The sequence below is a fragment of the Azospirillum halopraeferens DSM 3675 genome, from assembly GCF_000429625.1.
GTDB classification, from domain to species: domain Bacteria; phylum Pseudomonadota; class Alphaproteobacteria; order Azospirillales; family Azospirillaceae; genus Azospirillum; species Azospirillum halopraeferens.
Map to the genome: position 1 here is coordinate 226,396 of NZ_AUCF01000001.1, position 224,903 is coordinate 451,298.

General features: G+C 69.8%; 226 protein-coding genes, 3 tRNA genes and 1 pseudogene (2 of these 230 only partly in view). 112 read left to right on the forward strand and 118 right to left on the reverse strand.

From position 1 onward, the window contains the following. Positions 1-84, forward strand: partial view of an MFS transporter gene (locus G472_RS0101040; RefSeq protein WP_342667903.1) — the end only. Its footprint begins 1,140 nt before the window's first position; only the last 84 of its 1,224 coding nucleotides appear in the window; its start codon lies off the left edge, out of view; the stop codon is at positions 82-84. Between the two features lie 25 nt (positions 85-109). On the opposite strand, the gene G472_RS0101045 is transcribed toward G472_RS0101040, so the two are convergent. Next, the gene (locus G472_RS0101045; RefSeq protein ID WP_029006868.1) at positions 110-586 is read right to left on the reverse strand and encodes a CYTH domain-containing protein; all 477 of its coding nucleotides are present in this window, start codon (positions 584-586) and stop codon (positions 110-112) included. Between the two features lie 207 nt (positions 587-793). On the opposite strand from G472_RS0101045, the gene G472_RS0101050 reads away from it, so the two are divergent. From G472_RS0101050 to guaB, 4 genes are all read left to right on the forward strand, one after another. After that, the gene (locus tag G472_RS0101050; protein ID WP_029006869.1) at positions 794-1,198 is read left to right on the forward strand and encodes a 6,7-dimethyl-8-ribityllumazine synthase; all 405 of its coding nucleotides are present in this window, start codon (positions 794-796) and stop codon (positions 1,196-1,198) included. Between the two features lie 129 nt (positions 1,199-1,327). Further along, a complete protein-coding gene (locus tag G472_RS36650; protein ID WP_051340117.1) occupies positions 1,328-5,326 on the forward strand; it encodes a hybrid sensor histidine kinase/response regulator in 3,999 nt (1,332 codons plus the stop codon). A gap of 27 nt (positions 5,327-5,353) precedes the next feature. Then, entirely contained in the window at positions 5,354-7,255 is a 1,902-nt protein-coding gene (locus G472_RS0101060) for a response regulator (RefSeq protein WP_029006870.1), read from the forward strand. Positions 7,256-7,398: 143 nt separating this feature from the next. After that, positions 7,399-8,877: an IMP dehydrogenase gene (guaB, locus tag G472_RS0101065; RefSeq protein ID WP_035690623.1), complete on the forward strand. Its 1,479-nt coding sequence runs from the start codon at positions 7,399-7,401 to the stop codon at positions 8,875-8,877. A gap of 50 nt (positions 8,878-8,927) precedes the next feature. Here guaB and G472_RS30615 read toward each other — a convergent pair whose 3' ends face one another. From G472_RS30615 to G472_RS0101100, 7 genes are all read right to left on the reverse strand, one after another. Beyond that, on the reverse strand, positions 8,928-10,037 hold the full coding sequence (locus tag G472_RS30615) for a CgeB family protein (RefSeq protein WP_035690625.1): 1,110 nt from the start codon (positions 10,035-10,037) through the stop codon (positions 8,928-8,930). Then, on the reverse strand, positions 10,037-11,143 hold the full coding sequence (locus G472_RS30620) for a CgeB family protein (RefSeq protein ID WP_051340118.1): 1,107 nt from the start codon (positions 11,141-11,143) through the stop codon (positions 10,037-10,039). The genes G472_RS30615 and G472_RS30620 overlap by 1 nt, the downstream gene beginning before the upstream one ends. Then, positions 11,143-12,273, reverse strand: a complete 1,131-nt coding sequence (locus tag G472_RS0101080; protein ID WP_029006872.1) for a CgeB family protein — start codon at positions 12,271-12,273, stop codon at positions 11,143-11,145. The genes G472_RS30620 and G472_RS0101080 overlap by 1 nt, the downstream gene beginning before the upstream one ends. Before the next feature lie 218 nt (positions 12,274-12,491). Next, positions 12,492-13,598 carry a glycosyltransferase family 4 protein gene (locus tag G472_RS30625; RefSeq protein WP_035690627.1) on the reverse strand — a complete coding sequence of 369 codons (1,107 nt, stop codon included), beginning with the start codon at positions 13,596-13,598 and terminating at the stop codon, positions 12,492-12,494. Then, positions 13,598-14,890 (reverse strand): TIGR04295 family B12-binding domain-containing radical SAM protein, encoded by a 1,293-nt coding sequence (locus G472_RS0101090; RefSeq protein WP_029006873.1) that lies wholly within the window; start codon positions 14,888-14,890, stop codon positions 13,598-13,600. Before G472_RS0101090 ends, G472_RS30625 begins: the two co-directional genes overlap by 1 nt. A 19-nt stretch (positions 14,891-14,909) precedes the next feature. Then, entirely contained in the window at positions 14,910-15,980 is a 1,071-nt protein-coding gene (locus tag G472_RS0101095) for an SDR family NAD(P)-dependent oxidoreductase (protein WP_035690629.1), read from the reverse strand. Then, entirely contained in the window at positions 15,977-17,095 is a 1,119-nt protein-coding gene (locus tag G472_RS0101100; protein ID WP_029006875.1) for an NAD-dependent epimerase/dehydratase family protein, read from the reverse strand. The genes G472_RS0101095 and G472_RS0101100 overlap by 4 nt, the downstream gene beginning before the upstream one ends. A gap of 286 nt (positions 17,096-17,381) precedes the next feature. On the opposite strand from G472_RS0101100, the gene G472_RS0101105 reads away from it, so the two are divergent. Next, complete coding sequence (locus G472_RS0101105) at positions 17,382-18,680, forward strand: ABC transporter substrate-binding protein (RefSeq protein WP_035690632.1); 1,299 nt, start codon at positions 17,382-17,384, stop codon at positions 18,678-18,680. A 21-nt stretch (positions 18,681-18,701) separates the two neighbouring features. Here G472_RS0101105 and G472_RS38590 read toward each other — a convergent pair whose 3' ends face one another. From G472_RS38590 to G472_RS0101125, 4 genes are all read right to left on the reverse strand, one after another. Further along, a complete protein-coding gene (locus G472_RS38590) occupies positions 18,702-19,175 on the reverse strand; it encodes a hypothetical protein (protein WP_029006877.1) in 474 nt (157 codons plus the stop codon). 159 nt (positions 19,176-19,334) lie between these two features. Then, a complete protein-coding gene (locus G472_RS0101115; RefSeq protein WP_245593351.1) occupies positions 19,335-19,727 on the reverse strand; it encodes a pilus assembly protein TadG-related protein in 393 nt (130 codons plus the stop codon). A 389-nt stretch (positions 19,728-20,116) separates the two neighbouring features. Beyond that, a complete protein-coding gene (locus G472_RS0101120; protein ID WP_029006879.1) occupies positions 20,117-20,437 on the reverse strand; it encodes a hypothetical protein in 321 nt (106 codons plus the stop codon). 1 nt (position 20,438) lies between these two features. After that, positions 20,439-20,735: a hypothetical protein gene (locus tag G472_RS0101125; RefSeq protein ID WP_029006880.1), complete on the reverse strand. Its 297-nt coding sequence runs from the start codon at positions 20,733-20,735 to the stop codon at positions 20,439-20,441. A gap of 103 nt (positions 20,736-20,838) precedes the next feature. Here G472_RS0101125 and G472_RS0101130 point away from each other — a divergent pair, with 103 nt between their 5' ends. Beyond that, positions 20,839-22,119: a PAS domain-containing protein gene (locus G472_RS0101130; RefSeq protein ID WP_029006881.1), complete on the forward strand. Its 1,281-nt coding sequence runs from the start codon at positions 20,839-20,841 to the stop codon at positions 22,117-22,119. Positions 22,120-22,124: 5 nt separating this feature from the next. On the opposite strand, the gene G472_RS0101135 is transcribed toward G472_RS0101130, so the two are convergent. Continuing rightward, complete coding sequence (locus G472_RS0101135) at positions 22,125-22,592, reverse strand: YaiI/YqxD family protein (RefSeq protein WP_029006882.1); 468 nt, start codon at positions 22,590-22,592, stop codon at positions 22,125-22,127. Between the two features lie 230 nt (positions 22,593-22,822). Here G472_RS0101135 and ettA point away from each other — a divergent pair, with 230 nt between their 5' ends. After that, positions 22,823-24,499: an energy-dependent translational throttle protein EttA gene (gene ettA, locus G472_RS0101140; RefSeq protein WP_029006883.1), complete on the forward strand. Its 1,677-nt coding sequence runs from the start codon at positions 22,823-22,825 to the stop codon at positions 24,497-24,499. A gap of 52 nt (positions 24,500-24,551) precedes the next feature. Here ettA and G472_RS30630 read toward each other — a convergent pair whose 3' ends face one another. Next, a complete protein-coding gene (locus G472_RS30630; RefSeq protein WP_035690634.1) occupies positions 24,552-25,862 on the reverse strand; it encodes a L,D-transpeptidase family protein in 1,311 nt (436 codons plus the stop codon). Between the two features lie 353 nt (positions 25,863-26,215). Between G472_RS30630 and mepK the strand changes: the two genes are divergently transcribed. Beyond that, positions 26,216-26,803: a peptidoglycan L,D-endopeptidase MepK gene (mepK, locus tag G472_RS0101150; RefSeq protein ID WP_029006884.1), complete on the forward strand. Its 588-nt coding sequence runs from the start codon at positions 26,216-26,218 to the stop codon at positions 26,801-26,803. Between the two features lie 16 nt (positions 26,804-26,819). Here the strand turns inward: mepK and G472_RS0101155 are convergent, their stop codons facing one another. Then, positions 26,820-27,251, reverse strand: coding sequence for an ATP-binding protein (locus tag G472_RS0101155; RefSeq protein WP_029006885.1), 432 nt, complete (start codon positions 27,249-27,251; stop codon positions 26,820-26,822). A gap of 183 nt (positions 27,252-27,434) precedes the next feature. Between G472_RS0101155 and G472_RS0101160 the strand changes: the two genes are divergently transcribed. Continuing rightward, positions 27,435-28,619, forward strand: a complete 1,185-nt coding sequence (locus G472_RS0101160; protein WP_029006886.1) for a baeRF3 domain-containing protein — start codon at positions 27,435-27,437, stop codon at positions 28,617-28,619. Between the two features lie 410 nt (positions 28,620-29,029). Here G472_RS0101160 and G472_RS38595 read toward each other — a convergent pair. Continuing rightward, positions 29,030-29,285 (reverse strand): annotated as a pseudogene (locus G472_RS38595) (helix-turn-helix domain-containing protein); the annotation flags it as partial. 542 nt (positions 29,286-29,827) lie between these two features. On the opposite strand from G472_RS38595, the gene G472_RS0101170 reads away from it, so the two are divergent. From G472_RS0101170 to G472_RS0101180, 3 genes are all read left to right on the forward strand, one after another. Then, on the forward strand, positions 29,828-32,290 hold the full coding sequence (locus tag G472_RS0101170; RefSeq protein WP_029006887.1) for a methyl-accepting chemotaxis protein: 2,463 nt from the start codon (positions 29,828-29,830) through the stop codon (positions 32,288-32,290). A gap of 64 nt (positions 32,291-32,354) precedes the next feature. Beyond that, on the forward strand, positions 32,355-32,666 hold the full coding sequence (locus G472_RS0101175; protein ID WP_029006888.1) for a hypothetical protein: 312 nt from the start codon (positions 32,355-32,357) through the stop codon (positions 32,664-32,666). Positions 32,667-32,756: 90 nt separating this feature from the next. Continuing rightward, complete coding sequence (locus G472_RS0101180) at positions 32,757-33,098, forward strand: hypothetical protein (protein ID WP_029006889.1); 342 nt, start codon at positions 32,757-32,759, stop codon at positions 33,096-33,098. A 16-nt stretch (positions 33,099-33,114) separates the two neighbouring features. Here the strand turns inward: G472_RS0101180 and G472_RS30640 are convergent, their stop codons facing one another. After that, complete coding sequence (locus G472_RS30640; protein WP_051340124.1) at positions 33,115-33,828, reverse strand: MlaA family lipoprotein; 714 nt, start codon at positions 33,826-33,828, stop codon at positions 33,115-33,117. A 334-nt stretch (positions 33,829-34,162) separates the two neighbouring features. Here G472_RS30640 and G472_RS0101190 point away from each other — a divergent pair, with 334 nt between their 5' ends. After that, on the forward strand, positions 34,163-34,591 hold the full coding sequence (locus tag G472_RS0101190) for a hypothetical protein (protein WP_029006890.1): 429 nt from the start codon (positions 34,163-34,165) through the stop codon (positions 34,589-34,591). A gap of 211 nt (positions 34,592-34,802) precedes the next feature. On the opposite strand, the gene G472_RS0101195 is transcribed toward G472_RS0101190, so the two are convergent. Next, positions 34,803-35,699 (reverse strand): hypothetical protein, encoded by an 897-nt coding sequence (locus G472_RS0101195; RefSeq protein ID WP_029006891.1) that lies wholly within the window; start codon positions 35,697-35,699, stop codon positions 34,803-34,805. 473 nt (positions 35,700-36,172) lie between these two features. Here G472_RS0101195 and G472_RS36655 point away from each other — a divergent pair, with 473 nt between their 5' ends. From G472_RS36655 to G472_RS0101210, 3 genes are all read left to right on the forward strand, one after another. Beyond that, complete coding sequence (locus G472_RS36655; protein WP_029006892.1) at positions 36,173-37,603, forward strand: carph-isopro domain-containing protein; 1,431 nt, start codon at positions 36,173-36,175, stop codon at positions 37,601-37,603. A 231-nt stretch (positions 37,604-37,834) separates the two neighbouring features. Then, on the forward strand, positions 37,835-39,295 hold the full coding sequence (locus G472_RS0101205; protein WP_245593352.1) for a dynamin family protein: 1,461 nt from the start codon (positions 37,835-37,837) through the stop codon (positions 39,293-39,295). Positions 39,296-39,350: 55 nt separating this feature from the next. Next, positions 39,351-41,216 carry a COG4223 family protein gene (locus G472_RS0101210; protein WP_029006894.1) on the forward strand — a complete coding sequence of 622 codons (1,866 nt, stop codon included), beginning with the start codon at positions 39,351-39,353 and terminating at the stop codon, positions 41,214-41,216. Between the two features lie 39 nt (positions 41,217-41,255). Here G472_RS0101210 and G472_RS0101215 read toward each other — a convergent pair whose 3' ends face one another. Then, on the reverse strand, positions 41,256-42,065 hold the full coding sequence (locus G472_RS0101215; protein ID WP_029006895.1) for a ferritin-like domain-containing protein: 810 nt from the start codon (positions 42,063-42,065) through the stop codon (positions 41,256-41,258). Beyond that, positions 42,062-42,844 carry a 3'(2'),5'-bisphosphate nucleotidase CysQ gene (gene cysQ / locus G472_RS0101220; RefSeq protein WP_029006896.1) on the reverse strand — a complete coding sequence of 261 codons (783 nt, stop codon included), beginning with the start codon at positions 42,842-42,844 and terminating at the stop codon, positions 42,062-42,064. The genes G472_RS0101215 and cysQ overlap by 4 nt, the downstream gene beginning before the upstream one ends. A gap of 119 nt (positions 42,845-42,963) precedes the next feature. On the opposite strand from cysQ, the gene G472_RS0101225 reads away from it, so the two are divergent. Then, positions 42,964-43,488 (forward strand): GNAT family N-acetyltransferase, encoded by a 525-nt coding sequence (locus G472_RS0101225; protein ID WP_029006897.1) that lies wholly within the window; start codon positions 42,964-42,966, stop codon positions 43,486-43,488. Here G472_RS0101225 and plsY read toward each other — a convergent pair. From plsY to G472_RS0101250, 5 genes are all read right to left on the reverse strand, one after another. Continuing rightward, on the reverse strand, positions 43,466-44,059 hold the full coding sequence (gene plsY, locus G472_RS0101230) for a glycerol-3-phosphate 1-O-acyltransferase PlsY (RefSeq protein ID WP_035690636.1): 594 nt from the start codon (positions 44,057-44,059) through the stop codon (positions 43,466-43,468). The genes G472_RS0101225 and plsY overlap by 23 nt on opposite strands. A gap of 4 nt (positions 44,060-44,063) precedes the next feature. Further along, the gene (gene pyrC, locus G472_RS30650) at positions 44,064-45,392 is read right to left on the reverse strand and encodes a dihydroorotase (RefSeq protein WP_035690638.1); all 1,329 of its coding nucleotides are present in this window, start codon (positions 45,390-45,392) and stop codon (positions 44,064-44,066) included. Between the two features lie 17 nt (positions 45,393-45,409). Then, on the reverse strand, positions 45,410-46,354 hold the full coding sequence (locus G472_RS0101240; RefSeq protein WP_245593353.1) for an aspartate carbamoyltransferase catalytic subunit: 945 nt from the start codon (positions 46,352-46,354) through the stop codon (positions 45,410-45,412). Positions 46,355-46,544: 190 nt separating this feature from the next. Next, complete coding sequence (locus G472_RS0101245; protein WP_029006900.1) at positions 46,545-46,847, reverse strand: HigA family addiction module antitoxin; 303 nt, start codon at positions 46,845-46,847, stop codon at positions 46,545-46,547. A 46-nt stretch (positions 46,848-46,893) separates the two neighbouring features. Beyond that, positions 46,894-47,793 carry a transcriptional regulator GcvA gene (locus G472_RS0101250; protein ID WP_029006901.1) on the reverse strand — a complete coding sequence of 300 codons (900 nt, stop codon included), beginning with the start codon at positions 47,791-47,793 and terminating at the stop codon, positions 46,894-46,896. 148 nt (positions 47,794-47,941) lie between these two features. Between G472_RS0101250 and G472_RS0101255 the strand changes: the two genes are divergently transcribed. Next, positions 47,942-48,178, forward strand: a complete 237-nt coding sequence (locus G472_RS0101255; protein WP_029006902.1) for a DUF1127 domain-containing protein — start codon at positions 47,942-47,944, stop codon at positions 48,176-48,178. Between the two features lie 4 nt (positions 48,179-48,182). After that, positions 48,183-48,605 carry a GFA family protein gene (locus tag G472_RS0101260; protein WP_029006903.1) on the forward strand — a complete coding sequence of 141 codons (423 nt, stop codon included), beginning with the start codon at positions 48,183-48,185 and terminating at the stop codon, positions 48,603-48,605. 7 nt (positions 48,606-48,612) lie between these two features. Here G472_RS0101260 and G472_RS0101265 read toward each other — a convergent pair whose 3' ends face one another. From G472_RS0101265 to ruvX, 3 genes are all read right to left on the reverse strand, one after another. Continuing rightward, positions 48,613-49,797: a PQQ-dependent sugar dehydrogenase gene (locus tag G472_RS0101265; RefSeq protein WP_084536361.1), complete on the reverse strand. Its 1,185-nt coding sequence runs from the start codon at positions 49,795-49,797 to the stop codon at positions 48,613-48,615. A gap of 185 nt (positions 49,798-49,982) precedes the next feature. Next, positions 49,983-50,900 carry an AEC family transporter gene (locus tag G472_RS0101270; RefSeq protein ID WP_029006905.1) on the reverse strand — a complete coding sequence of 306 codons (918 nt, stop codon included), beginning with the start codon at positions 50,898-50,900 and terminating at the stop codon, positions 49,983-49,985. Next, positions 50,897-51,439 carry a Holliday junction resolvase RuvX gene (gene ruvX / locus G472_RS0101275; RefSeq protein ID WP_029006906.1) on the reverse strand — a complete coding sequence of 181 codons (543 nt, stop codon included), beginning with the start codon at positions 51,437-51,439 and terminating at the stop codon, positions 50,897-50,899. The genes G472_RS0101270 and ruvX overlap by 4 nt, the downstream gene beginning before the upstream one ends. A 111-nt stretch (positions 51,440-51,550) precedes the next feature. Here ruvX and gatC point away from each other — a divergent pair, with 111 nt between their 5' ends. The 4 genes from gatC to G472_RS30655 all read left to right on the forward strand — a co-directional run bounded on the left by gatC (position 51,551) and on the right by G472_RS30655 (position 56,925). After that, on the forward strand, positions 51,551-51,838 hold the full coding sequence (gatC, locus tag G472_RS0101280; protein WP_029006907.1) for an Asp-tRNA(Asn)/Glu-tRNA(Gln) amidotransferase subunit GatC: 288 nt from the start codon (positions 51,551-51,553) through the stop codon (positions 51,836-51,838). Beyond that, a complete protein-coding gene (gene gatA / locus G472_RS0101285; protein ID WP_029006908.1) occupies positions 51,838-53,319 on the forward strand; it encodes an Asp-tRNA(Asn)/Glu-tRNA(Gln) amidotransferase subunit GatA in 1,482 nt (493 codons plus the stop codon). The genes gatC and gatA overlap by 1 nt, the downstream gene beginning before the upstream one ends. A gap of 23 nt (positions 53,320-53,342) precedes the next feature. Beyond that, entirely contained in the window at positions 53,343-54,794 is a 1,452-nt protein-coding gene (gene gatB / locus G472_RS0101290) for an Asp-tRNA(Asn)/Glu-tRNA(Gln) amidotransferase subunit GatB (protein WP_029006909.1), read from the forward strand. A gap of 79 nt (positions 54,795-54,873) precedes the next feature. Beyond that, the gene (locus G472_RS30655; protein WP_051340126.1) at positions 54,874-56,925 is read left to right on the forward strand and encodes a PAS domain S-box protein; all 2,052 of its coding nucleotides are present in this window, start codon (positions 54,874-54,876) and stop codon (positions 56,923-56,925) included. Between the two features lie 28 nt (positions 56,926-56,953). Here the strand turns inward: G472_RS30655 and G472_RS0101300 are convergent, their stop codons facing one another. Then, a complete protein-coding gene (locus G472_RS0101300) occupies positions 56,954-57,190 on the reverse strand; it encodes a hypothetical protein (protein WP_029006910.1) in 237 nt (78 codons plus the stop codon). Positions 57,191-57,410: 220 nt separating this feature from the next. Here G472_RS0101300 and G472_RS0101305 point away from each other — a divergent pair. Continuing rightward, positions 57,411-57,502: transfer RNA gene (locus G472_RS0101305), tRNA-Ser, on the forward strand. A 116-nt stretch (positions 57,503-57,618) separates the two neighbouring features. Here G472_RS0101305 and G472_RS38600 read toward each other — a convergent pair. Beyond that, positions 57,619-57,774, reverse strand: coding sequence for a hypothetical protein (locus G472_RS38600; RefSeq protein WP_156926951.1), 156 nt, complete (start codon positions 57,772-57,774; stop codon positions 57,619-57,621). Positions 57,775-58,006: 232 nt separating this feature from the next. Here G472_RS38600 and G472_RS0101310 point away from each other — a divergent pair, with 232 nt between their 5' ends. Both G472_RS0101310 and G472_RS0101315 read left to right on the forward strand, forming a co-directional pair. Continuing rightward, entirely contained in the window at positions 58,007-59,041 is a 1,035-nt protein-coding gene (locus tag G472_RS0101310; RefSeq protein WP_051340127.1) for a DUF4424 family protein, read from the forward strand. A 20-nt stretch (positions 59,042-59,061) separates the two neighbouring features. Then, positions 59,062-59,679, forward strand: coding sequence for a DNA-3-methyladenine glycosylase I (locus G472_RS0101315; protein WP_029006912.1), 618 nt, complete (start codon positions 59,062-59,064; stop codon positions 59,677-59,679). A gap of 16 nt (positions 59,680-59,695) precedes the next feature. On the opposite strand, the gene G472_RS30660 is transcribed toward G472_RS0101315, so the two are convergent. From G472_RS30660 to G472_RS0101330, 3 genes are all read right to left on the reverse strand, one after another. Beyond that, positions 59,696-60,100, reverse strand: coding sequence for a hypothetical protein (locus tag G472_RS30660; protein WP_245593354.1), 405 nt, complete (start codon positions 60,098-60,100; stop codon positions 59,696-59,698). Positions 60,101-60,102: 2 nt separating this feature from the next. Beyond that, positions 60,103-61,353: an MFS transporter gene (locus tag G472_RS0101325; RefSeq protein WP_029006913.1), complete on the reverse strand. Its 1,251-nt coding sequence runs from the start codon at positions 61,351-61,353 to the stop codon at positions 60,103-60,105. Between the two features lie 103 nt (positions 61,354-61,456). Continuing rightward, entirely contained in the window at positions 61,457-62,365 is a 909-nt protein-coding gene (locus G472_RS0101330) for a LysR family transcriptional regulator (protein ID WP_029006914.1), read from the reverse strand. 97 nt (positions 62,366-62,462) lie between these two features. Between G472_RS0101330 and G472_RS0101335 the strand changes: the two genes are divergently transcribed. Beyond that, positions 62,463-62,924, forward strand: coding sequence for an NUDIX hydrolase (locus G472_RS0101335; protein ID WP_029006915.1), 462 nt, complete (start codon positions 62,463-62,465; stop codon positions 62,922-62,924). Here the strand turns inward: G472_RS0101335 and G472_RS0101340 are convergent. The 5 genes from G472_RS0101340 to G472_RS0101360 all read right to left on the reverse strand — a co-directional run bounded on the left by G472_RS0101340 (position 62,887) and on the right by G472_RS0101360 (position 67,860). Further along, positions 62,887-63,738: a putative bifunctional diguanylate cyclase/phosphodiesterase gene (locus G472_RS0101340; protein WP_245593355.1), complete on the reverse strand. Its 852-nt coding sequence runs from the start codon at positions 63,736-63,738 to the stop codon at positions 62,887-62,889. The genes G472_RS0101335 and G472_RS0101340 overlap by 38 nt on opposite strands. 237 nt (positions 63,739-63,975) lie before the next feature. Further along, entirely contained in the window at positions 63,976-65,601 is a 1,626-nt protein-coding gene (gene groL / locus G472_RS0101345; protein WP_029006917.1) for a chaperonin GroEL, read from the reverse strand. A 15-nt stretch (positions 65,602-65,616) separates the two neighbouring features. After that, positions 65,617-65,934, reverse strand: coding sequence for a co-chaperone GroES (groES, locus tag G472_RS0101350; protein WP_029006918.1), 318 nt, complete (start codon positions 65,932-65,934; stop codon positions 65,617-65,619). Positions 65,935-66,276: 342 nt separating this feature from the next. Further along, positions 66,277-66,924, reverse strand: a complete 648-nt coding sequence (locus G472_RS0101355) for a LuxR C-terminal-related transcriptional regulator (protein ID WP_029006919.1) — start codon at positions 66,922-66,924, stop codon at positions 66,277-66,279. 246 nt (positions 66,925-67,170) lie between these two features. Continuing rightward, positions 67,171-67,860 (reverse strand): LuxR C-terminal-related transcriptional regulator, encoded by a 690-nt coding sequence (locus tag G472_RS0101360; protein ID WP_029006920.1) that lies wholly within the window; start codon positions 67,858-67,860, stop codon positions 67,171-67,173. Positions 67,861-68,356: 496 nt separating this feature from the next. Here G472_RS0101360 and G472_RS0101365 point away from each other — a divergent pair, with 496 nt between their 5' ends. The 3 genes from G472_RS0101365 (at position 68,357) to G472_RS0101375 (ending at position 71,572) form a co-directional block, all read left to right on the forward strand. Next, positions 68,357-68,911, forward strand: a complete 555-nt coding sequence (locus G472_RS0101365; RefSeq protein WP_029006921.1) for a hypothetical protein — start codon at positions 68,357-68,359, stop codon at positions 68,909-68,911. A gap of 56 nt (positions 68,912-68,967) precedes the next feature. After that, the gene (locus tag G472_RS0101370) at positions 68,968-71,259 is read left to right on the forward strand and encodes an ATP-dependent helicase (protein ID WP_029006922.1); all 2,292 of its coding nucleotides are present in this window, start codon (positions 68,968-68,970) and stop codon (positions 71,257-71,259) included. A 79-nt stretch (positions 71,260-71,338) separates the two neighbouring features. Continuing rightward, positions 71,339-71,572: a hypothetical protein gene (locus G472_RS0101375; RefSeq protein WP_029006923.1), complete on the forward strand. Its 234-nt coding sequence runs from the start codon at positions 71,339-71,341 to the stop codon at positions 71,570-71,572. On the opposite strand, the gene G472_RS36660 is transcribed toward G472_RS0101375, so the two are convergent. Then, positions 71,547-73,334: a CHASE domain-containing protein gene (locus tag G472_RS36660; protein ID WP_051340129.1), complete on the reverse strand. Its 1,788-nt coding sequence runs from the start codon at positions 73,332-73,334 to the stop codon at positions 71,547-71,549. The genes G472_RS0101375 and G472_RS36660 overlap by 26 nt on opposite strands. A 2-nt stretch (positions 73,335-73,336) precedes the next feature. Then, positions 73,337-73,729, reverse strand: a complete 393-nt coding sequence (locus G472_RS30670; RefSeq protein WP_156926952.1) for a response regulator — start codon at positions 73,727-73,729, stop codon at positions 73,337-73,339. Positions 73,730-73,954: 225 nt separating this feature from the next. Here G472_RS30670 and cimA point away from each other — a divergent pair, with 225 nt between their 5' ends. Both cimA and G472_RS0101395 read left to right on the forward strand, forming a co-directional pair. Next, positions 73,955-75,559: a citramalate synthase gene (cimA, locus tag G472_RS0101390; protein ID WP_029006925.1), complete on the forward strand. Its 1,605-nt coding sequence runs from the start codon at positions 73,955-73,957 to the stop codon at positions 75,557-75,559. A gap of 25 nt (positions 75,560-75,584) precedes the next feature. Then, positions 75,585-76,355 (forward strand): RNA methyltransferase, encoded by a 771-nt coding sequence (locus tag G472_RS0101395; protein WP_029006926.1) that lies wholly within the window; start codon positions 75,585-75,587, stop codon positions 76,353-76,355. A 6-nt stretch (positions 76,356-76,361) separates the two neighbouring features. On the opposite strand, the gene G472_RS0101400 is transcribed toward G472_RS0101395, so the two are convergent. After that, positions 76,362-77,207: a polyphosphate kinase 2 family protein gene (locus G472_RS0101400; RefSeq protein WP_029006927.1), complete on the reverse strand. Its 846-nt coding sequence runs from the start codon at positions 77,205-77,207 to the stop codon at positions 76,362-76,364. Between the two features lie 188 nt (positions 77,208-77,395). On the opposite strand from G472_RS0101400, the gene G472_RS30675 reads away from it, so the two are divergent. Continuing rightward, positions 77,396-80,716, forward strand: a complete 3,321-nt coding sequence (locus G472_RS30675; protein WP_035690642.1) for a maltotransferase domain-containing protein — start codon at positions 77,396-77,398, stop codon at positions 80,714-80,716. A 12-nt stretch (positions 80,717-80,728) separates the two neighbouring features. On the opposite strand, the gene G472_RS0101410 is transcribed toward G472_RS30675, so the two are convergent. The 5 genes from G472_RS0101410 to ftsE form a co-directional block, all read right to left on the reverse strand. Further along, positions 80,729-82,987 carry an adenosylcobalamin-dependent ribonucleoside-diphosphate reductase gene (locus G472_RS0101410; protein ID WP_029006928.1) on the reverse strand — a complete coding sequence of 753 codons (2,259 nt, stop codon included), beginning with the start codon at positions 82,985-82,987 and terminating at the stop codon, positions 80,729-80,731. A gap of 246 nt (positions 82,988-83,233) precedes the next feature. Beyond that, positions 83,234-84,010: a lysophospholipid acyltransferase family protein gene (locus G472_RS0101415; protein WP_029006929.1), complete on the reverse strand. Its 777-nt coding sequence runs from the start codon at positions 84,008-84,010 to the stop codon at positions 83,234-83,236. Between the two features lie 30 nt (positions 84,011-84,040). Beyond that, positions 84,041-84,691 carry a YdcF family protein gene (locus G472_RS0101420; RefSeq protein ID WP_029006930.1) on the reverse strand — a complete coding sequence of 217 codons (651 nt, stop codon included), beginning with the start codon at positions 84,689-84,691 and terminating at the stop codon, positions 84,041-84,043. A gap of 16 nt (positions 84,692-84,707) precedes the next feature. Next, positions 84,708-85,598, reverse strand: coding sequence for a cell division protein FtsX (locus tag G472_RS0101425; protein WP_029006931.1), 891 nt, complete (start codon positions 85,596-85,598; stop codon positions 84,708-84,710). Then, on the reverse strand, positions 85,595-86,293 hold the full coding sequence (gene ftsE, locus G472_RS0101430) for a cell division ATP-binding protein FtsE (RefSeq protein WP_029006932.1): 699 nt from the start codon (positions 86,291-86,293) through the stop codon (positions 85,595-85,597). The genes G472_RS0101425 and ftsE overlap by 4 nt, the downstream gene beginning before the upstream one ends. Positions 86,294-86,470: 177 nt before the next feature. On the opposite strand from ftsE, the gene G472_RS30680 reads away from it, so the two are divergent. The 11 genes from G472_RS30680 to G472_RS0101490 all read left to right on the forward strand — a co-directional run bounded on the left by G472_RS30680 (position 86,471) and on the right by G472_RS0101490 (position 96,520). Beyond that, complete coding sequence (locus tag G472_RS30680; RefSeq protein WP_084536363.1) at positions 86,471-87,157, forward strand: zinc-ribbon domain-containing protein; 687 nt, start codon at positions 86,471-86,473, stop codon at positions 87,155-87,157. After that, positions 87,154-88,212 carry a DNA adenine methylase gene (locus G472_RS0101440; RefSeq protein ID WP_211100122.1) on the forward strand — a complete coding sequence of 353 codons (1,059 nt, stop codon included), beginning with the start codon at positions 87,154-87,156 and terminating at the stop codon, positions 88,210-88,212. The genes G472_RS30680 and G472_RS0101440 overlap by 4 nt, the downstream gene beginning before the upstream one ends. A 9-nt stretch (positions 88,213-88,221) precedes the next feature. Further along, positions 88,222-89,106 carry a DpnII family type II restriction endonuclease gene (locus tag G472_RS30685; protein ID WP_211100123.1) on the forward strand — a complete coding sequence of 295 codons (885 nt, stop codon included), beginning with the start codon at positions 88,222-88,224 and terminating at the stop codon, positions 89,104-89,106. Positions 89,107-89,198: 92 nt separating this feature from the next. After that, on the forward strand, positions 89,199-89,696 hold the full coding sequence (gene nikR / locus G472_RS0101455; protein ID WP_029006934.1) for a nickel-responsive transcriptional regulator NikR: 498 nt from the start codon (positions 89,199-89,201) through the stop codon (positions 89,694-89,696). Positions 89,697-90,150: 454 nt separating this feature from the next. Next, the gene (locus tag G472_RS0101460) at positions 90,151-91,464 is read left to right on the forward strand and encodes a hemolysin family protein (RefSeq protein WP_029006935.1); all 1,314 of its coding nucleotides are present in this window, start codon (positions 90,151-90,153) and stop codon (positions 91,462-91,464) included. A 215-nt stretch (positions 91,465-91,679) separates the two neighbouring features. Further along, positions 91,680-92,435, forward strand: coding sequence for a DUF4198 domain-containing protein (locus tag G472_RS0101465; RefSeq protein WP_029006936.1), 756 nt, complete (start codon positions 91,680-91,682; stop codon positions 92,433-92,435). 32 nt (positions 92,436-92,467) lie between these two features. Then, positions 92,468-93,079 carry a cobalt transporter CbiM gene (cbiM, locus tag G472_RS0101470; RefSeq protein WP_029006937.1) on the forward strand — a complete coding sequence of 204 codons (612 nt, stop codon included), beginning with the start codon at positions 92,468-92,470 and terminating at the stop codon, positions 93,077-93,079. Beyond that, positions 93,076-93,660 carry a hypothetical protein gene (locus G472_RS0101475; RefSeq protein WP_035690648.1) on the forward strand — a complete coding sequence of 195 codons (585 nt, stop codon included), beginning with the start codon at positions 93,076-93,078 and terminating at the stop codon, positions 93,658-93,660. The genes cbiM and G472_RS0101475 overlap by 4 nt, the downstream gene beginning before the upstream one ends. Further along, a complete protein-coding gene (gene cbiQ, locus G472_RS0101480) occupies positions 93,657-94,406 on the forward strand; it encodes a cobalt ECF transporter T component CbiQ (RefSeq protein WP_029006939.1) in 750 nt (249 codons plus the stop codon). The genes G472_RS0101475 and cbiQ overlap by 4 nt, the downstream gene beginning before the upstream one ends. Further along, on the forward strand, positions 94,403-95,062 hold the full coding sequence (locus G472_RS0101485) for an energy-coupling factor ABC transporter ATP-binding protein (protein WP_051340138.1): 660 nt from the start codon (positions 94,403-94,405) through the stop codon (positions 95,060-95,062). The genes cbiQ and G472_RS0101485 overlap by 4 nt, the downstream gene beginning before the upstream one ends. A gap of 93 nt (positions 95,063-95,155) precedes the next feature. Beyond that, positions 95,156-96,520 (forward strand): TrpB-like pyridoxal phosphate-dependent enzyme, encoded by a 1,365-nt coding sequence (locus tag G472_RS0101490; RefSeq protein WP_029006941.1) that lies wholly within the window; start codon positions 95,156-95,158, stop codon positions 96,518-96,520. A 28-nt stretch (positions 96,521-96,548) separates the two neighbouring features. On the opposite strand, the gene G472_RS0101495 is transcribed toward G472_RS0101490, so the two are convergent. Then, complete coding sequence (locus G472_RS0101495) at positions 96,549-97,757, reverse strand: MFS transporter (RefSeq protein ID WP_051340140.1); 1,209 nt, start codon at positions 97,755-97,757, stop codon at positions 96,549-96,551. Between the two features lie 199 nt (positions 97,758-97,956). Here G472_RS0101495 and G472_RS0101500 point away from each other — a divergent pair, with 199 nt between their 5' ends. Further along, positions 97,957-99,201: a molybdopterin molybdotransferase MoeA gene (locus G472_RS0101500; RefSeq protein ID WP_029006943.1), complete on the forward strand. Its 1,245-nt coding sequence runs from the start codon at positions 97,957-97,959 to the stop codon at positions 99,199-99,201. A 50-nt stretch (positions 99,202-99,251) separates the two neighbouring features. Here the strand turns inward: G472_RS0101500 and G472_RS0101505 are convergent, their stop codons facing one another. From G472_RS0101505 to G472_RS39350, 4 genes are all read right to left on the reverse strand, one after another. Continuing rightward, positions 99,252-99,590 (reverse strand): type II toxin-antitoxin system PemK/MazF family toxin, encoded by a 339-nt coding sequence (locus G472_RS0101505; protein WP_029006944.1) that lies wholly within the window; start codon positions 99,588-99,590, stop codon positions 99,252-99,254. Further along, positions 99,587-99,832, reverse strand: a complete 246-nt coding sequence (locus G472_RS0101510) for an AbrB/MazE/SpoVT family DNA-binding domain-containing protein (RefSeq protein WP_029006945.1) — start codon at positions 99,830-99,832, stop codon at positions 99,587-99,589. Before G472_RS0101510 ends, G472_RS0101505 begins: the two co-directional genes overlap by 4 nt. A 105-nt stretch (positions 99,833-99,937) precedes the next feature. Then, the gene (locus G472_RS0101515) at positions 99,938-100,750 is read right to left on the reverse strand and encodes a DODA-type extradiol aromatic ring-opening family dioxygenase (protein ID WP_029006946.1); all 813 of its coding nucleotides are present in this window, start codon (positions 100,748-100,750) and stop codon (positions 99,938-99,940) included. A 154-nt stretch (positions 100,751-100,904) separates the two neighbouring features. Then, a complete protein-coding gene (locus G472_RS39350; protein WP_169732762.1) occupies positions 100,905-101,048 on the reverse strand; it encodes a hypothetical protein in 144 nt (47 codons plus the stop codon). Here G472_RS39350 and G472_RS39355 point away from each other — a divergent pair. Further along, a complete protein-coding gene (locus G472_RS39355; protein WP_029006947.1) occupies positions 101,048-101,482 on the forward strand; it encodes an Rpn family recombination-promoting nuclease/putative transposase in 435 nt (144 codons plus the stop codon). The genes G472_RS39350 and G472_RS39355 overlap by 1 nt on opposite strands. Positions 101,483-101,661: 179 nt before the next feature. On the opposite strand, the gene G472_RS0101530 is transcribed toward G472_RS39355, so the two are convergent. The 7 genes from G472_RS0101530 to G472_RS0101560 form a co-directional block, all read right to left on the reverse strand. Continuing rightward, positions 101,662-102,141 carry a F0F1 ATP synthase subunit B family protein gene (locus G472_RS0101530; RefSeq protein WP_029006948.1) on the reverse strand — a complete coding sequence of 160 codons (480 nt, stop codon included), beginning with the start codon at positions 102,139-102,141 and terminating at the stop codon, positions 101,662-101,664. Then, positions 102,138-102,788, reverse strand: coding sequence for a F0F1 ATP synthase subunit B family protein (locus tag G472_RS0101535; RefSeq protein WP_051340143.1), 651 nt, complete (start codon positions 102,786-102,788; stop codon positions 102,138-102,140). The genes G472_RS0101530 and G472_RS0101535 overlap by 4 nt, the downstream gene beginning before the upstream one ends. 99 nt (positions 102,789-102,887) lie before the next feature. After that, entirely contained in the window at positions 102,888-103,112 is a 225-nt protein-coding gene (locus G472_RS0101540) for an ATP synthase subunit C family protein (protein ID WP_029006950.1), read from the reverse strand. Positions 103,113-103,188: 76 nt separating this feature from the next. Then, positions 103,189-103,932, reverse strand: coding sequence for a F0F1 ATP synthase subunit A (locus G472_RS0101545; protein ID WP_029006951.1), 744 nt, complete (start codon positions 103,930-103,932; stop codon positions 103,189-103,191). A 12-nt stretch (positions 103,933-103,944) separates the two neighbouring features. Continuing rightward, on the reverse strand, positions 103,945-104,310 hold the full coding sequence (locus G472_RS0101550; RefSeq protein WP_029006952.1) for an AtpZ/AtpI family protein: 366 nt from the start codon (positions 104,308-104,310) through the stop codon (positions 103,945-103,947). A 170-nt stretch (positions 104,311-104,480) separates the two neighbouring features. Further along, a complete protein-coding gene (locus tag G472_RS0101555; RefSeq protein ID WP_029006953.1) occupies positions 104,481-105,086 on the reverse strand; it encodes an SCO family protein in 606 nt (201 codons plus the stop codon). Between the two features lie 83 nt (positions 105,087-105,169). Continuing rightward, positions 105,170-106,333 (reverse strand): exo-alpha-sialidase, encoded by a 1,164-nt coding sequence (locus tag G472_RS0101560; RefSeq protein WP_029006954.1) that lies wholly within the window; start codon positions 106,331-106,333, stop codon positions 105,170-105,172. Positions 106,334-106,500: 167 nt separating this feature from the next. Between G472_RS0101560 and G472_RS0101565 the strand changes: the two genes are divergently transcribed. Both G472_RS0101565 and G472_RS0101570 read left to right on the forward strand, forming a co-directional pair. Beyond that, positions 106,501-107,295 carry a substrate-binding periplasmic protein gene (locus tag G472_RS0101565; RefSeq protein WP_029006955.1) on the forward strand — a complete coding sequence of 265 codons (795 nt, stop codon included), beginning with the start codon at positions 106,501-106,503 and terminating at the stop codon, positions 107,293-107,295. Between the two features lie 61 nt (positions 107,296-107,356). Beyond that, on the forward strand, positions 107,357-108,667 hold the full coding sequence (locus G472_RS0101570) for a hypothetical protein (RefSeq protein WP_029006956.1): 1,311 nt from the start codon (positions 107,357-107,359) through the stop codon (positions 108,665-108,667). A 12-nt stretch (positions 108,668-108,679) separates the two neighbouring features. Here G472_RS0101570 and minE read toward each other — a convergent pair whose 3' ends face one another. The 3 genes from minE to minC all read right to left on the reverse strand — a co-directional run bounded on the left by minE (position 108,680) and on the right by minC (position 110,718). Next, on the reverse strand, positions 108,680-109,105 hold the full coding sequence (gene minE, locus G472_RS40770; protein ID WP_029006957.1) for a cell division topological specificity factor MinE: 426 nt from the start codon (positions 109,103-109,105) through the stop codon (positions 108,680-108,682). Further along, positions 109,102-109,917: a septum site-determining protein MinD gene (minD, locus tag G472_RS0101580; RefSeq protein WP_029006958.1), complete on the reverse strand. Its 816-nt coding sequence runs from the start codon at positions 109,915-109,917 to the stop codon at positions 109,102-109,104. The genes minE and minD overlap by 4 nt, the downstream gene beginning before the upstream one ends. Positions 109,918-109,980: 63 nt before the next feature. Then, a complete protein-coding gene (gene minC / locus G472_RS0101585; protein WP_029006959.1) occupies positions 109,981-110,718 on the reverse strand; it encodes a septum site-determining protein MinC in 738 nt (245 codons plus the stop codon). Positions 110,719-111,481: 763 nt separating this feature from the next. Between minC and G472_RS0101590 the strand changes: the two genes are divergently transcribed. Beyond that, positions 111,482-112,222: a PhoH family protein gene (locus G472_RS0101590; RefSeq protein ID WP_029006960.1), complete on the forward strand. Its 741-nt coding sequence runs from the start codon at positions 111,482-111,484 to the stop codon at positions 112,220-112,222. Between the two features lie 91 nt (positions 112,223-112,313). Here G472_RS0101590 and G472_RS39360 read toward each other — a convergent pair whose 3' ends face one another. Further along, the gene (locus G472_RS39360) at positions 112,314-112,634 is read right to left on the reverse strand and encodes a c-type cytochrome (RefSeq protein WP_051340145.1); all 321 of its coding nucleotides are present in this window, start codon (positions 112,632-112,634) and stop codon (positions 112,314-112,316) included. 193 nt (positions 112,635-112,827) lie between these two features. Here G472_RS39360 and G472_RS0101600 point away from each other — a divergent pair, with 193 nt between their 5' ends. The 10 genes from G472_RS0101600 (at position 112,828) to G472_RS0101650 (ending at position 123,005) form a co-directional block, all read left to right on the forward strand. Beyond that, positions 112,828-113,199, forward strand: coding sequence for a response regulator transcription factor (locus G472_RS0101600; RefSeq protein WP_029006961.1), 372 nt, complete (start codon positions 112,828-112,830; stop codon positions 113,197-113,199). A gap of 10 nt (positions 113,200-113,209) precedes the next feature. Then, positions 113,210-113,842 (forward strand): chemotaxis protein CheC, encoded by a 633-nt coding sequence (locus G472_RS0101605; RefSeq protein ID WP_029006962.1) that lies wholly within the window; start codon positions 113,210-113,212, stop codon positions 113,840-113,842. A 76-nt stretch (positions 113,843-113,918) separates the two neighbouring features. Beyond that, complete coding sequence (locus G472_RS0101615; RefSeq protein ID WP_245593356.1) at positions 113,919-115,874, forward strand: methyl-accepting chemotaxis protein; 1,956 nt, start codon at positions 113,919-113,921, stop codon at positions 115,872-115,874. Further along, positions 115,871-117,406, forward strand: coding sequence for a chemotaxis protein CheW (locus tag G472_RS30705; RefSeq protein WP_051340147.1), 1,536 nt, complete (start codon positions 115,871-115,873; stop codon positions 117,404-117,406). The genes G472_RS0101615 and G472_RS30705 overlap by 4 nt, the downstream gene beginning before the upstream one ends. 21 nt (positions 117,407-117,427) lie before the next feature. Beyond that, positions 117,428-118,561, forward strand: a complete 1,134-nt coding sequence (gene cheB, locus G472_RS0101625) for a chemotaxis-specific protein-glutamate methyltransferase CheB (RefSeq protein WP_029006964.1) — start codon at positions 117,428-117,430, stop codon at positions 118,559-118,561. Between the two features lie 15 nt (positions 118,562-118,576). Beyond that, entirely contained in the window at positions 118,577-119,197 is a 621-nt protein-coding gene (locus tag G472_RS0101630) for a HEAT repeat domain-containing protein (protein WP_029006965.1), read from the forward strand. Between the two features lie 28 nt (positions 119,198-119,225). After that, entirely contained in the window at positions 119,226-120,095 is an 870-nt protein-coding gene (locus G472_RS0101635; RefSeq protein ID WP_029006966.1) for a CheR family methyltransferase, read from the forward strand. Then, positions 120,092-120,505: a response regulator gene (locus tag G472_RS0101640; protein ID WP_035690655.1), complete on the forward strand. Its 414-nt coding sequence runs from the start codon at positions 120,092-120,094 to the stop codon at positions 120,503-120,505. The genes G472_RS0101635 and G472_RS0101640 overlap by 4 nt, the downstream gene beginning before the upstream one ends. Continuing rightward, complete coding sequence (locus G472_RS0101645) at positions 120,502-122,772, forward strand: chemotaxis protein CheA (RefSeq protein WP_029006968.1); 2,271 nt, start codon at positions 120,502-120,504, stop codon at positions 122,770-122,772. Before G472_RS0101640 ends, G472_RS0101645 begins: the two co-directional genes overlap by 4 nt. Next, positions 122,772-123,005, forward strand: coding sequence for a hypothetical protein (locus G472_RS0101650; RefSeq protein ID WP_029006969.1), 234 nt, complete (start codon positions 122,772-122,774; stop codon positions 123,003-123,005). The genes G472_RS0101645 and G472_RS0101650 overlap by 1 nt, the downstream gene beginning before the upstream one ends. 15 nt (positions 123,006-123,020) lie before the next feature. On the opposite strand, the gene G472_RS36670 is transcribed toward G472_RS0101650, so the two are convergent. The 3 genes from G472_RS36670 to metX form a co-directional block, all read right to left on the reverse strand. Next, entirely contained in the window at positions 123,021-123,491 is a 471-nt protein-coding gene (locus G472_RS36670; RefSeq protein WP_084536368.1) for a PRC-barrel domain-containing protein, read from the reverse strand. A gap of 71 nt (positions 123,492-123,562) precedes the next feature. Beyond that, positions 123,563-124,240, reverse strand: a complete 678-nt coding sequence (gene metW, locus G472_RS0101660; protein ID WP_084536369.1) for a methionine biosynthesis protein MetW — start codon at positions 124,238-124,240, stop codon at positions 123,563-123,565. A gap of 23 nt (positions 124,241-124,263) precedes the next feature. Then, positions 124,264-125,469, reverse strand: a complete 1,206-nt coding sequence (gene metX, locus G472_RS0101665) for a homoserine O-acetyltransferase MetX (RefSeq protein WP_029006971.1) — start codon at positions 125,467-125,469, stop codon at positions 124,264-124,266. A gap of 135 nt (positions 125,470-125,604) precedes the next feature. On the opposite strand from metX, the gene G472_RS0101670 reads away from it, so the two are divergent. Further along, positions 125,605-126,480, forward strand: a complete 876-nt coding sequence (locus tag G472_RS0101670; RefSeq protein WP_029006972.1) for a chorismate mutase — start codon at positions 125,605-125,607, stop codon at positions 126,478-126,480. Positions 126,481-126,500: 20 nt separating this feature from the next. After that, complete coding sequence (gene hisC / locus G472_RS0101675) at positions 126,501-127,592, forward strand: histidinol-phosphate transaminase (RefSeq protein WP_029006973.1); 1,092 nt, start codon at positions 126,501-126,503, stop codon at positions 127,590-127,592. Between the two features lie 19 nt (positions 127,593-127,611). Here the strand turns inward: hisC and G472_RS0101680 are convergent, their stop codons facing one another. Together G472_RS0101680 and G472_RS30715 are read right to left on the reverse strand one after the other, a co-directional pair. After that, on the reverse strand, positions 127,612-128,853 hold the full coding sequence (locus G472_RS0101680; RefSeq protein ID WP_029006974.1) for a threonine ammonia-lyase: 1,242 nt from the start codon (positions 128,851-128,853) through the stop codon (positions 127,612-127,614). Continuing rightward, complete coding sequence (locus G472_RS30715) at positions 128,850-131,255, reverse strand: penicillin acylase family protein (RefSeq protein ID WP_035690659.1); 2,406 nt, start codon at positions 131,253-131,255, stop codon at positions 128,850-128,852. Before G472_RS30715 ends, G472_RS0101680 begins: the two co-directional genes overlap by 4 nt. Before the next feature lie 182 nt (positions 131,256-131,437). On the opposite strand from G472_RS30715, the gene G472_RS40475 reads away from it, so the two are divergent. The 6 genes from G472_RS40475 to G472_RS30725 all read left to right on the forward strand — a co-directional run bounded on the left by G472_RS40475 (position 131,438) and on the right by G472_RS30725 (position 136,912). Beyond that, on the forward strand, positions 131,438-132,418 hold the full coding sequence (locus G472_RS40475; RefSeq protein ID WP_029006975.1) for a peptidoglycan-binding domain-containing protein: 981 nt from the start codon (positions 131,438-131,440) through the stop codon (positions 132,416-132,418). A gap of 88 nt (positions 132,419-132,506) precedes the next feature. Next, positions 132,507-133,355 (forward strand): lytic transglycosylase domain-containing protein, encoded by an 849-nt coding sequence (locus G472_RS30720; protein WP_051340151.1) that lies wholly within the window; start codon positions 132,507-132,509, stop codon positions 133,353-133,355. Positions 133,356-133,374: 19 nt separating this feature from the next. Continuing rightward, positions 133,375-134,229, forward strand: a complete 855-nt coding sequence (locus tag G472_RS0101700) for an alpha/beta fold hydrolase (protein WP_029006976.1) — start codon at positions 133,375-133,377, stop codon at positions 134,227-134,229. Positions 134,230-134,236: 7 nt separating this feature from the next. Beyond that, a complete protein-coding gene (locus G472_RS38615) occupies positions 134,237-134,452 on the forward strand; it encodes a hypothetical protein (RefSeq protein WP_156926955.1) in 216 nt (71 codons plus the stop codon). Between the two features lie 49 nt (positions 134,453-134,501). Then, positions 134,502-135,368: a 16S rRNA (adenine(1518)-N(6)/adenine(1519)-N(6))-dimethyltransferase RsmA gene (rsmA, locus tag G472_RS0101710; protein WP_029006977.1), complete on the forward strand. Its 867-nt coding sequence runs from the start codon at positions 134,502-134,504 to the stop codon at positions 135,366-135,368. Positions 135,369-135,400: 32 nt separating this feature from the next. Beyond that, complete coding sequence (locus G472_RS30725; protein WP_051340153.1) at positions 135,401-136,912, forward strand: M10 family metallopeptidase; 1,512 nt, start codon at positions 135,401-135,403, stop codon at positions 136,910-136,912. An 18-nt stretch (positions 136,913-136,930) separates the two neighbouring features. On the opposite strand, the gene G472_RS0101720 is transcribed toward G472_RS30725, so the two are convergent. From G472_RS0101720 to G472_RS0101730, 3 genes are all read right to left on the reverse strand, one after another. Beyond that, the gene (locus tag G472_RS0101720) at positions 136,931-137,536 is read right to left on the reverse strand and encodes a class I SAM-dependent methyltransferase (RefSeq protein WP_029006978.1); all 606 of its coding nucleotides are present in this window, start codon (positions 137,534-137,536) and stop codon (positions 136,931-136,933) included. Between the two features lie 144 nt (positions 137,537-137,680). Further along, positions 137,681-138,322 (reverse strand): exopolysaccharide biosynthesis protein, encoded by a 642-nt coding sequence (locus G472_RS30730; RefSeq protein WP_245593357.1) that lies wholly within the window; start codon positions 138,320-138,322, stop codon positions 137,681-137,683. Between the two features lie 32 nt (positions 138,323-138,354). Continuing rightward, positions 138,355-140,253: an ABC-F family ATP-binding cassette domain-containing protein gene (locus G472_RS0101730; protein WP_029006979.1), complete on the reverse strand. Its 1,899-nt coding sequence runs from the start codon at positions 140,251-140,253 to the stop codon at positions 138,355-138,357. Between the two features lie 210 nt (positions 140,254-140,463). Here G472_RS0101730 and ndk point away from each other — a divergent pair, with 210 nt between their 5' ends. Beyond that, complete coding sequence (gene ndk, locus G472_RS0101735; RefSeq protein ID WP_029006980.1) at positions 140,464-140,886, forward strand: nucleoside-diphosphate kinase; 423 nt, start codon at positions 140,464-140,466, stop codon at positions 140,884-140,886. 168 nt (positions 140,887-141,054) lie between these two features. Continuing rightward, positions 141,055-141,561, forward strand: a complete 507-nt coding sequence (locus G472_RS0101740) for a hypothetical protein (RefSeq protein WP_029006981.1) — start codon at positions 141,055-141,057, stop codon at positions 141,559-141,561. A gap of 7 nt (positions 141,562-141,568) precedes the next feature. On the opposite strand, the gene G472_RS0101745 is transcribed toward G472_RS0101740, so the two are convergent. Then, entirely contained in the window at positions 141,569-142,501 is a 933-nt protein-coding gene (locus tag G472_RS0101745; RefSeq protein ID WP_029006982.1) for a LysR family transcriptional regulator, read from the reverse strand. Positions 142,502-142,620: 119 nt separating this feature from the next. On the opposite strand from G472_RS0101745, the gene wrbA reads away from it, so the two are divergent. Then, on the forward strand, positions 142,621-143,223 hold the full coding sequence (gene wrbA / locus G472_RS0101750) for an NAD(P)H:quinone oxidoreductase (RefSeq protein ID WP_029006983.1): 603 nt from the start codon (positions 142,621-142,623) through the stop codon (positions 143,221-143,223). 25 nt (positions 143,224-143,248) lie between these two features. Continuing rightward, on the forward strand, positions 143,249-144,220 hold the full coding sequence (locus G472_RS0101755) for a glutathione S-transferase family protein (protein ID WP_029006984.1): 972 nt from the start codon (positions 143,249-143,251) through the stop codon (positions 144,218-144,220). A gap of 6 nt (positions 144,221-144,226) precedes the next feature. Here G472_RS0101755 and cowN read toward each other — a convergent pair whose 3' ends face one another. The 5 genes from cowN to betI form a co-directional block, all read right to left on the reverse strand. After that, positions 144,227-144,511, reverse strand: coding sequence for a N(2)-fixation sustaining protein CowN (cowN, locus tag G472_RS0101760; protein WP_245593358.1), 285 nt, complete (start codon positions 144,509-144,511; stop codon positions 144,227-144,229). Between the two features lie 119 nt (positions 144,512-144,630). Beyond that, positions 144,631-145,392: a LytTR family transcriptional regulator gene (locus tag G472_RS0101765; protein WP_245593359.1), complete on the reverse strand. Its 762-nt coding sequence runs from the start codon at positions 145,390-145,392 to the stop codon at positions 144,631-144,633. Positions 145,393-145,419: 27 nt separating this feature from the next. Further along, positions 145,420-147,084, reverse strand: a complete 1,665-nt coding sequence (gene betA, locus G472_RS0101770; protein ID WP_029006987.1) for a choline dehydrogenase — start codon at positions 147,082-147,084, stop codon at positions 145,420-145,422. A gap of 24 nt (positions 147,085-147,108) precedes the next feature. Then, a complete protein-coding gene (betB, locus tag G472_RS0101775; RefSeq protein WP_051340157.1) occupies positions 147,109-148,566 on the reverse strand; it encodes a betaine-aldehyde dehydrogenase in 1,458 nt (485 codons plus the stop codon). Between the two features lie 14 nt (positions 148,567-148,580). Beyond that, positions 148,581-149,177: a choline-binding transcriptional repressor BetI gene (gene betI / locus G472_RS0101780; RefSeq protein ID WP_029006989.1), complete on the reverse strand. Its 597-nt coding sequence runs from the start codon at positions 149,175-149,177 to the stop codon at positions 148,581-148,583. Positions 149,178-149,386: 209 nt separating this feature from the next. Between betI and G472_RS0101785 the strand changes: the two genes are divergently transcribed. The 3 genes from G472_RS0101785 (at position 149,387) to choV (ending at position 152,482) form a co-directional block, all read left to right on the forward strand. After that, positions 149,387-150,352 carry a choline ABC transporter substrate-binding protein gene (locus G472_RS0101785; RefSeq protein WP_029006990.1) on the forward strand — a complete coding sequence of 322 codons (966 nt, stop codon included), beginning with the start codon at positions 149,387-149,389 and terminating at the stop codon, positions 150,350-150,352. Between the two features lie 64 nt (positions 150,353-150,416). After that, positions 150,417-151,256, forward strand: a complete 840-nt coding sequence (choW, locus tag G472_RS0101790; protein ID WP_029006991.1) for a choline ABC transporter permease subunit — start codon at positions 150,417-150,419, stop codon at positions 151,254-151,256. Continuing rightward, positions 151,256-152,482: a choline ABC transporter ATP-binding protein gene (gene choV, locus G472_RS30735; protein WP_035690665.1), complete on the forward strand. Its 1,227-nt coding sequence runs from the start codon at positions 151,256-151,258 to the stop codon at positions 152,480-152,482. Before choW ends, choV begins: the two co-directional genes overlap by 1 nt. Before the next feature lies 1 nt (position 152,483). Here choV and G472_RS0101800 read toward each other — a convergent pair whose 3' ends face one another. Together G472_RS0101800 and G472_RS0101805 are read right to left on the reverse strand one after the other, a co-directional pair. Next, positions 152,484-153,089 (reverse strand): NUDIX domain-containing protein, encoded by a 606-nt coding sequence (locus G472_RS0101800; RefSeq protein ID WP_029006992.1) that lies wholly within the window; start codon positions 153,087-153,089, stop codon positions 152,484-152,486. 80 nt (positions 153,090-153,169) lie between these two features. Then, on the reverse strand, positions 153,170-154,174 hold the full coding sequence (locus tag G472_RS0101805; RefSeq protein ID WP_051340159.1) for a S1C family serine protease: 1,005 nt from the start codon (positions 154,172-154,174) through the stop codon (positions 153,170-153,172). A gap of 133 nt (positions 154,175-154,307) precedes the next feature. Here G472_RS0101805 and G472_RS0101810 point away from each other — a divergent pair, with 133 nt between their 5' ends. Continuing rightward, entirely contained in the window at positions 154,308-154,493 is a 186-nt protein-coding gene (locus tag G472_RS0101810) for a hypothetical protein (RefSeq protein WP_029006994.1), read from the forward strand. Between the two features lie 107 nt (positions 154,494-154,600). Next, positions 154,601-154,840: a hypothetical protein gene (locus tag G472_RS0101815; protein WP_029006995.1), complete on the forward strand. Its 240-nt coding sequence runs from the start codon at positions 154,601-154,603 to the stop codon at positions 154,838-154,840. A gap of 10 nt (positions 154,841-154,850) precedes the next feature. On the opposite strand, the gene G472_RS0101820 is transcribed toward G472_RS0101815, so the two are convergent. The 3 genes from G472_RS0101820 to G472_RS0101830 form a co-directional block, all read right to left on the reverse strand. Next, complete coding sequence (locus G472_RS0101820; RefSeq protein ID WP_029006996.1) at positions 154,851-155,087, reverse strand: hypothetical protein; 237 nt, start codon at positions 155,085-155,087, stop codon at positions 154,851-154,853. A 266-nt stretch (positions 155,088-155,353) separates the two neighbouring features. Then, positions 155,354-155,428 (reverse strand) — tRNA-Asn (locus G472_RS0101825). A 160-nt stretch (positions 155,429-155,588) separates the two neighbouring features. Continuing rightward, a tRNA-Cys gene (locus G472_RS0101830) sits at positions 155,589-155,662 on the reverse strand. A 225-nt stretch (positions 155,663-155,887) separates the two neighbouring features. Between G472_RS0101830 and G472_RS0101835 the strand changes: the two genes are divergently transcribed. The 4 genes from G472_RS0101835 to G472_RS0101850 all read left to right on the forward strand — a co-directional run bounded on the left by G472_RS0101835 (position 155,888) and on the right by G472_RS0101850 (position 161,530). Then, positions 155,888-156,544: a protein-L-isoaspartate O-methyltransferase family protein gene (locus tag G472_RS0101835; protein ID WP_029006997.1), complete on the forward strand. Its 657-nt coding sequence runs from the start codon at positions 155,888-155,890 to the stop codon at positions 156,542-156,544. A 100-nt stretch (positions 156,545-156,644) separates the two neighbouring features. After that, positions 156,645-158,039 (forward strand): TolC family outer membrane protein, encoded by a 1,395-nt coding sequence (locus G472_RS0101840; RefSeq protein WP_035690667.1) that lies wholly within the window; start codon positions 156,645-156,647, stop codon positions 158,037-158,039. An 89-nt stretch (positions 158,040-158,128) separates the two neighbouring features. Further along, positions 158,129-158,812, forward strand: coding sequence for a DUF2497 domain-containing protein (locus G472_RS0101845; protein ID WP_029006999.1), 684 nt, complete (start codon positions 158,129-158,131; stop codon positions 158,810-158,812). A 69-nt stretch (positions 158,813-158,881) separates the two neighbouring features. Beyond that, positions 158,882-161,530 carry a valine--tRNA ligase gene (locus tag G472_RS0101850; protein WP_029007000.1) on the forward strand — a complete coding sequence of 883 codons (2,649 nt, stop codon included), beginning with the start codon at positions 158,882-158,884 and terminating at the stop codon, positions 161,528-161,530. Positions 161,531-161,582: 52 nt separating this feature from the next. Here G472_RS0101850 and G472_RS0101855 read toward each other — a convergent pair whose 3' ends face one another. Further along, on the reverse strand, positions 161,583-163,541 hold the full coding sequence (locus G472_RS0101855; RefSeq protein WP_029007001.1) for a methyl-accepting chemotaxis protein: 1,959 nt from the start codon (positions 163,539-163,541) through the stop codon (positions 161,583-161,585). Between the two features lie 197 nt (positions 163,542-163,738). On the opposite strand from G472_RS0101855, the gene G472_RS0101860 reads away from it, so the two are divergent. From G472_RS0101860 to G472_RS0101895, 8 genes are all read left to right on the forward strand, one after another. Further along, the gene (locus G472_RS0101860; protein WP_084536371.1) at positions 163,739-164,548 is read left to right on the forward strand and encodes a YdcF family protein; all 810 of its coding nucleotides are present in this window, start codon (positions 163,739-163,741) and stop codon (positions 164,546-164,548) included. Between the two features lie 116 nt (positions 164,549-164,664). Continuing rightward, positions 164,665-165,591, forward strand: coding sequence for a septal ring lytic transglycosylase RlpA family protein (locus G472_RS0101865; protein WP_245593361.1), 927 nt, complete (start codon positions 164,665-164,667; stop codon positions 165,589-165,591). 44 nt (positions 165,592-165,635) lie between these two features. Next, positions 165,636-166,787: a D-alanyl-D-alanine carboxypeptidase family protein gene (locus tag G472_RS0101870; protein WP_029007004.1), complete on the forward strand. Its 1,152-nt coding sequence runs from the start codon at positions 165,636-165,638 to the stop codon at positions 166,785-166,787. Between the two features lie 10 nt (positions 166,788-166,797). Continuing rightward, complete coding sequence (tmk, locus tag G472_RS0101875; RefSeq protein ID WP_029007005.1) at positions 166,798-167,445, forward strand: dTMP kinase; 648 nt, start codon at positions 166,798-166,800, stop codon at positions 167,443-167,445. Then, on the forward strand, positions 167,442-168,569 hold the full coding sequence (locus tag G472_RS0101880) for a DNA polymerase III subunit delta' (RefSeq protein WP_029007006.1): 1,128 nt from the start codon (positions 167,442-167,444) through the stop codon (positions 168,567-168,569). The genes tmk and G472_RS0101880 overlap by 4 nt, the downstream gene beginning before the upstream one ends. 54 nt (positions 168,570-168,623) lie before the next feature. Next, on the forward strand, positions 168,624-170,180 hold the full coding sequence (gene metG, locus G472_RS0101885) for a methionine--tRNA ligase (RefSeq protein ID WP_029007007.1): 1,557 nt from the start codon (positions 168,624-168,626) through the stop codon (positions 170,178-170,180). Positions 170,181-170,194: 14 nt separating this feature from the next. After that, a complete protein-coding gene (locus G472_RS0101890) occupies positions 170,195-170,995 on the forward strand; it encodes a TatD family hydrolase (protein WP_029007008.1) in 801 nt (266 codons plus the stop codon). A 5-nt stretch (positions 170,996-171,000) separates the two neighbouring features. After that, entirely contained in the window at positions 171,001-171,774 is a 774-nt protein-coding gene (locus G472_RS0101895) for an MBL fold metallo-hydrolase (RefSeq protein WP_029007009.1), read from the forward strand. Here the strand turns inward: G472_RS0101895 and G472_RS0101900 are convergent, their stop codons facing one another. From G472_RS0101900 to map, 4 genes are all read right to left on the reverse strand, one after another. Beyond that, entirely contained in the window at positions 171,775-172,734 is a 960-nt protein-coding gene (locus G472_RS0101900; RefSeq protein ID WP_029007010.1) for a hypothetical protein, read from the reverse strand. A gap of 204 nt (positions 172,735-172,938) precedes the next feature. Beyond that, positions 172,939-174,234 carry a tyrosine--tRNA ligase gene (gene tyrS, locus G472_RS0101905; RefSeq protein WP_029007011.1) on the reverse strand — a complete coding sequence of 432 codons (1,296 nt, stop codon included), beginning with the start codon at positions 174,232-174,234 and terminating at the stop codon, positions 172,939-172,941. A gap of 192 nt (positions 174,235-174,426) precedes the next feature. Then, a complete protein-coding gene (locus G472_RS30740; RefSeq protein WP_051340163.1) occupies positions 174,427-175,041 on the reverse strand; it encodes an NUDIX hydrolase in 615 nt (204 codons plus the stop codon). An 18-nt stretch (positions 175,042-175,059) separates the two neighbouring features. Further along, on the reverse strand, positions 175,060-175,911 hold the full coding sequence (map, locus tag G472_RS0101915; protein WP_051340312.1) for a type I methionyl aminopeptidase: 852 nt from the start codon (positions 175,909-175,911) through the stop codon (positions 175,060-175,062). 170 nt (positions 175,912-176,081) lie between these two features. Between map and radA the strand changes: the two genes are divergently transcribed. From radA to G472_RS0101940, 5 genes are read left to right on the forward strand one after another with little or no spacing between them, the layout of a single operon-like run. Then, entirely contained in the window at positions 176,082-177,470 is a 1,389-nt protein-coding gene (gene radA / locus G472_RS0101920) for a DNA repair protein RadA (RefSeq protein ID WP_029007013.1), read from the forward strand. Positions 177,471-177,495: 25 nt separating this feature from the next. After that, positions 177,496-178,179, forward strand: a complete 684-nt coding sequence (locus G472_RS0101925; protein ID WP_029007014.1) for a CvpA family protein — start codon at positions 177,496-177,498, stop codon at positions 178,177-178,179. A 35-nt stretch (positions 178,180-178,214) separates the two neighbouring features. Beyond that, a complete protein-coding gene (gene purF, locus G472_RS0101930; RefSeq protein ID WP_029007015.1) occupies positions 178,215-179,681 on the forward strand; it encodes an amidophosphoribosyltransferase in 1,467 nt (488 codons plus the stop codon). Between the two features lie 17 nt (positions 179,682-179,698). Beyond that, positions 179,699-180,163, forward strand: a complete 465-nt coding sequence (locus G472_RS0101935) for a hypothetical protein (protein WP_029007016.1) — start codon at positions 179,699-179,701, stop codon at positions 180,161-180,163. Positions 180,164-180,201: 38 nt separating this feature from the next. After that, complete coding sequence (locus G472_RS0101940) at positions 180,202-180,912, forward strand: SDR family NAD(P)-dependent oxidoreductase (protein WP_029007017.1); 711 nt, start codon at positions 180,202-180,204, stop codon at positions 180,910-180,912. A 24-nt stretch (positions 180,913-180,936) separates the two neighbouring features. On the opposite strand, the gene G472_RS0101945 is transcribed toward G472_RS0101940, so the two are convergent. From G472_RS0101945 to G472_RS0102015, 15 genes are all read right to left on the reverse strand, one after another. Next, on the reverse strand, positions 180,937-182,349 hold the full coding sequence (locus G472_RS0101945) for a PleD family two-component system response regulator (RefSeq protein WP_029007018.1): 1,413 nt from the start codon (positions 182,347-182,349) through the stop codon (positions 180,937-180,939). Positions 182,350-182,384: 35 nt separating this feature from the next. Then, positions 182,385-182,798, reverse strand: coding sequence for a response regulator (locus G472_RS0101950; RefSeq protein WP_051340165.1), 414 nt, complete (start codon positions 182,796-182,798; stop codon positions 182,385-182,387). A 92-nt stretch (positions 182,799-182,890) separates the two neighbouring features. Then, positions 182,891-184,519, reverse strand: coding sequence for an AMP-binding protein (locus G472_RS30745; RefSeq protein ID WP_051340166.1), 1,629 nt, complete (start codon positions 184,517-184,519; stop codon positions 182,891-182,893). 91 nt (positions 184,520-184,610) lie between these two features. Further along, the gene (gene dhaK / locus G472_RS0101960) at positions 184,611-185,600 is read right to left on the reverse strand and encodes a dihydroxyacetone kinase subunit DhaK (RefSeq protein WP_029007020.1); all 990 of its coding nucleotides are present in this window, start codon (positions 185,598-185,600) and stop codon (positions 184,611-184,613) included. Positions 185,601-185,749: 149 nt separating this feature from the next. Further along, positions 185,750-186,172, reverse strand: coding sequence for a hypothetical protein (locus tag G472_RS0101965; RefSeq protein WP_029007021.1), 423 nt, complete (start codon positions 186,170-186,172; stop codon positions 185,750-185,752). Continuing rightward, on the reverse strand, positions 186,169-187,788 hold the full coding sequence (gene ptsP, locus G472_RS0101970) for a phosphoenolpyruvate--protein phosphotransferase (protein ID WP_051340168.1): 1,620 nt from the start codon (positions 187,786-187,788) through the stop codon (positions 186,169-186,171). The genes G472_RS0101965 and ptsP overlap by 4 nt, the downstream gene beginning before the upstream one ends. Continuing rightward, positions 187,778-188,062, reverse strand: a complete 285-nt coding sequence (locus G472_RS0101975; protein WP_029007023.1) for an HPr family phosphocarrier protein — start codon at positions 188,060-188,062, stop codon at positions 187,778-187,780. Before G472_RS0101975 ends, ptsP begins: the two co-directional genes overlap by 11 nt. Before the next feature lie 11 nt (positions 188,063-188,073). Continuing rightward, positions 188,074-188,466: a dihydroxyacetone kinase phosphoryl donor subunit DhaM gene (dhaM, locus tag G472_RS0101980; RefSeq protein WP_035690670.1), complete on the reverse strand. Its 393-nt coding sequence runs from the start codon at positions 188,464-188,466 to the stop codon at positions 188,074-188,076. Further along, entirely contained in the window at positions 188,463-189,089 is a 627-nt protein-coding gene (dhaL, locus tag G472_RS0101985; protein WP_035690671.1) for a dihydroxyacetone kinase subunit DhaL, read from the reverse strand. The genes dhaM and dhaL overlap by 4 nt, the downstream gene beginning before the upstream one ends. Continuing rightward, entirely contained in the window at positions 189,086-190,153 is a 1,068-nt protein-coding gene (locus tag G472_RS30750; RefSeq protein WP_051340170.1) for an ABC transporter ATP-binding protein, read from the reverse strand. The genes dhaL and G472_RS30750 overlap by 4 nt, the downstream gene beginning before the upstream one ends. Further along, on the reverse strand, positions 190,146-191,273 hold the full coding sequence (locus tag G472_RS0101995; protein WP_029007026.1) for an ABC transporter ATP-binding protein: 1,128 nt from the start codon (positions 191,271-191,273) through the stop codon (positions 190,146-190,148). Before G472_RS0101995 ends, G472_RS30750 begins: the two co-directional genes overlap by 8 nt. A gap of 8 nt (positions 191,274-191,281) precedes the next feature. Then, a complete protein-coding gene (locus tag G472_RS30755; protein ID WP_035690672.1) occupies positions 191,282-191,482 on the reverse strand; it encodes a hypothetical protein in 201 nt (66 codons plus the stop codon). Continuing rightward, entirely contained in the window at positions 191,479-192,417 is a 939-nt protein-coding gene (locus tag G472_RS0102005; protein WP_029007027.1) for a carbohydrate ABC transporter permease, read from the reverse strand. Before G472_RS0102005 ends, G472_RS30755 begins: the two co-directional genes overlap by 4 nt. Beyond that, the gene (locus tag G472_RS0102010) at positions 192,414-193,376 is read right to left on the reverse strand and encodes a carbohydrate ABC transporter permease (RefSeq protein WP_035690673.1); all 963 of its coding nucleotides are present in this window, start codon (positions 193,374-193,376) and stop codon (positions 192,414-192,416) included. The genes G472_RS0102005 and G472_RS0102010 overlap by 4 nt, the downstream gene beginning before the upstream one ends. Before the next feature lie 79 nt (positions 193,377-193,455). Next, entirely contained in the window at positions 193,456-194,784 is a 1,329-nt protein-coding gene (locus G472_RS0102015; protein ID WP_029007029.1) for an ABC transporter substrate-binding protein, read from the reverse strand. 310 nt (positions 194,785-195,094) lie between these two features. Here G472_RS0102015 and G472_RS39365 point away from each other — a divergent pair, with 310 nt between their 5' ends. Beyond that, a complete protein-coding gene (locus tag G472_RS39365; protein ID WP_169732763.1) occupies positions 195,095-195,256 on the forward strand; it encodes a hypothetical protein in 162 nt (53 codons plus the stop codon). A 57-nt stretch (positions 195,257-195,313) separates the two neighbouring features. Here the strand turns inward: G472_RS39365 and G472_RS0102025 are convergent, their stop codons facing one another. Together G472_RS0102025 and G472_RS0102030 are read right to left on the reverse strand one after the other, a co-directional pair. Next, on the reverse strand, positions 195,314-195,511 hold the full coding sequence (locus tag G472_RS0102025) for a hypothetical protein (protein WP_156926957.1): 198 nt from the start codon (positions 195,509-195,511) through the stop codon (positions 195,314-195,316). Positions 195,512-195,609: 98 nt separating this feature from the next. Continuing rightward, complete coding sequence (locus G472_RS0102030) at positions 195,610-196,611, reverse strand: SDR family oxidoreductase (protein ID WP_029007031.1); 1,002 nt, start codon at positions 196,609-196,611, stop codon at positions 195,610-195,612. Positions 196,612-196,768: 157 nt separating this feature from the next. On the opposite strand from G472_RS0102030, the gene G472_RS0102035 reads away from it, so the two are divergent. The 3 genes from G472_RS0102035 to G472_RS0102045 are packed head-to-tail and all read left to right on the forward strand — an operon-like array spanning position 196,769 to position 198,625. Beyond that, on the forward strand, positions 196,769-196,996 hold the full coding sequence (locus G472_RS0102035; RefSeq protein ID WP_084536374.1) for a sulfurtransferase TusA family protein: 228 nt from the start codon (positions 196,769-196,771) through the stop codon (positions 196,994-196,996). 19 nt (positions 196,997-197,015) lie between these two features. Then, the gene (locus tag G472_RS0102040) at positions 197,016-198,278 is read left to right on the forward strand and encodes a DUF2478 domain-containing protein (RefSeq protein WP_035690674.1); all 1,263 of its coding nucleotides are present in this window, start codon (positions 197,016-197,018) and stop codon (positions 198,276-198,278) included. A 26-nt stretch (positions 198,279-198,304) separates the two neighbouring features. Then, positions 198,305-198,625, forward strand: coding sequence for a DUF1244 domain-containing protein (locus tag G472_RS0102045; protein WP_029007034.1), 321 nt, complete (start codon positions 198,305-198,307; stop codon positions 198,623-198,625). A gap of 249 nt (positions 198,626-198,874) precedes the next feature. On the opposite strand, the gene G472_RS0102050 is transcribed toward G472_RS0102045, so the two are convergent. From G472_RS0102050 to G472_RS0102070, 5 genes are all read right to left on the reverse strand, one after another. Next, positions 198,875-199,333, reverse strand: a complete 459-nt coding sequence (locus G472_RS0102050) for an arsenate-mycothiol transferase ArsC (RefSeq protein ID WP_029007035.1) — start codon at positions 199,331-199,333, stop codon at positions 198,875-198,877. Between the two features lie 22 nt (positions 199,334-199,355). Then, complete coding sequence (locus G472_RS0102055) at positions 199,356-199,838, reverse strand: UPF0262 family protein (protein WP_029007036.1); 483 nt, start codon at positions 199,836-199,838, stop codon at positions 199,356-199,358. Then, entirely contained in the window at positions 199,835-201,151 is a 1,317-nt protein-coding gene (gene hisD / locus G472_RS0102060) for a histidinol dehydrogenase (protein ID WP_029007037.1), read from the reverse strand. Before hisD ends, G472_RS0102055 begins: the two co-directional genes overlap by 4 nt. After that, a complete protein-coding gene (gene hisG, locus G472_RS0102065; protein ID WP_029007038.1) occupies positions 201,135-201,815 on the reverse strand; it encodes an ATP phosphoribosyltransferase in 681 nt (226 codons plus the stop codon). Before hisG ends, hisD begins: the two co-directional genes overlap by 17 nt. Positions 201,816-201,975: 160 nt before the next feature. Continuing rightward, positions 201,976-202,182 carry a hypothetical protein gene (locus G472_RS0102070; protein ID WP_029007039.1) on the reverse strand — a complete coding sequence of 69 codons (207 nt, stop codon included), beginning with the start codon at positions 202,180-202,182 and terminating at the stop codon, positions 201,976-201,978. Positions 202,183-202,331: 149 nt separating this feature from the next. Here G472_RS0102070 and G472_RS30760 point away from each other — a divergent pair, with 149 nt between their 5' ends. Then, positions 202,332-202,685 carry a hypothetical protein gene (locus G472_RS30760; RefSeq protein ID WP_035690675.1) on the forward strand — a complete coding sequence of 118 codons (354 nt, stop codon included), beginning with the start codon at positions 202,332-202,334 and terminating at the stop codon, positions 202,683-202,685. 26 nt (positions 202,686-202,711) lie between these two features. Next, a complete protein-coding gene (locus tag G472_RS0102080; RefSeq protein WP_029007040.1) occupies positions 202,712-202,981 on the forward strand; it encodes a hypothetical protein in 270 nt (89 codons plus the stop codon). 24 nt (positions 202,982-203,005) lie between these two features. Here the strand turns inward: G472_RS0102080 and G472_RS0102085 are convergent, their stop codons facing one another. Further along, on the reverse strand, positions 203,006-205,315 hold the full coding sequence (locus G472_RS0102085; RefSeq protein ID WP_029007041.1) for an NADP-dependent malic enzyme: 2,310 nt from the start codon (positions 205,313-205,315) through the stop codon (positions 203,006-203,008). 214 nt (positions 205,316-205,529) lie between these two features. Continuing rightward, on the reverse strand, positions 205,530-206,567 hold the full coding sequence (locus G472_RS36675) for an anti-sigma factor antagonist (RefSeq protein WP_051340172.1): 1,038 nt from the start codon (positions 206,565-206,567) through the stop codon (positions 205,530-205,532). A 185-nt stretch (positions 206,568-206,752) separates the two neighbouring features. On the opposite strand from G472_RS36675, the gene purB reads away from it, so the two are divergent. After that, a complete protein-coding gene (purB, locus tag G472_RS0102100; RefSeq protein ID WP_029007042.1) occupies positions 206,753-208,048 on the forward strand; it encodes an adenylosuccinate lyase in 1,296 nt (431 codons plus the stop codon). Between the two features lie 108 nt (positions 208,049-208,156). After that, positions 208,157-209,098, forward strand: a complete 942-nt coding sequence (locus G472_RS0102105; RefSeq protein ID WP_029007043.1) for a heparin lyase I family protein — start codon at positions 208,157-208,159, stop codon at positions 209,096-209,098. A gap of 66 nt (positions 209,099-209,164) precedes the next feature. Here the strand turns inward: G472_RS0102105 and G472_RS0102110 are convergent, their stop codons facing one another. Beyond that, on the reverse strand, positions 209,165-209,485 hold the full coding sequence (locus G472_RS0102110) for a DUF1476 domain-containing protein (RefSeq protein WP_029007044.1): 321 nt from the start codon (positions 209,483-209,485) through the stop codon (positions 209,165-209,167). A gap of 150 nt (positions 209,486-209,635) precedes the next feature. Here G472_RS0102110 and G472_RS0102115 point away from each other — a divergent pair, with 150 nt between their 5' ends. After that, a complete protein-coding gene (locus G472_RS0102115) occupies positions 209,636-210,406 on the forward strand; it encodes an NRDE family protein (RefSeq protein ID WP_029007045.1) in 771 nt (256 codons plus the stop codon). On the opposite strand, the gene G472_RS30775 is transcribed toward G472_RS0102115, so the two are convergent. The 3 genes from G472_RS30775 to G472_RS0102130 all read right to left on the reverse strand — a co-directional run bounded on the left by G472_RS30775 (position 210,390) and on the right by G472_RS0102130 (position 212,749). Continuing rightward, positions 210,390-210,722 carry a ribbon-helix-helix domain-containing protein gene (locus G472_RS30775; RefSeq protein WP_211100125.1) on the reverse strand — a complete coding sequence of 111 codons (333 nt, stop codon included), beginning with the start codon at positions 210,720-210,722 and terminating at the stop codon, positions 210,390-210,392. The two genes, G472_RS0102115 and G472_RS30775, sit on opposite strands and share 17 nt — an antisense overlap. Positions 210,723-210,856: 134 nt before the next feature. After that, on the reverse strand, positions 210,857-211,354 hold the full coding sequence (gene dsrE2 / locus G472_RS0102125) for a sulfur carrier protein DsrE2 (protein WP_029007046.1): 498 nt from the start codon (positions 211,352-211,354) through the stop codon (positions 210,857-210,859). A 120-nt stretch (positions 211,355-211,474) separates the two neighbouring features. After that, a complete protein-coding gene (locus tag G472_RS0102130) occupies positions 211,475-212,749 on the reverse strand; it encodes an OmpP1/FadL family transporter (protein ID WP_029007047.1) in 1,275 nt (424 codons plus the stop codon). 268 nt (positions 212,750-213,017) lie between these two features. Here G472_RS0102130 and purC point away from each other — a divergent pair, with 268 nt between their 5' ends. The 3 genes from purC to G472_RS30780 are packed head-to-tail and all read left to right on the forward strand — an operon-like array spanning position 213,018 to position 214,696. Further along, positions 213,018-213,782, forward strand: a complete 765-nt coding sequence (purC, locus tag G472_RS0102135; RefSeq protein WP_029007048.1) for a phosphoribosylaminoimidazolesuccinocarboxamide synthase — start codon at positions 213,018-213,020, stop codon at positions 213,780-213,782. A gap of 23 nt (positions 213,783-213,805) precedes the next feature. After that, positions 213,806-214,048, forward strand: a complete 243-nt coding sequence (gene purS / locus G472_RS0102140) for a phosphoribosylformylglycinamidine synthase subunit PurS (protein ID WP_029007049.1) — start codon at positions 213,806-213,808, stop codon at positions 214,046-214,048. Between the two features lie 21 nt (positions 214,049-214,069). Further along, positions 214,070-214,696 (forward strand): DNA-3-methyladenine glycosylase family protein, encoded by a 627-nt coding sequence (locus G472_RS30780; RefSeq protein ID WP_035690681.1) that lies wholly within the window; start codon positions 214,070-214,072, stop codon positions 214,694-214,696. Here the strand turns inward: G472_RS30780 and G472_RS36680 are convergent. Then, positions 214,683-216,410 carry a tetratricopeptide repeat protein gene (locus G472_RS36680; RefSeq protein WP_051340176.1) on the reverse strand — a complete coding sequence of 576 codons (1,728 nt, stop codon included), beginning with the start codon at positions 216,408-216,410 and terminating at the stop codon, positions 214,683-214,685. The genes G472_RS30780 and G472_RS36680 overlap by 14 nt on opposite strands. Before the next feature lie 145 nt (positions 216,411-216,555). On the opposite strand from G472_RS36680, the gene purQ reads away from it, so the two are divergent. The 4 genes from purQ to grxD all read left to right on the forward strand — a co-directional run bounded on the left by purQ (position 216,556) and on the right by grxD (position 220,193). Continuing rightward, on the forward strand, positions 216,556-217,245 hold the full coding sequence (gene purQ, locus G472_RS0102155) for a phosphoribosylformylglycinamidine synthase subunit PurQ (RefSeq protein ID WP_029007050.1): 690 nt from the start codon (positions 216,556-216,558) through the stop codon (positions 217,243-217,245). Beyond that, positions 217,242-219,455, forward strand: a complete 2,214-nt coding sequence (purL, locus tag G472_RS0102160) for a phosphoribosylformylglycinamidine synthase subunit PurL (RefSeq protein ID WP_029007051.1) — start codon at positions 217,242-217,244, stop codon at positions 219,453-219,455. The genes purQ and purL overlap by 4 nt, the downstream gene beginning before the upstream one ends. A 119-nt stretch (positions 219,456-219,574) precedes the next feature. Then, positions 219,575-219,814 carry a BolA family protein gene (locus G472_RS0102165; RefSeq protein ID WP_029007052.1) on the forward strand — a complete coding sequence of 80 codons (240 nt, stop codon included), beginning with the start codon at positions 219,575-219,577 and terminating at the stop codon, positions 219,812-219,814. Positions 219,815-219,854: 40 nt separating this feature from the next. Then, positions 219,855-220,193 carry a Grx4 family monothiol glutaredoxin gene (gene grxD, locus G472_RS0102170; protein ID WP_029007053.1) on the forward strand — a complete coding sequence of 113 codons (339 nt, stop codon included), beginning with the start codon at positions 219,855-219,857 and terminating at the stop codon, positions 220,191-220,193. 59 nt (positions 220,194-220,252) lie between these two features. Here grxD and G472_RS0102175 read toward each other — a convergent pair whose 3' ends face one another. Continuing rightward, a complete protein-coding gene (locus G472_RS0102175; RefSeq protein WP_156926958.1) occupies positions 220,253-221,674 on the reverse strand; it encodes a hypothetical protein in 1,422 nt (473 codons plus the stop codon). Between the two features lie 162 nt (positions 221,675-221,836). Here G472_RS0102175 and rarD point away from each other — a divergent pair, with 162 nt between their 5' ends. Continuing rightward, positions 221,837-222,793, forward strand: a complete 957-nt coding sequence (gene rarD, locus G472_RS0102180; RefSeq protein ID WP_029007055.1) for an EamA family transporter RarD — start codon at positions 221,837-221,839, stop codon at positions 222,791-222,793. Here rarD and G472_RS30790 read toward each other — a convergent pair. Further along, positions 222,790-223,425: a TetR/AcrR family transcriptional regulator gene (locus tag G472_RS30790; RefSeq protein ID WP_051340178.1), complete on the reverse strand. Its 636-nt coding sequence runs from the start codon at positions 223,423-223,425 to the stop codon at positions 222,790-222,792. The genes rarD and G472_RS30790 overlap by 4 nt on opposite strands. Positions 223,426-223,565: 140 nt before the next feature. Here G472_RS30790 and G472_RS0102190 point away from each other — a divergent pair, with 140 nt between their 5' ends. Beyond that, positions 223,566-224,654: an alkene reductase gene (locus G472_RS0102190; protein WP_029007056.1), complete on the forward strand. Its 1,089-nt coding sequence runs from the start codon at positions 223,566-223,568 to the stop codon at positions 224,652-224,654. A gap of 9 nt (positions 224,655-224,663) precedes the next feature. Here the strand turns inward: G472_RS0102190 and G472_RS0102195 are convergent, their stop codons facing one another. Then, on the reverse strand, positions 224,664-224,903 hold the final stretch of the coding sequence (locus tag G472_RS0102195; protein ID WP_029007057.1) for a hypothetical protein. Its footprint extends 468 nt past the window's final position; 240 of the gene's 708 nt are visible here — the last part of the coding sequence; its start codon lies beyond the right edge, outside the window — the gene reads right to left on this strand; its stop codon occupies positions 224,664-224,666.

Consider the following 224,903-nt stretch of genomic DNA (forward strand, 5'->3'; position numbering starts at 1 on the left):
CTCGGTGTGGCGGGATTCGTCGGCTTGCTGCTGCTGGCCGCCCTGGCCGTCGCCGCCCGCCTGCCGACGCGGGCGTCCGGATAAACGTGTCGGGATGGAAGGAACGGAGTCAGGCGGCGCGGGCCGCCGGATTCAGCGGGTGGCGGCAGAGCCAGGAGTTGCCATAGCGCCGCTCGTCGGTGATCTCGCGGCCGACCCAGTCGGGCAGGGGGACGGGCTGATCGGGCGACTCCAGTTCCACTTCAGCGATCACCAGGCCGGCGTTGGCGCCTTCGAACACGTCGACATCCCAGTCGAAGCCGGCGTGTTCGACCCGATAGCGGATCTTCTCGATGCGGTCCGGTCCGCAGGCGTGCGCCAGCATGTCCCGGGCCACGCTCACGGGGATGGCCCATTCGGTTTCCCGGCGGGCGATGCCCAAGCGCGCGCCTTTTATGGTCAGGAACGCCGCGGGGCCGACGACCCTCACGCGGACCGTGCGGTCGCCGCGCGTCGGAATGTAGCCCTGGATGATCCGTTGGCCGGTCGTGCAAAGGTGCCCGATGTCCCTGGTGACCAGGAACCTCCGCTCGATCTCAAGCGGCATGGCACGCACTCCCCCGTGTGTAGCACCGGTCGAAGAGGATAGACCTCTCCCCACAGGAGGTCCAGTCGTTGTTTCAGATTTGAAACGCAAGCGATGCTTCGGCGCCGGGCGGCCGCGGGAGGTGATTGCCCGCGGCGGGTGCCGCCGACTAAGGTTGGCGGCGTGTTCGCGCGGACCATACATGGACAAAGACAAGGGAGTGGCGTCGTGGCCAACATCGGGATCGTGCTCGGCCGGTTTCATCGCACGCAAGGGGAAGAGATGTTGGCCGAGGCGCGCGCCGTCGCCGAGTGCCTGGACCTGACCGTGGTGGCCGAAGTGTGGGTTCCCGGCTCGATGGAGAAGCCGCTGGCGATCAAGCGCCTGCTGATGCGCCACGACATTGCGGGGGCGGTGGCGCTGGGCATCATCGAGAACGGCGAGACGTCCCACGGCCTGGTGATGGGTCACGCGGTGGTGAAGAGCCTCATCGACCTGCAGCTCGAGTTCATGAAGCCGGTGGGCGTCGGGATTCTCGGGCCGGGCATTCATCCGTCGCAGATTGCGCCGCGTGTGCGCCCTTATGCCGCGGCGGCGGTGGAGGCGGTGGCGGCCATGCTGCCGGCGCCCTGACCGCCTTGCCGGCGGACACCGCGATAGGTTGCGGCGTCCGCCGGGGCAACGCGATGTTAACGGGTTCCATCCTAAGGACGGGGGTCTCCCGGATGCGGGGGATGCGAGGTCCAGCGGGCGGAGCGTGACATGGGGGCAACGATCGCGCGGGAGCGGCCGCGGACCACCGCGGACACGGCGCCGTCGCCCCGTTCGCCGGCACGCCGGATCATCCTGCCGGGCGTGCTGCTGGTGGGACTGGGCGTCGCCGCCCTGCTCGGTCTGCTGACCTTTGCGGCGGACCGTCAGGACCGCACGGCGGACACCGTTGCCGCGCGGACAGTCGGTTCCGTCATCGAAGAGGCGCGCCGCAGCCTGGAAGCGGCCGCGGCCGATTACGCCCGTTGGTCGGTGATCGTCACCGACCCTGCGGGCGGTGGGACGACGCTTCCCGACCTGCTGCTCCGCCGCCTGGCGGAACGGGCGGGGGTCACCGGGCTGGTCATTCCGGACGGCGGCGGTTCCTCCGATCCGGTCGGCCTGGATGATTACGGCAGTGACGCCGTGCGCATGGCGGGGCAGGCGCCCTATGCTCCGGATGGTGCGGTGGCCGGTTTGGTCGGCGCCGGCCGCGCCTTGTACCTGATGGCGGCGGCGGACGTGGCCGACGGTGCCGCCGGGCAGCGCCGGGTGCTGGTTCTGATCCGCACCCTGGATGACGGCGCCCTGGACCGTCTGGGCGCGTCGTTCGGAATCACCGGGCTGCGCTTCGTGCCGGCGGAGCTGCCGGCGCCCGCCCGGGCATCCCTGCCGCTGACCGGGTGGGGCGGGGCGCCCCTGGGGCACCTCGCGTGGGAGGCGGCGCGTCCCGGTGCCCGGATGCTGGACAGCGTCGCTCTGCCGGTGGTGCTGGTGCTGGCCGCCATGACGGCGCTGGCCGGGCTGGTGGTGCACCGCGCCGTGCGCGCCGCGGCGGAGGTCGACCGCGCCGCGGCGGACGTCGCGGCGGCGAACCGGGACCTTGCCGCCAGCCGCAAGCGCTTCCTCGACTTTGCCCTGGCCTCGTCAGACTGGTTCTGGGAGACGGGACCGGACCATCGCTACACCTACATGTCCGAACGCCTGCCCGCGCTGCTGGGCCGCGACCCCGGTCCGCTGTTCGGCGCGTCACTGCTCGACCTCGGGGCCCTGGTGGAGGATGCCGGATCCTGGACCGAGGTTGGTGGCGACATCGCCGCCGGCCGGCCGTTCCGCGACCTGGAGGTGATGGTGCCCGGTCCCGACGGCGGCACCGGAGTTTTCCGCATCAGCGGGCAGCCGGTGCGGGACGAGACGGGGCGGTTCCTCGGCTACCGCGGTTCGGGCGTCGACGTGACGGCCGAGACCATGGCCCTGATGGAAGCCCGGTTCATGCAGGTGCTGGTCCACGACGCGCTCGACAGCATCTCCGAAGGGTTCGTGCTGTTCGACGCGGAGGGCCGCCTGCTGCTGTGCAACGAGCGGTACCGGCAGGCCTACCCGGACATCGCCGACGTTCTGGTGCCGGGCGCCGCTTTCCAGGACATCCTGCGCGTCGCCGCCGAACGGGGCGGCTACGAGGACGCCCGGCGCGACATCGGGTCGTGGATCCAGGACCGGCTCAACCGCCACCTGGCCCACGACGCGCCGGTCGACCGCCGCCTGTCCAACGGCCGCTGGTACCGCATCAGCGAGCACGCCACGGGGTCCGGCGGCATCGTCAAGATCCTGATGGACATCACCGAGCTGAAGCTGCGCGAAGAGGAGCTGGCCGAACAGACGGGATTGCTGAAGGCGACGCTGGAGAGCATCAGCCAGGGCATCTGCATGGTCGACGGCGAAGGCCGCCTGGCCGCGTGGAACGACGAGTTCCAGCGCCTCCTCGACCTGCCGGTGGAGACCGTCCGGTTCGGCCGGCCGGTGGCGGCGGTGCTCGATCGACTGGAAGGGATGGCACCGGCCCTGGCCGAGGTGCTGGCGCTTCGGCCGCCGGCGCTGCAACCGTCTTCGGCGCGCTTCGATCCGGCCGCCGCCCGTTCCTGGCGGGGCGAACCGGTGCGGGTCGGTGACCGTTTCCTGGAGGTGCGGCGCAGTGCCGTCCCCGACGGCGGTTTCGTCGCCACCTTTGCCGACGTGACCGAACGCCATCGTTTCGAGACGGTCCTGCGCGATCTGGCGCAGGCCGTGTCGCACGACGCACCGGAGGAGTTCTTCGCGACCCTGGCCCTTGCGCTGGCCCGCGCGCTGGACGTCGACACCGCGGTGGTGACGGAGATGGCGGGGAGTGACCGGGTGCGCATCATGGCGGTGGTCCACGACGGCGCCGTCATGGAACCGCCGGATCCCTTCGCCATCGCCGGCATGCCCTGCGAACGGGTGATCGGGCAGAAGATGTGCCTGTTCCCGTCGGGACTGCGGTCGCTGTTCCCGCAGGCCGCGCTTCTCGACCTGGTGGAGGCGGAAAGCTATTGCGGCGCCCCGCTGAACGATTCCGCCGGGCGGCCGCTGGGCCATATCGCCGTGCTGTCGCGGCGTCCCATGGTGAACCTGGACATGGCGGAGAACCTCGTCCACGTCTTCGCCGTCCGCGCGGCGGCGGAACTGGAGAGGATGACCATCGTCGCCGCGCTGCGCGAGAGCGAGGGGCGCTACCGGCAACTCGTCGAGCTGGCCCCCTACGGCATTGTCATCTGGGACGGCACGGCGATCCGCTTCGCCAACTCCGCCGCGGCGTCGATCCTGGGCGTCGAGGACGGCTCCCGGCTGAACGGAACGTCCCTGGCCGGCTGTTTCGACGACGGCCGGCTGATCGAGGCGACCCTGGCGCCGACCGCCCGGGGGCGCTCGCAGCAGACATCCGCCGACGTGGTGCGTCCTTCCGGGGAACGGCGTCACGTCGAGGTGGGGGCCTTCCCGGCCGTCTTCCGCGGCGCGCCCGCGGTGCTGCTGGCGTTCAACGACGTCACCGAGCGCCGGCGCGCCGAGGAGGAGTTGCAGCGAGCCCAGAAGATGGAGGCGGTCGGCCGCATGGCCGGCGGCATCGCCCATGAGTTCAACAACATGCTGACCGCCATCGGCGGCTTCGCCCGGCTGGCCGAACGCAACCCCGGGGACCGGGAGCGGGTGCTGACCTGCGTGCGCGAGATCGCCAAGGCGTCGGACCGGGCGGCCGCCCTGACCGGTCAGCTCCTCGATTTCAGCCGGCGTCGCCCCGGCGAGGAGCGGGAGGTCATTGCCCTGGCCGCGCTGGTGCGGGACCTGCGCGTCTTCCTGAAGCCGCTCCTGTCCGCCGCCATCGTGCTGGAGCTGAAGATCCGCGACGAGGACGCCCATGTGGTCGCCAGCCCGGCCATGCTCAATCAGGCCCTTCTGAACCTGGCGATCAACGCGCGCGACGCCATGGGCGACACGGGAACGCTGACGATCACGCTGGACACCGTGGAGCCCGACACCGTCTTCTTCGAGCGCCACGAGGATCTGGCTCCGGGACGCTACGCCGTGATCCGGGTGAGCGACACCGGGAACGGTGTGCCGGAGGAACTGCGCGACCGCATCTGGGAGCCGTTCTTCACCACCAAGGAGCAGGGCAAGGGAACCGGGCTCGGCCTGTGGATGGTGTACGGCACCGTCCGGCAGGTGGGCGGCACGGTGGAGCTGGAGTCCGCTCCCGGCAGCGGTGCCACCTTCTCCCTGTTCGTGCCGGCGGTCGATCCGCCGGGGGCGGCGTCGTCCGGGCCGGCCTGCGTCGCTCTGCCGGAAGGCGACACCGCCATGGTGCTGCTGGTGGACGACGAGGACTCGGTGCGATCCTTCCTGCGCCTGGCGCTGGAGGAGGCCGGGTGCTCGGTGGTGGAGGCGGCCGACGGTGTCGAGGCGCTGGAGCGCTTCGACGAGCACGGGGGCCTGTTCGACCTGGTGGTCAGCGACGTGGCCATGCCGCGGATGAACGGCGTCGAACTGGCCGAAGCGCTCCACGAACGCAATCCGGAGCTGCGCATGCTTTTCCTCACCGGCTATGCCTCGCGGGAGCAGGCGGCCGGACTCACCGCCCGTCCGGGGCGCCGCATCCTGATGAAGCCGGTGGGGCCGGACGCGCTGATCGACGCGGTCCGCACCCTGATCGCGGAATAACCCACCGGGAGCACGTGGAGACAGTCTATGGCATCCGATAGCGATCCGTCGGACCGCGTCCCCGATACCGTCGCCGCCGGCGATGCGGAGGCGGGGGCACCCCCGTCGGAATGCCGGGAGGCCGATGATTTCTACGCTCCGGCGGCGCGCGAGAGCATCGGGCGCCATTGCGAGCGCATCCTGAACGAGAACGCGCTGACGCCAACCGAGGTGCTGCATTCGCCGCGCCACCAGAACACCCTGTCGAACCAGGCGCTGTTCGTCGGCATCCTTCAGCAGGTCGACCGGGTGATGGGGCGCAAGCCCGGGTCCATCAACGTGCTGGTGAACGAGGTCGCGCGGCTCACCCGCGAGCGGACCAGGGATTGGACCGTCCCGGACCTGACGGCGCAGAACTATGCCGCGATCGTGAAGGGGGTGTTCGATACGGTCGAGGCGTTCCGCGCCCGCTTCACCATCGACGCGGCGCTGACCCAGCACCTGCATACCGGCCGCAGCTTCGCCGAAAAGACGGGACTGCTGCTCGACCTGGCGGCGGGAACCGACGATGCCGATGCGCTGGCGCCCATCGATCGCCTGCTGGGCGAGATCATGCGCTGCGAGTCCGGCATGGCGTCGGTGTCCGGCGACCTGGCGTTTGCGCCGCTGGTCGATGCCATCGCCGGTCTTGCCGCCGGTGACGCCCCCCTGCCGGAGGATGCCCCGCCGCTGCTGCGGCGGCTGGAGGAGCTGCTGCGACGGGTGCCCATGCCCGTGGCGTGCGACGGCCTGCTGGCGGCCCTGCGCCGCGAACTGGGGAAGCCGGACCGCCTGACCACCGCCAGCCGCGGCGATCTGCTCGTCATGGAGACGGTGCAGCGGGAGGCACTGGCGCTGGGCGCGCTGGGACAGCGTCTGCGCACCGGCAACGGCGGCTATCTCGGCGGTGCGCGCACCGAAGCGGCGCTCCAGCGCCGCATGTCGCTGCTGATCAACGAGGACACGCTTCCCGAACTGGTCAGGGGGCGCAACTTCTTCGAACGGCTGCAGATCCTCTTCATGGTCCAGCGCATGCCGCTGTCGCCGTCCTCGCAGCGGGCGGTCAACGCCTATCTCATGCAGTACTTCCAGGGCCGCGACTTCGCCGGCCGGCTCCTCGACTGCTGGAAGGAAAAGCACGACAAGCTGAAGGGGCTGGGCGAGGTGCAGCGCATGGTCCTGGACTCCTCGTTCCCGGACGAGGACCGTGACGCGCTGGTCCGTCAGATCGACGACATGCAGAACGCCTTCATCCGGACCCAGCGCATCCTGACGCCGCTGACCGGCAAGGACGACCCGTCGCCCGACCAGGTGCTGGAGGTGGTGAAGCTGGCCGGCGAGCGCGCGTTCTGCCAGGGCAAGAGCCGCATGGCGGTGGCGCGTGCCCTGTACCGGCAGGTCCACCGGCCGCGCTTCCTGCGCGCCTTTCTGCTCAGTGTCAGCGGAGCCAGGGAGCGGGCCCAGCGCGTCGCCTGGCTGCGCAACGCCCTGGGCATGGTGGCGGTGCCCTTCATCGACCTGTCCGCCCTGCGGGTGCTGGTGGTCGACGACGAGGAGGGGCCGCGCAACTATGTTGCATCGGTGCTGCGCGACCTGGGGATCGGCACCATCGAGACGGCCGTCGACGGGCGCGATGCGCTGGACCGCTTCGTCGGCCGGGAGGAGGGCGTGGATCTGGTGATCTGCGACTGGATGATGCCGAAGACGAGCGGCCTGGAGGTGTTGAACCGGGTGCGGGTGACGCGGCCCGACCTGCCGTTCCTTATGGTCACGGCGCTGGCCACCCGCAAGGCGGTGGAACGGGCGATCGCCAGCCATGTTTCCGGGTACATCGCCAAACCCTTCACGCCCGACCAGCTTGAGGAGAAGGTGCTGCTGGTGCTGGCGCAGAAGACGGCCCCTGCCGGCTGACACGCGGTTCGCCCGGCCCGCCGCGCCGGGCATGGCAGGCGTGCGGCGATCGGGGCGGACAGGGGCGAGGGGTAGTGGGGATGACGCTTCACAAGCCCACGTCCTTGTGTATAGTGCCGCGACATTTTTCGGGGAGACGGGCCATGGCGCGCGACATCGCGATTCGCGAGGCGTTGACTTTCGATGATGTCCTTCTGGTTCCGGCCGAGTCTTCGGTGCTGCCGGGCGACGTCGACACGCGGACGCGCCTGACCCGGACGATCGAGCTGGGCATCCCGCTGATCTCCTCGGCCATGGACACGGTGACGGAGAGCGGCCTCGCCATCGCGCTGGCCCAGGCCGGCGGCATCGGCACCATCCACCGCAATCTGGACATCGAGCGTCAGGCCGAAGAGGTCCGCAAGGTCAAGCGGTACGAGAGCGGCATGGTGGTCAACCCGATCACCATCACTCCCGACGCCACGCTGGCCGACGCGCTGGCCCTGATGGCGTCCTACCGCATCTCCGGCATCCCCGTGGTCGACAGCATGGACGCCCGCGGCACCGGCCGGCTGGTCGGCATCCTGACCAACCGCGACGTGCGCTTCGCCACCGACCCCCGGCAGCCGGTCAGCGAACTGATGACCAAGGAGCTGGTCACCGTGCGCGAAGGCGTCAGCCAGGACGAGGCCAAGCGCCTTCTGCACCAGCACCGCATCGAGAAGCTGCTGGTCGTCGACGAGACGTACCGCTGCATCGGCCTGGTCACCGTCAAGGACATCGAGAAGGCCCAGGCATTCCCGAACGCCTGCAAGGACGAGAAGGGCCGTCTGCGGGTCGCCGCCGCCACCGGCACCGGGCCGGACGGGCTGAAGCGCGCCGAGGCCCTGTTCGACGCCGGCGTCGACGTGCTGGTGGTCGACACCGCCCACGGCCATTCCGTCAAGGTGCTGGAACAGGTGCGCGCCGCCCGCGGCATGTCCAACTACACCCAGGTCATCGCCGGCAACGTCGCCACCGCCGACGCCGCGAAGGCGCTGATCGATGCCGGTGCGGACGGGGTGAAGGTGGGCATCGGCCCCGGCTCCATCTGCACCACCCGCATCATCGCCGGCGTGGGCGTGCCGCAGCTCACCGCCATCATGGACGTGGTCGAGGCCTGCCGGGACGCCGGCGTGCCGGTGATCGCCGATGGCGGCATCAAGTATTCCGGCGATCTCGCCAAGGCCATCGCCGCCGGTGCCGACTGCGCCATGCTGGGCAGCCTGTTCGCCGGCACCGACGAGAGCCCCGGCGAGGTGATCCTCTACCAGGGCCGCTCCTACAAGAGCTACCGCGGCATGGGCTCGGTGGGCGCCATGGCGCGCGGCTCGGCCGATCGCTACTTCCAGCAGGAAGTGTCCACCATGAAGCTGGTGCCGGAGGGCGTGGAGGGCCGCGTGCCCTACAAGGGGCCGGTGTCGGCGGTGATCCACCAGCTCGTCGGCGGCCTGCGCGCCGCCATGGGCTACACGGGCAACCGCTCCATGGCCGAGATGCGCTCGCGCTGCCGGTTCGTGCGCATCACCAACGCCGGCCTGCGCGAGAGCCACGTCCACGACATCACCATCACCAACGAGTCGCCGAACTACCGTCAGGGGTGACGCGGCGGCGGGGGAGGACCAATGGTCCTCCCCGGTCCGCTCATCCCCCTCTACAGCGCCCGCACCGACCGGGCGGCGCCGCGCACTTCCCGGACGTACGCTTCCAGTTCCGCGGCACGGCGTTCCCCGGTGTGGGCGGCCAGCACGCGGCGGCGTGCGGCGCGGCCGATGGCGCGGGCCCGGCGGGGCTCCGTGTCGCGCAGCCAGCGCATCACCTGATCCCCGTCGTCGGCAATCAGGATCTCCTCGCCCGGCACGAACAGCTCCTCCAGGCCGGACCAGCGGTCGCTGATGATGGGGGTGCCGCAGGCCGCCGCCTCGAACAGGCGCACGCTGGGCGACCAACCCGCGGCCACCATGTCGGCCCGGGTGACGTTCAGGGTGAAACGCTGGGCGTTGTAGAAGCGCCGGTGCTCGGACGGCGGCAGGTGGCTCACCCGTTCCACGTTGGCGGGCCAGTCCACGGTGTCGGGATACTGCGGGCCGGCGACGATGAAGGAATCCCGTTCGCGGCGACGGGCCGGTTCCAGCAGCAGCCGTTCCAGCACCGGCTGGCGGTCGGGGCTGTAGGTGCCGAGATAGCCGAGATCCCAGCGCACCGGCCCCAACTCGGGATAGTAGGCGTCGGCGTCGACCGAGCAGTAGAGGACCCGCGCGCGCCGCGCCCCGAACTCCCGTTCCAGCCGGTCGAGGGTCGGGCCGCCGGTGAAGGAGAGATAGAGGTCGAAGCCGGGAATGATCTCCCGGCTGACGTATTCCGCGTCACCCCGTTCCAGCCGCGCGACGGTGACCGGCGTGTCGATGTCATAGAAGGCGGTGACCCCTCCGGCGGTGTCCTGCACCCAGCGGCCGACCGCCACGCCGTCCGGCACGTAGGAGCCGACGATCACCAGGTCGGCGGCACGCACGGCCGCGGCATGGCGTTCCGCCAGTTCCTCCGGGCTGTCGTAGAGCGCCAGCCGGCAGAAGTCGGGGGACGGCAGGTCCCGGTTGTCGGCGTACCAGGGCTTGTCGCGCTCCAGGAACAGCACGTCGTGGCCGCGGGCCTTCATGCCCTTGAGCAGGGCGCGGAAGGTGGTGGCGTGCCCGTTGCCCCACGAGGACGTGATCGAAAGGCCGAGGACGACGACGGACAGGGGAGTGGACGGTGGCTGCGCCATCACACACCCTCCTCGAGGCCGAGGGAGCCGACGGTGGCCCCCGACAGCAGCGCCTCCACCAGCACCGCCCGGTGGTCGTAAGTGTGCTGTGCCAGCACGCGCCGCCGTGCCGCGTCGCCGATGGCGCGGGCGCGCTCCGGCGTCAGGGCGGCCACATGCTCCGCCACTGCGGCGCCGTCGCGGGCGACCAGGATCTCCGTTCCCGGCTCCAGGAAGCGGTCGATCCCGGACCAGTCGTCGGTGATGATGCAGGCGCCGGCGGCGGCGGCTTCGAACACCCGGGTCGCCGGGGAATAGCCCATGTCGGCCATGCTGGAGCGGCTGATGTTGAGCACCGCCCGGGCCGAGCAGTTCAGGGCGTTGTGGTCGGCGGTGTAGACGTGGCCGAGCGCCGTGACGTTGGGCGGCATGGGTTTGTCGTGCCAGCCGTTGCCGCCCAGCAGGAATCGCCGGTCCGGCAGCCGGGCGGCGGCGTCGAGGAAGAAGCGCTCCACCCGTTCCTCCCGGTCGGGCAGACGGTTGCCGAGGAAGGTGAGATCGGCCGCGAAGCGCGGGTCGTGGGGCACCGGGTGGTGGGTGGCGGGGTCATGGGCGTTGTAGACGGGGACGCACACCTGCGCCCCCAGTGCGGTGAAGGCCCGGACCACCGGCGGCCCGCCGCCGTAGGTCAGCACGAGGTCGTAGAGCGGCAGCAGCGGGCGCAGCCGCGCCTTGGGGTCGGCGGTGATCTCCGCCAGGGTCGCCGGGGCGTCGACGTCCCAGTACACGGCAAGCCCGTCGGGGCGCCGGGCATCGAGCACGCCGGCCGCCAGCTCGTCGTCGAAGATGCCGACCCCGCTCGCCTTGATGACCACGTCGGCGCCATGGGCGGCGTCGAGCACCGTGGCCAGCCCCTCCGCCGTGGCGGGATAGACGACCACCCGGGCCCAGGGGGGATCGTCCATGTCGCGGTGCTGCTGGCGGTCGTAGGCATCGGGTTCGTAGAACGTGACGCGGTGCCCGCGGCCGGCCAGAGCCCGGATGATCCCCCGGTAGTAGGTGGCGGCGCCGTTCCAGTAGGCCGAGACGAGGCTCGATCCGAAGAAGGCGATGTCGAGTCCGGCCATCAGGCGATGTCCTCCCGTTCGGGTGCGTGGGCGGTGTCCGGAGCCCCGGCGGCGGCGAGCAGGGCCATCAGCTCATCCACCCGGTGGGCGCAGGTGTGGCGGGCGCGGATCGTTTCCAGCCCGTGGGCGGCCAGGCTGGCGGCCAGCCCCTTGTCCAGCAGCACCGCGCGCAACAGCTCCGTCATCGCACGGCCGTCGCGGGCCACCAGGTAATCGGTGCCGGGGCGGAACAGCCCTTCGGCGTCGTCCCAGGGGGCGCAGACCAGCGGGATTCCGCAGGCCAGCGCCTCGAAGACGCGGATGGTGGGGATGCCCGGCAGGGCCTCCACATAGGGTCGGCGCGGCACATGGACGGTGACGGCGTGACGGGCGAAGACGCGCGGGGCCTCGTGGTTGGGCAGCCAGCCACCGTAGGCGATGCCCGCCCGCTCCAGGGCGGCCAGGGCGGCATCGGGATAGCGTACGCCGTGGACGCGGGCCGTCAGGCGCAGGCTGCGCACCGGGTCGAGCAGGTATTCGTGCAGTTCGGCGGTGCGCTCGCCATCGCCCCAGTTGCCGATCCATACGAGATCGCCCTCCGCCGGCTCGCCGGGCAAGGGGTGGAACAGGGCCGTGTCGGCGGCCTCGTGCCAGGTCCACACGCTGCGGCTCCAGCCCAGCGCCCGATAGCGGGCGCTCAGCACCTCGCCGAAGGCCAGGATGCCGTCGTAACCGGAGAGGTCCAGGGCCGCCATCTCCTCCGGCCGGGAGACGACGCGGTGATGGGTGTCGTGGAACAGCAGGCGGAACCGCCCGCCCTGCGCCCGCCGGCGCCCCGCCGCGACGATCAGCGCCGGGTCCGTCCATTCGTGCACCAGCACGACGTCCGCACCGTCCAGCGCGGCATCCAGGTCGAGAGCGGCCGGGTCGTACGTCTGCGACGTCAGGCCGGGGAAGGCGGCGTGGAACGCGGCAAGAGCCGCCGGGCCGCCGTCGGCCAGCATGTTGGCGCGGCTCCAGCCGTTCGCCGGCTCGAAGACCCGCACCGTGTGACCGCGCCGCAGCAGGTCGCGCACGATCCCGCGCAGGAAATGGGCGTTGCCGTGATTCCAGTCGGAGACCAGCGAGTGGTAGAAAAGGACAAAGCGCATCGGCTCGCACATCGTTGATGCCGGAAAGGCCGAACCGACAGTGGGGACGGCCGGCGGCCTTGCGAAGTCGGGAAAGAGCGGTACACCGCGCGTCGGACGCGACGGCCCGCGTCCGGCCTAGGACCCGGCGGGTGGGCCTAGGCATCGGCCCGCGCGCCGTCGGACGGTTGCCCCCGCGCCCCGTTCCGTTCCTGTCAACGCGCCCTCCGGAGGTTTGTTCATCCTCCGGCCACGGCGGCGCGGTTGCGCAGCAGCGTGCCGTACGCATCCAGGTAGGCCGACGTCATGCGCTCCGCCGTGTATGCCCCGGCGCGCCGGGACGACTGCTCCGCCAGCGCCCGTACGCGTTCACCATCACCGGCAAGGTCCTGCAGAGCCCGGATAAGGGCGGCGCGGTCGTCGGGCGGAACGAACAGGGCGGACCCGTCCCACAGCTCCCGCAGGGTCGGGATGTCTCCCAGAACCAGGGCGCACCCGGACAGGGCGGCTTCCAGCACGGCCAGCCCGAACGGCTCGTACCGGGCGGGCAGGGCGAACACCGCCGCCGTGCCGAGGTGCCGCGCCATCTCCGCCGGGGCCAGGCGCCCCCGGTGGTCCAGATGGCGCGGCGGCCGGGGCGCCCCGTCCGGGCCGGCGATGTCGCCGGCCACCACGATCGGCCAGGAGACGTGCGGCGCCGCGGCGTCCAGGGCCGCGATGTTCTTCGCCTCGTCCCACACCCGGCCGGCGCTCAGCACGTACGGGCGCTTGGGCCCGGGACGGAAGGCGCCGGCGCTGCGGCCGTTGTGGATGGTCCGCACCCGCGGCAGGGGGCCGTAGAGGTCATGCAGAGTGTCCAGCATGGCTGCGGTGGGGGCGACCACCAGGCCGGCCGCGCGCAGCCCCGCGGCGACGCGATCGGCATAGCGCGACCAGTCCGCGGCCGGCGCGTCGCACCCGTGCACGGCGCGCCACCACGACAGCACGCAGGAATGACCGACGCACAGCACCGGCGCCCGGAACGGCAGTGCGGCCTGGGCGTAGCCGTTGATGTGGACGAGGTCGGGCCGGACGCGGCGTTCCAGGTCGAGCAGCCAGGCGGAGGCGCCGTCCAGATCCGCCTCGGAATCCGCCATCCATTCCAGGCGGAACGGGGCATGCACCGCGTTCAGCAGGGGCACGCGCGCCGCCGCCGCGAGGCGTGCCGCGTCCGGGGCCGGTCCCATCACCGCCAGCGTCGTGGCGATCCCGAGCTCGGCGAGACCGCCCGCCAGTTCCAGGGCGTAGTCCCACACCCCGCCGACCGCGTCGGCGGTCATCAGTACGCGGGCCGGTCGATCCATCATTACGGCACGCCACCGGTCCGCTCCAGGTCCCGGATGGGAAGGGGTCGCTGATCCTGGAGGTCGCAGAAGGCGCCGTGACGGGTCAGGTAATGATCGACGGCGCGCTCCCACGCCTCGTCGTCGGGCAGGCCCCAGCGCAGCCGGTAATCGGGGGAACCGGGATAGGGGAACAGGGGGACCGGGTCGTTGGACCACACCCCGTACCCCTGCATGCGCGCCCGCCAGGCCGTCACCTCCGCCGGGTCGTCCTCGGCGGAGCGGATGAGGTTGGCCTGCACGAAGGGCACGACCTTCTTCGCCAGGATCAGCCGCTCGCTCAGTTCATCCGTGTCCATCCGGCACTTCTTGGCCAGTGCGGCGCGGCCTTCCACGGTCAGGCTCTCCACGCCGGCTTCGATGGAGACGCAGCCGGCACGCCCCAGCAGTTCGATCATCGGCGGCTTCCACAGGTCCAGGCGGGTCTGCACGCCGAAACGCACCGGCCGTTCGGCCAGCGCTTCGAGCAGCGCCCGGTCGGGCAGGAAGATCTCGTCGATGAAGTAGACGTACTCCACCCCCTGCGCGATCAGCCCGTCCAGCTCCTCCAGGACCACCGGCAGGGGCCGCCGGCGGTAGGCATCGCGGAAGTTCTCCTTGGCGCAGAAGGTGCACGCGTACGGGCAGCCGCGCGACGTCTCCATCTCGGCACCCGGACCGGTCGGCCTGGCGTCGAACCGGTGGTGGTGATGGCGGTGCCGCGCCACCCAGTCGTCGGGCCAGTGCAGGGCCGGCAGGTCGGTGAAGGTCGCCGCCGCCGGGACACCGTTGATGCGGACAGTCCCGCCGACCCACAGGCACAGGTGATCGATGGCGGACCAGTCGCCCGCGTCCGCCATGCGGGCCAGCACCTCCTCGCACTCGCCCATCACCACGGCCTCGACGCCCAGTTTGCGCAGGGCGGCGCGCGGCGTGGTCGAGCCGTGCGGCCCCACCGCGACCATGCGGCCGCCTACGCCCCGGAGTGCCGCGACGGTCTGCATGGGCACCCGCAACTCCGGCGGGGCGCAGCGCCAGAAGAGATAGCTGGGGGCGGTGGTGACCACCGTGACGTCGGGCCGCAGGGCGGCCACCCGCTCCACAAGCGCGTCCATGGACAGGTCCAGGAACTGGGCGTCGATGATGACCGCCTCGTGGCCGGCACGCTCCAGCAGGGCTTTGGCGTAGCCGTATTCCAGCGGCAGGTGCGGCTCGCGGCAGCCGAAATAGATGCTGCCGTCAAACGTCCAGGGCGGATTGACGAGTGCGAAGCGCACGGGCGGAGCCCTCCTTCCTCTAGGACGCGACGCGATGGGCCGCGGGGGCCGGGGCGGTGGCCCCGAGCCAGCGGGCAAGTCGACCCAACCCTTCGTCGATGCCGACCCGGGGCCGCCAGCCGATGCGGGTGGTGCAGAGCCCGGTGTCGGACACGTACCAGGGCTGATCCCCCGGCCGCCATTCGGCGTAGCGCACGACCGGCTTGCGGCCGATCAGGCGCGGCAGGCGGTCCAGCAATTCGTGCAGGCTGGTGGCGTTCTCCGGACCGCCGCCGATGTTGACGGCATCCCCCTGCAACGCCGTGATCCGCTCCGCCGCCAGCAGCAGCGCGTCCACCAGATCGTCCACATACAGCACGTCGCGCACCTGGCGGCCGTCGCCGTACAGGGTGATCGGATCCCCGGCCAGCACGCGCTTCAGGAAGTGGGCAACCCAGCCCTGGTCTTCGGTGCCGAACTGGTGGGGACCATAGATGCAGCTCATGCGGAACACGGTGGCCGGCAGACCGAAGGTGCGGGCGTAGTCGAGCACATACTGGTCCGCCGCCCCCTTGGAGCAGCCGTAAGGGCTGACGAAGTTCAGCGGCTGCGCCTCGGTGACGCCGCGGGCGGCGAGGCGGGCGTCGTGCGGCACGTACCGCTCGCCATGGGTCACGAAGCGTATGCCCGGCAGCTTGCCGTAGACCTTGTTCGTCGAGGTGAAGACCAGCGGCGGCCGATCCCCGCGCGCCCGGATGGCTTCCAGCAGATTGAGCGTGCCCCCGGCGTTCACGGCGAAGTCGGCCGCCGGGTCGTCCAGGCTGGTCGTCACCGCCACCTGCGCCGCCAGATGGAAGATGGCCTGAGCCCGGGCGACGCAGGCGTCCACCACGGCGCGGTCGCGCAGGTCGGCCACCACGGCGTCGATGCGATCACCGTGCGTCGCCTGAAGCCAGGCTAGGTTGCGCTCCACGCCGGCGCGAGACAGGTTGTCGAGGATCAGCACCCGCCGGCCGGAAGCCGCCAGCCGGTGCGCCAGGTTGCAGCCGATGAAGCCGGCGCCGCCGGTCACCAGCACGGCATCGGGTTCGGGGTCGCGCAGGATGTTCATGCCGACAATCCCCGGCAGGCGAGTTCGCGGCGCATCTCCTCGATGCGATCGACGGCCATCTGGCGGCTCAGCCACTCCGACAGTTCCGTGAGGCCGGCGTCGAGGGACACCCGCGGCTCGTAGCCCAGCACGGTGCGGGCGCGATCGATGTCGGGGTAGCAGTGCCGGATGTCGCCGATGCGGCAGCGGCCGGTCACCTCCGGCTCGATGTCGGGCCGGCCGACCGCGACGGCGAGGGCCGCCGCCGCGTCGCGCACGGTGCGGCAGACGCCGCTGCCGATGTTGTAGACACCGCCGGCGGCCCGGTCGACGGTCAGCGCCAGGCGGATGGACTGCACCACGTCGTTCACATGCACGAAATCGCGGCGCTGGTTGCCGTCCTCGAAGATCAGCGGCGCCTTGCCGTTCAGCAGGCGCGCCGCAAAGTTGGCGAGGACGCCGGTGTAGGGATTGGACAGGGCCTGGCGGGTGCCGTAGCAGTTCCAGAACCGCAGGGCGACCCCGGGAATGCCGTAGGTCTCGCCGATCATCAGGCAGAGCCGTTCCTGCACATATTTGGACAGGGCGTATACGGAGGCCAGAGTCGGGCGCATGTCCTCGTGGGTGGGGGCGGGGCGCACGCCGTCTCTCCCGGCGACCTCGTGCTCCCACCGGCCGGCGCGCATCTGCTCCACGCTGCGCGGGCCGACCTCCACCGGACGGCCTTCGGCATCCACGTAGAGACCTTCGCCGTAGACGCTCATGCTCGACGCGACGACGAGACGGCCGACCGGCTTTTCCACCAGCGCCTGCATCAGCACGGCGGTGCCGTGGTCATTGGCCCCGACATACTCCCCCACCTGGTACATGCTCTGTCCCACGCCGACACGGGCGGCCAGGTGAACCACCATGTCGGATCCGTTGAGCGCCCGGCGCACCGCGTCGGCATCGCGGACGTCGCCCCGCTGCAACTCGACATCGGCGGCGAGATAGTCGGGGCGCCGCCCGCTGTCGCCATGCACCTGCGGTTCCAGCGAGTCCAGCACCCGCACCCGGTACCCCCGGGCCAGCAGGTCATCGGCAAGATGGGAACCGATGAAGCCGGCACCGCCGGTGATGAGAACGCGAGGCATCATGGATGCGACCTCCGGGACGTCGGAATGGGACGGGCGGGAGAAGCCCGCGGGACGGGCGCCTTTGCGTGGCTTGAACGCTGCTGCTCCGGCACCGGTTCCCCGAAATCCGCGCAACGGTGTGCTTTCCGGGCGACGGTCGGGCGGGCAAAAGGTGGCGGACGTGGAAACCCGTGTCGATCGCGCAACCGGAATGACGGGCGGACCACGTTGGGCTAGACTGAATGGAAAGGGCCATCGGCACGGAACGTGCCGAAAGGCTGACTTCAGTCGGGGCAGGAACGACGCCATGGGCGGTTGGCTGGTGCGGGGGCTTGTGTGCGCGGCCGGCGCGGCGGTGTTTGCGGCGGCCGGGGGTGTGGTGGTTCCGACAGCAGCGGCAGCGGGGGTGACCGTCACGCTCACCTGCTTCGCCAGCCCCGGCTTCGCCGATTCGTGCCGGGCTTCGGCGGCGGCGTGGGAGAAGCGCACCGGCAACACCGTGCGCCTGCACTACCAGCCGGAGGACACCACCACCGTCCTGCAGATCGACCATGCGCTGCTGGAGGCGGGATCGCCGGACGTGGACGTTTTCCAGGTCGACGTCATCTGGCCGGGCATTCTCGCCCGCCATTTCGTCGACCTGCGTCCCTATGTGAGCGACGACGAGATCGCGGCGCACTTTCCGCAGATCATCGCCAACAACACGGTGGACGGCCGGCTGGTCGCCATGCCCTGGTACACGGACGCCGGCCTGCTGTATTTCCGCAAGGACCTGCTGGAGTCGTACGGGCGCCGTCCGCCCGACACCTGGGCGGAACTGGCGCAGACGGCGGAGGCCATCGTCGACGGGGAGCGCAAGCGCGGCAACCGCACCCTTTCCGGCTTCCTGTGGCAGGGGCGCGCCTATGAGGGGCTCACCTGCAACGCGCTGGAATGGATCGACAGTTTCGGCGGCGGCGCCATCGTCGAGGCGGACGGCACGGTGTCCGTCGATAACCCGCGCGCCGTCGCCGCCCTGGAAACGGCGGCCGGCTGGTTGGGGCGGATCACACCGCGGGCGGTGCTGTTCTATGGCGAGAACGAATCGCGCGACGCCTTCCGGGCCGGCGACGCGGTGTTCCTGCGCAACTGGCCCTTCGCCTGGGCGCAGCTCAATGCTCCCGACAGCCCGGTGGCCGGACGGGTCGGGGTCACCGCCCTGCCGCGTGGCGGCAACTCGGGCAAGCGCACGGGCACGCTGGGCGGCTGGCAGCTCGCCGTGTCGCGCCATTCCCGCAACGTCGAGGCGGCGGTCGATCTGGTCCGTTTCATGACCGGGCGCGAGGAGCAGAAGCGCCGCGCCGTCCACTGGTCCTACAGCCCGACCATCGCAGACCTGTACCGGGACGCGGAGGTGCTGGCGGCCAACCCGTTCCTGGCCGACCTGCACGCCACCCTGGTCGACGCCGTTGCCCGTCCGTCGCGCCGGACCGGGGCGCGGTACGGAGAGGTATCCGCCGCCTTCTGGACGGCTGTGCACGCGACCCTGTCCGGGACGGGCACGGCCGCGGCCAACCTGGCGGACCTGGGCGGGGCGCTGCGGCGGATGGAAAAGAGCGGGTGGTGATCGCCCGCGCGGGGAACGGACCTACACGCTGAACCGGCTGACCAGCGGCATCGATGGTCCGGATTCGGCGCGGCGGTAGGCAGCGAGCGCAGCGCCCCACGGTTCGATGTGGAGGCCGGTGCCGATGGCCTCCTGGGCGATGGTCTGCGCCACGTAGCCGGCGGTCGGGCCGGCGGTGAGCGGGACGGGGGAGGCGGTGACCGGGCCGCGCTCGTCTCCGCCACCGGCTGCGAATCCGCCACCGCCCGTGTCTCCGGCCCCGCCGGCGCGGCGGCGGCCATCGGAGGTGCCGGCGCGGCCGCCGCGCCCGACGGAGTCCTCCGTCGCTTCGATCTCCGGTTCCTGGCGGCGGCGCTGCTGCTCGCCGGGAATCGGCTGGACCGGCGTTACCGGTATGGCCTCCGACATCAGCAACGTCTTCAGGCGCCCGAGCCCGGAGGAGCCGGAGGCGGGTCCGAAGGCGGACGGCGGGGGCAGGGCGGCGATCGCGGTCACGGGGCGGGCCGGGTGGGGTTGCGAGGCATGATGATCGGAAAATGCAGCCTAGCAGCCCGTGGTTCCCGGAATCTTAATGGAGGCCCCGGATTGATCACATTGGATATAAATCGGGTTGTGCCCGGACGGGACGGCGCTGCTCCGGCCGGGACGGACGCGTTACGACGATTGCGAGGTCAGCACGGGATCGCTGCCCCGCGTGCGGCGGATCACCGAACGGGCTTCCACGGTCAGGTCACCCAATCCGAGCATCCGGCGGAACAGGGCATTGACACGGGTCGAGGTGCGGACGACCAGCACCCCGGTCGCCCGGTCCTCAAAGATGGTCAGCGGTGCGGGGGAGGACCCGAGATAGCCGGCGGGGAAGGCGGCGTCGAAGAACTTGCGAACATGGCCGTCGCGCTGTTCGTCCACATGCACGCGACCGCCCGCCAGGGCGGCGGCATCGAGAGCGCGGGACAGGCGCGCCTCCACTATGTAGCCGCGGGCCGCGTCGAATCCCAACCCCGCACCGCAGGCCAGCGGAACGGCCGCCATCATGGCCAGAACCATACCGGTTCGCCGTCGGGATTGCCGTGCCGAGTGTTGGCCCCGAGACCCCCGCGCCGCGCCGAAGTCGATCATCGTCATGGCATCCCCGCCGGCGTCGCGCCGTCCCTGATACAGTTACCGGGAAAAGTTAGTGGGCCGAATACGGCAACCGCGCCATTCATTACAGTAGTCCGTTGAAAATGGCAAGTTCCCGGTCTTCGGATTTTAATACAGTTGTAATCGGCGACCCCGGAAATGGCGCCTTCGTTGCCGAAGTCTTTCGGGAAAATTGAATAAAAGTGGCGCAATCCTCCCGGCTGCACGGATGTCGGGGTGTTTGTCGACGGTTGAGGACATAGCATCCGGCGGACGCCGGCGGTCGCGACAAAATGCAGACCCGGCGTCGGGCGTCAGGCGAAGGCGCTTGCGAAGACGGCGCGGGCGGCGGGCAGGGTCAGGAGCACGGCGCCGACGAGCCAGATGCGCAGCGTGACGGACTCGGCCGGCCGCGGTGCCAGCCGTTCGTAGAGCGCTGCGGGGACGCCGCTGAGCATGAGGGTCAGGGCGGCCAACACCAGGGGTGTGAGAAAGAAGACCATGCCGGGCACGGCCAGCAGGAACCCCGGCATCCACACCACCGCCGTCCGCCACAGCACTCCGGCCGCCGGTGACAGGAAACCGTTGGCCAGGGCCACCGCCCCGAGCAGGGCCAGGGTTCGCCGGCGCATCATCTCAGCCTCCCCAACCGGGATGCAGAATCCCCATCAGAACGACCACGGACAGGGTTCCGCGCACGAAGAAGACCCAGGCCGCGGCCAGCGGCACCAGCAGGACCGGCGGCACCGCGCGCGGCGTCACCAGGGCGGCGATGGCCACCAGCCAGTCGGTGGCCATGCGCAGCGTCCGGGACACCGGGTGCCGTGGATCGGCGGGGCCGACGCGTTCCCACGCGAAACGGGCCACGCACAGCCAGCCGAACGCGGCGAGCACGTAGGACAGAAACCAGAAGGGAAGGAAGGCGGCGGGCATGCGCGGGATCTTACCCCGGGTGGCACTTCGGCCGCACCCTTCTCCGCACCGGCCGGCGGCGCTACAGTCCCGGCTCGTCGGCAGCGGTTGCGGGGAGCGGGGGATGGGCGGCACGTATCGTGCGGCAATTCTGGGACTGGCGGTGGCCGGGATGGCCGTCGCCTATCTCGCCGCCGACGCGGCGCGGCGCGCCGGCGCCGACATCGAGGGACTCTACGCCGACATGGGGGTGGCCGGACTCGGCATCATCGCGCTGTGGTTCGTCTTCGCCCGGCTGTCCCGCCATTTCCGCGACATGCGGCGGCTGCGCGACGACATCACGGCGCTGCGCCACCACCGCGGCGGCCCCGGCGCCTGGGACGGCGGCCGCGGCGACGAATTGGGGCGGCTGGCCGACGCCATGGCGGACGCGTTCCGGCGGGAGCGGCGGGCCGGAACCCGTGCCGGCGACCGCCTGGCGGCGGTGGCCACGGCGCTGGAGGAGCCGGTGGCGGTGCTGAGTGACACCGGGCGAATCGTCGCTCTGAACCCTCCGGCGGCGCGACTCCTGGGCGCCAACGCCGCCGTGGGAATGGACGTTTACGACCTGATCGGCCGTCCGGCCCTGTTCCGCGCCATCGAGCAGGCGCGGGGAGGCGGCGAGCCCGCAGGTGCCCAACTGGTGCGCTGGGACGGCGCCGTGTTCCCGGCCCGGGTCGCCGATCTCGGACTAGGAGCGGGGGTCGCGGTGATCTTTCCCGTCCGGCCGCCGGAGTACCGACCGGCCCGCGCGGCCCGCCCCGCCGTTGCCGGCCCCGGCGACGGGGATGCGCTGGGCACGCTTCCGATGACCGCGCTGTGGGTGGCGACGACCGAGCCGGCCACCGGCGGCGGACGGGTGATCGCCATTGGCACCGTCCGCCTGTCGGGGGCGCGGGTATTCCGCACCGTTTCCTTCGATCTGCCGGTGGACCCCGGCGAGTCGCTGTCCCCGGCCGTGACGGAGGCCTATCGCATGCCGGCCAACGCCGTCGCCGGAGCGCAGACCTTCCCCAATGTCTGGCGTGTCGTTGCGGAGGCTCTGCGCGGCTGCCTCGTCGTCGGTGTCGGTGTGGACGCGGCGCTGGCCGCCCTGGCCCGCGAGGTCGAGGGTGCCGGTCTCGACCGGTTCGAGCCACCGCCGTCCCTCGACCTCGGCCCGCTGGCCAGGGCGCTGGAGCCGGCGGCGGGGGTGGACGTGCCGTCCCTGGCCGCAGCCTTCGGCGTCGATCTTCGGGCGGGGAAGGGGAGTGCCCCGCACGCCCTGCTGACCGCCGAACTGGCTTCGGCGCTGGTGCGCCGCCTGGAGGAGCGCGGTGTGCGGACGCTCGGCGAGGCGCGGGCGCTGGCGCCGGACGATGGATGAAAGCGCTACCGCCACACCGGCATGCGGCCGCGGCGGACCGCCTGCACGGCCTGGTCGAGAGTCTGGAGGAACCGCGAACGGTCCTGCGGGCTCAGCGGCCGCGGCCCGCCCGAGGCGACGCCCATGTCGCGCAAGTCGCTCATCAGCGCGCGCCCGGCCAGCGCCTGGCCGATGTTGTCGGGTGTGAAGGGTCGGCCGTTGGTGCCGATGACCACCGCTCCCTTCTTCACCGTGCGGTCGGCCAGGGGGATGTCGGCGGTGATGACGATGTCCATGGCCTGCGCCCGCTCGGCGATCCAGTCGTCGGCGGCATCGAACCCCGCGCCGACCACGACCAACTCCGCCCGGCACTCCGTCGGCAGCCGCAGCGGCTGGTTGGAGACCAGCAGGACCTTGATGTCGTAGCGGCCGGCGACCCGGTAGACCTCGGCCTTCATGGGACAGGCGTCGGCGTCGATGAAGATGTCCGGCATCGCGGGTGACCTTAAGCCTGGCGCCGGCGTGCCGGCAACGGCCCGATCCCGGCGGCTCCTCTCCGGCGCCCACCATAGCGGGCAGCGGCGGGACAGGCAAACGCCGGTGCGGGGACAAGCCGACCGCCGGCCTTCCAACGCAACCGGCGATGCGCTAAAACCCTGCGCAATCCGGTCGGCGCTGCGGGCGCCCGATTTCCTTTTTTCCCTCATAAGGGTCGGAGAGGCGCATGGCGTCCTACCAGTATGTCTATGTCATGAAGGGCCTGTCGAAGGTCTATCCCGGTGGCAAGAAAGTGCTGGAGAACATCTGGCTGAGCTTTCTTCCCGGCGCGAAGATCGGCGTTCTCGGCGTCAACGGCGCCGGCAAATCGACGCTGATGAAGATCATGGCCGGGTACGACAAGGACTACTCCGGCGAGGCCTGGGCGGCGCAAGGCGCCAAGGTCGGCTACCTGCCGCAGGAGCCCCAGCTCGACCCGACCAAGACCGTCCAGGAGAACGTGCTGGATGCCCTGGCGGAGACCAAGGGCCTGGTCGACCGCTTCAACGCGGTGTCGGAGCTGATGGGCGATCCCGATGCCGACTTCGACGCGCTGATGGCCGAGCAGGCGGAGCTGCAGGAGAAGATCGACGCCGCCGACGCCTGGGACCTCGACCGCACGGTCGAGATCGCCATGGACGCCCTGCGCTGCCCGCCCGGCGATGCCGATGTCACCAAGCTGTCGGGCGGTGAGAAGCGCCGGGTGGCGCTGTGCAAGCTGCTGCTGGAGAAGCCCGATCTGCTGCTCCTCGACGAGCCGACCAACCACCTGGACGCGGAGTCCGTGGCTTGGCTGGAGCGTCACCTGCAGGAGTACAAGGGCACCGTCGTGCTGGTCACCCACGACCGCTATTTCCTCGACAACGTGACCGGCTGGATCCTCGAACTGGACCGCGGCCAGGGCTTCCCGTACGAGGGCAACTACTCCGCGTGGCTGGAGCAGAAGCAGAAGCGGCTGGAGCAGGAAGGCAAGCAGGAGCAGAACCGCCAGAAGCAGCTCGCCGCCGAACTGGAGTGGATCCGGCAGAGCCCGCGCGCCCGCCAGGCCAAGTCGAAGGCGCGCATCGCTGCCTACGAGGCGATGCTGGCGGAGAGCGGCAAGGAGCAGGTGGGCGAGGCGAAGATCGTCATTCCCACGCCGCCGCGCCTGGGCAACGTGGTCATCGAGGCGGAACACATCGCCAAGGGCTTCGGCGACCGCCTGCTGATCGACGATCTCTCCTTCAAGCTGCCGCCCGGCGGCATCGTCGGCGTCATCGGCCCGAACGGGGCCGGCAAGACCACGCTGTTCCGCATGATCACCGGTCAGGACAAGGCCGACGACGGCACCTTCCGCGTCGGCGAGACGGTGAAGCTCGGCTACGTCGACCAGAGCCGCGACACGCTGGACGGCAAGAAGACCGTGTGGGAGGAGATCTCCGACGGACTGGACGTCATCGAACTCGGCAAGAAGACCATGCCGAGCCGGGCCTACGTCTCGTCCTTCAACTTCCGCGGTCCCGACCAGCAGAAGAAGGTGGGGCAGCTTTCCGGCGGTGAGCGCAACCGCGTTCATCTCGCCAAGATGCTGAAGTCCGGCGCCAACGTCCTGCTGCTCGACGAGCCGACCAACGATCTGGACGTCGATACCCTGCGCGCGCTGGAAGATGCGCTGGAGTCGTTCCCCGGCTGCGCCGTGGTGATCAGCCACGACCGCTGGTTCCTTGACCGCATCGCCACCCACATCCTGGCCTTCGAGGGCGACAGCCACGTGGAGTGGTTCGAGGGCAACTTCCAGGACTACGAGGCCGACAAGAAGCGGCGCCTCGGCGACGACGCGGTGGAACCCCACCGCATCAAGTACAAGCCGCTGGTGCGCGGCTGACAGAGCGGGGGCGCCGTCGCCGGCGCCCCCGCACACACGGGAAAGTCGGCCCTCAGGTCGTCTGGCCGCCGTCGCCGATGGGGGCGGCGGCGGGGCGGGGTGCGTCGGGCATCGGTGACATCGGCGCCGGTGTCAGAGGTACCGGCATGGGCGTCATCGGCGTTGCGGGCGGGGCGGTCTCGATCGCCGGGGGCAACCGCGTGGACGCCGCCATCTCTTCCATCAGATCATAGACGTCGTGGTGCAGGCGCACCGTATTGCTGTCGTCGACGGTGGCGGTCCAGTACACAAAGCGCACGGGCAGGGGGTTCACCTTCAGCCAGACCGGCTCGCCGCGTTCCAGCAGACGCTCGATGCGCGCGGGCGTCACGTTGACCTCCGCCAGCAGCAGTTCCGCGAAGTAGCGGGCATCCTGCAAACGGACGCAGCCCGAACTCACCGTGCGGACGTCACGGTCGAACAGGTGCGGCTCGTTGGTGCCGTGCAGGTAGATGTTCAGGGAATTGGTCATGTTGAAGCGGAAGCGGCCCAGCGCGTTGTGGTCGCCCGGCTGCTGGACGATGCGCACGCGCCCCGGCGACACCACGGTCCAGTCGATCTCTTCGGGGATCACCGGCTCGCCGTCGAGAAAGACAGTGGCGTTGCTCACCCCCGGATGACCGGTGCGGCGCAGCATCGGCAGCTTGTCCTGCTTCAGAATGGTCGGCGGCACCGTCCAGGTGGGGTTGACGATGACGTGGGTGATGTGGTCCTCAAGCAGGGGAGTCTCGCGCGACGGTCGGCCGACGACGGCACGCATCGTGAACTCCTCCCGGCCGTTGCGCACCAGCGTCACCGTCTGGCTCGGCAGATTGACGATCAGCACGGTGTCGGGCGCGGTCTGACGAAAGGCGCGCATGGCGGCCGCACTCTGGCGCATCATCATCGCCGCTTCGTGCGGCGTGCGGTCCAGCAGGGTGCGGGTGGCGCCGCCGACCAGACCGTCGACCTTCAGCCCCTCGGCCATCTGGAAGGCCCGGACGGCCAGGTCCAGATCGTCGCCGAACCGATCGGACACCCGGTCGGGCATCAGGAATCCCAGTTCGGCCATGCGCTGCGACAGGCGCAGCACACGCTCCCCGTCACGGCCCTTGCGCAGCAGCGGCCCCGCTCCGATCCGCGTCGCCGCAACCGGCACGATGGTCTCCAGGTCCGCCGCGGCCGCGTCGAGCCGATCGGCCCGCATGGCCAGCGAATCGCGGAACGGCTGCGCCGTCGCGTCGCCGGAAAACGGGAACAGTCCCGCGACCAGCAATGCCAGCAGCAGCATCACGCGGGCCAGCCGGGGGCGGTTGGTCGGCGGCAGGTTCAGCGTCATCGTCATGTCCTCTCGCGGTGGGTGCGACGGGGTCGTCCCGCAGCGAACTTGTTCCTATTGCAACACCTTATACGTCCCGGAGCCGGCAGGCGATTGCGACTCGCGTCAGATCCTCCGGATGCGGCACCGCATCAAACTAACAGCGCACCATGGATATGCACCGGCCCTATGTCATCCCGACTGTGGCAAAAATGGGTTGATCGCTGCCTATGTCCTCGCCTATACGAAATGCACGCCGGGTATGACCAGAACGAAATGTCGTAATCCGGTCGGCAACGATATGAGCCCGCGAAGGGCCGCGAAAGACCCTGCCAGATTGAAGAAAATCACCGGCAATCAGGGGAAAAAGGGGAACCGGGATGCGTGTTGCTGAGGGGGATACCACCGACCGAGCCGCCGGTCGGCGCCAGTTTCTTCGTTTCGGTCTTGCCGCTTTCGCCGCCGTTGCAGCGCCTTCGGTGATGCTGCCGGCCTCGGTCGCCGAAGCCGCGGTTCCGGGGCGCTCCGTTCGCCGCCTGGATCTGCACAACATCAACACGGGCGAACGTTTCAACGACGTGTACTGGGCGGAAGGCGCCTATCGCCCGGATGCCCTGCGACGGCTGGACGTGCTGCTGCGCGACCACCGCGCCGGACAGGTGGCACGCTTCGACCCGCGGTTGCTCGACGTGCTGTCCGACCTGCATCGGCGCATGGGCAGCACGGAGCCATTCCGCGTGATCTGCGGCTATCGGACCCGTTCGACGAACGCTCTGGCCCGCCGCCGGTCGAAGGGTGTTGCCAAGGAAAGCTACCACACGCGCGCCATGGCGGTGGATGTGGCGCTGCCCGACCGCAGCCTGAAAGGGTTGGCACAGGAAGCCAAGCGGATGCAGGCCGGCGGCGTGGGCGTCTACAACAGCTCCGGCTTCGTTCACGTCGATGTGGGCCCGGTCCGCACCTGGTGAAGGCTGAAGGCGCCGCTCAGGGATCATCCGCCGCGGCGCGCTTGGTCAGCGTCAGGCGGTTGCGCCCGTCGTGGCGCTCGTAGCGGACGCTGTCCATCATCGACTTGACGAAATGGATGCCGAGGCCGCCGATCGGACGCTCGTCGATGTCCCCTTCCAGAACGGGCGGCTTCGCGTCGGTCAGGGGGTCGAAGGGCGTCCCGTCATCGATCAGTTCGGCCACGACGAATCCGTCGTCCACCGCCAGGCTGACAGCAACTTCATGGCGGCCCCCCTCCGGGAACGCATAGGAAAAGACGTTCGTCAGAAGCTCGTCCAGCGCCAGATTGAAATGGAAGGCGAGGGCGGGCGGCAGACCGCGTTCGTCGAAGAACGCGTCCACCGCTTCCGCCAGACGGGGAATCTCGGACAGATCGTTGACAAGGCGGATGTCGAGGCGGTCGGTCATCGCGTGGCTGCCGTCGTTGGCCGGAGGTCGTCGTGCCGCCCCGCGGACGGTAGGCCGATCCTGCCCCGCCGTCGGCGGACCGGCAACGGGAATCTCCGGGCCGTGCCGGGACGGGGAGGGGAACCAAAAAGCCGGACCGCCGGTTGCAGGCGTCAGGTCCCACGCAGATCGGCAGAAGAAACCATGTTCACCAAGGATGACCTCGGCCGTCTGGTCGCCGTCGACGCCGCTCCGGCGGTTTCGGTGTTCCTGCCCACCCACGTGGCGGGGCGCGAGATCCGCCAGGATCCCATTCGCCTCAGGAACCTTTTGGGCGACGCCGTGGAACGCCTGATGACCGGGGGGCTGCGGCGCCCCGATGCGGAGGCGCTGGTCGCACCGGCGTCGCGGCTGGTCGATGATGGCGGCTTCTGGCGCCACCAGAACAACGGGCTGGCGCTGTTCATGACCCGGGATCTGTTCGAAGCGCATCGCGTGCCCATGGACTTGCCGGAGGAGGTGGTGGTCTCCAAGGGATTTTCGGTGCGCCCGCTCCTGCCCTTGCTGGCTGCCGAAGGCAGCTTCATGATCCTGGCTGCCACGGCGGACGGGGCGCGCCTTTACCTGGCCACCCGCCATGGCATCAGCGAGGAGGACGCGGATCTTCCCGGCGGGGCCGGGGACGTCCATGACGAAACCGACTACGACCCCAACTCGCTGCACCAGCCGGGGCACATGCGCCATCACGACCGGCGCAACGTCGCGGCCACGTCCGTCAAAACGCACAACTTCGGCGAATCGCCGGAGGAACTGCGGCACGCTCACCTGATCGAATATCTGCGACGCCTTGCCGACCGTGTGGAGCATCACATTGCTGCCGCCGGCTTCAAGGGGCCGCTGATCCTGGTTGCCGATGACGAGGTGCAGGGACACCTGCGCGGGTTGCTGGGCAACGTGCCGTCCCTGCTTCACGACGCCGTCAATGCGAACGCCGAGTCCATGTCGATCGAGGACATGCATCGCCGCGCCTTCGCCCTGGTCCGTCCGCTGTTCGATCGCGACCGCGGATCGGCACTGGACCGTTTCCGCGCCCTCGCCGCTGACACCGAGGGGCGGTTCCGCGCCGTCACGCGGCTGGAGGACATCATCCGCGCCGGCAATGAGGGGCGTGTCGACACCCTGTTGGTGGAGGGTTCGGTGCGCCTGTGGGGGCGTTACGACACGCAGACGGACCGTGTCATCTCTGCGTCGAACGCGCCCAACGGCGACTCCGTGGACCTTCTGGAGCATGCGACCGCGCAAACGCTGCTGCGGGGCGGTGAGGTCCATGTGGTTTCGCGTTCGGACCTGCCACCGGACGCCATCGCCGCAGCCATCCTGCGCTACTGAGGGCGCCGATCGGCCGCGCGGCGGTCAATCGCCGGGTGTCTGCACCTTGGAGGAGCGATAGATGTCGGCCGGATCCCACACCGCGCCGTGACGCCGCCGCGGCCGGCCGCCACCTATCCGGCCCGCGGCCTTGTCCTTTGCCGCCGATGTCTTCATCTCGGCAGTCCGGCTGCCGGTTCGACCGGGAAAGGTGGCGATGAGGGTATCACCCCCTCCGCCATCACCGGCTTCGGAATCGTCACGACTGTCCGGGGACAAGGCGGCGAGCAGCGACAGCAGTTCATCCGCCACATGGCCCGGTGCCGACCGCCACAGCCGGAGCAACCGTGCTTCCCGGCGACTGATGTCGCCGCTCGGCGATACCGTCGCATCGCCGCGTGCGACCGCGCTCCCGGCGTTCGGATCATCATAACAATCGAAAAAGAAGCTCACCGGTACATCGAGAACCTGTCCCAGACGGTACAGGGTGCCGGCGGAGATGCGGTTGGATCCGCGCTCGTACTTCTGCACTTGTTGAAACGTCAGTCCGATGGCGTCGCCGAGTTTCTCCTGACTCATGCCCAGGAGCGTACGGCGCATGCGAACACGCTGCCCGACATGGGCATCGACGGACCACGATTCAGGCGAGCCGCGCCGACCCCGCTTGCGCACGGACGATTCGCTCATCGATTGGCCACCCTTAATGCTTCAAGCAGAATGTGGAGGATTAACTCTTTACCGGATGATTATTCCCACAAGCCTTGTGACGGATCAAGGGAAATCTTACTCAATTCATTTCATCACAAAAACACGAACGAGAGTGCCCTTTGTTTGAGCGAACGCCCCCGGCACCACCCGGGACGCCTTCCCGGCATTGAGTTCAGCGCAGAAGACCTGCCAAGGTCTGAAGATTAATGGAAGGTAAATACTTCTATCACGAATTGTTGGACCTGACCCCGACCGATGGAGTGAACTTGCGCCGGCGGGAATTCTCTGCGGAATTTTGTGTCATGGTGAGGGCATTTGGAACGAATTGCCACGATGGTAAGGGTTTGATAACCGGAAGAGGATAGGTCAGAGGACAGAGTTGCGCGGCACGCACAAGCGGCCGGGACGCAAACCGATCTGACGCGCCTGCGACACGCCGGGGCGCGGAGCAGGCCACCCGTTCGGTGGTCGCCTCCGGCACCGGTGCGTCCAGGGCCGCACCCGCCGGAAGGAATGGAACCATGCAGGGAAGCAGTCTGACGGGACGCTTCAAAGTCGGAACCCGGATCTACTTCGGGTTCCTGATGGTGTTGCTGCTGCTCATGCTGGTCGTCGCCGTCGGCGTCAACGGACTGACCGGGGCCCGCAGCGGATTTGATCGCTACGCGGCGGTCAGCAACCAATCGGTGGCGATCCTGGAGATCGACGTGACGGTCGCCCAGATGCGGCGCCTGGCGTTGAGCTACATCAACTCCGGCTCCTCTGCGGTGGCGGATCAGGTGCGTGCGGTCCAGGCGGAACTGGCCGGCAGTCTGCGCGAGGCGATCGCCGGTGCGGAATCCGCGGAACGGCGCGGAAACCTCGAACGCATGAACCGCCTATTCGAGAGCTACGCGGCCGGATTCGTGGATTTGGTGCAGATGCGCACCACCCGGGACACGCTGGTGCAGGATCAGTTGACACCGAAGGGGCAGGTGGCTCAGCAGAATCTTACCCGGGTGATCGCCTCTGCCATGAGCGACGGCGATATGGAAGCCGCCGCCCTGGCAGGACAGGCGCAGGAACGGCTGATGATGACCCGGCTCAGCGCCCAGCGTTTCCTCGCCACCCCCACCGAGCGGGAGGCCGAAGAGGTCCGCAGCCAGAGCCAGGCATTCGATGAACTGATGCGGGGACTATCAGACCGGCTCCGCGATCCGACGCGCCGCGGACTGGCCCGTGAGACGGAGCGGCTGTCGGCCGAGTATGTCGAGACCTTCAGTCGCGTCGCCACCGCCGTTCTGGAAAGCGCGCTTCTGGTCGACCGGATGGCCGCCATGGGTGCCGACTTCGCCGCGATCGTCGAGCAGACGGTCGCCACGGAAACGAAGGAACGCCAGGCGCTGCAGGCGGACACCACGGCGAGCATGGACCGGACGCTCAACGTTGACATAACGATCGCTGTTTCGTCCCTTCTGATCGGCCTGCTGCTGGCGTGGCTGGTGGCGCGCAGCATCGTCGTGCCGGTGCGCGAGATGACCGGGACCATGGGGAGCTTGGCCGGAGGCGATCTCGACGTGGCCATCCCCGCCCTGTCCAACCGGGACGAGATCGGGGCCATGGCCCGTGCCGTGGAGGTCTTCAAGCGCAACGCCATCGAGAAGAAGCGTATGGACGAGGCGGAGCGGGAACGCCTGGATGCCGAGCGCCGTGCAGACGAGGCCAAGCGTGCCCGTGAGGCCGCCATCGGCGAGGAGATCGCGGCGCTGATCGACGGCGTGTCGCGCGGCGACCTGTCGCGCCGTCTCGATCTGGCGGGCAAGGACGGCTTCTACCGGACAATGGCGGAGGGCATCAACCGACTGACCGACACGGTCGCGGCGGTGATCGCCGACCTCGGCGGCGTGCTGTCGGCGCTGGCGGGCGGCGATCTCAACCGGCGCATCGACAAGGACTATCACGGTGCCTTCCAGCAGTTGAAGAACGACGTCAACGCCACCTCGACCAAGCTGGGCGAGATCGTGGGCCGCATCCGGCAGTCCACCGAGGCGATCTCGGCCGCCGCCTCGGAAGTCTCGCTGGGTGCGACCGATCTGGCGGAACGGACCGAGCAGCAGGCGTCCTCGCTGGAAGAGACGGCAGCCAGCATGGAAGAACTGGGGGCCACCGTGCGCTCCAACGCCGACAACGCCCAGCGTGCCAACCGCATGGCGGTGGACGCCCGCACCTCCGCCGAATCGGGTGGCGGCGTCGCCGAGTCCGCCATCGAGGCGATGCGACGCATCGAGACCTCTTCGCGCAAGATCACCGACATTATCGGGGTGATCGACGAGATCGCCTTCCAGACCAACCTGCTGGCGCTGAACGCGGCGGTGGAGGCGGCGCGGGCCGGCGACGCCGGGCGCGGCTTCGCCGTGGTGGCGCAGGAAGTGCGCAACCTGGCCCAGCGCTCCGCCCAGGCGTCGAAGGAGATCAAGAGTCTGATCATGGACAGCGACGGTCAGGTCCGCGACGGTGTGGATCTCGTCCGCAAGGCCGGCGGCGCGCTGGACGGGATCGTGTCGGGCGTGCAGGAGGTGGCGACGGTCATCGCGGAGATGGCGTCGGCGTCGACCGAACAGGCCACCGCCCTGGACGAGATCAACGCCACCGTCGCTCAGATGGACGAGATGACCCAGAAGAACGCGGCGCTGGTCGAGGAAACCACCGCGGCTGCCCAGTCGCTGGCCGCTCAGGCCAACGATCTGCGCGCCCTGGTGGGCTTCTTCAAGCTGGAACAGACGGCGGCGCCGATGGCCGCATCCGCAGCGTCCGTTGCCGCGTCCGGCGTCCCGGCATCAGCGCGGGTGGTCGCACCGACGCGGCCCGCACCGCGCGCCGCTGCGAAGGCCCCGGCGCGGAATACGTCGCCGAAGCCCGCGGCGGAGCAGCCGGCGGCGGTGCGCGGAACCGGTGGTGTCCTGCAACGTGCCCGTGCCGACGAGGACGACTGGAAGGAGTTCTGAGCAACCGGCTGACGATGGCCGTGCTACGCTGTTGGCGCAGTGTAGGCAGGACGAGGAGGCGAGAATGCTCCGGTGGGTCCCGACGGCCGTCGTCGCAACCCTGATGATGTCCATCCCCGCTTTCGGCGCCGAGACACCGCCATCGGCAGAGCCGGCGCCGGAGGCACCGTCTCCGGCGCCGGAATCGCCGGCGGAAAAGGCCCGCCGCGGTGTCGATCTGCTGCTGGAGGCGCTGGAGGGATGGGTGCGCCAGTTCCCGTCCTATGCGCCGCCGGAGTTCACTCCCGAGGGAGATATCATCATCCGCCGCCTTGACCGGCCCGGCGCCCCGCCTCCTGCGAACCCGCCGCCGCCGGGCGGGGGAACGCGCCTTTAGACGGACAGGGTGCGGGGGGCGAAGCGAAGGCGTGGCGGCGGGCGCCGCACGTGTTAAGATGGCGCCCTACCCGATCTCCGGAGGAAATCCATGCGCACCGTGCTCGTCCTCGCTCTCGCCGGCTTCCTGGCCGTCGCACCCGCCGTCACCCGGGCTCAGGACGTTCCGGCTCAGGTGCCGCTGCAGGCGCCGGTCGAGAACGGTGTGGCGGCCGGTCCCAGCATCTTCGGGCTGGCGCCCGAGCACGCGCTGTCCGTCGGCATCGGCATCGTCGCCGGCGCGCTCGCCATGGATATGCTGGCGGGGCGCGGTTCCCTCATCGGCGCCATCGCGGGCGGACTGATCGGAAGCTGGTGGTACGGCACCCACGAGGCCGGCCCGCGCGCGGCGCGCGTCAACCGCATCGCGTACGAGCCGGCACCCGCCATCTGAACGAGGGCTGCCGGCACTACGGGAGCGTGTCCGTGTCGTCGGGCATGTACGCGACGCTCAGGTCGCCGTTGCTGCACAGCGCACGGCGGTGCTGGCGATAAGCGCTGCGCTGGGCTGCATAGGGGTCCAGCGCGGAGCGCTCCAGGTGACGCACGTCGGAGATAACCTCCATGGAGCCGACGGTGCGATCGGTGGCGACGAACGCGGTGAACGCGTCGCCGAACAACGCCGTTCCCGCGGCCAGCGTCACGACGGCGCCGGTCAGGTCGCGGGTCGTCGTCGGCCCGATCAGCGGCAGCACCAGGAAGGCGCCTTCCGGCATGCCGTGGGTGCACAGCGTCTGTCCCAGATCTTCGGACCGCGACTCAAACCCCAGTCCGGTGGCAGCGTCGAACAGGCCGAGCACACCGAAGGTGCTGTTGATGGCGAAGCGGGCCGTTGCCGCCCCGGCGTTGTCCAGATCGCCTTGCAGGCTGCTGTTCAGGGCCGTCAGCGGCTCGCGCAGGTTGGACAGGGCATTCGACACCGATGACCGCACTGCCTCGGGCACGGCGTCGACATAATAGCGGGTCGCGGGAACCAGCACCTTGTCCTGGACGGCGGCGTTGAATCCGTAGATGGCGCGGTTGAACCGCTCAAAGGGGTCTCCTCCCGGTTCGGCCAGCGCCGGTGCGGGGAGGAGGGCGAGGCCCGCGGCAAGGGCAAGGCCGGCGCAGGGTCGTGGCAGCAAGGAGAACCCCCGTTTCGGTGTTCGGGCCGGATCGAAGCCGCCCGTCGCGTAAACGCAGAACAGGGGCCGGGGCGATCCATTACCTTACCGGGGATCGTTCTTCTGAGACTGTTCCTGCCGCTTCAGGATGTATGTCCTTCCATCTGGCATGTGTATGTGTGGAGACAATCGGAGGCGCGGGTGTACGCAAGAGGCGCGTACGCGGCGTCTTGACAAGGCGGAACTGCGTGCTATCACAGCACCGCTTGCGTTTGCGCCACAACTTATCGCTCGCGATGCCACGGCTTTCGGGGTATAGCAATTCGCGTTTGCGGTAATTCGATCGAGGGCGGTTATGGCGGTACCCGACGAAGTCAGGAAGCGGTTTGCGGAGTACGTCAAGGTCCAGGCCCTCGACAGTCGCTTCATCAGCCGTGATACCGAACGGAAGATCCTGGAAGACGGTGTCATGCGCTTCGAGATCGGGCTTGATGACGGCCGCCAGATCATGTTGGGCGTGGCGCAGGAGTGCGGGTACGTCTTCGAAACCGAGGCCGAGAAGCGCATACGCGACATCCTCGACGGCTACGCCGAGGACGGCCGGATCGACAAGCGCGAGTTCACCGAGAGCGTCGCCTTCCTGAGGAAGTTCTGCGCCAACGGCCTGAGCGAGGACGAGGCGCGCAAGCGGGTCAAGAAGATCATGCTGGCCAACGGCTGGAAGCCGAAGCGCCGCGGCCTTCTGGGGACCAAGCGCTGGTTCACCCGCGTCGAGGCGGACTGAACGATTCTGCGGTCGATAAAAAACCGACAGCAAAAGAGCCGCCGGCACGCCGGCGGCTCTTTTGACGTTCGGCGCAGAGATGCCTGACGCCGACGGTCCTCCCCGGGGGGACGCCCTCGGCATCACGTCTGCAATTGGTGCGAACACACGGATCCGGCAGGTGGCACGGCCGGAGAACGATGGATACGATCGTTCTCCGGCCGTGCCGGAACTACTTCGCGGACATGCGCGCCAGTGCCAGGGTGGTCAGCGCGTTGGCACCGCGGTCGGCAGCGACACGGGCGGCAGCGGCGTCGTACCACTCCCTGGCCGGGCCGTCCTCGGGTAGGGAGATGTGGCTCAGCTCGTCCACGGCACCGGCCAGATCATCGGCCGAGAGGCGGGCGCGGGCGCGCTGGACGGTGGCGAAGGCGCCTTCCGCGGGCGGCGTATCCAGGCGTACGATGTAGCGGATCTGCTCCACCACCGACGACCAGGGGGCGTACCAGTTGGCCTCCTTCACCACGTCGGTCGCCGGCTGCTGCCCGGCGACGATGGCGGCGGCGGCGTGCGGGAACTGCTCGCGGAGCTGGGCGCGCATGGGAATGCCGGCGGCGGCCCGGGATGCGAACTCGGCCACCACCTTTTCCACATCCGGATCGTTGCCGGCAATGCCCCGCAGGGTCGCCAGTTCGACCTCGAACGGGCCGGGACGGCGCAGGGCGTTGCGCAACTCGCCGACGGCCAGCGCAAGCGCCGCCGAGCGCAGGTCGGCAGCGGCGGCAACCCCGCCCTCGGCGGTGCCGGCCAGACGGTTCACCTGTTCGCCCAGCGCGGCGACGCGCGCCTCCAGATCACCCAGGCTGCCGGCCAGCCGCGCCTGCGTGCCTTCGATGCGCTGGAAGGGGGCCGCGATCGGATCGGGAACGCCCAGCGCCCTGAACACATCGGGCGACCACTGCGGCGCCGTCGCCACCGTCAGCCCGCTCACCGCCACCGCGAACAGCAGGGACACCACCACCGTTCCGACACCGCCACCGCTGCGCGGCGCAGGCTGCGGCGCGGGGGTGGCGGCGGCGGCGGGGGATTCGGACGATCCGTCGGTCGTCCGGCTCTCGTTCTCGCTCATCGATCCGCTCCGTTATGACTGAAGGTTGGGTCAGCCTGATCCTGTCGGGACAAATACAAGGGCAATTCACCGAACTCAACCCGCACGTGGCGGTGCAGCGAGTCGCACACGTTCATGTCTTTGAAGTTACATGAAGCCGGGGTGTATGCGCGAGCCCATAATAGCATCAATCCGGCTGGCGATGTGAGCGGTCCCGATAACATTGCACCGGTGTGTATTTCTCCCCGTTGCCAGGAAGGAGGCAAGCAACCGCACTTTCTTCTCCCCAGCGGTCGGGTGCGCTGTTACACTTCGCGCCCGTACGGTACACCTGTCCCCATGCGATGACCGCGCATCCCGGCGATGATGCGGAACGGTGCGTGCGCCGGCGTGCGATACCGCGATTCAGCGGGTCCGCCGGCGGGCGGCGAAAGCGTGCGGTCGGGGGTGCAGTCGTATCCGGCCTTCGCGCGAACAGACCGACAGGTGCACCAATGACCTCGCTTCCCGGCTCGGACCGTCCGGAGACCTCCATCAATCCCCCCACCGCCGGCGATTCGGAATCGTCGGGCGCGGCGGCCGTGCCGACGAACGCGGTGGAGCGGGTGATCGAACGGTTCGGCGGCATCCGCCCGATGGCCGACAAGCTGGGGGTGCCCGTCAGCACCGTGCAGGGATGGAAGAAGCGGGCCTCCATACCCGCTCCCCGCCAGGCGGAAGTACGGGCCGCCGCCGCGCGCCTGGATCTGGCCATCGACGAAGCCGACCTGGTTGCCGCCTTCCCGGCCGAGTCGCCGGCCTCTGATGCGCCGGCACCCGAAGCGCCGGCTCTTGAGGCTCCGGCCCCTGATGCCCCGGCCGCGGACTCCCCGGCCCCGGAACCGGCTGCGGCCCCACCAACCGAGCCGGTGGCGGCCGAACCGGTTTCCGTGCCCGCCGAACCCAAGGCTTCCGAACCGGCCCCCGAACCCGTCCGTGCGGCGGACGCCGCCCCGCCTCCCGAAGAGAAAGCGACCTTCACCATGACCGCTCCCACCGAATCGAACACCGACGGAGCCAACCCCGGCACCCCGGCGTCCCCCGTCCATTCCCACATCTATGCACCGCCGGCACGCTCCGGTGGCGGGGCCGGTGCGGTGGCGGTGGCGGCGGCCCTGCTCGCCATCCTCGGCGCCGGCGTGGCGGTGACGGCGCCCCTGTGGTCGCCGGATTTCCTGGCGAAGTCGATTCAGGTGGACGCGATCCAGAGCCGGGTCGGCACGCTGGAGCAGTCGCTGGGGCTGAGCGCCACCGCGAACACGGCGCTGGGCGAGCGGCTCGCCGCGCTGGAAACCGCGGTCGGCGCTCTCGACCGCACGGTGGCGTCGCTCCCCGCGGCGCAGGCCGCCGGGGCCGTCGCCATCGGTCAGCTGCGCAACGCCCTGGCGGGCTCCGGCCCGTTCGCCATCGAGCTGGCCGCGGTGACCGTGTCGGGCATTGCGGACGAGGCGACGCTGAAGGCGCTGGCTCCGCTTCAGGCGCGCGCCGCCACCGGAATCCCGACGCGCAGCGACCTGAACGAGCGCTTCGCCTGGCTGGTGCCGGAGGTGATCCGCGCCGATTTCGGGGACACCGACGCATCGGGCCTGGGGCAGCGGATGTGGGGCTGGATGTCGGGCGTGGCCGGCGTGCTGCGGCTGCCCGCCGTGGCGACCCCTCCGGCGACGGACGAGCAGAGCACGCCGAACCTGATCGCCCGCGCCGGCACCATGCTGGAGCGGGGCGAGCTGGCGGCGGCGGCCGATCTGGTCGCCATGCTGCCCGGTGCCGCCGGCGGTGCGGCCGGCCCGTGGCTGGACGACGCCCGCGCCCGCCTTGCCGCCGATGCCGCCAGCCAGCAGATCACACGGCGCGTCGCCGCGGTCCTGCCGGTTGCCGGCAAGTGAGACGGCCATCCGGCGTTGCGTCCGCACGCCGGATCGGGAGGGGAGAGCCGGCGGCGTCGCTGCTGCGGTCGCCGCCGCCGGCCGGATGTCGCAGCATTTTTCCCCGGCGCGTCCGGCCCGTCCGTGGTACATGACGGGCCGTCCGGCCGGTGGCCGCACCCTGGGATTCACCACGAGGACGTGTAGGCGCGAATGACCCCGAGGCAAGCACTGCAGCATCGCCTTTCCGCCTTGGAAGCGCATCTGAAGACCGAGAACCCCAATCTTCTCCCGGTCATTCCGACCTATCGGGAGTTCGATCGGCTGCTTCAGGGGCTCGGCCTGCTCAAGCGCGACGAGTCCCTGGCGACCCGCATCCCGTGGTGGCCGATGATTGCCATCCTGGGCACCTTCTCGGCGGGCAAGTCCACCTTCATCAACAGCTACCTGCGCCATCCCCTGCAGGGGACGGGCAACCAGGCGGTGGACGATAAGTTCACGGTGATCTGCTACGGCGCCGACACCAAGCACGAGGCGCTGCCCGGCACCGCCCTGAACGCCGATCCCCGCTTTCCGTTCTACCGCATCTCCGACGAGGTGGAGAAGGTGGCGGCCGGCGAGGGCAAGCGCATCGACAGCTATCTCCAGCTCAAGACGCTGAAGAGTGACCGGGTGCGCGGCAAGATCATCATCGACTCTCCCGGCTTCGACGCCGACGACCAGCGGCGATCGGTGCTGCGCCTGGTCGACCACATCATCGACCTGTCCGACCTGGTGCTGGTGTTCTTCGACGCACGCCACCCCGAACCCGGCGCCATGCACGACACGCTGCACCTTCTGGTGTCGAAGACGGTGCGCCGGGCCGATGCGCGCAAGTTCCTCTACATCCTGAACCAGATCGACACCACCGCCCGCGAGGACAACGCCGAGGCGGTGTTCGGCGCCTGGCAGCGGTCGGTTGCACAGGCCGGTCTGGTCAGCGGCCGCTTCTACGGCATCTACGACCGGGAGGCGGCCGGCCCCATCGGCAACGAGGCGCAGCGCGCCCGCTATGAATCCAAGGCCGCCGCCGACCTGGCCGAGATCCACGGCCGCATCGCCGAGGTGGAGATCGGCCGCGGCTATCGCATCGTCGGCATGCTCGACTCCCTGACCAAGGAGGTGGAGGGCGAACTGGTCCCTTACGTCCAGGCGGCGGTGGCGCGCTGGCGGCGTGCGGTGCTGATGGGCGACGCGGTGTGGGCGGGTCTCCTGGCAGCGCTGGCGGCGGGCGTCGTCTACCTGGGCGGTGTCGATGCGCTGCCCGCCTTCGGCACCTGGCTGGTGGAGGAGCAGCCCGCCTGGGCTGCCGGTCTGCCGGTGCGCCTGGTGGCGCTGGGCGTGGCAGTGGCCGGCATCTTCCTGGCCGGTCACTTCTGGCTGCGCGGCGTCATGGCCCGGCGAATCGCCGCCGGCCTGCCGGAGCGCATGGGCGAGGCGGACCTCAACCCCCGCAACGCGTTCCTGAAGAACACCGGGCTGTTCCGCAGCGTCCTGCGCAAAGTGCCGGTGGGCTGGGGCGGCCGGGCGCGCAAGCGCGTCTTCGCCATCCGGCAGGCGGTGGCGGCCCACGTCCAGCGCCTGAATGACCTGTATACCGACCCCACCGGCCGGCGCCGGCCGGCCGATGACGCCGAGGTGGCGCCGGCGGCCGGGACACCGGTGGGCACCTGAATCGACGGTCCGGCCGGCAAGCAAGACCGGGGCAAAGCGCGAGGAGACAGCAGCGATGACCGATCCGATCCGCAAGGACGACCAGGCCGGACCCGCGGACCCGACGAGCGAAGGCTCCAAGGGCTTCCCGGAGTTCATCATCGCGCCGCCGGGTGTTGAGCCGGCCGCATCGCCGCGACGTCCGTTCGAACCGGCCGGGCCCCATCGCCTGATCGAACCGGCCAACGCTGCCGACGTTCCTCATGAGGCCGCAGATACCCGCTCGCCGCCACCGCCGCCGGTCGTGCCTCCCGTATCGCGGGGGCGGGGCGGCGGGATCGCCCTGCTTGCGGCGCTGGTGGCCATGCTCGCCGCCGGGGCCTCCATCGCTGCGCCCAGCCTGCGCCCGATCCTGGCGGAGACGCTGCGTCACCAGTTCGGCGACCATCCTCTGATCGGCATCGTCACGGGCACCGCCGACACCCGCCCGGCCGGCCTCATCCAGTTGGACGTGGACACCTTCGACCAGCGCATCGGGGCGCTGGCGCAGGCGATGACCGCCACACCCGACGGCCGGCCGGTGGCGCCGGAGACGCTGGAGGAGTTTGTCACCGCGACGGGGCAGAACGAGCGTTTCAGCGGGTTGGAAGCCTCCCTGCGCCACGCCGAGGATCAGGTCCTGGTCCTTTCCAAGGCGCTGGGAGCGCTGGAGACCCGCCTCGCCAGGGTGGACACGCGCGCCGACCTGCTGGAAGGCACCGACCGCTCGGTGATGGCGCGCCTTGAGGCCGCCGAGGGTGCAACACGGGATCTTGCCCCGAAGATCGCCGCCGTCGAAGGTGCTGCCGGAGCCGCCGCCGCCAGGGCCTCGGAAGCGGCAGCCGCAGGCGGCGAACTGTCCGGCCGGGTCGACGCGGCGACCGCCGCGGCCGACAGGTCCGCCGGCCGGCTGGACGGCGTCGAGGCGCGATTGACGGAGATGGCCGAGGCGATCCGGGCGAACGAAGAGGGCATCCGGACCAACGCCGGTGCGGTGCAGGCCAACACCGACGCCATCCGGACCGTGGCCGAGGCGGCGGAGGCGGCCGGTACCGCCGGCCGGGCCAACGCCGAGGCGATCCTGGCCGCCGCCGCGGCGGCGAAGGCAGAGGTCGAAGCCCTGGTGCAACGCCTTGCCGCGCTGGAAACCGGCACGGGTGACCTGACCGGGCGGCTGGGCGCGGTGCAGGCGGCGCTGAGCGCCGGCGACGACCGGATGGGTGTCGCCGAGCAGGGGTTGGCGGCGGCGCAGCAAAGCCTGGCCGACACCCGCCGGGCGGTGGACTCCGCGTCGGCCGAACTGGCGGCGCTGGCCGAGCGGACCGGAGCCATGGAAACCCGTCTGGAGCGGGTCAACGGCGGCACCGCGTCGGCGCTGCTGGCCCTGTCCGGGCGCATCCGGCAAGCCCTGGAGGACGGCGAGAGCTTCACCGGCGAGGTCGCCGCGGTGCGCGCCCTGGCGGGGGAGGACCGGTCGCTGACCGGGGCCATCGACACGCTCCAGCAGCTCGCCTCCCGCGGCGGCCCGACGCTCACCCTGCTGCGGCGGGAGTTCAACCTGGCCGCCCAAAAGATCATCGAGGTGGAGGAGGCGTCCGGGCCCGCGTGGTATGTCCGCACGGTCGCCGGCGTGACCTCCCAGGTCACCGGCTGGTTCGGCTGGGTGCAGCCCGCCATGCCCGCCCCCGGCGAGGAGGCACGGACGATCGTCACCGAGGCCGCCCGGAGCTTCACGCTGGGCCGCATCGACGAGGCGATCCGCGTGCTGAAGACGATCACCGGCCCCGGCGCCGCTTCGGCCGAACCGTGGATCCGGCTGGCCGAGGTGCGCGTCGACGCCGAGCGCGCCCTGCGGGTGCTGAGCGACTCCGCCCTGGCCAAGCTGTCCGCCGCCGGTCCCTGACGACGAACACCTCCCTTCCGCGCCGTCGGCGGGGGAGGATCAGCCCTCCGCCACCGGTTCGTAGAACTCCGGGCCGAAGCCGGCGGCGGAGCGGCCGGCGGTGTTGAACGGGCGCTTGAGGACGCCGCGGAAATGTCGGCGCACCAGATCCTGCCAGGTGGCGACGGGATCGACGCCGCGGGCGGCGCAGACGTAACCGAACCACCGCCGGCCGGCGGCGACGTGGGTCACCTCGTCGTCGCAGATTGTTTGCAGCAACGCCGCGCTCTCCCCGTCGCCGAATCCCTTCAGGCGGGCGATGGTGTCGGGCGTCACGTCCAGGCCGCGCGCCTCCAGCACCATGGGGACCACGGCCAGGCGCGCCGCCACGTCGTGGGCGGTCACCTGCGCCGCCTGCCACAGACCGTCGTGGGCCGGCAGATCGCCGTAACCGGAACCGAGGGCGTTCAGCCGGGCGTCCAGCATGGCGAAGTGGCGCGCCTCGTCGTCGGCCACCTGCACCCAGTCGTCGAGGAACGGCTTCGGCAGACCCTCGGCCGGGAACCGGCCGACCAGGTCCCAGGCGAGGTCGATGGCGTTCAATTCGATGTGGGCGAGCGCATGCAGCAGCGCGATCCGGTTGGCCATGCTGCCGCCGCGCCCGCGCTTGGGCATGTCGCGGGGCAGCTTCAGCTCCGGCCGGTCGGGCCGGGCCGGTCGGTCGGGGAGCGGCGTCGTGCCGACCGCGGTGATGCGCCCGTCGCGCCACGCCGCCGCGAAGGCGTGCGTCAACGCCACCTTTCCGGTCGGCACCGCGGTGTCCAGAACGGCCCGGGCGGCGTCGCTGAGGGTCGGCGGAAGGGTGGTCACTGCCAGGCGTAGGCCACGAAGGAGGGATTGCGGAAATCGGCGGCCTTGCCGTAGCGCAGGCTGTCCGTGCCATCGCCGACGCAGACCCGGCCGCCCGCCGCCGCCAGCACCGCGTGGCCGGCGGCGGTGTCCCACTCGCAGGTCGGGCCGAAGCGGGGATAGAGGTCGGCTTTGCCGACCGCCAGCGCGCAGAACTTCAGGGACGACCCGCAGGAGATCCGCTCCTTCACCGAGAACTTCGCCAGGAAGGCATCGGTCTCGTCGGCGTCGCCGTGGGAACGGCTGGCCACCACGGTCAGCCCCTCCGGCGGGTGACGGCGCACGGAGATCGCGTGCTCCCCGCGGCCCTCGATCCAGTGGATGGCGGTGCCGGGCCCGGCCGCGGCGTAGAGGTCCCCCACGGCGGGGGCGTAGACGACGCCCAGCACCGGCTGCCCGCGGTCGATCAGCGCGATGTTGACCGTGAACTCGCCGTTGCGGTTGATGAACTCCTTGGTGCCGTCCAGGGGATCGACGAGCCAGAACCGCCCCTGCGACACGTCCGGCACCCGGCCTGCGGCCACCTCCTCCTCCGCCACAACGGGAATGTCGGGGGTCAGGTGGTGCAGGGCGGGGAGGATCACCGCCTCCGCCGCGTGGTCGGCGTTGGTGACCGGGCTGCCGTCGCCCTTGGTGGTCACGGCGATGCCGTCATTGTAGAAACGCAGGATGACCTGACCGGCCTCGTGCGCGATGGTGCGGACCGTCGGCAGCAGCTTGGCCACATTGGTATCGGTCATGGGTCGTCCTCCGGGGTGCGGGGTGTCATGAAACCATAACGCGCCTCAGGGGGGCCCGGAAGCCCCGGAACGGTTGCGTCTCACGGAATTCCGGAGGCGGCGCATGGGAGGGAAAGAGCATGGCGGCCGGCTGGCGCGCAATGGGAAACGGCGATATCGCGGCGGTCCTGGATGTTGCGGAGGTTGTCCACAGCGATTATCCGGAGCGGCCGGAGGTGTTCGCGGAGAGATTGCAGCTTTTCCCCGCCGGCTGCCGCGTCGCGGTGGCCGGTGACGGAACGATCTGTGGGTACGCGGTGCTGCATCCCGGCGTGCTCGGGAAGCCGCCGGCGCTGGACAGCCTGCTCGGCGCCCTGCCGGCGGACGCCGACTGCCTGTATCTGCACGACGTGGCCCTGCTGCCGCAGACGCGCGGGCTGGGGCTGGGTGAGGCGGCGCTGCGGGACGCGGCGGAGTTGGCCCGGTGTTGCGGCCTGGAGTGGCTGGCCCTGACCTCGACGCCGCCGGCTCGGGGCTATTGGGAGCGCGCCGGCTTCGCCCCGTTCGCCGGGGCCGACGCGGCGCTGGCCGCCAAGTTGGCGTCCTACGGCGACGGCATGGCCTATCTGGTGGCGCCTTCGTTCAGGCCGATGTCTTCAGGCTGATCCGCGGTTCCTCGCCTTTCAGCAGCCGGCGGATGTTGGCCTCGTGACGGATGGCGACCAGCACCGCGATGAACAGGGCGAGGGCCGCCACCGCTGTACCGGCGACGAACCACGCCACCACCGGCGCCAGGGCCAGGGCGGTGAGTGCCGACAGGGACGAGATGCGGAACAGGAACGCCATGGCCAGCCAGGTCAGGCAGGCGATGGTGCCCACCGGCCAGGCGACGGCCAGCAGCACGCCGAGCGCCGTGGCCACGCCCTTGCCGCCCTTGAAGCCCAGCCACACCGGGAAGGTGTGGCCCAGCATGGCGCCGCCGCCGGCCCACAACGCCGCCTCCGGCCCCGCCGCGGCGAGGGCGAGCAGGGCGGCGATGGCGCCCTTGCCGCTGTCCAGCAGCAGGGTGGCGGCGGCCAGCGGCTTGTTGCCGGTGCGCAGCACGTTGGTGGCGCCGATGTTGCCGGAGCCGATGGCGCGGATGTCGCCGTAGCCGGCCAGGCGCGTCAGCACCAGCCCGAAGGGGACGGAGCCCAGCAGATAGCCGGCGAGGGCGGCGGCGATGGCGGTCAGCACCGGATCACGCCTCCGCCTGCCAGACGGTGCGGCCGTCGACGATGGTGCGCAGCACCCGGCCCTGCACCGGCCGGTCCTCGAAGGCGGAGTTCTTGCTCTTGGACTTGAACCGGCTGACGTCCACCGTCCACGGCACGTCGCTGTCGAAGGCCAGCAGGTCGGCCGGGCCGCCCTTCGCCAGCCGCCCGCCGGGCAGGCCCAGCAGGTCCGCCGGCCGGCAGGTCACCCGGGCGAGCGCGTCGAGCAGCGTCATCCTGCCCTTGTGGGCCAGCTCCAGTGTCAGGGGCAGCAACGTTTCCAGCCCGATCACGCCATAGGCGGCCTGGGCGAAGGGCAGACGCTTGTGGTCGGCGTCCTGCGGCCAGTGGTCCGACGCGATGACGTCGATGGTGCCGTCGGCCAACCCCTCCACCACCGCGCGGCGGTCCATCTCGCCGCGCAACGGCGGGGACACCTTGGCGAAGGTGCGGTAGTCGCCCACGTCGGTTTCCGTCAGGGCGAAGTAATGGGGGGCGGTGTCGCAGGTCACCTTCAGGCCGCGCGCCTTGGCGCGGCGGATGACGTCCACCGATTCGCCCGTCGTTACGTGGGCGAAATGGATGTGGCCGCCGCTCATCTCGGCCAGGCGCAGGTCGCGTTCGATCATGATGATCTCCGCCTCCCGCGACACGCCGGGCAGGCCCAGCCGGGTGGCCAGCTCCCCGGCGTTCATCACGCCCGACGCCAGCCGCGGTTCCAGCGGGTGCTGCACCACCAGCTTGCCGAAGGCGCCGGCGTAGCTCAGCGCGCGGCGCATGGTCAGGGGGTCGGTGACCGGCTTGGTGCCGTCGGTGAAGGCGACGGCACCGGCGCGGGCCAGCAGGCCCATCTCGGTGATCTCTTTGCCCTCGGTGCCGCGGGTGGCGGCGGCGTAGGCGAAGACCTTGACCAGCCGCACCTCGCGGGCGCGGCGCGCCACGAACTCCAGCCCCGCCACATCGTCGATGACCGGGTCGGTGTTGGGCAGCACCACCAGGGCGGTGACGCCGCCGGCCGCGGCAGCGCGCGACGCGCTCTTGATGGTCTCCTTGTGCTCCTCGCCGGGCTCGCCGACCTGGACGCGGATGTCCACCAGACCGGGGGCCAGGCAGTGGCCGCCGAGGTCGACGACGGTGGCCCCCTCCGGCACACCGTCGGCGAACAGGCGGGGGCCGAGGTCGGCGATGCGCGTGCCCTCGGTCAGCAGGGCGCCCGGCGCGTCGAGGCCGGTGGCGGGGTCGAGCAGGCGGGCGTTGACGTAGGCGACGCGGGCCGGGGAGGCGGGCGCGGCGGCGGGTGCGGCAGGGCTGGTCATGGTCTCTCCATCGCGCCTCAGGCGGCGCGTCCCTCGCGGGCCGGGCGGGTCAGCAGGTCGAGCACGGCCATGCGCACCGCCACCCCCAGTTCCACCTGGTCGAGGATCATCGAGCGCTTGAAGTCGTCGGCCACCTCGGAATCGATCTCGACGCCACGGTTCATCGGGCCGGGGTGCATGATCAGCGCGTTGGGCTTGGCCACCGCCAGCTTCTCGTAGTCCAGGCCGAAGAAGTAGAAATACTCGCGGATCGACGGTACGTACTGGCCGGACATGCGTTCGGACTGCAGGCGCAGCATCATCACGATGTCGGCGTCCTTCAGTCCGGACTTCATGGTGTGATGGACCTCCACCCCCAGCCGCTCGATGGCGGACGGCAGCAGCGTGGGCGGCGCCACCACCCGGACATGGGCCCCCATGGCGTTCAGCAGGTGGATGTTGGAGCGCGCCACCCGGCTGTGCAGGATGTCGCCGCAGATCGCCACCACCAGCCCTTCCAGCCGCCCCAGCCTGCGGCGAATCGCCAGCGCGTCCAGCAGGGCCTGGGTCGGATGCTCGTGGTGTCCGTCGCCGGCGTTGAGCACGGCGCAGTTGACCTTGTCCGACAGCAGCTTGACCGCGCCCGACTCGGCGTGGCGGACGACCAGGGCGTCCAGGTGCATGGCGTTCAGGGTCATCGCCGTGTCGATCAGGGTCTCCCCCTTCTTCACCGACGAGGACTGCACGGCCATGTTGATCACGTCGGCGCCCAGCCGCTTGGCCGCCAGCTCGAACGAGGTGAGCGTGCGCGTCGAGTTCTCGAAGAACAGGTTGACGACGGTGCGCCCGTCCAGGAGCTGCGACTTGCGCTCCCGGCTGCGGCTCTGCTCGACGTAGCTGTCGGCAAGGTCGAGGACGAGGGAAATCTCGCCCGCGCTCAACCCCTCGATGCCGAGAAGGTGGCGGTGCGGGAAGCGGGTCATGGTCGAGGGCTCGGTCATGAGGCGCGACTATAGGAGCGGCCGCAGGGCGCCGCAACCGGGATGGATGGCGGTCTCATACGGCCGGAAAATGATCACTTCCATCATTTTCCGGCCGTGAAACCCGGCAGATCAATGCCTTGGCATTGATCGAGAGGGTGATGCCAACGCCACCCTTCAGGTGCCGTTGGTATCATACGGCCCGGGGGCGAACGACGGCGGCGATGCGTTCGCCGTCCTTTTCCTGCGCCAGCGCCAGGTCGCAGGCCGCCTGCAGGTTCAGCCGGAGGCGGGCGGACGTCCCGAAGTAGGTGCCGAGGCGCAACGCGGTGTCAGCGGTGACCGACCGTTCGCCTTTGACGATCCCGGCCATCCGGCTCTGCGGCACATCCAGCGCCCGGGCCGGGGCCGCGACGGAGACGCCGATCTCCTGCAGCTCTTCCGCAAGGATCTCACCCGGATGGATGGGCGGCAGGCGAGCCGCATCAATGGCCATCCACCATTTCGATGTCAAAGGCGTCTCCATCGGTGAAGGTGGTCCATCAATCCGCCGGCGTTTCCCGGCCGGCCTCGGCGTACAGCCAGCCGCGGAACGCCCGGACCTTGGGGCGGGCGTAGTAGTGGGGCGGGGCGACGACGTAATAGGCGTGGGTGCCCGGCAGCTCCACGTCGAAGGGGCGCAGCAGGCGGCCGGCGGCGAGGTCGTCGGCGACCAGGACCTTGCGGGCCAGCGCCACCCCGTGGCCCTCCATGGCCGCCTGGAGCAGCAATGCCGAGTCGGTGTAGCGCGGGCCGCGGGTGGCGTCGGCGGCGGGGACGCCGGCGGCGGTGAACCAGGCGGTCCAGTCGATCTGGTAATCGTCGTGCAGCAGCGTGTGCTTCAGCAGGTCGGAGGGGCTCCGGATCGGGCGGTCGCCGCGCGCCAGGGCGGGGGAGCACACGGGGAAGACGGGGTCGTCCATCAGCCATTCCGCCTTCACGCCGGGCCACGGCGGGCGGCCGAAGCGGATGGCCAGGTCCACGTCCTGCTGGGCAAAATCCACCATCTGCGACGTGGTGTGCAGGCGCAGTTCCAGTTCGGGGTGGGCCGCCTGGAACCGGCCGAGGCGCATCACCAGCCACTTGGCCGCAAAGGATGGCATGGTGGAGATGGTCAGCGAGCCCGCGGAATCGGCGCGGCACAGCCGCTCCGTCGCATCCGACATGGACTCGAAGGCGTCGCGCAGGGGCGGCAGGTAGGTCTGCCCCGCCTCGGTCAGGACCAGCCCGCGGCTGACCCGGCGGAACAGCGGTATGCCAAGCCACTCCTCCAGCGCTTTGATCTGGTGGCTGACGGCGGCCTGGGTGACGTGCAGCTCCTCCGCCGCCCTGGTGAAGGAGAGGTGGCGGGCGGCCGCCTCGAAGCTGCGCAGGGCATTGAGCGGCGGCAGGCGGCGGGCCATGGGAACCCCGATCGCATTAGTTTTGCTAATCGATCCTATGAGAAACCGTCGTTTGCGCGCAAGAAGCGGGTCGCGCACAGTTCGGGTCGGGACGAAAGTTCCGACGGGCCGCCCGGCGGGCGGTCCGGCAAACCGAGGGAGAGACCCCATGACGAGCCAGAGCCGCCTTTCGCACACCTCCACCCGCATTCCCGAAGCCCCGCGGGGCCTGGTCCGCGGGCTCGGCGCCGTGATGATCGCCGTGGCCGACCGGTGGGGGACATGGAACGACCGGCGCCGCCAGAGGATGGCCTTGCAGGCCCTGCCGGACCACCTGCTGCACGACATCGGGCTGTCGCGCGCCGACGTGGCGAACGAGGCGGACAAGCCCTTCTGGAAGGGGTAAGGGCATGAGCGCAACTGATGGAACGGCGGTGCTGACCGGGGGCTGTCTGTGCGGCGCCGTCCGCTACGCCATCGCCGAACGGCCTCTGGGCGTCGTGAACTGCCACTGCTCCCAGTGCCGCCGCTTCCACGGCCATGTGGGTGCCTATGTGTCGATACCGCGCGGGACGGTGCGGATCACCGGTGAGAAATCGGTGTCGTGGTACCGCTCCTCGGCCACGGCACGGCGGGGATTCTGCCGCACCTGCGGCTCCTCCCTGTTCTGGTCGGGCGAGGGCCAGCCGCTGCTGGACGTGGCGGCCGGCACGCTGGATGAACCCACGGGCCTGACGACGCTGCGCCACATCTTCGTCGCCAGCAAGGGCGACTATTACGCCATCGCCGACGGGCTGGAGTGTTTCGAGGCAAGCGCGCCGGAGCCGCCGTGACGGCGGCTCACGACCGCTCCGCCTGCGCCACCGGACTGAGGCGCAGGATGCGGTCGTCCGCACGGGACGGAATGCCGCGGCCATCGTGGTTGCCGGTGCCGATGTACAGCGCCCCGTCCGGGCCGCGGACGGCCAGGCGCAGCCGCCCGTAGGCGCCACTGCGCGGGCCGTTGGCGAACAGCCGGTCGATGCCCCGCACCCGGTAGCCGCCGTCCATCTCCAGATCCAGGTGGATCAGCGCTTCGGACTCCAGGGTGGCGATGTAGGCGTCCTCGCCGTGGAAGACGATGGCGGCCGGCGGCACCGGCGTGTCCGGCCAGACGGTGAGGGGATCGATGAAGGGCTCCACCCCCGCGGCCCCCACCGCCAACGGCCAGCCGTAGTTGCCGCCGGCCCGGATCACGTTCACCTCGTCGTGGGCGCTCAGCCCGAATTCGCCGTTCGGCCCGTGGTCGGTGGCGAACAGGTCGCCGGTCCGCGGGTGCCAGGCCAATCCCTGCACGTTGCGGTGGCCCAACGACCACACCGGCGAATTGCGGAACGGGTTGTCAGCGGGGATGCCGCCGTCGGCGGTGATGCGCAGGATCTTGCCGGCCAGGGACGCACGGTCCTGCGCCAGCCGCGGCCGCGTGGCGTCGCCGGTCCCGATGTACAGCATCCCATCCGGCCCGAAGGCGATGCGCCCGCCGTTGTGGGTGCGGGACGCGGGGATGCCGTCCAGCACCACCCGGTCGAGGGTGGCGGAGTCCGCCCCCGCCTCCAGCCGCACCACCCGGTTCACCGGTTCCCCGCCCGATAGGGCCGTGTGCATGGCGTAGAGCCACGGGCGTTCGGGAAAGTCGGGGTGCAACGCGATCCCCATCAGGCCGCCTTCGCCGCCGGGGTGGACGTCCAGCGTGGCGAAGGGGGCGGCGCGCACCGTGCCATCGCGCTCCATCAGGCGGATGCGGCCGGCCCGCTCGCTCACCAGCGCCCGCCCGTCGGGCAGGAAGACCAGGTCCCAGGGGACCTCCAGCCCGGAGGCCAGGGTCTCCACCCGGAACTCCGACACCTCCGGTCGGTAGCGGTCCTCCACCGTGTGCGGCTTGCCGCCCAGGATCGGGTCGGCGCTCACCGGCAGGACGAAGGCCAGCGGCGTCGCCAGAAGCAGCGCGATCAGCGCCGTGCGGGACGGCGAAGGGGGAAGGACCATGACGGACGCCACCGGCTGAAGGATGGTTTGCCCTGTCAACGACCCCACCGCCGGCCGGTTCCCGGCGCGGCGGCGGCAAGGCTTCATACTGACATTGTGGGTGGCCGGAGCCGTGTCGACCGGAATCGTGCAGAGTTACCCGGACAATCCGGGCATGATCGACTTATCAATTCGCGTGCGATTCTTTACCCGAAGGGGGCGAGCACCAGCGGCAGGGTCAGGGCCGCCAGCAGCGTCTGCACCGTGATCACCGCAGCGATCAGCCCGTGGTCGCCGCCCATCTGGCGGGCCAGGGCGTAGGCGCTGGCCGAACAGGGCAGAGCGTTGAACAGTACCGCGACGGTCAGCGCCAGCCCGTGGACACCCAGCGCCAGCCCCGCCGCCGCGGTGATGGCCGGCACCAGCAGCAGCTTGGTGGCGGTCGCCACGGCCACGCCGCGGCCGGCGGCGCGGGCCGCCGCAAGGTCGAGGCCGGCGCCCACCGCCAGCAGGCCGACGGGCAGGGCGGCGCGGGCCAGGATCTCGATGACGGCACCGGCCACCGGCGGCGCGCCGACGCCCGACAGGTTCAGGGCGGCCCCCGCCGCCGCGGCCAGGATGATGGGGTTGGTGGCCAGCCCCGCGGCGATGGCGCCGGCACCGACGCCGCGGGAATCCCGCCCCCAGCGGGCGTGGGCCAGCACCGCCAGGACGTTGACCAGAGGGATGATCAGGGCGATGCCCACCGCCAGCAGCGTCCGCCCGGCCGCGCCGTAGAGCGTCCCGGCGGCGGCCAGCCCGACATAGGTGTTCATCCGCATGGAGCCCTGGAAGACCGACGCGAAGGCCGGACCGTCCAGGGTCAGCGGCCGGCGCACCCCCACCATCAGGGCGCCCGCCCCGAGGATGCCGGCGGCCATCGCCGCCGCCATGGGGGCCACATCGACCCGGCCCAGGTCGGCGCGCGCCAGCTCGTCCACGATCAGGGCGGGGAACAGGACCATGTAGGTCAGCCGGTCCGCCCCCGGCCAGAACGCCGGCGGCACCCATTCGTACCGGCGCAGCCCGTGGCCCAGCAGGATCAGCAGGAAGATCGGGGCCAGCGCCCCGAAGACGGCGATCATCCGCGGGAGGGGGCGTCATCCCCTTCGTCGTCCGCTGCCTCGTCCCGCAGGGCACGGCGACGCTCGTTCGACAGCCAATCCAGCGCCCCTTGCAGGATGTAGGCGGCAGCCATCTTGTCCACCACCTCGTCCCGGCGTTTGCGCGTCATGTCCGCCTGGCCGATCATGAACCGCTCCACCGCCGCGGTGGACAGCCGCTCGTCCCAGAAGGCGATGCGGGGGTCCCATCCCAGCAGGTCGGGGCGGGCCAGCAGATTCTCGGCGAATTGGCGCGTCGACTGGGCGCGCGGCCCTTCGGACCCGTCCATGTTCAGGGGCATCCCGATCACCAGCCCGGCGATGCCGTAGTCGCGGACCGGCCGCGCCAGCTCGCGCGCGTCCTGCGCCAGCTTGGTGCGGCGGATGGTACCGATGGGGGAGGCGACGACGAGGCCGGGGTCGGACACCGCAAGCCCGATGGTCTTGGTGCCGACGTCGAGGCCCAGCAGGCGTCCGCCCGCGGGGAGTGCGGAGGCAAGGTCGCGGAGGTCGTGGATCATGGGCCCTCTCATAGGCCGCCGGCCCGCCCGCGGCAAGCCCGGTTGCGGAGGCGGGCGGCGGGTGCTAGCTTCCCAACCGTTTTTCCACAGTCGTCGCGGAAGAGAGTAGGGATGTCGCTCGACAAGGCCGCCGTGGCCAGGATCGCGCATCTGGCCCGCATCAAGGTGCCGGACGAGGAACTCGATCACCTGGCCGGTGAACTCAGCCGGATCCTGGATTTCGTGGAGCAGCTCGGCGAGGTGGATACCGCCGACGTGGCGCCGATGGCCAGCGTCGCGGCGCAAAAGCTGCGCCGGCGCCCCGACGAGGTCACCGACGGCGGCTACCCCGAGGCGGTGCTGAAGAACGGGCCGGAGACGGCCGAAGGCTATTTCGCCGTGCCGAAGGTGGTCGAGTGATGAGCGCGCTGACCCGCATGACCATGGCCGAGGCCCTGAAGGGGCTGGCCGCCAGGGAGTTCACCGCGGTCGAACTGACCGAGGCGCACGTCCGCGCCGTCGAGGCGGCCCGGCCGCTGAACGCCTTCATCACCGAGACGCCGGACAAGGCGCTGGAGATGGCCCGGGCGTCCGACGCGCGGCGCGCCAGGGGCGAGGCCGGTCCGATGGACGGCCTGCCCATCGCGGTGAAGGATCTGTTCTGCACCAGGGACGTGCTGACCACCGCGGCCAGCCACATCCTGGACGGCTTCCACCCGCAGTACGAATCCTCCGTCACCACCAACCTGTGGCGCGACGGCGCGGTGATGCTGGGCAAGGTGAACCTGGACGAGTTCGCCATGGGTTCGGCCAACATCACCTCCTATTACGGCGACGTGGTGAACCCGTGGAGCCCCGGCGACGCCGGGGCGTGGGAACGGCGCCTGGTGCCCGGCGGGTCGTCGGGCGGGTCGGCCGCGGCCGTGGCGGCACGCTGCGCGCTGGGCGCCACCGGCACGGACACCGGCGGCTCCATCCGCCAGCCCGCCGCCTTCGCCGGCATCGTCGGCATCAAGCCGACCTACGGGCGCTGCTCGCGCTGGGGCATCGTGGCCTTCGCCTCTTCGCTCGACCAGGCAGGGCCGATGACGCGCACGGTGCGCGACAGCGCCATCATGCTGCGCTCCATGGCCGGATTCGATCCGAAGGACTCCACCAGCGTCGACATGCCCGTGCCCGACTTCGAGGCGGCGCTGACGGGCGACGTGCGCGGCCTGCGCGTCGGCATCCCCCGGGAGTACCGCGTGGACGGCATGCCCGCGGAGATCGAGGCGATGTGGCAGCGCGGCGTGGAGTGGCTGAAGGCCGCCGGCGCCGAGCCGGTGGAGATCAGCCTGCCGCACACCAAATACGCGCTGCCGGCCTACTATATCGTGGCCCCCGCCGAGGCGTCGTCGAACCTGGCGCGCTACGACGGCGTGCGCTACGGCCTGCGGGTCGAGGGCGGCAATCTGAAGGAGATGTACGAGAACACCCGCGGCGCCGGCTTCGGCAAGGAGGTGCGGCGGCGCATCCTCATCGGCACCTACGTGCTCTCCGCCGGTTACTACGACGCCTATTACCTGAAGGCGCAAAAGGTGCGCACCCGCATCAAGCAGGACTTCGACGCGGCGTTCACCCGCTGCGACGTGATCCTGACGCCGACGGCGCCGTCGGGCGCCTTCGCGATCGGGGAGAAGATGGACGACCCGATCCAGATGTACCTGAACGACGTGTTCACGGTGCCGGTCAATCTGGCCGGCCTGCCGGGCATGAGCCTGCCGGCGGGTCTGGGTGCCGACGGGCTGCCGCTGGGCCTACAGCTCATCGGCCGGCCGTTCGACGAGGAGACGCTGTTCCGCGTCGGCGGCGTCCTGGAAGAGGCGGCGCAGTTCACCGCCACCCCGCCGTTCATGGCCTGAGCCCGCAGAAGAAGAGCAGAGCGATGACCTACATCCAGGGTGAGACGGGCAATTGGGAAGTGGTGATCGGGCTGGAGGTGCACGCCCAGATCATTTCGAAGGCGAAACTGTTCTCCGGTGCGGCCACCGATTTCGGGTCCGATCCGAACAGCCAGGTGAGCTTTGTCGACGCCGCGTTCCCCGGCATGCTGCCGGTGATCAATGCCTTCTGCGTTGAGCAGGCGGTGCGCACCGGGCTGGGCCTGAAGGCCGAGATCAATCTGGTCTCGGTGTTCGACCGCAAGAACTACTTCTACGCCGACCTGCCGCAGGGCTATCAGATCAGCCAGTTCCAGCAGCCGGTCGTCGGCCGGGGGCAGCTCGTCCTCGACCTGCCCGACGGGTCGAGCCGCACCGTGGGCATCACCCGCCTGCACCTGGAGCAGGACGCCGGCAAGTCCATCCACGACCAGCACCCGACCAAGACCTTCATCGACCTGAACCGGTCGGGTGTCGCGCTGATGGAGATCGTTTCGGAGCCGGATCTGCGTTCGGCCGAGGAGGCCGGGGCGTATCTGCGCAAGCTGCGTTCGATCCTGCGCTATCTCGGCACCTGCGACGGCAACATGGAGGAAGGCTCCATGCGCTGCGACTGCAACGTGTCGGTGCGCCGGCCGGGCGGCGAGCTGGGCACCCGCTGCGAGATCAAGAACGTCAACTCCATCCGCTTCGTCCAGGCCGCCATCGACTTCGAGGCGCGCCGCCAGATCGAGGTTCTGGAGGAGGGCGGCACCATCGTCCAGGAGACGCGGCTGTGGGACACCACCCGCCTCGTCACCCGCTCCATGCGCTCCAAGGAGGAGGCGCACGACTACCGCTACTTCCCGGATCCCGACCTGCTGCCGCTGGAACTGGACCCCGCCTGGGTCGAGGAGATCCGGCGCGCCCTGCCGGAGCTGCCGGACGAGAAGAAGGCGCGCTTCATGGCCGACTTCAAGCTCTCGGCCTATGACGCCAACGTGCTGGTGAACGAGAAGGCCAAGGCCGATTATTTCGAAGCCGTGGCGAACGGGCGCGACGCCAAGATGGCCGCCAACTGGGTGACGGGCGAGCTGTTCGGTGCCCTCAACAAGGCGGGCCGGGAGATCGAGGACAGCCCGGTGTCGGCGGCCGATCTCGGCGCCCTGCTCGACCTCATCGGCGACAACACCATCTCCGGCCGCATCGCCAAGGAAGTCTTCGAAGAGATGTTCGCAACCGGTGCCAAGCCGGGCGACATCGTGGAGAAGAAGGGCCTGCGGCAGGTCACCGACACCGGCGCCATCGAATCGGCCATCGACGCGGTGCTGGCCGCCAACGCCGACAAGGTGGAGGAGTTCCGCTCCGGCAAGGACAAGCTGTTCGGCTTCTTCGTCGGCCAGACCATGAAGGCGACACAGGGCAAGGCCAATCCGGCGCTGGTCAACGAAATCCTGACCCGCAAGCTGAAGGGCTGACAGGGCAGCCTCCCGAAGGTTGATCCGGGCGTTGCATTTCCCGCCGTGCTCGTATCCATTGGGTGCGGCGGGAGGCGTCATGAGTGCACTCACCCTGATCGCGGCTGGTGTCGCGCTGCTGGTCGGCGTGGCGGGCGGCTTCGTCGCGGGGCGGCGATGGCCCGCTCGCACCGTCCTCGACGCCCGCCTTGGCCGGGTGCTGGACACCGCCCCGGTGGGCGTGATCATCAACACCCGCGAAGGTGCCAATCTCTACCGCAACGTGCGCGCCCGCGATTTCTTCCGGAAGACCGACGCGGAGTTCGAATCGGGAGGCGTGGTCGCCCTCTACGCCCGGCCCGGTGACCGCGACCGGTACATCGAGCGGCTGTACCGCGACGGCTCCATCGTCGAGGAGGAGGTGCTGCTCCGCAAAGGGACCGGTGAGACCTATGTCGGGGACATGACCTCGGCCGTCCTGACCTATGGCGGGCGGACCGCCCACATCACCTGGTTCCACGACCTGACGCCCCGCAAAGAGGCCGACGCGGTTCGCCGCGACCTGGCGGAGCGGCTGGAGATGGCGCTGGAGGCGACCAACGCCGCGGCGTGGGATGCCGATGTGGTCAACCGGACGTGCTGGTGGTCCGACACCTTCCCGCGCATGCTGGGCTACGCCACCCCGCCGCCCATGGGTCCCGACTTCTGGGAGGAGCGGCTGCACCCCGATGACCGCGACCGCGTGCTGGCGGTGATCGCCGCGTGCCTGGACGGGGAGGGGGCGGAGTACGCCTATGGTTATCGCCTGCGCTGCGAGGACGGAACGTGGATCTGGATCGACGCCCGTGGCCGGGTGCTGCGCGACGAGGCCGGTCGCGCCGTCCGATACGTCGGCATCATGACCGACGTCACCGAGCGGCGCCGGCAGGAGGATAAGCTGAAGGCCAGCGAGGACCGGCTCCACCGCATCCTGGAGGCCTCGCCGATCGCCTGCAACATCACCCGGCACGATGGCCGTTGGCTCTACTGCAACGCCAGCTCCGCGCTGGTCTTCGGGCGAACGCGGGACGAGCTGATGGAGACGCCGTCACCGGCGCTTTACGCCGATCCGGAGGACCGCGTCCGGCTGATGGACCGCCTGCGGCGCGAAGGGCCGTTCCGCGATGCGGAGGTGGCGTTCCGCCGTGGCGACGGATCGCTCGTCTGGGTTCTGTCGTCGTGGGGCGAGATCCTGTTCGATGGGGAGCCGGCGCTGCTCACCTGGCTGTACGACATCACCGACCGCAGGGCCGGGGAGGAGGAGCTGAGGGCCGCCAAGGTGGCCGCGGAGCGGGCCCTGGCCGACCTGCGTGTGGCGCAGGACGGTCTGATCCGGGCCGAGGCCATGGCGTCGCTCGGCGAACTCGTGGCCGGGGTGGCCCACGAGATCAACACGCCCGTCGGCATCGGCCTGACCGCCGCCACCCACCTGGCCGACCAGACGCGCGGCCTGCGCGAGCGATTCGCCGCCGGCGCCATCCGGCGCTCCGACCTGGCGCAGTACCTCGACGCGGTGGAGGAGGGCACGCGCCTGCTGGTGGTCAACATTGCCCGGGCCGCCGAACTGGTGAACAGCTTCAAGCAGGTGGCGGTGGACCAGAGTTCGGGGGAACGGCGGCGTTTCGATCTGCGCACGCACATCGGCGAGGTGCTGTTCAGCCTGCGTCCCCGCCTGAAGCGCACGGCGGTCACCGTTGACGTGTCCTGCCCCGAGGGAATCACCATGGACAGCCATCCGGGCCCTCTGGCGCAGGTGCTGTCCAACCTGACGATCAACGCCGTGATCCACGCCTTCCCGGACGGCGCCGCCGGCCACGTCCGCATCACCGTGCAACGGCTGGAGGACGGGTTCGTCGGGCTGGAATTCGCCGACGACGGGGTCGGGATCGCTCCGGCCGATCTGGAGCGGATCTTCGAACCCTTCTACACCACCCGGCGCGGCGACGGCGGCAGCGGACTCGGCCTGCACATCGTGCGCAACATGGTGACGGACCTGCTGGGCGGCCGCGTCACGGTGGACTCGGCGCCGGGGGAGGGGACCCGGTTCACCCTGATCCTGCCGTGCACGGCCCCACAGGCGTCCGCCACCGCCGAAGAGGCGGTGGTGCCCTGAAGGCGTCGACGTCCGTATGGGCCGCCGGTCAGGCCGCGTGCAGTTCGTGGAACTGGAGGTGCTTGGGCCGCCGGCCGCGCCGCTTCGGAGCGGTGAAGGCGGCGAGGCAGCCGTCCTTCCCCTCGGCTTCGGCACGCAGTTCCTGGATGCAGCGCTCCAGCAGCTCCTTCTCCCGCTGGTCCTCGCGGTCGGTGATCTCCAGGCAGCTCAGCTTGTTTTCGACGAGGTCGATCAGCGTTTCGACGCAGCGCTTCGACATGGTCATGGCATGCCCCCTAAATCGGTGGAGCGCCCGTTGGCACGGCGTTCCTTGTTCATGACGGCCATGGTACCGCTTCCAGATCAAATGTCCATAAAATTTTACGCATATTTATCGCATGTATCGGTTATCCGATCCCGACGGATTGCCGTTGTAGGCGTTGACAAGGGTGCATCGCGCCCGCTAGAACCCTCCCCAGCCACGACGCCGCAAGGCGTCCGCCGGTGGAGCGGTGGGTGAGTGGCTTAAACCAGCAGTTTGCTAAACTGTCGTACGGGTTAAACCGTACCGGGGGTTCGAATCCCCCCCGCTCCGCCACCTTCAGCCCTTAAAGGCAGTGGATTGCAGGCGAAATAGGCTCAACTGCGTCCAGCACTCGACGTACAGACCCAAATCCGTATGGATATTGAAGGCGAGTACGGTTTCACTCCGCTTCATTCTTTGTCTCGATTGGATTCCGCGTCGATGAACGCCTGATCCGCGGATTCCCGGGTGCTGGCAGCCACCGCCGGCGATTGCCGGTGTGCCTCGAGTCGGGACGAATCCCGCACCTTCCGGCCTGTCAGCTTCCCGCCCTTCGCGGCTGCCATGACCAATCTCCTCAATTCGGTCGCCTGGAACTTGCCGCTCGGCCCTCGACAGGGACGCGGATTCGACCCGGAGGACCGATACGACCGTTCTCCTGCCGTCCCGTGAATGCGGCCATAATCCGCGCGCAATAGGACGTCATTTGGCATGAGTCATCGCCGGTTATCCCGGCTACCATCCCCCGACCGTACGCCGCTCGGCTCCGTAGCAGGTCCCCGTCGCATGGAGTTCCCGATGATCCCTTCCGTTGTCCACCGTCGCTCCCTGTTTGCGGCGGCGGCCGTGGCGGTGCTGGCGTTGTCCGGTCCGGCGATGGCCAACGACAGCAGCGGCTTTCAGGGGACGTCGGGGATCGAGCTGACCACGTCGGACAGCATCCGGATGGTGTCGGAAGACCTGCGGATCGGGTTGGACGAGATCCGGATCTCCTACGTGTTCCGCAACGTCGGGGAGCGGCCGGTCGACACGATGGTGGTGTTTCCGCTGCCCGACCTCGACCTGTCGCAGGGCCTGACCGCGCCGAACTGGGCCTTTCCCGTCGACGCCGACGACTTCCTGAACTTCCGCCTTTGGATCGACGACCGCCCGGTGGCACCGCGGCTGGAGCGCCGGGCGTTCTTCCGCGGCGAGGAGGTCACGCGGGACCTGGAAGCGGCAGGCGCTCTCGGCCTTGTGCCGTGGCGGCCGGGCGGCTACGACGAACAGGCCCGCGATCTGCCGGCGGGAGCACTGGCGGCGCTGCGGCAGAAGGGGCTGATCGCCGAGGGGGAGGACGAGAACACGCCCCAGTGGACGCTGCGCAGCCGCTATCACTGGCAGCAGACCTTTCCGCCCGGCGTCGACGTCACCGTCCGCCACATCTACAAGCCCTTCGTCGGTCTGGCCATCATCGGCAAGGCGACCGACATCGACGGCCGGACGGTGGTCGGCCGCTATATCGGGGACGTGGCGGAGGCCGGCGACCGCTATTGCCTCGACGAGCGGACGCGCAAAGCGCTGGCGGCGGTCGAACGCCGCAGCCCCGCGGACTCCATGCCGTTCTACGCGGCGGAGATCGAATACATCCTGACGACGGCGCGGAACTGGCACGGACCGATCGGCCGCTTCCATCTGACGCTCGACAAGGGCGCACCGGAGAACATCCTGTCCCTGTGCTGGGATGGCCTGACGAAGACCGGGCCGACCACGTTCGAATCGACGAAGACCGATTTCGTTCCGGATGACGAGATCCGCATGCTCGTCTTTGTCCGCTCGCGCGAACAGCCGTAAGGGCAGAGGAAAATCGTACCATGAGCGAAACGATACCCGGCCCCGACGGACGATTGCGCTGCCGGTGGTGTGCGGCCACTCCGGACTATCTCGCCTACCATGATACGGAATGGGGGTTTCCCGTCGGCGACGACCGCCGCCTGTTCGAGAAGCTGTGCCTGGAAGGCTTCCAGTCCGGTCTGAGCTGGCGCACCATCCTGGCCAAGCGGGAGAACTTCCGGGCCGCCTTCGCCGGCTTCGAGATCGAGCGGGTCGCCGCTTTCACCGAGCAGGACGTGGAGCGCCTTCTGGCCGATGCCGGCATCGTCCGCCACCGCGGGAAGATCGAGGCGGTGATCAACAACGCCCGTCAGGCGCGTGCGCTGGTCGAGCGGGAAGGGTCCCTGGCCGCCTATGTCTGGCGGCACGAACCGGATACACCCCGGCCGGCGGGGGCGCCGGTGGTATCCGTCTCCCCGGAATCGACGGCGATGTCGAAGGACCTCAAGAAGCGCGGCTGGGCCTTCGTCGGGCCGACCACCGTCTATGCCTTCATGCAGGCGATGGGGCTGGTCAACGACCACGCCGCGGACTGTGTGGTCCGGGAGGAGGCGGAGCGCGCGCGGGCCGCCTTCCGCCGGCCGGGCAGCGGGGGCTGACGGCGGACCGGCCGTATCAGGGCTGCAGGCGGTAGGTCTGAGGGCCGCCCGTGTCGGCGTTCACCGCCATGCAGCCGCCGAGCTGCGGCCCGATGGGAAGCTCACCGAAGGCACCGAGGGCACCCGCCGCTTCCAGACGGCCGACGAAGCCCGGTTCGTCGGACCGTGCCACCCAGGCGAAGCCGACGTCCGTCTGCCGCAACGGCCGTCCGCCCGCCTCCACCACCGCGGCGAAGGCGCGCCCGTCGGGCGTGCCCGGCGGGAAGACCACCAGCACCGTGCCGTCGGTTTCCGGCGGCAACGCGGCCTCCCGCAGGACGAACGCCATGGCCCCCAGCCACACCGCCAGCACGCCGGCCCCCAGCGCCAGGGCCATGCCGTGGCCGGCGGGGCGCGGGACGGCGGGGGCCGGCCGGTCCATGATCAGGCCGCCGCCGGTGACAGACGGTGCGGCGCCTCGCGCTCCGCGATGGGCCAGTGCACGATCGCGGAGAAGATGCCCAGCGCCACGCTCATCCACCACACCAGGTCATAGTTGCCGACGGCCTCGTAAAGAATACCGCCGAGCCACACCCCGAGGAAAGCGCCGACCTGGTGGCTGAGGAACACCATGCCGAACAGCATCCCCAGATGCCGGGTGCCGAACATCAGCGCCACCAGGCCGGAGGTCGGCGGCACCGTGGACAACCACAGCAGGCCCATGGCGGCGGCGAAGGCCAGCACCGAGGCGGGCGTTACCGGCAGGAGGATGAACAGGGCGATGGCCACCGCCCGGGCGAAGTAGATGAAGCACAGCATGGTGCGCTTGCTCATCCGGCCGCCCAGGATGCCCGAACTGTAGGAACCCACCACATTCGCCAGCCCGATGACGGCCAGCGCCCAGGCCGCAAGCGTCGGCGAGATGCCGACATCGGTCAGGTAGGGCGGCAGATGGACGGTGATGAACGCGAGATGGAAGCCGCAAACGAAGAAACCCGCGACCAGGAGCTGATAGCTGCGGTGGCCGAACGCCTGCCCCAGCGCCTGGCGCATGGACAGATCGGCGTGCGCGCCGCCGCCGGCGGCATGCCCCCCGCCACCCCGCAACGGGATGGCCAGAAACGGCACCAGGAGGAAGAAGGCGCCGAGCAGCACCAGCGCCGTCTGCCAGCCGTAGGCGGCGATGAACGCCTGGCCCATGGGCGCGAACAGGAACTGTCCCAGCGACCCGGCAGCGGTGGCGATGCCGGCCGCCCAGGAGCGCCGCTCCGGCGGCAGGTGGCGGCCGAACCCGGCGATGACGATGGTGAAGGAGGCACCGGCCAACCCCAACCCGACCAGCACGCCCGCCGTCAGGTGCAGCAGCACGGGGGCATCGGAATAGGCGGTCAGCGCGACGCCGAGCCCGTAGAGCAGCCCGCCGCCCGCCAGCACGCGGGCGGGGCCGTAGCGGTCGGCCAACGCCCCGGCGAAGGGCTGGCCCAGACCCCACAGGATGTTCTGGAACGCCAGCGCCAGCGCGAAGACATCGCGGCCCCAGCCGTTGGCCTCCGACAAAGGGGCATTGAACAGGCCGTAGCTCGATCGCACGCCGAAGCCGATCAGCGAGATCAGACAGCCGCAAACGACGATGGCGCCGAGCGCGCGGGTGGCCTGCGGCTGCGATGCGCCTGAGGCGGACGTGGTGGTGCTCATGATCCCTCCGTTCGGCCGTCCGATATCTGCGGCGGCCGCTCTTTTTCGCCTGCCAGCATAGGCAGCGGCGGAAGGCGCGCCAAATTCATAAGTTTCAATCGAATCATTCCGCTGCGGAATGCATCGGCATCAGGTCTTCGGTCAGGCTGTCGTCCAGGGTGTCGAAGACGCGGCTGAGACGCCCGCCGTGGCGGGCGCGCACAAGCCAGACGGCGACGGTCAGGCGGAACCCCGGCACCTGCACGGGCACCAGCCGTCCGCTGACCTGCGGATCCGCCAGCAGGCGCAGCGGCGCCGCGCCGAAGCCGATGCCCCGCGCCGCCAGGGACAGCAGAAGCTCCTGGTCGAACGCTTCCACCAGCACGTTCAGCGGCGCCCGATCGCCGCCGAGGGCCCGCTCCAGCGCCGTGCGGTAGCCGCAGCCTTCGGGCTGCAGCACCCATCCCGCGGCGTTCATGGTCTCCAGCGAGCGGCCGTGCCGGGCCAGCAGGTCGGGGGTGCCGACGATGTGCACCTCTTCCAGCACCAGGCGGCGGCCGTCGAGGCCCGGCGGCGGATCCTCCCGCGCCGGCAGCAGGACCAGGGCCCCCTCCAGCGCGCCGGCCGCGGTCGCCGCCAGCAGGCCGGCGCTCCAGTCCGATTGCAGGCGCACCGTCATGCGGGGATAGACGGCGCGGATGCGGTCCAGCGGACCGCCCGCCAGCAGGCGGGCCAGCACATGGGAGACGCCGAGCCGCAGCAGCCCCTCCGGTTCTCCGACCGGCGCAAAGGCATCGGTGAAGGATTCCACCTCTTTCAGGACGCGGCGCCCGTGGGCCAGCGCCAGTTCGCCGTCGCGGGTCAGCGTCAGCCGCTTGCTCTGCCGGTCGAACAGGGCGACCCCGACCTCCGCCTCCATGCGCTGGATCAGGCGGGACACGGCCGATTGGGTCAGGCGCAGGCGCCCGGCCGCCTCCTGCACCGAGCGCGCCTCGGCGACCGCCACGAAGGTTCGGATCTCGTTCAGTTTCATGGGATGCCGCCGCCGGGGCGGCCGCGCTGCCGCCATGTGGAATGCAGTCTCGAAGGGGTGTGGCATCCTGTCAAGCGGCGCGCTAGCCTGCCTCCCCATGACCGACACCCATACCGTCCGTTCCGACCGTGAATACCCCGACCGCCCCTGGGTGGGTGTCGGCATCATCGCCTGGCGCGGCGACCGGGTGCTGCTGATCCGCCGCGCCAAGCCGCCGCGCATGGGGACCTGGAGCCTGCCGGGCGGGGCACAGCATGTGGGCGAGACCGTTTATCAGACGGCCGTGCGCGAGATGCGGGAGGAGACGGGCCTGACGGTGATCCCCTACGAGGTGGTCACCGTCGTCGATTCCCTCACCCGCGACGACGCGGGGGCGGTGCAGTTCCACTACACCCTGATCGAGGTGGCGGCGGACTGTGCCGACGACGCGGACGCCGTCTGCGCCGATGATGCGCTGGAGGCATGCTGGGCCACGGTGGACGAAGCGGCGGCCCTGGTGCCCTGGGGCGAGACGGCGCGGGTCATCCGCCTGTCGGCCGATCGGCGTGCCGGGCGATGAAGCCGGGAACCTCGTCGGCGGGCAGGGGGCGTGCGAACAGATAACCCTGCACCCGGTCGCACCGGTAGGCGCGCAGGAACAGAAGCTGCTCCATCGTCTCCACCCCCTCCGCCACCACATGCAGCCCCAGGGCGTGGGCGAGCGCGATCACTGCATGAACGATGGCGGCCGCATCGCGGTCCTCCACCATCGCCTGGATGAAGTGCTTGTCGATCTTCAGGGAATCCACCGGTACCCGGCGCAGCAGCGTCAGCGACGAATAGCCGGTGCCGAAATCGTCCAGCACCAGGCGCACACCCGCCCCGCGCAGTTCCAGAAGCGATTGTCGGGCCGCGTCGCCGTGCTCGAACAGGGCCGTTTCGGTAAGTTCCAGCTTGAGGGACTCCGCCGGCACGCGGGTGTCCGCCAGCACGCCCAGAACGGTCCGCGCCAGGTCCGGCGCCTCCAGTTGCCGGGCCGAGAGGTTGACCGACACGGGCACGTCGGTCACCCCGTCGCGGAGCCACGCGGCGCTGGTCACACAGGCCCGGCGCAGCACCCACTCCCCCAGCCGGTGAATGGCGCCGCTCGACTCAGCCATGGGAACGAACACGTCCGGCGGGACGACGGTGCCGTCGGACAACCGCCACCGCACCAGCGCCTCGAACCCGGTGAGCCGGCCATCGGTCGTGTCCACCTGCGGCTGCCAGGCCAGGTACAGTTCGTCCCGCGCGATCGCGTCGTCCAGGCGTTCGGAAAAGGCCGCATCCACTTCGTCCGGCCGCATCGGACCGAACACGCCGGTCTGCGTCAGAGCCTTGCGTTCCGCTGCCATGTCGCCTCCCTCCGATGGTCCCCGAGGTCGTCAACATCTGGGGCAGGGATTTGTTAACCATAAAAAGCCGCAGAAGTTTGCGCGGTTCCATGGGGGCAACGGAAGGGCGAAGATTGACGGGTGCGGTGACAAGAATCGGTAAGCCTCACCCGTTTGCACAGTGGCCGGGGGAAGGACATAACAGAAGGGGCCACACCCGAAGGTGCGGCCCCTCTTGCAATCGCTCGGTGCCGTCGCTCAGAAGTCCATGTCGGCGCCCGGCGCCGGCGTCGCCGGCTTCTTCTCCGGAATCTGGGCCACCATGGCTTCGGTGGTGATCAGCAGACCGGCAACGGAGGCGGCGTCCTGCAGGGCGGTGCGCACGACCTTCGCCGGGTCGATGATGCCGGCCTTCACGAGATCACCGTACGCACCCTTCTGAGCGTCGTAACCCCAGTTCGGATCGGCGTTCTCGTTGATCTTGCCGATGACGATGGATCCATCGACGCCCGCGTTGACAGCGATCTGACGCACCGGGGCGGTCAGGGCGCGCCGAACGATATCGACGCCCACCCGCTGGTCGTCATTGGTGGGCGACAGCGTTTCCAGCGCCTTCACTGCGCGGGCGAGCGCCACGCCGCCGCCGGGCAGGATACCCTCTTCGACCGCCGCACGGGTGGCGTGCAGAGCATCATCGACGCGGTCCTTGCGTTCCTTCACCTCCACCTCGGTAGCGCCGCCGACGCGGATCACCGCGACGCCGCCGGCCAGCTTGGCCAGACGTTCCTGCAGCTTTTCCCGATCGTAGTCCGAGGTGGTTTCCTCAATCTGCTGGCGGATCTGTTGGCAACGGGCCTGGATCGCGGCCTTGTCGCCGACACCGTTGACGACGGTGGTGTCGTCCTTGGTGATGACCACCTTGCCGGCGCGGCCCAGCATGTCGATGGTGACGTTCTCCAGCTTGATGCCCAGTTCCTCCGACACCACCTGACCGCCGGTGAGGACGGCGATGTCCTCCAGCATCGCCTTGCGGCGATCGCCGAAGCCCGGCGCCTTCACCGCCGCGATCTTCAGGCCGCCCCGCAGCTTGTTCACCACCAGGGTGGCCAGCGCCTCGCCCTCCACATCCTCGGCGACGATCAGCAGGGGCTTGCCGGACTGCACCACCTTCTCCAGCACCGGAACGATGGCGGTGATGCCGGACAGCTTCTTGTCGTGGATGAGGATGTAGGGATCCTCCAGCTCCACCTGCATCTTGTCCGCGTTGGTGACGAAATAGGGGGAAGTGTAGCCGCGGTCGAACTGCATGCCCTCGACCACCTCCAGTTCGGTGTCGAGCGACTTGGCCTCCTCGACCGTGATGACGCCCTCGTTGCCGACCTTCTCCATGGCGCGGGCGATCATACGGCCGATCTCGGTCTCGCCGTTGGCGGAAACGGTGCCGACCTGGGCGATCTCCTCGTTCGTGGTGACCTTCTTCGCCTTGCTCCTGAGATCGGCGACGACGGCCTCCACGGCCATGTCGATGCCGCGCTTGAGGTCCATGGGGTTCAGGCCGGCGGCCACCGCCTTGGCCCCTTCGCGGACGATGGCCCGGGCGAGAACGGTGGCCGTGGTGGTGCCGTCACCGGCCGCGTCGGCGGTCTTCGACGCAACCTCGCGCACCATCTGGGCGCCCATGTTCTCGAACTTGTCGGCCAGCTCGATCTCCTTGGCGACGGTGACGCCGTCCTTGGTGATGCGCGGCGCGCCGAACGACTTCTCGATGACGACGTTGCGGCCCTTGGGTCCCAGCGTGACCTGCACCGCATCGGCCAGGATATCGACGCCGCGCAGCATCTTCTCGCGGGCGGCGGTGGAGAACTTGACGTCCTTGGCAGCCATGGCTCGGTTCCTCCCTTACGCGGCCTTCCTGGAGGGTTCGGCAACGCCCTCGATGATGCCGAGGATGTCACTCTCCTTCATGATCAGGAAATCCTCACCGTCGATCTTCACCTCGGTGCCCGACCATTTGCCGAAGAGGATGCGGTCACCCGCCTTGACATCCAGGGGAACCAGCTTGCCGCTTTCATCGCGCGCCCCCGCGCCGACGGCGATCACCTCGCCCTCCTGCGGCTTTTCCTTGGCGGTGTCGGGGATGATGATCCCGCCCTTGGTCCTGGTGTCGGACTCCAGACGGCGGACCAGAACGCGGTCGTGCAGCGGTTTGAACTTCATGCAATGACACTCCTTGTCCTAAGCGAATGTCGCGATCTCCGGACGCTCCCGACTGGGCCACGCCCTCAGGGCGGAGAGTTATATCAGAGAAAAAAGCCTGTCAACTCGGTTCCTGCAAAGAATTTCTTGTGCCATTTATCAATAAAATGGAATCGCCATTGGCCCGATACCTTCAATATGAAGGCCGGGACCATGGGGGTGGAACGCGGGAACGGCGACCGCCTAACGGTACGGCCGTGGACCGGGGCGGAGCAGCATCGAACACATCCTCATGGGAGCAACATGCAGGACACTGAAACGGCGGGAGATGTAGGAGGACGCCGGAGCCGGTCAAGAGGCGGGTTATCGTCCCTGGGCCGTGAGCGCGGCCTGGGTGCGGTTGCGCACGCCGAGCAGGCGCAGGATGGCGGTGACGTGCACCTTCACGGTGCCTTCGGTGAGGCCCAGCTCGTGGGCGATCTGCTTGTTCGACTTGCCTTCCCGCAGGCGCGTCAGCACCTCGCGCTGACGGGGGGTGAGCTGGTCGCCGGCTGCGGAGCCGCCTCCGGTCAGCGGGTCCTCGGCCGGACCGGTGTCGGCGTTGAGGAGCAGGTCGCCGCGGATCGCCTGCGCCGGGACGTAGATGCCGCCGTTCAGCACCAACTCCAGAGCCCCCAGCAGGACCTTGGCGCTGGAGGATTTGGGGATGTAGCCGGCAGCGCCGCTCTCCAGCGCCGCCAGCAGATCGCTGCGCCGCTCCGAGCCGGACACCACGACCAGCAGGGCCTTGGGCAACCGTTCGTGGATAGCACCCAGTTCCGAGAACCCCGTCCAGCCGGGCATGCCGAGGTCGAGCAGGACAAGGTCGAACGCGATCCCGCCGTCGCACAGCGCCCGCACCTCGTCAAAGGTGCCGGCTTCGTGGAAGGTCATGTTCTCCTTGAACTGCGCCAGGAGACGTCGCAGCCCGTCCCTGAACAGCAGATGGTCATCGGCAATCAATACGTTCATATGGGATGCCCTTAAGGGGTGTTCCGGGCCGTACTGATCATTCGGGGTGACGCTACACCGACGGGGATCAGCGTCGGGACTTCGCAATGGTCATCCGAACCGGGATGTCCACTTAATGCGTGTATCGCGAAACGGTAAAGGGGGCTTTTGGTGCTACACCGGCCCACATAGACCGTTCGCCGGACCGCGCCGATCGGCCACACCGGGAGGCCGCCCCCGACACGAGGGGACGGCCGCATCCGGGGCTCAGGCCAGCGTGGCGTTTGCGGCAGTGGCGGCTGCGGGCTGTTCGCCGATGCCATTGTTCATGGCCCAGATCGCCGCCTGGGTACGGTTGGAGGCGTTGATCTTGCGCAACAGGCTCTTGAGATGGACCTTGACGGTCGCTTCGGTGATGTTCAGGTGGTTCGCGATCATCTTGTTGGAGTTGCCGTTCAGCAGGCAGCGCAGGATCTGCACCTCCCGCTGGGACAGGCCCTTGCGGCGGGCCGGCATTTCCGGGCCGGCATCATCGGCGCGGCCGCTGACCAAAAGTTGCGCCAGGTGCGTCGGGAACACCTTCTCACCCATCATCACCAGACGCAGCGACTGCATCAGCGCCTCGCAGGCGATGTCCTTCATGAGATAGCCGTCGGCGCCGGCGCCCAGCGCGCCGGACAGGCGGCGCGTGCACAGGTCGCTGGTCAGGATAACCACCCGGATATCCGGCCGCCGGGCGCGCAAGCTGCGCATGGCGTCCACCTCGTCCTCACCGCCGTTGGCAAGGTCGAGCAGGATCAGGTCGGGCCGGGGGTCCGCCGCATCGGTCAGGGACATCCCTTCGCGCAGGCTTCCGGCTTCGCCGACCACCTTGAAGGTCGAACCGTCGAACAGGCGCTTCATGCCTTCGCGGAAGAGCTTGTTCGCGTCGATCAGGAAAACGTTCACGGAATCCATCGTCGTCTGCCCGCCTCTGCTTGCTTTGCTCGACAACGCGCCGGCCAGGGGCGCATCGGGGTGGTTCCGGTACGAATGCGGACCTGCCGCAAATCACTTTCGGACCGGGAAGCACCGTTTCGAGACAGACAATAACCCGGAATTGAGCGACAGAAAATTTCTCGAAAGGCGTGTCCGGCTCGGAAATGGGCATATGCCCTACGCCGGGATGAACGAGAGTCCCTGTAGGATGGTAATGCAGTAGGTGAAAGGGAATAAACATCAGGTGCCTGTTGCGTCGCACGACACTGAATCCGTGGCGATTTTGATGCGACATTCTACTCCGGGCGGAGCGTTGTTTCACCATGCGCCGGGGAGTGGTGTGGAGGAGGGGGTAAGGCGGATGGTGCCGGGAATCCGCGGCGGCCCGGCTGTTGGATTGATTCCCTGCCGGCGCCACGGATGGCGCGCCGGATCGGCCGGCCCATGCGGCAGGACATCATGATGGAGGAACCCCATGCGCCGCACGTCCGTCTCCCTTGCCACGCTTGCCCTGCTTCTGGCCGGGCCGGCGCTGGCTCAGACCGACACGATGCCGTCATCCGACCCCGTCTTCACCCCCGATGCCGGTGCGTCGTCCGGGATGACCGGCGACCCGGCTGCCGGTGCCACCGGTGACAACGGGTCCGATCTGACCACCGGCGCCACCGATCCGGCCGACGATGACATGGACAGCGCGGCGGCGACCGGAACGGGTGGTGCCACAGGGGCGACCGGTGCCGGGGCGACCGGTGCCGGGGCGACCGGTGCCGGGGCGACCGCCATGACTCAGGATCGCTTGCGCCAAACCATGGAGCAGGCCGGATTCCAGGACATCGAGGTCATCGATGCCGCCTATCTGGTGCAGGCGCGCACGCAGGACGGCGACACGGTGTACATGGTGGTCAACCCGCCGCCCACCGCCGCCGGCGGCAGCGGCTCGGGGATGGACTCCGGGGCCGGCCGGTCGGAATCGCCCTCCGCCACGACCCCGCCGACCGGCGGTACCACGGGGCAGGGCGGCAACCAGTAAGGTCCGCGCCGCGCTAGTCCTTCGACAGGCGGACATGGGTGCGCTATATCGCACCCATGTCCGATCCGCATTTCGATGACGATCCGCTGAATCACGCCGCACCGCCGCCGTCGGCGCCGGCCCTCCGATATGCTTACCTCGACGGGCTGAACCCGTCGCAGCGGGAAGCGGTGGAGGCACTGGACGGCCCCGTGCTGGTGCTGGCGGGTGCCGGAACCGGCAAGACGCGCGTGCTGACCACCCGGCTGGCGCATCTGCTGATGACGCGCCGTGCCGCCTCCTTCCAGATCCTGGCCGTCACCTTCACCAACAAGGCGGCGCGCGAGATGCGCGAACGGGTGGCCGCTCTGGTCGGCGTGGAGCCGGAAGGCTGGTGGCTCGGCACCTTCCACGCGCTGGCCGCGCGCATCCTGCGCCGCCATGCCGAGTTGGTGGGGCTGAAGTCGAACTTCACCATTCTCGACACCGATGACCAGATCCGCCTGGTCAAGCAGTTGCTGGAAGCGGGCGGCGTCGACTCGCGCAAATGGCCGGCCCGACAGGTGCTGGGTGTTTTCGAACGGTGGAAGGACCGCGGCCTCACCCCGGACCGGCTGGCCGAGTCGGACGGCGGCGAAATCGCCGGCGGGCGTACGGTGGCGCTCTACCGCGCCTACCAGGAGCGGCTGCGCACCCTGAACGCCTGCGACTTCGGCGATCTGCTGCTGCACACGCTGGTCATCTTCCAGAGCCATCCCGACGTGCTGGCGGAATACCACCGCAAATTCCGCTACATTCTGGTTGACGAATACCAGGATACGAACGTGGCCCAGTATCTGTGGCTGCGCATCCTGTCGCAGGGCCATCGCAACATCTGCTGCGTCGGCGACGAGGACCAGTCCATCTACGCCTGGCGGGGCGCGGAGATCGGCAACATCCTGCGGTTCGAGGCCGATTTTCCCGGCGCCCGCATCATCAAGCTGGAGCAGAACTACCGCTCCACCGGCCACATCCTGGCCGCCGCGTCCGCGGTCATCGCCCACAATCAGGGGCGGCTGGGTAAGACCCTGTGGACCGACGCCGACAGCGGCGACCGGGTGCGGGTCAGGGCCGTGTGGGACGGCGAGGAGGAGGCGCGCCAGGTCGGCGACGAGATCGAATCCCTGCAACGCCTCGGCGTATCGCCGGGCCACATGGCCGTTCTGGTGCGCGCCGGCTTCCAGACCCGCGAGTTCGAGGAGCGGTTCATCACCCTGGGCCTGCCCTATAGGGTGATCGGTGGTCCCCGCTTCTACGAGCGGCAGGAAATCCGCGACGCGATGGCCTACCTGCGGGTCGTCTTCTCGCCCGACGATGACCTGGCGTTCGAGCGCATCGTCAACGTGCCGAAGCGGGGAATCGGCCCGGCAGCCATGCAGACCCTGTTCCTGGCCGGCCGCGCCCGCGGGGTGTCGCTGGTGGAGGCGGGGTGGGGCCTGACCGAGACGGACGAGTTGAAGCCCAAGGTGCGCAACACGATCCGTGGCCTTCTGCAGGACTTCTTTCGCTGGCGCACCCTGGCAGCGACCATGCCCCACACCGACCTGGCGCGCCTGGTGCTGGACGAATCCGGCTACACCCGCATGTGGCAGGAGGACAAGTCACCCGAAGCGCCGGGGCGTCTGGAGAACCTGAAGGAACTCATCACCGCCATGGCGGAGTTCGAGAACCTGGGTGGCTTCCTGGAGCATGTCAGCCTGGTCATGGAGAACGCCGAAGCGGCGGGGACCGAGCAGGTCACGCTGATGACGCTCCACGGTGCCAAGGGGCTGGAGTTCGACATCGTCTTCCTGCCGGGCTGGGAGGAGGGTGTGTTCCCCAACCAGCGCGCGCTGGACGAGAATGGCATCGCCGGCCTGGAGGAGGAGCGCCGGCTTGCCTACGTCGGCCTGACGCGGGCGCGCAAGCGGGCCTACATCAGCCACGCTGCCAACCGGCGGCTCTACGGCAACTGGGTCAGCGCCATCCCGTCGCGCTTCGTCGAGGAACTGCCGGCGGAGCATGTGGAGACCGACGCCGGCGGCGGCTTGTTCTCCGGTGCGGGCGGTCACGGCGGATTCCGCGAGGGGCCGTCGCCGCTCTTTCGCGGCGGCGCCCACCGGGCGCCGGCACCGCGGGGCGTCACCATCGACGGCACCGCCTTCCACGTGGAGCCGCGCACCCGCCCCGATGCGCCGTTCGGGCGGGGTGCCCGCGTCTTCCACCAGAAGTTCGGCTACGGCACGGTGACCGGCGTCGACCAGGACAAGCTGGAGGTCGCCTTCGACCATGCCGGCACCAAGCGGGTGATGGACAGCTTCGTCGTGCCGGCCGACAAGGCCGGATCGTAAGAAGCCGCTTGCCGTGCCCGGCCGGACTCCTACATCCTAGTTGTGGCGAACTGTTCGAACCCGAGCGGAGAGACGTCCGATGCAGGAGTTGCTGATGGCCGGCGCCTGGTGCGCCTGTGGTGTTGCCGGGGGGCTCATCCGCGCGGGAGACGAAGGGCCGCGGTGGCGGGATCTCGCCGTCAGCGCCCTTCTCGGGCCGGCGGCGGTTCTGGCCGCCCTGGCGGTCGATCGCTGGCTGCCGCCGGAGGCATTCGGCGAACGGCGCCTGCGCCCCATCCCGGTGCGGGTCAGGGACCGTCGCCGTCGCCGCTGACGGACGTCCGGGCCAACGGCAGGGTCACGGTGAACACCGCCCCGCGTCCGGGGCGGGAGAGCACGTGGACGCGGCAGCCCAGCAGGCGGGCCAGACGGGCGACCGTAGCCAGGCCGAGCCCCAGCCCCTTGGTGCGGTCGCGCTCCGGATTGCCGACCTGGTAGAAGTCCTCGAAGATCAGGCGGCGCCGGTCGGGCGGAATGCCGGGACCGGTGTCCTGGACCTTCACGGCCACCCCGGAGCGCACCGGCCGGCACGCCAGCAGGATGGCACCGGACCCGGTGTACTTCAGCGCGTTGTGCAACAGGGCGGTGATCATGCGGCCGGTCATGCCGGGATCGCCGACGATCTCGACCGGGACCGTCCGCACCCGCAGGGCCAGTCCTTTGTTCTCCACCTCGGGCCGGATGTTGTCCGCCAGGTGGTGCAGCAGGGTGTCCAGGCGCATGGGAACGGCCTGCGGCCGCACCATCCCGGCCTCAAGCTCGGCGATGTCCATGATGGCGTTGAGTTGGCTGCGGGCCGTCTCGAAGGCGTCGGTTGCACCGGCGATCAGGGGGCGGGCCGTGTCGGACGTTGCGTGCACCCCCAGCAGGTGAAGATAGACGTCGAGCGATTGCAGGGGCTGGCGCAGGTCGTGGCTGGCCGCCGCCAGGAAACGGGATTTTGCGGCGTTGGCGTGCTCCGCCTCGGCCTGCGCCCGGGCGGCCGATTCCAGGCTGGCCCGGAGGGCTACGGCGCGCCGGCGTTCGGCGATCAGCGACCGCGACACGGCGCCCAGCAGCAGGCTGATGATCAGACCGGCCATCAGCACCACCGCCGGTGCGGTGCGGTCGATCAGGCGGTCGAACGCCGGTGTGGACCGCACGTCGATCCGCCAGACGCGGCCGAAGGCTTCGACGGTGGTTTCCACGGCATAGGCACCGCCGGGACGTTCGGGATCTCCGTACAGGACCGTGTCGGTTTCGGCGATCGTCGGACCATCGAAAATGCGCACGTCCAGCCCCTCGGCCAGCCGTCCGGTGGACAGGACGTCGTCCATCAGATCGCGCATCCGAAACGGGCTGTAGACGAATCCGCGAATGGCGTCAGCGCGCTCCTCGGCCGAACGCAGGGGACGGACCGTACCGTAATAGGGAAGGTAAAGCAGAAAGCCGGCCTGGACGTCGCGTTCGGTTTCCTGGACCAGCGTCACCTTGCCCGTGGCCGACGGCAGGCCGGTGTCGCGGGCCCGCGCCATGGCGGTGCGGCGCGCCGGCTCGGAGAACATGTCGAACCCGAAGGCGCGCTGATTGCGCCAATCGAAGGGCTCCAGGTAGTCGATGGGGAAGTACACCTCGCGCGGCCCATCGGGCCACACCCGGTAGGCGGGGTGGCCGGCGGCCCGCACCGCGGCTTCGTGCTGCGCCAGTTCGTCCGGCAGCACGCGCCGGGCGAAGCCGATGCCCTGGATGCCGGGATAGTGTTCGCCCACCCGCAGGGCGGAGATGTAGGTGCGCCAGGTTTCCCGGTCCACGGGGCCGGCGGCGCGCATCAGAGCGACGCCGCCGCGCAGGATCTGTTCGTAACTTTCCAGCCGCCCGGTTAGTGTCGCCGCCATGTCCCGGGTGCGGGCCGTGAACCGGGCCTCGGCCAGCCGCTCCACCTCGGCGTACAGCATCCAGGTGGCGCCGCCCGTCAGCAGCAGGCTCAACCCGACGACCGCGGTGATCTCCCGGGCGGGCGCCCACAGTCGTTGCCGGAGGCGCCGGGAACCCGTCACTGTCAGCGTCCCGGCTGCGGCAGCATCTGCATCAGGACGGTGTGCAGATGCGGCGGGGGAACCGGCTTCTGCAAGACGGTCATGCCGTTGGCTCGGGCGTCCCGAAGGGCGTCGCTGGACGTGTCGCCGGTGATGACGAGCCCCGGAACATCGGCCGCGCACAGGCGGCGGATGCGGTCGATGGCCTGCAATCCCGTTCGCCCCTCGCGCAGCCGATAGTCGGCGAGGATGGCAGTGGGCGGCTCGCCGAGCGCGTTCAGCCGGTCGACGGCCTCGTCCTCGGCCTCCGCGGTCACCACCCGGAACCCCCAGGTCTCCAGCAGAAGGCCAAGTGCCATGAGGACGGACGCCTCGTCGTCGATGACCAGGATCAATCGGGAGTCGCGCTCGGTCACGATGGGCTGGGTGCGTTGTGGTGGACGATGGGCGGCGGGCGATGCGCGGCGGCGTCCGGAACCGGTCCGATGCGCCGCTCAAAAGATAGGCGGCGCCCGGGGAAAATCCATGTGAATCGCGCAACCGGACCAAGAGCGCAGGAATCGGTTGAGATGTCCGTCACCTTACGCCATTCTTCCTGCCCTTTTGATGGGTTTATGACCCCCGGGACAGCGAGTTGGGCAATGGCCGGCGAACGCATCTACCTGTACGACACGACGCTGCGTGACGGCGCGCAGACACAGGACGTGGACTTTTCGGTCGCTGACAAGATCGCTATCGCCCGTGAACTGGACAGGCTCGGCATCGATTACATCGAGGGTGGCTGGCCGGGCGCCAATCCCACCGATGACCAGGTGTTTGCCGATCCGCCGGCGCTGGAGCGGGCGGTGTTCACCGCCTTCGGCATGACCCGGCGGCCCGGCCGCAGTGCCGCCAACGATCCCGGCCTGGCGGCGCTATTCAACGCGCGCTGCGGCGCCGTGTGCATGGTCGGCAAGACCTGGGATTTCCATGTGGATGTGGCGCTGGGCATCCCGCGGGACGAGAACCTGGACCTGATCCGCGACAGCGTCGCCGCAGCCCGCGCCGCCAAGGGCGAGGCCCTGTTCGACGCCGAGCATTTCTTCGACGGCTACAAGCGCAACCCCGCCTACGCCGCCGCCTGCATCCGCGCCGCCTACGAGGCCGGCGCGCGCTGGGTGGTGCTGTGCGACACCAACGGCGGCACGCTGCCCGACGAGATCGAATCCATCGTCCGCCAGGTGGTGGCCGACCATGGCATTCCCGGCGACCGGCTGGGCATCCATTGCCACAACGACACCGAGAACGCCGTCGCCAATTCGCTGGCGGCGGTGCGGGCCGGCGTGCGCATGGTGCAGGGCACCATCAACGGCCTGGGCGAGCGCTGCGGCAACGCCAATCTGGTGTCGCTGATCCCGACGCTGATGGTGAAGATGGGCTTCACCACCGGCATCGCCCCCGACCGGCTGCCGCTGCTGACCGAGGTCAGCCGCAACCTGGACGAACGCCTCAACCGCGCCCCCAACCGCCACGCCCCCTACGTCGGCGCCAGCGCCTTCGCCCACAAGGGTGGGCTGCACGTGTCGGCCATCGAGAAGGACCCGGCGTCGTACGAGCACCTGCCGCCGGAAACGGTCGGCAACCGCCGGGTGATCGTGGTATCGGATCAGGCTGGCCGTTCCAACATCATCGCCCGCCTGCGCGAGATCGGCGTCGACATCGATCCCGCCGACCCGCGGCTGCCGCGGCTGGTCGATCTGGTCAAGCAGCGCGACACCGAGGGCTATGCCTACGACACCGCGGAGGCCAGCTTCGAGCTTCTGGTCCGCGGCGAGCTGAAGCAGCTTCCCACCTATTTCGAGCTGCTGCGCTTCCACGTGACGGACGAGCGCCGCTACAACGCCGTCGGCAAGCTGGTGGTGGAGTCCGAGGCGGTGGTGCGCGTGCGCGTCGGCACCGAGGTGCACCTGCACGTGGCCGAGGGCAACGGCCCCGTCCACGCCCTGGACCAGGCCATGCGCAAGGCGCTGGAGCCGACCTACGGGGAGCTGAAGGGGGTCAAGCTGGTGGACTACCGGGTACGCATCCTGGCCGCCAACGCCGCGACGGGCGCCATGCCGCGGGTGCTGATCCGGTCGCGCAACGGCGACGGCAGCGAGTGGTCGACCCTGGGCGTGTCCACCAACATCATCGAGGCGTCCATGGAGGCGCTGGTCGACAGCTACACCTACAAGCTGTTCAAGGCCGGCGTGCGGGCGCAGGGCTGACGGCGACGCGGACGGACCCCCGATCATGACTTCCGGCAAGGACCCCAACCGGCCGTCCATCCTGGGCGGCCCCACCGTCATCCTGGTCGAGCCGCAGCTCGGCGAGAACATCGGCGCCTGCGCCCGGGCGATGCTGAATTGCGGCCTGACGGAGCTGCGCCTGGTGCGGCCCCGCGACGGCTGGCCCAACGAGAAGGCGGTGGCCTTCGCGTCGGGCGCCGACCGTGTGCTGGACGACGCGCGCCTGTTCGACAGCACGGCCGAGGCGGTCGCCGATCTCCAGGTGGTCTACGCCACCACCGTGCGCACCCGCGGCATGATCCAGGAATTCGTGACGCCGCGCGTCGCCGCCGGGGAGATGCGCGCCCACCACACCGCCGGCCACCGCGTCGGGGTGATGTTCGGGCCGGAGCGCACCGGTCTGGTCAACGACGATCTGACCCTGGCGGACAAGCTGATCACCGTGCCGCTCAACCCGTCCTTCGCCTCGCTCAATCTGGCGCAGGCGGTGCTGCTGATCGGCTACGAGTGGTTCCAGACCGGCGAGATCCCGCCGGACCGGGTGCTGCACACCGGCCAGACCCGCCCGGCGACCAAGGCCGAACTGCTGAACTTCTTCGAACACCTGGAAGGCGAACTGGACCGCACCGGCTTCTTCACCACCCCGGAAAAGCGCCCCTCGATGCTCCGCACCCTGCGCAACGCCTGGGAACGGATGCAGATGACCGAACAGGAGGTGCGCACCTTCCATGGCGTGATCGCCGCACTGACGGGGCGGCGCAAGGGGGACAAGTAAAGCCCGTCACCCTTCTCCGAGGTTCAGGGTGACGCCCAGCACCTCCGCCGCTATGGCCGCGACTTCCGGGTTGAGGGGCGGCGGGGTGATGTCGATCCCCTCCTTGAGGGCGCGGGTCACCAGCTCCAGCACGTGCACCCGGGCGTACCATTTGGAGTTGGCGGCGACGGCGAACCACGGGGCGGTGCCGACCGACGTGCGGTCGAACATCTGTTCCACCGCCTTCACGTACTCCGGCCAGCGGGCGCGGTTGCGCAGGTCCTCCTCCGTCAGCTTCCAGCGCTTGTAGGGGTTGGTGAGGCGTTCGCGGAAGCGGTTGAGCTGTTCCTCCTGCGTGATGTGCAGGAACAGCTTCACGACTCGCACGCCGTCGTCGGTCAGCATCTGCTCAAACCGGGCGATCTCGTCGTAGGCGCGCGTCCACTCCGCCTTGGTGGCGAATCCCTCGACGCGCTCCACCAGCACCCGTCCGTACCACGACCGGTCGAACACCGCGAAGGTCCCGGGGGCCGGCAGCTTGTTCCAGAATCGGTAGAGGTAGTGTTTGCCCTGTTCCTCTGCCGTCGGCGCCGAAATCGGCCAAACATGGAAGCCGCGGGGGTCCAGCGGTTCGGTCATTCGGCGTATGCAACCGCCCTTACCGGCGGCATCCCATCCCTCGAACACAATGACGGCGCGGCGTTTTTCATGCCAGTAAGTCTGCTGTATCCGCAGCATGTCCTTTTGCAGCTTGCTCAGCCGCTTGTCGTACTCCGCCCGACTCTCCAGATGAGCCGACTTCATATCGAGACGGTCGAGCCGTATCTTCCCATTGCGGTTTTGGCCGTTGCGGTCGGTGGCGTGATCGGACATGGGCGTGGATTCCGGGTCGGGGAGGATTGCCCGGCGGAACTTCGCTGCGTCGCCGGGGTTGAGCGGATGCCCCCCTAGGGGAGCGGGGCTTTTTGTTTCAACTTCATGATGATCCGCGACGCTGCTTTCCGTGGCGTTAACCAGCGCCACGGCCGCACGACCGACCACGGACCAGGAGGACGCCGACGATGGCCAGCGCCGGACCCCGCATCTACAACCTGTTTCCGCCGCTGATCGGCCCGCTGCGCGATTGGGCCGGGCACCTGCCGCGAATCGAGGGAATGGGGTTCGATTGGGTCTACCTCAACCCGATCCATTATCCGGGATTCTCAGGCAGCTTGTATGCGGTCAAGGACCCTTACCGGCTGCATGACCTGTTCCAGGGCGGCGCGCAGGAATCGCCCGACGACCTCATCCGCGGCTTTGTCGGCGCGGCGCGGCGGCACGGCCAATCGGTGATGCTGGACCTGGTGGTCAACCACACCGCCAAGGATGCCCTGCTCGTGGAGGACCATCCGGAGTGGTTCCGCCGCGACTCCGACGGTGAGCTCTACAGCCCGCGCGCCGTCGATCCGGTGGACACCAGCCGGGTGACCATCTGGGGCGATCTGGCGGAACTGAACTATGACGATCCCCGCGCGCGCGAGGGGCTGATCGCTTATTGGAGCCGCTACGTCCGGCATTACACCGGGCTGGGGATCAAGGGATTCCGCTGCGACGCCGCCTACCAGGTGCCGGCCGACGTGTGGAAGCCGCTGATCGACGCGGCCCGGTCCATCGATCCGGAGGTGCGGTTCTTCGCCGAAACTCTGGGCTGCACTGTGGAACAGGTGGAGGACCTGTGCGGGGCCGGGTTCGATTTCCTGTTCAATTCCGCCAAATGGTGGGACTTCAAAGCGGACTGGCTGCTGGAGCAGTACGAGACCTACCGCCGCATCGCCCCCACCGTGGCCTTTCCCGAAAGCCACGACACCGACCGTCTGGCGGCCGAGGTGGGCAGCCAGGACACCGAACGGCTGGCCCGCCACCTGAAGATGCATTACCTCTTCGCGGCCAGCTTTTCCACCGGCGTCATGATGCCCGTGGGATTCGAGTACGGCTTCACGCGCCGCCTGGATGTGGTGAACACACGCCCCGAGGACTGGGAAACGCCCAAGCTCGACCTCACCGGCTTCATCGGCAAGGTCAACGCCATGAAGCGCGACACCCCCGCGCTCAACGTCGAGGGACCGCAGCGCCGCGTCACCGCCCCGCACAACCCGGTCATGGGGCTGGTGCGCACACCCGACGGCCCCGCCGGGGGCTGTTCGATCGTGCTGCTGAACCCGGACGAGACGCGGGCCCACCCCATTGACCCCGGCCCGCTGTTGGCGGAGACCGGCGGGTTCTTCGGCCCGGTCGAGGACGTGACGCCCGACGCCGAGCCGCTGCCCTTCGAGCCCGGCCGGCCCCTGGAGTTGCGGCCGCTGGAGTTGCGGGTCTTCCGCGCGCGCGGCATCGAAAGCCGGCCCATCGAGGTGCGCGGCCCCGACGGCGATGCCGAGGCCAGGGCCTGGATGGACGAGGTGGCCGCCGGCCGCATCACCATCGAAAATCTCTACCCCGAACTGGACGGCGGCCGCTTCGCGGTCAAGCGGGTGGTCGGCGATGTGATGGAGGTATGGGCCGACATCTACACCGACGGAACCTTCGTCCTGGGGGCCGCCGTGGAATATCGGGCGGTGGACGAGGAGCAATGGCGCGAGGCGCCCATGCGCCTGCACGAGAACGACCGCTGGGTCGGCCATGTGCCGCTCAGCCGCAACACCCGCTATCTCTACACCATCGCCGCCTGGCGCGACGTTTGGGAGAGCTGGCGGTCCGACTTCAAGAAGAAGTACGACGCCGGCGTGGACATCGGGCTGGAGATCGTTGAAGGCCGCCGCTTCATCGAGCAATCGGCCGCCCGGCAGACCGGCGAAGGCCGCAAGGCGCTGGAGCAGGTGATCAACCGCCTGTACACGCTGCGCGGCCACGAGGTGGTCGACTACATTCTGTCCGACGAGCCGCGGCAGGCCATGGCACGGTACGGGGAACGTCAATACCTGTCCCGCTACGGCCGCCATCTGGAGGTGTTCGTCGATCGCACGGCCGCCCGGTATTCCGCCTGGTTCGAGATCTTCCCGCGCTCCGCCTCTCCCGATCCGTCGCGGCCCGGCACCTTTGACGACGTCATCGCGCAGTTGCCCATGGTGCGCGACATGGGCTTCGACGTGCTGTACTTCCCGCCGATCCACCCCATCGGGGAGGTCAACCGCAAGGGCCGCAACAACACCCTCAATCCCGGGCCGGACGATCCCGGTGTGCCCTACGCCATCGGCTCCCGCCACGGCGGGCACACGGCCATCGATCCGACCATCGGCACGCTGGACGATTTCCGCCGCGTGGTGGCGGCGGCGCACGACCACGGGCTTGAGATCGCCCTGGACTTCGCCATCCAGTGCGCCCCCGACCATCCCTGGATCAAGGAGCACCCGCAGTGGTTCTACTGGCGCCCGGACGGCTCGATCCGCTTTGCCGAGAACCCGCCCAAGAAGTACCAGGACATCGTCAACGTCAGCTTCTACCGCGAATCCTATCCTGATCTGTGGTACGCGTTGCGCGACGTGGTGCTGTTCTGGTGCAACGAGGGTGTCCGCATCTTCCGTGTCGACAACCCGCACACCAAGCCCTTCCCGTTCTGGGAATGGATGATCCGCGAGGTGCAGGACCGCTTCCCCGACGCCATCTTCCTGTCGGAGGCGTTCACCCGGCCCAAGCTCATGCGCCGCCTCGCCAAGGTTGGCTACAGCCAGTCCTACACCTATTTCACCTGGCGCAACACGAAGCAGGAACTGACCGACTACCTGAACGAACTGGCCCATGGCGAGGCCAAGGACTACATGCGGCCCAACTTCTTCCCCAACACGCCGGACATCCTGCCGCCCATCCTGACCCAAGGGGGCCGGTCGGCCCACATGTCCCGCGCCGTCCTGGCCGCGACCCTGTCACCGGCCTATGGCATCTACGGTCCCTACATCGTCTGCGAGGCCGAGCCCTATCCCGGCAAGCAGGAATACAACCACTCGGAAAAATACGAGATTCGCCACTGGGACTGGGATCGCCCCGGCAACATCAAGGACTACATCACGCGCATCAACCGCATCCGGAAGGAGAATCCGGCGCTGCACTACCTATCCAACCTGCGCTTCTACAACGCCTATGAGGACAACATCCTCTTCTACGGCAAGATGACGGAGAGCCGGGACAACATCGTGCTGATTGCGGTGAACCTGGATCCGCATGCCGCGCACGGGGGCACGCTGGAGATCCCGTTGTGGGAGCTGGGCCTGCCCGACTATGCCCACGTGGATGTGGAGGATCTGTTCACCGGCCAGCGCTTCACCTGGATCGGGAAGCACCAGCACGTATGGCTCGACCCGCACGCCAACCCGGCGGCGATCTGGCGCATCAAGCCGCCCGCGGCGTAGGGCCGCGGGCGCTCACCCGCACCGGGAGTAGCCGCAGGCGGGGCAGAAGTCGCAGCCTTCACTGCGCTGAAGGCCGGGCTGGCCGCACTTGGGACACTGTATCCCGGGGAACGGCGACCCGGCCGGTGCGGTCCCCGCCGGTCGGCCGGCGGGGACCACGTTCTCGGCAAGGAAACCGATCGCCTTCATGTGCTTCTCGATGACGTCGCCAATGGCGGCCAGCAGCGAGGGCACGTAGCGGCCGTTCATCCACGCGCCGCCGCGGGGGTCGAACACCGCCTTCAACTCCTCCACCACGAAGCCGACGTCGCCGCCGCGCCGGAACACGGCGGAGATCATGCGCGTCAGCGCCACCGTCCAGGCGTAGTGCTCCATGTTCTTGGAGTTGATGAACACTTCGAACGGGCGGCGCCGGCCATCCTCGACGATGTCGTTGATGGTGATGTACATGGCGTGGTCGCTGTCCGGCCAGCGAACCTTGTAGGTCTCGCCGGGCAGGGATTCCGGCCGGTCGAGCGGGTGGGGATGAAGCTCCGCCCCGTTGCCCGGTGCATCCGGCAGAACCGCGGGCTCCTCCCGCTTCACCGCCAGCACGGCGCCGGTCACCGGGTTGGGGCGGTAGGTGGTGCATCCCTTGCAGCCCAGTTCGTAGGCCCGGCGGTAAACGTCGCGGAAGGCCTCGAACGGCAGGTCTTCCGGGCAGTTGATGGTCTTGGAGATGGAGCTGTCCACGTGCCGCTGGGCTGCGGCCTGCATCACCACGTGCTCTGCCGGGGAGAGCGATTGGGAATCGACGAAGCTGTCGGGCAGGGGGGCGTCGGGGCCGAAGCGTTCCCGGAACAGGCGGTAGGCGTGGTCGCTGACCTCCTCGGTGCGGCGGCTGCCGTCGGGAAGCAGGACGGAGCGTTCGTAGGTGTAGGCGAACACCGGCTCGATGCCCGAGGAGATGTTGTCGGCGAGCAGTGAGATCGTGCCCGTCGGCGCGATGGAGGTGAGGAGGGCGTTGCGCACTCCGTGCTCCGCGATCAGCGCCCGCACCTCGGGTGCCAGCGCCTGCACCATCGGCGCGGCCATGAACCGGTCGCGATCGTAGAGGGGGAAGGCACCCTTCTCGGCCGCCAGCAGGGCCGATGCCCGGTACGCCTCGTTCTGCACCGCGCCCAGCCACTGTTCCGTCAGCTCCACGGCCCGGTCGCTGCCGTAGCGGACGCCGCACAGGATCAGCGCGTCCGCCAGGCCGGTGACACCGAGACCGATGCGCCGCTTGGCGCGGGCCTCGTGACGCTGCTCCTCCAGCGGAAAACGGGAGGCGTCGACCACGTTGTCCATCATCCGTACGGCGACCGGCACCAGCGCGCGCAACGCCTCCGGGTCGAGCCGCGCCGACGGTTCGAACGGATCGACCACCAGACGGGCCAGGTTGATGGAGCCCAGCAGGCAGGCGCCGTAGGGCGGAAGGGGCTGTTCGCCGCAGGGGTTGGTGGCGGAGATGGTTTCCGTATAGGACAGGTTGTTGTAGCGGTTGATGCGGTCGATGAAGATCACGCCCGGCTCGGCGTAGGCGTAGGTGGCCTGCATGATGCGGTCCCACAGATCGCGGGCCCGCACCTCGCGGTACACCGTCCCGTCGAACACCAGCGGCCAGGGGGCGTCGGCATCGACCGCGGCCATGAAGGCATCGGTCACCAGCACCGACAGGTTGAACATGCGCAGGCGGCCGGGCTCGCGCTTGGCGTCGATGAAGGCTTCGATATCGGGATGGTCGCAGCGCAGCGTCGCCATCATGGCGCCGCGCCGGGCGCCGGCGGACATGATGGTGCGGCACATGGAGTCCCACACGTCCATGAACGACAGGGGCCCGGAGGCGTCTGCACCCACGCCCTTCACCGGTGCGCCCTTCGGCCGCAGGGTGGAGAAGTCGTAGCCGATCCCGCCACCCTGCTGCATGGTCAGGGCCGCCTCGCGCAGATGGGTGAAGATGCCGGAAAGGCTGTCTTCGATCGTTCCCATGACGAAGCAGTTGAACAGAGTGACCGCACGCCCCGTCCCCGCGCCCGCAAGGATGCGGCCGGCGGGCAGGAAGCGGAAGTCTTCCAGTGCCCGATAGAACGTCGACGTCCAGTCCTCCGGTCGGGATTCGACTGCGGCCACCGCGGCGGCGACGCGCCGCCAGGTGTCTTCGATGGTTTTGTCCACAGGTTCGCCACCGGCCGTTTTGAACCGGTACTTCATGTCCCAGATCTGCTGGGAAATGGCGGCGATGCCCGGCATGGATCCTCCGTCGCGCTGCGCCCGCGGCCGCAGGGCCGCTGGAATCCTGGAAAAAGTTTACGCTGATTCAGATGGTTGATGCCTGCCCCATCGGGCGGAACCGGGACTGCCGGCGGTGCGGCACGTGGGCCGCTCCGCACTGTCTCAGAGGTGTAACCTTCATGTCACAGGTCTTATGCACTCCAACCCGGACGATCTGCGCACTTGACGCGGCTGCCGTCCACATATTTATCCACAGCCCCCTGTTCACAACGCCGCGGAAGCCGCGGATTCCGCGGCTTTCGGTGCGGGCCGGGGGGTCGGTGGACCGCCTGCGGCGACGACAAGCCGATCCGACGCCTCCTCCAGCCGCCGTTCCAGATCTTCCATCGCGTCGGAACGGGAGCGGCCGGGGAGAATTGGCGGCAGGATCTCGACCATGATGGTGCCGCCCCGTTTGAGGAAGCTGCGCCGGGGCCAGTACATGCCGGAGTTCAGCGCCACCGGCACGATGGGAATCCCCAGCTTCTCGTAAAGGATGCCGACGCCGATGCGGTAGCTGCCGTAAGCCCCGGGGGCGGTGCGCGTCCCCTGGGGGAAGATCACGATGGGGCGGCCCTCCGCCACCACCGGGCGCGCACCTTCCACCATCGACGGGATGGCGCGGCCGCGGGCACTGCGATCCACCGCGATCACCCGCGCCTTGCGAGCGTACCAGCCCCAGATCGGAATGAGCAGCAGCTCCTTCTTCAGGACGATCGCCGGATCATGGAAGATCAGGTGCAGCTTCATGGTTTCCCACGCCGACTGGTGCTTGGCGGCGATGATGAAGCTGCCGGTGCGGGGCAGGTGCTCCAGCCCGCGGACCTCGTAGGTCAGGCCGAGGATCGTGCGCTCCAGCCACGACACGACGCTCATGTACCAGCGCACCACCGCGATCATGCGGGGGCGGGGCAGCAGCAGCATCCACAGAAGCCCGATGCAGGCGATGGTGGTCCAGCCGTAGAAGGCGATGTTGAACAGAAGCGAACGCAGGGCGACCATACGCGGCAAACCGTCGGCGGAAGGGAAGGGTCAGGGTTCGAGCAGCGTCTCGATCTGGAAACGCAGAAGCGCCACCAGATACTTGTTGTACTCATTGATCAAGAGGTTTGCACTGCCGCGGCGGCTCCACCACCGCTCCAGCTCCAGCCCCTCGGGGGCGACGGGGTGGGGGATGATGGTGAGCGCCGGCATGGCCATGCGGAACTCCAGCAGGCTGCGCTGCATGTGGTAATTGGAGGTGACGAGCCGCAAGGAGCGATAGCCCTGCTCCTCCATCCAGTCAGCCGTTTCGAAGGCGTTGCCGACGGTGTTGTCCGCGGCGTAGCCCAGCACGATGCAGCATTCCAGCTCACCCGGATCCTGGCGCGACAGGCGCAGCAACTCCTGCACGTCGACGCCGTCGTAGACGCCGGATACGAACAGCTTCTCCGCCACGCCCTCGGCCAGCAGGTCCAGCCCCTTGGACAGCCGGCCGCTGCCGCCGGTCAGCACGACGATGGCGTCGGTGTGCTCCAGCAGTTCGACCGTGCCGGACGCCCGGGGGCCGGCGGGGGGAATGGTCGAGACGAACCACAGGAGTCCGCCCCCCCAGGCGAGGAGCACGACCGCGGAGAGGACCAGCAGATGCCCGATGGCGCGGGCGACGCTGCCCCCGCCGCGCCGGCCGAAGTGCCGCACCATGGTCAGCTCCCTTCCGTCACGGCATGGTCTCCAGGGTCCGCATCACCGTCAGCCGGGCGGTCGCCACCGCCAGCGCGCAGGCGATCAGCGGCACCACCGCCAGCAGGCCCCACTGCGCCGCGGTCAGGGCGAAATCCGGCAGCAGGCTGGCGCGCAGCCCGGCCGAAGCGCGATGAATGCCGGCCAGTGTCGCCGCCGCCAACCCCAGACCGGCCAGACCGCCACCGAGGCACAGCCCCAGCACATGGGATTCGAACTGCCGGGCGACGTAACGGTCGGTCGCCCCCATCAGGTGCAGCAGCTCGACCACATGGCGATGGATCGCCAGGCCCGTGCGGACCGCGAACACCACCGCCATGACGCCGGCCCCGCCCACCAGGGCGACGATGGCCAGCGCCGCCAGTTCCACGGCGCCGGCGAAGGCCCGCAGGTCCGCCAGCCAGGCGGCGTGATCGTCCAGGCTGGACCCCGGCACCGCCGCGTCCAGGCGGCGACCCAGCGCCGCCACGTCGGTGCCGGGCTCCACCACCACGTCGATCACGGTGGGCACCGGCAGGTGCGGGTCGGCGGCGGCGTCAGCCCCCAGCCACGGTTCGATGAGCCGGGCCGTTTCCGCGGCCGGCAGCGTCGTCGCCGACACCACTCCCGGCGTGCCGCGCAGAATGGCCAGCGCGGTCTCCACCCGTTCGGCCACCGGGCTGGCGCCGGGACCGACCAGCGGCACCACCTGGACGGTGACCCCGCCGGCCAGCCCGCTGTCCCAGCGTTCGGCCATGTCGGACACCATCATCTGCCCGGCGAAAGCCAGGGTGGCGAGATAGACCATGACCGCCGTGATCCACGACAGGAAGCGGGCCGACGGGTCGCGGGCCAGCGGCAGGTCGGACCGGTTGCGCAGCAGCCTCATCGCGGCCCCGTCGAAACCGCGACCCGCGCCGAATGGGGCGGCAGGGCATGGAGCTGCCCATGCTCCAGGTGCAGGCGCGGGTGGTCGAAGCGGCGGATCAGCGCCTCGTTGTGGGTGGCGATGACCACGGTGGCGCCCAGCTTGTGCAGCTCCTCGAACAGGTAGAGCAGGCGCATGCCGATGCTGTCGTCGACGTTGCCGGTGGGCTCGTCGGCCAGCAGCAGGCGCGGCCGGTTGATCACCGAGCGGGCGATGGCGACCCGCTGCTGCTGGCCGCCCGACAGGGTCGGGGGGCGGGCATCCAGGTGGTTGCCCAGGCCCACCCAGCGCAGCAGCTCGGCGCATTGCTCCACCACCTCGGCCTCCGGTGCGCCGGCCATGCGCAGGGGCAACGCCACGTTGTCCAGGGCCGACAGGTGGTCGAGAAGCTGGAAGTCCTGGAACACCACCCCGATGCGTCGGCGCATGGCCGGCAACTCGGTCCGCGGCACGCTGGCCATGTCGCGATCGAACAGGGTGATCAGGCCGCGGGTCGGCCGGTGGGCCAGGTACATGAGCTTCAGCAGCGACGACTTGCCGGCGCCGCTGGCCCCCGTCAGGAAATGGAAGGAGCCCGGTGGCAGCGAAAAGCTGATATCGCGCAGCACCTCGGGGCCGGTGCCGTAGCGCAGCCCGACGTTCTCGAAGCGGATCACGTTCCCACCACGGCCACCTTCCCGGCGGCGCTTCCGTTCCCTGTGGCTCGCATGGCGCCGACCATCGCACGCCGCGGGTGGGTGCGTCCACTGCCACCGGCACCGGGGCGTTTCTTGCGTCGTACCTCGCAGTTCCCTATAAGTCGTCGACCAATTCCGTGACCTCGGCGTCGCTCGATGATCATCTCCTGCCCGATGTGCTCCAAGCGGTACACCGTTCCCGATTCGGCGGTGGGGCCGGACGGGAAGAAGGTGCGGTGCAGCCATTGCGGGCACACCTGGTACGAATACCCGAGGCTGCACGCCGACGCCGGCCCCGGCCCCGCGCCGGAGGACGGGGAGGGGGGCATGGCCGCCGCGGTGCGGTCGCCGCCACCGGCACGCGCCGAACCGCCGGCGCGCAAGCCTCCTCCGGCGGCGCGCCGGCGCATCGCCCCGCGCGTGCTCGCCGGGTGGCTGGGGCTGGCCGCCGCGGTGGCGCTGCTGGTGGTCGGCGGGGTGGCGGGGCGCCACGAGGTGGTGCGGCTGTGGCCGCCGGCCGCCCTGCTGTACGACACCGTCGGGCTGCCGGTGGAGCCGCCGGGAACGGGCCTGCAACTGCGCAACGTGCGCTCGGAGCAGCGCGACGACGCCGGCACGCCGGTGCTGGTGGTGGAGGGCCAGATCGTCAACGTCTCGGAGATGGAGCGGGCGGTGCCCGACGTGGTCGCCCTGTCGCTGGGCCCCGACCGCCGGCCCGTCGAGGAATGGCGGATCGAGGTGTCGTCCCACCGGCTGCTGCCGGGGGAGATCGCCACCTTCCATTCCGCGCGCCGCGACCCCGGTTTGGTGGCCGAGGTCATGGTCACCTTCGAGGGGCGGTGAGGGCGCCCGACGCGCCGGCCGGTCTGCCCGCCCGCGCCGCCGCCTATCCGGAACTGCGCTACATGGGCTCCAAGCACCGGCTCCTGCCCTGGTTGCATCAGGTGCTGTCGGGGCTGCGCTTCGACACGGCGCTGGACCCCTTCACCGGCAGCGGCTGCGTCGCTTATCTGATGAAGACCATGGGCAAGCGGGTGGTGGCGTCCGACTTCCTGAATGTCGCCGCGACCCTGGCGGCGGCGGGGGTGGAGAACGCCGGCCGGCGGCTCGACGGGCGCGCAGTCCGGCGGCTGACCGCCCCGGCCCGCGACGCCGACGACTTCATCGAGCGGACCTTCACGGGCATCTTCTACACCCCCGACGACCTGCGGTTCCTCGACCGCGTGTCGGCCAACATCGCAGCCCTGGCCCATCCCCACGAACAGGCGCTGGCCCGCGCCGCCCTGGTCCGATCCTGCCTGAAGAAGCAGCCGCGCGGCGTCTTCACCGTGTCCGGCGACCTGACCCGCTACGACGACGGCCGGCGCGATCTGCGGCTGTCGATGGAGGAGCATTTCCACGAGCAGGTGGCGGTGTTCAACGCGCTGGTCTTCGACAACGGCCGGGACAACGAATCACTCCACCGCGACGTGTTCGACCCCTGCACCGCCGGTGCAGGCGCCGACCTCGTCTATCTGGACCCGCCCTACGTGCCGCGCTCCGACGACAACTGCTACATCAAGCGCTACCACTTCATCGAGGGGCTGACCTGCTATTGGCGGGGCCTGCGCATCCTGGAGACGACGAAGGTGCGCAAGATCGAGAAGCGATTCACTCCCTTCTCCTACCGCCGCACGGCGCTGGATGCCTTCGACCGGCTGTTCGCGCAGTTCCGCGACAGCACGCTGGTGCTGTCCTACAGCTCCAACGGCTTTCCCGACCGCGACCGGCTGGTGGAGTTGATGAAGCGCTACAAGGACCGTGTCACCGTGCACGCCCGCGCCCACCGCTATCACTTCGGCACCCACGACGCGGTCCGCCGCGCCGAGGTGCAGGAGTATCTGATCGTGGGGCAATGAGCGATGGAGGTGCTCGCCCAGACCCTCGACGAGTTGCTGGCGGCGCTGCGGCCGCTCGCCGTCGACTGGCGCGATCCGACGGCGCTGCGGGTGATCGACCGGATCGAGGCGATCCCGGTCAAGCCGGTCTACGGCGAGGCCGACGTGCGCAGTCTGCTGGCCACCACCGGCTTCGACGACGCCATGCTGATCTGCCGGCTGTTCCTGGGCCTGTCGAAGGACCAGTTCACCGCCGTCCTGGCCGACGCGCTGGGCGAGGGCCGCACCGGCGTCAAGGCGTGGCAGGCGGACCGCGACCGGTTCGTCGCGGCGCTGGTGGAACTGGGCGTGCCCGACGCCATGGCGGCCGAGGTCAACCGCCCCCTGCGCTGGAGCGACGTGCTGGTGGAGCGGCTGCGCAGCGGCCGCGGCAGCGCCATCGCCGGACAGAAGCGCGGGCGCGGCGTGGAGGACTTCGCCGAGGCCATCGTGCGCCGCGTTTTCGGGAACCGCTTCGACGCGCGCTGCACCTTCACCGGCAGCCGCGGCCACCGCGCCAAGTGCGACTTCGCGGTGCCGTCGCGCGAGGCGCCGCGAATCGTGGTGGAGGCCAAGGGGTATGGCGCCACCGGCTCCAAGATGACCGACATCATCGGCGACATCGAGAAGATCATTGCCGCCAAGCGGCCCGACACGGCGTTCCTGTTCTTCACCGACGGCCTGACCTGGCGCCAGCGGCGCGGCGACCTGAAGAAGATCGTCGAATACCAGAACGACGGCGCCATCACCCGCATCTACACCCAGGCGCTGGCCGACCGGTTCGAGGCCGACCTGGAACGCCTGCGCGGGGAGTTCGGCCTGCCGGCCCCGGACGCGGCGGCCACGGACGGGCAGGGGGCGTTCGACCTGGATTGACACCGACGCGCCGCACCCGCCGACCCGCCGGGACGTGGTATGCCGGGACGTGGTATGAAGGGACGAGGAACGGCAGAACCGGGTCGAACGCCATGGAACGGGTGACGGTATCCCTCGACGACGAGCTGCTGGAGGCGTTCGACGCCTTCATCCGGCGCAAGGGCTACACCAACCGCTCGGAGGCGGTGCGCGACGTGCTGCGCGCGCGCCTGCAGGAGGACCGGCTGGAGGAGGATCGCGCACCCCATTGCGTGGCCAGCCTCAGCTACGTCTACAACCACCATGAGCGGGAACTGGCCCGGCGCATCGCCGAGGTCCACCACGCCCACCACGACCTGGTGCGCTCCACCATGCACGTCCACCTGGACCACGACAACTGCCTGGAGGTGACGCTGCTGGAGGGCCCGACCCGCGCGGTCACCGAACTGGCGGACGCCATATCGTCCGAAACCGGCGTGCGGCATGGACGGGTCAACGTGGTTCCCGTGGACCGGACGGTGAGCGGCCATCACCACCATCATCACCACCACTCCCACGACGACGACGGGACGCCGCACCCGCCGCACATCCATAGCAGCCCGACGACCTGAAGCTCGGAGTGGTGCGGGACACGAACCTCTGAAGAATGAAATCACAGAACGGGCGCGCGACAACGGAGTTCCGAGCGTGTTTGCCACCTCCGCCCCCGGCGAACTTGCAAGAGCAGTTCGGAATCTGACACTGTGGATGCTCGGAAACAAGGACGGAGCGCCCCCGGCCAAAGATCGGGGGAACCATGTGTCATCACGCCAGCCACCGGGACGGACTTCAGGATCGGTTTTTCGACCGAAAAGTCCGGTCTGCGGCCTACGGCCGTTTGACTGCGGGGTATTAGGGAAGCGCACGGTGCTCGTTCGTCACGGCGAGGCACGATCGCCCTTCTTTATCCAACAGGTATACTGCACCACAGCGAATCGTCTCCGTCCCTACAGGATGGCCGCATTGCGCTGACCGGATTTGCGGCGCCCTTTCTTGTCCCCCTAATCACCAACAGGAATCCCGGATATGCTCGCCCTGGAGATCGCGGTCATCGTGATGCTCACTCTGCTCAACGGTGCTTTCGCAATGTCCGAATTGGCCATCGTGTCATCGCGCAAGTCACGTCTGCAGCACATGGCCGAACAGGGGGTGCATGGCGCACGAGCGGCGCTCCGGCTGATCGACGATCCCGGACGGTTTCTCTCGACCGTGCAGATTGGCATTACCCTGGTCGGTGTCGTCGCCGGCGCCTATGGCGGAGCCACACTGGGCGATCGTTTCGGGTCGTGGCTCGATGCCATGCCCGGCTTGGCGGGCTATGGTCATGTCATCGGCGTCGGCAGCGTTCTGGTTGTCATCACGTTCCTGTCGATTGTGCTCGGCGAACTCATTCCCAAGCGGATAGCCTTGAAGAACCCGGAGCGCACGGCGTCCATCGTGTCCCGTCCAATGCGCCTGCTGTCCAAGGTCGCCGCGCCATTTGTCTGGCTGCTGGGGACCGCGACGGACGTCGTTCTCAGATTGCTCGGCCTGCACGGTGAACGCGACGCGACCGTCACGGAAGAGGAGGTGCGCTCCATGATCAACGAAGGGACCCGCGCCGGCATATTCGCTCCTGAGGAAAAGGAGATGATCGATGGCGTCCTTCGGCTCGCCGATCGCAAGGTGCGCAGCATCATGACGCCAAGGCCGGACGTCTTTTGGATCGACATCAACGATCAACAGGATGCCATACTCAAGGAGATCCTCAAGGGTGGGCATTCGCGTTACCCGGTCTGCCGCGGGGAGTTGGACGAGATCGTCGGGCTGATCCACACCCGTGACCTTCTCGACTATGCCGCCCGTGGCAAGCCCCTGGACCTGGAGGCGAGCGCGGTGAAGCCACTTGTCGTGCACGACGGCACGCCAGTGCTGAAGCTGCTCGACCTCATGAAGAAGTCCGGCCTTCACATAGCTGTCGTGGTCGATGAGTATGGCTCAGTCGAGGGGCTGGTAAGCATCACCGATATTCTGGAAACCATTGCAGGAGACATGCCGGATGCCGGCGAGGCACCGGACGTGGGTGCCGTTCGCCGGGACGACGGATCCTGGCTGATCGAGGGCTGGATGCCGGTGGACGAGTTCGAGGATACGGTCGGTATCCGCGGTCTGCGAAACAGTGGTGACTTCCATACGGTGGCCGGGTTCGTCCTGAATACCCTCGGGCATGTGCCGGTTGCGGGTGAATCATTCGAGCGTGGCGGTGTCCGGTTCGAGGTGGTCGACATGGACGGCCGCCGCATCGACAAGGTCCTGGTCGTGCAGCCGGCGGACGAGGCCGACCACGGCACGGCGCATTAACAGCCGAACAATGCCTTCCGGGAGAACGATGATCGGATGCGGGCCGCCATCGGAAATCCGGCCATTTGCTCATCTCGGGTTCAGACTGACCGGCTTATCGATCCAATGCAATTGGCGCCTTGACCCCGGCACGCGGGTATGAAGAATAGACAAATCTTCGTACGACGCTTCGGGCGGGAGGGCGGACCATGGTGCGGTGTGGGGCACGGTGGGGAATGGCGGCGGTGGCCGCGGCGTGGCTGGCGCTGGGGGGTGCGGCGGCCGACGCGCACTTTCTGGAGCTGATCCCGTCCACCGAGATCGTTCCGGTGGAGGGGGACCGCGCCGTCACTCTCGACCTCACCTTCACCCATCCCATGGAGGGCGGGCCGGCCATGAACCTGGTGCCGCCGGTCCGCTTCGGCGTCCTGTCCGGTGATACCCACGGCGATCTGCGCGGCGCCCTGACGGCGCGGGACGCCGACGGCAAGACCGCCTACACCGCGACGCATCGCTTCGCGGCACCGGGCGCCTACGTCTTCTATGTCGAACCCGCCCCGTACTGGGAGGAGGCGGAGAAGGTCCACATCGTCCATTACACCAAGACGGTGGTCGACGTGGGCGGCGGGGAGGACTGGGACGCACTGGTCGGCTTCCCCGTTGAGATCCGCCCGCTGTCGCGGCCCTACGGCCTGTGGACCGGCAACCTGTTCCGCGGCCTGGCGCTGAAGGACGGGCAGCCGCTGCCCTTCGCCGACGTAGAGATCGAATGGAAGAACGACGGTTCGGTGACGGCGCCGTCGGATCCCTTCATCACGCAGGTGGTGCGCACCGGTCCCGACGGGGTCTTCGCCTATGCCATGCCACGGGCGGGATGGTGGGGCTTCAATGTGCTGGCCGAGGCCGACCGGCCGCTTCCCGGACCGGACGGCACGCCCGCCGCGGTGGAGATGGGCGGGACCATCTGGGTCAAAGCCGTCGACATGAAATAACGTAACCACCGGCGGCGCGGAGCGCGGCGACCATGGCCCACATTCCCGACGGCGTCCTTTCGGTGCCCGTGCTCGCCGCCGGCGCGGCGGTGACCATCGCCGGCTGCGCCTACGGCCTGCGCCGGCTGGAGGCGGAGGACATCCCGCGGGTCGGCGCCCTGTCGGCCGTGTTCTTCGTCGCCGCTCTGGTCCATTTCCCGGTAGGGCCGTCCAGCGTCCACCTGATCCTCAACGGGCTGGTGGGCATCGCGCTGGGCTGGGCGGCCTTTCCCGCGATCCTGGTGGCGGTGCTGTTGCAGGCGGTGCTGTTCGGATTCGGCGGCCTGACGGTGCTGGGGATCAACGTCGCCATCATGGCGGTGCCGGCCGTCCTGTGCCGGCTGGCGTTCGACGCCATGCGCCGCACGCCGGCCGCGGCGGGCGGGGTCGCCGCGCTGGGAGTCCTGCTGACCGCCCTGGCGGTGGCCCTGGTGCTGACCCTCAGCGGGCGGGAGTTCGCCGCCGCCGCCAAGCTCACCATCCTCGCCCATCTGCCGGTGATGGTCATCGAGGCCGCCTTCACCGCCGCCGCCGTGGCGCTGGTCCTGCGGGTCCGCCCGGACATCCTGGCGAGCGGCGCGCCGGGCGCGGAGGCGGGACGATGAGCGCCTCCATCCTGCGGGCCGCCGCGCTGGCGGTGGCGATGCTCACCGCCGCTACGCCGGCGCTGGCCCACAAGATGAAGCTGTTCGCCACCGCCGAGGGGGCGACGGTCGCCGGCTACGCCTACTTCAGCCCCGGCGGACGGGCGCGGGACGTGCCGGTGACCGCCGTCGACGGCGACGGGGTGACGGTCTTCCGGGGACGGACCGACGCCGAAGGTGCCTTCCGCTTCCCGGCGGAACGGCGCAGTGACCTGACGATCGTGGTCAGCGGCGCCGACGGGCACGAGGCGCGCTTCACGCTCCGCGCCGCGGAGTTGCCGGGAACCCTGCCCGGCGGCCCGTCCGCCGCCGCCGCGCCTCCTCCGGCCGCCGCGCCGTCCGGGCCCCCCCCGGACCTGGCCGCGCTGATCGAGGCGAGCGTGGCGCGCCAGGTGCGGCCGTTGCGCGAACAGCTCGACGCCTATGAGGCGGCGGTGGGGATGCGGGACGTGGCGGGCGGCCTCGGCTACATCATCGGGCTGGCGGGGCTGGCCTACGGCCTGTCCATGCGCCGGCGCCTGCGGGCGGGGAGGGAGTCATGACCGTGCGGGAACCGGTTGGCGGCGGACTCGTCGCCGCGCTCGACCCGCGGACCCGGGTGGTGACGGCCGCGGCCTTCGCGGTGGTGGCGGTGGCGCTCGGCACCCTGCCGGCCCTGGCGGCGGCGCTGGGGTTTGCGGCACTCCTGGCCGTTGCGGCGCGGCTGCCGTTGTGGCGCACCCTGCGCACGTTGGCCGCCCTGGACGGGGTGGTCGCCCTGGCTCTGCTGACGCTGCCCTTCACGGTGCCCGGCGCGCCGTGGCTGACCGTCGCCGGCCTCACCGCCACGTGGGAGGGGGTGGAACGCGCCCTCGCCATCCTGATGACCGCCAACGCCGTGGTGCTGGCCCTGCTGGCGCTGGTCGGCACCATGGACGTCATCGTGCTGGGCCGCACCCTGGCGCGGCTGGGCGCGCCGGAGAAGCTGGTCCACCTGCTGCTGTTCACCGTGCGCACCCTGGACGTGCTGGAGCGGGAGTACCGCCGCCTGCGCACGGCCATGCGGGCGCGGGCGTTCCGCGCCGGCACCAACCGCCACACCTGGCGCACGCTGGGCTGGCTGTTCGGCATGCTGATCGTGCGCGCGGTGGAGCGGGCGGATCGGGTGGTCGCCGCCATGCGCTGCCGCGGCTTCGACGGCCGTCTGCGCTCGCTGGAGGCGGACGGCGGGTTCCGGCGCGGCGACGGGGTGTTCGCGGTGGCCTCGGCCGCCGGAATGGTGCTGGTCGCCGTGGTCGGCCGGCTGTGACCGCCGCCGCCCTGTTCCGCCTGGAGGGCGTGTCCTTCGCCTATGACCCCGCCCGTCCGGTGCTGCGCGGTGCCGACTTCCGTTTGCACGCGGGGGAGCGGGTGGCGCTGGTCGGGCCCAACGGTGCCGGCAAGACTACCCTGTTCCACCTGATGGTCGGCCTGCTGCGGCCGTCCGCCGGGACGGTCGAGGCGTTCGGGGCGGTGCGGGTGCGCGAGAAGGACTTCCACGGCGTGCGCCTGCGTGCCGGGCTGCTGTTCCAGGATTCCGACGACCAGCTTTTCTGCCCGACGGTGGTGGAGGACGTGGCCTTCGGCCCGCTGAACCGCGGGTTGGCGCCCCGTATGGCCCGCGCCCGCGCCCTGGAGACGCTGGCCGCGCTGGGGCTGGAGGGCTTTGCCGACCGGGTGACCCACCGGCTGTCGGGCGGCGAAAAGCGCCTGGTGGCACTGGCCACGGTGCTGGCCATGGAGCCGGAGGTGCTGCTGCTGGACGAACCGACCAACGCCCTCGACGCGGCGACGGCGGAGCGGCTGACGTCGGTCCTGGAGTCGCTGCCGCAGGCCATGGTGGTCATCGCCCACGACGAGGCGCTGCTCGCCCGCATCACCCGCCGCCGCGTCCGCCTGGAGGCGGGGCGCCTTGTCGAAGGATGACGCCGCGGGAGGAATTGGCCCCATTGCGGATCATGGTATAAGCCGGGGCAACGGCCGTCCGCGCCGGGCGGACCGAATGTCGGGAGGATACGCATGAGCGAGAGCACGAAATACGTGCTGGACGAAGACCGGATGCCCCGGGACTGGTACAATCTGGCGGCCGACCTGCCGGTGCCGCTGCCGCCGCCGCTGCACCCGGCGACCGGGCAGGGGATCGGCCCGGACGATCTGGCGCCCATCTTCCCCATGGCCGTCATCGCCCAGGAGGTGTCGACCGAGCGCTGGATCGAGATTCCCGAACCCGTGCGCGACGTCTACCGCCTGTGGCGGCCGAGCCCGCTGGTGCGGGCGCGCCGGCTGGAGCGGGCGCTGGACACGCCGGCCAAGATCTATTTCAAGTACGAGGGCGTCAGCCCGGCCGGCAGCCACAAGCCCAACACCTCCGTTCCGCAGGCATTCTACAACAAGGAAGAGGGTGTGCGCCGCCTGACCACCGAGACGGGGGCGGGGCAGTGGGGCTCCTCGCTGGCGTTCGCCGGCTCCCTGTTCGGGCTGGAGGTGGAGGTCTTCATGGTGAAGATCAGCTACCACCAGAAGCCCTATCGGCGCGCGCTGATGGAAACCTACGGCGCCACCTGCATCGCCAGCCCGTCCGACATGACGGAATCCGGCCGCGCCATCCTGGCGAAGTTCCCGGACTCCACGGGGTCGCTGGGCATCGCCATCTCCGAGGCGGTGGAACGGGCGGTGCAGCGCGACGACACCAAGTACGCCCTGGGCAGCGTGCTGAACCACGTCCTGCTGCACCAGACCATCATCGGCGAGGAGGCGATGGAGCAGATGGCCATGGCCGGCGACGAGCCGGACGTGGTGATCGGCTGCACCGGCGGCGGCTCCAACTTCGCCGGGCTCGCGTTCCCCTACATCCGGGAGAAGCTGAAGGGCAAGACGGTCCGCATCGTGGCGGTGGAGCCGGCCTCCTGCCCGACCCTGACCAAGGGCGTCTACGCCTACGACTTCGGCGATACCGGGCATCTGACGCCGCTGGTGAAGATGCACACGCTGGGCTCCACCTTCATGCCGCCGGGCTTCCACGCGGGGGGCCTGCGCTACCACGGCATGGCGCCGATGGTCAGCCACGTGAAGGAACTGGGTCTGATCGAGGCGCGCGCCTACCCGCAGACCACCTGCTTCGAGGCGGCCGTCACCTTCGCCCGCAACGAAGGCATCGTGCCGGCCCCCGAATCGTCCCATGCAGTGCGCGCCGCCGTGGACGAGGCGCTGCGCTGCAAGGCGGAGGGCAGGGCGGAGACCATCCTGTTCAACCTGTCCGGCCACGGCCATTTCGACATGCAGGCGTACACCGACTATTTCGCCGGCAAGCTGCAGGACGTGCCCTACGACGAGGCCGCGCTGCGGGCCGCCATGGCCGACCTGCCGACGGTGGCGGCGGAGTAGGCGTCCCGCCCCGTTCCGGTCCCGCCGGTCACGGAAGGCGGGACCGGAACCACAGGGCGAGCGCCGGCAGCAGGAGGGCCACCGCCGCGAACAGCGGCGGGAAGCCCACGGCCTCCACCGCCGGCCCGGCCAGCGCCACGCCCGTCGCCTGGCCCAGGAACAGGGCGCTGGCGAACAGCGTCACGGCGATGCCGCGGGCCTGCGGCGCCATCTGGGTCGCCCGGGTTTGCAGCGTGTTGTGGAACAGGTAGAAGCCGGCGCCGCACACCGCCACACCGGGGATGAGCGCCCACCAGACGGGCACCAGGGCGAACAGCCCGTACCCGGCGGCCAGCAGCAGCCCGCCGGCCAGCACCATGCCCCGCTGGCCCAGGCGGGCGACCACCCGGGCCGCCGTCAGGGTGTAGGCCAGCGCCCCCAGCCCGAAGGCGGTCAGCAGCAGCCCGATGGTGGCGTAATCGAAGCCGTAATCCTGGCGCAGGAAGGCGCCGAGATAGGTGAAGGCGCCGAAGAACAGCATGCCTTCGATGAACACGACCGCCAGCACCAGACGCACCGCCGCCGACCGCGCCAGGCCGCGGTAGGCGGACACCAGCGCGGTGAGGCCGGTGGGCCGGCGGGTGTCGGACACCCGGGGTGAGCGCAGTTCCACGAACAGCAGCGCCGCGATCACCAGATAGACTGCGGCGAACAGGACGAAGACCCCGCGCCAGCCCAGGAACTCCCCGAGGATGCCGCCCAGCGCCTGGCCGGCGATGATTCCCAGGATCTGGCCCGATATGAAGCGGGCCAGCACCGGCTGGCGGCTCTCATAGGGGACATGGTCGCCGATGTAGGCCATGGCCAGCGGGATCAGCGCCGCCGCGGCCGCCCCGCCGGCCAGGCGCAGCAGGCCGAGCGTCGCGAGATCCCCGGCCAGCGCCGCGGCCAGCGTGGCGAAGGCGCCCAGCAGGGTGGCGACCGTGATGGTGGCATACTTGCCCCAGCGGTCGCCCAGCGGCCCGTAAACGATCTGGCAGAGGCCGTAGGCCAGGGTGTAGGCGGTCGCCACCACCGACGCGTCGGCGACGCTCGCCCCGAACTCCTCCGCCACCTGCGGCAGCAGCGGATCAGCGACGCGCAGCGTGGTTGCCGAGGCGAAACCGGCAGCGGCCAGCAGCAGCAGCGGCCGGGCGGCAATGGTACCGGCGGGTGCGGCGGCGGGGACGGCGGGCGTCGCGGAAGAAGCATCCGGCATGGGGCATACCAGCGGTGGGGACCGGGGCAAGCCTATCCGCGCCGCACCGCCGTCGCCAACAGCCGCATGGCAGCCCCGCAATCGGTGCTGCGGCGGTATTGCGCGCCTGACCTCCCCGCCAAGGCTGTTGCCAATCCGCCGATGGTTGGCGACGATGGCGGGCCGTCCCGTCTGGGCGGCGGATGGAGGAAGGACCGAAATGGACTGCGACACCCCCCGCGCGGAGTCGGCCCCGCTGCCGTTGGACGAGGCGCTGGCCCGCATCGCCGCTGCCTACGGCCCGGTGACCGGCGTGGAGAGCGTGCCGCTGGCCCGCGCCTACGGCCGCGTTCTGGCGGAGCCGGTGGCCGCCGAAACGGATGTCCCCCCCGCGGCGGTGTCGGCGGTGGACGGCTATGGCTATGCCGCGGCTGCTGCGGTCGATGAGCCGCTGCGCCTGCCGGTGGTCGGCCGGGTGCCCGCGGGATCGGTCTTCCCCGGCACGGTCGGCACCGGTCAGGCCGTGCGGATCTTCACCGGCGCGCCGGTGCCCGCGGGCGTCGACACCGTCGCCATGCAGGAGGATTGCCGCGCCGCCGACGGGATCGTCACCGTGGGTTCACCGCCGCCACGGGGGGCAAACGTCCGCGCGGCCGGTGAGGACATGAAGGCGGGCGCGGTGGTGCTGACCCCCGGCCGGCGCCTGCGGGCGCAGGAGATCGGGCTCGTCGCCGCGGTGGGGCGCTCCGCCCTGGCGGTGCGCCGGCCGCTGCGCGTCGTGCTGTTCTCCACCGGCGACGAATTGCGCGAGCCCGGCACCGCCAAGCCGGCCGGCGCCATCTACGACGCCAACCGCTACACCGTCGGCGCCCAGTTGGCGGCCCTGGGGGTGGCGGTGGAGGATCTCGGCATCCTGCCCGACCGGCCCGACGCGGTGCGCGCCGCTCTGGCGGCGGCGGCGGAACGGGCGGACCTGATCATCACCTCCGGCGGCGTGTCGGTGGGGGAGGAGGACCATGTGAAGGGGGCCGTCGAGGCGCTGGGCTCCATTGACCTGTGGCGCCTGGCCATCAAGCCGGGCAAACCGCTGGCCCTCGGCCGCGTCGGCGGTGCGGTGTTCCTCGGCCTGCCCGGCAACCCGGTGTCGGCCATGGTGACCTTCATGCTGGTGGGGCGCCCGCTGGTCCTGCGCCTGGCGGGGGCGGACCCGACGCCGGTGGCCCGCTGCCTGGTGGTCGCCGGCTTCGCCTTCCGGCGCAAGCCGGGACGGCGCGAATTCCTGCGCGCCCGGCTGGAGACGGGGGCGGACGGCCTGCCGGTCGCGCGGAAGTTCCCCAACGACAGCTCCGGCGTCCTCACCTCGATGGTGGAGGCCGACGGCCTTGTCGACATGCCCGAATCCGCCGACGAGATCCGCGAGGGCGACATGGTGGCCTTCCTGCCCTTCACCGGCCTGTTCGGTTAGGGCGCCGGTCGGCGGTGACAAACGATGGAGCGCCCGAAACCCGAAACCACTCACATGCCCATGATCGCGGCGAGTTTACCGCGGACCTCGGCGAGCAATGCCGCGGGTACGGCACCGCCGGCGAAAGCGATCGGACGCGCAAGGGTGTCGATGCTGCGCACATGGCTGGCCAGCACCTCGCCGGCAACGGGAAGACCTTCGGGCAGGACGGCACTCGTGCCGAAGGGCCGGACCCGCGATGTGATCGGGCAAACGACAGCGAATCCGGTGGCCTTCCAGAACTCAACAGGCGAGACAACCAGCGCCGGCCGGCGCCCGCTCTGTTCCCGGCCCACCCGTGGGTCGAAGTCTGTCCAGATCAGGTCGCCGGCTGCCGGTTCGTAACTCACGGCGTGCCATCCTCGCGACCGATGTCCGGTCCCCAGTCATACACGTCGCGCATCGCCTCCGGTGTCATTCCGGTCAGCAGTTCGTCCAGATCATAACGCGGGCGGTCGGTCCGGATGACGATCCGGTCGCCTTCGGCTTCGATCTCCACCCGGCCGCCCTCCGCGAGCCCGAAGCGAGCGGCAATATCCTTGGGAATGCGCAGACCGAGGCTGTTGCCCCAACGGGCGAGTTGAACCTGCACGTTCACCTCCGTGATATACTTCGTATATCCTATCCTGCGAGCAACCGCGACGCAAGCCTCCGATGCGCACGGGGAAGGTCGTCCGGCCGACGTCCCGGATCGGCATCACGTTGAGCCCGCGACACTCCCGTCCGCCGGTCGGAACGCCCAGGCGTGCATGCCGAGGTTGCCGTGCTCGAACCCGGCGTGCAGGGGTTCGCCGCGGGCGTCCGGTCCGGCGGCGCCGAAGGCGACGGGCAGGGGCAGGAAATGCTCGTCGGTGGGGTGGGCGGTGCGGGCATCGGGGGCGTCGCTCCAGGCGGCCAGGGCCGCCGCGTCACCGGCCGCCAGCACCCCGTCCAGCCACCCGGCGAATCCCGCCGCCCAGGGGGCGGGGCCGCTCCGGTCGCCGCGGCGGAAGTCGTGGAGGTTGTGCACGGCGCCACCGCTGCCCAGCACCAGCACGCCTTCGTGCGCCAGCGGCGCCAGCGCCCGCCCCAGCGCCAGGTGGGCGGCCGCGTCGCTGTGGGGCTGCACCGAGAGCTGCGCCACGGGGATGTCGGCCTGCGGGTACATCAGCCGCAGAGGCACCCAGGCGCCGTGGTCGAGCCCCTGCGCCGCGTCCGTCTCCCCGGCCATGCCGGCGGCGTCCAAGAGGGCCATCACCCGCTCCGCCAGCGCCGGCGCCCCCGGGGCGGGGTAGGTGAGGCGGTAGAGGGGCTCCGGGAAGCCATAGAAATCGTGGATGGTGTCCGGCCTCACCGCGCCGCTCACCATGGGCCGCCGCGTTGTCCAGTGCGCCGACACCGCGAGGATCGCCGCCGGCCGCTCCAGCCGCCGGCCGAGGCCGGCAAGGAAGGCATGGCCGGGCGATTCAGCGTCGAGCACCAGCATGGGGGAGCCGTGGGAGACGAAAACGGGCGGGAGGAAGGCGGGCATGGGCCGGATGTCCTGTCGGGAGGGACGCGGGAACGCGCATTGTGCCGGGGGAACGGCACCGACGCCAAGCCCGGCGCGGTCCGACACACCGTTGCGACGGCCGCAACGACCGGCGCGGGTGGCGTCGGATGTGGGCTCCGGCCGGCTCTGTCGGTTACACGGCGATGGCCGCCGCCGCCCGGCGAATGGCTTCGGCTTCCTTCGCCGCTGCCCGTTCGGCCAATGCGTCCGCGGCCATGCGGATACGGCCGATCGCCGCGGCCATGCGATCCGGGGCATCCTTGTCACCGGTGGTCATTGCGCCTGCGGTCGGGCGAAGCGGCGTTCCTCTATGCGCTGGTTGAGCACAAATCTACCCTTGATCCCGGACTCCCGCTGCTACTGCTGGGCTACATGGTGCGCATCTGGCAGCGGACCGTCGGGCGTGACCCGGCGGCGGTGCGGGCTTTGCCGGCGATCCTCCCGCTGGTGGTGTACCACGGAGCCCGGGCGTGGACGGTACCGACGGCGTTCCGCGACCTGATCGCCGCCGATGACTCGGTCCGCCGGCACCATCTGGACTTCGCCTACGTCCTGGCCGACCTCGGCCGCATTGACGACGAGAGGCTGTCGGACCTGACGACCATGCGGGCCGGGCTGCTCGCGCTCAACCAGCCGCGAGACCCGCGTGAGACATTCGGCCGGCTCCGGACGGTTGACCGGCGTCCACGCCTGCGCTGCCGTTTGCGCTGATTCCGCCGCCGAACGGGCTTTCTGCTCCAGGTCATCGGCCGTCCCGGCCAGCATGGCGGGCACGTCGTTCAGCCGGCTCATCCTTCCTCCGTTGGCCCCGGTGCATCTCCCGGGCCGGAAATGAAAAACCCCGGCATGGGCCGGGGCTCTTCGACGAACGGCTGCGAAACGCGCAACGCTCAGTGCAGATGCCGGGGGAGTTCGGCGATCGACTGTTCGACCAGCTTGTCGGCCTGCGCCGGAGTGACACCATCCGCCAGGATGCGGCGGGCGGCGGCCACGGCGATGTCGACGGTCAGGTTGCGGACCTCGGCCAGGGCTTGCGCCTCGGCCTGGGCGATGCGGTCCATGGCCTGCTGCTCGCGCCGCTTCAGGGCCGCCTCCAGATCCGCCTGGGCGGTGGTCCGGAAGCGCTCGGCCTCATCGCGGGCGTGGATGACGATGGCCTCGGCCTCCTTCACCGCGTCGCGCTGGCGGCGCTGGTAGGCAGCCAGCGTGGACTGGGCGTCCTCGCGCAGGCGCTGGGCCTCGTCCAGTTCGGCACGGATCTTCTCCGCCCGGGAGTCGAGGGCCGACGTGATCGCCGCGCTGGCCTTGCGCCACACCGCGACCACGAAGATGACGAAGGCTACGGCAACCCAGAATTCGGCGGTGTTCATGAGCGGCGCTCCTCCAGCACGGCGGCCACGGCGGCCTCGGCCTTGGACGCGTCCACATCGACACCGGCCAGCTTGCCGGCGACGTCGCGGGCGATCTCGGCGGCGACGCCGCGGATGTTGGCAAGCGCCTCATCCTTGGCACCGGCGATGCGGGCCTCGGCAGCCTTCAGGCGCTCTCCGATGTCGGCGGCGAGCTGGCCCTGGCGGGCGTGGTTCGCGGCCTCGATCTCCGCAACCGTGGCGGCGATCACCGACTGCGCCTCGCTCCGGGCGTCGGCCAGCGCCTTCTCCACGGAGGCCAGGACGGCCTCGGCCTCTTCCTTTACGGAAGCCGCCTTGTTCAGGTCGCGGCTGATGCGCTCCTGACGCTCCTCCAGCACCTCGGCCACGCGCGGCAGCGCCTTCTTGGCCAGCAGGTAGTAGAGGGTGATGAAGGTCACCGCGAGCCAGAAGATCTGGGTCGGGAAAGTGGTCGGGTCGAGCTGCGGCAGGCCACCGCCGCCGTGCTCAGCCCCGTGTTCGGCACCCGGCGCGTGCTCCGCCGTTGCCGCCAGCGCGGCGCCGGCGAGCAGGGTGAGCGAAGCGAGCGCGCTGCCCGCAGCGCCCGCCCAACGGGCCAGCCGTGCCTCGGCCAACAGGTTCGGCATGATCGGTCGTCCCCCAAGGCATAAGGAAGCGGCGCCGAAACCCCGGATGAAGGGGCCCGGCGCCGCGTCTCTCGAGCGAGTGTCGCGTTCGCCCGGGCCTTAGGCGAACAGGATCAGGAACGCGATCAGCAGCGCGAACAGGGCGACGGCTTCCGTCAGGGCGAAGCCCAGGATACCGATCGGGAAGACCTTGGGCTGGACGGCCGGGTTGCGGGCGATCGAGCCGATCAGGGTCGAGAAGATGTTGCCGATGCCCATGCCGACGCCGGCGAGGGCGATGACGGCCAGACCGGCGCCGACGTACTTAGCGGCTTCAGCTTCCATGGTACTCATTCCTCTATTTGGGTGAACTGGATGATGGTTGGTCGGAACTGTCGAACCCGGCGGGCTCCGGAGCGGATCAGTGCAGCTCCAGCGCGTCGCGGATGTACAGGCAGGTCAGGATCGAGAAGACGTAGGCTTGCAGGAAGGCGACCAGGAACTCGAAGCCGGTCAGCGCGATGTTGATCAGCAGGGGCACCAGGCCGACGAAAAGGCCCAGGGCGCCCATGCCGCTGATCATCATAACCGTGAAGCCCGCGAACACCTTCAACATGGTGTGGCCTGCCATCATGTTGGCGAACAGTCGGATGGACAGGCTGACCGGGCGCATCAGGTAGGAGATCACCTCGATCGGGATCAGGATCGGGGCGAGCGCTACCGGCGCACCGTGCGGCATGAAGAAGGTGAAGAAGTGCAGGCCGTGCTTGATCAGCGCCAGGATGGTCACGAACACGAACACCGTCAGCGCCAGCGCGAAGGTCACGATGATGTGGCTGGTGAAGGTGAAGGTGTAGGGGATCATGCCGATCAGGTTGCCGAACAGCACGAACATGAAGAGGGTAAAGACGAACGGAAAGTACGGGCGGGCGTCCTGCCCCGCGTTGTCACGCACCATGTTCGCCACGAACTCGTAGAACATCTCGGCCGTCGACTGCAGGCGGCCCGGAACCAGGGCGCGGCCCTTCATCCCGTAGTGGATCAGGGCATAGACCAGCGCCACCGCGATCGCCATGAACAGCGCCGAATTCGAGAACGACACGTCGTACCCGGCGATCACGATTTGCATGATGGGGTTGATGGCGAATTGGTGCAGCGGATCCAAGGTCGTCCTCGCTCAGTGTTCGTCGCCGCCGGAGGGGCGCTCGTGATCATCCTTGTTGGCCCGGCCGTAACCGGGGGCGAAGCCGAGCCCGGAAATGGCCCGGTAGACGTTCAGCACTCCCGCCGCGGCGCCCAGGAAGAACATGACCACCAGACCCCAGGGCGCCGTATCCAGCCAGCGGTCGATCAGCAGTCCGCCGCCGACGCCGACGATCATGGCAGCTACCAACTCAACGCCGATGCGCCAGGCGACCCCCATCGCTCCTTGGGACACGCCGTCCAGCCGGCCGGGGCCCGCCTTCCGAACCTGCCCCTCCCGGGCCTTGCGCAATCGTGCGTCCAGCTCGTCGAGCGAGGTCGGAGGTCTGTCGTCGGCCATATCCGCTCCGTCATCCCTCCGCCGGCTCACCGCCACGCGAAAGCGGCGAGACCATACGAACGGGACCCTACCCTGTCAAGAAGCAAAACCTTAGCCGCAAGTGCTTGATAGAATTGCGGTTCCCGGCACGGCCGCCGGGCGATGCCGCGGTGCGGCGTCGCCCGGGCGTATTAACCCTGAATCCGGGCGGTGATCTGCTCGGCGATCGTCTCGGGCGATGCACCGGCAGGGAACACCTGGACGAAGCGGCCGTCGGCGTCCATCAGGTAGATGAAGCTGGAATGATCCATCAGATAATGCTCATCATCCGGCGCGCTGCCCGGCGACCGGGCGTAGTACACGCGGTAGGCGCGGGCGACGTCGCGCACCTGTTCGGGTGTTCCCGTCAACCCGACCATGCGGGGGTGGAAGAGACCGACGTAGTCGGACAGGTGCGCCACCGTGTCGCGCTGCGGATCGACCGAGATGAACAACGGCTGCACCCGCTCCGCCGCAGCGCCCATGCGGTCGAGCGCGGCCGACATGGCCGCCAGCTCGGTCGGGCAGACGTCGGGGCAGTAGGTGTAGCCGAAGTAGATCAGCATGTGTCGGCCGCGGAAGTCGGCCTCGGTGACCGTCCGGCCGGTGTGGTCGACCAGTTGGAAGGGACCGCCGATCGCGGCGGTTCCGCCGGTGGTCATCTGTTCGGCGTTGCGGACCTGCCACCAGGCGATGCCGGCGGCAATGACGAGTCCGACCACCGAGGCGATGGCGATGCGGAAGATGCGCGCTTTCATGGTCGTCCGTTCGTGGGTGACGGATGCGGTGCCGGACCTTAGCCCGGGACGCCGGCCGAGGGAACCCCGCCGGCCACCTCCGGTTACGGCCCGGCCGGGGTGAGCAGGCTGGCCGCGACGTGCCGGACGCCGGCGTCGTCACAGATGTAATAGACGACCAGCGCCCGGCCGTCGGGCAGGGCCACGGCCCAGGGATAGCCCGTGTCGGCGGAAGGCGAATCATCGCGCACGATGAACTCCGCCGCGGCCGCGGGATCCTCGCGCACGGGATTCCACAGGCGAGCCCGCACCCCGAAGGGGCGGTGGCGGTAGCCGTAGGCCAGCAGCAACCGGCCATCGGCCAGAGGACAGGCGTCGTAGGGATGGCCGACCACCTCGTGCACCCGCCACGGCTCCCAGGTCCGGCCGAGATCGCGGGAGGCGGAGATGGCCAGGCGGTCGTCGAGCCCCGTCGTCCGATGGAACGCCAGCAGACGGCCGTCGGCCACCGACAGCAGGGCGCTTTCGCAGAACCCGGCACCGGCCGGCGAGCGGTCCATGGCGATCAGCGACCGATAAGTCCAGGTATCGCCGCGGTCGGCGGAGGCGAACAGGTGGCTGGCATAGCGGCCCGTATCCGGGTGGTGGGCGTAGGTGGCCATCAGCAACGTGCCGTCGGCCGCTTCCACGGCGCGGCCGCGCACCGCGCCGCCGTGCATCGGCCGAATCCCCGGAACCGTGTCCGGCTGGCCGGGCACCGCCGGCAAGTAACGGTGGGGAGTCCAGGTCCGCCCGCCGTCGTCGCTCCACCGGGCATAGGCACCCCAGAACAGGTAGAGGTCACCGGTTCGCTGCGGGCTGCCGACAACGCCGATTCCCTGCGCGCGCAACGCCTCGCCGTCGCGGGCGGGAAGCGGGTACCAGGCGAAGCCGGTCAGCACCAGGCGGCCGTCGCGCAGCACCAGAAGGTTGGCGTCCTGGTCGGCGGCCTGCGGGTCGGGCGGAACCGTGATCGGCTCGCCGGCCGGTTCGCCGCCGGCCGTCAGCGGCACGATCACCGTCTGGGAGCGGGCGTCGAGGTGGTCGACGTTGTCGAATCCCGTCTCGCTGCGCCGGTACTCCTCCCCGCGCAGCCAGCGGTGATCGCGCGCGCGCCGGAACGCCACCAGCACCACGCCGTCCGCACGCAGCGCCACCGACGGGAACGACGCAAAGAAGGCGGAGTCGCGATAGATGATGCGGTGCGACACCGCGAACGGCATGGTCATTGTCACTACCCCGGGAAGATTGCGCTGCCAGCGGCAATGTGGGACGCGCCGGAGCGCCGGTCGAGGGCGAAAGTGTGCCGGCGGATTGACGCCGCGGTGGTTTCCGGGCTTAGCTGGCGCAAGCGGGGCTGTGGCTCCGCACCCGTTTCCGTCCGACGGATGTACCGATGCGACCGGTCTCCACTTTTTTCCGTTCGGCACGCGCCATCCTTGCCGCGGTGCTGTTGGCGGCGGCGCTCCTGACCGGGGGGCCGGGCGGAGCGGCCGCTGCCGGATACCGCATCGCCGTGATGGAGGCGACGCCGCCCTTTAGCTACCGCGCACCCGATGGCCGGCTGACCGGCTTCAACGTCGAGATCATGCGCGCGTTGTGCCGTGTGATGGACGCCACCTGCACCTTCGTCGAGCTGCCGTTCCAGGCGGTGCTCGACGCGGTGGCGGAGGAGCGGTGCGACGTCGGGCTCGCCAACTTTCTGCGCACGCCGGATCGGGAGGCCAGGGTGGATTTCTCCGCTCCCTACTGGCGCTCCAGCTCCAGCTTCATCGGGCCGATGCGCGACGCCGCGGTCCCCGGGCCGGAGGCGGTGCGCGGCCGCAGCGTGGCCGTGATTCGCACGACCCGCCAGCACGCCTACATGGAACGAATGGCAGGGGACGTGGACCAACTGGTCACCGTCGCGAGCCTGGAGGATCTGTGGCGGACCCTGACGGCGGGCGAGGCCGAGTTCGCCCTGGTGCCGACCCTGGCGGGCCTCGACTTCCTGCTGACCCATGACGGGCGCGCCTTCAGCACGATCGGGACCCCGCTGGCGGGAGACGGGCTCGGCGGCACCGTTCATCTCGTCGTTCCCAAGGGTCGGCGGTCCCTCCTGAACGCACTCAACGGCGCCATCACCACCATTCGTGCCGATGGCTCGTACCAGGAGATCGGCCGCCGCTATTTCCCGTTCGATGTTTACTGATCGCGACGGCCCGTTGTCCGGTCCTGCTGCGCCAACCCCGGCCGGCCGGCCGACCCGCCGGGTGTCTCTGCTGCCCCTGGCCGCCGGCCTGCTGCTGCTGCAGGGCGCTGCGTTCGTCGCCATCGCCGTGGACCGTCTCGCAGCCGAGCGGCGCGCTGCCGACACCCGGGAGCGGGTGGTGCCCTTCATCGAGGACCGGCAGCGGGCGGCGCTCAATCTGGAACGGTTCAAGCGTTACGGCGACGTGGTGGTCGTCTCGGAGGACACCGCCCGGCGGCGCGAAGCGTTGCTGTCCGCCCAGGCTCTGGCCTTCCATCCCTCCTTCCACGTCGATCCCGCCCTGCGCGACCGGATCGGTGCCGCGTTCGTGACTCTGCGGGACGCTGCGGTGCTGGTGGACCGCGCCGGCCACCGGCGCGTCGAGGCGGCCTCGTCCGGGCTTGCCATTGCGGAGGCGCGCCGCCGGGAGGCGATCGAGCTGCACCGCCAGGCCGGCGCTCTGTGGCGGAGCGTTGCCTCCGAGTTGGACGTCATCGTCGACCGACTTTCCGTGGACATTGCTGCCACGACCGCTGAGGGATTCGGTCAACCGTCCGATGGTTCCGGCCGGACGCCCTGGCTGGCGGTGGCGGGCATCCTGGTCACCCTTGCCCTCGCCGGGGCGCTCGCCCCGACCATGGGGCGCCGTGGCGCCCGGCCGCCGGTCCCCGGAGCGTCGGCCACCGGCGCCATCGCTCCGACGCCCCCGGTGCCCCCATCCGCAGAGCCGGTGCCGGTGGAGCGCACGCTGGTCCGCGCCTCAGACGTCCTGGCCGCGGTCGAAGGGCGCACGCAGGATCTCGCCGGGGGCCTGCGGGCGGGCGGTGGCGTGCGACGGGCCGCCTTCGAGTCGTTCCTCGACGGCACGGTGATCGCGTCGCGCGGGCTGCGGGCCGAGATCGACCGACTGCTCCGGCTGCGGGCCGCACCGGCGGATGCGGCGGGTCCCTTCAACCTGAAGGCCTGCCTCACCGATGCCGCGGGGTATGGACCGGACGGACGGGAACCGGACTGTTCGGACACCCTGGAGGCGCAGACCGACTCCGCCGCTCTGGCTGCGGTCGTCGCCATGATGGTCGCCATCCGGCAGAGCCCGTTGGCGCACGGTGGCACCGGGCCGGGCCCGATCCTGTCGGTCCGGCTGCTGCCGGGCGGGGAAGGGGAGGGAGAGGCAATCGCGGTGCGATTCACCGGCGGGACCGGAACGGTGCCGGACAGCGTAACGGCATTGGTGTCCGAGCGCCTGAAGGGGAGCCTCCTGGTGGAGAGCACCCCCGGCCACGACCCCGTCGTCACCATTCGTTTCCCGCGCCGGCTGTCCCGCCGGACATGACGGGGGCGGGCATCAATGCCGCTTGCTGACCCCGCCGTTGGTCAGCACGGAACCCACGGAAGGTGCGTTCCTGTTCTCGGACGGCTTGGAGTCGCCGGTGCGGGTCTCAGCCGGCTTGGCGCCGGCGGGCTTGGCGCCGGCGGCGGGCTTGGCGGACGGCGTCGACGCGGCCGGCTTCCGCACGGCGTCACGGCCGGGCAGTTCGATGTTGACCTCAAGGGTCGAGCAATCGCCGCCACGGTCGAGCTTCACCTCCACCTTGTTCTCGTCGATGTCGACATACTTGGCGATCACCGCCAGCAACTCCTGCTGGAGCATCGGCAGGTAATCGGGGCCGGTGCGTCCGACGCGCTCGTGCGCCATGACGATCTGCAAACGCTCCTTCGCCTGGACGGCGGACGCCTTGGGCGTGGAGCGGAAGAAGCTGAAGATGCTCATGCGCTCCTCCTCAGGAAGCGCCCGAACAGCCCCTTCTTCTCGGGCTTGACGAAGCGGTGCTCCACATCCTCGCCGAGGAAGCGGGACACGGCGTCCATGTAGGCCAGACCGGCGTTGGACTTCTCGTCGAGGATGACGGGCATGCCGATGTTGGACGCCCGCAGGACCGCCTGGCTTTCCGGCACCACCCCCAGCAGGGGGATGGCCAGGATCTCAAGCACGTCGTCCACCTTCAGCATCTCACCCCGCTCCACCCGTTCCGGGTCGTAGCGGGTGAGGAGAAGCCGCTGGGTGACCGGTTCCAACCCCTGTTCGGCCCGCCGGGACTTGGCGTTGAGGACGCCCAGGATGCGGTCGCTGTCGCGTACCGACGACACCTCGGGGTTGGTGACGATCACCGCGTGGTCGGCGAAGTACAGCGCCATCAGCGCGCCCCGCTCGATGCCGGCGGGGCTGTCGCAGACGATGTAGTCGAAGTCCTTCTCCAGGTCGGCGAGGATTCGCTCCACGCCGTCCTTGGTCAGGGCGTCCTTGTCGCGGGTCTGCGAGGTGGGAAGGATGAACAGGTTGTCCACCCTCTTGTCCTTGATCAACGCCTGGTGAAGCTTGGCTTCACCATTGATGACGTTGATGAAGTCGAACACCACCCGGCGTTCACAGCCCATCACGAGGTCGAGGTTGCGCAGGCCGACGTCGAAGTCGATGACGACCGTCTTGAACCCGCGCAAGGCCAGACCGGTGGCGAAGGCGGCGCTGGAGGTGGTCTTGCCCACGCCGCCCTTGCCCGATGTCATGACGATGATCTTGCCCAACGAGCCTCTCCTACCGTTCACGAGTTGGCGTTACCGATGGTTGCCGTTACGGCCCGTACGCTGTTACAGGGGTGCCACGTGCAGGAAGCCGTCGCTGAGGCGGATCTGCACGGGCTTCTTCAGAAAGGCGGCGTCGATGTCCTCGCTCACACGGTACAGCCCGGCGATGGACACCACCTCCGCCTCAAGGCTCTGGCAGAAGATGCGGGCGGCGTTGTCGCCGGAGATACCGGCCAGTGCCCGGCCGCGCAACGCCCCATACACGTGGATGTTGCCGTCCGCGAGCACTTCGGCGCCGTGGGACACCGAGGCGGTGATGATCAGGTCCGCCTTCTCGGCGTAGATCTGCTGGCCGGAGCGGACCGGTTCGGTCACCACCAGGGCCGGCCGGTGCACCTCCACCACCACGGGCTGGGCCACGGCACCGGACGCCGCCGCCTGCGGGCGCGCCGCCTCGATGCGGGCGGGCCGGCCGGAGGGCATCGGCACCAGACCGCCCGCCAGTGCCGCGTCCTGGACGGCGCGCGGACCGCCGACGAAGCCGATCGGCAACAGATGCTGTTCGCGCACCCTGGCGATGAATCCGGCGAGGTCGAACTCCGCCCCTTCCGGCAGATCGTCGAAATCCAGCACCACCGGCGCATGCCGGAAGAAGTTGGGAGCCTGGCGCACCTTGCTGCCGAGCAGCGAGAAGAAATTGGGAGACGCGGGATCCCCGACCTTCAGCACCATCATGGTGAAGGAGTTTCCGCGCAACTGGAACGGTGCGTCCCGTTCCGCAACCTGACCGGCGCTGCTCACCGCCACCTTCCTGACTTGTCCTGCCGTTCCATCCGCTCAAAGGTCCTGCTGAAAGACGCGCGGCAATCCATCAGGCGTTCTAGCGGCCCACCGGTGGTCGGTTCAAGTGTCCGCGTGCGCCGTCAGGTGACAACCGTAAGTCCGCGGCCTTTGGCCGCGGCACGCCCGATGCCGCTCCGCGAACGGAACGGCAGCCACGCCGTGCGACCGGACAGTAACGGAACTCCCCGGACGGGGCAAAGGGTTTCAAGGTGTCGCCGGAGGATGGTCATGCTCTCCATGCGTGTCGGACGCCGGCATTCCGTTCATCTCAGCGGGTAAATGCCGGCGGCGAACCACCCCTGGCGCGATCCCGGACCCATGCCCCCCGGGCGGGCGACCTCTACCCCTTGCGTCGTGAGCCGGGTGCTCCTCTGGCTAATCCACAACATCTTGTATGAAACTTTTGTGCTCCGCGCAATTTCCGCTGACGGCCGGTGTTGAACCCCGTACAGTTGCCTATGCGAGGCACAACACGGGCGTGACCGGCGCCCGGACCAGCAGGAGTCGGGCTTGCACGCACCGTTGCATACCGAACCCCCGTCCACCGTCCCATGGCCGTTCCCTTGCGCGGGCGGCGGGCCGGCGGTCAGATGCCTCGCATCGGCACCGCGGCGCCGCGCACAGAACCGTTCCGCACGGAACGACGCATGCGACCTCCCCTTTGCGGGAGGTTTTTTTGTGCCCGCACCGCAGCCAGTCCCCGTGACGTGAGGAGAGCGACATGGCCAAACGCCAGATCAAGGGCAGCACCGCGAGCACGGTTACGGAAGCCAAGATCCAGCCGTTGTTCCCCGGCTCCGCCTGGGATCCGCTGATGGCGGACCGCCACCGCGATCAGAGCTATGTGCGGCGGGTCAAGCCGCAGAGCGTCAATCAGACGCGGCTGCTGGAGGCGATCCGGACGCATCACCTGGTGGTGGCCCTGGGGCCCGCGGGCACCGGCAAGACCTTTCTTGCCATCTCGTCCGCCGTCGAGGCGCTGGAGGAAGGCAAGGTCGACCGCATCGTCCTGTCGCGACCGGCGGTGGAGGCCGGTGAGAGCCTTGGCTACCTGCCCGGCGACCTCAACGAGAAGATGGCGCCCTTCCTGCGTCCGCTCTACGACGCCCTGTCGGACCGTCTGGGCGGCAAGCGGCTGCGCCAGTACATGGCGGACGGCACCATCGAGATCGCCCCGGTCGGGTTCATGCGCGGTCGCACCCTCAACAACGCGTTCGTGGTGATCGACGAGGCGCAGAACTGCACCTACGCCCAGATCAAGATGCTGCTGACCCGCCTGGGCTGGCATTCCACCATGGTGCTGACGGGCGATCCGGACCAGACGGACCTGCTCGACAACCTCTCCGGCCTTGCCGACATCGCCCGCCGCCTGGAAGCGGTGGAGGGAATCGCGGTCGTCCGGCTGGAGGACACCGACATCGTGCGTCACCCGCTGGTGGCCAGCATGCTGACGGTGCTGTAGCCCGGCGGGCGGGTGCAAACGTCGCACGGCTTGCCCGGAGTTCCATGGATAGGATCCCGATGCATGGAACTCCGCGCGCCGCCGGTCGGCGTCAGCGGGGCAGGGTGCCCAGGTAGGCGATGACATCCTCGATCTCGGCGCGCGACAGGTGCAGGTCGGGCATGCGGGGGTGACTCCGGCTCAGCCAGGCCCGCATCCAGCCGGGGTCATCGCCGTGGCGCCGGGCCAGAGTCGCGAAGGCGGGGGCGGCATCCGTTCCGGTATCGCCGGACCCGACCACATGGCAGGCGGTGCACCAGCGCTGGGCGAGGGCCTGCCCGGTGTCGGGGTCGCCGGTGCGGGTACCGGCGGCACCGGCGGCAGCCATCGTTGCGGCCACCGCCATAACGGGGGCGATGAGGGAGATGCGCATGGCCTCCTCCTTATACAGTCCGATACCCTGTCGAACAGGGGTATGCCGACGTTCATTCCGGCCGACCCCGGGCCGGAGGAGCGGCCGTGTGTTCGGCGGTTCGGCCATCAGACGTAGGTCTGTCTTGCGACAATGGCATGGGCTATAGTTAGGTACCGCCGTTCCTTCCGCCCCGCACTTCGGAGCGCCTTCCGTGAGCAAGACCGTCATCGTCGTCGACGACAGCAAACTATCGCGAATGCATCTGCGTGGAATCGTCTTGCGGCACAAGCCGGACTGGACGGTCATGGAAGCCGGTGACAGCGACGGGCTGTTTGCGGAACTTGACAAAAGTGATATAGATATCGCCATAATTGACTACAACATGCCCGGGCGCAACGGGCTGGAGGCGGCGGCCGCATTGCGACGGGAACGGCCGCAGGTGCACATCGCCATCATCACCGCCAACGCCCAGGACTCCATCGTCGCCGGCATCCGCGACCTGAACGCGGCCTTCCTGCCCAAGCCGGTGGACGAGGAGCAGGTGGCGCGCTTCCTGTCCTCCACCCTGCTGCCCCGCCGGTAGGTCGCCAGCCTTGACACCACTCAGCGACATCGAACGCGACGCCCTGACGGAGCTTGCCAACATCGGCGTGTCGCGGGCGTCGGTGGCGCTCAGTCGTATGATCGGCGACGACGTGTCCATGTCGGTTCCCGCGGTGGACATCGTTCCTCGCGATGACGCTGCCCGGCTGCTGTCGTCCGAACTGGCCGAGCGGCTGGTGGCGGTGGCCGAGCGTTTCGACGGCGCCCTGTCCGGTTCGGCGCTGCTGGTGTTTCCCGAAAGGAACAGCCTGGAACTGGTGCGCGCGGCCCTGCCCGACGGGATCGACCTCGATCACGTGTTCGAGCTGGAGCAGGAAGCACTCTGCGAGATCGGCAACATCGTCCTGAACAACTGCCTGTCGGTGATCGCCAACCTTCTCGGCATCCGCCTGGAAACGGCGCTGCCTCGGGTGATCTACGGCAACGCCGGTGAGATCTTCACCCGTTGCGGGGTCAGCAACGATCCCAACGCCGTGGCCGTCGTCTTCTACATCCGCTTCCACCTGCGGACCGCCAACCTGGTCGGGCAGATCGTCATCGCGCTCGACGTCGCCTCGGCCGACGAACTGCGTGCCCGCACAGCCGGCTATGTCGCCCGGATCACCGGCGCAGGCGCTCCGTGACGACCGGTGCCGAACTGTCCGCGCCGTTCACCTGTTCGCGTGCGCGCATCCTGCGCTTCGCCGCCGATACCGTCTGATGGATGATCGTTACATGGCCCTCGTGAAGAAAAACCAGATCCCGCGGTCCACAGAAATGAAGAAGACCGCCGCCGCCCCGGCGCCCGAGACGACCATCGGAGTTTCCGCGGCCGAAGCGGTCCAGCGCCGCCGGGTGCGCACCAACACCCGACGGCGCAAGGCCGCGGAGGGCATTGCGGCCGCGTCCGGACAACTTGCGGGCGGCGTTGCCCAGGCGGCGGCCGCTGCCGAGGAGTTGCGCAAGGCCATGGAGCAGATCGCCGCCGGGGCGGAGGAGGCAGCGGCCGGAACCCAGCAATCCCGGCTCATGGTCGTCCGGGCGTCGGACCTGATACGGCGGGCCCGGACGAACGCGGAGCAGACCACCGCCAGGATCGACGCCCTGGACACGCTGGTGAAAACCATCGGCACGCAGATCCTGTCGACCGTCGGCGCGATCGTGCGCGCCGCCGAGCGGCAGGAGGGGGCGGTCACGCGCGTGCGCGAACTGGAACGCCAGGCCGGCGAGATCGGAGAGATCGTCCGCGGCGTCGCCCGCATCGCCGATCAGACCAATCTGCTGGCGCTCAACGCCGCCATCGAGGCGGCACGGGCCGGCGACGCCGGCCTCGGCTTCGCGGTGGTCGCCGACGAGGTGCAGAGCCTGGCCGAGCGCTCCGCCCTGTGCACCCGCGACATCGAGGCGTTCGTTGCCGAGGTGCAGCAGGTGGTGGGCAGCATCGCCTCGGGCATCGTGGAGTCCGCACGCCTCGCTCGCGCCGAGGCGGAGCGGGGCCGCGACGTCGCGGGCCAACTCGACGGCGTGCGCAGCGAAATGGCGGCGGTCGCGGCCGGGAGCCTGGAGACGATCCGCTCGGCGGCCGAGGCCGATGCGGCCGGACACGAAGCTCTGAAAGGTGCGGAGGACATCGCCGTCGCGGCCGAGGAGCAGTCCTCGGCCGCCGAGGAAGCGCTGAAGACCGTAGGGCAGCAGGCCGACGCGCTGACCCAGAGCGAACGGGCCGCCGCCCAGCTTTCCGACATTGCCGATGACCTGAACGGCGCTGTCGACGTCCGGCGCAGCGCCGAAGAGGTGGCGTCGGCCGCCGAGGAACTGTCGGCGGCCATCGAGGAAATCAACCAGGCGGCGGCGCAGATCACCATCGCGATCAATCAGATCGCCCGCGCCGCCGAGGCGCAGAGCGCGGCGACCGGGCAGGCGTCCACCGCCGTTGCGCAGATCGAGGCGGCGTCCCGGCTCAGCGTGAAGCGGGCCGGCGAGGCGCTGGAGCGCAGCCGCATTATGGAAGAGCGGCTGACAGAGATGCGCAACGGCATCGGAAACCTGGCCTCCGGCGTCACCGGCGCCGTCGAGGCGGGCCGGCGCAGCGGCGAGCGCATCAACGACCTCACGGCCATCGGCCGGCGCATCGAAAAGACCATCGATGCCATTTCGGTAATCGGCATACAGACCAACATGCTGGCGGTCACCGGTTCGGTCGAGGCGGCGCGCGCCGGGGAGTTCGGCCGCGGATTCAACGTCGTCGCCAACGACATCCGCGCCCTGGCGCGCGATTCCGCCGAATCGACGGAGCGCGCCAAGGACCTCATCCGCTCGATCCAGGAGCAGACCGAGCGCGTGCGCCGCGAGATCGAGGAGATAGCCGTCCCGACGGCGCAGGAGGCCGGTCGAGCCGAAGAGTACGCCGACGGGCTTCAGACGGCACTCGAAGAACTTCGGACCATCATCGCCGCCAACCGGGAAATCCTCGACGGGGTGGAGGAGATCAACCGGGCGGTGCAGGAGGCCATGCGCGGCGTCGACCAGACCGCGGCGGCGGCGGCCGAGGCCAACCAGGCCGCGTCGGAAGCGGCGAAGGCGGCGCGCGAGCAGTCCCAGGGCGCGGAGGAACTGGCCGCCGCCATCGAGGAGATCGCCGCCATGGCCGATGAGCTGCAGAGCGTCGTGGCATGACGGGCGGGCCGGGCAGCGCGGCGGAGGCACCGACCGGCGACACCGGCCGCTATCTGGCCTTCCGTGTTGCCGGGGCACGGCTTGCGGTTCCCCTGGCGGCGGCGCAGGAGATCCTGCGCCCGCCCGAGGTGGTCCGTCTGCCCCTGGCCCCGGCCGGGCTGGAGGGTCTGGCGCGCCGCCATGGCCGGGTGCTGCCGGTGGTGTCGCTCCGCCGTGTCTTCGGGCTTCCGCCCGGCGAGAGCGGCGACGGCGCCCGCCTGGTGGTGGTCGACCACCGCGGCCAGGCGGTGGGACTTGCCGTCGATTCCGTCGACGGCGTGGACACGGTCGAGATGGCGACCATGGACCCCGGCGGCGCCGATGAGGCGGCCCGGGATGCCGGCATCGACGCCGCACTGGTGGCCGGTGCGTTGCGCGGCGCCGGCGGCGGGGTTTCCGCCCTCATCCTGGATACGATGCCGCTGATCGACCGCCAGTTCGTCGCCCCCGACGGGCGCGCCGTTCTGCGCACGCCGGAGGCCGGTGCCGCCGCACCGGATCGCACGACTGTGGCGTCCGGGACCACCCGGAATGAGGCTGTGCTCGTCGGGTTTGCCGTGGGCGGGCAGGAGTTCGCCCTGCCGGTGGCGGAGGTGGAGCGGATCGTGCCGCTGGCCGAAACCGTCGCCCGCATGCCCGGCGCGCGGGCGCACCTGCTGGGCGTGGTGGCGGTCGGCGACGATCTGCTGCCGCTGATCGGGCTGCGCGCCCTGTTCGGCCTGGATGGCGAGCCGCCGTCCGCCGCACCGCCCCGGGTGGTCATCGCCGCCCCCGCGCAGGACCGGCGGGTCGGGTTGGTCGTCGATGCGGTCCGCGAGATCCTGCGACCGGAACCTGCGGCCGTCGGCCCCGTCCCGGCGATCCTGGCCCGCGAGCCGGAGTTCGCCGATCTGGACGGCATCATCCGGCTGGAAGGCGGACGGCGACTGGTGTCGCTGCTGTCCGCCCGCCGCATGGTGCAGCACGCCGCCGCCCTGGCCGACGTCGACGATGGCAGCAACCGGGAGGAGGGGGCGGGAATGGCGCAGGCGGGGCCGGAGCGCGGCGAAGCGCATGTGGTGTTCCGCCTTGGCAGCGGCGAATACGGGCTTCCCGTCGCTGCCGTGCGCGAGGTGCTGCCCCATCCCGACGCCCTGGCGCCGCTGCCCAGAGCACCGGCCTTCGTCAGCGGACTCGCCAACCTGCGCGGCAGCGCCCTGCCGGTGCTCGACCCGGCTGTCATCCTCAAGCTGCCGGAGGGTGCGGGTGCGCGCACGCGCATCCTGGTGGCGGGGCTGCACGGCACGCTCATCGGCCTGGCGGTGGACGGGGTCGCCGGTGTGGTGCGCATCCCCGATGATGCGATCGAACCGGCGCCGGCCGTGTCGGAGGCCCAGCGCCACCTGATCCGCGGCATCGGCTCGCCGGGTCACGGCAAACGGATGATTCTACTTTTGCGGATTGACGCCCTGCTCGACATGGACCAACTTTCGACTGTAGTCGAAACGATCTGAGCACGGCTTGAAGGTAACTCCATGAAGGTGCTGATCGTCGACGATTCGGCGCTGGCCCGCCGGCTGCTCGTCGAGATTCTCTCGGCTGAGGGCGACATGGAGGTCGCAGCCGCCCGCAGCGGAACCGAGGCTCTGGCGGAGATTGTCCGCTTCGATCCGGATGTGGTGACCCTGGACGTCACCATGCCGGGGATGGATGGGCTTGCCTGCCTGCGCCGGATCATGGTGGAGCATCCCAAACCGGTGCTCATGATCTCCGGGCTGACGGCGGAAGGCGCCGAAACCACGGTCGAGGCGCTCCGGCTGGGCGCGGTCGACGTGGTGCAGAAGCCCGGCGGCAGCGGCCTCGGCTTGCCGACGGTGCGAAGCGAGATCGTGGCCAAGGTGCGCGCCGCCGCCGGCGCCCGGCTGCGGCGGTCCCGCAATCTGCGCGAACGGTTGCGCCTCACCCGCGAGCGGATCATCGGCGACCGGCCGGCCCCGGTGGCGCCGGCGGAACCGCGCCGGCAGGGTGACATCCCCAGGGCAGACACCGCCGTACCGGAGGGCGAAGCGCCGGCCGCGGATGTGCCGGGGGTCGTGCTGGTCGGCGTTTCGACCGGCGGGCCCGGTGCCCTGGAAGAGATCCTGCCCCTGCTCCCGGCCGGCTTTCCCTGGCCGGTGGTGGTGGCGCAGCACATGCCGCAGAACTTCACGGCGACGCTGGCCCGGCGCCTCGACGACGTGTGCGCGGTTCGGGTGGTCGAAGCGGCCCTGCCCGTCCCCCTGGAACCGGGAATCGTGGTCATCGCCCGCGGCGGGGCCGATGCGGTGCTGGCGGTGCGCGGCGGCCGCCTGGTGGTGGCGCCGGTCCCCGTCGACACGGCCCGCCCCTGGCACCCCAGCGTCGACCGTCTGGTGGAGAGTGCGTTGCGCCTGGTCCGGCCGGACCGATTGGTGGGGGTGCAGTTGACCGGCATGGGCAGCGACGGCGCCGCCGCCATGGCGGACCTGCACGCCCGTGGCGGTCGGACCATCGCGGAATCGGAGGAGAGCGCCGTGGTGTTCGGCATGCCGCACGAGTTGATCCGGCGCGGTGGCGCCGACGCGGTCCTGGCCGTCGAGGACATCGCCGCACAGTTGACGCGCTGGCTGCCGGCCACCGGCGCCCGTTGAGGAAAGGGGGAGACCATGCCGCTGGTCAAGGCCGGAAGCCGACGCGGATCGGCGACCGCACCACCGCTTCCCGAGGGAGGCGAGGCCATTGCTGACCTCACCGCCGCCGATCCGGCCCAACGCCGGATGGCCGCCCACAGCCTGGCCCGCCGGCCGGAGGCGGCGACGGCACTCGCCGCGCGCCTCGGCGTGGAGGAGGAACCCGGCGTGCGGGAAGCCATCCTCACCGCGCTGGTGCGCATCGGAACGGCCGACGCCGCCGCCGGCCTGGTGCCCTGCCTGGGCAGCGAGGATGCCGGTCTGCGCAACGGCGCCATCGAGTCCCTGAACCAGATGCCGCCGGACGCGGTGATGCCGCAGGTGGAGCCCTTGCTGGCGGATGCCGATTCCGATCTGCGCCTGTTCGCCGTGCAGGTGGTGGCCGGCGCCGTCCATCCCGAACGCCTCGCACGCCTGACCCGGGTCATCGACGCCGATCCCCAGGTCAACGTCTGCCTTGCCGCCGCCGACGGGCTGGCGGATATGGCCGATCCCACCGTTCTGCCCGTTCTGGAACGGCTGGAGGCCCGTTTCCCCGACGAACCGATGGTCGCCTTCGCCGTCGGTGCGGCCCGCCGCCGATTCCGGGAGGGATGATGGGCACGCCGTCGAACCGGGGCCGCCCATGAGCGCTTCGGGAGGGACCTCCCCGGCCACGCCGGAGGAGTACGAAACGCTGTGCGCCTTCTTGCGCCAGCGCACCGGTTTGTCCTTCGGGGAGAACAAGCGCTACTTCGTCGACCGCCGCCTGGCCGACCGGATGGCGGCGAACGGCATCCGCCGGTTCCGGGAGTACATGAATCTGCTGCGCTTCCAGCCCTCGGGCGAGGAACTGCAACAGCTCGTGAACCTGCTGACGGTGAACGAGACCTACTTTCTGCGCGAGAAATACCAGCTCGACTGCCTGGTCCGTTCGGTGCTGGCGGAGGTGGTGAAGGAGCGGCCGAAGGGAAGCCCCATCCGCATCTGGTCCGCCGGCTGCTCCACCGGCGAGGAGCCGTACTCCATCGCCCTGACGCTGCTGGAGAACTGGGAGCACGTCGACGACTACGACATCGAGCTGTACGCCTCCGACATCGATTCCTCGGCGCTTGCCCGGGCGCGGGACGGAATCTACGAGGCCCGGTCGCTTCAGTACGTTCCACCGGGCATGATGGAGCGGTACTTCACGGCGCTGGGCGACGGCCGCTGGCAGATCGTCGAGGAACTGCGGCAATCCGTCGATTTCTCGCTGGCCAACATCACCGATCCGGAACAGGTGCGCCGGTTCCGGTCGCTTGACGTGGTGTTCTGCCGTAATCTTCTGATCTACTTTGACGATCTCGGCCGGCGGGAGGCGGCGGCGATGTTCTATGATGCGCTGGTGCCGGAAGGCTTCGTGATGCTCGGTCATTCGGAGAGCATGAGCCGCATGTCGTCCCTGTTCGTGCCGCGCAAGTTTCCCGATGCCATCGTCTACCAGAAACCCCGCGCCGGGGTCGGGGACGGGCCATGACCATGGAAACGCGCCGCATCCGGGTGCTGGTGGTGGATGACGCGATCACCGTGCGCGCCTACACCCGGCAGGTGCTGGAAGCCGACGGGTTCCTGGTGGAGGAAGCGGTCAACGGCATCGAGGGTCTGGAGCGGGCTTTGGCCGATCCGCCCGACCTGCTGATCGTCGACGTGAACATGCCCAAGATGGACGGCTATTCCATGCTGCGCGCGGTGCGGCGCGAAGCGGCGCTGGAGGCCGTGCCCGCCCTGATGATCACCACCGAGTCCCGTGACGACGACCGGCTGCGCGCTCTCGCTGCCGGTGCCAACTGGCACCTGGTGAAGCCGGTGCGGCCGGAGGCCCTGGTGCTGTCGGCCCGCCTGCTGAGCGGCCGGCCCGTCGGCGACGGGGCGGAGAGCCCGTCATGACCGCCCTGTTCGAACAGTTCCTCGTGGAGTCCCGCGAGATCCTGGAGACGGCCAACGCCGGACTGCTGCGGCTGGAACGCAACCATGCGGACGCCGACGCGGTGAACGAGGTCTTCCGCGCCTTCCACACCCTGAAGGGGGCCACCGGCCTGTTCGACTGGCCGGTCTTCACCCGGCTGCTGCACGCAGCGGAGGATCTGCTGGCGACGGTGCGGGACGGCCGCAGCTCCGTGACCCCGGGGCTGATCGACGGACTGTTCGCCGTGCTGGATCAGGCCGCCCGCTGGATCGACCACATCGAAGCCCACGGCGGGCTTCCCGGCGACGCCGCCGGCGCCGCCCGGGCACTGCAGACGTCCCTGTCGGGGGGCGGTCCCGCGGCCGGCGCGGCCGGGTCGGGGGAGCTTCCCGCCCTCTTCGATTGGGTGGTCGAGCTGACTCCCGGCGAACGGGCCGCGGTGGTGCAGGCCGCACCGGGTGCGGAGGGCACCCTGACCGCCGTGGCCTATGATCCCGACCCGGACTGCTTCTTCAACGGGGACGATCCCCTGGCCGTCGTCCGCCGCATCCCCGGTCTGGTCCTGCTGCGCATCGAACCGGTCACCCCGTGGCCGCCGCTGGCCGGCCTCGACCCCTATCGGTGCCTGCTCCGCTTGCGCGCGCTCACCACCGCACCGGAGAGCGAGGTGGCCGCACTGTTCCGATCGGCACCCGACCAGGTGCGGTTCGCCGCCGTTCCACCGGCCCGCCTGGCCGGGCCGGATTCGACGGTTGCCGGTCCGGCCGCCGCCGCCAGGGCGCTTGCCGCAGCCATGCTGCGCGAACAGCGGCGCATCCTGGACCTGCCCCCGGCCCGGGGCGCCGGAGACGGGGACGGCGACGGCACGCTGAACGCCCGCATCGCCGCAACGGCCCGCGCTGCCGGCAACATCCTCACGGCACTTGGCCGTGGCACTGCGGTTGCCGCCCTGCACACGGCGGCGGCGCAGGCACGAACCACCGGCCTGGTGGAGCCACTGGCCGCCCATCTGGCCGGGCTGGCGGACGCCGTGGAAGCTCCGGCCGTTCCGGCCCCTTCCGCCCCCGTGACACCCGCGCCGTCCGGTGCCGCGGGACGCCGGGCGCTGCGGATCGAGCCGGAGCGCATCGATCGCCTGATGGGGCTGGTCGGCCAACTGGCGGTGACCAAGAACCGCCTGCCGGTCCTGCTGCGCCGGGCGGCCGACCCGATTCTCGCCCGCGGCCTGCGGGAGGTGCAGGACGAAATGGATGGGCTGATCGACGATCTGCAGGACGCGGTGCTGCGGCTGCGCATGCTGCCGCTGGATCGGGTTCTCCAGCCGCTGCCGCGGCTGGTGCGCGACCTGGCCGGCCGTCTGGGCAAGAGTGTGGATCTGCGCGTCGAGGGGGAGGCGACGGAAGCCGACAAGGACGTGCTCGACGCCCTGGGGGAACCGCTGCTGCACCTCGTGCGCAACGCGGTCGATCACGGCATCGAATCGCCGGAGCAGCGGCGTGCCGTCGGAAAGCCGGAGACGGGGGTCATCCGCATCACCGCCCGCCAGGACCGGGACGGCATCGTCATCGACGTCGCCGACGACGGTGCCGGCGTTGATGCCGACAAGGTGCTGCGCACCGCGGTGGAGCGGGGCACCGTCACCGCCGACCGGGCCGCCGCGCTGACCCGTCAGGAGGCGCTGGCGCTGATCCTCCTGCCCGGTGTCAGCACCGCCGGAACGGTTACCGACGTGTCGGGCCGCGGCGTCGGCATGGACGCGGTGCGCACCGCCATCGTCCGCACCGGCGGCAGCATCGCCGTGGACTCGGTTCCGGGGGAGGGGACGCGCATCAGCCTGACCCTGCCGCTGACCATGCTGGTCACACCGGTCATGGTGGTGTCCGCCGGCGGCTCCCTGTTCGGGGTGCCGACGTCCGCGGTGAGCGAGGTCGCGCGCATCCGCACCGGTGACATCCGCAGGGTCAAGCAGGCGGAGAGCGTCGTGCTGCGCGATGCGGTGGTGCCGCTGCTCCGGCTGGACCGGCTGTTGGGGCTGGCGGGCGGCACCGCGTGCGACGAGGCGACCGTGCTGGTGCTGCATCGGGCGGCGGAGCCGGTGGGGCTGGTGGTCGACGGCGTCGTCGAGCGGCTGGACGCCGTGCTCAAGCCGCTGACCGGCGTGCTGGCCGGGCTGCGCGCCTACGCCGGCACGACGGAACTGGGCGACGGGCGCCTGGTGCCGGTGATCAACCCGCGGGAGTTGCTGTGATGCCCATCCGTTTCGACGGCACGACCGCCCGGTTCGAAGGGGACTGCACGGTGGAGGAGGCGCTGCCGCTGGCGGAGTGGCTGACCGCCACGCCCGACGGGCTCCTCGACCTCGGCACCTGCACCGCCCTCCACACCGCCGTCCTCCAGGTCCTCATGGCCGCCGGCCGGCCGGTGACGACGACGCCGGCCGACCCGTTCCTGGCGCGCTGGGTGATCCCGGCGATCGGCTGACCCGCAGGGAGATCGCTACCGCCCCCCGGCCAGGGTGCGCACCTCGTCGTCGTAGCGGAACGCCGCCGCTCCGGCCAGTTCGCTGTCGCTGAGATCGAGGATGACGTCCACCGCCGGGCCGTCGCCGGCCTCCGGCACGGATGGGGAAGCCGCGACCTTTAGGGCCGCCGCCGGCACCGACACCAGGCTGCCGCCGAACCCCAGGAATCCGCCGGATTCGAGCACGGCGTGATCGATGGGGCCGCCCGATCCGGCCAGGGTGAAATCACGGATGACGCCGGCCGACCCGCCGTCGCGGGTGCGCACGCGCTTGCCAAGCAGCGCCCGGGCCTCCGTCGCGCCGAGCGGGCGCACCGCGGCGGCCGGCACCTCGCGAAGCTCGGACGCGGCGGCCGACGGGATCGGAGCGCCGCCGAGCCCCCAGCCGGCAGGCGGGAGTGCGAGTGCGAGTGCGAGTGCCGGGATGCGAGCGAGAGAATGCGGCATGGGCTTCCCCTCCTATGGTGGCAACCCCCTTCAACGCCGGAGGGGCCGGGGAGGTTGCGCCGGCGGCCGGTTCAGCCGCGGCGCAGAAGGAATACGCCCTGCTCGCCCATCAGGTTCGTCAGGCCGCCGTGGCCGCGGCCGGTGATCCGGTCGACCCGGTTCAGGATCATCGACCGCTCGATCCGGATGCCCATGTCGCGGCACAGCTCGACGAAATCGGTGATGGTGCAGAAATGGATGTTGGGCGTTTCCCACCACTGGTATCCCAGCCGCTCGGTCACCGGCATCCGCCCGGTGAGGAGGAGCTGGAGGCGGATGCGCCAATAGCCGAAGTTGGGGAACGACACGATGGCGTAGCGGCCGATGCGCACGAGGTGGTCGAGCACCGCCCGCGGGTCCCGCATGGCCTGAAGGGTCTGGCTGAGGATGACGTAATCGAAGGCGCCGGCCGGATAGTCCTTCAGGTCGGTTTCGGCGTCCCCCTGGATGACCGACAGCCCCTGCTTGACGCACCGGTGCACGCCTTCCATGCTCAACTCGATGCCGCGGCCGTCCACTCCCTTGCCGTGGGTCAGATAGTCGAGAAGCGCGCCGTCGCCGCAGCCGATGTCGAGCACGCGCGAGCCCGGCTCCACCATGTCGGCGATCAGACGCAGGTCGATGCGGATGTCGCGCGACCGGCCGCTGCGGGGGCCGGTGCGGCCGGAAGCGGTGTCGGGGGACGGGGAATCGGCGTCGAGGGGGCTCATGGGGTTCGCCTCGGGACGGGACTTCACGCCGCCGGGGCGCGGCGGCGCGCCGTAAGGCCGCGATGCTCGGCGCAGCCTTCCAGGAAACCATGGATGACCTGGTGGAACTCCGGCTCGTCCAGCAGGAAGGCGTCGTGCCCCTTGTCGGTTTCGATCTCGACGAAACTGACGTTCGCCGCCACCGCGTTCAGAGCGTGGACGACGGAGCGCGATTCGGTCGTCGGGAACAGCCAGTCGCTGGAAAAGCTGACCAGGCAGAAGCGGACCGGCGTCGCCTTGCCGCGGTGGCGGAAGGCGTTGGCCAGAACGTCGCCGTGGTCGGCCGCCAGGTCGAAATAGTCCATCGCCCGGGTGATGTAGAGATAGGAGTTGGCGTCGAACCGCTCCACGAAGCTGATGCCCTGGTGGCGCAGATAACTCTCCACCTGGAAATCGGCGTCGAAGCCATAGCTGAGCTGGGCCCGGTTCTGCAGGGTGCGCCCGAACTTGCGGTGCAGGGCGGCTTCCGACAGATAGGTGATGTGCGCGGCCATGCGCGCCACCGCCAACCCGCGGTGCGGCCGCGTGCCGGCCAGCAGATAGTCGCCGCCGCACCAGTCCGGGTCCGCCATGATCGCCTGGCGCCCAACCTCGTGAAAGGCGATGTTCTGGGCGGAATGCCGCGGTGCCGCCGCGATCGGCACGGCGCAGAACACCGATTCCGGATAGGACACCGCCCATTGCAGCACCTGCATGCCGCCCATGGAGCCGCCGATGACGCAGAACAGCTGCTCGATCCCCAGATGCTCCACCAGCAGCTTCTGCGCCCGCACCATGTCGGCGATGGTGATGACCGGGAACGACAGGCCATAGGGCTTGCCGGTGGCCGGGTCGATCTCCCTGGGTCCGGTGGACCCCATGCAGCCGCCGATGACGTTGGAGCAGATGACGAAATAGCGATCGGTGTCGACCGGCCGGCCGGGACCCACCAGCATCTCCCACCAGCCGGGCTTGCCCGTCACGGGGTGGCGGTCCAGCACATAGTGGTCGCCGGTCAGGGCATGGCAGATCAGCACCGCGTTGGAGCGGTCGGCGTTGAGCGTGCCGTAGGTCTGGTAGGCCACCGTGAAGGGCCCCAGTTCCAGCCCGCTGTCCAGGCGCATGGGCCGCTCCACACCGAGCCGGACGCGGTGTCCGGGCTGGTTATCGGCGTCGGCCGGGTCGACCACGGAGGGCTTGGAAGCGGGCATGGCAGGCGAAAGAGTCTCTACCGCGACGGGAGCGTATAGGTAGGGAGCGGGGCGGGAAGGTGTCAACGTTTTCTTTGCTTTTGCCGCGGTCGCGGACTACTACTATCCGGCTTCGCACGACATGGTTTTCGCCTCATGCCGCCGTCCAACGACACCCTCGAAGAGCTGCGCCGGGAAATCGACCAGATCGATGATTCCATTCACGATCTGCTGATGCGACGCGCCCTGGTGGTCGAACGCGTCGGTGTGGCGAAGGGCCGCGATCAGACCTACCTGCGGCCGGGCCGCGAGGCGGTCATCCTGCGCCGGCTGGCGGCCCGCCACACCGGCTCGTTCCCGCTGCCCGTGCTGGTGCGCATGTGGCGCGAGATGATCACCGCGCTGACCCGCCTGCAGGGGCCGTTCGCCGTGGCGGTCTACGCACCGGAGGATCGGCGGGGATTCTGGGACGTGGCGCGCGACCATTTCGGCAGCGCCGTGCCGATGACCGCCGTGAACACCCCGGTCGCCGCGGTGCGCGCGGTGGGGGAGGGGACGGCGACCGTCGGCGTCGTTCCCTATCCGGCGGAGGACGACAGCGATCCGTGGTGGCGCTTTCTCGCCAACGGCGATGCGCGCACGCCGCGGGTGGTCGCACGCCTGCCGTTCGGCGGCCGCGGCAACGCCCGCGGGGAGGATCGCGACGCCCTGGTCATCGCCCATGTCCCGCACGAGCCGACCGGCGATGACCGCACCCTGCTGTCGATCGAGCTGGGGCAGGACCTCAGCCGCGGCCGCCTGAAGGACGCGCTGGAGGCGTGCGGCCTGCCGCCCACCGGGTTCTGCACCTGGCACGCACGGGACACCGGCAACCCGTCCCTGCACCTGGTCGAGATCGCCGACTACATCGACCAGCAGGACCCGCGCCCCCGCGCCGTCGTCGACCGGCTGGCCGATATGCCGGTGCGCATCAACACCCTGGGCGGCTATGCCGTCCCCCTTCAGATCACCGCGGACGTCCGCAGGCCCTGAACGCCACAGCCGAAGCCATCATGACCGTGACCAACGCACCGACTCCCCGCCCCGGTATCCTCGACATCGCGCCTTATGTGGGTGGTGAGGCCGCCGGGACGGTCCGCCTCGCGTCCAACGAAGGCGCGCTGGGTCCCAGCCCCCGCGCGGTGGAGGCGTACCGCCGCATGGCCGGGGAGATCCACCGCTATCCCGATGGCGGGTCCCGTGCATTGCGCGACGCGATCGCCGCGCGCTTCGACCTGGATGCCGCGCGGCTGGTCTGCGGCTCCGGCTCGGACGAGCTGATCGGGCTGCTGGTGCGCGCCTACGCCGGCCCGGGGGATGAGGTGCTGTACAGCGAGCACGGCTTCCTCATGTACCCCATCGCCGCCAAGTCGGTGGGAGCCACCCCTGTCACCGCGCCGGAACGCGGCCTGAAGACCGACGTGGACGCCATGCTGGCGCGCGTCACGCCGCGCACCCGAATCGTCTTCATCGCCAATCCCAACAACCCCACCGGCAGCTATCTGTCGGCGGACGAGCTGGGGCGCCTGCACGCCGGCCTGCCCTCGGGCACACTGTTGGTCGTGGACGCCGCCTATGCCGAGTACGTCAGCCGCAACGACTACGCCAGCGGCCGGGAACTGGTGGACCGCTTCGACAACGTGGTGATGACGCGCACCTTCTCGAAGATCTTCGCGCTGGGCTCTCTGCGGCTGGGGTGGGCGTATGCCCCCGCGGCGGTCGCGGACGTGCTGAACCGCGTGCGCGGCCCCTTCAACGTCTCGGGCGCCGCCCAGGCCGCCGGCGTCGCGGCATTGGAGGACGCGGAGTTCCTGGAGCGCTCGCGCGTCCACAACGAGACGTGGCGTTCATGGTTCGCCGATGCCGTGACCGCGCTCGGCCTGACGGCACACCCGTCCATCGGCAACTTCCTGCTGGTGGACTTCAAGGGCCAGAGTGCGGGCAAGGACGACGCCGAGGCGGCCCGCCTGTTCCTCAAGGAGCGCGGCATCCTGGTCCGCCAGATGCAGGCCTACGGCCTGCCGAGCTGCCTGCGTGTCTCCATCGGCACGGAGGCGGAGATGAGGAAGGTGGCCGCAGCCCTCAAGGACTTCCTCGGAAAGTAACCGGCGCCTTCCCACCGGTTCACGACACGTCGATCATCAGCTCCGTCGGAAAGCCGGCGGCGGTGAGATGATCGACGAGTTGCTGGACATGGGTCCGGTCGCGGGTTTCCAGGATCACGTCGATCTCCGCCATCTTCACCGGTACGTCGTGGAACAGGCGCTGGTGGTAGATCTCCACGATGTTGGCGCCGCTCCCGCCCAGCAGGGAGGCCACCCTGGCCAGGGCGCCGGGGGCGTCGGTCAGGGCGATGCGCAGCCGCACCACCCGGCCTTCGGCGACCAGGCCGCGCATGAGCACCTGGGCCAGCAGGCGGGCGTCGATGTTGCCGCCGGACACCACCAGCCCGGCGCGCTTGCCGCGGAACACCTCCGGATGGCTGCACACCGCCGCCAGGACGGCGGCGCCGGCCCCCTCCGCCACCAGCTTCTGCACCGTCACCATCTCGTAGACGGCGGCTTCCAGCGCTTCCTCCCCCACCACGAGGATGTCGTCGACGTGGGTCCTTACCAGCTCCCGCGTCAGGCGGCCGGGGGCCTTGACGGCGATGCCCTCGGCGATGGTGACGCCGCCGCAGGCGGGCTCCTGCCCGTGCAGCACCTGCTTCATGGACGGGTACATGGAGCACTCCACGCCGATCACCGCGATGTCCGGCCGCAGGGCGCGCGCCGCCAGGGCCATGCCGCCGATCAGCCCGCCGCCGCCGACCGGCACCACCAGAACCTCCAGGTCGGGCACGGCGGCCAGGAACTCCAGCGCCACGGTGCCCTGGCCGGCGACCACCCGCGGGTCGTCGTAGGGGTGGACGAAGCAGTACCCTTCGCGCGCCGCCAGATCGCGGGCGAACGCCTCGGCCTCGCTCAGCGTCTCGCCCTCCAGCACCACGGTGGCACCGAAGGATTCGGTGCGGGCCACCTTGGTGAAGGGGGTCATGCGCGGCATGATGATGGTGGAGCGGATGCCCAGGCGGGCGGCATGGCAGGCCACGGCCTGCGCGTGGTTGCCTGCGGACATGGCGATCACACCGGCCCGCCGTTCGGCCTCGTCGAGGGAGAGCAGGGTGTTAAGGGCGCCCCGCTCCTTGAAGGAGCCGGTGCGCTGCTGGTTCTCCAGCTTCAGGAAGACGGTGCAGCCCGCCCGCTCCGACAGGCGCGGCGCCTCCTCCGCCGGTGTCGGCAGGACGTGGCCGGCGATGCGGTCCGCCGCGGCGCGGACGTCGTCGAGGCCGGGAAGGGCAAGCGGATCAGTCGGGGACTCCGTCACGACGAACCTCCGGGCCGCGCGGGTTGCAGGACCAGGCGACGCGCCCCGGCGGCGGCCAGCGCGGCGCGGTCGCCCCGGAGCATCACCATGCCGCCGGTGCTCCAGCGCTCCACGAAATCACCCCAATGGGGCGAGAACGGGTTGCCGGATTGGCCGGTGGCGATGACGAAGCGCGAATTGGGCAGGTCGGACAGGTCGTAGACCGCTCGGAACCCGGCGCCGTGGACGTGGGCGAAGGGTGCCGCCTCGTCGCTGATGCGGCTGGTGCCGCGGTTGACGGTGGTGCCGCTGCCGTCGGTTTCCACCTCCAGCCCGAACACCCGGTTGAATCCGGGAACACGGCCGAGAACGCGGTGGGACAGCGGCGCGCGGTGCTCGTCCCCCCAGCGCCAGGCGGCGGGGTCGGTGCCGTGACGCTCCCGCAGCCGGGCCAGGGCCGCATCGAGGGACGATGCCAGGGCGTCGCCGCAGGTCTCCACGGTGGGCGTGCGGACGTCGTCACACCATTGCCGGCGGTCGCTGAGGGCGCGGTACACCGTCTCGGTGCGCTGGTAAAAATACTCCCCGAACAGGTCGCCAAGCTCGTCGGCGAACAGGGTGCGGTTGAGTTCCCGCAGCCACCATTCGTAGATCAATGGCTCCGGCCGGTTGCGGTCCATGGTGGCGTCCCATTGCCGCAGCATCGCCACCGCCTCGGCGGCGGGACCGGCGGCGGGGGCTGGGACTTGCAGCATCAGCGGCAGCAGGCGGCGGGCGGCGGGCGATACGGCGTCCATCAGGTGCGCCACCGTCGCGTCCACATCGTGGGTGCCGTCGCCCAGCATTTCGATGATGCGGTCGGCGCGGTGCGGCTCCGGCCAGGTGGTGGTCAGGAGGTGGGGATAATCGGGCCCGACCACCGCGTTGTTGGCGTTGACGATCCGGCCGGACTCCGGGTCGGCGGCGTGCGGCAGCTCGTCATAGGGGATGAAGCCGGCCCAGTCGTACTCCCCGGTCCAGCCGGGAACGGGCACGCTGCCGTCGCCGTTGCGGCGGATGGGCACCAGGGCGGGGCTGACCAGGCCGATGGCACCCGCCGTGTCGGCGAACACGACGTTCTGCTGGGGCGTGCGGTGCAGCCGCAGGGCGTCGCGCACCTCCGCCGCCGAGGTGGCCCGGTTGACCAGGTAGAGGGCTTCCGCCGTGGTGTCGGCGCCGTCGATGCCGGCAAAGGCCAACGCCAGGACATGGCCGGCCGGAAACAGGTCGCTGCCCTCGTCGGGCAGGTCGGAGATCACCGGGCCGTGGCGGGTACGGCGCACCGTCAGCTCCACGTCCGGCGCGCCGGCGACCCGGATAATCTCAGTGCGCACCTCGAACGGCTCGCTGCCGCCGGGCGTCAGGTAGCGATTGGGATCGGCAGGGTCGATCCGTTCGATGAACAGGTCCTGGGTGTCGCTGTGGGTGGTGGTGAACCCCCAGGCGACCCGTCCGTTGTGCCCGAGGATCATCAGCGGCGTGCCCGGCACGGTGGCGCCGACCAGCCGGCGCTCCGGCGTCACGATGCGGGCGAGATACCAGAGAATCGGTGCCTCCAGCCCGAGGTGCGGGTCATTGGCCAGGATCGGTTTGCCCGTGGTGGTCCGCGGACCCGACAGCACCCATTCGTTGGACGCCAGGTCGGGGCCGAGGGCCGGCGGCAGGTCTGCAGCGACGCGGTCGAAATCGAAGCCGTCCAGCAGGGCCGCCAGGGTAACGGCCGACCCCTCGGGATCGCCGGGGTAGAGGTCGGCCACCTGCTCCGGCGTGAGGCGGCGCAGCAGGCGGGCGCGCTGGATCTCCTGCCGGTAGTTGCCGGACAGTTGCAGGGCCATCAGCTTGCCCCACACCAGACTGTCGGCGGGGGTCCAGGGTGCCGGTTCGTGACGCAGGAGCTGGAACTCGACCGGAAGCGCCTCCGTCCGGCTCGCCAGATAGGCGTTGACGCCCGCCGCGTAGGCGTCGAGGTCCCGCCGCGCTCCGGGCGACAGGGCGGCGTAGGAATCGCGGGCACCCTGTGCGAAACCCAGCGTTCGCATCTGCCGGTCGAGGCCGACCGGCCACGCGCCGAAGCGGGTTCCGAACAGCTCCGCCAGCCGGCCGGAGCCGATGCGCCGCATCAGCTCCATCTGCCACAGCCGGTCCTGAGCGTGGACATAGCCCAGCGCGAAAGCGGCGTCGGCATCGGATTCGGCAAAGATGTGGGGAACGCCGTTGGCGTCGCGCAGCACCTCCACGGGCCGGTCGAGCCCGGCCAGCCTGACCGTTCCGGTGTAGGCCGGCTGCTCCCCACGCAGCCACCACAGACCGCCGGCCGCGGCGGCGGCAACCAGCACCATCACGCCGACCAGCGCCAGAGCGACAAACCTGAACACCCGCACCATTCCAACCGTCCCCATCCTGCCTGCCCGGGACTCAGAAATAGGTAGGCCGGAAGCGAAACGAAGACGAGAATCGCCGGACCGCCGCTTACGACGCATACGGGTATCGACAAAACGGTATTGCACGCGCAAAGCTGCCGGACGGCGCAATGGCACCGCCATGGTGCCGGAAGACGGGGGGAATCATGACCGAATTGCTGCGACGGGGGGCGAAGGGCAACGAAGTGCGCGAGGTGCAGGCGTTCCTGAACGCCGAAGGGTATCAGGCCGGTGCCGAGGACGGCGTTTTCGGTGCAGGCACCGAGGCGGCCGTGGAGCGGTTTCAGACCGCGAAGGGTCTGACCGCGGATGGCATCGTCGGCCCCGGGACGCGCGCGGCCATGGGGCTGGCACCGGCGGCAACCGCCACCACGACGTCCCCGGTGGCGCAGGGCGACCTGGCCGCCCGCTGCCTGGCGTTGATCGGCAGCTTCGAAACCGGGCAGGCGGCACCCAAGTGCTTTTCCGGCCTGAGCGGCAATTTCGACGGACAGGGGCTGAGCTTCGGTGCGCTGCAATGGTGCCTGGGGCAGGGGAGCCTGCAGCCGCTGCTGACCGCCCTGTGCACGAACCACCCCGACGTGGTGGACCGCGTGTTCGGCCCCGACGCCGCGGCCTTCCGGGCGGGGGCCACCGGCGGCACGCGCGACCAGCAGGTCGCGTGGGCGACGACCATCCAGGATTCCCGCCACCGCGTCGTCTCCCCGTGGAAGGACTATTTCGCCGCCCTGGGCGCCACGCCGGAGTATCAGGCGATCCAGGTCGACGCGGCCGGAGCCATGTACCGGACCGCATTGGACATGTGCCGGGATTTCGGCCTGGTGTCGCAGCGCGCGGTGGCGCTGATGTTCGGCATCCGCGTCCAGAACGGCAGCATCAGCTCCGCCGTCGAGGCGCAGATCAAGGCGGACTTCGCGCAGATCACGGCCGACGGCGCCCCGGCGGACGAAACGCCGCTGCTGCGGGCCGTGGCCACGCGCCGCGCCGCCGTCTGCAAGGCGCAATGGGTCGAGGACGTGCGCACCCGTCTGCTGACCATCGCCGAAGGCAGCGGGACGGTGCACGGCATCCGCTATGACCTTGCGGCGCAGTACGGCATCACCCTGGACCGGGCGGAGGGACTGTGAAGGACCGGGCAGTGGTCGGGGCGCGGACGCGTGCTTGCCGAGTCGCTGCTGCAACCCCATAATCCGCCCGACCGTACGAGAGGAAAACATGCCGCCGTTGTCGAGGTTGCCGGTACCGGTGCTGGCCGGACTGCTCGCCCTGGCCGTCGCCATTCCGGCTCTTCCGGCTGCCGCGGCCGGTCCGTCCGCGACGACGGCGGAGCGCGCCGCGGCTACCGCCAAGCCGCGTCCCGGGACCTTTGCCGCCGATTGCGAAGCGGCCGAGGCCGGCGACCCCAACGCCTCCTACCGGGTGGCCCGGCGGTTCCTGTTCGGCAACGGCGTGCGCAAGGACCAGCGCCTCGGCACGGCATGGCTGCGCGCCGCCGCCAGCCGCGGCCATGGGGAGGCGCGCAAGCTGGTGAACTGGGTCCCGGGGAAGATGGGGCACATCCGCCCGTGGTGCCGGCCGGGCACCGGCCCCATCCGCGGTCCGGCCCAACCGCCGGCGGAGATCGTGGCCCTGGTGAAGAAGCTCGCCCCCGGCTACGGCCTCGACCCCGACCTGGTGCTGGCGGTGATCCGGGTGGAGAGCGCCTTCCGCACCGACGCCGTGTCGCCCAAGGAGGCGGCCGGCCTGATGCAGCTCATCCCCGAGACGGCGGAGCGGTTCGCCGTCCGCGACGTCTTCGATGCCGAGGACAACGTGCGCGGCGGCATGAAGTACCTGCGCTGGCTGCTCGCCTATTTCCGCGGCGACGTCACACTGGCCCTGGCCGCCTACAACGCCGGTGAAGGGGCCGTCGACCGGCACAAGGGTGTTCCGCCCTATCGTGAGACGCAAGGCTACGTTACCCTGATCCAGCGGATCTATCCCCGGACGGTTCACCCGTTCGACCCCTCGGTGACCGGCCCGTCGCCCCGGTTCGCCCCGGAAACCGCCGAGTTGCCCCGCTGACCGCAGGAGGTACGGTGCCATGCCGATGTCCGAACACTCCGTTCTCGGCCTCAGCCCGGCCGGCTTCCACCGGATCGCCTACACGCGGTGGGGGCGGCCCGACGCGGCGCGCACGGTGGTGTGCGTCCACGGCCTGACGCGCAACGGCCGCGACTTCGACGCGCTGGCCCTGCGCCTGGCCGACGCGGCGCGGGTGGTCTGCCCCGACGTGGTCGGACGGGGGCGCAGCGACTGGCTCTCCAACCCCGACCTGTACGGCTACCCGCAGTATCTGGCCGATATGAACGCCCTGCTGGCCCGGTTGGACGTGGAGACGGTGGATTGGGTGGGCACATCCATGGGCGGGCTGATCGGCATGATGCTGGCGGCACAGCCGAACTCGCCCATCCGCCGCCTCGTCCTCAACGACGTCGGTCCGTTCGTCACCAGGGCCGGGCTGGAGCGGATCGCCGATTACGTCGGCAAGGACCCGGTGTTCGAGGATCTGGCCGCGGTGGAATCCTACCTGCGCTTCGTCCTCATGGGCTTCGGCACCCTGGCGGACGAGCAGTGGCGCCACATGGCCCGCACCAGCGCGCGGCCGCTGCCCGACGGGCGTTACGGCCTCGCCTACGACCCCGGCATCGGGCGGGCCTTCACCGCCCAGCCGCTGGCCGACGTCGACCTGTGGCCCCTGTGGGACCGGGTGCGCTGTCCGGTCCTGGTGCTTCGCGGCGCCGATTCTGATATCCTGTCCGCCGACGCGGCCGCCGAGATGGCCCGCCGCGGCCCGGCGGCGCGGCTGGTGGAATTCCCCCATGTCGGCCATGCGCCGTCGCTGATGGTGGACGACCAGATCGCCGTGGTCCGTGATTTCCTGCTGGAGGAGGGGTGAGGCCGAGATGACCGGGGAACGGGCCGCGCGGATATCCGGGGCACTTGCCACCATCGTAATGGCGCTGGTCGTCGGGGTGATCCTGGCGGCGGTGCTGGTCTTCACATCGGGCCTGCTGCTGGCCCTGGCCGTGGCGGTGCCGGTCGCCGTCGTCCTGGCCGCCATCGGCGCCGCCCTGTTCGGCCGGGTCGACGTGCACGTCACGACCCGGCGGGACCGTTGACCGCATCGGCGGGCGTGACGGCGGCACGGCCCCGCCCTATAAGGGCGCGATGACCGACGCCGCTTCAGCACCCCACTCGTTCGACCCCCACGCGCTGCCGCCGCTGCGCGACGTTATTGCGCGCTTCGGGCTCGACGCCCGCAAGGCGCTGGGCCAGAATTTCCTGCTCGATCTCAACCTCACCGGTCGCATTGCCCGATCCGCCGGCCCGCTGGAAGGTGTGACGGTGGTGGAGGTGGGGCCGGGGCCGGGCGGCCTGACCCGCGCGCTCCTGGCCACACCGGCCCGCGCGGTGATCGCGGTGGAACGCGACCACCGTTTCGTCGAGGCGTTGCAGGACGTGGTCGCCGCCGCCGCCGGCCGCCTGACCATCGTGGAAGCCGACGCCCTGACGGTCGATCCCGTGGAGCTGGCGCCCGCCCCGCGGGCGGTCGTGGCCAATCTGCCCTACAACGTGGCAACGCCGCTGCTGATCGGCTGGCTGAAGCGCATCCGCGACTATGTCGGCCTGACCCTGATGTTCCAGAAGGAGGTCGCCGACCGGCTGGTCGCGGAGCCCGGCAGCAAGACGTATGGCCGCCTGTCGGTGATCGCCCAGTGGCAGGCCGACGTGCGGGTGCTGTTCAACCTGCCGGCCAAGGCGTTCACACCGCCGCCCAAGGTGGCTTCCTCGGTGGTCCGGCTGACGCCGCGCCCGGCCCCGGAACCGGCGGACTGGACCGCCATGGAAACCGTCACCGCGGCCGCCTTCGGCCAGCGGCGCAAGATGCTGCGCCAGAGCCTGAAGGCGCTGGGCGACGCCGAGGGGCTGCTGGCCGCAGCCGGCATTCCCCCGACCGCCCGGGCCGAGGAGGTGCCGGTCGCCGGGTTCGCCACCCTGGCCCGCCTGTGGCGCGACGGCGCCGCAAAGGACTGATTAGGCCGGACGACAGGGAAGGAGTGAACGGCATGGCGACCGCCACCGGGGCCGGGGTGACGGGCAATCCGCTCATCGACACGCTGCTGGAAGGATCCCGGTGGACATCCCCGACGATCACCTACGGGTTTCCCACCGCCGGGTCGAACTGGAGCGGCTATGGCTCCGCGGGTGAGCCGTTCAACGGCTTCGCGGGGCTCACAACCGCCCAGCAGGCAGCGGTGGGCGCAGCACTGCGCGCCTGGGCCGACGTGGCGGCGCTGACCTTCGTTCCCGTGGCGGATCCACCGTCGGTCGCCACGCTGCGCTTCGCCGGGACGGCGGCAACGGGCACCGCCCACGCCTATCTCCCCTCCACCTCCACCCTCGGCGGCGACGTCTGGTTCGGCCCGCGCCTCACCGGCGTGGCCGAATGGACGCCGGGCCGCTTCGAGTACATGACGGCGCTGCACGAGACCGGTCACGCGCTGGGCCTGAAGCACCCCCACGAGGCGGGCGACATCAGCGGTCCCGCCGACCTTGCCGTGGATTCCGTCGAGTTCACGGTGATGAGCTACCGCTCCTTCGTAGGCGCGTCGGTATCCGAGGCGATGCGCGTCGCCGCCGGGTCCTTCCCGACGGGGCCGATGGTGCACGACGTCGCGGCGATCCAGGCGCTGTACGGTCCCAACTACGCCACCGCGGCCGATGACACCGTCTATCGCTTCACCCCCGACACGCCGGTGATCTTCACCACCGTGTGGGATGGCGGCGGCAGCGACACCTACGACCTGTCGGCCTACGCCGGCGCGGTGACGGTGAACCTGGAGCCGGGAGCGTGGAGCACCTTCGCGACCGGCCAGCTCGCCCGGCTGGACGCCGGCAATGCCACCGTGGTGGCGCGCGGCAACGTGGTCACGGCGTATCTGCATGGCAACGATGACCGCGCCCTGATCGAGAACGCGGTCGGCGGCGCCGGCGGCGACCGCCTCACCGGCAACCGGGCCGCCAACACGCTGTCCGGCAACGGCGGCGCCGACACGCTGTCGGGCGGCGGCGGACCCGACATCCTCTACGGCAACACCGGCGACGACGTCCTGTACGGAAACACGGGCGACGACACCCTGTTCGGCGGACAGGACCGCGATGCGCTGTTCGGTGGACAGGATTCGGATCGGTTGTTCGGCCAGCTCGGCGATGACGTTCTGTACGGGCAGCTCGGCGCCGACGTCCTGTTCGGCGGGCAGGGCAACGACACGCTGTTCGGCGGGCAGGGTGACGACGCGCTGTTCGGCAATGTCGGAGACGACCTGCTGTTCGGCAACCTGGGCAACGACACCATGACCGGTGGCGGCGGGGCCGACCGGTTTGTGGCACTGGGCAACGACACCATCACCGATTTCAACGTTGCCGAAGGCGACCGGATCATCGCCGCCGCCGGTGCCGTCCGCGGCGTGAGCGAGGCCGGTGGCGCCGCGGTGATCAACCTGGGCAACGGCACGACGGTGACCCTGGCGGGCGTGCCGGCCGCGGCGGTAACGGGGGACTTCTTCGTTGCCGCGTGACGTCCCCCGAACCCGGTATTACGCCTTCCAATAGGCCCAAACGGAGGCCGGCGGGATGTTCATGGGGGTGAAGCCGACCCGTTTGCCCTTCAGGCCCAGTTCCTTTTGGTTCAGGGGCGAGTGGATCATGTAGGTGTAAAGGAGGAAGCGGCTGCCCTCGGGCATGACGCTGAAGGTGGCGGCGACGATCTCGCGCTGCAGGTCCATGGGCAGAGTGATCATGGGGATGCCGATGATCACCGTGCCGACTTTGCCGACGCGCTCCGGCCCCAGGATCTGCGCGACCTTGCGGCAGTCGTCATGCACGACGTGGATGTCCGGGTAGAATTCCCTGAGGTAACCGGCCAGTTCCTTGTCGATCTCGAACGAATAGACGCGGTCGCCGGGGATGCCGGCCTCCAGCATGGCCTTGGTGATGGCGCCGGTACCGCCGCCGAACTCGGCCACGATCTGATCGGGGCCACAGATGATGTTGTCCCGCACGATCCTGCGCAGGGCGGCCGACGACGGCGTGATCGAGCCCATGGCCAACGGATTGGCCAGCCAGCGCTGGAAGAAGAGCCAGGCGGGAGAACTTGCCCTGCCGCGCTTCGCCTTGCCGGCGGTAACTTGCGATGACGTCATGACCGGCCTTTCGCCACTGATGTTGAAGTGAGATCGCGAACTGCAACAACTCGGGCGCCCGAAGGTCCCGAAACGTTGGAAACCTTGGGCGCCCGTTATGAGGCAAATCGATCGGGACTTCAACCGGGGCGATGTCCTGCCGGATCAGTCGGCTTCGTCTTTCACCAAAAGTTCATGGCCGGCGTAGGAAAGGCCACTGATGAGAATCGCCGCGAAGACCACCGCCCCCATTCCCAGGACCAGGCCCACCCCGACGGCGTTCCCGTCCCGCTCGATGAGTCCGAGCGCCAGCAGCACCAGCGCGAATCCCGGCAGCCACCCCATCAGCGGCACCGGAACGAAGGCGATGAGGGCCAGCAGAAAGACCAGGGCGCCGAACCACACCTCGCCGTCGATGGCGGCCAGGGCCGGCCGGCGGGGGCGGAGCATGCGCTCGATCCAGCGCAGCCGCGGCAGCACGGCGTCGATCATCCGCGCCGCCGTTGCCCGCTCGACCGAGCGGCGAAGCAGCCAGTCCGGCAGCATCGCGCCGCGGCTGCCGAACAGCAGGGCGATGGAAAACAGCAGCACCGGCAGGTTGAACAGAACCGACACGCCCAGTGGCACCGGCGCCACCGTGGGCAGGGAGAGCGCCAGAAGGATCGTGCCGACGGAGCGGTCGCCCAGGGCGTCGATCAGGTTGCCGATGCTCACCCTCCCGTCCGGCAGGTCGCGGCGGAAGGCGGCCAGGACGTCGGAGGTGCGGTCCGGGCCGGGGCGGCTGGTGCGGACGGTGATCTCCGCCATGGGAGAACGAGCCTCTCGGGGCAGCGGTGCGTTCATGCGGCGACTCCGGCTTCACCGGCGGCGGCCTCGTACGCCTCGGCGGCGGCCAGCCACTCCTCCTCGGCAGCGGCGAGACGCTTCTCCAGCGCACCCAGTTCCTTCTGCACCTTGGTCAGGGCGTCCGCCGGACCGTCGTAGAGGGCGGGGTCGGCCAGGCGTTCCTGCAACCGGCTCTTCTCGTCGCTGAGGCGGGTGACCAGCTTCTCCGCGTCGGTGGCCTTGCGCTTCAGCGGTGCCAGGGCGGCCCGCGCCTCGGCCGACGCACGGCGCTGGTCCTTGCGCGACGGGCCGGAATCGCGGCCGGCATCGCCGGCGCTGCGCTCGGCCCGCGCCTTCTCCAGCAGCATGCGGCGGTAATCGTCGAGGTCGCCGTCGTAGGGCTGACAGGTGCCATCGGCCACCAGCAGCAGCCGGTCGGCGGTCAGCTCGATCAGGTGGGGGTCATGGCTGATGAGGATGACCGCGCCCTCGAAGGCGTTGATCGCCTGGATCAACGCCTCGCGGCTGTCCACGTCGAGGTGGTTGGTCGGTTCGTCCAGCATCAGGATGTGCGGTGCCTCGCGGCTCATCAGCGCCAGAAGAAGTCGTGCCTTTTCGCCGCCGGACAAGTCGGCGATCCGGGTTTCCGCCTTGGTCTGGGGAAAGCCGAACCGCCCGAGGTGGGCGCGCACCTTCTCCTCCGGCGCCAGCGGCATGGTCGCCTGCACCTGCCGGATCGGCGTGTAGTCCAGGTTGAGTTCCTCGGCCTGGTGCTGGGCGAAATAGCCGACCCGCAGCTTGGACGGCCGGCGCATCTCGCCGTCCATCGGCGTCAGGCGGCCGGCCAGCAGCTTGACCAGCGTCGATTTGCCGTTGCCGTTCGCCCCCAGCAGGGCGATGCGGTCGTCCATGTCGATGCGCAGGTTGAGGCGCTTCAGAATCGGCCGTTCCCCGTAGCCGACCGTCAGGTTCTCCAGCGTGATCAGCGGCGGCGGCAGCGCGTCAGGCTGCGGGAAGTTGAAGGATATGGAGGATTCATCGTCCTCGATCCCGACCACCGGCTCCATCCGCTCCAGCGCCTTGATGCGGCTTTGCGCCTGGCGGGCCTTGGTGGCCTTGGCGCGGAAGCGGTCGATGAAGGATTGCAGGTGCTTGCGCACCGCCTCCTGCTTGGCGGCCCTGGCCTGCAGCCGTTCGATGTTGGCGCGGCGGATGCGCAGGAACTGGTCGTAGCCGCCGGCGTAGGTGACCAGCTTGGTGTTGTCGACGTGGATCGTCGTGGTGGGGATGGAGTTCAGCAGGTCGCGGTCGTGGCTGACCAGCAGCACCGTGTGCGGATAGTTGCGCAGGTAGTTTTCCAGCCACAGGGTGGCTTCGAGATCCAGGTGGTTGGTCGGCTCGTCCAGCAGCAGCAGATCGGGGCGCGAGAACAGCACCCCGGCCAGCGCCACGCGCATGCGCCAGCCGCCGGAGAAGGCGGCGCAGGGGCGCTGCTGTGCCTCGGCGTCGAAGCCGAGGCCGGCGAGGATCTGGGCGGCGCGCGCCGGGGCGGTGTGCGCCTCGATGTCGGCCAGGCGGGTGTGGATCTCGCCGATGCGGGCCGGGTCGGTGGCGGTGTCCGCCTCGGCCAGCAGCGCCGAGCGTTCCGTATCGGCGGCCAGGACGGTGTCGATCAGGCTGGTGTCGCCGGCCGGCGCCTCCTGCGCCACCATTCCGAACCGCACCCCGGCGGGCAGGGTGATGGAGCCGCCGTCCGGTGTCAGCCGGCCGGCGATGAGTTTGAGCAGGGTGCTCTTTCCGGTGCCGTTGCGTCCGACCAGGGCGACGCGGTGGCCCTTGGGCACCACGGCGGTGGCGTGGTCGAACAGCACCCGCCCGCCGTAGCGGAACGTCAGTTCATTGATGTGCAGCATGGCAAACGGGGATGTACCACGAGCAACGGGCGGTTTTGAAGCGGTGCGAACGGGCAAATCCGCGGGCCGGCCGCGCAAAAACGCGCCGGCGCGCCGACGACGCGGTTGCCGGGGGCGTAAACCGCCAGTATAACGCCGCGCACCGGCGCCCCCCGTGACCACCGACGCACAAGGGTTGGGCGCTTGCCGTCAACAAGGAGCATCCGCCCCATGGCCGTCGAACGCACCCTCTCGATCATCAAGCCCGACGCCACCCGCCGCAACCTGACGGGCAAGATCAACGCCCGCTTCGAGGATGGCGGCCTGCGCATCGTCGCGCAGAAGCGCGTCCGCCTGACCCGCGAGATGGCTGAGAAGTTCTACGCCGTCCACGCCGAGCGCGCCTTCTTCAAGGACCTGGTGGAGTTCATGATCTCCGGCCCGGTCGTCGTCCAGGTGCTGGAGGGTGAGAACGCCGTCGCGCGCAACCGCGAGATCATGGGCGCCACCAACCCGGCCAACGCTGCCGCCGGCACCATCCGCAAGGACTTCGCGGAGTCCATCGAGGCGAACTCGGTGCACGGCTCCGACGCGGCGGAGACGGCCGCCCAGGAGATCCGCTTCTTCTTCTCCGAGCTGGAGATCGTCGGCTGATCCGAACGGATCAACCGCTCCACCGAAAGAAGGGCCGTCCCGCCGGGGCGGCCCTTTTTGCATCGGGCGCCCGTGTCTTCCTGTTACAGTTGGCGACAGTCCGCGCATGGACACCACGGTCGTTCTGCGCTATGCGGGTCAGGACGATGTGCCAGAAGGAGCAGGGTGATGGATTTCCCCGAAAACCAGCCGATCGTCGTATCGCTGCTGAAGCCGGTCGCCGGCGAGGTCGAGGGGCGCATCGACCTGGGCGATGAGCGGGCCGTGGAACTGCTGGTGCGCACCTATGTCGACCGCTGCCTGAACAGCTTCCAGCAGGCCATCGCCGGTTCGGCCACCCAGGACGACGCCGTGGACGACATCTACCGGCTCGCCAGCGCGCTCAACACCGTGTTCCTCGGCGCCAGCGGCTTCGACGAGGTGATCGTCCATCCCTGGAACGCGCCCGACCAGCTCGGCGTCTTCCTGCGCGACACGCTGGCCTTCGACTTTCCGCCCGAAGAGTGCGTGCGCGCCACCCTGATCCACATGGCGACGCACATCATGCAGGCGCTCCAGGGGAACAAGGACGATTGGCGCGACTCCGTCGACGGTCTGGTGATCGAGGTGCGCGACCTGCTTCTCGGCCGGGCCGAGGCTTCCGACGACGTGGAGCCGCCGCCGGGCTTCGCCTGACCCGCCGTCACCCGGACCCGCCGCCTGCCCCCCTCAGGCCGTCGTCCCAATAGGGGGACGGGCCGAAGCGGGCGGCGAGGAAGTCGACGAACGCCCGCACCTTGGGCGACAGATGGCGATTCTGCGGATAGACCGCGTACACGCCCGATTCCGAGAAATAGCAGTCGTCGAACAGGCAGCGCAGGCGGCCCGCCCGCAGGGAGTCGCCGCACAGGAAGGTTGGCAGCGCGGCGATGCCGCGCCCGGCCACCGCCGCCGCGTGCAGCATGTCGCCGTTGTTGGCGCGCAGCACCCCCGACACCCGCACCGACCGGGTTTCGCCGTCATGGCGAAACTGCCACTGCTCGGCCGTCGGGGTGTTGGTGTAGATCAGGCAGGCGTGGCCCGCCAGATCGTCGGGCGTGGCGGGCGTGCCGTACGCCTCCAGGTAGGCCGGGCTGGCGCACACCACACGGTGGTTGGGGGCAAGGCGCCGGGCGATGAGCGAACTGTCGCGCAGCCGCCCGATGCGCACCGCCACGTCGTACCCCTCGTCGATCAGGTCCACGAAGCGGTCGTTCAGATCGATCTCGATCTCGATGGCGGGATGGGCGTCCAGGAATTGGGCGATCGCCGGGGCCAGGTGCAGCAGTCCGAAGGACAGCGGTGCGTTGATCTTCAGCCGGCCGCGGGGGGTGGCGTGCAGGTCCGACGCGGCACGCTCCGCCTCCTCCAGGTCGGCGAGGATGCGGATACAGCGCTCGTAGAACGCCTGTCCCACCTCCGTCAGGCTGAGGCGGCGGGTGGTGCGGTTCAGCAGACGGGCGCCCAGCCGGTATTCCAGATCGGCGATCCGCCGCGACACCACCGACTTGGACAGGCCCAGCTTGTCGGCCGCCGCGGTGAAGCTGCGGGCCTCCACCACCTTGATGAAAGCGTGCATGTCGTCGAGGCGGTCCATGGATTGTCCCCCGATCCGGAACAATATGGTGTCCGGATGCCCGATTTCCGGCTCGGCGTCAACGCGCTACCTCTGTGCGTGCGGCGATGCCCCGCCGGATCATGCAACGGGAGTACGAAATGGCCAAGGTCCTGGTTCTCTACTACAGCAGCTACGGCCACACCGCGACAATGGCCAACGCCGTCGCCGAAGGCGCGCGCTCGGTCGCCGGCACCGAGGTGGCCGTGAAGCGGGTGCCCGAACTGGTGCCCGACGAGGTCCGCGCCAAAGCCAACTTCAGGGACGATCCTTCGGTGCCCGTCGCAACGGTCGATGAGCTGCCCGGCTATGACGCCATCATCTTCGGCACGCCGACGCGGTTCGGCAACATGGCGGCGCAGATGCGCAACTTCCTGGACCAGACCGGCGGCCTGTGGGCCAAGGGCGCGCTGATCGGCAAGGTGGGCAGCGTCTTCACCTCCACCGCGACCCAGCACGGCGGGCAGGAGAGCACCATCCTCACCACCCACGTGACCCTGCTCCACCACGGCATGGTGATCGTCGGGCTGCCCTACAGCTTCCAGGGCCAGATGGGGCTGTCGGAGATTGTCGGCGGCTCGCCCTATGGCGCGTCGACCATCGCCGGCGGCGACGGGTCGCGGCAGCCGAGCGCGGTCGAACTGGATGGCGCGCGGTTCCAGGGCCGCCACGTGGCCGAAATCGCCACCAAGCTGTTCGGGTAAGCGTACGTCTGCAAAGGAGTGACCCATGGGACTGCTGATCGACGGCCGCTGGACCGACCAGTGGTACGACACCGCCGCCACCGGCGGCGCCTTCGTCCGGCCGGAGACGCAGTTCCGTGACCGGGTGAGCGCCGACGGTTCCACCCCCTACCGGGCGGAACCGGGGCGCTACCATCTCTACGTCTCGCTTGCCTGCCCGTGGGCGCATCGCACGCTGATCGTGCGCGCCCTCAAGGGGCTGGAGGACGTCCTGTCCGTCTCGGTCGTCGATCCGCTGATGCGGGAGAACGGATGGGAGTTGCCGGAGGGTGCCGACGCCGTCAACGGCAAGCGCTTCCTGCACGAGGTCTACACCAAGGCGCGGTCCGACTACAGCGGCCGGGTCACCGTGCCGGTGCTGTGGGACCGCCGCACCGGCACGATCGTGAACAACGAATCGGCCGAGATCATGCGCATGCTGAACCGGGAGTTCGACGCGTACGGCAACGCCGCGCTCGACCTCTGCCCGGAGGACCTGCGCGCGGAGATCGACCGCGTCAACGCCTTCGTCTACGACCGGGTCAACAACGGCGTCTACAAGGCCGGCTTCGCCACCACGCAGGACAAGTACGACGCCGCCTTCGACGCGCTGTTCGCAGCACTCGACGACCTCGACCGCCGCCTCGCCACCACCCGTTATCTGGTCGGCAACCGATTGACCGAGGCGGACTGGCGCCTGTTCACCACGCTGGTGCGTTTCGACCCGGTCTATGTCGGCCATTTCAAGTGCAACCTGCGCCGGATCGCCGACTATGCCAACCTGTCGGGCTATCTGCGCGACCTCTATCAGGTCCCCGGCGTCGCCGGAACGGTCGATTTCGACCACATCAAGCGGCACTACTACGCCAGCCATACGATGATCAACCCGACCGCCATCGTCCCCAAGGGTCCCACCCTGGACCTCGACGCCCCCCACGGGCGGGAACGGCTGGGCCCGGCCCCCGGTGCTGCGGCGTAAGCGCGCTCAGAAGCACTCCTCCTCCAGCTTGCGCAGGGCGGCCAGGGCCTCCTCGTCCTCATGCTCCTCGAACAGTTCGACCATGTAGTAGACATGGGAGTGCATGAGCAGCAGCGCGTCCGCCGGGGCGCCGCCCGCCCGGGCCTGCGCCAACCGTTGCTTGAAGCGCTCCCAGAAGGCGTTGGTCGTGGCGGGATCGTCGATGTAGCGCCGCAGGTGCCGCAGCACCGCGTCCATGTTCCCGTCGAAGTCGATGGAGGCGAAAGAGGTGTAGCGGGCAAGCCGGGTCATCATCCCACCTGTGGAGCCGTGTGCCCGGACACCCTGTCACCGGCGCGCGCGGCGCTCAACCGGCGACGCGCCAACCGCCGCCGCCATGCACGAATAGCATCGCCGGCGCACGAACGGCATCATACGGCCAGCAGCCGGCGCACCAGATCCACCTTGTCGCGGCTGACGGGAATGCGCGCCGGCGTATGCTCGCCGGTCAGGGCCAGGGTCCAGCGTCCGTCCACGCGCTCCACGGCGCGGACATGGCGCAGGTTCACCAGATGGCGCCGGTGGATGCGCACGAACACCAGCGGGTCCAGCCGCTCCTCCAGCTTGGCCAGCGGCAGCGGGCAGAGATGGACGCCGGCCGCGGTCAGCGCCTCGGCGTAGTGGCCCCGCGCACTCAGGCACAGCACGTCGGAGATGTCCACCAGGGCGGTGGCGCTGCCCCGGTGGATCGGCAGCTTCAGCAGACGCGGGCGGTCCGCCGCGGCGTCGCCCGCCATGGGAAGATCGCCGAGGGCGTGGAACATCATGCAGAATCCCCCGTCGCCCAGCAGCGTGACCTTGGCCACCAGACTGCCCATGGGGGTGGTCACCACCATGCCGGCGGTGCCGTCGTCGGCGTTCTCGGCGGCGTCGATCAGCCAGCGCACGCGGGCGCGGGCCGCCGACGGGTGCAGGTCCAGGATGTCGACGCCCAGCGGGTTGGCGTCGCGCAGCCGCAGCAGTCGGCCGGCCACCGCGTTGACCGCGGTGACCCGTCGGCAAACGTCCAGGATCACCACGCCGACGGGCGTGCGCTGCAGGCGGTATTCGAAACTTCCCGAGGGGGCCGGTGCGGGCCGGCGGGCGGTGGTCATGGCGTGTGCCAGGGTCGGCCAGCCGCGCCCGGCGTGCAAGGGGGATTCGCAGCGGGGGCAGGAGACTCAGCGCTGGGCCGTCCGCCAGGTCTCCGCCACATGGAAGGGGGCGTTGGACGGGGGCAGGGGCGGGCGGCCGCGGATGATGTCCGCCGCCTTCTCCGCGATCATGATCGTCGGGGCGTTCAGGTTGCCGGAGACGATGGAGGGCATGACGGAGCTGTCCACGACCCGCAGCCCCTCCAGCCCCCGCACGCGGCAGTCCCCGTCGACCACCGACTCGTCATCGGAGCCCATCTTGCAGGTGCAGGAGGGATGGAACGCGCTCTCGCAATGGCCGGCCACCCAGGCGTCGATCTCCGCGTCGGTGCGCACCGCCGGTCCCGGCGCCAGTTCCGCCCCGCGGAAGGGGGCGAAGGCCGGTTGCGCGAAGATCTCGCGGGTCAGGCGCACGGCCGCCCGCATCTCCACCCAATCGTCGGGGTGGCTCATGCAGCGGGGGTCGATCAGCGGATGCTCGCGCGGGTCGGCGCTCTTCAGGGTCACCGTGCCGGTGCTGCGGGAGCGCATGGGGCCGACGTGCGCCTGGTAGCCGTGGCCGCCCGACGGGTTGCGGCCGTCGTAGCGCACGGCCATGGGCAGGAAATGGTATTGCAGGTCGGGATGCCGGACCCCGGCGCGCGAGCGGATGAAACCGCCGGCCTCGAAATGGTTGGTGGCGCCGGGACCGCTGCGGAACAGCAGCCACCGCGCCCCGATGCACAGCATGCGCAGGGGGTTGAGGGCGGAATGGAGGGTGATCGGCTGCAGCGATTCCTGCTGCACGTAGATCTCCAGATGGTCCTGGAGGTTGCGCCCCACGCCCGGCAGGTGGTGGCGCGGCCGCACCCCGGCGGCGCGCAGGGACCCGGCGTCGCCGATGCCCGAGAGCATCAGAAGCTGCGGCGAGTTGATGGGGCCGCCGGACAGGATGACCTCCCGCTCCGCATCGACTCGGCACAGGCCGCCGTCGCGGGTGGCGTATTCCAGGCCGCGGGCGCGTCCGTTCTCCAGCAGCACCCGGGTGGTGAGGGCGCCGGTGCGCACCGTCAGGTTCGGCCGCCGGCGCGCCGGGTGCAGATAGGCCCTGGCGGCGGACCAGCGCCGGCCGCCGTGGACCGTCATGTCCATGGTGCCGAACCCCTCCTGCCGAAAGCCGTTCTGGTCTTCGGTGCGGGGATAGCCGGCCTCGACCGCCGCCTCGATGAACGCCCGGTACAGCGGGTTGCGGGCGGCCCCGGTGGTCACCCGCAGCGGGCCGTCACCGCCGTGGTAGTCGTCGGCCCCGCCGTCCCGCGCCTCCGCCCGGCGGAAATAGGGCAGGACATTGGCGTAGGACCAGTGGCGCAGGGCCGGATCCTCCGCCCATCGCTCGTAGTCCAGCGCATGGCCTCGCACATAGGCCATGCCGTTGATGGAGGAGGAGCCCCCCAGCACCCGGCCGCGCGGCCAGTGCAGCCGGCGCCCCCCCAGGTTGGGTTGCGGCACGGTGTGATAGTCCCAGGCGTAAGTGCGCGAATGCATGGGGTAGCTGAGCGCGCTCGGCATGTGGATGCGCCAGTCCCAGGCGTGGTCGCGCGGACCGGCCTCCAGCAGCAGCACGGTGACGTCGCGGTCCTCGGTCAGCCGGCTGGCCAGCACGCAGCCCGCCGATCCCGCCCCGACGATGACGTAGTCGAAGGTCTCGCCCATCGCGGCTTCCCCTCCCTGTATCGTTCAGTACGGGCTGTCGACGTCGCCCAGCGCCACATAGACGCTTTTGATCTGGGTGTAGTGCTCGACGGCGGCGTGGCCGTTCTCGCGGCCGATGCCCGATTGCTTGATTCCCCCGAACGGCATCTCCACCGGTGTCAGGTTGTAGCTGTTGATCCAGCAGGTCCCCGCCTCCAGCCGGGCCACCACCCGGTGGGCGCGGGCGATGTCGCGGGTGAACACCCCGGCCGCCAGCCCGTACGGGGTGGCGTTGGCGCGGGCGATCACCTCGTCCTCCCCGTCGAAGGTCAGGACCGCCATGACCGGCCCGAAGATCTCCTCCCGCACCACGGCCATGTCATCGGTGCAGTCGGCGAAGATCGTGGGGGCGACGTACCAGCCGTCGGCGCAGGCGCCGTCGGTCACCCGGTGCCCGCCGGTGACCAGGGTGGCCCCCGCCCGCCGGCCCTGCGCGATGCAATGAAGCACCTTCTGCATGTGCTCCGCCGCGATCAGCGGCCCCACATGGGTGGCAGGGTCGAGGGGATCGCCGATCACCATGCGTTCCGTGCGGGCCTTCAGCCGCTCCAGGAAGGCGTCGCGCACGGTGCGGTGCACGAACACCCGCGTGCCGTTGGAGCAGATCTCCCCCTGGCTGTAGAAGTTGCCGAGCAGGGCGCCGCCAACGGCGTTGTCCAGGTGCGCGTCGTCGAACACGATCAGCGGCGACTTGCCGCCCAGCTCCATGGTCACCGGCTTCAGCGTGCGGGCGGCGTCGGCCATCACCGCCTTGCCCGTCTTCACCTCGCCGGTCAGCGACACCTTGGCCACGCCGGGATGCCGGGTCAGGGCGCGGCCGGTGTCGGCGAAGCCCTGGACGACGTTGAAGACACCGGGCGGCAGCCCGGCCTCGGCGTAGATTTCGGCCAGCCGGACGGCGGTCAGGGGCGTCAGCTCGGCCGGCTTGAACACCATGGCATTGCCGCAGGCGAGCGCCGGCGCCGATTTCCAGCAGGCGATCTGGAGCGGGTAGTTCCATGCGCCGATCCCTGCGCACACCCCAAGCGGCTCCCGCCGGGTGTAGGCGAACGCCTGCGGCCCCAGCGGAATGTGCCTGCCGGTGAGAGTCGGGGCCAGGCCGGCGAAGTAGTCCAGGCAGTCGGCCCCGGACACCACGTCGACCACCCGGGTTTCCTGGATCGGCCGGCCGGTGTCGAGGGTTTCCAGACGGGCCAGCTCGTCGTTGCGGGCGCGCAGCAGGTCGGCGGCGCGGCGCAGGATGCGCCCGCGCTCCGCCCCGGTCATGGCCGACCACACCGCGAACCCCTCGCGCGCCGCGGCGACGGCGCGGTCGACGTCGGCGTCGGACGCCAGGGCGACGCGGGCGAGCACGGCACCGGTGGCCGGGTTGCGGGTCTCGAAGGTGGCGCCGGAGACCGCTTCGGTCGGCCGGCCGCCGATGTGGAGAGGGATGACGTCCATGGCTGTTCCGTCGTTCAAAGGTCGGCACCGGCGGCGGCCAGGTGCAGGCGCAGGGTATCCATGACCCGCCGGCGCGCGCGGACGGTGTCGAGACCACCGCCGGCCAGCGCCGCCCGCACCCAGATGCCGTCGATCAGGCTGGCCAGCAGTTCCGCCACGTCGGCGGCGGCCTCCCGGTCCAGGCCGAGCCGCCGCAACTCCCGCCGCAGGTTGGAGCGCAGGCGCGACCGGTAGATCCGTTGCAGCCGCGCCAGGTCGGGGGCGTGGGGAACCTGCGCCCAGAAGGCCAGCCAGGAGGCCACCACGGGGGGCGTGCACTGGGTTTCATGGAAGTTGGCAGCGACGATGGCGGCGATGCGGTCCAGGGGCGCGTCGGCTGCGGCGAGTTGGCTCACGGTGGTCCGGCGCAACTCGGTCAGCAGGGACCGCATGGTGGCCTCCAAAAGCTCCCCCTTGCTGCCGAAGTAGTGGGAAATAATTCCCGGCGATAGACCGGCCAAAGCGGCAATTTTCGCCACCGTTGTATCGTCATAACCATAGGCGTGGATGGCGTCGATCGTGGCTTCGATGAGCTGGCGCCGACGGATCGGCTGCACTCCGACTTTTGGCATATTATCGGCCGTTGTTCTGCAGCGTGCATTGTCATTGAAAGGCCCAACCTGTCTTATTTTAATTGAACAGTCAATCAAGAACCGGATTGCGTCTGCCTCTGGCGCGGCTTCCGAAAATGGCAGTACGGTTACGGCCGGGAGGGCTGCCGTCCGCCGGGCGTCGGTGCGTTGCCGTTCGCCCGCCCCTGGAAGAGGAGACACCAGACACGATGACCACCCCATCGCCCCGACGCGCCGCCCTGGCCGGCGCCCTGCTGACGACCCTGCTCACCGCCGGCACCATCACGGGCGCCGCGGCGGCCGACCCGGAGTCCTGCCGGTCCGTGCGTTTTTCCGACGTGGGCTGGACCGACATCACGGCGACCACCGCCGCCACCTCCGTCGTGCTGGACGCGCTGGGCTACCGGCCGACGGCGGAGATGCTGGCGGTGCCCGTGACCTACGCCAGCCTGAAGAACGGCGACATCGACGTGTTCCTGGGCAACTGGATGCCGACCATGGAGGCGGATATCGCCCCCTATCTGGCGGACGGCTCGGTGGAGACGCTGGGGCCGAACCTCACGGGTGCCAAGTACACGCTGGCAGTGCCGAAGTACGTGGCCGACGGCGGCCTGCGCAGCTTCGCCGACATCGCGACCTTCAAGGATAAGCTGAAGGGCCGGATCTACGGCATCGAACCGGGCAACGACGGCAACCGGCTGATCCAGGGGATGATCGACGCCGGCACCTTCGGCCTGAAGGGGTTCGAGCTGGTCGAAAGCTCCGAGCAGGGCATGCTGGCGCAGGTGTCGCGGGCGGAAAACCGCAAGGAATGGATCGTCTTCCTGGGCTGGGAACCGCACCCGATGAACGCCAACCACGACATGGTGTACCTGTCGGGGGGTGACGACGTCTTCGGCCCCGACTTCGGCGGCGCCACCGTTCACACCAACGTGCGCAAGGGCTACCGGACGGACTGCCCGAACGTCGGCCGCTTCGTGGGCAACGTCACCTTCACGCTCGCCATGGAGAACGAGATCATGGGGGCCATCCTCAACGACGGGGCGGAGCCGGACGCCGCCGCCAGGGCGTGGCTGAAGAAGCACCCGGACGTGGCGCTGGGCTGGCTGGACGGGGTCACCACCTTCGACGGCGGCGACGCCCGGGCCGCCGTCGCGAAGGCGCTGGCCAACTGACCGGCGGCCCCGGTGCCGGCCGTTCCGCCGCCGGCACCGGGGTCCGCAACGCGGACGTGATCCCATGAACTGGCTGACCGAACACAAGATCCCGCTGGGGCACTGGATGCGCCTGGCCGTGGACTGGCTGAACGAGCACGCGGCGTTCGTGTTCTACGCCATATCCGACGGGCTGGGCGCGATGATCGGGGCGGTGACCGACCTGCTGCTGTGGGCGCACCCGCTGGCCCTGATCGGGCTGTTCGCGGCGCTGGCCTGGTGGCTGCACCGCTCGTGGCGGCTGGTGGCGCTGATCGTGCCGGCGCTGCTGCTGATCGTCAACCTGGGCTATTGGGCGGCGACCATGGAGACGCTGGCGCTGGTGCTGTTTGCCACCGCCATGTGCATGGCCGTCGGCGTGCCGCTGGGGATCGCGGCGGCGCATCGGCCCTGGCTCTACCAGGTGCTGCGGCCGGTTCTCGACCTGACGCAGACGATCCCGACCTTCGTCTACCTTATCCCGACGCTGATCCTGTTCGGGCTGGGCGTGGTGCCGGGACTGATCTCCACGGTGATCTTCGCCGTGGCGGCGCCGGTGCGCCTGACCCATCTCGGCATCTCGTCCACCCCGCGGCCGCTGCTGGAGGCGGGGGAGAGTTTCGGCGCGTCGCGCCGTCAGCTTTTGTGGAAGATCGAACTGCCCCACGCCATGCCCGCCATCATGGCCGGCCTGACCCAGTGCATCATGCTGTCCCTGTCGATGGTGGTGATCGCCGCCCTGGTCGGCGCCGGCGGGCTGGGCAAGCCGGTGGTGCGGGCGCTCAACACCGTCAACATCGGCATGGGGTTCGAGGCGGGGCTGGCCATCGTCATCCTGGCGATCGTCATGGACCGCGTGTTCAAGCAACCGGAAAGGAAGCGCTGATGAGCGGCGCACCCGCGGTGTCGTTCCGCGCCGTCGACGTGGTGTTCGGCAAGCGGCCGAATCCGGCCCTGGCCCTGCTCGATCAGGGGCTCGACCGCACGGCGATCCAGGAACGGACGGGCCACATCGTCGGCGTCGCCGGCGCCACGCTGGACGTGCGCGAAGGCGAGATCTGCGTGCTGATGGGGCTGTCGGGATCGGGCAAGTCGACGCTGCTGCGCTGCGTCAACGGTCTCAACAGCCCGACCCGCGGCCGCATGCTGGTGACCGTGGCGGGGCGCACCATCGATGTGGCGTCGTGCGACCGGCGCGCCCTGAACCATCTGCGCACCCACGCCATCGCCATGGTGTTCCAGCAATTCGCGCTGCTGCCCTGGCGCACGGTGGCGGAGAACGTGGGATTCGGCCTGGAACTCCAGGGCGTGCCACGGGCGCAGCGCGACGCGGTGGTGGCCGAGAAGCTGGCCATGGTGGGCCTGGAGGCGTGGAAGAACGCCTACGCCCACGAGCTGTCCGGGGGCATGCAGCAGCGCGTCGGGCTGGCCCGCGCTTTCGCGCTCGACGCGCCGATTTTGCTGATGGACGAACCGTTTTCCGCCCTCGACCCGCTGATCCGCTGCAAGCTGCAGGACGAACTGCTGGAGCTTCAGCAGCGGCTGCGCAAGACCATCATCTTCGTCAGCCACGACCTGGACGAGGCGATGAAGCTGGGCAACCGCATCGCCATCATGGACAACGCCCGCATCGTCCAGACCGGCACGCCGGAGGACATCGCGCTCAACCCCGTGAACGCTTACGTGGCCGACTTCGTGGCCCACATGAACCCGATCAACGTTCTGCGCGGCGCCTCGATCATGACGCCGGTGGACGCCCTGCGCACACTGAACGGCGTGGTGATGGTGGAGGCGGAGACGCGGACCGCCGTGCGCCTGGACGGGCAGGGGGGGCCGGCGTCGGCCACCATGGACGGCCGGGACGCGGTGCCCATCGTCGACTACCGCGGCCCCGCCCAGGTGGACGGGCTGGCGCGGCGCACCGTCGTCTCCGCGCCGCCCCACATCACCATGCGCGAAGCGCTGGAGATCCGCCGCCGCACCGGCGCCCCCATCATCGTCAAGGCCGACGGCCGGCTGATCGGCGCCATCGGCAACGCCGAACTGTACCGCGGCATCCTCGGCCGCCCCGCCGATCGCGTCAGCGACGACGGCCGTCAGGACGCGGTGTGATTCACGCAACCGTCCACACGGCCCGCAGCCGGTCGCGATGGCGGGCGAACCAGGCGAGCGCGATGACGGTGACGGAGTTGTTCAGCTTGTTCTCGTCCAGCAGACGGATCGCCTCGTCGGCGGTGACCACCTTGACGCGGATATCCTCGTGCTCCTCCGCCAAGCCGCCGGTCGCGGCCAGGCCGGTGCTGTCGACCCGCCCGCAGAACACCGACACGTATTCGGTGAAGGCGCCGGGGCTGGAGAAATAGTCGCAGATCGACTCGATCTCGCGCACGGTACAGCCGGCCTCCTCGAACGCCTCGCGCCGTGCCACCGCCTCGGCCGATTCGTCCCGGTCGATCATGCCGGCGACCACCTCGGTCAGCCAGGGGTTCAGCCCCGATGCCGCGGCGCCGGTGCGGAATTGCTCGATCAACACCACCGCATCCCGGTCAGGATCGTAGAGCAGGATGCCCACCGCGTGCCCGCGGTCGCAGACCTCCCGCGCCAGGGGCGGCGTCCAGGTGCCGTCGAACCGGCGGTGACGCATGCGGTAGACATCGACCTTGAGAAAGCCGTCGTGAACCGTCGTGGATTCCAGAATGTCGACGTCGGGGTGATTCATGGCGCGCGCGTCCTCGCGGAGGGGTGGGGGCCCCGCCGGTGTACCCCAATCCCGGCGGCGGCGCGAGCCACCGCAGTCCCTCAATAGGTCGGGCGCAGGCGCATGTGCCGGAGGCGATCGGCCGATTCCACGGTCAACGGCACCACCGCGGTCCCGCGCAGCACGGTCAGGGGCACGGCCACCCCGGCCGGGCCGAGGTCCCAGAGGGTGCGGTAGAATCCGGCGAGCTTGCCGGCGCTGCGCCCGCCGATGCCGACGATGCGGTCACCCGCCCGCAGGCCGGCGGCATGGGCCGGGCCGTTGGCGGTGACCCGCTCCACCAACAGCCAGTCCCGTTCCTCCCGCAAGCTGACCCCCAGCCAGGGCCGCGGCGGATCCTGCCTCTGCCCGAAGGCCAGCAGATCGCCGAGAATTGGCGTCAACTCCGAGACCGGAACGAACATGTTGCCCGGCACCGCCCGCCCCGGCACCGCTTCGCCCACGATCAGGGAGCCGATGCCGACCAGCCGGCCGCTGCCGTCGACCAGCGCCGCACCGTTGAAGGCGGGGTGGGGCGGGGCGGTGAAGATGGCGTTGTCCAGCAGATACTCCCAGTACCCGGCGAACTCCCGCCGGCTGACCACCATGGCCGGCATGGCCGCGTGGGCGCCGCCGCGGCTCAACACCAGGACCGGAGTGCCTTCGCCGGCGGCCGCGGAATCGCCGAGCGGCAGGGGTGGCGCGTCGAAGCCGAACCCGGCGCGCAACAGGCCGAATCCGCTTGCCTGGTCATAGGCCACCAGCTCCGCCGGATGGCGGCGCCCGGTCTGCGTGGTCACGGTGATCGATGCCGCCTCCATCACCGTGTAGCCGATGGTGACGATCAGCCCGTCGCCGTCGATGGCGACACCGGTCCCCGTGCGGTCGGTGCCCAGGGTGCGGGCCGACTGGGCATCGCCGGGGATCTCCGCCTCGACGCGGACGACGGCGGCGAGCAGACGCTCCGGATCGAGCGCCTGCGCGGCGGCCCCGGCGGCGGCCAGCATGGCCAGGAGGCCGGCGGCGACACCGGCGGCGAGACGGCGCAATCGATCGGAAGCGGTCATGGTCCCCTCGCGGCCGGGGATGGTCCGGGAAAGAAGATCGGTCGCGGGGGGCGGTATGGCAAGCGGCTGCGCAACATACACCGCCGGACCGCGTTGCTTATGTCCGGTCCATCAGACAGGAGAGCGATCCGCCATGACCATCAACAGCCCGCGCGAACTGGAACAGGCGATGGCCGAATACCAGCGCCTTGCCGAGGCACCGGCGACGTCGCAGGAGGGCCGCCGGCGCATGGAACTGGATGCCGAGATCAAGGAATACTACGTCCGCTGCGCCGATACCCTGAAGCCGGGCAAGCCGCCGGCAACACCCGCCGGCTGAGGCGCACCGCCGGCGTCCGGCAGCGGATTTCCCGTCGACGGGCGCCCCGGCTTGGCCGATAGTGGACGGCCCCGGATGCCACCCCCTGAGGACGCGCGATCCCGCCGATGAAGCGTACCGATTCCTGCTACACCTGCCGCTTCTGGGAAGGGCAGGGCGTGCGCCAGCGCGGCCCGCGGGGCACCTGCCGGCGTTTGCCGCCCGTGGTCACCTCGCGCAGCCCCGATGGCCGGTTTCCCGTCACCCTGTCCACCGACTGGTGCGGCGAATGGAAACGCGACATCGGCCAGCCCGGTGCCGGCGATCCGGACGAACGCCTTCTCTACGATGAGCCGGGCGGACCCTGACGGCGGGTGTTCAGAACCGCAGGGGGGCCATATCCATGGAGCGCGTCGCCTTGGGCAGGGTCAGCGGATCGTCGCCGTGGACCGCGCCGACGCGATCGCCCAGCAGGATGACCGCGAGCGCTACGGCCCCGGCGAACACCGCGACCGCCGCAAACCATCCGTGGCCGAGCCCGGCATCGCCGTCGGAGGTGACCCGTCCGGGCGCGATTGTATGGGCCTTACGACTCGCAAGCGAATGCACGAACATGGCACGCTCCTCCGCCCGATGGGGTGCAGGCGACGAACGAATGATCGCTGCAGATAATATAGCCTAACCCCTGCACCGAGTCCCTGTCATTCGACCGGAAGAGGTGGAGGCGATCCCTTTCGACAGCCGGAAAATGGCGGATCGGGCGATAGCCCGAAATCAATGGATCGGGCGATGGCCATAGGCGCCGCGGCGGACCACGGCCGGGCGGAAAGAAAAACGCCCGCCTTCCGCCGCTCAGGCCGGGAAGACGGGCGTTCTCCAATTGGCTCCGGCGGTAGGATTCGAACCTACGACCAACGGATTAACAGTCCGCTGCGCTACCGCTGCGCCACGCCGGATCAGGGTGTGCGGGCGTATTTAGCGACCCGTCTTCCGCCCGTCAACACCGAATTGCCCGACCGTGCGAAGGATTGATTTGGCGTATCGGCCGGCGGGAACGACGAAAGGCCCCACCGGGGAGGAGGGGCCTTTCGTCTGCCGTGATCCGGCGCATTCGGGTGGAGGCACGGGCCGGAATCGAACCGGCATAGACGGATTTGCAGTCCGCTGCATAGCCACTCTGCCACCGCGCCACCGCGTCGGGCGATCCCCCGAAGGGCCGCCGCGAACGGAGCGGCAGGTATAGCGATCCCCGGCCCCCCGGTCAAGTGCGCTTGCCGACGCATGAACGCGCAACGGCTCCGCCGGCCACGCGCCGTTGTGTTCGGGTGGCGTTCCGGATATATACGGCCAAGGCTGCGAAGCTGCGGAAGCCGCTTGGCGCCAACGCCGTTTCAACCGATGCGATTGCGACCGCCATGTCCGATTACGCCGCCGCCCGCTACTTCATGGTCGAGGGACAGATCCGTCCGAACAAGGTCACCGACCAGCGTCTGGTCGAGGCGATGCTGGATGTGCCCCGGGAACTGTTCGTCCCCAAGGCATCGCGCGGCATCGCCTATGTGGACGAGGATGTCGCCATCGGCAACGGCCGCTACCTGATGGAGCCCATGGTCTTCGCCCGGATGCTGCAGGAGGTCCAGGTGGGTCCCGGCGATGTCGTGCTCGACGTCGGCTGCGGCACCGGTTACTCGACGGCCATCCTGGCCCGCCTGGCGGCGACGGTGGTGGGTGTCGAGAGCGACGCCGGTCTGGCGGCGCGCGCCGGTGAGGCGCTTCAGGAGGTGGGCGCCGACAACGCGCTGGTGGTGACCGGGGCCATGACGGAAGGCTACGCCGCCCAGGGCCCCTATGACGTCATCGTGTTCGAGGGGGCGGTGGCCGAGGTGCCCGCGGCCTTCGGCGAACAGCTCGCCGAAGGCGGGCGTATGGTCGTCGCCGTACGGGGTGAGGGCGGGATCGGTCAGATCCGCCTGTACCGCCGCACCGGCGGCGTGGTGTCCGGCCGCGTCCTGTTCGAGGCGCACCCTCATCTTCTGCCCGGCTTCGAACCGAAGCCCGGGTTCGTGTTCTGAGCCGTCGCGACACATCAGGGAACGCGGCCCGCCGGGCCGCGCTTCGAATGCTAAGAGGACGGCGCGAACGTACGCCGCCCGTACAGGAAGGTTCGAAGACATGAGTGATCGACGTAGCCGTACCGTGCACCGTTGGCTGGCGACGGCGCTTCTCGCCGGGGCGGCCTTCGGATTCTCCGCCGCTGCGGGCGCCCAGTCGCTCGAACAGGCGCTGGCACAGGCCTATGCCACCAACCCCGCGTTGGCGGCACAGCGCGCCCAGTTGCGCGCCGTCGACGAGACCGTGGCCCAGGCTCTGTCGGGCTACCGCCCCTCGGTCCAGGCCACCGCCGACGTCACGCGCAACGCCACCAACAGCCGGGTGTCCGGCGCCGGCACGGTCGGCAACGAGAGCACACCGAAGTCCGTTGGGGTTTCGGTGACGCAGCCGCTCTACAACGCCACGGTCGCCCCCTCGGTCCGCCGGTCGGAGGCGCTGGTCCAGGCGCAGCGCGCGACCGTGCTGTCGACCGAGCAGACCGTCCTCCTCCAGGCCGCGACCGCCTATCTCGACGTGGTGCAGGACCAGGCGGTGCTGACGCTCGCCACCAACCAGGAGCAGGTGCTGCGGCGCAATCTCGAAGCCGCGCGGGACCGCTTCCGTGTGGGCGAGTACACCCGCACCGACGTTAGCCAGTCGGAGTCGCGCCTGGCCGAGGCGACGGCCAACCGAATCGCCTCCGAAGGAGCGCTGCAGGTGTCCCGTGCCCGTTACGAGCGCGCGGTCGGCTCGCGGCCCGGCGAACTGAAGGCGCCCAAGCCCACCTTCAAGCTGCCGCGGGCCCTGGACGACGCCGTCGAAATGGCGCGCGCCAACAACCCGGCCGTGCTCGCCGCCAGCTTCAACGAGGAGGCGCAGCGCCAGACGGTCGATCAGCTCTACGGCAACCTGCTGCCGTCCGCCAACCTGTCCGCCGCGGGGCAGAGCACCTTCGATCCGTCGTCCTCGTCGGGTGTGAACATCGATCGGACCGACAGCCTCCAGTTCCGGGCACAGGTGGTCATCCCCCTCTATCAGGCCGGGTTGCCGGAGGCGCGGGTTCGCGAAGCCAAGCAGACGGCCAACCGCTTCCGAATCCAGATCGAGGATACCCGCCGTCAGGTGGTGGAGTCGGCGATCTCCGGCTGGCAGAGCCTGGCCACCGCACGGGCCAGCATCGCATCCTACCGTTCGCAGATCTCGGCCGCCGAGATCGCCCTGGAGGGTGTGCGCCAGGAAGCCCAGGTGGGATCGCGCACCGTCCTGGACGTGCTGAACCAGGAGCAGGAACTCCTCAACGCGCGCGTCAACCTGGTGCGCGCCCAGCGCCAGGAGATGGTCGCCGCCTTCCAGCTCCTGTCGGCCATCGGGTCCCTGACCGCCCAGCAGCTCAACCTGCCGGTCGACCAGTACAACATGGACGATCACTACCAGCAGGTGCGCGGCAAGTGGTGGGGTACGGACGTCACCGAGTGATACGGCCACAGAGCCATGCATTTGCCGGGTGGCATTTTCCGCGCTCCTCACCTAGGGTCACGGCTGGATGACGTCCCGGATTTGCCATCATGAGCGATAAAGGCCAACAAGAACCGTCGATGGAGGAGATTCTCGCCTCCATCCGACGGATCATATCGGAAGACGGCGAGCCGGGTGCCAAGACCCAGGAAAAGCCGGAGCCCGAGGCGCCCCCCCCTCCGCCGCCGCCACCTCCGCCCCCTCCGCCGCCGCCGCCTCAACCGGCCATGGCCATGGATGAGGAGGAAGAGGAGGATGTCCTCGAACTGACGCAGGTCGTCGAGGAGCCGACGCCCGAGCCGGAGGATCCCTGGGCAGCCGAGGAGCCGGTTTTCCCCGATCCGGAGCCGGAACCGGAGCCGCCGCCGATGCGGCGTCCGCCGCCGCCGCCGATGCCGGACTTCGACGACGACGTGACGGAGATGCCGCCACCGCCGCCACCGCCGCGGCGCCGGCCGATGCCGGTCATGGACGACGACGAAGATCTGGAGGCGCTGATCTCGCGCCGGACCGCCCGTGATGCGTCGCAGCACTTCACGAAGCTCGCCCGCGAGCTGGGCGATGACCTGTCGGTCGGGCCGATGCCCATCGGCATCCGCACGGTGGAGGACGTCGTGCGCGAGCTGTTGCGCCCGCTCCTGAAGGAATGGCTGGACGAGAACCTGCCGACGGTCGTCGAACGGCTGGTGCAGCAGGAAATCGACCGGATGATGCGGCGCACCCAGAAGTTCTGATACGCTTCCCGCCCCGTTCCTTCGCCCGAACACCACACAAGCGACAGCGCGAGCGAAAGTAGCCCCGAGATGTTGGAAAAGACCTACCGGCCCGCCGAGGTCGAGGAGAAGCACTACCGCCTGTGGGAGGAGTCCGGCGCCTTTGCCGCCGACACCACGTCGAACGCCCGGCCCTACACCATCATGATGCCGCCGCCCAACGTCACGGGCAGCCTGCACATGGGCCACGCGCTGACCTTTACCCTGCAGGACCTGCTGATCCGCTATCAGCGCATGCGGGGCAAGGACGCGCTGTGGCAGCCCGGCACCGACCACGCGGGCATCGCCACGCAGATGGTGGTGGAGCGCAACCTGTCGGCGGAGGGCAAGACCCGCCACGACCTGGGCCGCGACCGCTTCATCGACAAGGTGTGGGAGTGGAAGGCCGAATCGGGCGGCACCATCACCCGCCAGCTCCGCCGCCTCGGCGCTTCGCCCGACTGGGGCAAGGAGCGCTTCACCATGGACGAGGGCCTGAGCAAGGCCGTCCGCAAGGTGTTCGTGGAGCTGCACCGGCAGGGCCTGATCTACAAGGACAAGCGCCTGGTCAACTGGGACCCAAAGCTGCACACCGCCATCTCCGACCTGGAGGTGGAGCAGCGGGAGATCAAGGGGAACCTCTGGCACTTCCGCTACCCCATCGAGGGGGAGGAGGGGCGCTGGATCGTGGTGGCCACGACCCGGCCGGAAACCATGCTGGGCGACACCGGCGTGGCCGTCCACCCCGAAGATGAGCGTTACCGGGACCTGATCGGCAAGCACGTGGTGCTGCCCCTGGTCGGCCGCCGCATTCCCATCGTCGCCGACGAGTACGCCGACCCGGAAACCGGGTCGGGTGCGGTGAAGATCACGCCGGCCCATGATTTCAACGACTTCGAGGTGGGCAAGCGGTGCGGCCTCGAGGCCATCAACATCATGGACCGCGACGCCCGCCTCACCGACGCCGTGCCGGAGGCGTACCGCGGCCTTGACCGGTACGAGGCGCGCAAGAAGGTGGTCGCCGATCTGGAGGCCCTCGGCCTGCTGGAGACCATCGAGCCGCACACCCACATGGTGCCGCACGGCGACCGCTCCGGCGTGGCGATCGAGCCGTGGCTGACCGACCAGTGGTACGTGGATGCGGCCACCCTGGCCAAGCCGGCCATCGAGGCGGTGGAGTCGGGCCGCACCGTGTTCGTCCCGAAGCAGTGGGAGAACACCTATTTCGAGTGGATGCGCAACATCCAGCCCTGGTGCATCAGCCGCCAGATCTGGTGGGGGCATCAGATTCCCGCCTGGTACGGACCCGACGGCACCGTCTTCGTCGAGGAGACGGAGGAGGAGGCGCAGGCCAGGGCCGACGCCCATTACGGGGCGCCGACGCCGCTCACCCGCGATGCCGACGTGCTCGACACCTGGTTCTCGTCGGCCCTGTGGCCGTTCTCGACCCTGGGCTGGCCGGACCGGACCCCGGAACTGGCCCGCTACTATCCCACCGACGTGCTGGTCACCGGCTTCGACATCATCTTCTTTTGGGTCGCCCGGATGATGATGATGGGCATCCATTTCATGGGTGACGTGCCGTTCCGCACCGTCTACATCCACGCCCTGGTCCGCGACGAGAAGGGCCAGAAGATGTCCAAGTCCAAGGGGAACGTCATGGACCCCCTGGACCTCATCGAAAGCTACGGCACCGACGCGCTGCGCTTCACCCTGGCGGCCATGGCGGCGCAGGGACGCGACATCAAGCTGGCGACGAACCGTGTCGAAGGGTACCGCAACTTCGCCACCAAGCTGTGGAACGCCGCGCGCTACTGCCAGATGAACGCCTGCGTGCCGGTCGACGGTTTCCGACCCACGGGCCTGACGCAGACCGTCAACCGCTGGATCGTCGGTGAGCTGGCCGAAACCGCCCGCAAGGTCGCGGAGTCGATCGAAGCCTACAAGTTCAACGAAGCGGCGGGCACGCTGTACCAGTTCACCTGGGGCACCTTCTGCGACTGGTACCTGGAGTTCACCAAGCCGATCCTGACCGGCAATGACGCGCCGGCGGCCGCGGAAACCCGCGCCACGACCGCCCTTGTGCTGGACCAGATTCTGCACCTCCTGCACCCGCTGATGCCCTACATCACCGAGGAGCTGTGGGAGCAACTGGCCGAGGGCCGCGCCAACCGGCTGATCTCTGCCGCCTGGCCGGAGTATGGGCCGGAGCTGGTGGATACCGCCGCCCGCGACGAGATGGACTGGGTGGTGCGCCTGATCTCGTCGGTGCGCTCCATGCGCTCGGAAATGAATGTGCCGCCGTCCGCACAGATCCCGCTGATGCTGAAGGACGCCGGCGCGGTCTCGTTGAAGCGGCTGGACACCCACCGCGACCAGATCCTGCGTCTGGCCCGCCTGGCATCGGCGGAGCCGCTGGCCGGCGACGTGCCCAAGGGAGCGGTGCAGGACGTGCTGGACGAGGTGACCCTGGTGCTGCCCCTGGAAGGCGTGGTCGACCTGGACAAGGAGCGGGCGCGCCTGACCAAGGAGATCGAGAAGCACACGGCCGAGATCCGCAAGATCGATGCCAAGCTGGGCAACGAGCAGTTCGTCGCCAAGGCTCCGGAAGAGGTTATCGAGGAACAGCGCGAACGCCGCGCCACCGCCCAACAGGCCAGCGACAAGCTCCGCAAGGCGCTGGAGATGCTGGCGCGCTGACGGCTCACGGGCCCCCCTCTCCCGACCGGGAGCGGGGGGCCACACCCTTCGGTTACGCCCGGATCGATTCCACGAAGCGCCTGGCGTCGGTCTGGAGCTGCTGGAACTCGTTGGTGAGCTGGCCGGCGGAATAGATCATCTCCACCGCCGACTTCCCCGTTTCCGCCGCGGTCATCGCCATGCTGCTGACGCTTTCCGACACCTCGTTGGAGGTGTTGTTGGCGCGCCCGACCGCGTTGACGATCTCCTGCGTCTGCTCGAGCTGACGCCCCACGGAAACCGACACCTCCCGCGACAGCCCTTCCACCTCCTCGATGGTGTGGCGGATGGCGACGATGGCATCCACCACGTCGGTGGTCGCCGCCTGGATGGCGCCGACCTGGCCGGAGATGTCCTCGGTGGCCTTGGCGGTCTGGTTGGCGAGGACCTTCACCTCCTGCGCCACCACGGCGAAGCCCTTGCCCGCCTCACCGGCCCGGGCCGCCTCAATGGTGGCGTTCAGGGCCAGCAGGTTGGTCTGCCCGGCGATCTCGTTGATCAGGCGCACGATCTCGCCGATGCGCTGGGAACTGTCGGAGAGCGCCCGCACCGCATCGTCGCTGCGCCGGGCGCGCTCCACCGCGCGCTGCACGGCGGTGCTGCTGGTCGACACCCGCTGCCCGATGTCGTCGATGGAACTGGTGAGGGTGTGGGAGACGGTGTGGACGATGCCCACCACCTCGGCCGTCTGTTCCGCCTTTTCCGACGTGTCGACGGCCTGGAGGCGCATCTTCTCCGCCGTGTCCCGCAGGATGTGGGCGCCGGAACGGATCTGTTCGGTGGCACTGCCCACGGTGTGGAGGACCTTGCCGAACGCCTGGTCGAAGTCCCGGGCCACCTCGGCCAGGGCCTGGCGCCGCTCCTCTTCGGCGCGGCGTTCGGCGGCGCGCGCTTCGATCTCCAGGTCGTGGGTGCGCTGTAGGCTTTCCTTGAACACCTGCACCGCGCGGGCCATGGAGCCGATCTCGTCGCGGCGGTCGGTCCCCGGCACCACCGCCGCCCGGTCGCCGGCGGCCAGCCGCTTCATCACGGTCTCGATGGAGGCCAGAGGCCGGGTGATGGAGCGCGCCACCAGCAGACTGATCGCCACGAAAACGAAAACCAGGACCGATCCGACGGTGACGGCCGTGGTGCTCACCTCGTCCGCCGTGTGGTTCTGCGTTTCGACGGCTTGGTTCATGCCGTTGCCGGCGGTGACGAGCAGGGCATCGAAGCGCGGACCCAATGCCTGGAACGCCTCGTTGAACGTCGCCACCTCGGCGCGGAACGCCTTCGTGGCGTCCACGAAGCTGCCGAGATCGGTGCGGTAGGTCCGCACCAGCTTTTCCAGGGTCGTCTGCGTGTGCGTGTCCAACCCCTGGTCGGCCAGGAAAAAGGTGAATTCGTTGAACGCCTTGCGGTGACCCGACAACATCCCTTCATCGGCGTAGATGATGAAGTCCTTCTCCATCTTGCGCATCGCTTCCATGCGGCTCGAGAGTTTGTCGGCGTTCGGCCACATCTTCAATTCGTCCTCGATCGCCTTGGCGGAGTCACGCAGGCGCCCGCGCAGCCCATCCTCGTCGGTGAGGCCCAGTTCGCGTGCGCGCGTGACGACGGCCGCGAATCGGTCCTTCAGGGCGGTGACCCCTGCTTCCAGGCTCTCCAGATCCTCGATCGGAATGGCGGATCCCGCCGTTTCCCTGACCTCGGCGAGGAGGGCGGTGATCTCCACGGCGTTGGTGGTGAAGGCGTCGGCGGCTGCGGCGTCACGCTCGGTGACGAAGCGCAGGGCCTGGAAGCGCAGGCGGCCCGCCCGCCGCTCGATGCCGGTGATCCGCTCCGACACCTCGCGGAATCCGTTCAGTTCGTCCGCAGCCTGGAACACCCGCTGCGCGCCCACCACGACGGTCCCGCCGAGCAGCGCCAGGGTCACCAGCGATGCCAGGACCAGGAGCGCGATGCGCGTTCCGATGGAGACGTTCGAGAGCATTGAGGCGTGCCTTTCCCGACCGATGGCGTGATGTGGATCCGCGTGCGCGCGGCCCCGCTCCGGACCGGCTCCCCGGACGCGGGCGTTCGGCACCATCAATGGCGGCCGCGTCCTTAATCTGTATGTCGTTCATGTTACAGTTTGAGGAATGTTGCACCGGATAATGGAAGTACTGCGCGCCTGCGGTACGATGGGGCATGAGCGAGACTCTGACCTTCATCCTGTCCAAGACGGTGTGGACTCTGGCCGCGCCGGCCAACCTGCTGACGGTGCTGCTGGTGCTCGGCGCGGCGGGGTTGCTGTCCGGTGCCGCCGCCGCGCGGACCGGCGGGCGGTGGCTGGTGGCGGTCGCCGCCACGGGATTCCTGGTCTGCGGCGTTCTGCCGGTCGGACACTGGCTGGCGGCGCCGCTGGAGAACCGCTTCCCGCGGTCCGCCCTGCCGGAGCACGCCGACGGCATCATCGTGTTGGGCGGGGCCGTGAACCCGGTGCTGGCGGCGTCGCGCGACGAACCGTCGGTGAACCAGGCGGCCGAACGGCTGCTCGCCTTCGCCGATCTGGCGCGCCGGTATCCCGACGCCACCTTGCTGGTCACGGGGGGATCCGCCGCCCTCTGGAACGACACGCACCGGGAGGACGCGGTCGCCGCCCGGGTCCTCAGCCAGGCGGGCATCGACCCGCACCGCATCCTGTTCGAACGGGACTCCCGCAACACTCGGGAGAACGCGCTTCACGGCCACCGGATCGCCGGCCCCCGGGAGGGCCAGACCTGGATTCTCGTGACATCCGCCGCCCACATGCCCCGCGCTGTCGGCATCTTCCGTCGGATCGGCTGGCCGGTGCTGCCCTGGCCCGTCGATTACCGCTCCTACGCGGGGGCGCAACCCTGGCCCGGCCTCGACGTTGCCGAGGGATTGTCCGCCCTGAACGGCGCCGTGCGCGAATGGGTGGGACTGGCCGTCTATCGTGCCCTGGATCGCACCGACAGCCTGTTTCCCGGACCGTGATCGCCACGTTGCGACTTCCTTGGGATGCCGACCCCGAAGCCATTGGCGCACGGAACCGCCTTCGTTAGAGTGCGACCGCACGATCGAAAGGGGTGGGGCGTATGGGGCGGGGAGGGATGCTGACGCGGGCGGCCATTCTGCTGGGCGTGCTGGCGCTGGCCGCGTGCGCGCAGAAACCGCCCACCGGGTCGGCCGGCCTTTCCGGAGGCGGCACCTACAAGGTCGGAAAGCCCTATCAGATCAAGGGAGTCTGGTACTATCCGGCGGAGGACTGGAGCTACAACGAGACCGGCATCGCCTCCTGGTACGGGCCGGGCTTCCACACGCGCGCCACGGCCAACGGCGAGACGTACAACGAGATGGAACTGACCGCGGCGCATAAGACCCTGCCGATGCCCAGTCTGGTGCGCGTGACGAACCTGGACAACGGCCGCTCCGTGGTGGTGCGCGTCAACGACCGCGGGCCGTTCGTGCATGGCCGCATCATCGACATGTCGCGGCGCGGCGCACAGCTTCTGGGGTTCGAGACCCGCGGCACCGCCAAGGTGCGCGTCCAGATCCTTGCCGACGAAAGCCGCCAGATCGCCATGGCCGCCCGGCGCAACACGCCGGCCGCCGTGCTGGCCGAATCCGACGGACCGGCGCCGCGGGCAGCGCCGCGCTCCTCCGTCCAGGTGGCGCAGGCGCCGCCGCCGTCACAACCCGCGCCGCGCACCGAAACCCCGGTCGAGTCACCCCGCACCGTCGCCGGCGCCACCGTGGACGGGCGTTTCCTGCCGGCGCCGGTGGTCGTCGACCTGCCGGTTCCCCGGCGGGAAGCCATCTATGTCCAGGCCGGCGCCTTCACGGTGGCCGACAACGCCAGCCGCCTGACCGCGCGCCTGGGCGGCATCGCCCCGGCGGCCGTCAGCCAGGCGACGGTCAACGGCCAGCGCTTCTACCGGGTCCGCCTGGGGCCCATCAGCGACGTCGACCGGGCTGACGCCATCCTGGAGAGGGTGATCGCCGCCGGCCACACGGACGCCAAAATCATCGTCGATTGAACGTCCGCCCATTGCCGTTGTCCTGCGTTTGGAAGGGAGTAGTCATGACCGTCATCCGAAAGCGCCTCGTCATCGCGCTCGCCGCGGTGGTGGCCGCCATCGGTGCGGCCCTGCCGGTGCACGCCGCCACCATCGACACCATCGCCAAACAGGCGGTGCTCATCGACATGACGACGGACACGGTGCTGTTCGAAAAGGCCGCGCACGAACGCATGCCGACATCGTCCATGAGCAAGGTCATGACGATGTACGTTGTGTTCGACGCGCTGCGCGACGGCCGTCTGTCCCTGGACGACACGCTGCCGGTGAGCGAGCGCGCCTGGCGCATGCAAGGCTCCAAAATGTTCGTGGAGCTGAACAACACCATCCGGGTCGAGGACCTGATCCGCGGCGTCATCATCCAGTCCGGCAACGACGCCTGCATCGTGCTGGCGGAAGCGCTGGCCGGGTCCGAGCAGGCGTTCTCGCGGGTGATGACCGACCGGGCCCGGCAGATCGGCCTCCATGCCAGCAACTTCACCAATTCCACGGGCTGGCCCGACCCCAACCACTACTCCACGGCGCACGATCTGGCGCTTCTGGCACAGCGTCTGATCGATGATTTTCCCGAGTATTATCATTTCTATTCGGAGAAGGAGTTCACCTACCACGGCATCAAGCAGGGCAACCGCAACCCGCTGCTCTACCGCGACATCGGCGCCGACGGGTTGAAGACCGGCCACACTGAGGCCGCCGGCTACGGCCTGATGGCCTCGGCGATGCGGGATGGCCGGCGCCTGGTGCTGGTGGTCAACGGGCTGCCCTCCATGCAGGCGCGCGCGGACGAATCCGCGCGCATCATGGAGTGGGGCTTCCGTGAGTTCGAAGCCTATTCCCTGTTCCGGGCGGGCGAGACGATCGAACAGGTCCCCGTGTGGCTAGGCGCCGAAGAGACGGTGCCCGCCACCGTGACGCAGGACCTGAAGGTCACGCTGGCCCGCGCCGACCGGCCGGGCATGACGGTGAAGCTGGTGACCGACGCCCCCGTGCAGGCGCCCATCGCCAAGGGTGACCCGGTGGGCAAGGTGGTCATCACGGCTCCCGGCCAGCCCGTCAAGGAGGTCCCGGTGGTGGCGGCCGTCGACGTGCCGCGGCTGGGCTTCTTCGGCCGCGCTCTCGCCGGTGCGCGCTACCTCGTCCTCGGCGCCGGTTCGTGACGGTGCGGACATGAGCACGGTGTCCCGCGGCCGCTTCATCACGCTGGAGGGCGGGGAGGGGGCAGGCAAATCGACCCAGCTCCGCCTGCTCGCCGATGCGCTGACCGCGTGCGGGGTGGCGGTGGTGACCACCCGGGAGCCGGGCGGCTCCCCCGGTGCGGAGGAGATCCGCGGGTTGCTGGTGGCCGGTGAGACGGGACGCTGGGGCGCCATGACGGAAGCGCTGCTGCACACGGCCGCACGACGCGATCATCTGGAGCGGACGGTGTGGCCGGCGCTGGACGCCGGCCGCTGGGTGCTGTGCGACCGCTTCTTCGACAGCACCATGGCGTACCAGGGCTACGGCCTCGGGCTGGGCCGCGGCCCCATTGAGGCGTTGCAGCGGGTGGCCCTGGACGGCGCGGCACCCGACCTGACGCTGATCCTGGACCTGCCGGTCGAGACGGGGCTGGAGCGCGCCCGCGCGCGGCGCGGCGGCGAGGACCGCTACGAGCGCATGGATGTCGCCTTTCACCGGCGCCTGCGCGACGGATTCCTCGACATCGCCCGGCGGGAACCGCGGCGCTGCGCGGTGATCGACGCTGCCCACCCGGTGGAGGCGGTCCAGGTCGCCGTCCTGGACGTGGTCACCCGGCGGCTGGGAGTGCCGGCACCGTGAGCCGGGCCACCCGCCAGCCCGCGTCTCCGCCGGCGGAGCAGGACCCGTTCGCCCCCCGGCGCAACCCCGACCTGATCGGGCACGAGGCGGCGGAACACACGCTGCTGGACGCCTGGAACTCCGGCCGGCTGCCGCACGCCTGGCTGATCGGCGGCCCGCCCGGCATCGGCAAGGCGACGCTGGCCTACCGCTTCGCCCGCTTCGTGCTGGCGCAGGGCGCGGACAGCGCCGGAGCGCCCGGCCTGTTCGGGGAGCCGGAACGGCCGGCCTCCCTCGCCGTCGCACCGGAGACACCGGTGTTCCGCCGTGTGGCGTCGGGCGGGCACGCCGACCTGCTGACGGTCGAACGCCAGCGCGACGAGAAGAAGGGGCGGCTGAAGCGCGACATCGCCGTCGACGACGTGCGCAAGATCGCGCCCTTCCTGCACAAGACGGCGGGCGAGGGGGGATGGCGCGTCGCCGTGATCGACGGCGCCGACCGTATGAACACCAGCGGCCTCAACGCCATCCTGAAGATCCTGGAGGAGCCCCCGCCGCGCGCCCTGCTGCTGCTGGTCAGCGAGAACCCCGGCGGCATGCTTCCGACCATCCGGTCGCGTTGCCGCAAGCTGGCACTGCATCCCCTGCCGGAGGCGGCGGTGGTCGATCTGCTGACGCGCTACCGGCCGGACCTGGCGGAGGGGGACCGGGCGGCCCTGGCCCGTCTGGCCGAGGGCAGCATCGGCCGCGCCGTGGCGCTCGCCGACGCCGGCGGCCTCGACCTCTACCGCGACCTGATGGGGCTGCTGAGCACCCTGCCGACGCTGGACGTGAGCGCTGCCTATGCGTTCGGCGAGAAGCTGACCCGCGGCGCCGACGACGGCACCTACGAGACGGCCACGGACCTGCTGGTGTGGTGGCTGGCCCGCTTCGCCCGATCCCTGGCCCGCGGCGCGTTGCCGGACGAGGTGGTGCCCGGCGAGGCGGCCCTGATGACCCGGCTGGCCGCCGCCCGCGGTCTTGATCGCTGGGTGGAGGTGTGGGAAAAGGTCGGGCGCCAGTTCGCACGCGCCGAATCCGCCAATCTGGACCGCAAGCAGGTGGTCGTGAATGCCTTGCTGACGCTCGAGGCAGCGGCCACCTGAACAGAGCCGGCCTGCCGCCGGCCAGCAGCACCGCACCTCGGGAGACAGCCGACCATGGCCGGGTCGAAGACCTACTACCTCACCACGCCCATCTATTACGTCAACGACGTGCCGCACATCGGCCACGCCTACACCACGCTGGCCTGCGACGCGCTCGCCCGGTTCATGCGCCTCGACGGCTACGAGGTGAAGTTCCTCACCGGCACCGACGAGCATGGGCAGAAGGTGGAAAAGTCGGCGCAGGCCGCCGGGGTGGCGCCGCAGGCCTTCACCGACCGGGTGTCGCAGAACTTCCGCGACCTCGTGCGGGTGATGAACTTCTCCAACGACGACTTCATCCGCACCACCGAGCCGCGCCATGTGGAGGCCGTGCAGGCCCTGTGGACGCGCCTGCTGGAGAACGGCGCGATCTATCTCGGCGCCTACGCCGGCTGGTATTCAGTGCGCGACGAGGCGTTCTACGGCGAGGACGAGCTGACCGACGGGCCCGACGGCCGCAAGATCGCCCCCACGGGGGCCGAGTGCGAATGGGTGGAGGAGCCGTCCTATTTCTTCCGCCTGTCGGCCTGGCAGGACCGGCTGCTGGCGCATTACGAGGCCCACCCCGACTTCATCCTGCCGCCCGGCCGCCGCAACGAGGTGATCTCGTTCGTGAAGAGCGGGCTGAAGGACCTGTCGATCAGCCGCACCGCCTTTTCCTGGGGCATCCCGGTGCCGGGCGACGACAAGCACATCATGTACGTCTGGCTCGACGCCCTGACCAACTACATCACCGCGGTGGGATACCCGAACACCGCCGAGGGCAGCGACTACGCCCGCTACTGGCCCGCCGACCTGCACATGGTGGGCAAGGACATCCTGCGCTTCCACGCCGTCTACTGGCCTGCCTTCCTGATGGCGGCGGGGCTGGAGCCGCCCCGGCGCGTGTTCGCCCACGGCTGGTGGACCATCGAAGGGCAGAAGATGTCCAAGTCGCTGGGCAACGTCATCGCGCCGGAGTCGCTGGTCACCACCTACGGGCTGGACCAGACCCGGTATTTCCTGCTGCGCGAGGTGGCGTTCGGCAAGGACGGCGACTTCTCCCACGCCGCCATGGTCCAGCGCATCAACAGCGAACTGGCCAACGGGTACGGCAACCTGGTGCAGCGGTCCCTGTCGATGATCGGGAAGAACTGCGGCGGTGCGGTGCCCGAACCGCAGCCCTTCACCGCCGCCGACGAGACGCTGCTGGCCGCCGCCCACGGTCTGCTGGGCGCGGTGCGGGCGGAGATGCGCGAGCAGGCGTTCCACCGCGCGCTGGACGCGATCTGGCGGGTGGTCGATGACGCCAACCGCTACATTGACGAACAGGCCCCGTGGGCGCTGAAGAAGACCGATCCGGCCCGCATGGGCACGGTCCTGTACGTGCTGGCCGAGACGATCCGCCATCTGGCGATCATGACCCAGCCGGTGATGCCCGAGTCGTCGGCCCGCATCCTGGACCAGTTGGGGCAGGGCGCCGACGCCCGCGGCTTCGACCGTCTGGGCCCGGCCGGGGCGCTGAAGCCCGGCACGCCGCTGCCGGCACCGCAGGGCGTGTTCCCGCGCTACGTCGAGGAGACCAAGAGCTGATGGCCGAAGGCGCGATGCTGGTCGACAGTCACTGCCACCTGGACTTTCCCGATTTCGCCGACGACCTGGACGAGATCGTGGCGCGCGCCCGGCGGGCCGGGGTGGGGCGCATGGTCACCATCTGCACCCACCTGTCCCGCTTCGACCGGGTGCGGGCGATCGCCGAACGGTATGACGACGTGCTCTGTTCCCTCGGCGTCCACCCCCACAACGCCGGGGAGGAACTGGACGAGGCGACCGAGGACCGGCTGGTCGCCCTGGCCGCCCACCCCAAGGTGGTCGGGCTGGGCGAAACGGGGCTGGACTATTACTACGACAAGAGCCCCCGCGAAGCGCAGCGGGAGAGCTTCCGCCGCCACATCCGGGCGGCGCTGCGCACCGGCCTGCCGCTGATCGTTCACACCCGCGACGCCGACGCGGACACCATGCGCATCGTGCGGGAGGAGGCCACCGGCAGCGGCCTGAAGGGGTTGCTGCACTGCTTCAGCTCCACCCGGCAACTGGCTGAAGACGCACTGGATTTCGGCTTCCACATCTCGCTGTCGGGGATCGTCACCTTCAAGAAGTCGGACGAATTGCGGGCGATCGTGGCCGACGTGCCGCTGGACCGCATCCTGGTGGAGACCGACGCGCCGTACCTGGCCCCCATGCCGTTCCGCGGCAAACGCAACGAGCCGGCCTATGTGGTCAACACCGCCCGCGTGGTGGCGGAGGTGAAGGGGCTGGACCCGGCCGAACTGGCGCGGCGGAGCACGGAGAACTTCTTCCGTCTGTTCGACCGCGCGGCGGGCGCCGCGCGCGACGCGGCCGCGTGACCGCCGTGCGCGTCACCGTGCTGGGCTGTGGCGGTTCGGCCGGCGTGCCGGTGATCGGCGGCCAGTGGGGCCACTGCGATCCCGCCAACCCCCGCAACCGCCGGCTCCGGCCGTCGGCGCTGGTGGAGGCGGGCGGGGCGGCCCTGCTGATCGACACCACGCCGGATCTGCGCCAGCAACTGCTGGACGCCGGGGTGCGGCGGCTGGACGGCGTGCTCTACACCCACCAGCACGCCGACCATTGCCACGGCATCGACGAGTTGCGGGAGATCTGCCGCCTGATGCACGGGGCCATCCCGGCCTACGGCATGGCCGCGCATCTGGAGGAGCTGAAGCGGCGCTTCGCCTATTGCTTCGACCCGCTGCCGGCCGGGCACGGGTTCTACCGTCCGGTCCTGGAAGCGGTGCCGGTGGACGGACCGTTCGCCGTGGCCGGCGTGCCGGTCCTGCCGATCCTGCAGGACCACGGCTACACCCTGACGTACGGCTTCCGCATCGGCGCCTTCGCCTATTCCACCGACGTGGTCCGCCTGGATGAGACGGCCTTCGCCGCCCTGGAGGGCATCGACACCTGGATCGTCGATTGCACCCGCGAGGAACCCCACCCGGTGCACGCCCATCTGGACCTGACGCTGGAATGGATCGCCCGCGTGCGGCCGCGGCAGGCGGTGCTCACCCACATGAACAACAGCCTGGACTACGACTCGCTCCGCCGCAAGCTGCCGGCGGGCGTCGAACCGGGCTACGACGGCATGGTGCTCGAGGTTCCCGGTCTCTGATCACCCATCGACGAACAGTCCGATGCGGCCGGCGATGAACCGTTCCGCCGCGGCCTCCGCCGCTTCGGTGGCGTACTTCGGGGCCAGCTTGAACACATCCCGATAAACCTTTGCCGTCGCGTCGATGGCGGCGGGCAGGGCGTTGCGCACGGCGGTGTGGACCGCTTGCGGCAGGACCGCGAGGTCATCGCCCGGGGAGCGGAAGACCTCCACGGCGCGCCGGCGGCGGGCGGCGGCGCGTTCCGCGGGAAGAGAATGGGGCGCCTCCAGCAGCGTGCTGGGCACCAGGGTCGCCTGCAGGGCGTCCATGCGGAACTGGCGTTCGTAGGCGATGCGGATCGCGCCGCGCTCGGCCAGGGCCGGCTCGATGACCGGGTCGATCAGACCGGCGATCCGGCGCCATTCGGGACGGTCGAACAGCAGGGCAGGGGCGTCGGTGCAGACGTCCGGCCGGCTGTCGCGCACCCCGCCCCAGAACGCCCCGAACGCCTCGAACGCCGCCTGCCCGTGCCGGGTCAGCAGAAAGCACGGCACGTCCAGGTCGGTCGTCGACAGCACATGGCGCAGGAAGAACAGCACGGTCGCCGTCGACCCGCCGGCAATGTCGCCGAGGTTGCGGATCTCCTCCATGAGGTACCGATCGTCGGGCAGCCCGCCGTCCAGGATCTCCGCCACCAGCCGGCGGTTCTCGGCAAGGGTTTCCGGCGACCGCCGGTCGATCACCTCGGTCCCCGGCACCGGTGCGGCGCCGATGTGATAGAGGTAAACCCGCCAGGCCTTGGCCGCGGGATCATCGTACCGTTCCAGCTCCTGCGCCGCCGCCTCGGGTGTCCGCTCGATGGCCGCCACGGCCGCGGTCACCGCACCGCGATCCGCCGACGCCGGTGCCGCCGCCGTGATGAGAAGCGCCGGCACCAGGGCCAGGACACGGGCGAAACGCTGTGCAACGGACTGCCGCATGGAGGTATCGTCATCGGATTGCCGGACCGGGCGCGCACCATAATGGATCCGGGCCGAACACCGCCAGAGCCGCCCTGCTCCGGGCATGCGCTTATTTTCCATAATGTCGATTATCTGATTTTTTGCTGTAAGCGGCTGAATTCAAGATTGAAGTGCGCCGCCGGGGCCGGTGTCGTCTGCTACCGGCCCCGAACCGCTCCTTTGTCAGGTGTCCGACCGCGCCGGAGTGTCCACTGTCACCCGGACCAGCGCATGGCGCTTGCGGCCGGCGGACAGGCGGGCCGAGCCGTCGGCACTCAGGTCGGCCGTGGTGAGCACGGCGGCTTCACCGGTGACCACGGCGCCGTTCAGCCGGGCACCGGCATCGCGGATCAAGCGGCGCGCGTCCCCCCTGGACGCGGCGAACTGCGCCTGCACCAGCAGATCGACCACGGGAATGCCGACGGATGGGTCTCCGGCGACCGTAATCGTCGGCAGCCCGTCGGGCGCCGTCGCGGAGGTGAAGGTCCGGCGGGCGGTTTCGGCCGCCCGTTCGGCGTGGTCGTCGCCGTGGCAGAGGCGGGTGGCTTCCGTGGCCAGGATCACTTTCGCCTCGTTGATCCCCGCACCGTCGGCGCGCTCCAGGCTCTCGATGTCGGCCAGGGGCAGTTCGGTGAAGAGGCGCAGGAAACGGCCGACATCGGCATCATCGGTGTTGCGCCAGAACTGCCAGAATTCATAGGGGGACAGCTTGTCGGCGTTCAGCCACACGGCGCCCGAGGCGGTCTTCCCCATCTTGGCGCCCGACGCCGTGGTCAGCAGCGGCGTGGTCAACCCGAACAGGTCCCTGCCCTCCGTGCGCCGTCCCAGGTCGATGCCGTTGACGATGTTGCCCCATTGGTCGGACCCGCCCATCTGCAACGTGCAGCCGTACCGGCGCGCCAGTTCGACGAAATCGAACCCCTGGAGAATCATGTAGTTGAACTCCAGGAACGACAGCGGCTGCTCCCGCTCCAGCCGCAGCCGGACGGAGTCGAATCCCAGCATGCGGTTGACGGTGAAGTGGCGCCCCACGTCCCGCAGCAGGTCGATGTACCGCAATCCGTCCAGCCAGTCGGCGTTGTCGACCATGACCGCATCGGTCGGCCCCTTGCCGAACGTCAGGTATCTCGCGAAGACCGAACGGATGCCGGCGGCGTTGGCGGCGATGCGCTCGTCGTCCAGCATGGGCCGGCTGGCGTCGCGGAAGCTGGGATCACCGATCCGCGTCGTCCCGCCACCGATCAGCACGATCGGCTTATGGCCCGTGCGCTGGAGCCAGCGCAGCGCCATGATGGAGACGAGATGGCCGACGTGCAGGCTGTCCGCCGTCGCGTCGAACCCGACGTAGGCGGTGACCGGACCGCGGGCCAGTCCCGCGTCCAACGCCTCGGGATCGCTGCACTGGTTGAGGAAGCCGCGCTCGGCCAGCGTCCGCAGGAAGGCGGAACGGTGCGGCCGGCTCGGGGGAACGGGATGCATCATGATGGCACGGATCTCCGGGAAAGTGCCACGTCCCGGAGGTCTGCCGTCACCACGCGCCGCCGGTCCGCGGCGGCATGGTGTTCAGGTCAAAGCCGAACGACGCCGCCCCTGAAGGACAGCGCATAATAGGCGCAGGCGGTGCTGGCTCGCTCGGTCATGGCCGGACCCTAGGCAGGACCGCCCCCCGGGTCAAGCCCCTTCGCGCCCGCCACCCGCCGATGCCCCGGCGCCGCGGGCGAGCGCGTCGGCCAGGTCCGGGTTCAGGGCGGCGCCCAGGGCCGCCACCTGCGACGCGATGGCGAAATCGCCCGCCGCCACGGCGGCCAGCAGCTCGCCGCGGGTCATCGTCTCCACCCGCATCTCCTCCAGGTCGCCGGAGTCCGGCTCGGCGACGGTGCGGCAGCCGCGGGCCAGGAACAGGTGGCAGAGGTTGCCGCGCAGGTTGCCCATGGTGGCGTAGGCGCCGAGGTCGGTCCACGCTTCCGCCTCGCAGCCCGTCTCCTCCAGCAGTTCGCGGCGGGCGCACGCCAGCGGTGTCTCACCCGCGTCCAGGGTGCCGGCGGGAAAGTTCACGTTCACCCGGCGCGCGCCGTGCTTGTACTGGCGCAGCACGACGAACCGGCCGTCGGCGGTCTCCGGCACGATGATGACGAACGCCGGCGCGTCGACCTGGTGGAACTCGACGCGGCGGCCGTCCGGCAGCTCCAGCGCCTCCACCCGGATCTTCAGCCAGGGCTCGTGGGTGTAGACGTCGCGGCTGTGCAGCACCGTCCATGGCTCCAGGGTCTTGCGCTCGCCGGTCATGGGGTCGCCCCTCCCCTCTCATTCATAGGGCGGCCGGGTGAAGCCGGCCGGCGACAGGGTGAAGATCTCGCAGCCGTCCTCGGTGATGCCCACCTGGTGTTCGAACTGGGCCGACAGGGAGCGGTCGCGGGTCACCGTGGTCCAGCCGTCGGACAGGATCTTCACGTCCCGCTTGCCAGCGTTCAGCATCGGTTCGATGGTGAAGACCATGCCGGGAACCAGCAGCGTCCCCTGCCCCGGCTTGCCGAAATGGTCGACGTGCGGGGCATCGTGGAAGACCCGGCCGATGCCGTGCCCGCCGAACTCCCGCACCACGGTGAACCGGTTGGCCTCGGCCAGGGTCTGGATGGCATGGCCGACGTCGCCCAGGTGGTTGCCGGGCTTCGCCTGCGCGATGCCCGCCATCATCGCGTCGTAGGTCAGCTCCACCAGCTTGCGGGCCCGCACGCCGATGCCGTCGCCGACGTAGAACATGCGGCTGGTGTCGCCGTACCAGCCGTCGAGGATCACGGTGACGTCGATGTTGACGATGTCGCCCCGGGCCAGGCGCTTGTCGTCGCTGGGGATGCCATGGTTGACCACGTGGTTCGGCGAGATGCAGCTCGCCGCCGGATAGCCCTTGTAGCCCACCGTCGCGGGAATGGCGCCGTGGTCGCGCATGAAGCCTTCGATCAGCCGGTCGAGGTGGCCGGTGGCCACGCCGGGGACCACGTGGGGCGTGATGTAGTCCAGGGTTTCCGCCGCCAGACGCCCGGCCCGGCGCAGGCCGGCGAAATCGTCGGCGGTGTACAGCGGGATGGGCCGCCCCTCATGGTCGGTGGTGACCGCGCGCTCGCCGCCCGCGGTGATGGTCGTCGCCTCTTGCTTCATCATCCGTGCCCTTTCGTTCGGGCGTCACCTTGGTCAATCCGCGACGTCCGGGCAAGCCGCTTTCGCCCTATCCTTCCGCGCAGGGCCGTCACCCATAGGAGTCAGGGGGGTGGCATGCTATATGAGCGTCGCGCGACCCGTTCCGTTCCCCGAAGAGATAGCGTCCGGCATTGGCTAAACCGTCTTCCCGTTTCGTCTGCCAGTCGTGCGGCGCGTCCTTCCCGAAATGGGCGGGGCGCTGCGATGCCTGCGGCGAGTGGAACACCCTGGTGGAGGAGGCGGTCCCCGATGCCGCCCCGAAGGGGCTGGGCACCGCCAAGGGGCGGCGCATCGACTTCGTCGGCCTGGCGGGCGCGGCGCAGCCGGCGCCGCGGCGCACCACCGGCATCGCCGAACTGGACCGGGTGTGCGGCGGCGGGCTGGTGCCGGGATCGGCGGTGCTGATCGGCGGCGATCCCGGCATCGGCAAATCGACGCTGCTGTTGCAGGCCATGGCGTGCCTGGCGCAAGAGCATCGCTGCGCCTACGTCTCGGGGGAGGAGGCGGTGGACCAGGTCCGCCTGCGCGCCCGCCGCCTGGGCGTGGCGTCGGCGCCGGTGGCGCTGGCCTCGGCCACCAACGTGCGCGACATCGCCGCGTCCCTGGACGCCGCGGACGGGCCGGAGGTGGCGGTCATCGATTCCGTGCAGACCATGTATGTGGACACCCTGGACAGCGCGCCGGGCACGGTGGCTCAGGTCCGCGCCTCGGCGCAGGAGTTGATCCGCGTGGCCAAGCGGCGCGGCGTCGTGCTGCTGCTGGTGGGCCACGTCACCAAGGAAGGCACCATCGCCGGCCCGCGGGTGCTGGAGCACATGGTGGACACCGTCCTCTACTTCGAGGGGGAGCGGGGGCATCAGTTCCGCATCCTGCGCGCCGTCAAGAACCGCTTCGGGCCGACCGACGAGATCGGCGTCTTCGAGATGACCGACGGCGGCCTGGCGGAAGTCGCCAACCCCTCCGCCCTGTTCCTGGCGGAGCGGCGCGGCGACGTGTCCGGTGCGGCTGTCTTCGCGGGGATGGAGGGCACCCGTCCCGTCCTGGTGGAGGTCCAGGCCCTGGTCGCCCCCTCCCCGCTCGGCACGCCGCGCCGCGCCGTGGTGGGATGGGACTCCGCGCGCCTGGCCATGGTTCTGGCGGTGCTGGAAGCGCGCTGCGGCGTTCAGATCGGCGCCAACGACGTTTATCTCAACGTGGCCGGCGGCCTGCGGGTGACCGAACCGGCGGCGGATCTGGCGGTCGCCGCCGCCCTGGTGTCCTCCCTGACCGGGGAGCCAGTACCGTCGGACACCGTGGTGTTCGGCGAGATCGGCCTGTCGGGCGAGGTGCGGGCGGTCAGCCAGGCGGACCCCCGCCTCAAGGAAGCCGCAAAGCTGGGGTTTTCAAGAGCGCTCATTCCGGCTAGACGAAGCGGCGGGCGCGCGGACGGCATGCTGCGCACGGTCGAGCTGCACCACCTGGGGGAGCTGATGCCCCTGTTCGAGGGTGACGGCGACGGCCGGCGGGCACGGTCACGGTAAGGGACGGTATCAAGGATAGGGCGTGATGGAGAATTTTCCGATCAACCCGGCGGACCTCGCGGTCTTCGCCGTGCTGCTGCTGTCCGCCATTCTGGCCTTCACCCGCGGCATGGTGGCCGAGGTGCTGTCGGTGGCGTCCTGGATCGGGGCGGCGTTCGCCACGCTGTACGCCCTGCCTCACGTCCTGCCGGTGGCGCGCGAGTACATCCAGTTCGAGATGCTGGCCTACGCCGCCTCCGCCGCCGGCGTGTTCATCCTGTCCCTGGCCCTCCTGACCATCCTGTCCGGCCGGCTGGCGCGGCGGGTGCAGAACTCGCAGCTTTCCGCCCTCGACCGCTCCCTCGGGTTCGTCTTCGGCCTATTCAAGGGTGCGATCCTGGTGTCGGTCGCCTATCTGTTCTTTGCCTGGCTGGTGCCGCCCGCCGAACACCCGGCCTGGCTCCAGCAGGCCAAGACCCGGCCGCTGCTGGCGACCGGCGCCGGCGCGATCTATGAGTTCGTGCCGGAGCACATGCGTGCGGAGGGGCTCAGCCGGGCCGACCTGGCGCGCGAACGGGCCCGTCAGGCGATCGAGGCAAAGGAAGCGCTGGACCGCCTTTCCACGCCGATGCCCGGACAAACCAAGACGACGGGTGCGCCGCCCCCGGATACCGGCTATAAGGATCGAGATCGCGGCGATCTCGAGCGACTGATCCAGAACACCCGCTGAGGACCCGCCCGGTGCCACACGAGGACCATTCTCCGATGCTGACGACGCATCCCTACGATGACGACAAGCTGCGCGAGGAGTGCGGCGTGTTCGGCATCCGCCGTCACGCCCAGGCTGCCGCGGTCACGGCGCTCGGGCTGCACGCCCTGCAGCACCGCGGCCAGGAGGCGGCCGGCATCGTCAGCAGCGACGGCAAGGAATGTTTCGTCGAGCACACGCTGGGTTTGGTGGGCGACCACTTCTCCAGCGAGGCGGTGATCGGCAAGCTGAAGGGCCAGTCGGCCATCGGCCACGTGCGCTACGCCACCACCGGTGGCGCCACCATGCGCAACGTCCAGCCCCTCTACGCCGATTTCGACTTCGGCGGCTTCGCGCTGGCCCACAACGGCAACCTGACCAACGCCCTGACGCTCAAGCGCCAGCTCGTGCGGCGGGGCTGTCTGTTCCAGTCCACCAGCGACACGGAGGTGATCGTCCACCTCATGGCGCTGGCCCGCGGCGGCTCCGCGGTCGACCGGATGATCGAAGCGGTGCGCCAGATCGAGGGCGCCTTCTCCCTCGTCGCCCTGACCGGTGACACGGTGATCGGCATGCGCGACCCGCTGGGCGTGCGGCCGCTGGTGCTGGGCCGGCTGGGCGACGCCCACCTCCTGGCCAGCGAGACCTGCGCCTTCGACATCGTCGGCGCCGAATACGTCCGCGACGTGGAGCCGGGCGAGATGGTGGTGCTGGACGACGGCGGCGTCCACAGCGTGCGCCCCTTCCAGCCGACCAACCGGCGGTTCTGCATCTTCGAATACATCTATTTCGCCCGTCCCGACAGCGTGATGGACGGCAGCTCGGTGTACGAGGCGCGCCAGAACATCGGGCGCGAGCTGGCGCGCGAGGCCGGCGTCGAGGCCGACCTGGTGGTGCCCGTGCCCGACAGCGGTGTCCCCGCGGCGCTGGGCTTCGCGGCGCAGAGCGGCACCCCGTTCGAACTGGGCATCATCCGCAACCACTATGTCGGCCGCACCTTCATCGAGCCGACGGACCAGATCCGCCACCTGGGCGTCAAGCTGAAGCACAACGCCAACCGGGCGATGATCGAGGGCAAGCGGGTCGTGCTGGTGGACGACTCCATCGTGCGCGGCACCACCTCGAAGAAGATCGTGGAGATGATGCGCTCGGCCGGCGCCCGGGAGGTGCACATGCGCATCTCCAGCCCGCCGACATCGCACGCCTGCTTCTACGGCATCGACACGCCGGAGCAGAGCAAGCTGCTGGCCCACCGCATGTCGGTGGAGGAGATGCGCGCCTTCATCGGTGCCGACAGCCTGGCCTTCATCTCGCTGGACGGCCTGTACCGCGCCATGGGCGAGGACCGGCGGGATCCTGAGCGGCTGCGCTACTGCGACGCCTGCTTCACCGGTGATTATCCGATCGCGCTGACCGACCGGGACGCGCAGGAATCCAATCACAACACCGCCGAACTGCCGCGCCGCGCGGCCGTGCGGGCCTGACGAAGGAGGAACGGGGGATGGCCGAGGGGATCAACCGGTGCGCCACGGCTGTCGCCGCATCGCTGCTGGTCATGGCGGTGGCAGCGGCCCCCGCGGCAGCGTCGGACCGGACGACGGCGTGGGATGTCGGCCACCTCCTCTCCCCCCTCCCCGCCTACCTGATGCCCGATCCCGTCGCCGATCTCGCGGATCCGGCCATGACCGACCGCGCCGCCGGCTGGTGCGCCCGCGGCGCCGTCATGAGCACCCTGTTCACCGTGGCCTTCGCCGTGCCCGCCATGGCCAGCGGCGTCGGCGTTCCCCTCGCCACCACCGAACTGGCCGCGGCCGCGGGCAGCGGCTGCGGTTTCGGCGTGGTCTGGGGGGCCGCCATGTCGGGCGCCGTCTGGGCCGCCCGCACCTACCTCATCGAGCCGTCCCTTGCGGTGCCCGCAGCGCCGACCCTGGACGTCTCCTACACCCCGCCGGCGCCGGCCCGCTGAAGCGGCCTCGCCCCTTTCGCCGAGAGATTCCCACGTCCATGTCCCGTCTTGCCGGGCGCATCGCCCTCATCACCGGTGCCTCCCGCGGCATCGGTGCCGCCGTTGCCAAACGGTTCGCCGCCGAAGGCGCGCACGTCATCCTGACCGCCCGGACCTCCGGCGGTCTGGAGGAAACCGACGACGCGATCCGCACCGCCACCGGGCAGAGCGCCACCCTGGTTCCCCTCGACCTGCGCAAGTTCGACCAGATCGACCAGCTCGGTCAGGCCGTGTTCGACCGGTTCCGGCGACTGGACATCATCGTCGGCAACGCCGGCGTGCTGGAAGCGCTGGGGCCGGTGGCCCAGTACGATCCCAAGCACTGGCAGCGGATCTTCGACGTCAACGTCACCGCCAACTTCCGGCTGATCCGCAGCTTCGACCGGCTGCTGCGCGCCTCCGACGCGGGACGGGCGGTGTTCGTCACGTCCGGCGCAGCCACCGCCCCCTACCCTTACTGGGGCGCCTACGCGGCCTCCAAGGCAGCGCTGGAGATGATGGTGCGCACCTACGCCATGGAGATTGCCCGCTCCCCGCTGAAGGTCAATCTGGTGGACCCCGGCGTGGTGGCCACCCGCCTGCGCGCCCAGGGCTTCCCCGGCGAGGACCAGTCCAGGCTGACCCCGCCCGAAGCGGTGACCGACGCGTTCGTGGATCTGGCCGATCCCGCCTGCACCCGCCACGGCGAGGTGGTGCGCGTTCAGGAGTGATCGGGGCGCCGGCGCCGGCACCCCTCAGGGCGCCGGCGTCAGCCGGGTTTCCGGAAGGCCGGCGCGCGGGTCCGCAACCACGCAGTTGCGGCCGCGGTGCTTGGCCTCGTACAGCGCCTCGTCGGCGCGCTTGATCAGCCCTTCGGCCGTGTCGCCCAGCCGGCCGCCAACCGCCACGCCGATGGACACCGTCACGCCGATGGCCCCCGGCGGAGCGGAGATCGCGAACGGCGCATCGCCGATGCGGCCACGCAAACGCTCGGCCACCGCCAGGGCGGCTTCGCCGTCGGTGTCGGGCAGGATCACCAGGAATTCCTCACCGCCGAGACGGGCGACCAGGTCGAAGGTCCGCAGATTGCGGCTGGACCGGTCCGCCACCTCCTTCAGCACGCCGTCGCCGACATCGTGGCCGAAGGTGTCGTTCACCGCCTTGAAGTGGTCGATGTCGAACATCAGCACCGACACCGGCTTGTGATTGTCGATCGCCCGCTCCAGCAGGCGCGGCAGGTGGGCGTTGACGTAACGGCGGTTGAAGACACCGGTCAGGCTGTCGGTCAGGGCCATGGACAGGCTCTGCTCGAAATTGGCGCGCAGCCGGTCCTGATAGCGCTTGCGGCGGATCTGGGTGCGCACCCGCGCCAGCAGTTCGTTGCGGTCGATCGGCTTGATGACGTAGTCGTTGGCCCCCAGCTCCAGCCCCTTGGCGACGCGGTTGAGGTCGCCCTCGTCAACCGCCAGCAGGATCGGCACCTGGCGGGTCCGTTCGTGGGAACGCAACTGCGAACACAGGCGCAGCCCGTCCTCGTTCAGCAGGGTCAGGCTGATGATGACCAGATCGAAGTCGTCGTTCAGCGCCCGTTCCAGGGCCCGCGCGCAGGTGTCGGCGGCCACCGCGTGATCGCTGTCGCGGTGCAGGGCCTCGACGATCTTGTCCAGGTCGAGCGCCGAATCCTCCAGCACCAGGACCCGCGCCTTTTCCGACGGTTCCGATTGCAGGGTCCCGGTCGGAGCCAGCACGCCGAACTGGCCGGACGTGGTTTCCCGCAGGCGCCATTCGTCCATCATCATCTTCAGGCGGACCAGCGAGCGCACCCGGGCGAACAGGGCGATGTCGTTGACCGGCTTGGTCAGGAAATCGTCAGCCCCGGCCTCCAGCCCGCGCACGCGGTCGGCCACGTCGGACAGGGCCGTGACCATGACCACCGGAATGTGCATGGTCGCCGGGTCGGAGCGGATGCGCTCGCACACCTCGAATCCATCCATTCCCGGCATCATGACGTCCAGGAGGACGATGTCGGGCGATTCCCGCTTGACCAGTTCCAGTGCTTCCGGGCCGTTGTACGCACTGATGACGTCGAAATACTCGCGCGTCAGCTTTGCCGCAAGCAGCTTGACATTCGGCAGCACATCATCGACGACAAGTACGCGCGCGGACATTGCAGACCTTTATCCGATTCCCGTGACGAGCCGTCTCAGCTCAGAAACTTCTGAACGGATTGGAGGAACCTGGTCACCGAGATGGGCTTGGCGATGTAATCCTCGCACCCCCCTTCCCGGATCTTCTCCTCGTCTCCCTTCATGGCGAAGGCGGTGACGGCGATGACCGGTATGGACTTCAGCTCCTCATCCTCCTTCAGCCATTTGGTGACCTCAAGCCCGGAGACCTCGGGCAACTGGATGTCCATGAGGATCAGGTCGGGTCGATGCTCCCGCGCCATCTTCAGGGCTTCGATGCCGTCGCGGGTCTGAAGCGTGGCGTAGCCGTGCGCCTCCAGCAAATCGTGGAAGAGCTTCATGTTCAGCTCGTTGTCCTCCACGATGAGCACCCGTTTGGTCCGCGTCCCCGTCGTCGGCGTGTCGCCGGCCCCGTTCGCTTGCGAAGACATCAGGGTGCTCCTTGCTGGTCGCTGCCGTGTCCGGTAGTACCGACGGGTCCGTATAACCCTTTCTCTATGGGGGCGCGACGGTTAAATTGTCGTTAGCAACCGCAGCCACCGGCTGTGTCCGGCGAAGGCGCGATGTGACGTGAATCCAGCGTGGCCGGTGTTACGCCCCGGTTGCGCAGATCGGTCTTCCGGACTTTGGCCGTGTGCGTCTTCGGCAGGGCATCCATCACCTCCACATAGCGCGGCACGGCGTAGCGCGGCAACTCCCGGCGGGCGAATTCGACGACCGCCGCCGGTTCGACCGTGGCTCCCGGCACCGGAACCACCACGACCATGATCTCGTCCTCTCCGTCGGCAAGCCCGGACGGAACGGCGAAGGCGGCAACCTCCTCGACGCCGGCCATGCCGGCGATCACCGTCTCGATCTCGTAGGAGGAGACGTTCTCGCCGCGCCGGCGGATGCAATCCTTGATGCGGTCGACGAAGGTCACGGTGCCGTCCGGCGCCATCACGCCGGCATCGCCCGTGCGGAACCACAGGTTCTGCCAGGCTTCGACGGTCTTGTCCGGCATGCGGTGGTAGCCGGTCATGAAACCGCGGGCCGCCTTCGGGCGAACGACGATCTCGCCGACCCGGCCCGGCGGCAGCGGCAGGTCGGTGTCGGGATCATGGATCTCCACCGCGAAATAGCGCTCGTAGACGCGCCCGCAGGTCCCCGGCCGCGGTATGCCCCGCTCGCCGTAGAGCGGAATGTTCACCTCCGTCATGCCGTAGAGGCCGATCACGTCGGGGATGGCGAAACGCTCGCGCAGCACCGCCTCCAGGGCCGCCGGGTTGGGGGCGCAGCCGATGACGCGCAGACGATGGTCGCGATCCTCCGGCCGCGGCGGCTGCGCGGCCACGAAGGCGGTGACGGCCCCCAGTGAGTTGGTCACGGTCGCCCCGGTGCGCCGCACGTCGTCGAGCCAGGCGGATGCGCTGAACCGCTTGCGCAGCACCGCCGACGCGCCGGCGATCAGCGTCGCACCCAACTGCATGTACAGCGCGTTGGCGTGGAACATGGGCAGCACCACGTAGAACACGTCGTCGGGAGTCATCGCGTAATGGTCGATGCTGCCCAGCCCGAACAGGAACGTGTGGGCGTGCGGCATCACGACCCCCTTCGACGGCCCTGTGGTGCCGGAGGTGTACATCACGCACGCGGTGTCCCCCGCCTTCGGCAGCGGGCCACCCCATGGCTCCATATCCCGCCACCCGTCAAAGGGTATGCGTGGCCGCTCCCCCGCCGGAGCGGCCGCACCGTCGGTCACCACCAACGCCCCGGGAAGCGGCAGCCGCGCGGCAGCCGCATCGAACCGGGGGGCCGCAGCGGCGGTGGTGACGGCGAGGCGCGCCTCGCAGTTGGCCAACTGATGCTCCAGCAGGGCGCCCCGGAGGTCGGTGTTGAGGGCCACCATCACCGCCCCCAGCCGGCCGAGCCCCAGCCAGACGCGCACGAAGTCGAGGCCGTTGGGCAGCATCACCGCGACGGGGTCCCCCGGACGCACCCCCTGCGCGGCGAACCAGGCGGCGACCCGGGCGGCGTCGGCCGCCGCCTCGGCATAGGTCAGCCCGCCGCCATCGACCATGGCGACGAAGCGCTGCCCGCCCCGTTCGCCTGCCTGCCACTCCAGAACCTCCGGCAGCGCCCAGCGTGCCTCGTCCCGCAGGTGCACGTACATGCGCGTCCTCCCCGTATGCCGCTGTTTTGGGCAGACGGTATCGGGCGCCGCGGCGGCGGACAAGCCGGCCGAAGGGCCGGGGTTCGCCCGCTTACACGCCCCGGCGCAGCGCCGCGGTGTGCACCGGGGCGTCCCACAGGCGCATGGTCTCCCCATCGAGCATGGAGAGGGTGACCGAGCAGCCCGCCATCTCCAGCGACGTCACATAGTTGCCGACCAGGGACCGTGCGATGGTCACGCCGCTGCCCTGCAAGCGGCGGCGGACCGCGTCGTACATCAGGTAAAGCTCCATCAGCGGCGTGCCGCCGAAGCCGTTGACCAGCAGCAGGGCGTCGCCGGAAGCCTGGTCGGCCAGATCGCCCAGCACGGCCTCCACCATCTCCGCGGCGATGGCGTCGGCTCCCATCAGGGGCACGCGGCGCCGGCCGGGCTCGCCGTGGATGCCCACACCCATTTCCATCTCATCCTCGGCCAGGGTGAAGGTGGGCTTGCCGGCCGCCGGCACGGTGCAACTGGTCAGCGCGATCCCCATGGAGCGGGTGCGGGCGTTGACCCGTTCCCCCAGCAGCCGGAGGGTGTCCAGGTCCCTGCCCTCCTCCGCGGCGGCGCCGACGATCTTCTCGACGATCATGGTGCCGGCCACGCCGCGCCGGCCGGTGGAGAAGGTCGAGGCTTCAACCGCCACGTCGTCGTTGGTGAGCACGGTGGCAACGGGGCGGTCCAGCATCTCGCGCGCCATGTCGAAGTTCATGACGTCGCCTTCGTAGTTCTTGACGATGAACAGCACGCCGGCGCCGCTTTCCACCGCCTCGGCCGCCGCCAGCATCTGGTCGGGCGTGGGCGACGTGAAGACCTGTCCGGGGCAGGCGGCGTCGAGCATGCCGAGGCCGACGAAGCCGGCGTGCAGCGGCTCGTGGCCGGAGCCGCCGCCGGAGATCAGCGCGACCTTGCCGGGCACCGGCGCGGCGCGGCGCACGAAGCGGTGCTCCGGGTCGGCGACGACGATGTCCGCGTGGGCGGCACAGAATCCGGCCAGACTCTCGGCCAGCACGGTGTCGACGCCGTTGATCAGCTTTTTCATGTGTCGTCCTCCCCGATCCTTCTCGTTGTGCGTCATACGGTCGGCAATTGATCACTTCCATCAATTGCCGACCGTCAAACCCGGCAGATCAATGCCTTGGCATTGATCGAGAGGGTGATACCGGCGGCATTCTTCAGATGCCGCCGGTATCAGTCGTCGTGCAGAAGCTGCGCCACCCGGGCGGCGAACTCGGTCACGATGGCGTCCAGTTTGCGGTTGCGGTCCGCATCCTCCAGGTCCGGCACCTCGACGCTGATGCGGCGCGTGCGGTGCCGCTCGTGCAGCAGGCGCAGCCGGCGCGGGTGCGCCAGGCGGTAGGCGGCCAGGAACGAGTCACGGTCCGCCGGTGCGAAATGGCAGATCTCGAAGATCTGCTCCAGGTGCTGGGCCGGCACCGGTGTCGGGTTGCCGGGGCTGGCCATCTGCGACACGAAGCTGCGGTTCTTGCCGATCGCCTCGGCCAGCCGCTGCCGCGTGCCCGACGGCCGCAGGTTCAGCACCCGCTGCAGGATGCGCTTGTAGGCGACCAGCGGCGATTGCGCGTCGTCGCTGCCGATGGCAGCCTCGCTCATGGTCGGGCGCTCCAGCCGGCGACCGCGGCCTTGACGGCGGCCACCGCGGTCGGGGTCACCGACAGGGTGCGCAGCCCCGCCGCCAGCAGATCCGCGACGTGCTCCCGCTCGCCGGCGAGGTCGCCGCACAGGCTGACCTCCCGCCCCGTCGCGGCGCCGTGGACGGCGACCCGGGCGATCAGTTCCATCACGGCCGCCGTCGGCCGGGCCAGGTCGGCCAGTTCCGGCTCGTCGCGGCTGGCCGCCATGGTGTACTGGATCAGGTCGTTGCTGCCGATCGAGTAGAAGTCCGCCGGGAAGGCGGCGACCGCCAGGGCTGCCGCCGGCACCTCCACCATCATGCCCAGCGGCGGGCGGGCCGCCGGCACCCCGGCGGCGGCGAGGTCGGCCACGGCGGCGTCCAGCAGCGCCCGGCAGCGCTCCATCTCCTCCGGCACGCTGACCATGGGCACCATGACCTTGAGCGGGCCGGCCGTGGCGGCGCGCGCCAGGGCGCGGAGCTGCACCGTGAACACCTCCGGCCGGCGCAGGGACAGCCGCACGCCGCGCACGCCGAGAAAGGGGTTGCTCTCCCCCGGCCGGGTCAGACCGGGGACCGGCTTGTCGCCGCCGGCGTCCAGCGTGCGGACCGTCACCGGCCGCCCTCCCGCCAGGTCGAGGATGCGGCGGTATACGGCAAGCTGCTCCTCCTCGTCCGGCAGGTGATGGCGGCCGTCGAACAGGAATTCGGTGCGCACCAGCCCGACGCCGTCGGTGTGGGCAGGATCAATCCCGGCCAATTCCTCCGGGCCGGCGATGTTGATCAGCACGCGCACCCGCTCTCCGTCGGCGGTGACCGCGGGGCGCGCCAGGAAGGTCTCCTCCCGGGCTCGCCGCCCGTCGCTCTCGGCCCGCCGGGCGGCGAAGGCAGCGGCGGCGGCGGGGTCCGGCTCGACCACCAGGGTCCCGGCCTCGCCGTCCAGCAGGGCCGGCCGGCCGTCCTCCAGACCGTCGGCGTCCACCCCCACCACCATGGGTACGCCGCGGGCGCGGGCCAGGATCGCCACGTGGCTGGTGGTGCTGCCGCGGCCGAGGGCCAGCCCGCCGCCGGCCCACGCCACCGCCAGGAAGCGCGAGGGCGGCAGGTCGCGTGCAACGAGGATGGCGTCGCCGGGGATCGCCTCCTCCGCCTCACCGGCGAGGCGGCGCAGAACGCGGTCGCGCAGGTCGGCCAGATCGGCGGCGCGGGCCCTGAAATAGGCATCCTCCGCCGCGGCGTAATCCGCCACCTGGGCGTCCAGGGCGGCGCGGAACGCCGCGTCGGCGGGCGCCCCCGCGGCGATGGCCGCGAAGGCCGGCTCGCTCAGCGCCTCGTCCTCCAGCAGGGCGAGCTGGAAAGCCAGCATGCCCTCGGCGTCGGCGTCATCGCCGGCGGCGGCGGTGAGATCCGCCAGATCAGCGGCGGCGGCGGCCATGGCGTCGCGCAGATCCGCCGCCTCGCGCTCCGGCGGGCCGGCGTCGCGCGCGGACGTCGCGCCGTCCCCCTCGTCCAGCCGCCGCAGCGGGCCGGAGGCGAGGCCGGGGGCGGCGGGCCGGCCGCGGCGGACCGTCACCGGTCGGGCGTCGTCAGTCGCCATCATCGAAATCCCGTTCCACCAGCCCGACCAGAGCCTCCACCGCGGCACCGGCGTCCTCGCCCTCGGCGCGGAAATGCAGCACGGTGTTCCTGGGGGCCTTGGCCGCCATGACCTTGACGATGCTCTTGGCGTCGATCCACGGCCCGTCGGGCGACAGGCCCAGGTCGATGCGGCTGCGGAAGCTCTTGGCCAGCTTGGTCAGCTTCACCGAGGGGCGGGCGTGCAGCCCGACCTCGTGGCGCATCAGGATGGATCCGTTCACCTGACCGTTCATCGCGTCCGTCCTCACGCCGGCTTCAGTTCTTCGGCGGTGCGCCGCACCTCGTCGAGGGTGGACCCCGCCGACGCCTCGGTCGCCGCCATGACCGCCCCTTCCACGATGGGGGCGTTGCACAGGACGACGCGGCCGCGCCGTTCGTCGTCCAGCATCTCGATGGCCATTTCGCTGTTGGTCTCGGCCCCGCCCAGATCGACCAGCACCGCCACGCCCGCCTCCGACCACGCCCGGCCGATGGCGTCCATGATGTCGGGAACGCTGGTCCCCAGCCCCCCGTCGGGGTTGCCGCCGCACCAGGCCAGCGGCACCTCGTCGCCCACCATCTGGCGGACCATGTCGGCGGTGCCCCGCGCCACGTCGGGCGAATGCGACACGATGACGATTCCCACGTTTGCGTTCACGCCCGTTCCTCCAAACACGTCACCACCGCTTCGATCATCAGGGCCGACGAGCGCGCCCCGGGGTCCATATGCCCGATGCTGCGCTCCCCCAGGAAGGAGGCACGGCCGCGCACCGCCCGCATGGGGACCGTGGCCTGCGCCGCCGCGTGCGCGGCATCGGCCAGCCGGCCGGGCACGCCGTCGCCGCCGCGGCGCAGATCATCGAGGACCGGCACCAGCACGTCGAGCATCGTCTTCTGCCCCGCGTCGGACTTGCCGCGCGCCTTGACCGCGTCTACCGCCGCGGCCAGGGCGGCGATCAGCTCGTCGCCCGACGGCCGCTCCGGCAGGGTTTTGCCCAGGGTCAGGAACAGCGTTCCGTACAGCGGGCCGGACGCGCCGCCCACCCGCATGACCAGCGTCTTGCCGATCTCCGCCAGGGCGGCCGGCAGGGGCCGGGCGGCAAGGTCGGGGGCGGCGGCCAGCACCGCCTCGAACCCCCGCTTCATGTTCAGCCCGTGGTCGCCGTCGCCGATCGCCTGGTCGAGGGCGGTCAGTTCGTCGGCGTGGGCGATCATCCGTTCGGCGATGGCGCGGATCAGGCGCTCCCGCACCGCGGAGTCGGTCGTCGGATCGACCGTCATGGACGCATACTCCCCATCATTGCGGCGGCCGCGGCCGCCGGGCCGGGCGGCACGTCGATGCGCACGCCGTCGGCATCGAAGCAGACCGGATCGGTCAGTTCCACCACAACCCGGTCCCCGGCCTTCAGCGGCGCGTGCGCGTCGGCCAGAACCACCAGGGTGTGGCCCCCCACCTCCACATGCAGATGACTCTGGTCCCCCAGATGTTCCACCCGGTGGATCAGCGCCGGCCGGCCGTTGGGACCGGCGGCGCCCAGGCGCAGATGCTCGGTGCGGGCCCCGATGGTGTGCGTGCCCGGCGGAGCCGCCGGAGCGGGGAGCACGCCGGCCGGGATCAGGTTGATGGCGGGCGTGCCGAGCCGGGCCGCGACGTGGACGCTGCACGGCCGCTCGTACACTTCCCGCGGCGTGCCCACCTGGACGAGACGGCCGCGGTCGAGCACACCGATCCGGGTGGCCAGGGTCATCGCCTCGATCTGGTCGTGGGTGACGTACAGGATGGTGGCGCCCATCTCGTCCTTGATCCGCTTCAGCTCCAGCCGCAGTTCGGAGCGCAGCTTGGCGTCGAGGGCCGACAGCGGCTCGTCCATCAGGTAGACCGCGGGACGGCGGACCAGGGCGCGGCCGATGGCCACACGCTGCATCTCGCCCCCCGACAGGCGGGTGGCCCGGTTGCCCAGCTTGTGATCGATGCGCAGCAGGGCGGCGATGCGTTCCACCCGCAGGCGGATGGCCGCCTCCGGCTCCCGCCGCATGGGGGAGCGCAGGGGGAACGCCAGGTTGTCGTAGACGGTCAGGTGCGGGTAGAGCGAGAACTGCTGGAAGACGAAGGCGACGTCGCGCCCGGCCGGCGGCACGTCGGTGACCGGCCGGCCGCCGATGGACACCGTTCCGGCCTCCGGCCGCTCCAGCCCGGCGACGACGCGCAGGGCCGTCGTCTTGCCGGCCCCGGTCGGCCCCAGCAGCACCACCAGCTCCCCGTCCCCAACCGTCAGCGACAGGTCGTCCAGCGCCGTGGCGCCGCCGAAGCGCTTGGTCACGCCGGTCAGGCTCACCTCAGCCATGACGCACCTCCGCCGCCCGGCGGGTGTCGGGATGGTCGGGTTCGTGCAGCGCGCTGCGCAACACCCGGCCGGTCGCCGCATCGAACAGGGAGAGCCCGTCGGGGCGCAGGGCCAGCCCGACCGTTTCTCCGGTGCGCACGTCACGGCCGGACGGGATGCGCGCCTTGACGGTGCCGTGCGCCGTTTCCACCGTGACGATCTGCGTGGTGCCCATGTATTCCGCCCCGAGCACCCGGCCGCGCAGCGGCGCGTCGTCGGCAAAGCGGATGTGCTCCGGCCGGACGCCTAGGGCGAGCGGCCCCGGCGGTCGGTCCTCGTGCAGTTCCGGGACGGCAACGAGGGCGCCGCCGGGCCGCACCTGGCGGTCACCGCGGCGCACCGCGCCCTCGAAGGTCAGGAAGTTCATGGGCGGCGATCCCAGGAAGTCGGCCACGTACATGGTGGCGGGGCGGTCGTAGATCTCCTGCGGCGGCCCGACCTGTTCGACGATGCCGTGGTTCATCACGGCGATGCGGTCGGCCATGGACATGGCCTCCATCTGATCGTGGGTGACATAGACGGTGGTGGCGCCCAACCGGTCGTGCAGGTCCCGCAGTTCCCCGCACATGAGGTGGCGGAACTCGGTGTCCAGAGCGCCCAGCGGCTCGTCCATCAGGAACGCCTTGGGCCGGCGCACGATGGCGCGGCCCAGCGCCACGCGCTGGCGGTCGCCGCCGGACAGGCCCGACACCGGGCGGTCCAGCAGGTGGTCGATGCGCAGCAGGCGCGCCGTCTCCTCCACCCGCCGCCGCACCTCCGCACGCCCGACCCCCTGGCACACCAGGGGAAAGCCGATGTTGCGGCGCACGTTCATGTGTGGATACAGCGCGTACATCTGGAAGACGAAGGCGATGTCGCGGGCGGCGGCGCGGCGCATGGTGACGTCCTCGCCGTCCAGCAGGATGCGGCCCGAGGTGGGCAGTTCCAGCCCGGCGATCATCCGCAGGGTCGTGGTCTTGCCGCACCCCGACGGGCCCAGCATGACGAAGAAGGTGCCGTCCCCGATGGTGAGGGTGGAGTCCTGCACGGCGATGAAGCTGCCGAACTCCTTGCGCACGTGTTCGATCCGGATCTCGGCCATGGGGCGGGTCACTCCGGGAAATGGCTGACGATCAGGAAGCCGACCGTGCCGGTCAGGATGACCGCGAACGACCAGCCGAACAGGGCCAGCGAAAAGGGCTGCATCAGCATGAAGGCACCCGCCCCGATCACCGCCATGGCGGCGTTCTCCCAGGGGCCGCGGCGCAGGATGCGCCGCCACGCCGGGCGGGTGTCGCGCGGCGCCGTCATCGCCGCACCGCGCCGAAGGTGATGCCGCGCAGCAGGTGTTTGCGCAGCAGCACGGTGAAGACGACGATCGGGATCAGGAACAGGGTGGTGGCGGCGGCCACCGCCGGCCAATCCTGCCCGCCCTCGCCGATGATGAAGGGGATGAAGGGCGGCATGGTCTGCGCCTCGCCCGACGTCAGCAGCACGGCGAAGGCGTATTCGTTCCAGGCGAAGATCAGGCAGAAGATGGCGGTGGCGGCGATGCCGGTGGCGGCCTGCGGCAGCACCACCTTGCGGAAGGCGGCCAGGCGCGAATAGCCGTCGATCAGCGCCGCCTCCTCGTACTCCCGCGGGATCTCGTCGATGAAGCCCTTGAGCAGCCACACCGCCAGGGACACGTTGACCGCCGTGTACAGCAGGATCATGCCCAGATGCGTGTCGGTCAGCCCCAGTTCCCGGTACATCAGGTAGATGGGAATGGCGACCGCGATGGGCGGCATCATGCGCGTGGACAGGATGAAGAACATCAGGTCGTCCTTCAGCGGCACCCGGAAGCGGGAGAAGGCGTAGGCCGCCAGCGTGCCGAGGAACACCGCCAGGAAGGTGGAGCCGAAGCCGACGATCAGGGAGTTGACGAAGCGCTCCCCCACCTTGGACGGGCCGGCGATCACCATGTTGCGCGAGCGCACCAGCCGTTCGACCCAGGAGTCGGGCGGCGGCAGGCCGGCGATGTACTCCTCGGTCTGGCGCGAGCGGGTGGTGAACAGGTTCACGTAGCCCTCCAGGGACGGCTCCGCGAAGACCTTCGGCGGGTAGGCGATGGCGTCCGACGGCGTCTTGAAGCCGGTCTGGACGATCCACAGCAGCGGCGCGATGGTGACCACGGCGTACAGGATCACCGCCAGGGCGGCCAGCCGGGTTCCCCACGTGCCGGGGGCGGAGGCGGGGGCGCTCATCGTTGCCTCACGGCGTTCAGCGCCTTGACGTAGATGTTGGCCAGGCCGAAGACGGTGACGAAGAGGATGACCGCGAAGGCGGAGGAGTAGCCGGTCCGCCACTTCTCGAACGCCTCGCGCTTCAGCGTGATCGACGCCACCTCGGTGGTGGAGCCGGGGCCGCCGGAGGTCAGCAGGTTGACCATGTCGAACATCCGGAAGTTCTCGATGCCGCGGAACAGCACCGCCAGCATCAGGAAGGGGAGCACCATGGGCAGGGTGATCGACCAGAACCGGCGCAGCGGTCCGGCGCGGTCGACCTCCGCCGCCTCGTAGATGTCGTCGGGGATGGAGCGCAGGCCGGCCAGGCAGATCAGCATCACGTACGGCGTCCACATCCAGGTGTCGACCAGCACGATCGCCCACGGCGCCAGCCGGACGTCCCCGATCATCTGGAAGGATCCGGGGTCGATGCCCGTAACGAAGGCGACGACGTGATTGAACAGTCCGGTCTGCGGCTGGAACAGGAAGGTCCAGAAGTTGCCCACCACCGCCGGAGACAGCATCATCGGCAGCAGGATCAGCGTGGTCCAGAAGCCGTGGCCGCGGAAACGCCGGTTGATCAGCAGCGCCAGCCCGAAGCCCAGCAGCACCTGCAGCGTGATCGACCACACCACGAAGTGCGCGGTCGCCTGCATGGCGTACCAGACGTCCGGGTCGCCGAGGATGCGGGTGTAGTTGTCCAGCCCCAGCCAGCGCAGCGGCGCGTCGGGCCGGTTGGCGCGGTAGTTGGTGAAGGACAGCCGCACCGTCCAGATCAGCGGGAAGACGTTGATGGCCAGCAGCAGCAGCACCGTGGGGGTGATGAACAGCCAGGCGATGGCCCGGTCGGACAGGCCGCGCACCCGGGCCGCCAGGGCAGGCGGGGTGGCGGCGCCGGCGCGTGCCGCCAGCGTGTGAAGCGTCGAGGTTTCGGTCATGACCGTTCCGTGGTGCCGGGTCGGGGTGCCGGATCAGGGGGGCCGCCCCCGGCGCGCATGGCCGGGGGCGGGAACGGCATCACAGCTTGCCGTCGTCCTCGAACACCACGGTCCAGTCCTTGATCAGCAGGTCCAGGGCCTCCTTCGCCGTGCCCTTGTCCGCCACCACGTAGTCGTGCATGCGCTTCTGCATGTCGAGCAGCAGCGAAGCGTAGGACGGCTCCGCCCAGAAATCGACGACCATGCTCATGGATTGCAGGAAGTCGGCGGCGAAGGGGGCGCTCGCCGGGAAGTCCGGATCGTTCAGGACGGCCGTGTGGCAGGAATAGCCGCCCAGCGCCCACCACTTCTTCTGCACGTCGGGCTGGGCGAACCACTTGATGTACTGCAACGCCTCATCGCGGTTGTCGGAGTAGGCGACGACCGAGATGCCCTGCCCGCCGAGCTGTGTTCCCCTGGCCGTCTCCATCGGGTTGACGAAGAAGCCGATGCGGTCGCCGCCGACGTTGGGGTCCTTGTGGAGACCGGGGAAGAAGGCGAAGAAGTTCATCTGCATCGCCACCTGCCCCGACTTGAAGGCGTCCAGCCCCTCCTGCATGTAGGCGTTGGTCATGCCGGGCGCGGTGCAGCACTTGTAGAGGTCCTTGTAGGCCTCCAGCCCCTTCACGGCGTCGGGGGAGTTGACGAAGCCGTCCATGGCGTAGGGCTTGTCGGGATCCTGGTACTTGAAGCCGTGGGCGTAGAGGGCGTTGGTCACCCCCATGGTGATGCCCTCCGACCCGCGCTCGGTGTAGATGTAGGCGCCGTAGACCCGCTTCCCGTCGATCTCGCGCCCCTGGAAGAACGAGGCCACCTCCTTCAGTTCGGTCCAGGTCTTCGGCGGCTCCAGGTCGCGGCCGTGCTTGTCGCGGAACGCCGCGCGGATCTCCGGCCGGGAGAACCAGTCCTTGCGGTAGGTCCAGCCGATGGCGTCGCCCATGGCCGGCAGGGCCCAGTAGTTGGGCGTGTTCTTCGGCCATTGGGAATAGCCGACCACCGTCGCGGGCATGAAGTCATCCATGGAGATGCCTTCACGCTCGAAAAACTCGTTCAGCTTGACGTAGTGGCCGTTCTCGGCGGCACCGCCGATCCACTGGCTGTCACCGATGATCAGGTCGCACAGCTTGCCCTTGGAGTTCAGCTCGTTGAGGAAACGGTCGGCATAGCTGGTCCAGGGCACGAATTCGAACTTCATGCCGATGCCGGTCGCTGTCGTGAAGTCCTTCGACAACTGGACCAGCGCGTTGGCCGGATCCCACGCCGCCCAGCACAGGGTCAACGACTTCGATTGCGCCAGCGCCGGCTGGGCGGCACCCGCCGACAGCGCCAGAGCCGCCGCACCGCACATCCACGTCACCGCCTTGGCCATGGTCTCTCCTCCCGGTGAAGGCCGGCCGCCGCGCGGCCGCGCCGATGTTTAGTGATTTGCTTAGCTCTGAGGCTCCTACTAAACATACCGTCCGTCAAGCGCATATTTCGGATTGCTGACGGCCAAACCCATGCACACGACGCATTGCCAAGGCTCCGCGGCACGGACAGACTCCGGGCAGGGGCCGCACAGGGCATTGTTTTGACTACTGATTAGTGTTTAGCGTCGGCGGCACGCCGCCGCCGCCGCGGGAGCTTCCCGGCACCGGCCTGTTGTGGTGGGGGAACCGACAACCCGCGCGGAGGACAGCATGACCGAGGACCGCAAGAAGGACGACGCCCCGAAGGACGCCCGCAAGGACGATCCGTCCGGCAGCCGGCGCGACGAGGCGCCTCCCGGAACGCCCGGCACGGGAGAGAACATCGACCCCAAGACAGGGGAACGCTTCAACGAGGGGATCGGCGGCGCGTGACGCTCCCTCTCCCGCCGCCGGCGTCACGGCGCCGGGCGGCGGGGGAAGGGTCCGCACTCAATGGCGCACGTACTCGGTGTGGACGATGTCGTCCTCCCGGCCGACGACGCGCAACGCGAACAGCTTGGTGCCGCCGGGACCATTGCGGACATTGATGATGTCCCCCACCCCGAGCACACGCTCGCTGTCGAGGAGATCACCGTGCGGGGCCTCCCCGTCGTCCTCGGCGGCCACCACGCTCCAGATGGTGCCCATCGGCGTCGCCGCGTCCTTTCGCAGACCCGGCACCGGGAACGGTTTGACGCCTCGCACGCGGCGAAACAGACCCATTGATCAACACTCCCGGCGTGCATTCAGAAGGCGTGGCGGCCGCCCGCACCCATGGGCAGGCGACTCATCAAACCGATGGGCAGAAGGAACAGGGCCAGGTTGGTCCAGGAAAAGCGGCGCTCGTCCTTGCCGGCCGCGGCATGCTCCGCCATCCAGCCACCGCTGACGCCGTGACCCGGCAGGGGATGCCGGATGGCCCCGTCGGTGTGGGGGGCGGACCGGTTCTCGAACATGTTGCGTTCGTAGAACCGCGCGAGCGCCCATTCGCTGACGCCCGGCGCCATGGCCTGCTGGATCTCCGCCACCCGTCCGGGAGCGCCCACGAAGACCTCCCGCCGCGGCCGTTCGGCCAGGTCGACGATGGCGGCGGCCACCGTCTCCGGCGCCGACACCGGCCCCGGCGGACGGATGGCCCGGCCGGTGAAGTTGGCCCCGTGCTGCCAGAGCGGCGTATCGACGGTGCCGGGCATGACGGTGCAGACGTGGATTCCCGGCTCATCCACCAGTTCCTGCCGCAGCGTCTCGGAAAAGCCGCGCACGGCGAACTTGCTGGCCACGTAGGCGGTGGCGTAGCGCTGGCCGACGGTGGACACAACGGAGGCGTTGTTGATGATGACGCCCTCCCCGCGCTCCAGGAAATGCGGCAGCACGGCCCGGCACCCGTGAACGGTGCCGAGGAAGTTGGTGGCGATCACCCCGGCGAACACGTCGTCGGGCACCTCCTCGAAACGGCCGAAGGCGATGACGCCGGCGTTGTTCACCCAGACGTCGATGCCGCCGTACGCGTCGATGGCCCGCCGGGCCAGATGATGGATCTGCGCCTGGTCGGTGACGTCGGCCGGCACCACCATGGCGCGGCCGCCCGCGTCCAGGCACTCCCGCGCCACCTCGTGCAGCGCCTCGTCGCTGCGCGCCGACAGCACGACCGCAGCGCCGCGGCGCGCAAAGTCGATTGCGGTCGCGCGGCCGATGCCGCTGGACGCACCCGTCACCACCACCACCTTGTCGAGAGCCCGCATCGCCATGGCCGGCCTTGCCCCTATCGTTAGAACACGCGGCGTTCAATCGTTCCGCCCCATCAACAGCGCGGACCTGCCAAAGGTCCCGCTGCAAAGCCTGGATAGGACCCGGCAATGGCGCTAACATCGCGCCCGAACGGACCTGAGCGAGGGGAGCATCGGATTGGCTGCCAGGGAATTGGACGTGCGCGGCCTTTTCTGTCCGCTGCCCATCCTGCGGACGCGCGCGCTGCTCGACACCATGAGCGCCGGCGAAGAGGTGATCGTCTACGCCACCGATCCAGCGTCGATCATCGACTTCAAGCACTTCTGCAACACGACGGCGAATGAGATGATCGCCTGTGAAACGCGTGCCGATGTCTTCGTCTACCACATCCGCCGCGGTGCCTAGAGGTTCGGAGGAACCACCCATGAGCACGCCGTCCGACTCCGCCCTGTCCCCCGCCACCCCGCCGCCGCTGCGCCCGGGGGCGCTGGTGCATGGACCGGGGTCGCACGCCGTCGATGCGCTGCTGGAGCGGTTCGCCTTCGCCCTGAAGCGCCGCGGCTTCCGGGTCGGCGGCGTCATCCAGCGCAACTTCGGCGGCGGCGAGCACTGTGCGGAGCAGATGGAGCTGGTGGACGTCGCCACCGAGCGCCGCTTCGGCATTTCCCAGAATCTCGGCCGCGGGTCGCAGTCCTGCCGCGTCGATCCCACCGGCGTGGCCGACGCCAGCCAGGCGCTGCGCCGCGCCGTGGAGGAGCGGGCCGACCTGATCGTCGTCAACAAGTTCGCCGGCCTGGAAGCCCACGGCGGCGGCCTCGCCCACGAGATGCTGACCGCGATCGCCGAGGGCATCCCGCTGCTGACCAGCGTCGGCAGCCGGTTCCTGAACGAATGGAACGCCTTCACCGGCGGTTACGGCGACCTGCTGTCGCCCGACGACGAGGCGGTGTGGCGCTGGTGGGGGCCGCACCGCCTCTACGAGGACCTGGTCCTGGGCGTCGAGGACGCCGAGGTGACCCGCGTCGTGGTGGGGCCGAAGTGGATCCTGCTGGAAACGGCGGAGGGGCGCATGGGCCTGACCGCCCGGCCGGCCGCCGCGACGGGGGAGCCGCCGCCGCCCGAGCATTGGGCGGGCTCCAGCCTCGCCCTGCTGGCGGCGCAGGCCGCCCGCTCCTGGGACCCGCTGGAGGCGGCGGTCGGCATGGCCGCGGTGAACGCCCACTACAACCGTCCCGACCTGGAGGGCGAGGCCACCAACGGTCTTGACCGGTTCGCCGGCGGGGACGGGCGGGTGGTGGTGGTCGGCGGCTTCCCGCAGATCGAACAGCGGCTGCCCGGCGCCCTGGTGGTGGACATGGCCCCGAAGCCCGGCCAGTACCCCGAGGCGGCTTCGGAGTGGCTGCTGCCAGGCGCCGACGGTGCCGTTGTCACGGCGTCGACCCTGGCCAATCGCACCCTGCCCCGCCTCCTGACCGCCGCGCGCGGGGTGCCGGTGGCCCTGGTCGGGCCGGGCACCCCCATGACGGAGCGGCTGTTCGATTACGGCATCCACACGCTGTCGGGTTTCGTGGCGTCGGACAGCGGCGACGTTTGCCGGGTCATCCTGGCCGGCGGCTCGTCCAGGCAATTCCACGTCCACGGCCGCTTCGTCACCCGCCACCGCCCCGCCGGCCACGGCCGGGGTTGAACGAGACCAAGCAAGAGGGAGCAGACATGGACGACAAGACGCGCACGGAGCTGGAGGCCGCCGCTTTCCGCGGGCTGGTGGCGCACCTGCAGAAGCGCACGGACGTGCAGAACATCGACCTGATGAACCTCGCCGGCTTCTGCCGCAACTGCCTGTCCAAATGGTACCTCGCCGCCGCCAAGGAGCGCGGCGTGGCCCTGACCGACGAGGAGGCGCGCACCGCCGTCTACGGCATGCCCTACGGCGAGTGGAAGACGCTGCACCAGAAGGAAGCCTCGGCCGAGCAGCAGCGCCTGTTCGAGGAAACCAAACCGCTGCACGCGGAGATCAGCGGGCACAACAAGTAGCATCCGCCGGGGCAGCCCCTCTCTTCTTCGGGAGAGGGACTGTCCGGTTGGGACTGTATCCAGCTCACCCGCACCTCAGCGGGCATTCAGCCTACTGCCGGCAAATCTGACACGGATTGCGCGGATTTCTGCGCGGATGACACGGATGTCGTGCCCATTTGCTGCCACGGGCCGCACCTCGGGCCAATCGGCTGCCCGGCGGGGAACGGGCTCTTTCCGCACAGCCAGCGGCAGGTCACGGCGTTCCGATTACACCCGCGGCCCCCGCTCCGGTGGGAAGCGGGCGAGGACGCGGGTGCTGAGGCCGTCGCGGACCTGGCGGTAGGCTGCCAGCATGGCGTCGCGGCTGCCGTCGACCAGGGTCGGGTCGAAGGTGTTCCAGAACTCCACGTCGCACGCCATGGTGCGCGTCATCTCAATGGCGCGGTGGTGGGCCTCCGGCGACAGGGAGATGATCAGATCGAAGGAGGTGTCCTCCAACTCCTCGAACGTCTTGCAGACGTGGCGAGAGATGTCGATCCCCAGTTCCTCCATCACCGCGACGGCGAAGGGGTCGACGGCGTCGCTTTCGCGCACGCCCACCGAATCGACGAAGATCCGGTGTCCGTGATAGTGCCGCAGGATGCCGGCCGCCATGGGCGAGCGGATCATGTTGTACGTGCAGGCGAACAGGACGCTGGAAACCGGCAGTGTCGGTACGGGGGCCATGCGCGGTCCCACCCCGGCCGCGTCAGCCGCGGATGTGCAGGACGCAGATCAGCGTAAACAGCCGACGCGCCGTCTGCAGGTCCATGTCGATCTTGCCGCGCACCCTCTCCCGCAGCAGCTCCGATCCTTCGTTGTGCAGCCCGCGGCGCCCCATGTCGATCGCTTCGATCTGCGACGGCGTGGCCCTCTTGATGGCGTTGTAATAGCTCTCGCAGATGAGGAAATAGTCGCGCACGATCGACCGGAAGGCCGACAGGGGCACCATCACCTTGCCCAGCGCGGTGTCGTCCTCCCGCCGCACGTCCAGGATCAGGCGGTTGTCCTCGATCGCCAGATGCAGGTGGTAGGGCCCGTCGTCGGGGTGTTCGCAGGGATGGAACTCGTTCTCTTCCAGCAGGTCGAAGATGGCCACGGCGCGCTCGTGCTCCACCTCCGGCTTGCGCCGGACGACGGACTTTTCGTCCAGGGTGACGTGGACGATGCGTCGGTTCGTTCGCTGGTTCACGGCGCCTCCCCGGTGCCGCCGGGGCCGAGGCGCAGCGCCACCGACCGGGCGTGGGCGTCCAGCCCCTCGGCCTGCGCCAGGGTCACGGCGGCCGGGCCGATGGCCCGCAGCGACCGCGCGTCGCAGCCCACGAAGGTCGTGCGCTTCATGTAGTCCAGCACGTTGAGGCCGGAGGAGAATCGTGCGCTGCGCGCCGTCGGAAGCACGTGGTTGGGGCCGGCCACATAGTCGCCCACCGCCTCCGGCGTGTACCGGCCGAGGAAGATGGCGCCAGCGTTGCGCACGCGGGCCATCAGGGCGTCGGGGTCGGCGACCGCCAGTTCCAGATGCTCGGGCGCCAGCCGGTCGACCAGGGCGGGCGAATCGCGCAGCAGATCCTCGACCAGGATGATGGCGCCGTGCTCCCGCCAGCTCTCGCCGGCGATGGCGGCGCGCGGCAGACGGGTCAGGTGATCCTCCACCGCCCGCTCCACCGCGTCGGCGAAGGCGGGGTCGTCGGCGATCAGGATCGACTGGGCCACGCGGTCGTGCTCGGCCTGGCTCAACAGGTCCATGGCGATCCAGGACGGATCGTTGTCCCGGTCGGCGACCACCAGGATCTCCGACGGGCCGGCGATGCTGTCGATGCCCACCACGCCGTAGACCTGCCGCTTGGCCGCGGCGACATAGGCGTTGCCGGGACCGACGATCTTGTCCACCGGCGCGATGGTGGCCGTGCCGTAGGCCAGCGCCCCGACCGCCTGGGCGCCGCCGATGCGGTAGATCTCGGTGATGCCGCACCGGCGCGCCGCCGCCAGCACCAGCGGGTTGATGCGGCCGTCCGGCGTGGGCACCACCATGACGATGCGCTCCACCCCCGCCACCATGGCCGGCAGCGCGTTCATCAGCACCGACGAGGGGTAGGCGGCCGTACCGCCGGGCACATAGAGACCGACGGAACCGACCGGCGTCCACCGCGCGCCCAGCCGCACGCCCTGCGCGTCGTGATAGTCGGTGACGGCCGGCACCTGAAGCCGGTGGAACGCCTCGATCCGCTCCGCCGCGGTGTCGAGGGCGCTCAACAGGTCGGCGTCGCAGGCGGCGACCGCCAGGTCGATCTCCTCCACCGGGATGCGCAGCGTCTGCGCCGTCAGGGTCAGGCGGTCGAAACGGGCCGTGAAGTCGATCACCGCCTCGTCGCCGCGGGTCCGCACCGCCTCCAGGATGGCGTGCACCGCCGCCTGCACGTCCTCGCTGGTCTCCCGCTTGGCGTGCAGGAGGGCGTCGAACGCCTCCTCGAATCCGGCGTCGGTGCGATCAAGCCTGAGCGGCATGGACGGCTCCACGGAAGCGTTCGATCCAGTCGGAAATCTCTTCGGGGCGGGTCTTGAAGGCTGCGCGGTTGACGATGAGGCGCGAGGTCACGTCGGCGATGTGCTCCACCTCCACCAGTCCGTTGGCCTTCAGCGTCGATCCGGTGGAAACCAGGTCGACGATGCGCCGGCACAGCCCCAGGGTGGGCGCCAGTTCCATGGCGCCGTTCAGCTTCACGCACTCCGCCTGGACGCCGCGCGCCGCGAAGTGGCGGCGGGTGACCTCCGGGTACTTGGTGGCGACGCGCACATGGCTCCAGCGCGTGGGATCGTCGGTTTCCAGCATGGCCGCCGGCTCCGCCACCGACAGGCGGCAGGCGCCGATTCCCAGGTCCAGCGGCGCGTAGATCTCGGGATAGTCGAACTCCATCAGCACGTCGTTGCCGGCCACCCCCAGGTGGGCCGCACCGAAGGCGACGAAGGTGGCGACGTCGAAGGAGCGCACCCGGATGATGCTGAGGTTGGGCACGTTGGTGGCGAAGCGCAGGAGCCGGCTGTGCTCGTTGTCGAAGTCCGCCTCCGGCTCGATGCCGGCGTGCGAGAGCAGCGGCCGCAGCTCCTTCAGGATCCGGCCCTTCGGCAGGGCCAGGACGAGCGCGTCGTCGGTCTGGGTATCGGCGGGCAAGGAACGACTCTCCGGGCTGGTGCCGGGGGCGGGCGCGGCGGGGCCGGCCCGCTCCCCGTGCCGATAGATACCACATTCCGCGCCCGCGTCACGGCTTTCAACCGCCGGCAACGCAGCTATTCACCGCCATCCCGCGCCGCCGCGCCCGATCGCGCCGGCGTCACTCCCGCCGCTTGCCGCCCACCCCGGCCGAACCGGCCGACGGCGGCGCGCCCTGGTCGGACTCCATGGCGCCGCGGGCGGCCTCGGCGGGGGCCGGCGCGGCCGGATCGATGGCGCCGCCGTCGGCGGGCCTCCGCGCCCCCGTGCGCTGCAAACGCGCACGCGCTTCCTCGATTGCCCGGGGATCGTCCTTGGGGTCGCTCATGGCCGTGCTCCCTTCCGCATCCGTACCGGGGCAACATGCCGGGGTCCGGTCCGGTTCCGGCCGCCGTCCCGCCGTCGGCCGGCACAGGAACGATCCCGGCGCGACCATGGTTGACGACGACAGACCCCCCGTCACGAGGAGACGTTTCCGTGGCCAAGCACAAGCACAAGGGATTCAAGATTCCCAAGAAGATCGCCGGCTACAAGGTGCCCAAGCGGCTGCGCAAGTCCAAGGCGTTGAGCGGGATGCTCGCCTCCCCGACCGGCCGCCAGGTGATGTCCGACGTGCTGTTCGCGGTCGCCGGCGCCCTGGTCACCAACGAGCGGGCGCGCAGCGCCGTCGGGCATGCCGGCGCCGATGCCGCGGGCGTCGCCCGCGGCGTTGTCGACTCCGTGGGCAACGCCTTGTCGGAGGGAGTCCGTCAGGTTCTTCCCGAACGGGGCGGCGGCGACGGACGGCCGCAGCGCGGTCGCGACCGCGACCGGCGCGCTTCGTCCCATTGACGGCCAACCGACAGGATCTCCCCGCCATGGCGCACGAGAGCATGAAGTCCCCGGTCTCGCCGAAACCGCTGCGGACGGAAGACCGCGGCATCGACGAGACGCGCGCCCGCCACGACGCCGACCGGGCGGACACGGCCGACTCCACCACCGGCGCCGAGCGCCGCCTCAAGGCGGAGCGCGAGGGGCGCCACATCAGGGCTACCGATGCGTCGGGCAAGCCCTACGGGCACGATGACGATCCGGATGTCCACGAGGACGGCGTCAGCCGCACCGGCGGCCCCGGCAACGTGCCGTAGGGCCGGCGTTGCGCGCCGCCCCGGTCATTCCGCGGCCGGGGGCGGCGACGGCGCCGCGACCACGGGAGCGGCGAGCTGGGCATCGACCACGGCGACTGCGGTCATGTTCAGCAGGCCGCGCACCGTCACGGACGGCGTCACGATGTGCACGGGACGCGCCGCGCCCAGCAGCATCGGCCCGACGTTCTGGGCGTCGCCCAGCACCTTCAGCATGTTGAAGGCGATGTTGGCGGCGTCCAGGGTCGGCATCACCAGCAGGTTGGCCTCGCCCTTCAGACGGGAGTCGGGCAGCACGCGGCCGCGGATCGCCTCCGACAGGGCGGCGTCGGCGTGCATCTCGCCGTCCACCTCCAGTTCGTTCATCTCGGCGGAGATGAGCTGGTAAGCCTGGCGCATCTTGCGCGCCGACGGCGTGTCGGCGCTGCCGAAGTTGGAGTGGGAGAGCAGCGCCACCTTGGGCTCGATGCCGAAGCGACGCACCTCCTCCGCCGCCAGCCGCGCGATCTCCGCCACCTGCCCCGCCGTCGGCTCGGGGTTCACGTAGGTGTCGCAGATGAAGTAGGTGCCGTTCTGCAGGATCAGCAGGTTCATGGCGGCGGCGGTGTTGACGCCCTTGCGCAGGCCGATCACGTCCATGACGTGGCTGTAGTATTCCCCGTACCGGCCGGACGTGCCGCAGATCAGCGCGTCCGCTTCGCCGCGGCGAACCATCAGCGCCCCGAACACGGTGGGCTGCGTGCGCACCACGTTCATGGCGTGGGTCGGCGAGACGCCGCGGCGGGCCATGATCTTGCGGTAGATCTCCGAGTAGGTGTGCGAGCGGACGTCGCGGATCATCTCGATGATCTCGACGCTTTCACCGTGCTTCAGGCGCAGGCCCAGCTCCACGATCTTGCGCTCGATGATCTCGCGCCGGCCGAGCAGGACCGGAAAGGCGATGCCGTCGTCGACAGCAAGCTGGGCGGCGCGCAGCACGCGCTCGTCCTCGCCCTCGGCGTAGACCACGCGCTTGGGGTCCTCCATGGCGCGCTGCATCACCGGCTTCATCACCAGGCCGGAGCGGAAGGCGTACATGCCCAGCTCGTCCCGGTAGGCGCGGAAATCGGCGATGGGGCGCATGGCCACGCCGCTGTCCATGGCGGCGCGGGCCACCGCCGAGGGCACCTCGATGATGAGGCGGGGGTCGAAGGGCTTGGGCAGGATGTAGTCGGAGCCGAAGCGCAACTCCTCCCCCCGGTAGGCGGCGGCCACCACGTCCGACGCCTCGGCGCGGGCCAGGTTGGCCACCGCGTGGGTGGCGGCCACCTTCATCTCCTCCGTCACCGTGGTGGCGCCCACGTCCAGGGCGCCGCGGAAGATGAAGGGGAAGACCAGGACGTTGTTGACCTGGTTGGGGAAGTCGGATCGGCCGGTGGCGATGATGGCGTCGGGACGCACCTCGCGTGCCAGGTCCGGCATGATCTCCGGTTCGGGATTGGCCAGGGCCATGATGATGGGGCGCGTTCCCATGCGCTTCACCATCTCGGGCTTCAGCACCTTCGGACCCGACAGGCCGAGGAACAGGTCGGCGTCGTCGATCACGTCGCCCAGCGTGCGCGCCTCGGTGTCCTTGGCGTAGGCATCCTTGTAGGGGTTCATGTCCTCGGTCCGGCCCTTGTAGACCAGGCCGTGCTTGTCGACGAGCCAGACGTTCTCGCGCCGCACACCCAGCGCCACCATCAGGTCCAGGCAGGCGATGCCGGCCGCCCCGCCGCCGGTGGAGACAACCTTGATGTCCTCCGCCCGCTTGTTGACCAGCTTCAGGCCGTTCAGCATGGCCGCACCGACGACGATGGCGGTGCCGTGCTGGTCGTCGTGGAAGACCGGGATCTTCATGCGGTCGCGCAGGCGGCGCTCCACCTCGAAGCAGGCGGGGGCGGCGATGTCCTCCAGGTTGATGGCGCCGAAGGTCGGCTCCAGGCGGGCGATGGTGTCCACCAGGGCATCGACGTCGGTTTCGTTCAGTTCCAGGTCGAACACGTCGATCCCCGCGAACTTCTTGAACAGGACCGCCTTGCCTTCCATCACCGGCTTGGCGGCCAGCGGGCCGATGTTGCCGAGACCGAGCACGGCGGTGCCGTTGGTCACCACCGCCACCAGGTTGGCACGGGTCGTCAGTTCGGCCGCCTGGGAGGGGTCGGCGTGAATCGCCATGCACGCGGCCGCCACGCCCGGGGAATAGGCCAGCGCCAGATCGCGCTGGTTGGCCATCGGCTTGGTCGCCACGATGGCGAGCTTCCCCGCCTTCGGGCGCCGATGGTATTCGAGCGCGAGCGTGTCGAGATCCCCGGACATGGACGTTCTCCCTGTGATTTAACCCGATTCCGGTTATTCTCCCGGTCGAGCATGAACTGACATTCGGCTTATACCGCAAAGCTCCCGGTGGGGCAAAGCGCCCCCGTGCATGGCTCCCCACCGGCGGGGTGTCTCCCGGCCACACACCTGGTCGACACAATACCGGCACCCTGCGGACCTGTGAAAGGGAAAGCGGGTGCCGCTCCGGGCGCCGTTACATGGGGCCCATCACGCCGGCGATCGCCGCTTCGATGCCGGCAACGGACCGGTCGACCTCCTGACCGATGAGGTCCATCTTCCGGATCTGGACGATGCGCGGCTCAGCCGCCCGCAGCTCTGCGGGGGTGAGCAGGGTGCCGAACAGGCCCGCGATGTTGACCAGCCCGACCAGCACCACGTCGCGGGGATCGGGGATATCGTCGCCCAGCAGCAGGTCGCGCAGGCGCGCCCGCACCTCGCGCCGTTCGCGGCCGTCGACGATGGGATAGCGGCGGTCGCGGAAGATCCACAGGATGCGGCCCTCCTCGCGCCGGATGATGCCGCGCTGGATCAGCCGGTCCAGCGCGGCGGCCCGCAGCTCCGGCCCCTGCCCGGCCACCTCGAAGGTCCAGTCGAGCGGCGTGCCGGTGCCCAGTTCGGCCAGGCGGGCGAGGACGCCGTCCAGCAGCGGCTCGCCGGTCGGCTGCGGGTTGACCACGCTGATCCGCTTCAGGTCGCTGTCGACGCGGCCGGCCAGGGCCAGTTCCATCAGCACGGCGCCGGCGGCCAACTGGTCGTAGACGCTGCGCGCCAGCGGCCGCAGGGCGCCGCCGTCCTCGTCGATGCACAGCAGCATCACCTCTTCCAGCAGCGTCGGCAGGGAGCCGATGGGTGCCGCCGGAGCGGTGGCCGGCGCCGCCGGCGCCGCCCGGTCATCCCCGGTTGCCAGGGCGGCGACGGCGGCATCCGCGTCCGCGTGGATGGGGAACAGGGTGGAGAAGCCGCTGACGTCGAACACCTCGCGCACCTGCGGGTGCAGACCGGCCAGCGCGAAGGACGTTCCCGCCTGCTTGGCGCCGCGCCCGCCCTTCAGCACCACGCGCAACCCGGCGCTGCTGACGTAGTCGCTGCCCGCCAGATCCAGCACCAGCGCCCCGCCGGCCGGCATGGCGTCGGTGAGCGCCGCCTCCAGTTCCGGTCCGGTCAGGCCGTCGATGCGGCCCGACACGGCCACTACGGTTACCCCGGATCGCTCGTTTCGGGTGATGTCCATGCCCCTGCTCCCTCGCCTGATGGTGCGGCGCCTCTCGCCGACCGTCAGACTGGGCGGGATCACCCGACCGCGTCAATCCGCGCATGGGACCGGTGCACCGCCGCGCACAAGGGTCTGGCCAGCACGGAACGCGGCGGCTAAGGTCCCGCGCGCGCGTGTCCGCCGCCTGTTCCGGAGAAGTCGAGATGATCCCCCGCTACACCCGCCCCGAAATGGCCCGCATCTGGGAACCGGAGAACAAGTTCCGCATCTGGTTCGAGATCGAGGCGCACGCCTGCGACGCACAGGCGGCGCTCGGCATCATTCCCGCGCAGGCGGCCGAAGCGGTGTGGGCGCGCGGCAAATGGGAGATCGACCGCATCGACGCCATCGAGCGGGAGACCCGCCATGACGTCATCGCCTTCCTCACCAACCTGGCGGAGCATGTGGGGCCCGAAGCGCGCTTCGTCCACCAGGGCATGACCTCGTCCGACGTGCTGGACACCTGCCTGGCCATCCAGCTCAAGCAGGCGGCCGACCTGCTGATCGAGGATCTGGACGCCCTGCTCGCCGTGCTGAAGCGCCGGGCATACGAGCACAAGGACACGGTCACCATCGGCCGCAGTCACGGCATCCACGCCGAGCCCACGACCTTTGGCCTGAAGCTGGCCGGCCACTACGCCGCCTTCGACCGCGCCCGCGCCCGGCTGGTGCAGGCGCGCGACGAGATCGCCACCTGCGCCATCTCCGGCGCCGTCGGCACCTTCGCCAACATCGACCCCCATGTGGAAGCCCATGTGGCGGAGAAGCTGGGCCTGACGCCGGAGCCGGTCTCCACCCAGGTCATCCCGCGCGACCGCCACGCCTTCTATTTCTCGGTGCTGGGGGTCATCGCGTCGTCGGTGGAAAATCTGTCGGTCGAGGTGCGTCACCTCCAGCGCACCGAGGTGCGCGAGGCCGAGGAGTATTTCCATCCCGGACAGAAGGGCTCCTCCGCCATGCCGCACAAGCGCAACCCCGTGCTGTCGGAGAACCTGACGGGCCTCGCCCGCCTGGTGCGTTCCGCCGTGGTGCCGGCGATGGAGAACGTCGCCCTGTGGCACGAGCGCGACATTTCCCACTCCTCGGTGGAGCGGATGATCGGCCCCGACGCCACGGTCACCCTCGATTTCGCGCTGGTCCGTCTGACCGGCATGATGGACAAGCTGGTCGTCTATCCCGACCGTATGAAGAAGAACCTGGAAGACCTCGGTGGCCTCGTCTTCTCGCAGCGCGTCCTGCTGGCCCTGACTCAGGCGGGCATGAGCCGCGAGGACGCCTACCTGGCGGTCCAGCGCAACGCCATGAAGGTGTGGGCCGAAGGCGGGAACCTGCTGGACCACCTGCTGACCGACGACGAGGTGACGAAGCACATCGCCCGCGAGGAGCTGGCGCCGATGTTCAACCTCGCCTATCACACCAAGCACGTGGACACCATCTTCAAGCGCGTGTTCGGGGCGTAACGCCACGATCCCCTGACGCGTGAATCTTGCGCAATCCTTCAACTCGGCATATTGGTTTGTGCCGTAATGGTTTGTGCAACGATCCGCGTCCGGGGAGACACCACCGTGATGATGCACCATCTCCGCGCGCTGGCCGCGGGCCTGATCCTGGCCGGCGGCAGCGCCGGCGCCGCGGCGCAGACGCTGCCGCCCATCGACCTGCGCGAGGGGTTCGAGAACGGCAACCTCAACGTCGGCGTCCTGCAACCCTGCTACCGGCCCGAAAACGTCGAGTTGGACCAGCAGGAGACGGTGCGCATCGGCCGCTGGGCGGCCAGCCTGACGGTCAACCCGGCGCCCACGGATCTGCTTAAGGCGCGGCCGTCGTCGACGTGCATGGACCCCGCCGACCCCGACGCCCCGTTCGAGGACGACGGCACCGAGCGGGCGGAACTGTGGGAGCGCAAGGACGTGCGCCTGCCCTTCGGCACAGAGGCGTGGTACGGCTTCAGCATGTTCATCGGCGACACGGTGCCGGCGGAGAACAGCGGACGCCTCGTCATCGGCCAGTGGAAGCAGGGCGGCGGCAAAAGCCCCTTCGTCGCCCAGCGCTTCACCGACCGGAACTTCTCCGTCACCATCCAGCAGGACGCCGCGGACGGCAACGAGTGCCGCATCCTGCTGGCCTACCAGCAGGACCCGCCGCCGCAGGCGGAGAGCGTCAACAGCGTGACGGGCGATCCCTGCATGCAGGACGTCACCATCCAGCGCTTCGGTCACCTGCCCAACCCGTTCGGGTCCTGGACCGACATGGTCTACCGGATCAAGGCGTCACCGGAAGGTCAGGGCGTGGTCGAGGTGTGGGCCGGTGGCAAGCTCTACGCCCGCGCCACGGGCCGAATCGGCTACCGCACCGAGCCGACGACCCAGTACTTCAAGTTCGGTCCCTACCGGGACCAGGCGACCTTCTCCACCACCACCTATCTCGACGCGTTCGCCCGCGGCACCGCCTATGAGGTCGTGGCAATGGGCGGCGGCGATCGCGAAATCGTGGTGACCAGCAGCGATTGAGGCCCCCACCGAACGGATCCGGAATGGGGATGGACATCCTCCCCATTCCGGAGCGACTCGAGCGCCCTACTCCGTAATGACCTGTTCGCGGGCGGCTGCCAGCAGCGCGTCCATTTCCTTTTCGATCCGATGTTCGGAGATGTCGACGCCACGGTCCTTCAGGTCCTTCAGCAGGCGGTCGCGGATGTCGTGCGGACCGGCCGTGCCGAAATCGGCATCGATGATCTGGCGCGCGTAGGCATCCGCATCGGCACCGTTGAGGCCGAGGAGGCCCGCCGCCCACAGCCCGGCCAGCTTGTCGCGACGGGCCCTGATTCGGAACAGCAGCTCCTGATCGTGCTGGTACTTGTTCTCGAATGCCCTTTCGCGTTCGTCGAACGTGGTCATGACGGACCGGACTCCTTGGCTTGGTTGGCGCTCCCAGATACAGCTTATATAGCCGCGACATCGGCAGACGTCACGACCCTGCCGCGCCGCCGGATGGGCGAAATCGGCGAGCCGCGAAATACCGGGAGAGGAGCGGAAAGGCAAGGATTCATGTGCAGCGTCATAATCCTGCGGCGCCCCGATGCGCCGTATCCCGTCGTTCTCGGCGCCAACCGCGACGAAATGGCGGACCGCCCCTGGAAACCGCCGGGTCGCCATTGGGCCGACCGCCCCAACGTGGTGGCGGGCCTGGACGAACTGGCCGGCGGTTCATGGCTCGGACTGAACGACGAGGGGGTCGTCGCCGCGGTTCTCAACCGCACCGGGACCCTGGGACCGCTGGCCGGCAAGCGGTCCCGCGGTGAACTCGTGCTGGAGGCTCTCGACCACGCCGACGCGGCCGAGGCGGCCATGGCGCTGGCCGGCCTCGACACGCGCGCCTACCGGCCGTTCAACCTGCTGATCGCCGACAACCGCGACGCCTATGTGGTGATGCACCGCGGCGACACCCCGCAACACCGGCCGGCCGTCGCCACCCTGGGCGAGGGGCTGCACATGGTGACCGCCGTAGACCCGGACGACGAGGCCGACCCGCGCATCCGCCTGTACCTGCCGCTGTTCCGCGCTGCCGTGCCGCCCGGCCCGGACGCCACCGGCACCGTGGACTGGGGCGGCTGGCCGGCCCTGCTGGGCAGCCGCATCTGGGAGGGCGACAGCGCCAGGGGGGCGATGGACTTCCTCCTGCCCTCGGGCTTCGGCACCTCGTCCGGCGCGCTCATCGCCCTGCCGTCGGTCGACAACCCCGACCCGGCCCCCGTCTGGCATTTCGCGGCCGGCCGGCCGCACGAATCGCCCTGGCGTGCGGTCAACCCGTCAGGTTGACGTATTTCAGGCAGACCACCCGCAGGCACGACGCCAGGTTCTTGTCGTTGGCGAACAGGCAATGGTCGTGAATGCGGGTGACCAGGCCGGCCACGGTGGAGCCCTCCTCCTCCGCGATCAGTTCCAGGGTGGACCAGAACGCGCGCTCCAGCCGCAGGGTGGTGGAATGGCCATGTATGCGGATGGAGCGCTTCTCCGGCACGTACTCCGGCGTCTGGTTCATGTTGCAGAGGCTCAGCATGCGCGCCAGCGGGCTGTCTCCCGGCGCGAATGCCGCCGCACTCCCCGTTCGATCCGCCGCAAGGGCGCTGGACATGGCCGATCTCCGGTCCGAGGCAGGGTCGGATAACCCTACAATCCGTACAGCCTATCATATTAGGAAAGACTGGTGAAGGTGTCGCACGGCCCCGCCCCCGGTGAGGACGTCGTTTCAGATGTGAGGATGTCGTTTCAGATGTACAGATTGACGTGGGATTCCAGCGCGGCGCCGATGTAGGTGCCGGCGCCGGCGAACACCAGACCGTCGATCAGATCCTCGCGCTTGTACTCGAACAGGTCGAGGGTCATCTGGCAGGCGATCATGCGCACGCCGGCATCGACGCAGTCCTGCCGCAGACTTTCGACGCTCGCCACGCCTTTCTTCCTGATCAGGTTCTTCATCATGCCCGACGCCATCGCGGTGACGCCCGGCAGCATGGCCACCATCGATGGCATGGCGACGTGCCCGCCCATCATCGGCATCTCCATGGCCGGATTGCCCAGAGGCGACACCTTCAGGTCCATGTCCTTCTTCAGCAGGGCCAGGCCGTAGAAGGTGAAGAACAGCGTCACGTCCACATCCATGGCCGCCGCCGTGGCGGCCAGGATGAACGGCGGATAGGCCCAGTCCAGCGTCCCCTTGGTGACGATGATGGTCATGCGCTTGGCGTTATCGGTGCTATCGGTCATTGTCAATTCCTTGGCATGCCGTCGCAGCGGCGGCGTTTCGTCCGTTATGATCAGACAACGCTAATGTTGTGGCGGTGGGGGCTGGTAGTATTCTTGTACGGCGAGGCGGGATTGTGCCCGTCACCAATGGTATGACAGGCCAAGCACAAGCTCGTGCTGCTCCATCCGCAGCGTCGCGGACTGTCCCATCATGAGGCCCGGCGTGGTGCCGCTGCGCTCCTCGGGCAGGGCGTAGGTGTAGGACCCGCTGACTGTCCAGTGCGGCGTCAGCCGGTAGCCGAATCCGGCGGACAGGTGCGTGCGCACCGTCGCCGGGGCGAGGACGTTCAGCAGCACCTGATCGCCCGCGGCAAACACCGTCGACCGGCTGGCACCGGCGCGCAGAACGAGATCGTCGCCGGCCCGCCATTGCAGGCCGACCATGAAGACGTCCATGTCGTCCCAGCCGAAACCGGCCCCGTCCGATGCGCCCAGCGGGCCGAACGGCGGCGCGCCGGAGTTGGCGATGGATTTGACGCTGCCGTAGAAGATCCGCTTCCATTCCAGAAGGACGGCCAGTTCCGGAACGGGGCGGACGGCGACACCGGCCGAGAACCACGCGGGAATGTCGAAGTCGCCGCCCTCGGCGAACAGGCCGCGGTACCCGTCGAATGTCGTCATCCACATGCGTGACTGGTAGGACAGGCCCACCGTCAGCCAATCCGCCGGGTCCCACAGCGCCCCCAGCTTGAATCCGCCGCCGTACGACCACGAATAGCCGTTGTCGGTGACGTCACCGGGCGACAGCGACAGGGCCGTGAACGGCTCCAGCCCATAGGCTTTGAAGCGCTGGACGGCGAAGGTCGGGGCGACACCGACGGTGAACCGGTCGTTCAGCCGGTGCGCGACGTTGAACGCCACGAACGCCTGCGCCATGTCGACCCCGGTGGGAGCGGTGGCGGCGATCATGCCCTGGCCGAAAGCGTTGTAAAGGTTGGTGCCGTAATCGGTGTTCATGCCGCCGTTGCCGAACACCGCAACGCCCAGCGTCGTGTCCTCATCGACCGCGACGTTGGCACCGCCGCACAGGATCGGGAACAGATTGCGCCGGCTCTCGACGGTGCCGACGGGCAGCGGCGACATCATGCCGTTGTCGCTGAACTCGACCTCACGATAGGGCATGAACAAGGTCAGGCACAGGCCGGCGACGTTGCCGACCTTATGGCCGATGGCCGGGTTCTGGGCGGAGGCGATGGGACCGTCGCCCATCGTCACACCGGCCCCCGCCATGGCCTTGGCGGACGTGCCATAGCCATGCGCAAAGGATCCGTTCGTGGCCGCCGCCGGCCCGGCGGCGCAGGCAACACCGCCCGCAACGGCCGCAGCCATCGCCAGGCGTCCGATAAAACGCGTCATGCAGCATTTCCTCCCGGGTTTGCCCCCCATTGGACGGACCGGTTGTGACCGGTTTTCCCGGACGCTAGTTCGCGCTGCAGATTGCTTGGTAGTACAATTGAACTACGGCGCAGGGCGTATGCGCATTTCCGGGCGGGCCGCGGGGCGGCGGGCTGTGGGCGGCCGCTCTCATTGTGTTCGCCGGAACGGCTTGCTATATCACTCTTCCGCACATTGACCGGGCCGGTCCCAGCCGGGGCCGGTCCGCTGTAGTTTCGGACGACCACACATGAGCAGACGCCGGCGCATCTATGAAGGCAAGGCCAAGGTTCTTTTCGAAGGACCGGAGCCGGGCACGTTGGTGCAGTACTTCAAGGACGATGCCACCGCGTTCAACAACCAGAAGAAAGGCGTCATCACCGGCAAGGGAGTGCTGAACAACCGCATTTCCGAGTATCTGATGACCCGTCTGGGCGAGATCGGCGTGCCGACCCACTTCGTGCGCCGCCTGAACATGCGCGAACAGCTCATCCGCGAGGTGGAGATCATCCCCATCGAGGTGGTGGTCCGCAACGTTGCCGCCGGGTCGCTGTCCAAGCGATTCGGCATCCCCGAGGGAACGGCCCTGCCGCGTTCCATCGTCGAGTATTATTACAAGTCCGAGGAACTCGGAAATCCCATGGTCTCGGAGGAGCACATCACCGCCTTCGGCTGGGCGGCTCCCCAGGACCTGGACGACATGGTGGCGCTCAGCCTGCGGGTGAACGACTACCTGTCCGGCCTGTTCCTCGGCATCGGCCTGCGCCTGGTGGACTTCAAGCTGGAGTTCGGCCGGCTGTGGGAGAACGAGGAGATGCGCATCGTCCTCGCCGACGAGATCAGCCCCGACAATTGCCGTCTGTGGGACATCAAGACCAACGAGAAGCTGGACAAGGACCGCTTCCGCCAGGATCTCGGCAAGGTGGAGGAGGCCTATCAGGAGGTCGCCCGCCGCCTTGGCATCCTGCCCGAGGGCGGTCCCGTCGACGTCAAGGCCCCCAAGACCATCCAGTGATTCATCAGGAAAGCAGCGAATCCATGAAGGCCAAGGTTCACGTCACCCTGAAGCGCGGCGTACTCGATCCCCAGGGCAAGGCGATCGAGCATGCCCTGCACACGCTCGGCTTCGACGGCGTCGGCAACGTCCGCGCCGGCAAGGTCATCGAACTCGACCTCAAGGCGACTGACGCCGACTCCGCCCGCACCGAGGTGGAGGCCATGTGCAACAAGCTGCTGGCCAACACGGTGATCGAAGACTACGCGATCGAACTGGTGGCCTGAACCACCGCCGCGCCGGCGCCCGTGTCCGTCGACCACCTGATCGGGATCGACCCGATCTTCGCCGAGTGCCTGCGCGTCGGCGGGCCGGACGTGGCCGATTTCTCCCGCCCGGCCGGGTTCCCCGGTCTGGTGCGCATCATCATGGAACAGCAGCTTTCCACCCGTGTCGCCCTGACGCTGTGGGAAAAGCTGCTGTCCCGCCTCGACCCGGTCACCCCCGACGGTTTCCTGGCGCTGGATGACGACACGCTGCGGGCGTGCGGCTTCTCCGCGCAGAAGATCGGCTACGCCCGCGGCATCGCCCGCACCGTCGCGTCGGGCGGCCTCGACATGGCCGCCATCCAGGCCATGGACGACGAACCCGCCATCGCCGCCCTGACGGCCCTGAAGGGGATCGGCCGGTGGAGCGCCGAGATTTATCTGATGTCGGCGCTGGACCGTCCCGACGTCTGGCCGGTGGACGATCTGGCCATCGCGCTGGGGGTGCAGCGCCTCAAGGGCTGGGCCGAGCGCCCGGACCGCGCCGCCCTGGTGGCGGTCGCCGAGCCCTGGCGCCCCCACCGCAGCCTCGCCGCGCGCCTGGTGTGGCACCATTATGTGGCCTTGCAGAACCGCCGCGCCGCCGCCGGAACCGTCAGGCGACGCTGACCGTCAGGCGCCCCGCCACGTAGCGCATCTCCGCGGCAAGGGCCTGCCCGGCTGTGACCGTCACCGGGGCTTCCAGGAACTGGACGGCCTGAAGCCAGTGCCGGCATCCCCCGTCCGGCCCGGTGGACACGGTGATCTCCGCGTCCACGTGCAGATCGTACCAGAAGGCCACGGCGTGCACGGTGCCCGCGGCCCCGGCGGTGAGGACGGCCCGCCCCATGGGGCCGGGAAGCGGCGGGTCGGCCAGGTCGATGCGCGCCACCGGCACCGCGTCCGTCAGGCGCCGGTGCGGCAGGTCGGTGAGGGACAGGGCGGCATAGGAAGGGTTGCGGTACGCCTCCAGCCGCGACAGGTCGAACCCGCAGACGGTGCGAATCGGCTGGGTGGCTGCAGCCGCCGGCGCCTCGATGGCGACCAGGTGGACGGTGGCCGCGGCCGGAATCACCCGTCCCCCGGGCTTCAGCAGTTCGGCGACGGCGTGGCGGACGCTGGGCGCGTGCCCTTCGCCCAGCAGGCCGGCGTCCAGGATCTCGGACACCAGCACGTCGGCCCGGCCGGGCAGGTCGATGCCGGGGCGCAGGTCGGCGGAGCGCTTGTGGTGGACGGTGATCCGGTCGGCGTAGCCGTTGTCGGCGACGACGCCCCGCGCCACCGCCGCCAGCGCCGCCGACACTTCGCACGTGTGCACCTCGCCCGCCCCGGCACGGGCGGCGAACAGCGCCAGCAGCCCGGCCCCGGTGCCGATCTCCAGCACCCGGCAGCCGGGGGTGACCGCCTTCTCGATGGCCCGGCGGTAGGCGTCGTTGCGCACCTCGTCCGCCAGCATGGTGAAATGCCAGGCCGGCACGTCCCGGCTCATCAGAAACCGCAGGTCGAGCCGGGCCGCCTCGAACAGGGGCCGCAGGACCAGCGCGCGGCGGCAGCGGGCAACCGCCCGCGCCAGCCGCACCGCCTCCCGGTCCAGGCCGGCCAGGGCATGCCACGCGTCGGCGTCCGCCGGGTCGAGGCACAGCGCCGCGCGGAACCCGGCCTCCGCCGCGCTCCGCCGGCCACGGTCCTGGAGCAGGGCGGCGCGGTTGAAGCGGGCGGGCGCCAGGTCCGGCGCATCGGCGATCAGGGCGTCGAGCACCCGCTCCGCCCGCTCCGCCTGCCCCAGCCCGGCGCGCAGCCCGGCCTCGGCCAGGCGCGACGACAGCAGACCGGGATCAAGGGCGCCGGCGCGGGCGTGGGCATCGGCGGCAGCGCGCCGGTCGCCCGACTCCTCCGCGGCAAGACCCAGCGTGTGCCAGGTCTGCGGCTCCGCCGGATCCAGGGCGACGGCCGCCGCCAGGGCGCGGCGGGCCCCTGCCGCCTCGCCGGTACCGCGCAGAGCCACCCCCAGCTCCGACCAGCGCCGGGCGTCGGTGCCGGCAAGCCGCGCCGCGCGCGCCAGCGGCGCCACCGCCTCCGCCGCCCGGCCGCAGGCGCGCAGGGCGCCGGCGAGGTTCGCGTGGCTGTCGGCCACCGCGGGGTCGACCGCCACCGCCCGGCGGATCAGCACCACCGCCCGCTCCGCCCGGCCGCACTGGGCGTGCAGCACGCCCAGGTAATGGAGCGCCAGCGGCTGGCCGGGCACGGCGTCGAGGATTCGCCGGTAGAGTTCCCCGGCCTCGGCAAACCGCCCGGCCCCGTGGTGTTCGACCGCCAGCGCCAGCGCTTCCCCGACCGTGGCCATGCCCGCCTCGCCTTGCCGTCCGATCGCTCCGGATTAGCATGGGGGCCGGCGGCCCGCCAGACTCCCCTACCCCTTGCCTTACGCGCCTGCTGTCTCTAGTGTCCGCGCCATAGCGTCCCCTGGCTCGTGAGCGAATCCGCGCCCCATGAAGGCTGCCGTCATCCTGTTCCCCGGCTCCAACCGCGAGCGCGACGCCGTCGCCGCGCTGGAGGCCGCCTCCGGGACCCGACCGTACGAGGTCTGGCACCGCGACACCGAACTGCCCAAGGTCGACCTGATCGTCGTGCCCGGCGGCTTCTCCTATGGCGATTACCTGCGCGCCGGCGCGATGGCCGCCCACTCGCCCATCATGCGCGAGGTGAAGGCGCGGGCCGATCAGGGCGTGCGGGTGCTGGGCATCTGCAACGGCTTCCAGATCGTCACCGAGGCGGGGCTGCTGCCCGGCGCGCTGATGCGCAACGCCGGGCTGAAGTTCATCTGCCGCACCGTGACCCTGCGGGTGGAGAACACCGACAGCGCCTTCACGGCCAAATACCGCAAGGGGCAGATCGTGCGCTACCCGGTGGCGCACCACGACGGCAACTACTGGGCCGACGCCGAGACGGTGAAGCGCCTGGAGGGCGACGGCCGGGTGGCCTTCCGCTACGTCGGCGACGCCGGCGAGGACGACCCGCTCCACAACCCGAACGGCTCGGTCCGCGCCATCGCCGGCGTCTTCAATGAAAAGAAGACGGTGCTGGGACTGATGCCCCACCCCGAGGACGCGGTGGTGCCCCTGCACGGCTGCCTGGACGGCAAGCCCCTGTTCGACGGTCTGGTGGAGGCCCTGTCGTGAGCGAGCCCAAGGTCACCCCCGAACTGGCGGCCGAACACGGCCTGACCAAGGAGGAATACGCCCGCGCCCTGGAGATCCTGGGCCGCGAGCCGACCTTCACCGAACTCGGCATCATCTCCGTGATGTGGTCGGAGCACTGCTCCTACAAGTCGTCGAAAGTGTGGCTGACGACGCTGCCGACCGAAGGCCCGCAGGTCATCTGCGGCCCCGGCGAGAACGCCGGCGTGGTCGATTTCGGCGACGGCGACGCCATCATCTTCAAGATGGAGAGCCACAACCACCCGTCCTTCATCGAGCCCTACCAGGGCGCGGCGACCGGCGTGGGCGGCATTCTGCGCGACGTCTTCACCATGGGCGCGCGCCCCATCGCCAACCTGAACGCCCTGCGGTTCGGCTCTCCCGACCATCCGAAGACCCGCCACCTGGTGTCGGGCGTGGTGGCCGGCATCGGCGGCTACGGCAACTGCGTCGGCGTGCCGACCGTCGGCGGCGAGACCAACTTCCACCCCGCCTACAACGGCAACATCCTGGTCAACGCCATGACCGTGGGCGTCGCCAGGGCCGACCGGATCTTCTATTCGGCAGCCGCCGGCATCGGCAACCCGGTGGTCTATGTCGGGTCCAAAACGGGGCGCGACGGCATCCACGGCGCCACCATGGCCTCGGCCGAGTTCACCGAGGATTCGGAAGAGAAGCGTCCCACCGTCCAGGTCGGCGACCCCTTCACCGAAAAGCTGCTGATCGAGGCGTGCCTGGAACTGATGGCCACCGACGCCATCGTCGCCATCCAGGACATGGGCGCGGCCGGCCTCACCTCCTCGTCGGTCGAGATGGCCGGTAAGGGCGGGCTGGGCATCGAGCTGACGCTCGACGACGTGCCGATGCGCGAAGAGGGGATGACGCCGTACGAGATCATGCTCTCCGAAAGCCAGGAGCGCATGCTGATCATCCTGAAGCCGGGCCGCGAGGACCAGGCGCGCGCCATCTTCGAGAAGTGGGAGCTGGACTTCGCGGTCATCGGCCACCTCACCGACACCGGGCGGCTGGTCATCCGGATGCACGGGCAGACCTGGTGCGACATGCCGATCGCGCCGGTGTCCAACGCCTCGCCCGTCTATGAACGCCCGTGGGAGCCGACCCCGCCCCGGCCCGAGCTGGAGCCCGACGTGCGCGCCCTGCCCGCCCGGCCGCTGGGCGACGTGCTGGAGACGCTGATGTCCTGCCCCGACCTGGCGTCCAAGCGCTGGATCTGGGAGCAGTACGACAGTCTGGTGGGCGGCGACACCCGCTTCATGTCCGGCCAGGCCGACGCCGGCGTGGTCCGCCTGCCGGGGCAGAGCAAGGCGGTGGCGGTGACCACCGACTGCACGCCGCGCTACTGCCTGGCCGACCCGGTGCGCGGCGGCGCCCAGGCGGTGGCCGAGGCGTGGCGCAACCTGACCGCGGTGGGCGCTCTGCCGCTGGCCGTCACCGACAACATGAACTTCGGCAACCCCGAGAAGCCGCGGATCATGGGCCAGTTCGTCGGCGCCATCCAGGGCATGGGTGAAGCCTGCCGGGCGCTGGACTTCCCCGTCGTGTCGGGCAACGTCAGCCTGTACAACGAAACCAACGGCGAGGCGATCCTGCCCACCCCCGCCATCGGCGGCGTCGGCCTGCTGCCGGACGTGATGACGGCGGTCGGCCTGGCCTTCCGCAACGAAGGCGACACGATCCTCCTGGTCGGCGAGACCAAGGGGCATCTGGGCCAGTCGCTGTACCTGCGCGAGATCCTCGGCCGCGAGGACGGCCCGCCGCCACCGGTCGACCTGAAGGTGGAGCGGCGCAACGGCGATCTCGTGCGCGGCCTGATCCGCGACGGGCTGGTGGTTGCCTGCCACGACGTGTCGGACGGCGGCCTGTTGGTGGCGGTGGCGGAGATGGCCATGGCCGGCGGCATCGGCGCCCACCTCACCGGCCTGGACGGTGCCGACGCCGGCGTGCTGTTCGGCGAGGATCAGGCCCGCTACGTCCTGGCCGTGCCTCCCGACACCGCCTCGGCGGTGCAGGAGCGCGCCGCGGCCGCCGGCGTGCCGCTCACCGTTCTCGGCCACACGCGGGGCACGGCGTTGACGGGGCGCAGTGACACCGACGCCATTCCCATCGCGCGCCTGAAGCGGGCCAACGAGGGTTGGCTGCCGGCCTACATGGCAGGTGGCCCGGCCGAGTGAGACTGCCGGGCGCGCGATGCCGTCGCGCGCCCGGTGACAAATACGACCGGCGCGACTAAGTATTTCGGTCGAGCCCGCGCGGGGCGGAAGACACACGGAACCGGACAAGGACGACGACCATGGCCATGGAAGCCACAGAGATCGAGAAGCTGATCAAGGAAGGCATTCCGGACGCGGTGGTCCAGATCGAGGATCTGCGCGGCGACGGCGACCACTACGCCGCGCTGGTGACGTCGGCCACCTTCAAGGGGAAGACGCGCGTGCAGCAGCACCAGATGGTCTATGCCGCGCTCCAGGGCCGCATGGGGGGTGAATTGCACGCCCTTGCGCTGACCACCGCCGTGCCCGACAACGCGTGAACGTTCGTCCCGTGCCGCGGGACAGCAGAGGATGGAAGAGATGGACCAGACCGTCGCCGAGCGCATTCGCAACGACATCGAAAACAACGACGTCGTGCTCTACATGAAGGGTTCCCCGGTGTTCCCTCAGTGCGGCTTTTCCGCCGCCGTCGTCCAGGTGCTGAGCCAGGTCGGCGTCAAGTTCAAGGGTGTCGACATCCTCCAGGACCCCGGCCTGCGCCAGGGCCTGAAGGAGTTCTCCAACTGGCCGACCTTCCCGCAGCTCTACGTCAAGGGCGAGCTGGTGGGCGGCTGCGACATCGTTCGCGAGATGTTCGAGTCGGGCGAGCTGCAGCAGCACCTCACCGAAAAGGGCGTCGCCCACGGCCGGGCGGCCTGATCACGCCTTTCCGTCGTTGAGGGCCCCGTCGGAAGGCGGGGCCCTTTCCCATTGCAGGGTCAGCCTGCCCGGCGGCTTGGCGGCAGACGTATCGCAAGGACCAGCGCCAGGGCGGGGAACCACACCAGCGGCCGCACCATCCAGACCGCGTGCAGGATGGTGTGGTTCAGGAAGGCGAGATACCAGACGATCGGCACAAGCAACGACGCGCCGAGCACCACGGCTTCGGCCCGCACGGCCATCCCTCCGCGCCACAGCGTCGCGACGATCAGCAGCGGAGCCGCCGCCGCACCCCCGACGATGACCGCCTGCCCCAGAACCGGTGAGCCGAAGGCAATGCGGAAGGATTCGTCCAGCAGCCGGAAACCCATGAACAGCACCGGCTGCACCCAGCCCCGCTCCACCGTGGTCAGGTCGAACCCGGCGGCCTCGGCGCGCATCACGTCCCAGCGGGACAGGCTGTAGAGAAAGCGGTCGCTCATCCGCACGTCCAGCGCGGCGAAAAGCACCGCCAGTTCGTGGGTCCCGAACACCGCCACCACGACCAGCACCTTCACCGCCAGGGCGGTGACCACGGCGATGCAGAACACCGCCACCGCATGGACGGCCCGCCGCAACACGGTGCCGGCATCGGGTGCCTCCCCCAGCGCGATGAGGGCGAGCAGCAGGGCCAGGCCCAGGGGAATGCCGCCGGTCAGGAACTCGAACACCGCGGTCAGCACCCCGAATACCGCCACCGCCACCAGGAACCCGCCCTGCCCGACCCGCCCCAGCGGAACGAGGTAGCCGGCGACCAGCATCCCGGCGATGACCATGTCGGGAAGGCCGAAGGTGAAGTACCGGCCATAGACCGGCAACCCGTAGAACAGCAGCAACGCCGCAGCCAGTCCGGTGAACGCGAGGTCGCGGCGGCTCGCCGCGCCCCGGAGCAGCCGCCACGCCGCCACCGCCGGGATCGCCAGCAGCAGGGCGACCGCCCCGCCCAGGGTCAGCCATCCCAGGGTCTGCGGGGATACGACGGTCGCCAGCACCCGGGCCACCGTCCGCTGTCCCAGGATGTAGCGGTGGTACGCATAGGTTTCGACGGTTCCGCGGTCGGCGGTATCGAGGATCTCCATCAGGCGCAGACAGGGCGGCCGGGGGATGCCGTTGTCCGGGGGCGGGCTCTTCAGGGGAACCTCCACCGGCATCAGGTTGGTGACGGCCTCCGCCGCCGCGTCCGGGTAGGGCAGGATGAGGCTGGCCAGAACCCGGCAGTCGTTGCCCGAGAACAGCGGGATCGGCCGGTCACCGCCGAACGGCTGGTCGATGGTGCGGGCGAAGACACCGGCGTCTGCAGCGGTGCTCAGCCGGTCGACGATCGCCCCGCGGTCGACGAGGGCGGCGGCCCACCCCGCCGCGAAGACTCCGGCCATGACAAGCACAGCGACCAGGGCCGCCGCCGGATACAGAACCAGGGCTTCGGACAGCAATCGACGCATGGAGGGGGCAGCCGGAGATCACGCGAGGCGGCGGATGGTGCCACGCGTGTCGCGCCGACGGAAGAGGCGCTCGCGCCCCGGAAGCGGGCATGCCGGAAAAGCAGAGCCGGAATGCTGAGGTGACCCCATGCCGCGGTCCGCCGCCCGTGGTACAGAGCGAGGATGGCTCAATTCTCGCCGCCGCCGGACACCGACTCCCGCGCCTCCGCAATCGGACTGGCGTCCGGTATCGGCGCGTTCCTCATATGGGGACTGCTGGCCCCGGTCTACTTCAAGGCGGTCGCCGATGTCGGCGCCGTCGAGATCGTGGCCCATCGCGTGGTGTGGACGGTGGTGCTGATGGCCGCCGTGGTGCTGGCGATGAAGTCACCGGCCGAGGTGCTGCGGGCCGTCGGGTCGTGGCGGCGTCTGTCGATCTTCCTGGTGACGACGGCGCTGGTGACGGCGAACTGGACGATCTTCATCTACGCCATCATTGACGGCAAGCTGGTCCAGGCCAGCCTTGGCTATTACATCAACCCGCTGGTCAACGTCATCCTCGGCGTCCTCTTCCTGGGCGAGCGGCTGTCGCGCCGGCAGCTTGCGGCGGTGCTGATCGCCGGGGCGGGCGTGGGGAGCCTGGTGGTGCATTACGGGGCGGTGCCGTGGATCGCCCTGTCGCTGGCGCTGACGTTCGGCTTCTACGCGCTGGTGCGCAAGAAGGCCGCCATCGACCCGCTGATCGGGCTGCTGGCGGAAACCGCGCTCCTGGTGCCGCTGGCCGCCGGCTACCTGCTGTGGCTGGGCGCCGATGGCGCCTTCGCCACGGGGGCCGGTGTCGGCCATGACCTGCTGCTGATGCTGTCCGGACCGATCACCGCGGTGCCGTTGATCCTGTTCATGATCGGTGCGGCGCGGCTGAAGCTGGCCACCGTCGGGCTTCTCCAATACATCGCACCCACCGGCCAACTCCTTCTGGGGGTGCTGGTGTACGGGGAACGGTTCACGAACGCCCACGCCATCGCCTTTGGCTGCATCTGGGTGGCACTCGCCGTCTACTCCGGCGACGCCATCGCGGGGCACCGGGCCGAGCGGCGCCGTCGCGCCGCGGCGACGGCGGCGCCTTCCACCGGCCGCTAAGACCGGGATTGCGGTGACAGCCCCCGCGCCACGGTTTGGGCAAGGCTACGGACAATGGCGCACAGCCGGCCGGGGTCGCGTGCGAACACCACCCGGTCCATGAACCCCAGGGCGAAGCTGAACGACGCCAGCCCGGCGGCCACGTTGGGCAGGTCGGCGTCCGCGTCGATCAGACCGCGCGCCCGCAGCGTCTCCAGCCGGTCGAGCAGGCAGGGCACGCGCGCCTCGGTCAGGGTGCGCCCCATATGCTCCGCCACTTCCGGATCGACGAGCGCACGGTCGAGAACGACTTTGCTGATGTCGCGGCATTTCCAGGTGTGCTCGACCTGCGCTTCCAGGAACCGCAGGATCTCCCCTTCCAGATCGTCACCGGGCGGCGGCAGGTGGCATCCCTGCCCCTCCTCACGGCCATAACGATCGACCACCGCCAGCAGCAAGCCGGATTTCCCGCCGAAATAGCGTTGGATGAGCTGTTCGTTGACCCCCGCGCCGGCGGCGATCTCCCGCGTCGTCGCCGCGTCGAAGCCGCGCTCGGAGAACACCGCCTTGGCGGAATCGAGCAGCGCCGCCGCCGTCGCCTCGCGGTCGCGGCGGCGGGGGGAAGGCGGGCAGTCGGCGGTTTCGTCGTCCACGGCGGCGGTCCTGCGTTCCTCGGAAGGGCACCGCGGCGCCCCGTTCCTGCGAGTCCCTATAGTAGGGAGCCCTCACCACCCTTGACAAGGGATGCCTCCCCGTTAAGTATGTATCCACATACATACCAACCGAGGCTCCGATGTCTCTTCCCGACCTGTTCACCCCCGTGCGCCTCGGCGCCATCGACCTGGCCAACCGCATCGTCATGGCGCCGATGACCCGCAGCCGCGCCGGCACCGACACCATTCCCACGCCGGTGATGGAGCAGTATTATGCCCAGCGCGCCGGCGCCGGGCTGATCATCTCCGAGGCGACGCAGATCTCGGATGACGCGCAGGGCTATCCCAACACGCCCGGTGTCCATACGCCGGCGCACGCCGCGGCCTGGCGGCGCGTCACCGACGCCGTCCACGCGCGCGGCGGCCGCATCGTTGTTCAGCTCTGGCACGTCGGCCGCATTTCTCATCCGATGTTCCAGCCCGGCGGCGCCCTGCCCGTCGCCCCCTCGGCCATTGCCGCCGCCGGCGAACTGTACACCGGCGAGGGCATGAAGCCCTTCCCCACACCCCGCGCCCTGGAGACCCACGAGATTCCCCGCCTGGTCGCCGCCTTCGCCGATGCCGCGCGGCGTGCGGTGGTCGAAGCGGGGTTCGATGGCGTGGAATTGCACGCCGCCAACGGGTACCTGATCGACCAGTTCCTGCGCGACGGCACCAACCACCGCACCGACGCCTACGGCGGCAGCGTCGAGAACAGGGCGCGCTTCCTTCTGGAAGTGACGGAGGCGGTGAGCGCCGCCATCGGCGCCGACCGCACCGGCGTGCGTCTATCCCCCAACGGCACTTTCAACGACATGCGGGATTCGAACCCGGCGGCTCTCTTCACCCATGTCGTCGGCGCGCTGAATCGCTTCGGGCTCGCCTTCCTGCATGTGATCGAGGGTTTGGACGGTCCCATGGCGCCGGCGCCCGAGGTTGAGCGTCTGGCCCCCCTCCTGCGCCGGACCTTCACCGGTCCATTCATGATCAACGGCGGCTATGATCGCGCCACGGCGGACCGTGCCCTGGCGGACGGCAGCGCCGACGTCGTGAGCTTCGGCGTCCCCTTCATCGCCAATCCGGACCTGCCGACCCGCCTGCGCGATGGCACCCCCCTGGCGCAGCCGGACCGTGCAACCATGTACGGCGGCGACGAGCGGGGGTACACCGACTACCCGGCGGCGGCGTAGAGACCGCCGCTAACCTCCGGGACCGCCCCCGGCGCCGGCCCCGCCTCCGGCGCCGGAACTGCCCATGCCGCCGCCGGTGCCGGGGCCGCCCATACCGCCCCCGGCCCCTCCGGGTGCGGTGCCGGGGGCGGCAATTCCGGGCGCAGCGCCGGGAGTGCCGCCGGGTCCGCCCAAGGTGCGCCCGGGATTGATCGCACCGGCGCCTGTGGATGCGGCGTCGCCCGTCCCGGCTCCGCCGACCCCGCCGAC

Coding starts and splice junctions, on each gene's coding strand:
- G472_RS0101045 (WP_029006868.1), bottom strand. CDS start 586: ATGCCGCTTGAGATCGAGCGGAGGTTCCTGGTCACCAGGGACATCGGG.
- G472_RS36650 (WP_051340117.1), top strand. CDS start 1,328: ATGGGGGCAACGATCGCGCGGGAGCGGCCGCGGACCACCGCGGACACG.
- G472_RS0101060 (WP_029006870.1), top strand. CDS start 5,354: ATGGCATCCGATAGCGATCCGTCGGACCGCGTCCCCGATACCGTCGCC.
- guaB (WP_035690623.1), top strand. CDS start 7,399: ATGGCGCGCGACATCGCGATTCGCGAGGCGTTGACTTTCGATGATGTC.
- G472_RS30615 (WP_035690625.1), bottom strand. CDS start 10,037: ATGGCGCAGCCACCGTCCACTCCCCTGTCCGTCGTCGTCCTCGGCCTT.
- G472_RS30620 (WP_051340118.1), bottom strand. CDS start 11,143: ATGGCCGGACTCGACATCGCCTTCTTCGGATCGAGCCTCGTCTCGGCC.
- G472_RS0101080 (WP_029006872.1), bottom strand. CDS start 12,273: ATGCGCTTTGTCCTTTTCTACCACTCGCTGGTCTCCGACTGGAATCAC.
- G472_RS30625 (WP_035690627.1), bottom strand. CDS start 13,598: ATGATGGATCGACCGGCCCGCGTACTGATGACCGCCGACGCGGTCGGC.
- G472_RS0101095 (WP_035690629.1), bottom strand. CDS start 15,980: ATGAACATCCTGCGCGACCCCGAACCCGATGCCGTGCTGGTGACCGGC.
- G472_RS0101100 (WP_029006875.1), bottom strand. CDS start 17,095: ATGATGCCTCGCGTTCTCATCACCGGCGGTGCCGGCTTCATCGGTTCC.
- G472_RS0101105 (WP_035690632.1), top strand. CDS start 17,382: ATGGGCGGTTGGCTGGTGCGGGGGCTTGTGTGCGCGGCCGGCGCGGCG.
- G472_RS0101115 (WP_245593351.1), bottom strand. CDS start 19,727: ATGGTTCTGGCCATGATGGCGGCCGTTCCGCTGGCCTGCGGTGCGGGG.
- G472_RS0101120 (WP_029006879.1), bottom strand. CDS start 20,437: ATGATGCGCCGGCGAACCCTGGCCCTGCTCGGGGCGGTGGCCCTGGCC.
- G472_RS0101125 (WP_029006880.1), bottom strand. CDS start 20,735: ATGCCCGCCGCCTTCCTTCCCTTCTGGTTTCTGTCCTACGTGCTCGCC.
- G472_RS0101130 (WP_029006881.1), top strand. CDS start 20,839: ATGGGCGGCACGTATCGTGCGGCAATTCTGGGACTGGCGGTGGCCGGG.
- G472_RS0101135 (WP_029006882.1), bottom strand. CDS start 22,592: ATGCCGGACATCTTCATCGACGCCGACGCCTGTCCCATGAAGGCCGAG.
- ettA (WP_029006883.1), top strand. CDS start 22,823: ATGGCGTCCTACCAGTATGTCTATGTCATGAAGGGCCTGTCGAAGGTC.
- G472_RS30630 (WP_035690634.1), bottom strand. CDS start 25,862: ATGACGATGACGCTGAACCTGCCGCCGACCAACCGCCCCCGGCTGGCC.
- mepK (WP_029006884.1), top strand. CDS start 26,216: ATGCGTGTTGCTGAGGGGGATACCACCGACCGAGCCGCCGGTCGGCGC.
- G472_RS0101155 (WP_029006885.1), bottom strand. CDS start 27,251: ATGACCGACCGCCTCGACATCCGCCTTGTCAACGATCTGTCCGAGATT.
- G472_RS0101160 (WP_029006886.1), top strand. CDS start 27,435: ATGTTCACCAAGGATGACCTCGGCCGTCTGGTCGCCGTCGACGCCGCT.
- G472_RS0101170 (WP_029006887.1), top strand. CDS start 29,828: ATGCAGGGAAGCAGTCTGACGGGACGCTTCAAAGTCGGAACCCGGATC.
- G472_RS0101175 (WP_029006888.1), top strand. CDS start 32,355: ATGCTCCGGTGGGTCCCGACGGCCGTCGTCGCAACCCTGATGATGTCC.
- G472_RS0101180 (WP_029006889.1), top strand. CDS start 32,757: ATGCGCACCGTGCTCGTCCTCGCTCTCGCCGGCTTCCTGGCCGTCGCA.
- G472_RS0101190 (WP_029006890.1), top strand. CDS start 34,163: ATGGCGGTACCCGACGAAGTCAGGAAGCGGTTTGCGGAGTACGTCAAG.
- G472_RS0101195 (WP_029006891.1), bottom strand. CDS start 35,699: ATGAGCGAGAACGAGAGCCGGACGACCGACGGATCGTCCGAATCCCCC.
- G472_RS36655 (WP_029006892.1), top strand. CDS start 36,173: ATGACCTCGCTTCCCGGCTCGGACCGTCCGGAGACCTCCATCAATCCC.
- G472_RS0101210 (WP_029006894.1), top strand. CDS start 39,351: ATGACCGATCCGATCCGCAAGGACGACCAGGCCGGACCCGCGGACCCG.
- cysQ (WP_029006896.1), bottom strand. CDS start 42,844: ATGACCGATACCAATGTGGCCAAGCTGCTGCCGACGGTCCGCACCATC.
- G472_RS0101225 (WP_029006897.1), top strand. CDS start 42,964: ATGGCGGCCGGCTGGCGCGCAATGGGAAACGGCGATATCGCGGCGGTC.
- pyrC (WP_035690638.1), bottom strand. CDS start 45,392: ATGACCAGCCCTGCCGCACCCGCCGCCGCGCCCGCCTCCCCGGCCCGC.
- G472_RS0101240 (WP_245593353.1), bottom strand. CDS start 46,354: ATGACCCGCTTCCCGCACCGCCACCTTCTCGGCATCGAGGGGTTGAGC.
- G472_RS0101245 (WP_029006900.1), bottom strand. CDS start 46,847: ATGGCCATTGATGCGGCTCGCCTGCCGCCCATCCATCCGGGTGAGATC.
- G472_RS0101250 (WP_029006901.1), bottom strand. CDS start 47,793: ATGGCCCGCCGCCTGCCGCCGCTCAATGCCCTGCGCAGCTTCGAGGCG.
- G472_RS0101255 (WP_029006902.1), top strand. CDS start 47,942: ATGACGAGCCAGAGCCGCCTTTCGCACACCTCCACCCGCATTCCCGAA.
- G472_RS0101260 (WP_029006903.1), top strand. CDS start 48,183: ATGAGCGCAACTGATGGAACGGCGGTGCTGACCGGGGGCTGTCTGTGC.
- G472_RS0101265 (WP_084536361.1), bottom strand. CDS start 49,797: ATGGTCCTTCCCCCTTCGCCGTCCCGCACGGCGCTGATCGCGCTGCTT.
- G472_RS0101270 (WP_029006905.1), bottom strand. CDS start 50,900: ATGATCGCCGTCTTCGGGGCGCTGGCCCCGATCTTCCTGCTGATCCTG.
- ruvX (WP_029006906.1), bottom strand. CDS start 51,439: ATGATCCACGACCTCCGCGACCTTGCCTCCGCACTCCCCGCGGGCGGA.
- gatC (WP_029006907.1), top strand. CDS start 51,551: ATGTCGCTCGACAAGGCCGCCGTGGCCAGGATCGCGCATCTGGCCCGC.
- gatA (WP_029006908.1), top strand. CDS start 51,838: ATGAGCGCGCTGACCCGCATGACCATGGCCGAGGCCCTGAAGGGGCTG.
- gatB (WP_029006909.1), top strand. CDS start 53,343: ATGACCTACATCCAGGGTGAGACGGGCAATTGGGAAGTGGTGATCGGG.
- G472_RS30655 (WP_051340126.1), top strand. CDS start 54,874: ATGAGTGCACTCACCCTGATCGCGGCTGGTGTCGCGCTGCTGGTCGGC.
- G472_RS0101300 (WP_029006910.1), bottom strand. CDS start 57,190: ATGACCATGTCGAAGCGCTGCGTCGAAACGCTGATCGACCTCGTCGAA.
- G472_RS38600 (WP_156926951.1), bottom strand. CDS start 57,774: ATGGCAGCCGCGAAGGGCGGGAAGCTGACAGGCCGGAAGGTGCGGGAT.
- G472_RS0101310 (WP_051340127.1), top strand. CDS start 58,007: ATGATCCCTTCCGTTGTCCACCGTCGCTCCCTGTTTGCGGCGGCGGCC.
- G472_RS0101315 (WP_029006912.1), top strand. CDS start 59,062: ATGAGCGAAACGATACCCGGCCCCGACGGACGATTGCGCTGCCGGTGG.
- G472_RS30660 (WP_245593354.1), bottom strand. CDS start 60,100: ATGGACCGGCCGGCCCCCGCCGTCCCGCGCCCCGCCGGCCACGGCATG.
- G472_RS0101325 (WP_029006913.1), bottom strand. CDS start 61,353: ATGAGCACCACCACGTCCGCCTCAGGCGCATCGCAGCCGCAGGCCACC.
- G472_RS0101330 (WP_029006914.1), bottom strand. CDS start 62,365: ATGAAACTGAACGAGATCCGAACCTTCGTGGCGGTCGCCGAGGCGCGC.
- G472_RS0101335 (WP_029006915.1), top strand. CDS start 62,463: ATGACCGACACCCATACCGTCCGTTCCGACCGTGAATACCCCGACCGC.
- G472_RS0101340 (WP_245593355.1), bottom strand. CDS start 63,738: ATGGCAGCGGAACGCAAGGCTCTGACGCAGACCGGCGTGTTCGGTCCG.
- groL (WP_029006917.1), bottom strand. CDS start 65,601: ATGGCTGCCAAGGACGTCAAGTTCTCCACCGCCGCCCGCGAGAAGATG.
- groES (WP_029006918.1), bottom strand. CDS start 65,934: ATGAAGTTCAAACCGCTGCACGACCGCGTTCTGGTCCGCCGTCTGGAG.
- G472_RS0101355 (WP_029006919.1), bottom strand. CDS start 66,924: ATGAACGTATTGATTGCCGATGACCATCTGCTGTTCAGGGACGGGCTG.
- G472_RS0101360 (WP_029006920.1), bottom strand. CDS start 67,860: ATGGATTCCGTGAACGTTTTCCTGATCGACGCGAACAAGCTCTTCCGC.
- G472_RS0101365 (WP_029006921.1), top strand. CDS start 68,357: ATGCGCCGCACGTCCGTCTCCCTTGCCACGCTTGCCCTGCTTCTGGCC.
- G472_RS0101370 (WP_029006922.1), top strand. CDS start 68,968: ATGTCCGATCCGCATTTCGATGACGATCCGCTGAATCACGCCGCACCG.
- G472_RS0101375 (WP_029006923.1), top strand. CDS start 71,339: ATGCAGGAGTTGCTGATGGCCGGCGCCTGGTGCGCCTGTGGTGTTGCC.
- cimA (WP_029006925.1), top strand. CDS start 73,955: ATGGCCGGCGAACGCATCTACCTGTACGACACGACGCTGCGTGACGGC.
- G472_RS0101395 (WP_029006926.1), top strand. CDS start 75,585: ATGACTTCCGGCAAGGACCCCAACCGGCCGTCCATCCTGGGCGGCCCC.
- G472_RS0101400 (WP_029006927.1), bottom strand. CDS start 77,207: ATGTCCGATCACGCCACCGACCGCAACGGCCAAAACCGCAATGGGAAG.
- G472_RS30675 (WP_035690642.1), top strand. CDS start 77,396: ATGGCCAGCGCCGGACCCCGCATCTACAACCTGTTTCCGCCGCTGATC.
- G472_RS0101410 (WP_029006928.1), bottom strand. CDS start 82,987: ATGCCGGGCATCGCCGCCATTTCCCAGCAGATCTGGGACATGAAGTAC.
- G472_RS0101415 (WP_029006929.1), bottom strand. CDS start 84,010: ATGGTCGCCCTGCGTTCGCTTCTGTTCAACATCGCCTTCTACGGCTGG.
- G472_RS0101420 (WP_029006930.1), bottom strand. CDS start 84,691: ATGGTGCGGCACTTCGGCCGGCGCGGCGGGGGCAGCGTCGCCCGCGCC.
- G472_RS0101425 (WP_029006931.1), bottom strand. CDS start 85,598: ATGAGGCTGCTGCGCAACCGGTCCGACCTGCCGCTGGCCCGCGACCCG.
- G472_RS30680 (WP_084536363.1), top strand. CDS start 86,471: ATGATCATCTCCTGCCCGATGTGCTCCAAGCGGTACACCGTTCCCGAT.
- nikR (WP_029006934.1), top strand. CDS start 89,199: ATGGAACGGGTGACGGTATCCCTCGACGACGAGCTGCTGGAGGCGTTC.
- G472_RS0101460 (WP_029006935.1), top strand. CDS start 90,151: ATGCTCGCCCTGGAGATCGCGGTCATCGTGATGCTCACTCTGCTCAAC.
- G472_RS0101465 (WP_029006936.1), top strand. CDS start 91,680: ATGGCGGCGGTGGCCGCGGCGTGGCTGGCGCTGGGGGGTGCGGCGGCC.
- cbiM (WP_029006937.1), top strand. CDS start 92,468: ATGGCCCACATTCCCGACGGCGTCCTTTCGGTGCCCGTGCTCGCCGCC.
- G472_RS0101475 (WP_035690648.1), top strand. CDS start 93,076: ATGAGCGCCTCCATCCTGCGGGCCGCCGCGCTGGCGGTGGCGATGCTC.
- cbiQ (WP_029006939.1), top strand. CDS start 93,657: ATGACCGTGCGGGAACCGGTTGGCGGCGGACTCGTCGCCGCGCTCGAC.
- G472_RS0101490 (WP_029006941.1), top strand. CDS start 95,156: ATGAGCGAGAGCACGAAATACGTGCTGGACGAAGACCGGATGCCCCGG.
- G472_RS0101495 (WP_051340140.1), bottom strand. CDS start 97,757: ATGCCGGATGCTTCTTCCGCGACGCCCGCCGTCCCCGCCGCCGCACCC.
- G472_RS0101500 (WP_029006943.1), top strand. CDS start 97,957: ATGGACTGCGACACCCCCCGCGCGGAGTCGGCCCCGCTGCCGTTGGAC.
- G472_RS0101515 (WP_029006946.1), bottom strand. CDS start 100,750: ATGCCCGCCTTCCTCCCGCCCGTTTTCGTCTCCCACGGCTCCCCCATG.
- G472_RS39350 (WP_169732762.1), bottom strand. CDS start 101,048: ATGACCACCGGTGACAAGGATGCCCCGGATCGCATGGCCGCGGCGATC.
- G472_RS0101530 (WP_029006948.1), bottom strand. CDS start 102,141: ATGAACACCGCCGAATTCTGGGTTGCCGTAGCCTTCGTCATCTTCGTG.
- G472_RS0101535 (WP_051340143.1), bottom strand. CDS start 102,788: ATGCCGAACCTGTTGGCCGAGGCACGGCTGGCCCGTTGGGCGGGCGCT.
- G472_RS0101540 (WP_029006950.1), bottom strand. CDS start 103,112: ATGGAAGCTGAAGCCGCTAAGTACGTCGGCGCCGGTCTGGCCGTCATC.
- G472_RS0101550 (WP_029006952.1), bottom strand. CDS start 104,310: ATGGCCGACGACAGACCTCCGACCTCGCTCGACGAGCTGGACGCACGA.
- G472_RS0101555 (WP_029006953.1), bottom strand. CDS start 105,086: ATGAAAGCGCGCATCTTCCGCATCGCCATCGCCTCGGTGGTCGGACTC.
- G472_RS0101560 (WP_029006954.1), bottom strand. CDS start 106,333: ATGACCATGCCGTTCGCGGTGTCGCACCGCATCATCTATCGCGACTCC.
- G472_RS0101565 (WP_029006955.1), top strand. CDS start 106,501: ATGCGACCGGTCTCCACTTTTTTCCGTTCGGCACGCGCCATCCTTGCC.
- minE (WP_029006957.1), bottom strand. CDS start 109,105: ATGAGCATCTTCAGCTTCTTCCGCTCCACGCCCAAGGCGTCCGCCGTC.
- G472_RS0101590 (WP_029006960.1), top strand. CDS start 111,482: ATGGCCAAACGCCAGATCAAGGGCAGCACCGCGAGCACGGTTACGGAA.
- G472_RS39360 (WP_051340145.1), bottom strand. CDS start 112,634: ATGCGCATCTCCCTCATCGCCCCCGTTATGGCGGTGGCCGCAACGATG.
- G472_RS0101615 (WP_245593356.1), top strand. CDS start 113,919: ATGGATGATCGTTACATGGCCCTCGTGAAGAAAAACCAGATCCCGCGG.
- G472_RS30705 (WP_051340147.1), top strand. CDS start 115,871: ATGACGGGCGGGCCGGGCAGCGCGGCGGAGGCACCGACCGGCGACACC.
- cheB (WP_029006964.1), top strand. CDS start 117,428: ATGAAGGTGCTGATCGTCGACGATTCGGCGCTGGCCCGCCGGCTGCTC.
- G472_RS0101630 (WP_029006965.1), top strand. CDS start 118,577: ATGCCGCTGGTCAAGGCCGGAAGCCGACGCGGATCGGCGACCGCACCA.
- G472_RS0101635 (WP_029006966.1), top strand. CDS start 119,226: ATGAGCGCTTCGGGAGGGACCTCCCCGGCCACGCCGGAGGAGTACGAA.
- G472_RS0101640 (WP_035690655.1), top strand. CDS start 120,092: ATGACCATGGAAACGCGCCGCATCCGGGTGCTGGTGGTGGATGACGCG.
- G472_RS0101645 (WP_029006968.1), top strand. CDS start 120,502: ATGACCGCCCTGTTCGAACAGTTCCTCGTGGAGTCCCGCGAGATCCTG.
- G472_RS0101650 (WP_029006969.1), top strand. CDS start 122,772: ATGCCCATCCGTTTCGACGGCACGACCGCCCGGTTCGAAGGGGACTGC.
- G472_RS36670 (WP_084536368.1), bottom strand. CDS start 123,491: ATGCCGCATTCTCTCGCTCGCATCCCGGCACTCGCACTCGCACTCGCA.
- metW (WP_084536369.1), bottom strand. CDS start 124,240: ATGAGCCCCCTCGACGCCGATTCCCCGTCCCCCGACACCGCTTCCGGC.
- metX (WP_029006971.1), bottom strand. CDS start 125,469: ATGCCCGCTTCCAAGCCCTCCGTGGTCGACCCGGCCGACGCCGATAAC.
- G472_RS0101670 (WP_029006972.1), top strand. CDS start 125,605: ATGCCGCCGTCCAACGACACCCTCGAAGAGCTGCGCCGGGAAATCGAC.
- hisC (WP_029006973.1), top strand. CDS start 126,501: ATGACCGTGACCAACGCACCGACTCCCCGCCCCGGTATCCTCGACATC.
- G472_RS30715 (WP_035690659.1), bottom strand. CDS start 131,255: ATGGTGCGGGTGTTCAGGTTTGTCGCTCTGGCGCTGGTCGGCGTGATG.
- G472_RS40475 (WP_029006975.1), top strand. CDS start 131,438: ATGACCGAATTGCTGCGACGGGGGGCGAAGGGCAACGAAGTGCGCGAG.
- G472_RS30720 (WP_051340151.1), top strand. CDS start 132,507: ATGCCGCCGTTGTCGAGGTTGCCGGTACCGGTGCTGGCCGGACTGCTC.
- G472_RS0101700 (WP_029006976.1), top strand. CDS start 133,375: ATGCCGATGTCCGAACACTCCGTTCTCGGCCTCAGCCCGGCCGGCTTC.
- G472_RS38615 (WP_156926955.1), top strand. CDS start 134,237: ATGACCGGGGAACGGGCCGCGCGGATATCCGGGGCACTTGCCACCATC.
- rsmA (WP_029006977.1), top strand. CDS start 134,502: ATGACCGACGCCGCTTCAGCACCCCACTCGTTCGACCCCCACGCGCTG.
- G472_RS30725 (WP_051340153.1), top strand. CDS start 135,401: ATGGCGACCGCCACCGGGGCCGGGGTGACGGGCAATCCGCTCATCGAC.
- G472_RS0101720 (WP_029006978.1), bottom strand. CDS start 137,536: ATGACGTCATCGCAAGTTACCGCCGGCAAGGCGAAGCGCGGCAGGGCA.
- G472_RS30730 (WP_245593357.1), bottom strand. CDS start 138,322: ATGGCGGAGATCACCGTCCGCACCAGCCGCCCCGGCCCGGACCGCACC.
- G472_RS0101730 (WP_029006979.1), bottom strand. CDS start 140,253: ATGCTGCACATCAATGAACTGACGTTCCGCTACGGCGGGCGGGTGCTG.
- ndk (WP_029006980.1), top strand. CDS start 140,464: ATGGCCGTCGAACGCACCCTCTCGATCATCAAGCCCGACGCCACCCGC.
- G472_RS0101740 (WP_029006981.1), top strand. CDS start 141,055: ATGGATTTCCCCGAAAACCAGCCGATCGTCGTATCGCTGCTGAAGCCG.
- G472_RS0101745 (WP_029006982.1), bottom strand. CDS start 142,501: ATGGACCGCCTCGACGACATGCACGCTTTCATCAAGGTGGTGGAGGCC.
- wrbA (WP_029006983.1), top strand. CDS start 142,621: ATGGCCAAGGTCCTGGTTCTCTACTACAGCAGCTACGGCCACACCGCG.
- G472_RS0101755 (WP_029006984.1), top strand. CDS start 143,249: ATGGGACTGCTGATCGACGGCCGCTGGACCGACCAGTGGTACGACACC.
- cowN (WP_245593358.1), bottom strand. CDS start 144,511: ATGACCCGGCTTGCCCGCTACACCTCTTTCGCCTCCATCGACTTCGAC.
- betA (WP_029006987.1), bottom strand. CDS start 147,084: ATGGGCGAGACCTTCGACTACGTCATCGTCGGGGCGGGATCGGCGGGC.
- betB (WP_051340157.1), bottom strand. CDS start 148,566: ATGGACGTCATCCCTCTCCACATCGGCGGCCGGCCGACCGAAGCGGTC.
- betI (WP_029006989.1), bottom strand. CDS start 149,177: ATGCCAAAAGTCGGAGTGCAGCCGATCCGTCGGCGCCAGCTCATCGAA.
- G472_RS0101785 (WP_029006990.1), top strand. CDS start 149,387: ATGACCACCCCATCGCCCCGACGCGCCGCCCTGGCCGGCGCCCTGCTG.
- choW (WP_029006991.1), top strand. CDS start 150,417: ATGAACTGGCTGACCGAACACAAGATCCCGCTGGGGCACTGGATGCGC.
- choV (WP_035690665.1), top strand. CDS start 151,256: ATGAGCGGCGCACCCGCGGTGTCGTTCCGCGCCGTCGACGTGGTGTTC.
- G472_RS0101800 (WP_029006992.1), bottom strand. CDS start 153,089: ATGAATCACCCCGACGTCGACATTCTGGAATCCACGACGGTTCACGAC.
- G472_RS0101805 (WP_051340159.1), bottom strand. CDS start 154,174: ATGACCGCTTCCGATCGATTGCGCCGTCTCGCCGCCGGTGTCGCCGCC.
- G472_RS0101810 (WP_029006994.1), top strand. CDS start 154,308: ATGACCATCAACAGCCCGCGCGAACTGGAACAGGCGATGGCCGAATAC.
- G472_RS0101815 (WP_029006995.1), top strand. CDS start 154,601: ATGAAGCGTACCGATTCCTGCTACACCTGCCGCTTCTGGGAAGGGCAG.
- G472_RS0101820 (WP_029006996.1), bottom strand. CDS start 155,087: ATGTTCGTGCATTCGCTTGCGAGTCGTAAGGCCCATACAATCGCGCCC.
- G472_RS0101835 (WP_029006997.1), top strand. CDS start 155,888: ATGTCCGATTACGCCGCCGCCCGCTACTTCATGGTCGAGGGACAGATC.
- G472_RS0101840 (WP_035690667.1), top strand. CDS start 156,645: ATGAGTGATCGACGTAGCCGTACCGTGCACCGTTGGCTGGCGACGGCG.
- G472_RS0101845 (WP_029006999.1), top strand. CDS start 158,129: ATGAGCGATAAAGGCCAACAAGAACCGTCGATGGAGGAGATTCTCGCC.
- G472_RS0101850 (WP_029007000.1), top strand. CDS start 158,882: ATGTTGGAAAAGACCTACCGGCCCGCCGAGGTCGAGGAGAAGCACTAC.
- G472_RS0101855 (WP_029007001.1), bottom strand. CDS start 163,541: ATGCTCTCGAACGTCTCCATCGGAACGCGCATCGCGCTCCTGGTCCTG.
- G472_RS0101860 (WP_084536371.1), top strand. CDS start 163,739: ATGAGCGAGACTCTGACCTTCATCCTGTCCAAGACGGTGTGGACTCTG.
- G472_RS0101865 (WP_245593361.1), top strand. CDS start 164,665: ATGCTGACGCGGGCGGCCATTCTGCTGGGCGTGCTGGCGCTGGCCGCG.
- G472_RS0101870 (WP_029007004.1), top strand. CDS start 165,636: ATGACCGTCATCCGAAAGCGCCTCGTCATCGCGCTCGCCGCGGTGGTG.
- tmk (WP_029007005.1), top strand. CDS start 166,798: ATGAGCACGGTGTCCCGCGGCCGCTTCATCACGCTGGAGGGCGGGGAG.
- metG (WP_029007007.1), top strand. CDS start 168,624: ATGGCCGGGTCGAAGACCTACTACCTCACCACGCCCATCTATTACGTC.
- G472_RS0101890 (WP_029007008.1), top strand. CDS start 170,195: ATGCTGGTCGACAGTCACTGCCACCTGGACTTTCCCGATTTCGCCGAC.
- G472_RS0101900 (WP_029007010.1), bottom strand. CDS start 172,734: ATGCGGCAGTCCGTTGCACAGCGTTTCGCCCGTGTCCTGGCCCTGGTG.
- tyrS (WP_029007011.1), bottom strand. CDS start 174,234: ATGCATCCCGTTCCCCCGAGCCGGCCGCACCGTTCCGCCTTCCTGCGG.
- G472_RS30740 (WP_051340163.1), bottom strand. CDS start 175,041: ATGACCGGCGAGCGCAAGACCCTGGAGCCATGGACGGTGCTGCACAGC.
- map (WP_051340312.1), bottom strand. CDS start 175,911: ATGAAGCAAGAGGCGACGACCATCACCGCGGGCGGCGAGCGCGCGGTC.
- G472_RS0101925 (WP_029007014.1), top strand. CDS start 177,496: ATGGAGAATTTTCCGATCAACCCGGCGGACCTCGCGGTCTTCGCCGTG.
- purF (WP_029007015.1), top strand. CDS start 178,215: ATGCTGACGACGCATCCCTACGATGACGACAAGCTGCGCGAGGAGTGC.
- G472_RS0101935 (WP_029007016.1), top strand. CDS start 179,699: ATGGCCGAGGGGATCAACCGGTGCGCCACGGCTGTCGCCGCATCGCTG.
- G472_RS0101940 (WP_029007017.1), top strand. CDS start 180,202: ATGTCCCGTCTTGCCGGGCGCATCGCCCTCATCACCGGTGCCTCCCGC.
- G472_RS0101945 (WP_029007018.1), bottom strand. CDS start 182,349: ATGTCCGCGCGCGTACTTGTCGTCGATGATGTGCTGCCGAATGTCAAG.
- G472_RS0101950 (WP_051340165.1), bottom strand. CDS start 182,798: ATGTCTTCGCAAGCGAACGGGGCCGGCGACACGCCGACGACGGGGACG.
- G472_RS30745 (WP_051340166.1), bottom strand. CDS start 184,519: ATGTACGTGCACCTGCGGGACGAGGCACGCTGGGCGCTGCCGGAGGTT.
- dhaK (WP_029007020.1), bottom strand. CDS start 185,600: ATGAAAAAGCTGATCAACGGCGTCGACACCGTGCTGGCCGAGAGTCTG.
- G472_RS0101965 (WP_029007021.1), bottom strand. CDS start 186,172: ATGAGCGAGGCTGCCATCGGCAGCGACGACGCGCAATCGCCGCTGGTC.
- ptsP (WP_051340168.1), bottom strand. CDS start 187,788: ATGGCGACTGACGACGCCCGACCGGTGACGGTCCGCCGCGGCCGGCCC.
- G472_RS0101975 (WP_029007023.1), bottom strand. CDS start 188,062: ATGAACGGTCAGGTGAACGGATCCATCCTGATGCGCCACGAGGTCGGG.
- dhaL (WP_035690671.1), bottom strand. CDS start 189,089: ATGACGGTCGATCCGACGACCGACTCCGCGGTGCGGGAGCGCCTGATC.
- G472_RS30750 (WP_051340170.1), bottom strand. CDS start 190,153: ATGGCTGAGGTGAGCCTGACCGGCGTGACCAAGCGCTTCGGCGGCGCC.
- G472_RS0101995 (WP_029007026.1), bottom strand. CDS start 191,273: ATGGCCGAGATCCGGATCGAACACGTGCGCAAGGAGTTCGGCAGCTTC.
- G472_RS30755 (WP_035690672.1), bottom strand. CDS start 191,482: ATGACGGCGCCGCGCGACACCCGCCCGGCGTGGCGGCGCATCCTGCGC.
- G472_RS0102005 (WP_029007027.1), bottom strand. CDS start 192,417: ATGAGCGCCCCCGCCTCCGCCCCCGGCACGTGGGGAACCCGGCTGGCC.
- G472_RS0102010 (WP_035690673.1), bottom strand. CDS start 193,376: ATGACCGAAACCTCGACGCTTCACACGCTGGCGGCACGCGCCGGCGCC.
- G472_RS0102015 (WP_029007029.1), bottom strand. CDS start 194,784: ATGGCCAAGGCGGTGACGTGGATGTGCGGTGCGGCGGCTCTGGCGCTG.
- G472_RS39365 (WP_169732763.1), top strand. CDS start 195,095: ATGACCGAGGACCGCAAGAAGGACGACGCCCCGAAGGACGCCCGCAAG.
- G472_RS0102025 (WP_156926957.1), bottom strand. CDS start 195,511: ATGGGCACCATCTGGAGCGTGGTGGCCGCCGAGGACGACGGGGAGGCC.
- G472_RS0102030 (WP_029007031.1), bottom strand. CDS start 196,611: ATGGCGATGCGGGCTCTCGACAAGGTGGTGGTGGTGACGGGTGCGTCC.
- G472_RS0102040 (WP_035690674.1), top strand. CDS start 197,016: ATGAGCACGCCGTCCGACTCCGCCCTGTCCCCCGCCACCCCGCCGCCG.
- G472_RS0102045 (WP_029007034.1), top strand. CDS start 198,305: ATGGACGACAAGACGCGCACGGAGCTGGAGGCCGCCGCTTTCCGCGGG.
- G472_RS0102050 (WP_029007035.1), bottom strand. CDS start 199,333: ATGGCCCCCGTACCGACACTGCCGGTTTCCAGCGTCCTGTTCGCCTGC.
- hisD (WP_029007037.1), bottom strand. CDS start 201,151: ATGCCGCTCAGGCTTGATCGCACCGACGCCGGATTCGAGGAGGCGTTC.
- G472_RS0102070 (WP_029007039.1), bottom strand. CDS start 202,182: ATGAGCGACCCCAAGGACGATCCCCGGGCAATCGAGGAAGCGCGTGCG.
- G472_RS0102080 (WP_029007040.1), top strand. CDS start 202,712: ATGGCGCACGAGAGCATGAAGTCCCCGGTCTCGCCGAAACCGCTGCGG.
- G472_RS0102085 (WP_029007041.1), bottom strand. CDS start 205,315: ATGTCCGGGGATCTCGACACGCTCGCGCTCGAATACCATCGGCGCCCG.
- G472_RS36675 (WP_051340172.1), bottom strand. CDS start 206,567: ATGGACATCACCCGAAACGAGCGATCCGGGGTAACCGTAGTGGCCGTG.
- purB (WP_029007042.1), top strand. CDS start 206,753: ATGATCCCCCGCTACACCCGCCCCGAAATGGCCCGCATCTGGGAACCG.
- G472_RS0102105 (WP_029007043.1), top strand. CDS start 208,157: ATGATGCACCATCTCCGCGCGCTGGCCGCGGGCCTGATCCTGGCCGGC.
- G472_RS0102110 (WP_029007044.1), bottom strand. CDS start 209,485: ATGACCACGTTCGACGAACGCGAAAGGGCATTCGAGAACAAGTACCAG.
- G472_RS0102115 (WP_029007045.1), top strand. CDS start 209,636: ATGTGCAGCGTCATAATCCTGCGGCGCCCCGATGCGCCGTATCCCGTC.
- G472_RS30775 (WP_211100125.1), bottom strand. CDS start 210,722: ATGTCCAGCGCCCTTGCGGCGGATCGAACGGGGAGTGCGGCGGCATTC.
- dsrE2 (WP_029007046.1), bottom strand. CDS start 211,354: ATGACCGATAGCACCGATAACGCCAAGCGCATGACCATCATCGTCACC.
- G472_RS0102130 (WP_029007047.1), bottom strand. CDS start 212,749: ATGACGCGTTTTATCGGACGCCTGGCGATGGCTGCGGCCGTTGCGGGC.
- purC (WP_029007048.1), top strand. CDS start 213,018: ATGAGCAGACGCCGGCGCATCTATGAAGGCAAGGCCAAGGTTCTTTTC.
- purS (WP_029007049.1), top strand. CDS start 213,806: ATGAAGGCCAAGGTTCACGTCACCCTGAAGCGCGGCGTACTCGATCCC.
- G472_RS36680 (WP_051340176.1), bottom strand. CDS start 216,410: ATGGCCACGGTCGGGGAAGCGCTGGCGCTGGCGGTCGAACACCACGGG.
- purQ (WP_029007050.1), top strand. CDS start 216,556: ATGAAGGCTGCCGTCATCCTGTTCCCCGGCTCCAACCGCGAGCGCGAC.
- G472_RS0102165 (WP_029007052.1), top strand. CDS start 219,575: ATGGCCATGGAAGCCACAGAGATCGAGAAGCTGATCAAGGAAGGCATT.
- grxD (WP_029007053.1), top strand. CDS start 219,855: ATGGACCAGACCGTCGCCGAGCGCATTCGCAACGACATCGAAAACAAC.
- G472_RS0102175 (WP_156926958.1), bottom strand. CDS start 221,674: ATGCGTCGATTGCTGTCCGAAGCCCTGGTTCTGTATCCGGCGGCGGCC.
- rarD (WP_029007055.1), top strand. CDS start 221,837: ATGGCTCAATTCTCGCCGCCGCCGGACACCGACTCCCGCGCCTCCGCA.
- G472_RS0102190 (WP_029007056.1), top strand. CDS start 223,566: ATGTCTCTTCCCGACCTGTTCACCCCCGTGCGCCTCGGCGCCATCGAC.